Raw genomic sequence first — 230686 nt, 5'->3', positions numbered from 1 at the left:
GGCCGATGCTCGAATACGTGCAGACGCTCTGCGAGGCCGAAGGGGTGACGGTTGCCCCCGGCGTGCTCCCGCTCGTCGTGCGCGCCGGCGGTGGTTCGCCGCGCGACACGCTCTCGCTGCTCGACCAGCTGATGGCCGGCTCCGAGGCGGCATCCGTCGACTACGAGCGCGCCGTCGCGCTGCTCGGCTACACCCACGGCGCCCTGCTCGACGAGGTCATCGACGCCATCGGCGCCCGCAACGCCGGGGGAGCGTTCGAGGCGGTCGACCGCGTCATCCAGACCGGACAGGACCCCCGCCGCTTCGTCGAGGACCTGCTCGAACGCCTGCGCGACCTGATCGTGGTCGGGGCCAGCACGCCGGCCGCCGCCGCGTCGGTGTTGCGCGGTGTTCCGCAGGACGAGCTCGACGCCATGGGCGCCCAGGCCGGTCGCTACGGCCAGGCCGAGCTCTCGCGCACTGCCGACATCGTGAACGCCGCCCTCACCGAGATGACGGGCGCGACCTCGCCGCGGCTCCACCTCGAGCTGATGATCGCGCGCGCCCTGGTGCCGTCCAGTGACGAGTCCGAGCGCGGCGCGCTCGCCCGCGTCGAGCGTCTCGAGCGTCGCGTCGGTGTGACGGATGCCGCGGGCGAGCCCGCAGCCGCGCCCGCCGTCCGCGCTCCCGCCGCAGCTCCCGCCCGTGCCGTCGCTCCGGCTCCGGCACCGGCTGCAGCGCCGGCACCGGCCGTTCCTGTTGCCGCTCCGGCTGCCGCCGCGCCTGCCGCCGCGCCGGCCCCGGCGGCCGCTGCCCCCGCCGCCCGTGTGGCTCCGCCAGCGGCGCGCACCGAGACCGCGGCGAAGCCGGAAGCCGCCGCTGTTGCACCCGCTCCGCCGGTCGGCCCCGTCACGCTGCAGCAGTTGCGCGACTCCTGGCCGCAGGTGCTCGATCTGGTGAAGACCGCGAACATGAAGGCCTGGGTGGCGCTTGTCACGGCGACCGTTCGTGATCTGCGCGCCGACGACGTGCTGGTGATGACGTTCCCGAGCGAGAACGACGTGCGCGCGTTCCGTGAGCCGAGTGCGGCTGGCAAGGGCGTGAGCGACTACCTGCGCGACGCGATCGCCCAGGTGCTTGGCGTCAGCGTGAAGTTCATCGCGAAGCCGGATGCCGGCCGTGCGCCGCAGGGTGCCCCTGAGCCGCGTGCCAGCGCGCCGAGTGCTGCTGACGCCGCCGACGCGGAGCCCCACCGAGCACCGTCAGCACCGTCGGCGTCAGCACCGTCGGCGGCTGTCGCTGCGCCCGTGGTGGCCGCACCCGTCGTTGCTGCGCCGCCCGCCGCCACGCCTGCCGCGCCCGTCGTGGCCTCGAACGGCTGGGCGGTCGTGCAGATTCCGCAGTCGGACCCGACGGTCGGCGCCGACGAGGCGCAAGCCGCGCCAGCACCGGAGCGGCCCGCTGCGGCACCGGCCGCCCCCGCGGCCGCTCCGTCGATCGCCGCTCCGAGCTCTGACGACGGCTGGGCTCCGGCCGACGCGGCTCCGTTCAGCGACGAGCCGCCGTTCCCCGACGAGCCGCCGTTCGACCCCAACTTCGACGCGGTCCCACCGGATGAGGGTTTCCGCTCATCGGCGGCCCCGGCGCGGACCGCTGGCAGTCCTGCCCGACCGGCAGACGCAGCACCGGCAGCGCCAGCAGCGCCGGCGCTGGCAGCACCGGCACCCGCCGCGGAGCCAGCACCCGCTCAGGCGGCGCAGCCGCCGGCACAGTCACGGCCGGCCCAGCAGCGCCCGGCATCCGGACGCCCGGCACCGAGTTTCGGGACCGGCGACGGCGTGCAGCGTTACGGCGAATCGGTCGTGCGTGAGATCCTCGGCGCCACCTTCATCGAAGAGCAGCCGCACAACCCCTCGCCCCGCGCGACGATGAGAGATGGCCAGGGATAGCCCGTGTACGAAGGAATCGTTCAGGACCTCATCGACGAGCTCGGCCGTCTGCCCGGCATCGGCCCGAAGTCGGCACAGCGCATCGCGTTCCACATTCTGCAGACGGAGAACTTCGACGTCTCGCACCTCGCCGAGATCTTGACGACCGTGCGCGACAAGGTGAAGTTCTGCACCATCTGCGGCAACATCTCCGAGCAGGAGACGTGCGCCATCTGCCGCGACCCGCGCCGCGACCCCGCACTCATCTGCGTGGTCGAGGAGGCGAAGGATGTCGTGGCGATCGAACGCACCCGCGAGTTCCGTGGCCTGTACCACGTGCTCGGCGGGGCGATCAGTCCGATCGACGGGGTCGGCCCCGATCAGCTGCGCATCCGCGAGCTCATGCAGCGCCTGGCCGATGCGACCGTGACCGAGGTGATTCTCGCGACCGACCCGAACCTCGAGGGGGAGGCGACGGCGACGTACCTCTCGCGGCTGCTCAGCACCCTCGAGATCCGTGTCACGCGCCTCGCATCCGGCCTGCCGGTCGGCGGCGATCTCGAGTACGCCGACGAGGTCACACTCGGCCGGGCCTTCGAGGGCCGCCGCACCGTCGGTTAGGCCTCCGGCACGCGCCGTCGCCCCGCCGCGCGCCGCTGTCACATAGCCGAGCGGGAATCCGGCACGCCTTATGATGGAGCATCTGGCAATGTCTGCCGCATCCCATTCAGGAGTTACACGTGACTTTGATCGTGCAGAAGTTCGGCGGATCCTCCGTCTCCGACGCTGAAGGCATCAAGCGTGTCGCCAAGCGCATCGTCGAGGCGCGCAAGGCCGGCAACGACGTCGTCGTGGCGGTCAGCGCCATGGGCGACACCACCGACGAATTGCTCGACCTCGCCCACGAGGTCACGCCGATCCCCGCGCCCCGCGAGCTCGACATGCTGCTCACCGCGGGCGAGCGCATCTCGATGGCCCTGCTCGCGATGGCCATCAAGAGCCTCGGCCACGACGCCCGCTCCTTCACGGGCAGCCAGGCCGGCATGATCACGGATGCCCACCACGGATCTGCGCGCATCGTCGACGTCACCCCCGTGCGCCTGCGCGAGGCCCTCGACGAGGGCGCGATCGTGATCGTCGCCGGCTTCCAGGGTTTCAACCGCGACACCAAGGACATCACCACCCTCGGCCGTGGCGGTTCGGACACCACGGCCGTCGCGCTGGCCGCGGCGCTCAATGCCGATGTCTGCGAGATCTACACCGATGTCGACGGCGTCTTCACCTCGGACCCCCGGGTGGTGCCGCTGGCCCGCAAGATCGACCGCATCACGAGCGAAGAGATGCTCGAGCTCGCGGCATCCGGCGCCAAAGTCCTTCATATTCGCGCAGTGGAATATGCACGCCGCCACGGCGTGACCCTGCACGTGCGCTCGTCGTTCAACAACAACGAGGGCACCATCGTCTACAACCCGGCGCCGAGCCCCGACGGAGAAGAGAGCAACGTGGAAGACCCGATCATCGCTGGTGTTGCCAGCGACCTGAGCGAAGCCAAGATCACCGTCGTCGGCGTTCCCGACGTTCCAGGCAAGGCCGCCGAGATCTTCACGATCGTCGCCAAGACCGACGCGAACGTCGACATGATCGTGCAGAACGTATCGAGCGCGTCCACCGGCCGCACCGACATCTCCTTCACCGTGCCGAAGAGCCAGGGTCAGACCGCCCTCACGGCGCTGCGCAACGCGCAGAGCGAGGTCGGCTTCGAGAGCCTGCAGTACGACGACCAGATCGGCAAGCTCGCCCTCGTCGGCGCCGGCATGCGCACCAACACCGGCGTCTCCGCGAAGCTCTTCGAGGCGCTGCACCAGGCCGGCATCAACATCGAGATGATCTCCACCAGCGAGATCCGCATCTCGGTCGTCACCCGTGCCGACTCGGTCAACGAGGCGCTGCGCGCGGTGCACACCGCCTTCGATCTCGACGCTGAGGAAGAGGCCGTCGTGCACGGCGGCACCGGCCGCTAGGCGCAGACACCAATCCCGTTCGGATGCCGCGCGCCGCGGCATCCGGAACGGACATCGACCCCGGTATTCCTGCCATTCGGCCGGATCGGTGCCGACTCGCCTCGCGGCGGTCGGCCAGCTGGGGCAGAGTAGCCAGAACAGTAGAAACGCAAGGGGTTCACGTGAGCAGCAGCCAGGGCATCAACATCGGCGTCGTCGGGGCGACGGGGCAGGTCGGTGCCGTCGTGCGCCGCCTGCTCGAGGAGCGCAACTTCCCGGTGGCGCAGATTCGCTACTTCGCCTCTGCCCGCTCGGCAGGCAGCACGCTGCCGTGGCGCGGCGAGGACGTCGTCATCGAGGACGCCGCAACGGCAGACCCAAGCGGCCTCGACGTGGCGATCTTCTCGGCCGGCGCAACGCTCTCCAAGGCACAGGCACCCCGCTTCGCGGAGGCCGGCGTGATCGTGATCGACAACTCCAGCGGCTGGCGGATGGACCCAGAGGTCCCGCTCGTCGTCAGCGAGGTGAACCCGGAGGCCATCGCACAGGCCAAGAAGGGCATCATCGCCAACCCGAACTGCACGACGATGGCGGCCATGCCCGTCCTCAAGGTGCTGCACGAGGCCGCCGGCCTCGAGCGCCTCGTCGTGAGCACCTACCAGGCCGTCTCAGGCAGCGGACTCGTCGGCGCCCAGGAGCTCGAGACCCAGGTGCGCGCCGCCCTCGACGGCGATGTGCAGGGCCTCGTGCACGATGGCCGCGCCGTCGCCATGCCCGAGCCGACGATCTACGCCAAGAACATCGCCTTCGACGTCATCCCGCTGGCCGGATCCATCGTCGACGACGGCTCCTTCGAGACCGACGAAGAGAAGAAGCTGCGCAACGAGAGCCGCAAGATCCTCGACCTGCCTGGTCTGCTCGTGAGCGGCACCTGCGTGCGCGTCCCGGTATTCACCGGGCACTCGCTGGCCATCAACGCCGAGTTCGCCAACCCGATCTCGGTCGAGCGTGCGACCGAGCTGCTGGCGACGGCACCCGGTGTCGTGCTCAGCGACGTTCCCACGCCGCTCGAGGCGGCCGGAACCGACCCCAGCTACGTTGGACGCATCCGCCAGGACGAGGGCGCCCCAGACGGCCGCGGACTCGCCTTGTTCATCTCGAACGACAATCTGCGCAAGGGCGCGGCTCTGAACGCCGTGCAGATCGCCGAGCTCGTCGCCGCGACGCTGTAGCGCATCCGCCCGGAACCCCCGGGCTTCCAACACCACTGAACGCCTCCCTTCGGGGAGGCGTTCTTTGTGCGCTCATGCACCGATCGCTTGCCGACACGAGGATTCGAGCCGAGAATTCGTCACAATCAGGCAACGAAGAGGTCGCCTCGGCTTGACTCCTGAGCATTCTGTATACAGAATACATCTGAACAAAGAATGTTCACCTACGAAAGGGGCAGCGGATGTTCCGCGTCAACTCAACGTCGAGAAGAGCCGTCGCAGTACTTGCGGCCGGCGCACTCGCCCTCTCACTGGCAGCATGTAGCGGAGGCGGCGGCGGAGCAAACTCCGACCCGAACACCGTGGTCTGGTCCACCTGGGGCACCCCGGAAGAACTCACTCGCTACGAGGAGTTCAACGACGAGTTCATGAAGCGTCACCCCGACATCACGGTCAAGCTGCAGCCCGTCGCCTCGTACAGCGACTACCACTCCAAGATGCTCGCGCAGCTCTCCAGCAACACGGCGCCCGATGTGTTCTACATCGGCGACGACAAGCTCGGCCAGTTCGTCTCGTCGAACCGCCTGATGCCGCTGACCGATCTCATGAACTCCTCGGCAAGCGACACCAAGCCGGATGACTTCTTCCCCAGCCTGTTCGGTGCCGCAGAGGTTGACGGCGAGATCTACGCCGCTCCGAACGACGTCAACTCCGACGCGCTCTGGTACGACAAGGTCGCCCTCGCCGCCGCCGGAATCACCGAGGACCCTGCGACGCTCGCCGCCGAAGGCCAGTGGACCACCGCGAAGTTCCTCGAGATGAACGACAAGCTCGCCGAGGCCGGCCTGACCGGAACGATGTTCTGGAACTACTGGGCCACCCACTACGGCTGGATCTCGTCGCAGGGCGGCGAGGCATACAACGACGCAGGTGACTTCGTCGGCAACACCGACAAGACCACGGTCGAGGCCGTCGACACGCTCGGCAACTACTTCCAGGACAAGAAGTTCGTCGTCGCCGACACCCTTCCCGAGGGAGCGGGCGCCGACAGCGTGTTCGTCACCCACAAGTCGGGCTTCTTCGCCCAGGGTCGCTACACGATCGGCACGCTGAAGAGCGCCGGTGTCGAGGCCGACTACGACATCGTCGACTGGCCCACCCCGGACGGCGTCGCCGCCCCGACCGGTGTCGCCGCGTCCTACCTCGCCATCAACGGCAAGACGAAGGCCAAGGACGCCGCATTCACGTTCTGGACCGAGTTCCTGAGCGCTGATGGCCAGAAGTTCCGCCTCACCGGCGGCGGCAACGCCGTACCGTCGATCAAGGGCGCCGACGAGGTCGTGCTGGAGGACAACTACCCCGCGCACGCCCAGACGTTCCTCGACATGCGTGACGTCGGGTTCGCCAACTACCCGACCGAGGCCGCCGTTCCCGCGCTCTCGACCGACATCAGCGACCTGTTCCTCGGTCTCTATGAAGGCAAGAGCACCGCGCAGGACACGCTGGACGAGGTCGCAGCACTCGTCGAATCGAAGACGGGCAAGTGAGCGAGCGGGTGACGGCGGAAGGATCCGCCACAGTGGGGCGGTCCGCCGCCACCCTCCTGCCAGGCGGCCTCCGCAAGGAGGCCGCCTGGCGGCGCCGCGATCGCTCGTGGGGCTACGTCTTCGTGGCGCCCCAGGTGGTCGGCATGGCCATCTTCGTGCTGCTGCCATTCGTCGCCAGCCTGGTTCTGGCCTTCACCTCGTGGGACGGCCTGACCGAGCTCACCTGGGTCGGCTTCGAGAACTTCACCGCGCAGCTCCAGGACGAGCTGCTGCTCCGCTCCATCGTCAACACCCTGCTGATCGCCGTGATCACGGTGCCGCTCGGCCTCGGCTTCGCGGTCATCATCGCGGTCGCGCTCGAGAAGCTCAAGACGCGCACCCTCTACCTGATCCTGTTCTTCGCGCCGGTCGTCACCAGCACGGTCGCCGTCGCCATGATCTGGCAGCAGATGTTCCGCTCCGACGGCGTGCTGAGCAACGCGATCTCCAAGATCTTCGGCATCACCCCGCCCGATTGGCTGGGCGATCCCAAGCTCGCCCTGATCGCGGTGTGCATCGTCTCGATCTGGTCGTCGATGGGGCTCAACGTCATCATCTTCATGGCCGGGCTGCAGAACATCTCGCCGTCGGTCATCGAGGCCGCCCGCATCGACGGGGCAGGAGCCTTCCGCCTGTTCATGCAGATCCGTCTGCCGCTGCTGAGTCCGATCATCTTCTTCTCGTCGATCGTCGCGTTCATCTCGTCGCTGCAGACCTTCGACACCGTCTTCATCCTGACCCAGGATGCCGGCCCGGACAACGCCACCCGCACGATCGTGTACCACATCTACGATCTCGGTTTCGGTCGTTTCGAGTTCGGCCCGTCCAGTGCGGCCGCCGTCATCCTGCTCGTGCTCACCCTCGTGATCACGGCGATCCAGTTCGGCGCCCAGAAGAAGTTCGTTCACTACGAGGATGACCCAGTATGAGCACCACAAATCTCGACACCCGCGCCATGACCATGCCGGATGGTGCAGGCAAGCGCCCGTCTGGAGCGCGCACAGCCAAGACGGGTCGCTCCCTGCTGATCCACCTCGTGCTGATCATCGCCGGGGCGGCCATGGTGTTCCCGTTCCTCTGGATGCTGCTCACCTCGCTGAAGACGCTGCCGCAGCTGCTGCAGGACCCGCTCAGCTTCTGGCCGGACCCGTGGACCTTTGACAACTTCATCGACGCCTGGAACGCCGTGCCGTTCGGGCAGGCGTACTTCAACAGCATCTACATCGCCGTGCTCGCCGTCATCGGCACGCTGGTGACGGCGTCGATGGCCGGCTACGCCTTCGCCCGCATCCGCTTCGCCGGCAGCAAGATCATCTTCCTGGTCTTCCTGGCGACGCAGATGATCCCCAAGCAGGTCACGCTCATCCCGTTCTACCTGCTGATGAGCCAGCTCGGCTGGGTCGACTCGCACCTGTCGCTGATCGTGCCGGCCATGATGGTCAACCCCTTCGCCGTGTTCCTCATGCGCCAGTTCGTGCTGTCGCTGCCCAAGGAGCTCGAGGAGGCCGCGATCGTCGACGGTGCAGGCCGCTGGCGCATCTTCTGGAGCGTCATCCTGCCCAACCTCAAGCCCGGCCTCGGCGCGCTCAGCATCATCGTCGCGCTCGACGTGTGGAACGCCTTCCTGTTCCCGCTCGTGCTGCTGAACACGCCTGACCTCTTCACCGTGCCGCTGCTGCTGGCGAGCTTCCGCGGCCAGTTCGGCTCCATCAACTACGGACTGGTGATGGCGGCATCCGCCATCGCGACGATCCCGATGCTGGTCGCCTTCGTCATCGGCCAGCGCCGGATCCTCAACAGCATGGCCGCCTCCGGCCTCGGAGGGCGCTAGGCATGGCTGAGCTCGTGACCACGGATGCCGCAGCGTTGGCCCGTGCGGCCGGCGCCAACCTCGACCTCGTGCGTGCGCCGTTCACGCTGCCACGCTCGCGCCTGCTGGTCTTCGCGGCCGGTGCGGGCGGGCGCCGCACGGTGCCGGTCGATTCCACTGCTCCGATCGAGGGCGTGCGCGTCTGCACGGCCGAGTACGAGCGGCGCCTCGACGACTGCGAGGTGTTCCGGGAGATCCGGGTGCTGGACGCCGCCGGAGCCGCGCTGCCCGTCACCGACATCCAACCGCAGCTGATCGAGTTCGGTGGGGGAGTCGTGAGCCTCAGCTTCGCCGGTCCCGCCGCGTTGAGCATCGGCCTGCGCGACGACGCGGCCGCCGGCGATGGGCCCGTCACCGTCGAGCTGCACGGGCCGCGCGGCGACGCGTCCGTCCCGGTGCAGCGCTTCCCGCTCGGCGGCGCCGCGGCATCCGTCTGCCTCGCGATCGCCCCGGACCGCAGCGCGACGATCGCCGTCGCCGGTGCGGCGCAGCACCGCGAGCACGCGGCGGCGAGCGAGCGGCTCTGGCTGGACTGGTTCGCCAACACCCCGCGCGTGCGGCCGGAGCTGCAGGAGATGACCGCGTTCTGCTGGTGGGTGCTCGGCGCCAACATCGTCGAACTGCCGGCGCTCGGCAACGCCCGCGCCGTCGTGCCGTCGAAGATCGGCTACGTCGGCCTCTGGCAGTGGGACGCCTACTTCATCGCCGTCGGTCTCAGCCACGGCGACCCGGAACTCGCCAGGGAGCAGCTGGAGCTGGCGTTCCGCTTCCCGAGCGCGGACGGGCAGCTGCCCGACGTCGTGCACGAGGAGGGGATCCTCGCCACGAGCGACGATCTGCCCGCGGCCGACCGCGAGACGCTCCGCCGTGCCGGGTCGAGCATTGCCGACCCCGGTTCGCCTGTGCCGCTGACCAAGCCGCCGCTTGCTGCCTGGGCGCTGCGCAAGGTGATGGACGCGACGCCGGGCGACGATGAGTGGGCCAAGGCGCTGCTGCCGACGATCGCCCGCTCGCAGGACTGGTGGTTCACCGTCTCCGACCTCGACGGCGACGGGATGCCGGAGTACGGCCACCCGTACTCCTCCGGCCTCGACGACAGCCCGATCTTCGACGGCCCGCTGCCGACGACGGCGCCAGACCTCGGCGCCTACCTCGTGCTGCAGGACGCCGAGCTGGCGCGTCTCGCCGAGCACTTCGGGGTCGCGGACCCCGGCGTCGCCGAGGCGCACCGCGCGCGCTCGACGGCGACGATGGCCAAGCTGCTCGAGCTGTGGGACGAGGAGGCCGGCTTCTTCCGGGCGCGCGCCGCGGGAGAGCCCGTCGGCAGCTACGCCGTCGTCAGCCTGTTGCCGCTGCTCACCGGTGCGCTGCCGGTTCCCGTGCTCGAGCGCATGCTCGCCGCCCTCGACGACGAGCGGCTGTTCGGCACACCGTGGGGCGTCCCGACCGTCGCCGTGGACGATCCGGACTTCTCGCCGGAGCGCATGTGGCGCGGACCGGTCTGGATCAACATCAACACGCTGCTCGTCGAGGGCCTGCGCGCCTCCGGCCAGCCGGAGCGGGCGCGGGAACTCGCCGAGCGCACGGTGGCGCTGGTCACGCACGGCGGCGGCCCGCACGAATACTTCAACCCGTACAGCGGCGAGAAGGCGGAGACCGCGACGACGGCATTCGGCTGGTCGGCCGCGCTCTTCATCGAGCTCGCGGTGCAGCTGAGCGCCTAGCCAACAACGACACGCAGGAGGAGAGCTCCGGCACGGCTGCATGCAGCCATGCCGGAGCCCTCCTCCTGCGTTTTTCGCGCCATCCGGAGCCTTGCCCTCCGAACTGAATGCGGTGTACTGTATTCAAAATACCGCTCCATCTGACAAGGAAGTCACCATGAAACTGCGTACCCTGCTCGTTCCCGCTGTGGCGCTCGCACTGCTCTCCGGCTGCACGATGGGTGGTGGTGCGGCTGCCCCCGTCACCCTCGACCCGGCCGCGAAGCCGACGGGGGAGATCACCGTCTGGTCATGGGATGTCGCGGCCACCGCACTCACCCGACTCGGTGCCGAGTTTGAGAAGGCGAACCCGGGAACCACCATCAACGTCGTCGACGTCGGCTACGACAATGCCTACGACAAGCTCTCGGTCGGATTTCAGGCAGGCAGTGGCCTGCCCGACCTCGTCACGATCGAGACCGATCGTGCGCCCGGCTACATCAACGAGTTCCCCACCGGGATCGCGGATCTGACGCCGGTGCTCGGCGACAAGCGGGACGACTTCGACCCGTTCAAGTGGTCGGCGCAGTCCGACAAGGACGGCGCGCTCAGGGTGGCCCCGTGGGATTCCGGCACCGTCGGACTCTTCTACCGCAGCGACTACTTCGCCGATGCCGGCATCGACCCGGCCGACATCGCGACCTGGGACGACCTCGTCGCGGCGGGTGAGACGATCAAGGAGAAGACCGGCCACACACTGATGTCGCTCGACGTCGCCACCGGCGGCGGCTTCCAGATGCTGCTGCAGCAGCAGGGCCAGGGCCTCTTCAACGACGCCGGTGAGATCACCATCGGCTCGCCCGAATCGGTCGAGGCGCTCACCCTGCTGCAGACCATCAACGAGAAGGGCCTGCTGAAGAACGTCACGGGTTGGGACGGCCGCGTCACCTCGGCCAAGGACGGCGACTCCGCCGTCACGCCAGAGGCCGTCTGGTGGATCGGAACCCTGCTCGGCGATGCGCCGGAACTGAGCGGCACGTACGGTGTCACCGAACTTCCCGCGTTCGCTCCCGGTGGTGTGCGCACGTCCAACAGCGGCGGCTCCGGCCTCGCGATCCCCACGCAGGCCAAGAACCCCAACCTCGCGGCGGCCTTCCTCGACTACGCCCTCGCCAACACAGACAACCAGGCGTCGATGATGGTCAACGAGGGCCTGTTCCCGTCCTACCTGCCCGCCCTCGAGACCGAGTTCTTCTCCGAGCCGCAGGACTACTTCGGCGGCCAGAAGGTCTACGAGCTGTTCGCGGAGCAGACGGCGAACATCCCGCCGATCACCTTCACCACCGACAACGCCGAGGCCAGCGACATCGTCGCCAACGCCGTCGTCGCCGCCGTGCTGAACGGTGCAGACCCGGCCACCGTGCTGAACGACGCCGCCCAGCAGATCGCCACCGCCACCGGTCGCACGATCGCCGAATAAATGCTGACGCAGACTCCGGATGCCGCGGTCAAGCGCGGCCGCACCGGAGCGCAACCCTCCCGGTCGCTGGGGCGCAAGCTCCAGCGACCTGGAGCGTTCTTCGCGCTCCCCGCCGCGGCCCTGCTCGCGATCTTCTTCACCTTCCCGCTGCTCTCCTCGCTGTGGCAGAGCTTCTTCGCCACCTCCGGCGGAGTGTCAACCTTCGTCGGGCTCGATCAGTATGCGCGCCTGTTCAAGGACCCGCTCATCGCCAAGAGCCTCGGCAACGCCGGCCTCATCCTGATCATCCAGGTGCCGCTGATGATCGGGCTCGCCCTCGGCCTCGCCTACCTGCTCAACCAGGCCTGGCTGCGTTTCAGCTCCGGGTTCCGGCTGCTCACCTTCCTCCCGGCCGTCACGACACTCGTCGCCTACGCGGTCGTGTTCCGCGTGATGCTCGCCACGGACGGCGGCGCCATCAACCAGATGATCGGCCTCGTCGGCATCGCGCCGGTCGACTGGCTGAACAACGAGGTATGGGCGCGCGTCGCCCTCATCGGCGCGATCACCTGGCGCTGGACCGGCTACAACATGGTCATCATCCTGGCCGGCCTGCAGGCCATCCCGGCCGAGTTGTACGAGGCGGCCCGCATCGATGGCGCAGGGCGCTGGCAGATCTTCACCAAGGTCGTCATCCCGCAGCTGCGCCCTGTGCTGATCTTCACCACGATCACGTCGACCATCGGAGCCCTCCAGCTGTTCGACGAGAACTACATCCTCACCGGGGGAGGGCCGAGCGACGCCACGCTGACGCCCGTGCTCTACCTCTACAAGGTCGGCTTCCAGCACTTCGACTTCGGCTACGCCTCCGCGATCGCGTGGCTGCTCGTGATCCTCACGGCGATCGTGTCCATCATCCAGTTCCGCCTTATGCGAGAGAAACCGTGAGAGAGAAGCAATGAGCGAGTTGCTCCAGAGGCGCCAGAGCCTCGCGCTGCGGGTGCGAGCCGGCATCCTGCACAGCCCCGTCTACCTGATTCTCATCGTCGCGAGCGTGCTCAGCGTGCTGCCGTTCCTGTGGATGGTCATCTCGTCGACGCACGCGACGAAGGACCTGTTCGTCACGCCGCTGCCGGTGCTGCCCGGCGGCGAGCTGTGGAACAACCTGGTGCGACTCCAGGAGTCGATCAACTTCAGCCAGGTGATGCTGAACAGCTTCGTGATCGCCGTGATCTACACGGTGTTCAGCGCGATCATCAGCATCATGGCCGGCTACGGCCTGGCGAAGTTCCGCTTCCGCGGGCGCGGTGTGCTGCTCGCCGTCGTGCTCGTCACCATGATGATCCCCATGCAGGTGCTGCTGGTGCCGCTGTTCCAGATGATGGCGGGCGCCGGCTGGATCGACAGCTACCAGGCCGTCATCCTGCCATTCCTGGCGAACGCCTTCGGCATCTTCCTGATGCGGCAGTCCTTCCTCGACTTCCCGGACACGCTGATCGAGGCGGCACGGATCGACGGGGCGAACGAGCTGCGCACCTTCTACCGCATCGTGCTGCCGGTGGCGAGGCCGCAGATCGCGGCGCTGATCATCTACACCTTCATCAGCCAGTGGAACGCATTCATCTGGCCGCTGCTCATGCTGAACACGCAGGACAAGTACACCGTGCCGGTCGCGCTGAACACCATGATCGGCCTCTCCCGCGTCGACTATTCGGGGCTGATGCTCGGATCGCTGCTGGCCACGCTGCCGCTCATGATCCTGTTCCTGGTGTTCCAGAAGCAGTTCGTCTCCGGCCTGCTCGGCGGAGCCGTCAAGGGCTGAAAAACGCAGGAGCAGAGCCTCGCGAGACCGGATATGGCCTCGCCGAAGCTCTGCTCCTGCGTTTTCTGGCGCTAGGCCGTGAAGTACGGGCCGCTGGAGTTCTTCAGGATGCGCTGCATGCCGTTCATCCAGTTCGCGGTGAGGGCCGCGGATGCCGCGGCGACATCGCCGTTGACCATGTGCTCGGCGATCGCGGCGTGCTCGGCCGCGACGCGCTCGATCATCACCTCGTCGGGCACAAGCAGCGACTCGTAGCGGTGGAAGGCCTGGCGCACCGAGGTGGCGAGGTCGATCAGGCGCTGGTTCGGGCAGCCGCTGAGCATGATGTCGTGCCACTCGTCGTCCTTGCTCACGACGAGGGCGTGCTCGACGATCTCCTGGTCGAACTCGGCCGAGAGGCGGGCGAGCCGCGCGCCGATCGTGCGGAGCTCATCGGGGTCTGTGAGCTGCAGCGCCAGTGACTCGAGGGAGGCCATGATCGGTGCCAGGTCTTCGAATTCCCGGGCGCTGAGCGGCACGAATCGGAATCCCTTGCCGTTCTCGCTCTCGATCTGGCCCTCGCTCTCGAGCGCGATCAGCGCCTCGCGGAGCGGGGTGCGGCTGACGCCGAGCTCGGCGGCCAGTTGCACCTCGTTGATGCCCTCGCCCGGTTGAACCGCGCCGTTGCGCATGCGCTCAAGGAGTTCCTCGCGCACCTGCGCTCGCAATGTACGACGTTCGATAGCCATATCAAGCCTCTCTCAGCCGGGATGGCTTCGCTGTCAGCTTAGGGCTTGACCATGCGAGGCATCCGGCATACTGTGTCTGTATACAGAATACAGTCTGCATTTCTCGCTGTAAAGCATCTGCCCGGAATCCGGCCAGAAACAGCGCGGCAGGCTCGACCCACCGGTTCAGAGAGGAGAAGGTGTGACGAACGCGCAGCCAGCCGGCAGCCCCCGTGCCATCAAACTCAGCGCACTCGCCTACGGAGGCGACTACAACCCCGACCAGTGGTCGGAGGAGACGTGGATCGAGGACGCACGCCTCATGAAGGAGGCCGGCGTCAACATCGTCAGCCTTCCCGTGTTCTCGTGGCCACAGCTGGAGCGCACACCGGGCGAGTTCGACTTCGGCTGGCTCGACCGCGTGCTCGACATCCTCTGGGACGCCGGCATCGCCATCGACCTCGCCACCGCCACGGCAACGCCGCCGGCCTGGCTCGTGCGCGCCCACCCCGAGATGCTGCCGCACAACGTCGACGGCCAGCAGCTCGAATTCGGTTCCCGTCAGGCCTACTGCCCGAGCTCCCCGGTGTGGAAGAGCAACGTCGCCCGCATGACCCGGGTCATGGCCGAGCGCTACGGCAGCCATCCCGGCCTCGCCCTCTGGCACATCTCGAACGAGTACGGCGACCACATCTCCCGCTGCTGGTGCCCGGCGTCCGCCGCGCACTTCCGGCAGTGGCTCGAGGCCCGCTACGGCACCATCGAGGCGCTGAACGAGGCGTGGGGCACCACCGTCTGGGGCCAGCGATACAACGACTTCGCCCACATCGAGCCGCCGCGCACGGCATCCGGCCCGATCAACCCGACCCAGCAGCTCGACTTCGAGCGCTTCTCGAGCGATGCACTGCTCGAGCTGTTCCAGCTCGAGATCGACGTGCTGCGCGAGGTCACCCCCGACATCGCCGTCACCACGAACTTCATGAGCCTGCTGCGCGACCTGAACTACTGGGATTTCGCGGCCGTCGAAGACCTCGTGACGGATGACGCCTACCCGGATCCGGCCGACGACACCGCCCACGTCGGGGCCGCCCTCAACTACAGCCTCATGCGCGGTCTCAAGGGCGGTCAGCCATGGCTGCTGCTCGAGCAGGCACCGAGCGCGGTGAGCTGGCGCGACATCAACGTGCCCAAGGCACCGGGCCAGATGCGGATCATGAGCCTGCACGCCATCGCCCACGGCTCAGACGGCGCGATGTTCTTCCAGTGGCGGCAGGCCAAGTTCGGCACCGAGAAGTTCCACTCGGCGATGCTCGGCCACCGCGGGGAGGCCTCGCGCAGCTTCCAGGAGACGAAGGCGTTCGGTGCGGAACTGAAGAGCCTGGAGCCGGTGCGCGGCACCCGCGTGCGGGCGTCGGTCGCGCTCGTCGTCGACTGGGATTCCTGGTGGGGCAGCTCGGCGCCGGACTCGCTGCCGTCGCAGCGCCTGAAGTGGGCCGAGCAGGCCCGCGCCTGGAACGCCGCCCTCTTCGCACTCGGCCACACCGTCGACGTCGTCAAGGCCACCGGTCCGTTCGACGGCTACGAGCTCGTCGTCGTGCCGAACCTCTACATGGTCGACCAGGCGCAGGCCGATGCCCTCAGCGCCTTCGTCGAGCGCGGCGGACGCCTGCTCGTCGGCCCGTTCAGCGGCGTCGTCGACCCCACCGAGAAGGTGCACGCCGGCGGCGCCCCCGGCCCGCTGCGCGAGCTGCTCGGCGTCGAGGTCGACGAGCACTGGCCGATTCCGGATGCCGAGCACGGCACCATCACGCTGGCCACCGGCGCGAGCTACCAGACCAGCATCTTCAGCGAGTGGATCGACGCGGCATCCGGCACCGAGGTGCTTGCGAGCTACGCCGACGGCGAGCTGGCCGGCCGCCCCGCGATCACCCGCAGGGCGCACGGTGCCGGCGCGGCCTGGTACGTCAGCGCCGTCGTCGAGTCCGCGGCGCTGGAGGCGGTGCTGCGCGACGCGCTCAGCGAGATCGGGCAGCCCAGCCGCTCCGCCAGCGGAAGGCACAACGACCTCGAGGTCGTCACCCGTAGCGACGGCGAGACCGACTTCACCTTCGTGCTCAACCACGGGCGCGACACCATCACCGTCGAGCTGCCCGCCCAGATGCACGGCGACCTGGCCACCGCAGGCCGTGATCTGCTCACCGGTGAGGCCGTCGGCTCCTCGCTGACGCTGCCCCGCTTCGGCGCAGCGGTGATCGCCCACCCCAGCCTCGACGAGGCCCCATTCATCACGCTCACGGCATCGGCCGAAGCAAGCCACTGAGGATCACCATGACAACACCGTTCGTCCACCCGTACATCCCCAACACGGCACCGGCCACCAAGGCGGCCATGCTCGCCGCCGTCGGCGCCGAGTCGATCGAGGAGTTCTACGTCGACGTCCCGGCCGAGATCCGCCTCGGCCGCGCGCTCGACCTGCCTGCGCCGTTCACCGCGGAGGCCGACCTCACCCGCCACGTCGAGGGCCTGCTCGGGCGCAACACCCCGACCACGCAGCGCCTCAGCTTCCTCGGCGCGGGCACGTACAACCACTACGTGCCCGCCGTCGTCGACGAGGTCATCAACCGCAGCGAGTTCCTCACCGCATACGCCGGTGAGCCATACGAAGACCACGGCCGCTTCCAGGCGCTGTTCCAGTACCAGTCGCTCATGGCCGAGCTGCTCAACATGGACGTCGTCAACGTTCCGACCTACGACGGCTTCCAGGCCACGGCCACGGCGCTCAGCATGGCAGGCCGTCGCTCCGGCCGCAGCGGCATCGTCGTCGTGAGCGACGTGCTGCCGGACAAACTCAGCCGCGTCCGCGACTTCGTCAGTTCGAACCTCGCGCTGCACCACGTTCCAACCGTCGACGGGCTGGCGGATGCCGCGGCCGTGGCCGCGCTGGTGAACTCCGCCGAGCTGGCCGGCGACGTCGCCGCGATCTGGGTCGAGACGCCCAGCTACCGCGGGGCGGTCGAGTCCGGCATCCGTGCCCTCGCCGACATCGCCCACGCGGTCGGCGCCGTGCTCGTGGTCGGAACCGACCCTGTCGGCTACGGCGTGCTTACGCCGCCGGCCGACCAGGGCGCCGACATCGTCTGCGGCGACATCCAGTCGCTCGGCCTGCACCAGTGGTACGGCGGCGCGCACGCCGGATTCATCGCCGTGCACGACGACCCCAGCTTCATCATGGAGATGCCGTCGCGCCTGTTCGGCCTCGAGTCGACGACCGTGCCAGGCGAGTACGGCTTCGGCGACGTCGCATGGGACCGCACCTCCTTCGCCCTGCGCGAGGACGGCAAGGAGTGGGTCGGCACCGCCGCGGCGCTCTGGGGCATCGCCGCCGGTGTGCACCTGGCGCTGATGGGGCCGCAGGGCATGGCCGAGCTCGGCGAGACGCTGCTCAGCCGCACCCGCTACGCCCAGCAGCAGCTGGCAGCAATCGCCGGCATCCGCCTCACCGACTCCGCGCTGCACCTGCGCGAGTTCGAGATCGACGTGGCCGGCGCCGGCCTCAGCGCGCAGGGCATCGTCGATGCGCTCCGCAGCGAGGGCATCGAGCCGGGCGTCGTGACCGGCGTGAGCACTCTGCTCGTGTGCGTCACCGAGCTCAGCTCGCAGGCCGACATCGACCGCCTGGCAGAGGCCGTCCGCGCGCTCGCAGAAACAACCACAACCACCGCCTCCGACAACAACGCCTCTGACAACACCGAGGAGAAGAGCGCATGAGCCTCCCCATCGCCCCCAAGCCCACGCTGCGCCGCTTCCACCAGGCCCGCTGGGACGAGCCGCTGATCTTCGAGCTGACCGCCCCGGGTGAGCGCGGCGTGCTCGTGTCGCAGACGGAGCCCGGTGTGCGTGCCGCCGTCGGTGACGTGCTCGCCGAGCTGCCGGCCGGACTCCGCCGCGAGAAGCCGGCCGCCCTGCCCGAGATGGGGCAGATGCGCGTGCTCAAGCACTACCTGCGCCTCTCGCAGGAGAACCTCGGCGCCGACTTCAACATCGACATCGGCCAGGGCACCTGCACCATGAAGTACGCGCCCAAGGTCAACGACCGGCTGATCAATACCCCGAACCTCACCGCGATGCACCCGCTGCAGAACGAGGATGACGCACAGGGGATCCTCGAGATCATCTGGCGCACGGAGCAGATGCTCGCCGAGATCTCCGGCATGCACCGCGTCTCGCTGCACACGAGCGGTGGCTCGACCGCGATCTGGACCAACATCGCCATGATCCGTGCCTACCACGAGGCCAACGGCGAGGGGGAGCAGCGCGACGAGGTCATCACGACGATCTTCAGCCACCCCTCCAACGCGGCGGCAGCCAAGGCGGCGGGCTACAAGGTCGTCACCCTGTACCCGGATGCCGACGGCTACCCCGACCTCGAGGCGCTCCGCGGTGCGGTCGGCCCGCGCACGGCGGCGATCATGATCACGAACCCGGAAGACACCGGCATCTTCAACCCGCACGTCAAGCGTTGGGTCGAGCTGGCGCACTCCGTCGGAGCACTCGCCAGCTACGACCAGGCCAACGCCAACGGCATCCTCGGCATCACGCGTGCCCGCGACGCCGGCTTCGACGTCTGCCACTTCAACCTGCACAAGACCTTCGGCACCCCGCACGGCTGCGGTGGCCCCGGCGGCGGGGCGAGCGCGGTCTCCGAGGCGATGACCCCGTTCCTTCCCGGCCCGCTGGTCGACCGTTCCGTCGGAGCCGACGGCGTCCGCTTCACGCTGAACGCCGATCTGCCGCAGTCGATCGGCAAGGTGGCGCCGTTCTACGGCGTCATCCCGACGATCGTGCGCGCATACTCCTGGATGATGGCACTCGGCGCTGAGGGTCTCCGCGCCGTCGCCGAGACCGCCGTGCTGAATAACAACTACCTGCTGAAGAAGGTGCTGGAGATTCCCGGCGCCTCCGCGCCGTACGCCGTCGGCCGCCGCCGCATCGAGCAGGTGCGCTACTCCTGGCAGGAACTGTTCGAGGAGACCGGCATCAGCTCGGAGGAGATCGGCATCCGCGCGGCCGACTTCGGCATGCACTACTGGACGAGCCACCACCCCTACGTTGTGCCCCAGCCGTTCACGCTCGAGCCGACCGAGTCGTACTCGATGGCCGAACTCGACGAGTACGCGGCCGTGCTGGCGCAGATCGCGAGCGAGGCGCGGGAGAACGCCGAGCTCGTGCGCACGGCGCCGCACAACCAGACCGTGCACCACACCCACCACGACGACCTCGAGGACCCGGCCCGCTGGGCGATCACGTGGCGCGCCTACCAGCGCAAGCACGGCGAGGCTCTCGCCGAGGGGCGTGCGGCGGCGCGTGCCGCCGGGGAGACCCCGCGTGCCGATGTCGCCGCGACCGTCGTGGCGGCTGATGCCGTCGCAGCCGTCTGAGCCCCACGACACGAGCCAGGCCATGACCGCTGATCGCACCCTCGCCCAGCCCCCAGCACCCTCCGGTGTGCAGGGGGCCGGCGGCGCGCCGCGCAGCGTCGCGAGAGGCGGCAGCCGTGTCTAAGGAAACCTCAGGGGCCCCCACCGATGCCGTCACGGTGAGTCTGCGGCGGCTCGGCCTGATCGTGAACCCGGTCGCCGGCCTCGGTGGGCCTGCCGGGTTGAAGGGCAGCGACGGGGCCGACGTCCAGCGCCTCGCGCTGCAGCGCGGGGCCTCAGCCCGCGCGGGGGAGCGCGCACACGCCGCGCTGGCCGTCGTCGCGGCCGCACACCCGGGGATCGAGGTGCTCACGGCATCCGGGGCCCTCGGCGAGCACGCCGTGCGCGCCGCCGGCCTCGTGCCCCGCGTCGTCTACGCGCCAACCGCGACCGACGCCACGACGGCCGCCGACACCCAGGCCGCGGTCGCGGCCATCGCGGCCTCCGGCGCCGAGCTCATCCTCTTCGTCGGCGGCGACGGCACCGCCCGCGACGTCGTCGCCGGCCTCACTTCTCAACGGACCGGCGCGCCGGTGGCGGCGCTCGGCGTGCCAGCCGGCGTGAAGATGTACTCGGCGTGCTTCGCCGTGAGTCCGAGTGCGGCCGGCGCTCTGGCCGCCGCCTGGGTGGGGGAGCAGGCTCTGCCGGTGCGGGAGAGCGAGGTGCTCGATGTCGTCGAGGAGCAGCTGCGCCACGGCCGCGTCGAACCCCGCCTGTTCGGCTACCTGCTCGTGCCGTTCCAGGCCGGCCGCACCCAGGCGCGCAAGACGCCGTCGCCCAGCTCGGAGGCGGCGGCCGCGGCATCCGCAGTGCGCGGGGTCATCGCCCAGCTGCGCCCAGGCGTGCGCTACCTGCTCGGTCCAGGCAGCACCGTCGCGGAGCTCGGCCGACAGCTCGGCCTGGCCACGACCCCGCTCGGCGTCGACGTGCTGCTCGACGGGCAGCTCGTTCTGACGGATGCCACCGAGCAGCAGCTCCTCGCCGAGATCAGCGGGCGGCAGGCTCAGGCCATCGTCACGATCATCGGCGGCCAGGGCTTCCTGCTCGGTCGCGGAAACCAACAGATCTCGGCCCGCGTCGTGCGCGAACTCGATCCGGCGCAGCCGCTCATCGTCGTCGCCCCGGAACAGAAGCTCATCGAGCTCGGCGGGCGACCGCTGCTCGTCGACACGGGTGACGCTTCCGTCGATGCGAGCCTGGCCGGCTTCGCCCGCATCACAACGGGCGTCAGCGGCACCAGCATGTACCCGGTGAGCGCGCCGGAGAGCACACTGGAACGCACCCCCAGCTACACACCCTGAACCAGATCCACCGTCACCAACACCCCAAGGAGCAGTCATGCGTCTCGAAAACAAGAAAGCCATCGTCACGGGCGGTGCAGGCGGAATCGGCCGCGCAACCGCACTGGCCTTCGCGGCCGAGGGCGCCCAGGTCGCCGTCGTCGACCTGCGGGCGGATGCCGCGGAGGCTGTCGTCGAGGAGATCCGCGCGGCGGGCGGCACCGCCGTCGCGATCGCGGCCGACGTCTCGAACGAAGACGACATCCAGCGCATCATCGCGACGACCGTCGCGGAGTTCGGCGGCGTCAACGTCGTCTTCAACAACGCCGGCATCATCCGCAGGACAACGGCCGTCGAGACCACAGCGGAAGAGTGGGACAGGGTCTTCGGCGTCAACGTGAAGTCGATCTTCCTCATGTGCAAGCACGTCGTGCCGATCATGGCCGAGAACGGCGGCGGTTCCATCGTCAACACGGGGTCCGGATGGGGCCTCAAGGGCGGCGGCCAGGCCATCTCCTACTGCGCCTCGAAGGGTGCGGTCGTCAACATGACCCGCGCGCTGGCGATCGACCACGGTCCGCAGGGCATCCGCGTCAACTCGGTGAACCCCGGCGATGTCAACACCGGCATGCTGCTCGAGGAGGCCCGCCAGCTCTCGCAGGATGCGAACGCCTTCCTCGCGGAGTCGGCCGACCGCCCGCTCGGCCGCATGGGCCAGCCCAGCGAGATCGCCGCGGCCGTCGTCTGGCTCGCCAGCGACGACTCCTCCTACGTCACCGGTTCGGCTCTCGTTGTTGATGGGGGTGGCATCGCCTGATGCCGCGATAAGGTCTAGCCATGACACCGCGCGCGACGGAGGCTCGGCCCGAGCAGAGGGCCGCGCGCCCGGTGTGGCGTGGCGCGGTTTCCGTGCTCGATCTGGGCAGGCCCGACCGCTCGATCGCCTTGACTCAGCTGCTCTTCGGGGCCGTCGTCCTCGCCGTCTTCACGACGTTGATGGTCTTCGGCCCCGGAGACAGCAACCCCGTGCTCTTCTACAGCGGCATCCTGCTCGCCTTCGTGGCGTGCTGCCTCGCCGTCCTGTTGCCATGGTCTGCGCTCCCTCCCGGCCTGGTGCTGTTGTTGCCCCTGCTGGACATCGTGGCGATCGGCTTCCTGCGCATCGCCCAGCCGCAGCTCGGCCTCGGTCTGCTCTGGGTCTTCCCTGTCCTCTGGGTCTCGACCCTCGTCGGCGTCGCCGGGATCACCGCGAGCATCCTGCTCGCCGGTTCGTTCGTGGCCATCGACATCGCGCTGCGGCACGTCCCGCTGACGATCGCCGCGATGCCTGCCCTCATCTTCCTGCCGGTCGTGCTGATCTTCATCGGAGCCTCCGGCTACCTGACTGCTCGCCGAGATCGGGCGCAGCGCGTGCTCCTCGGCAAGCAGGCGGAGCTGCTCGAGGGCGCGCTCGCGCAGGCGCGGCGGCAGGAGGAGCTGCTTGCCGAAGTGTTGAACACCGTCGACTTCGGCGTGATCCGCATCGATCGCAGCGGCCAGACAACCATCGTCAACGAGGCCCAGGCACGCCTGCAGTTCGCCATGGGAGTGACGGATGCCAACGCGCCGGTTCCTGCCGGCGTCAGCGTCGTCGCTGCCGACCGCGTCACGCCGATCTCCCAACGCGACTCCCCATTGCAACGCGCGATGCGCGGCGAGGAATTCGAGCCAGTGACCGTCTGGATCGACACGGGCAACAGCGACCGGGTGGCCCTGTCGATCACCGCGCGCCGCCTGCAGAGCGGGAACGGCGAGTACGACGGAAGTGTCGTGGTCTCCCGCGATGTGACAGCAGAGGTGGCGGCTGTTCTCGCACGAGACGATCTGATCGCCTCGGTCTCGCACGAGTTGCGAACCCCACTGACGTCGATTCTGGGGTATCTGGAGCTCGTCATCGACGGCGGGGACCTCCCGCCGGCTGCAAGCAGCCAGCTGCAGATCGTCTACAGGAATGCGAACCGGCTGCTGGAGCTGGTCGCCGACATTCTGGCCTCCTCACGTGAGGCCGCGCAGCCGATGGTGTTGCGCCTGGCCCCGTGCGCGTTGCTCGAGGTCGTCGAGCAGTCCGTTGAGTCGTTGCTGCCGCGGGCGGCGGAGCGCGGCATCCGCCTCGACTTCAGTGCGGCAGAGCCGACGACGCTGGTGGCCGACGGATCGCGGCTGCGTCAGCTCATCGACAATCTGCTCGCGAACGCGATCAAGTACAACGTCGAGGGCGGCGAGGTCACGATCGGCATCGCCAGCGACGACAAGACCGTGTGGCTGATCGTGCGCGACACGGGCATCGGCATCGCCGACGCCGAGCAGCCGCTGCTGTTCGACAAGTTCTTCCGTTCCGAGTCGGTGCGCAACTCCAGCGTGCACGGCAGCGGACTCGGACTCGGCATCAGCCGGGAGATCGCCCGCCTGCACGGCGGAGACCTGACCGTGCAGAGCGTCGAGGGCGAGGGCACGACGGTGCTCGTGACCCTGCCGAAAGACAAGGAAGCTTCATGATCGACGGCTGGACGATTTCCCTGGCGAGTGCGCTCGTCGTCGTGGTGACAGCGGCCCTCTTCATCGGAAGCACCATCTCGCACAAAGACAGCGAGGCCGGTCGCATCTGGGCAGCCGGCTACCTCTGCGGCATCCTGACAACGATGAGCTTCCTGGTCTGGCTCCTCGCGCCCGAACTGTGGTGGGCCTCATCGGTCGGCAACACCGCCTTCGTCGCCGGCACGGGATTCTTCTGGATCGGATGCCGCAGGCACAACGGGCGGCCGACCCGGTTCCTCCTGCTCGCGATCGTCTGCACCGCGGTGCTCGTCGCCGGGCTTCTCCCCGGACCGGACAGCGACGAGTGGGCAGGCGCGCACGTGTACTTCCTCGGCAACATGCTCTTCGCCGTGCTTGCCGCCGTGGAATCGGCGCGCGGTGAACTCAGCCGGGCCCTGGGCTCACGCCCGATGGTCGTCGTCTTCAGCGTCGAGGCTGTCTTCTTCACCGGGCGCCTGATCCTCTTCACGACGGAGGGACCGGACGGACCGATCTTCTCCCTGTTCTTCGGCGCCTCTGCCACCGCATTCGTCACGATGATCATGGTCATCGTGCTCTCGAGCTCGATGTCGGTGATTCGATCCGCTCACGGCGCTCACGCCGAGCTCGCAACACGGAGCAGTCGACGGACGGCCGCGGCCATCGGCTACAACAGCGACGACGTGCTCACGGAGCCGTCATTCGAGCGCGTCCTGGCCGATTGGCTGGAGCGCGCGGAGTTCCACGACGAGCAGTTGGCGCTGCTGCATTTCGATCTCGATGACCTGGCCGAGATCAACACGGCGTTCGGGCGCGCCAGGGCCAACACCATTCTGGCGCGCTACACCGCTGTCGTGCGTCGATTCGGGCCGCCCAACTCCGACATCGGGGTGGCCGGCCCCGGACGCCTCGTGTTGGCGACACCGATGTCATCGGTGGATGAGGCGCTGGCCGTTGCCGCAACCGTGCAGGCAGGGCTGCTCGAAGAGAAGATCGACGAGTTCGCCGGGCTGCGCCCGACGATGAGCGTCGGAATCGCGCTCACCGACTACACCGGATTCGATTTCGAGTTGCTCAGCGCCGCCGCGATGCGTGCGTGCAAACGAGCGTCGGATGCCGGGGGCAATCGGATCATGCTCGACACGGGTCTGCACACGGCAGGGCCGCTCGGCAGCGGAGTGCGCTGACTAGCCGCCGCGGCTGAGCTGTCTGCGCGTCGCGTGGCTCTAGTGTTGTGCTGTGAAGCCAGCGCGAATTGTCACCCCGTGGGATGCCATCTTTCTCGTGCCGGCAACGATCTTCGCGCTCGCGATGGTCGCGATCGCACTGGCGACTCTGACGACCCTGCCGCTCGGTTCGTGGCTGTTGGCCCTGTTCGCCGTCGCCGGATTCGCCGCCGCCGGGATCTTCCGCCTGCCGATCTCCCGACAGGCCGGAGTGCCGCTGCCGGGGTTGGCCATCGCCATTCTCTCCGCGTCCGACCTGATGCAACGGCCGATGCTCATGATCGGCCTCTACACGATCGGAATCTACTTCTCCTATCTGTATCTGTTGCGCAGGCCGGTCATCTCCATCTACGCGAGTGGAGTCGCCTCGCTCGGCGCGATGGCCTACGTGCTCATCTACCGGGCGTTCAGTGACATCGGTCTCGGACTGTTGGGGTACCTGCTCGCCTCTGGCGGCTACCTCCTCATCGTGCTGATGGTGGAGTTCAGCCGGCAGCGTGGTCGGTGGAACAGCGACGGCACGTTTGGGATCTCCTCACTCAGCGCGGTGAAAGTGGTCCGTGTCTGGCTGCTGCTCACCGGGATCTCCGCCGTGCTGCACACGGCGAAACAGCTCCTCGTCGAGACGCACTTCTCCAACCCGCAGGCCGTGATCACGGTGCTGTTGATCATGGGCTGTTCGCTGGTGCTCGTGCTTCTCGCGGTCAAGGACAACCTCAGCAACGTCGTGCGGCGCCTCGAGAGTCTCGTCGAGGCCTCGCTCGCGCTGCCGTGGGAGGAGAAGGGGCAGGTGGAGACGCTCGTGCGCGGCTTCGCCCAGGATGCTGCCAATGCTGAGGCGACCGAGATCCGAGCTACGCCTCCCGGCTACTCGGAGATCGGTGCCCCGATCTCGATTGCTGCCGACGAGGAACAGTATCTCGTCGTTCGCCGATCGCCGGCCGCGACGGCATTCACCGACGGAGATCAGCGCGTCGTCGACGCGCTCGCCCACATCGGCAGTGAGGTTTCCCGGGTCAAGGAGAGCGTCGAGGGGCTGCGGTTGCGCGCGAACACCGACAGCCTGACCGGTCTGCCGAACTACGGGTCATTCCAGGACGCGCTGAAATCGATCAACGACAACCGCGGCTATGGCGAGGCCATTGCCGTGCTGTTTATCGATCTCGACAATTTCAAGAAGCTCAACGATCGAAACGGCCACGCCGCGGGCGACTTCGCGCTCAAGGAGGTTGCCCAGCGCCTTGTGAACACCGTGCGCCCAGCGGATGTCGTTGCTCGCGTGGGCGGAGACGAGTTCGTCGTCGTGCTCACAGGGTTGAGCAGTCTGCACCAGGCCAAGATGGTCGCGGACCGGATCGTGGACAACTGCGGTGCCCGTCTGCAGTTCGGCGAGACAAGCCTCAAGCCGAGCATCAGCGTCGGTTTGGCGTATTCCGCCCACCGCGAGACCGATCTGAGCCGTCTCGTCGAAGACGCGGACCGCACCATGCTCGCCGCGAAGAAGTCGCGTAAGCAGGGCGCTGCAGGTAACGGTGGCAGCGTGAGCATCTCGGCCCACCGCTCGTCTCAGGTGAACGACAGCGTCGTGAGAGCCGTCGAGAACGACGAACTGACCGTGTACTTCCAACCCATCGTCAGCATCGTCGAGAGCCGGATCTGGGCATTCGAGGCGCTCGTGCGCTATACCGACCCCGAGATCGGCCCGATCTCGCCCGCCTCCTTGATCGAGAAGGCGAAGCGGCTCGGTCTTCTCAACCAGCTCACCGAGCAGGTGATCCTCAAGTCACTTCGCGCGGCGAGACAGTTCGCCGATATCGACTCTCGGGTCAACTGCGTCACGGTCAACGTTGAGGCCAAACAGATCCTCTCATCGCAACTGGGACCGTTCCTCGAGACACTGCCGGAGCTCTTCCCGGAGGTCAGTCTCTGCCTGGAGCTCAACGAGCGATCGCTCAGCGTTGTGAGTGACGAGCTGCGCACGCAGGCTGACCACCTGCGCGATCTCGGCATCATGATCGCGCTCGACGACTACGGATCCGAGAACTCGTCGGTCGGCGCCCTGGTGCGCATGCCCATGGACATTCTGAAGATCGACCGATCACTGATCGATGATCTCGGTGATATCAGGCAGCTGGAGGTGCTCCGGGCGCTGCAGGGTTTCGGCGACACCCTGGACTACGCCCTCGTCGTCGAGGGCGTCGAGAGCCCCGTTACAGCGTTGCGGCTGCAGAGCGTCGGCGTTCGCAGCGCTCAGGGCTTCTACTACGGCGTTCCTGCCTCATATGAGGCGACGGCCAAGCGACTGCTCATGCACGGGACGCTTGCCGTTCTGCCCGACGCGGAGCCTGTCGAGGCGCCACTTGCTGCGCGCAACCAGGCCTAGACCGATCACACCATGACCTCTGCGGCGTTCCGAGGTCCGCGCAGCTGCGTGCGGTCACGGGGTGGCCGGTGCCTGCTCAGTGACCAGCGCCCGTCGTGCTCTCTGCGATCACGTCCTCGGCGTTGAGCGCCATCCAGGGAGAGCTGTCCGGCTCGGTCTCCGCGGCTTGCGGGCTGTCTCCCTGCGTCCACCACTTCGCTTCATACGGCAGGCCGTCGAAGAGCACACGATCACCCTTCTCATACGTTGTGCTCCCTGACCAGTCTGGAAAGGTTCCCGCTTCCAGCGTCGGGATCGGAATCGGGGTCTCGCCGGGGAGCACCGGGCCGATCAACGTCCACGGCGTCTCGAACGACTGCAGCACGGGGTTGTCTGGCACGTCGCCCTTCGTCCACCACTTCGCCTGATACACGTTGTGGTGCCACACGACCTTCGTGCCCTCGCGGTACGAGGCATCGGGCGACCAGATCGGGTATGGACTCGTCGCGGGGTCGTCGCTCAGATCCTTCTCGGGAATCGGCTCGATCGTCGTCGTGATCCCCGCTCCCGAGTTCGGTGTTCCGGTGAAATCGGCACCGAGGATGGCGGAGAAGCTCGACTCACCCTGGGCGATGCCGCTGCACGCGTCCGAGACGCGCGAGAGGTCGTCGTAGTTCGGCCCGCACGTCGCGTCGCGGTTCGACGACCACATCGACACCCTGCCGAGGTGAGAGTCGTGCGCGAAGGTGTTGAGCTGCTCCGCGTCGTCGAAGGTGAAGATCTCGTCGCGCACGTCGTTCTGGCCGATCATCGGCGTCGCGCCGATCTTCGCCCACAGTGTGGCATCCGTCAGCTCGATGCCGGTGCGGTCGTAGAGGATGCGGAGCTGTCTGTGGCTCGCCGTCAGCGCGGACACCGCGGCATCGCCCATCGTCTGATCCTCGGCCTTGCTCTGCCCGTAGTCCATGGTCATCACATTGATGCCGGTCAGCTCCAGGCCGGCGTCCAGCGTCTCCGCGATGGCATCGGTGCCGGCAACGGAGAGGCCGTCCGGTGTGACGGGGAGCGTGAGCCAGACGGCCAGCGGCGAACCGGACTCGGCTCTCTCGGACTGCAGTTCGGCGATCACGCTCGCCCGACGAGTGTTGGCCGCCGAGTTCGCCAGCGCGTCTCCCTCGATGTCGAGGTCGATCGCCTGAACGCCGTAGCGGTCGATGACGGCGGCATAGGCCTTCTTCAGCTCGGATTCACTTGTGCATGCGACGGCGAGCTCGTCGTTGAGGAGGCCGCCGAACGAGACCATTGCTTCGCCGCCGCGCTGTTCGAGTCGCGCGAGGCGCCGATCGAGGTCCAGCTCGGTTCCGGCCGCATCGAGTGTGTACGCACCACCCCAAGTCGGGGTGCACGGATCCTCCGGCGACGCGACGATGAACGAGAGAACCACGTTCTTGTCCGAGTCGGCCCGCGGGCTTTCGAAGGCGAATTGCGGCGTCGCTGTAACGTCGACGTAGCCGGCGAACCAGGCCTCGCGAGTCTGTGATGTCTCGTTCTCGAACCACTTCCAGCCCTGAAATCCAGCCATTACAAGGCCGACGACGATCGCGATGAGCACCGTCAGGCGCACAGGGGAGAGTCGCCGGTTGGGGAAACGCCTAGACACAAAACCTCGCAAGTAGGGTGGCGGGGGTGGGGGCTGCACAGTGCACGCGCACGCTGAAACCGGTGTGAGTTGTGCCCATGCTCGCACACTGTCGACGTTGGGCATGCCGGCCGTTGCCTTATCCTACAAAAGTTGGTGGCGTCATAAACGGCGGGAATGACCGGGGTAATGGCAATTCAAGAGGAACAGACACGCACGCGGAAAAGACAGTGGGGATCTGAGCGACGCTCCGAACCGCTGTCGATCATGCACCCCAGCCCCAGTGTGCGAAAAATCACCTGGGGCCGCATTGCGATCGTCGCGACGATTGTCTTCTGGCTGGTCTACGTCGTCACGACGATCTTCCGGCAGTTCATCGAGAGCAGCGGTGGATTCCGCTTCACGATGGAAGCGATCGGGTATCTCATCGTCGTTTCGTTCCTGACGTTCTCCGCTCTGATGTATCTGCTCGCCAGGCAGGGGGCGCTGTATCGCTTCCGCGACCACGTCCGTGTGCCGAGAGCCGAACTCGACAGGCACTTCCGCGACTACGACAGCGCGGTGACCGTTCTCGTGCCGTCATACGCTGAGGAGCCCGCCGTCGTGCGTGGAACGCTCTGGTCGGCTGCGTTGCAGGAGTTCCCGAACGTCCGCGTCGTGCTGCTGGTTGACGACGCACCCGTGCAGAGCGATCCGGCAGCACGGGCGAGGCTCGAAGCGACATTGATGCTCCCCGGTGAGATCGAGGAGGCGTTGGAGGGGCCGCGTTCGCGCTTCGCCGGAGCCAGGGCGGAGTTCGCCGCCGAACGGGCGGACGGGACCACGATCGAACGCCGCCACGTGGAGGAACTCGCCGCCGACTACGAGGCCGCCGCGATCTGGCTCGAGGACATGGCCGAGAACGAGCCGATGGAAGACCACGTCGATGAGTTCTTCATCGACCAGGTGCTGATGGGGCTGGCGTCGGAGCTCCGACTGAATCTGCTCGCACTGCGCGCGTCGCTCGATCAGTACTCCTACCCGGACGTCGACCGGGTGCTCGAGCTGCGCATCCGCCTCGAGCGCACGTTCACCGCCTCGCTCTCGAGCTTCCAACGCAAGAGCTACGCGTCTCTGTCTCACGAGGCGAACAAGGCGATGAACCTCAACTCCTACATCTCGCTCATGGGGCGCGACTGGCGTGAGGAACAGACCGCAGGCGGCGTCATTTTGCGTCCGGTGGATGACCCGGCCGACGCCGACCTCGTCGTGCCGGACAGCCCATACCTGCTCACGCTGGACGCGGACTCGCTGCTGCTGCGCGACTACTGCCTGCGGCTCGTCTATTTCCTCGAGGAACCGGGCAATGAGCGCATCGCGGTGACGCAGACGCCGTACTCGTCGTTCCGCGGTGCGCCGACGCGCATCGAGCGCATCGCCGGTGCCACGACCGACCTCCAGCACATCCTTCACCAGGGCATGAGTTACTACGGTGCGACCTTTTGGGTCGGGGCGAACGCCGTCATCCGTAAGAAGGCCGTCGAAGACATCGTCGAGATTGAAAGCGTCGGCGGATTCGAGATCGCGACGTACATCCAGGATCGAACGGTCATCGAAGACACGGAGTCCAGCATCGACCTGGGCACGCACGGCTGGACCCTGATGAACTACCCGGAACGCCTGAGCTACTCGGCGACCCCGCCCGACTTCGGGTCGCTCGTCGTGCAGCGCCGCCGGTGGGCGAACGGCGGTCTGTTGATCCTGCCGAAGCTGTGGGACCAGGTTCGCGAGCGCCGTTTCCGGCGTGAACGCATCCTCGTGCGTGAGATGTGGCTGCGCGTGAACTACATGGCGTCGATCGCATGGGCGAGTTTCGGTCTGCTCTTCCTGCTGGCGTACCCCTATGACAGCCGCCTGCTCTCACCCGTGGTCTTCCTGGCCGCCCTGCCGTACTTCCTCGCAATGGGCAGCGACCTCCGGGATTGTGGGCACCGCTTCAGCGACATCTTCCGCATCTACGGCTTCAATCTGATCCTGCTGCCGGTGAACCTCGCCGGGGTGCTGAAGTCGATGCAGCAGGCGATCACGGGCGAGAAGATCCCGTTCGTCCGGACGCCGAAGGTGAAGGACCGCACGGCGGTCCCCGTTCTGTACATCGTCGTGCCGTATCTGATCATCGCGTTCTCGGTGCTCACCTTTGCCCGGGACTTCTATGCCCAGAACTGGGGGAACGCCGTTTTTGCGGCATTCAACGCCATACTCGCGGCCTACGCGACGTGGATGTACATCGGTGTGCGCAACTCCATCGTCGATGTCTGGCTCGGCATCCTCAACTGGTTGTACGTCGACAAGAAGAAGGCTCCGGCCGGGGCTTCCGTTGTGGTCGACCCGAACAAACCGGTCGACTGGTCGTCGATTCTCTATCACGGTGACCGCAGGCTCAACCGCGATCTGCGGAGCAAGGGGGACCGGCGCCGGAGAGTTGGGCCACGATAGTTCGCCACTGGCCCGCGTCGTGCGGGCACGCGGCCCCACGAGGTCAGCTTCGCGGAATAGACTGCCCGTCACGCGGTTTCCCCGTCTGCTCCCCGTCGTACGACAGAGGGAACAGAATCTCGGGCGACGGTGACTGTTCAGAGAGGAGGCGCGATGCCAGGCACGCAGTCTGCTGCCGTCTCGACGCCGGTCACAGTGATTCGTCTGGCGCTCGTGCATGGCTACGTCGCCGCCCTCGAAGGACTCAGCGGTTGGCTCGACGCCAACGCCCCCGAAATTGAGGTTGTCGCGCGGGCCCGATCGTGGGAGGAAGCACGTGCGCAGCGCGGGGCCAAGCCGCAGGTGTACCTTCTCGACCTGCAGAGTCTGCCGACCTCGTCGTTGGTCGAGGTGATCGCGGAGGCACGCTCAGACGGTGCGGCGGTCGTGGCGTGGGGCGACTTCGATGACGAGATGACGCTCGCCAGGCTCCGTGGAACGGGGGCGGCGAGCGTGCTCGGCAGGAGTAACTCGATCGAGGACGCCAGGGCCGCCGTGGTCGACGCTGTCGTGCTCGGCCGCGAGTCGTGGACCGGTGAGCTGGTCCCGGTCGGTCATGGCCGCGCATCGCTGGCTGCGCGCGGGCTCGTCCACGACGATGATTCCGGTGAGGTGGTCAGGGAGTCGGCTCGTTCCGCCGGGGCGCAGGCGGCCTCGCCAATCGGGCTGAGCGAGGACGACATCGAAGTCGTGCGGCTCTACGCGGTCGGCAACAGCCCGATCGACATCGCCCTCAGGATGAACGTGCGCTTCGACCGAGTACGCGACCACCTCGCGAGAGTTCGGGACTATTACGAGGCGCAGGGCCGCCGTGCCTCGAATCGGCTCGACCTGGTGCAGCGTGCGAGTGAGGACGGGCTGCTCGAGGCCTGAGTGCCCCATTCGGGGTGGCGGCGCCAGAGTTCAGCCGAAAAATTGCGCAAATCTTGAGCTTCGTGGGCGCATTCCCAAGGAGATCTCGCGGTTGGCTGGGCATGATCGTTGATGTAGCACAAGACGCCACATCCGCTGGCTCCCAGCAGCCGCTTCCTGATCCCGAACCTGAAGCGTTTGCCGTTCCCGGGGAGCCGCGGGTGGGCATCAGCTCTTCCCAGGCACCTCGCGGCAGCGATCGCGGCGCCCGGCGCGATCTGAAGCCTAGACCTTGTCGTCCGCGGTGAGTCGGTATCCGACGCCGCGCACCGTCTCGATCCAGCGCGGGCTCGTCGGGTGGTCGCCCAGCTTGCGCCGCAGATTCGCGAGATGCACCTCGATCGCCCGCTTGTCGGCATCGCTGACATAGAACGCGGCATCCTCATCCCGCAGCAGCTCCGCGAGTTCCGTCTTGCTCCGCACCCGACGCCCGGAGAGCAGGAGCACCTCGAGAAGGTTGAACTCCGTGCGGGTCAACTCCAGGTCGTCATCGTTGAGTCGAACGCGACGCTCAGCCGAGTTGAGGCGAAGGCCGCGGTGCTCGTGCCAGTCACCGCCGACGCCGGAGTCCTGGTGTGCTGGAAGCGTGTTCGCGTCGAGCGCCGTGGCGTCGGCGGGGTCGGCGGCGGCGGCGGCAGCCGACGGCGTTGGCTCAGCGCTCACCGGCGCCGTGCCGCCAGAGCGCGGCCGTCGCAGCATGGCCTCGATGCGTGCGCGCAGTTCACGGGGTCGGAACGGCTTGGTGACATAGTCGTCGGCGCCGGCCTCGAGCCCCTGCAGGGTGTCGATCTCCTCTGCGCGGGCCGTGAGCATGATCAGATATGTGGAGCTGAACGCTCTGATGCGTTTCGCAGTCTCGAAGCCATCGATGCCTGGCATGCTCACGTCCAGCGTCGTGATGACGGGATCATGCTCACGCACGGCGTTCACGCCGTCGACACCGTTCCCGGTGAGAATCGTGTCGAAGCCGGCTTGCTCCAGAACTGTCGCAAGAAGTTGACGAATGTCCGCGTCGTCTTCGATCACGACGGCGATGCGGCTCTCTGTCGTACTCAACTGGCCTCCCCGCCCGCTCAGCAACACCGCTCGCGCGGCTCACTAATGCATCGTAGCGGAGGGGCGCGCAGATGCGCCCGCACGAGCCATCGTGGCGGGCGGCGTCGAGTCGCGGCACCCTGTTGCGTGGGGGAAGTGCTGCGACCCGAGTGCCGGAGTATCGGCGGGGGGACCATCGTCTGGCACCCGGGTCGTGCACATAACGCTACGTCCCCGGCCTCAGCGGCACCCAAAGGTCACCTCAAGAGAGGCCCAGATGCCACACGGTCAGAGCGACTCATTTGCCCCGGTAGACTGGCATTCGTGAATTCTGAGACACCTGTCGACGTCGTTCTCATCGGTGGCGGCATTATGAGCGCCACCCTCGGCGCCTTGATCAAGCAGCTGCAACCCGACTGGACGATTCGTGCATACGAACGTCTCGGAGAGGTCGCTCAAGAGAGCTCGAACCCGTGGAACAACGCCGGGACGGGGCACGCTGCGCTCTGTGAGTTGAACTACATGCCTGCCGCGGCGGATGGCAGCGTCGATGCCAGCAAGGCCGTGCAGATCAACGAGCAGTTCCAGATCAGCCGGCAGCTGTGGGCCCACCTCGTGCAGGAGGGCGCACTGCCAGAGCCCCAGAACTTCATCAACGTCGCCCCGCACATGACCTTCGTGCGCGGTGCCGCCAACATCGACTACCTGCAGAAGCGCTTCGACGCGCTCAAGGATGAGCCGCTGTTCCAGGGCATGGAGTTCTCCACCGATGCGGAGAAGATCGGCGAGTGGACCCCGCTCCTCACCAAGAAGCGCAACCCGAAGCAGAAGATCGCCGCAACGCGCATCGAGGCTGGGACCGACGTCGACTTCGGCGCGCTCACCCGCTTCCTCTTCGACGACCTCGTCAAGCGCGGCGGCGAGGTGCACCTGAACCACCAGGTCACCGGCCTGAAGCGCCAGAAGGACGGCCTCTGGCGGATCAAGCTCAACCACCTGGTCGGGCACACCCCGTCCGTCGTCAAGGCTCGCTTCGTCTTCGTCGGCGCGGGCGGTGGGGCGCTCGCCCTGCTGCAGCAGAGCGGCATCCCCGAGATCCGCGGCTTCGGCGGCTTCCCGATCTCCGGCCAGTTCCTGCGCACCACCAACCCCAAGGTCGTCGCCCAGCACCAGGCCAAGGTCTACGGCAAGGCCGCCGTCGGCGCCCCGCCCATGTCGGTTCCCCACCTCGACACCCGCGTCGTCAACGGTGAGACCTCCCTGCTTTTCGGTCCATACGCAGGCTTCACGCCCAAGTTCCTGAAGACGAGCACGTGGCTTGACCTGCCCTTCTCGATCCGCTGGCACAACATCGGCCCGATGATCGCCGTCGGGTGGCAGAACTTCGACCTGGTCAAGTACCTCGTCGGTGAGCTCATGGCCGGCCGCACGAAGAAGCTGAAGGCTCTGCAGGAGTTCATGCCGACGGCCAAGATGGAGGACTGGGAACTCATCACGGCCGGCCAGCGTGTTCAGGTCATGAAGAAGGACGCCAAGAGGGGCGGCGTGCTGCAGTTCGGCACCGAGGTCATCACGGGCGCCGACGGCACCATCGCCGGCTTGCTCGGCGCATCGCCGGGAGCCTCGACCGCGGCACCGATCATGCTCGATGTGCTTGCCCGCTGCTTCCCCGCGCAGATGAAGGGCTGGGAGCCCAAGATCCGCGAGATGATCCCGAGCTACGGCACAAAGCTCTCCGAGGATCCAGCCGCTGCCGCCGCCTCGCTCGCGGCGACCGCGCGCGTCCTGAACATCCCCGCCTAGACACGGCGAATTCGAACACATATTCGCAAATCATGCGAATATGTGTTCGAATGGGGGCATGAGGTGGAGCGGACAAGAACTGGGCGTCGACCAACCGTCGACCCTGCCCGGGCTTGCGAGGCTCAATAACCTCGTACGCACGGTGCGCACGCCTGAGTTCGCCGACATGACCTTCCACGAGGTGCTGGCGAAATCGGCGCTGAACAAGGTGCCGAGCCAGAGCGCGATGCCGTTCGAGTGGACCATCAACCCGTACCGGGGATGCTCCCATGCCTGCGTCTACTGCTTCGCGCGACCGACCCACAGCTACCTCGACCTCAACACCGGCGAGGACTTCGACCGCCAGCTCGTCGTCAAGATCAACGTCGCCGACGTGCTGCGCTCCGAGCTGCGCAAGGCGAGTTGGCAGCGGCATCCCGTGGCACTCGGCACCAACACCGATCCGTATCAGCGGGCGGAAGGGCGCTACGCCCTGATGCCTGGCATCATTGACGCGCTGACCGAGAGTCGGACGCCGTTCAGCATTCTCACGAAGGGAACGCTGCTCCGCCGCGATCTGGGTCGCATCGCGGATGCGGCGAAGTCGGTGCCCGTGAGCCTCGCGATGTCGATCGCCATCTACGACGACGAGCTGCAGCAGTCGATCGAACCGGGAACGCCGACGACGGCCGCGCGGCTCGCAACGGTGACGGCGGTGCGCGAGGCAGGCCTGGACTGCTCGGTCTTCCTCATGCCGATCCTGCCGTTCCTCACCGACACACAGGCGCACCTCGACGAGGCGATGCGGCGGGCGAAGGCGGCGGGAGCGACATCCGTCGTCTACACGGCGTTGTACCTGCGACCCGGGGTGCGGGAGTGGTTCATGCAGTGGTTGGGCGGTGCCCACCCGGAACTCGTGCCGCGCTATCGGCAGCTCTACGCGCGGGGTGCATACGCGCCGAAGGAGTACCGCGCGTGGCTCGCCGATCGCATTGAGCCCCTGATTCGGGCGCACGGACTGCAGCGAGGCTCCACCTCTTCTGCGACGGGCGGCGTTGCACCGCCGCGCGCTCCGCGGGCCCCTGCCTTCGCGCCTGCGCCGGCGGAGCCGGAGCCGACGCTGTTCTGAGCTCGAGGCCCCGCCCCGCTGGTCGACCAGGCCGCCCGCGGGATCAGGTGTCGGGGCCCGCATTCTCGTCGCGGGCCCGGCGAATACACCTGGCCCGCGCGGGTTTTGCGGGCCGCGAGCGAAGGTGCGCGACACGCTCCGCCCCTCCGCTGGTTGAGTAGGGCCGCCCGTGGCCGTGTCCAAACCAGGGCATGTGCGAAAACTGCCCCAGCAGCGGTGGCGGATCCTGAGATCGCCTGAACATGGGCTGCCGCCTCCCGCGACGCTGCGCGTCGCGCAACTCCAATCCGGGGGACAAAGTGGCGCAGTCGGGGCACAAAACGGGCCCGCGCTGGCATAATCCGAGCGGGGGTGCATTGTGTCGCTAGGACTGCCGAGTCACTTGGCCGAGGCCACGATGAGCCGTGCTCTCTCCCACGCCGCGAACTGGTTCGGCATGGTCTGCATCGCCGGTGCCATCACCACGATGCTCGCGCTCTCCGTCCACCTTCCGGAGCCGCGCTTCCTGATCGCGGCAGCGACGATGCTGCCGATGGGCGCGCTCCTGGTCGCGCTGAGCGTGCGCCACACCGTGACGTTGTCGCTGTGTTACCTGCTCGTCGGCGGCTTCTGCACATTCGTCTACATCTTCACCTTGTTGAGCAGCCCCGCCAGCTTTCCGTCATCGAACCTCTTCATCGTCGCGCTGCCCAAGATGGCGCTCATCATGGTGGGAGGCGCCGGATCCGGGGCCCTGCTCGGCGTTCTGTGGACCACCGCAGGCTTCCTGATCGCCGAGCTCGCGACCGTTGCCGCTGTCGTGCTCGCCGACTCCCATCTGCGCGCGGATGTCACAACGCTCGTCACCTATGTACTGCTCGTGGCCGTGCTGCTCTTCGACGGATTGACGCGCCGCACTGCCCGCCTTGCTCAACCGGTCATGCATTTGGCCGCGCGGGAAGACCGAACCCTTGAGCTGCGCCGCGAGCTCGAGCTACGCGCTGCAGCTCAGCTGCACGACACCGCGCTGAGCGAGTTGATCCTGATCGCGGACAGCAGGCCCGGCCCGCTCGACAAGCGCCTGATCGCGCAGATCGGACGTGAGATCACCGCGCTGAATGACCGGGATTGGCTCGTGGAGGAGCGGCAGAGTGAGCAGGATTCGCCCCTCGCGGCGACCACGCACTCCTCCGCCTGGCATTCCAGCGCGATGGCCACGGCCGTTGACGATGCACGGGCACGCGGGCTGACCGTCCGTGTCTCGGGGGACCCGGCTGCCGTGCGCGACCTGGACCCGGGTGTCGACCGGGCCATCGGCCAGGCGCTGGGCCAGTGCTTCATCAACGTGTTGCGGCACGCCGGGGTCGACGAGGCCGATGTGAGCATCGTCGTCGCGCCGGAGGACCTGACCGTGATCGTGGTCGACGACGGCATCGGGTTCGACGTGAGCACCCTCTACCCTGACGAGCCCGAGACTGAGCACTCCTCGTCCGGAGAGGGCGCCACGGCCGCCCAGTCACAGGGCATCGGGCTGCGGCACTCGGTGCGAGGACGCATCGAAGCGCACGGTGGCACGGTTGAGATCTGGAGCCGACCCGGCGTCGGCACGTCGGTGATGATGAGCGTTCCGTGGGCACGGAGCGCCGACATCGTCAGGGCGGAGAACGGCCGATGAGCCGCGCGCCCCGCCACACCGGCATCCGTCTGCCAGAGAGCATGCGCATCTCGCAGCAGAGCGTCGACCCGCTCGGGGCGCTCGCGGCCTGGCCGCTTGCCCCGATCGCGGCGGTCGCGCTCACCGCCTTCGCCGTCCTCACGACGGTGCTGCACGGCGAGCAGGTGACGAGTCCGGCGGCGGCGATCGTCGCGATCGTGTTGTGCGCGGCATCCGGTGTCGTGCACGTCGTCAACGCCAGGCCGGACCACGGCCGTTACGGGTCAGGGGCGTTCCTCCTCGTGATCGGCCTGATGGCCGCCGCGATGATCGCCCAGGTCGCCGGCACATGGGGCGCCAACCAGATGCTGCAAGACGATTTCGGGCACATCGCAGTCGGGATCATGCTGGCTGCGGCCGCACCGTACCGCCCTGCCGTGCAGATCGTCGCCGTCACCGCGTGCGCTGCGCTCATCGCGGGGCTGCTGGCGGCGGTGCAGGACCCATACTTCGCCGTCACCAACGTTCCGCTGATCGAGCGTGCCGTCGTCGGTGTCGTGCCCGTGCTCGGCCTGGGGCTCGCCAGTGCCGGATACGCCAATCAGCTGGTCAGCTCCGTGATGGCATGGCAGCGTGGGGTGGCCAGTTCGGATGCGGCGCTGGAAGGCGGGGTCTATGACGGCCTCGCCCGCACGATTCAGCAGGAACAGCTCGCGGCTCTGAGCGAGGAGGTGCTGCCCTTCCTCGCCGGGGTTGCCGCGGCCGGCACCGTGAGCGCAGATGACATCGAGCGTTCCCGACGGCTGGCGCGGGCCGTGCGGGGGAGCCTCGTGGCCGAGCTGAACCACAGTTGGCTGGAGCAGTTGCGCTCCCATGCGCCGGAATCCGCTGAGCATGCGCCGGCGTCGACGAACACCTCGGCGCAGCATTTCTCCCCGCCGACGTTGACCGTCCACGACGGGCGGCGCCGCGCCTTCCGGATGACGGGAGAACAGCGCACCGCACTGGCTGCACTGCTCAGCGAGCTGAGCACGAACGCCCGCATCGGGGCATCCGAGGTGACGATCTGGCTCGACGCGGATGCGGCCCTCCCCACGACGCGCACGAACGCCAGCATCGACATCCAGATCAGCGGGGCAGAGTCACGGGCGCGAACGATGCTGCGGCCGTATCTGAACGTGTTACGGCTCGCCTTCGAGATTGTCACGTACCGAATGGGCACGGGCGTTCTGCGCGTAAAATTCAGCTATGACCATGAACCGAGCGGAGAACGGCCCGGCGCACACGCCTGGCCTCAACCTGCCGATTCGGGTGGGGATCCTCGACGACCATGAGTTGCTGCTCGACAGCATGATCAGCTGGATCGCCGAGAACGCCCCGGAGTTCGAGGTCGTCGTTCGGGCGGAACGCTGGGTCGACCTCGTGCGCAGCGAGAACTTTCCCACCGCACTCGTTCTGATGGACTTCCAACTGGTCGAGCCGGTCTCGGTCGAAGCGCGCATTCGCACCTGTCGCGCGGCCGGGGCAGCGGTCATCGTGATGAGCGCGCTCGACCCGGCTGAGGCGAGAATCCGTGCGCTCGATGCCGGTGCGGCGGCATTCATCTCCAAGACGGAATCGATGCACGTGTTCCGCTCGATCGCCCGCGAGGTGATGGGACTCGGCCGCGTCCCGAGCGCCACGGCCATCGCGGGGGAGACGGCAGGGAGCGAGGAGCAGGCGGCGGAGTTCCTCAGGCCCAAACTCAGCAGGGGTGAGCTCGAGGCGTTGCAGCTCTACGTCGCAGGCAACACGACCGCTGCCGTTGCGCGGCTCATGAATGTGAAATACGAGACGGCCAAGACATACTTAAGGCGCGTGCGCGAGAAGTACGCCAGGGCGAATCGGCCAGCGAGCCGCCGAGCCGATCTGATTTTGCGAGCCGCTGAGGACGGGTATCTGCAGTAATGGCCAAACTCTACTTTCGCTACGGCGCCATGAACTCCGGCAAGAGCACCGCGCTCCTGCAGGCCGCGTATAACTACGAGGAACGAGGGCACGCGGTCCTGTTGGCCAAGCCGGCGGTCGACACCAAGGGCGACCTCGGCATCCTCTCGCGTCTAGGCTTCACGCGCGTGGTCGACTTCGTGCTGCCCCCGGATGCCGACGCGTACACGATCTTCCAGGAGCACCGCCGCGCGGTGCTCGCAGCGACCAATCGTGACGTGAGCTGCCTGCTCATCGACGAGGCCCAGTTTCTGAGCGAGGAGCAGGTCGATGATCTGCTCCGGATCGCGATCCTCGAGGGCATTCCCGTTCTGGCATACGGCATCCGCACCGACTTCCAGACCGTCGCATTCCCGGGCAGCCGCCGCCTGCTCGAAGTCGCGCACAGCCTCGAGGAGCTCAAGACGATCTGCCGCTGCGGCCGCAAGGCCGTGTTCAACGGGCGCAAGATCGGCGACCGCTACGTCTTCGATGGTGCACAGGTCGCCATCGACGCGACGGATGCCGTCAGCTACGAGTCGCTCTGCGGTGCGTGCTACCTGCAGGAATCGCACGGGATGCTGAACGGTCGCGCCCACGTCCCGGCGGCCGTCTGATCACGCCTGATGGAATGAGAAAGGCCGCACGGTTCTCCGTGCGGCCTTCCTCATTCACTCAGTGCGGCCCGATTTCGGGTCTCGCGCCGCCAACTTCGTGAGGATGTTCCCCCTCGCCTTCTATGGTGCCCCGATCGGTGATTCTGCGGTAGCCCATAGAATTGGGGGCAGATTCTGCGAAAACGAGGGGGAGGCAATCCTCCACTCGTGGGGTAGCTTGGCTGTGAGGATCATGAACACTTACCGCGTTGCACTCGTAGACGACCACGACATCGTGGCCAGGGGCTTTGCCGATCTCTTCGCCAGCATCCCAGGCATCACCGTCGTCGCCCTCGCCGGCACGGTAGACGAGCTCCTCGAACAGCTCTCGCGTGCGGACGAGCCTGCTCTCGACCTCGTGATCCTCGATCTGCGACTTGCCGACGGTTCGACGCCTGCCCTCAACGTGCGGCTGTTGCGCGAGGCAGGCTCGGCCGTCCTCGCGTTCACCGGCGGCGACGATGCGGCGCTGGTCCGCTCCGCCGCGCACAGCGGGGTGCTCGGAGTCGTGCGCAAGTCTGAGCCGGCGACGGTGTTGCTCGATGCTGTGCGCCAGGCCGCGTCCGGCGAACCCGTCGCCTCGACCGAGTGGGCGGCAGCGTTGGACGGCGACCCCGATCTGGCCGATGCCGGCCTGAGCGCGCGTGAACGCCAGGTGCTCTCCCTCTACGCCGCAGGGGCGAAGGCCCCGCTCGTCGCGACGACGGCCGGTGTCACCGAATCGACGGTGATCGACTACATCCGCCGCATCCGCTCCAAGTACGAGCGCGTCGGCCGACCGGCGAGCACCAAGATCGATCTCTACAAACGAGCACTCGAGGACGGCATCCTGCCGGTTCCCGGGGGCCGGAGTGCCGGGCCGCGCACGCCTCCGCGTCGATCAGCGGCGCCGGACGGTGACTGAGCTCGCCCCGCGGGTTCCCTTTCGCGAGAACTATCTGCGTCTGAAACCCGGCCCCACGCAACTCCGTCTGATGCGGATGACGGCGGGCGCGGTCGGTCTCGGGGCGCTCGTCTTCGGGGCGCTCGCGATCGGGCCGTTCTCCGAGCAACACCCAGGAGGTCCGGGGCCGGCCGCGATCCTGAGCTTCGTCGTGCTGCTCGGCCTCCCGATCGTGATCGGAGCGGTCGGCAGTTGGGCGCCGTTGCCGGTGCTGCCTGTTCTCGCGGCCTGCGAGGCCGCCGCACTGTTGGCCGTGCTCGTGCTCTGGCCGATCGTGCACGGCGGGCCGCACCACGACGGCATGCCGTGGCCGCTCGGAATCTCGGCCATGCCGATCGTCTGCATGGCCCTTGTGATGCGCGGCCTCTTCGTGTGGTGCTATCTCGGCGTCGTCGGCGTGCTCACCGTCCTCGTCACCTTCGCCGGCTCCCCTGGGCAGGAGCCGCTGCTGATCGCCGTCCAGACCGGTGTGTACGCGAGCTCATTCGCTGCGATCTTCGTCGGACTGGTGCTCGTCGGGCTGGAGAGCGCCGAGCACCTCGACCGCCTGCAGGAGGCGGAGCGCCTGAACACGGCGCGCAGTGCGGCACGTCAGGCGCGCGAGAGCGAGCGAGCGCGCTTCGACGGTCTGATCCACGACGGCGTGATCTCGACCCTGCTCATGGCCGGCCGATCGGAACGGCTGAGCGCGGATCAGGTGCGGCAGGCCGAGGACACCCTCGCACAGCTCGAGCGTATCGGCGCAGAGCCGCACCTGACCGATCTGGTGACGCCGGAGCTGCTGCTCGGCCGGCTCCGTCGGCTCGCCGCGCTGTACCGGATCCCGATTGATGTCACGCTCGTGTCTGACCGACTCACCGTACCGGCGCCGGCCGCCGAGGCGTTGCTCGCCGCGTGCGGCGAAGCTGTCCGCAACTCGATCGAGCATGCTGCGGGGGAGCCCGCGGAGCCCGTCGGCACCGCGGTGCCTGGCGACGCCGGCGCGCGTCATATTGAGCGCCGCATCGAGGTCAGGGCCAGCGACGACGCCGTCACCATCGGCGTGCGCGACGACGGGATCGGATTCGAGCCGTCGCAGGTGCGGCCGGAACGGCTGGGTGTGTCCCGCAGCATCCGCGGCCGGATGAACGAATTGCCAGGCGGCTACGCCGTCATCGATTCGCGGCCGGGCAGCGGCACCGTCGTCATGTTGGGGTGGGTGCGTCGATGACGGGCCGGGCGATGACGGATCGTTCGATGGACGGCGCTGGCCGCGCCGTGCCTGGCGCGGTCGACGTCTCCAGCCTGCTCAAGCTGCACGGGCCGCACGCCGCGATCATCCTCGCGCTGTTCCTGCTCGCGCAGGCACTGCTCGCCTTCCCCGGAGGCGGAGAGCTCAACCACACCGACGTCGCGGTCCTGGCCTTCGTGCCGTTCGGCATCGCCGCGATCTGGGTGGTGCAGCCGGCACCGGACCCACTACCGGGCCTCTGGTGCGTCGGCATCCTCGGGCTCTGCACCTTGACGGTGACCGTACTGAGCGCGCAGCCGGCGATCGCGGGCTCGCCGTTGTACCTGACGTGGCACCTCGGTGCGGTGACGACTGTGCTGTTCATGCTGATCCTCCGCGGCAGGGTGCTCTACGGGTGGCTCGGCTACGTGGGCATGGCGGCGGCGACACTGCTCTGGGCGGTGACAGGGGGCCTCGGCGCGATGGCCGGCGTTGAGCTGCTCGTTCGCCATGCAGCGACCCTTGTCGTCGGCACGGCGATCTACTTCGGTCTGCTGCGGACGGCGAAGCGGATCAGCGCGATCAACAGTCGCGCGCTGGCTGAGGCGGCCGCGGATGCCACGGCGCTCGCTGCCGAGGAGGAGCGTGTCGCGCAGCTCGCCAGACTCGACGAGATGGCCAGGCCGATGATGGAGCTCGTCGCCAGAGGGCAGCAGCTGAGCGCAGCCGAGCGCCGCGACTGCCTCATGATCGAAGCGTCGCTCCGGGACATCGTCCGAGGTCGGGCGCTGGCCGTGCCGCACGTCCTCGCCGCGGCGCGAGCGGCCAGAGAGCGCGGAGTCGAGGTGACCCTGCTCGACGACTCCGCGGCGGCGGGAACCGCGGGCGCCGTCGCCGAGCTGCTGGCCAGAGAGCTGCGCACGCTTGACTCTGGAACCCTCACCGCTCGCCTGCAGCCGGCCGGGCGCACAGAGCTGGCGACGATCGTGATCAGCCCACTCGCCGGCGATGCGCGCATGCTCATCGTCGACCGCGACGGTCGCGTGCGGTAGGTGCTGGCCGGTGCTCCTTCGGTCCCGGCTAAACTTGAGGCACCATGACCACCAGACTTGTAGCCTTCGACCTCGACGACACCTTGGCGGCCTCGAAGTCGCCCCTCGACCCCGAGATGGCGGCCGTGCTGTTGCGACTGCTCGACGTGGTCGAGGTGTGCATCATCTCCGGAGGCAACTACACCCAGTTCCAGAACCAGGTACTCGCGGTGCTCAACATCGACGATGAGCGTCGCCTGTCACGCCTGCACCTGATGCCGACCTGTGGCACCCAGTACCTGCAGTTCGCTGACGGCGAGTGGGTGCAGCGTTACGCGGAGGTGCTGAGCGACGATGAGAAGTCGCGCGCCCTGGAATCCGTTGAGCGCAACGCGCGAGCGCTCGGCTTCTGGGAGGAGCAGACTTGGGGGCCGATTCTTGAGGATCGCGGCTCGCAGATCACCTTCTCTGCGCTTGGCCAGCAGGCTCCGGTCGACGCGAAGGCGGCGTGGGACGCGGACGGCTCCAAGAAGCGCGCGCTGCGTGACGACGTCGCGGCGGAGCTCACCGATCTCGAGGTGCGCTCCGGCGGCTCCACGTCCATCGACATCACGAAGCGCGGAGTGGACAAGGCGTACGGCATGCGCAAGCTCGTCGACGCTTCGGGCATTTCGCTCGACGAGATGATCTTCGTCGGCGACCGGCTCGACGAGGGCGGCAACGACTACCCGGTGAAGGCCATGGGCGTCAGCTGCATCGCCGTGCACGGCTGGCGTGACACGGTCGGCGTGGTCGAGGGGCTGCTCGAACGCGAGCTCGCGGTCGTCTAGGAGCTCAGCCTGAGTGGCGGGCGCGTGAGCGTAGCCGCATGAACACCGCGAGCAGCGCGACGCCGAGCGCCGTGCCGAGCGTGTTGGCGAGCAGATCGGATGCCGTCGGGAAACGCGACGGGAGCGCCGTCTGAGTGAACTCGATGAGGCAGCTGACGGCGAGGCCAGATGCGATCACGAGCCACGGATGCCAGAGCGGCGCGATGAGCGGCACAAGCAGTCCGAATGGCACGAACAGCGCGATGTTCGCTGTGAACTCGAGCACGGGGTAGGCGATCTCGAACGGGATGCCCCACGCCTCTGCTGCACGCGCGATGACGGCCACGATGCCGGTGAACCGCTCGGCGTCTGGCTGCGGCGCGAACACGATCACGCACACCGCCAGGAGGTAGAGGGCGAACACGATCCGTAGGGCGCTCTGGTGGCCGTGAGCGCGCACGCGCGCCGCTGGGCGCCCTGCCGCCGTCGGAGCCGCCGTTGCCGCGTGCGTCGCTGCTGTGTGCATCGTCCCAGCGTAGAGGGCACGGTGCATCCGCGGGCTGGTACGAAGAAAGCCCCTCCCGAAGGAGGGGCTTTCTCTGCTCGATGTTCTCACATCACTGTCGGGGTAACAGGATTTGAACCTGCGACCTCGTCGTCCCGAACGACGCGCGCTACCAAGCTGCGCCATACCCCGATGACCCGAGAGCCATAGTCCGTTAGGACCTCAATAAGAATAGCGGATATTCCAGCCGCCGATTGCCACTTGGGCGTTCCTGGCCGGGAAATTTCGGCTTACGGTGCGGCGACGAGCGTCAGCAGCGTTGCCTCGGGTGGGCAGGCGAAGCGAACGGGTGCGTAGATCGACGTTCCGAGGCCCGCGGAGACGTTCAGGAACGCCGAGCGCAGCCCGTGCAGCCAGAGGCTCAGCCCCTTCGCCTTGTCGCGGGGGATGTCGCAGTTGGTCACGAGCGCACCGATCCCTGGAATGCACACCTGGCCACCGTGCGTGTGCCCGGCGAGGATCAGCTGGGCGCCGTGGTTGACGAAGGAGTTGAGCACGCGCTGGTACGGGGCGTGGACGACGCCGATCGTGGCAGTCGGGCGAGGCGCCGCGGTATCCGGGCCGTCCGGCCACTGCTCGTCGAGCAGCGGGTCCTCAGCGCGCAGTTCGTCGATGGCGCCGGTGATCAGCTCCAGTCGATCGAAATCGCGGTGCGGGTCGTCGACGCCGAAGAACTCGAGGTGTGTTCCACGGATGTCGATGGCCGCGGCCTTGTTGTTCAGATCGGTCCAGCCGAGATCGTCGAAGACCCGGTGCAGCGCGTCGATGTCGAGCGTTGCGACCGTGCGCGGTGTGCCGGACGGGCCGCTGAAGTACAGGAACGGGTTCTTGGGGGAGGGCCCGAAGTAGTCGTTGGAACCGTTGACGAAGACGCCGGGGATGCCGCGGAAGCGCTCGAGGGCGTACGCGACTCCTGGGATGCCGTCGACATGGCCGAGGTTGTCGCCGGTGTCGACGACCAGATCGGGTTCGAGCTCGGCGAGGGAGCGCACCCACTCCTGCTTGTCGCGCTGCCACGGCGCCATGTGCAGATCGGAGAGGTGCAGCACCCGCAGCGGTGCCGAGCCGGCCGGCAGCACCGGAACGGTCACCTCGCGCAGGGTGTAGCGCTTCCGCTCGACCAGGGTTCCCCAGGCGAGCGCTGCAAGACCGGCGGCCGCGACCACCGAGGTGATCGCGGCCGCCGCGCGTGAGCCTGAAGCCACTATCCGTTGCCCTTGCCGTCGTTGCCCTTGTCGTCGAACTTGCCGACGGTCAGAGTCACCGAGGCGCCGGACTTCACCGGGGTGCCGCCTGCAGGATCGCTGGCGATGACCTTGCCGTCCTGCTTCTTGTCGGTCACGGCCTGCTCAGCCTTGTTCACGGAGAATCCGCCGAGCGCACCCTTGGCGTCATCGAAGCTCTTTCCGATGACGTCGGGGAGGAGCACCATCTGGCCGTTGCTCGTGTTGACCGTGACTACCGATCCCCGAGGCGCCTCGCCGGCAGGGGTCGTTCCGGAGACCTGACCGGCCGGAAGCTCGGAGTCGGCCGGGCCGCCGTCCGCGAAGCCGAACCCGGCACCCTCGAGGATGCTCTGCGCCTCTTCCAGGCTCTTGCCGCGCACGTCGGGGACGGGAACGTAGACGGTCTTCAGCGCCCCGGCCTCGGGCTCAGCAAAGGCGTCGCCGCCGAACTTGGCATTGGCGACGGACATGATCTGCGGCCAGATGTAGTGGCGGAGTGTTGCCGCCTGTGTGTCGTTGAAGTAGGTCTTGCGCAGGTCGACGTGGCCGGAGACGTTGAACACGCCGACGACGGTTGCCGCCTTGGTGGTCGCGCCGCTCATCCAGGTGGCCTCGTTGTCGTCGGAGGTTCCCGTCTTGCCGATCATCGGGACCCAGGTGTCAACGCGGCCGCTGGAGGTTTGTCCGGTACCGCCCGACATCACCTTCTGCATGGCATACGCCATGCCGGATGCGACGGCCGGTTCGACCTTCTGCGAGCAGTTTCCGTTCGGCAGCTGCAATTCGCTGCCGTCGGCGAGCATCACCGGGCTGCCGTCGGCGTGAGTGATGCTCGCGATGGCGGTCGGCTCGCACACCATTCCGTTGGCCGCGACACCGGCGAAGGCGTTGGCCATCGTCAGCGGGGCGATCTCCTCGGTGCCGAGCACGGCGCTCGCGCCCCAGGCCAGCGGGTTTCCGTCTGCACGGTGCACGCCATAGGACTCTGCCATGTTCTTGATTCCGCAGAGGTCGAGCTGCTTGGCCATGGCGATGAAGCCGGTGTTGACGGACTTCTGCGTCGCACTCAGTGCGGTGTATGTGCCGCCGTTGCCGCCCTCGTCGTTGTTCACCGAGAAGCCGGGGAAGGAGATCGTTCCACCGTTGCAGCTGTCGCGGAAGGTTCCCCAGTCGCTACGCTTGCGGCCGTCGATACTCTCGTTGAGGGAGTGTCCCTCCTTCAGCCATTCGCCGACGGTGAAGACCTTGTAGGTTGATCCCGGCTGGAAGCCGCTTGATCCACCGTACTCAAAGTCGGTGTTGTAGTTGACGGCCGAGTACTGGGGACCCTGAGCGAGAACCTCGGTGTCCTGGCTGTAACTCTTGTTCTGCGCCATCGCGAGGATCTTGCCGGTTCCCGGCTGCACCGTTACGGCGACCGCGCCGACGTCGATGCCGTCGGCCGCCTGCGGGACGTAGGCGGCGATCGAGTTCTCGGCGGTCACCTGCAGGTCTAGGTCGAGCGTGGTGTAGATTTCGAGGCCGCCGCGCTGCAGCAGCGCCATGCGCTCGTCTTCGGTGGAGCCGAATGCCGGATTGTTTTGGATGACCTTGGTGACGTAGTCACAGAAGTAGGCCGCGCCGCCCGCCGACTGGCATCCGATCTTCGGCTCGTTGATGGTCGGAGTGATCTGCGTGGCATAGGCCACGTCGAACTGTTCCTGAGTGATCTTGTTGTGCTCGAGCATCTCGCGGATGATGTAGTCGCGCCGGAGCTTTGTTGCCGCGTAGCCGTTGGCCGCGCCGTTGTCGACGTCATCCGGTCGGTCGAGGCGGTACTCGTCAGGGCTGTTCACGATGGCGATCAGGGCCGCAGACTGCTCGATGTTCAGATCGGCTGCGTTGACGCCGAAGTAGTACTGCGCTGCCGCCTGGATGCCGTAGACGCGCCCACCGAAGTTGGCGATGTTGAGGTAGCCGAGCAGGATCTCATCCTTGGAGTAGGTCTTCTCCAGTGTGATCGCGTAGCGCATCTCCTGCAGCTTGCGCTCGGTGGAGAAGCCGGCAGCTTCCTCCCACGCCGCGTCGACTTCTTCCTGCGTCGTCGCCTTGGCCACGAGCTGTTCGAGGAGAACGTTCTTCACGTACTGCTGGGTGATCGAGGATCCACCGGACGTCGACATGCCGGGAATGACCTGGCTGGCGGCAGCGCGAAGCGTTCCCTTGAGGTCGACGCCTCCGTGATCGTAGAAGCGGGGGTCCTCGCCGGCGATAGCGGCGTCCTTGGTGATCTGGGAGACCTGATCCCAGCTCACGGACTCGCGGTTCTGGTCGTAGAAGGTCGCCAGGTGCACCGGCGTTCCTTCGTTGTTGACAGCGTAGATGTTCGAACTTTGTGCCAGCTCGCCGATCGCCAGGTAGCCGGGCAGATTCTCGAACATGTTGATCGAGCTGTTGGCTGCGACGCCGGAAACGGCGATGGCGGGGGTCACTGCTGCGGCAACGAGTACGCCTGCTACGGCACTCATTCCGACGAAGCCGAGGAAGCCCCCGAGGGCGCCACCGACCGTACGTTTTTGCTCAGACATATAGTGGAGCCTAAGGCGAAAAGCTGAAAAACCACCGTGGTCGGCCCGCGTGTGCCATGCGCGAGCCCTCCCGAGGCCCCTCATTGACCCATTCTGAAAGGCTTCCCCATGCTTCGCTGGGAATACATCACGACTCCGCTGATGATCCACAACACCGCTGCGATCCTCAACAATTGGGGGTCAGAGGGCTGGGAACTGGTGCAGATCGTCACCGGACCTGAGGGCGGGCTTGTTGCCTACCTCAAGCGCCCCGTCGGCGGTGAGACCTCGGCTGCCGCTGCCGCCGGTGCCGCCGCCGCGAGCGTCGCCGCCGCCGCATTCGAGAACAACAAGTAGAAGGACGCGCACGCCCATGTCACAGATTGAGACCCGCCTGGCCGAACTCGGCCTCGTCCTTCCGGATGTCGTCCCGCCCGTCGCGGCGTACATTCCGGCCGTCGAGCACGACGGCCTCGTCTTCACCTCAGGGCAGCTGCCCTTCGTGGCCGGTGCGCTGCCGGCCACCGGCAAGGTCGGCGACGGGCACGGTCTCGTCCCCGCTGCGGACGCGAAGGAGTACGCACGGCTGTGCGCGATCAACGCTCTGGCCGCCGTGCGCGCGCAGATCGGCTCGCTCGACCGGGTGACCCGCATCGTCAAGGTCGTGGGCTTCGTGGCATCCGACCCGGGCTTCACCGGTCAGCCCGGCGTCATCAACGGCGCAAGCGAGCTGCTCGGCGAGGTCTTCGGCGACATCGGCGTGCACGCGCGCTCGGCCGTCGGCGTCGCCGTACTCCCGCTGGACTCGCCCGTTGAGGTGGAGCTCATCGTCGCTTTCGCGTAGCGCGGCGTCATAGCGTCGCAAAACACTGAGGGGCGGATCCCGGATCAACCGGCATCCGCCCCTCAGGCGTTTCAGATCAGCGCAGCTTCGAGGTGATGATCTGCATCACCGCGGTGTCTGCGAGTGTCGTGGTGTCGCCGATCTCACGGCCCTCCGCGACGTCGCGGAGCAGGCGCCGCATGATCTTGCCCGAACGCGTCTTCGGCAATTCGTTGACGATGAACACCTCGCGCGGGCGGGCGATCGCGCCGATCTGCTGTGCCACGTGGGCGCGCAGCAGTGCGGCGATCTCGTCGGGGTCTGCGATGTCGTGCTCGTGGCTCTGCTTCAGGATGACGAAGGCCACGACGGCCTGGCCGGTCGTCTCATCGGCCGCACCGACGACGGCCGCCTCCGCCGTGAGCGGGTGGGCGACGAGGGAGGACTCGATCTCTGCCGTCGAGAGTCGGTGGCCGGAGACGTTCATCACATCGTCGACGCGGCCGAGCAGCCAGATGTCGCCGTCCTCGTCGAGGCGCGCGCCGTCGCCGGCGAAGTACTTGCCATCGAACTTGTCCCAGTAGGTCTCCTTGAACCGCTCCGGGTCGCCCCAGATGCCGCGCAGCATGGCCGGCCACGGCTCGTTGATGACGAGCAGGCCGCCGCCCTCCTCGAGCTTCTTGCCGTCGTCGTCGAGCACCTCGATCTCGATGCCGGGGATCGGAACCTGCGCGGCGCCAGGCTTCAGGTCGGTGAGGCCGGGCAGGGCGGAGATCATGATGCCGCCGGTCTCCGTCTGCCACCAGGTGTCGACGACGGGCACAGAGCCGCCGCCGATGACGTGGCGGTACCAGATCCACGCTTCGGGGTTGATCGGTTCGCCGACCGAGCCGAGCAGGCGCAGCGAGCGCAGATTGAACTCATGCGGGATCTGCCGGCCGAGCTTCATGAAGGTGCGGATGGCGGTGGGCGCCGTGTACAGGATGGTGACCTTGTACTTCTCGATGATCTCCCACCAGCGACCCTGGTGCGGGGTGTCAGGGGTGCCCTCGTAGATGACCTGGGTTGCGCCGTTGGCGAGCGGCCCATAGACGACGTAGCTGTGGCCGGTGATCCAGCCGATGTCGGCCGTGCACCAGTAGACGTCACGCTCCGGGTGCAGATCGAAGACGTTCTTGTGGGTGAACGCGGCCTGCGTGAGGTAGCCGCCGCTGGTGTGCAGGATGCCCTTCGGCTTGCCGGTCGTGCCCGAGGTGTAGAGCACGAACAGCGGCTGCTCGGCCGGGAAGGCCTTGGCCACGTGGTCGGCGTCGACGGCGGCGAGCTCGTCGTGCCACCACAGGTCGCGTCCATCCGTCCACTGCACCTCGTTGCCGCCGCGCTTGACGACGAGCACGTGGTCGACGCTGCTCTGGCCGTCTTCGAGGGCCGTGTCGACGGCGTTCTTCAGCGGGAACACCTTGCCCTTGCGCCATCCGCCATCGGCCGTGACGACGACCTTGGCCTCGGCGTCGTCGATGCGGGCCCGCAGGCTCTCCGCACTGAAACCACCGAACACGACGGAGTGCACCGCGCCGATGCGCGCAACGGCGAGCATCGAGATCACGGCCTCGGGGATCATCGGCAGGTAGATCGCGACGCGGTCGCCCGAGCGCACGCCGAGGCTGGTCAACAGGTTCGCGGCCTTCTTCACCTCAGCCGTGAGCTCGCTGTAGCTGTAGGAACGGCTGTCACCGGGTTCGCCCTCGAAGTGCAGTGCGATGCGGTCGCCGTTGCCGGCCAGGACGTGCCGGTCGAGGCAGTTGTATGCCACGTTGAGTTCGCCGTCGTCGAACCACTTCGCGAATGGCGGGTTGCTCCAGTCAAGGGTCTGCGTGAACGGCTTGTTCCAGTGCAGCAGCTCGCGGGCCTGCGTGGCCCAGAATCCGAGGCGGTCGGCCTTGGCATCGGCGTACAGCGACTCGCTGGCCACGGACTGAGCCACGAACTCGGGGCTCGGCCGGAACCGGCGGATCTCTTCGAGGCTGGTATCGATCTGGACGCTCATTGGTGAGTCCCGCTCCTTTGCGTTCCGGTTCCGGTGGCCGGTGGATTTGACGTTCCGGTGGATCGGCCAGTGCGCAGATTCGCTCTCGCAGTGCCGCCCAGTGAGAGATTACCCCCTCGCCATTGCCCAGTCGTTCCTGTGTCGTCCCGCAACTTTTTTGGGGGACAATTCTGACGGCGTGTCGGGCCGCGCGAGTCGAAGACAAGCGGAATTCCGGGCCAGTGCGTCTCGATCGAATCGGGCGGCCAAGGCGCCGCAACTTCTGGGGGCACCCACATGTGTTGCAAATCCCGTCCGGACGCGTACACTGAGATACGTCCTGCGTGAGTAGTGACATGCAGTGCCAACGATTCCCCCCAATCCGGCACTGCTGAGGCGGCACCTGTTCCCCCCAATAGGTGCCGCCCCCTTTTCGTTAAGGCCCGTGTTCGTGCGAGCGGATGCCGCGGCTCTTGTGCACAGGCGCGACGTCTGACGCGGTTGTGCACAGCCGCCGCACTCGCCCCGCCGTCGCACGCGCGGCGTCATAGCCTCGCGTCGTGGACCTTCCCTTCATCGCCGTCCCCTCGTACGAGGCTCCCGCCCCTGGCGCCGCCTCTGGTGCCGCCTCTGACACGGCCTCCCCGGGTGCCGCGTCACCCGACTCCGCCCCCTTGGACCCGCCGGAGCCGTGGCCGTCGCAGGTGCCCACCGAAGCCGAATCGTCGGACGGGCCAGCGCGCGGCGCGTTCGTGCGACGAGCGAACACGGCCGTGCTCGGCGCCCTCGCCGGCTATGCGGAGGAACCAGGAGTCACCGACCTGTTCGTGAACGGTGACGCCGGGCTCTGGATAGATCGGGGCCGCGGCGCCGAGCGGGTGCGCGACTGGGACCGCGACGAGGCGGAGGTGCGCGAGCTGGCTGTGCGTCTCGTCGCCGTCGGCGGGCGACACATCGATGAGGCGACGCCGTGCGTCGACGTGCGCCTCGGCGACGGCATCCGGGTCCACGCCGTGCTGCCACCGGTATCCAGCACCGGGACGCTGCTCTCGGTGCGGTTGCCGCACGCGGACGGCTTCACGCTCGCCGAACTGGAGCGGGCCGGAATGTTCGCGGAGCCGGGCGCGGCAGCCGGGCAGACCCCGGCGGCCGAGACCCGGATCGGCGCGCGCCTGCGCCGGGCCGTCCACGCGCGCGAGAACCTGCTCGTGACCGGGGCGGCTGGCTGCGGCAAGACGACGCTCCTCGCCGCGCTGCTGGCCGAGGCGGCGCCTGGCGAACGCATCGTGACGATCGAGGATGTCGCGGAACTGCGCATCCGCCACCCTCACGTCGTCGGGCTCGAGGCGCGGCAGGCGAATCTCGAGGGGGCCGGTCGGCTCGGGCTCGACAGCCTGCTGCGCGAGGCCCTGCGCATGCGGCCGGACCGGCTGGTCGTCGGGGAGTGCCGCGGGAGCGAGATCCGGGAACTGCTCGCCGCGCTCAACACGGGCCACGACGGTGGCGCCGGAACGCTGCACGCCAATTCGCTCGCCGATGTGCCGGCCCGCTTGGAGGCGCTCGGGTCCCTGGCCCGGATGAGCGCGGAGGCCGTCGCGCGGCAGACGGTGAGCGCCATCGGCCTGGTGCTGCACCTGGAACAGCACGGCGGTGTGCGCCGACTGGCGGCACTGGGCCGATTCGTGCTCGACGACCGCGGCCGCCTGCTCGTCGTGGACGATGGGGAGGACGAGGCGACCGCGTGAGGCCCGTCGACCCACCGATCGAATCGGTCGCCGCGCTGGCTCAGCGGCTCGCCGTCTTGTTGGCGGCCGGTGTTGCCCCGCACACCGCCTGGACCTACCTGGACGAGGCAGGCGCGGATGCCGCAGGCGCGAACGGCGCCGACACTGCCGGCACGGCCGCGGCGCGGGGTCGGTGGCATCCGCGACGCCTGCCGCTCTGGAACGGGCGGGACGACCCGGCGCGGGTCGCGGAGCTGAACGCGCTGGCACTGCGCGCCGCCTCACGGGCCGCCGCCCGCGGCGGGAACATCGCCGAGGCGCTCCGTGACGCCGTCACGGGGGAGGCGAGCCACGCTGCCCCCGTGACACCGTCTGGGCGACGGGCGGCCGCTGCCTGGTTGGCGTTGGCCGCGGCCTGGGCCGTCGCCGGGGAGGCGGGGGCGCCGCTCGCCGCGACGCTGCGTGGGCTCGCCGCGACCTTCCGTGATCAGGCGCGGCTCGAGCGCGATCTCGCGGCGGCGCTCGCCGGGCCACGCGCCACCGCGCGGCTGGTCGGCGCAATGCCGGTGATCGGGGTGCTCTTCGGTGCCCTCCTCGGTTTCGACACGGTCGGCACGCTGTTCGGCACCGTGCCTGGGCTGATCTGTCTGGCGCTCGGCGGGGCGCTGACGCTCGCCGGCGCCGGCTGGAGCCGGGCTCTCGTACGGCGCGCGGCGGGCGCGCACGACGACGGGCTGATGCTGGAGCTCACCTCGATCGCGATGTCTGGCGGCATGTCGACCGAGCGCGCCCGCGCGCTCGCCGAGGGAGCCGCGCGGCGCTTCATGATCCAGAACGCCGCAGGCACGCGGGCGATCGACGGCGTGCTCGCCCTCTCACGCCGGGCGGGTGTGCCCGCGGTGGAGCTGCTGCGCAGCGAGGCGACTCAGGCGCGTCTCCGGTCGCGCAGCGCGGGGGAGCAACGGGCGGCGGGGCTCGCGGTCACACTGATGATCCCCCTCGGCCTCTGTGTGCTTCCGGCATTCATGCTCGTGGGTGTGCTCCCGCTGCTCATCGCCGTTCTCTCCTCCACACTCGGCACGTTCTGAACCGCTCTCCACAGATTCCGTGCCGCACGGCACGACGATCGGCGGCGGAACATGCTGGAACTGCTCGCGCCAACGGCCGCACCTCGAGGGGTGCGAAAGGAGAGACTCATGACTGACACACTCGCGCAGACAGAGGTTGCCACAGGCCGGGGTCGGCACGCTGGCCCGTTCCTGGATGCGGTGGATTCCGCGCCGCCGCCCGGCACCCTTGTCCTGGCCCGTGCCGCACGCCACCGCAAGGTCGTCGGCGATGGCTCGTCGGAAGGACCGCCAGCACTCCGCCACCGTCTATTGCGCCGGGTGGCGGGGGAGCGCGGAGCAGCGACCGCCGAGTACGCCGTCGCGACGATGGCCGCCGTCGGCTTCGCCGGCCTCCTGGTCGTCATCCTCCGGGGAGACGAGGTGCGCGGAATCCTCATGGAACTCGTGCGCAATGCGCTCACCGTTGGCTAGCACCGAGCGTGGCAGCGTCACCGCCGAGTTCGCGGTGCTGCTTCCCGCACTTCTGCTCGTGTTGGCGCTCTGCCTCGGCGCCGTCCAACTCGTCGGCCAGCAGTTGCGGCTGAGCGACGCAGCGGCCGACGCCGCGCGTGCGGCCGCACGCGGCGACGACCCCGCCCGGGTGGCGGCAATCGTCTCGCGTGCCGTCCTCGGCGCGGATCTCAACCTCAGCACGCAGGGAGAATTCGTCTGTGCCGAACTCGGCAGCAGCCCTGCAGGCGGCCTGGCCCCGTTCGGCGTCCGACTGACGGCATCCTCGTGTGCGCTGGCCGGTGGTTTGTGACTGGCCGTGGCCGGCATCGATTCGGGTCGCTGCCGCCGGGCGATCGTGGCGACCGCGGCTCAGGCACGGTCCTGACGCTCGCGGTTCTCGGCGCCACCGTTGGCGTCGTCCTCACCCTGATCCCGGTGACTGGGGCCTTCGTCGCCAGCCAGCGGGCGGCGAACGCCGCGGATGCCGCCGCCCTCGCTGCCGCCGATGTCGCGTCCGGCGCGGTGCCCGGCGTCGCCTGCCAACTGGCGACCGTGGCCGCGAGCCTGAATGGTGCGGTGCTCGACGGCTGCGAGCTCAACGGCGCGGTTGCACTCGTCAGCGTCAGCACCAGCTGGTGGGTGTTCTCGCTCAGCGCGAGCGCCAGGGCGGGCCCTCCCGGCACGCCGTGACCCGGTGCGCGGACCGAAGCGCGGCGAACCCCGGCACACCGAACACGGGTCAGCGCGGAAACGACGGCATCGCCTACTTGAACTCCGTTCCGCGAAAGCGATACTCTGCGGCGATGGGGCTCGCCGGAATCCCCGGCGAATGAGGGAACCCATGGCAACTCGAGCAACGCCCCGCTTTCGGCGCATCGCCGCACTCACCGCAGGGGTGGCCGCCGCCGCGCTGGCGCTGAGCGGCTGTCTCCAGCTGATGCCCCAGGACGGCACGACACCCCGCCCCGAGCTGACGGTCGTGCCGGACACGGAGGGGGTCGCAGCCGATCTGCTCCCGTTCTACGAGCAGACGCTGGACTGGACCGCGTGCGACGGCACAGCGGAATTCGAGTGCACGTATGTGACCGCGCCACTGGACTGGGACAACCCGGGCGCCGGCGACATCCGGCTCTCGATCGTGCGGCACCTCGCGACCGAGACACCGCTGGGATCGCTGCTGACGAATCCAGGTGGTCCAGGCAGTAGCGGCGTCGACATGATCATCGACGGCCTCGAGTACGCCGTCGGCGCTGAGCTCGTCGAGAACTACGATGTTGTCGGCTTCGACCCGCGCGGTGTCGGTGGTTCCACCGCGGTGAGCTGCTTCGACGCGGCCGGCATGGACGCCTACCTCTATGACATCCCAGACGCTCCGCGGAACACCCCGGAGTGGGAAGCCGAACGGATCGCACTCGACCAGAGCTTCGCCGACGCCTGCGAGGCGAACAGCGGCGGCATCCTGCCCTTCATCACGACGGCCAACTCCGCGCGGGACATGGATCTGATCCGCGCGGTGCTCGGCGACACGAAACTCAACTACCTCGGCTACTCCTATGGCACGTTCCTCGGCGCGACGTACGCTGAGCTGTATCCGCAGAAGGCCGGACGCCTCGTGCTGGACGGCGCGATCGACCCCGCCATTCCCGGCCTCGACGTCAGCACGACGCAGGCGCTCGGCTTCGAGTCGGCGCTCCGCGCTTACATGCAGTACTGCGTCGATTCGGACGTCTGTCCATTCGACGGCACAGTCGATGAGGCGATGGCCGAGCTGGGCGCGCTGCTCGCCAGCGTCGACCGCACGCCGTTGAAGAACGATGACGGCCGCTACCTCGGCGCGGATTCGCTCGTGACGGGGATCATCGCGGCCCTGTACTCCGATGAGAGCTGGGACTACCTGACGGATGCGCTGACCGGCACGGTGCACGGCGATCCGTCCGGCGCGTTCGCGCTGGCGGACTTCTACAACGGCCGCGATGGCGGCGTCTACCTCGACAATTCCAGTGAGGCCTTCCGTGCATACAACTGCATGGACTACCCCCTCGAGGTCGATCAAGCGGCCGAGGACGCGGCGACGCAGAAGATCGCGGCGGGCGCTCCGACGATCGCACCGTACTGGGCCGGCCCAGACCAGTGCCTCGGCTGGCCATACCCGCCGACGGGCACGCGCGGCGAAATCCACGCCGCCGGTGCCGGTCCGATCCTTGTCGTCGGAACGACCAACGACCCGGCGACGCCGTATGAGTGGGCCGTGTCACTGGCCGACCAGCTCGAGGAGGGTGTGCTGATCACCCGGGTCGGCGAGGGGCACACCGGCTACAACAAGGGCAACGGCTGTGTGGATGACGCCGTCGAGGCGTTCTTCCTCGACGACGCGGTGCCGGAGGACGGACTGCGCTGCGAGTGATCCGGCTGCCTAGTTGAACAGGGTCTCGCGGTAGCGGTACTCGACGGCTGTCGGGCGCTCGCCGGCATCCCCGGCGAACTCAAGCCCGCCGGCGCGCGCATAGGAGAAGCGCTTGTCTCCGGCCTCCGCGGGGATCTCGATCAGGGGCTGCGGGTCGCCGGATTCCAGAAACGAGGTGCTGATGGTCTTGCCCTCGAGCGGCCCATCAATGAGTTTCGCGGTGTAGCCGCGTGCCTGAGTCGTGTCCATGCACGCCATTGTGCTCCCTTTATAGGGAAGCGCAAGGGGGTGGCGTCGCGGGGCAAGGCTTGACGGCACGCGCATGAGCATGGCTCAATTAGGCACGCACTCGGCGTCTATGTGTATGGTGTGGCTTGGCAGGCCTACAGGCCGCCGATCACACGGTGCAGGATTCGCTGGGGGCGCGACACATCCGCACGTACTCAAAAGAAACAAGAGGAACCTGGTGCCGGGCACGAAAAAACTGGTCATCGTGGAGTCTCCGAACAAGATGAAGTCGATCTCTCAGTACCTGGGCGACGGCTATGAGGTCTTGGCTTCGGTGGGCCACATTCGCGATCTGATCGAGCCCAAGAACCTGCCGGCCGAACTCAAGAAGGGTTCGCTCGGCAAGTTCTCCGTCGACGTCGAGAACGGCTTCGAGCCGTACTACGTCGTCTCCGACGCCAAGAAGAAGACCGTCGCCGAGCTCAAGCGCGCGCTGAAGGATGCCGACGAGCTCCTGCTCGCAACTGATGAGGACCGCGAGGGTGAGGCCATCGCCTGGCACCTGCTCCAGGTCCTGCAGCCCAAGGTCCCGGTCAAGCGCATGGTGTTTCACGAGATCACCAAGGACGCGATCCTCGCCGCAAAAGACAACACCCGCGAGCTGGACACCGCGCTCGTCGACGCGCAGGAGACCCGCCGCATCCTCGACCGTCTGTACGGGTACGAGATTTCCCCCGTGCTCTGGCGCAAGGTCGGCCCCGGCCTCTCGGCCGGCCGCGTGCAGTCGGCGGCCACCCGCCTCGTCGTCGACCGCGAACGCGAGCGTCTCGCCTTCACCGCCGCCGGCTACTGGGACCTGAGCGCGATCCTCAGCACCGCTGTCGATTCCGACGACTCGGCCTCGAACTTCTCCGCCCGCCTCGCCCGTCTGAACGGCGAGCGCGTCGCCAGCGGTCGCGACTTCGACGACAACGGTGCCCTGAAGAGCAGCGCGACCGTGCTCGACGAGGCCGCAGCCACCGCGCTGCAGGCCGCCCTGCAGCAGCCGGGCGTTGCGCTGACCGTGAGCAAGGTCGAGTCGAAGCCGTACTCGCGCAAGCCGGCCGCTCCGTTCACGACCTCCACGCTGCAGCAGGAGGCCGCGCGCAAACTGCGCTTCTCGGCCAAGCAGACGATGAGCGTCGCCCAGTCTCTCTACGAGAACGGGTACATCACCTATATGCGTACCGACTCGCCCTCGCTCTCGCAGCAGGCAATCAACGCTGCGCGCGCCCAGGCCACCGCCCTCTACGGCGCCGACACGATCCCGGACAAGCCGCGCCTCTACACGGGCAAGAGCAAGAACGCGCAGGAGGCGCACGAGGCGATCCGCCCGTCCGGCGACACCTTCCGCACCCCGGCCTCGCTGGCCAGCTCGCTCCGCGGCAACGACTTCAAGCTCTACGAGCTCATCTGGAAGCGCACCGTCGCCTCGCAGATGGCCGACGCCAAGGGGCAGACCGCCTCGGTGACGATCGTCGCGGGGCCGACCGGTGAGTCGGAGAACCCGAAGGCGTCGAAGGCGATCGCCGAGTTCACGGCATCCGGAACCGTCATCACCTTCCGCGGTTTCCTGCACGCCTACGAGGAGAGCCGCGACGAGGAGCGCAACGCGCCGAGCGAGCCGAGCGAGTCGAAGCTGCCCCCGCTCAGCGAGGGCCAGAAGCTGAGCTTCGCCGAGCTCAGCGCCAACGGCCACGAGACCAGCCCGCCCCCGCGCTTCACGGAGGCCAGCCTCGTCAAGCGGCTCGAGGAGCTCGGCATCGGTCGCCCATCGACCTTCGCCTCGATCATCTCGACCATCGTCGACCGCGGCTACGTGACCCCGCGCGGTACGGCGCTCGTGCCCAACTGGATCGCCTTCTCGGTTGTCCGGCTGCTTGAGGAGTACTTCGGCGACCTCGTCGAGTACGACTTCACCGCCGAGATGGAGGGCGACCTCGACCACATCGCCGCCGGTGAGGCCGACCGCGTCGACTGGCTGAACAGTTTCTACTTCGGTTCGGACAAGCACAGGGGTCTGCGCCAGGTCATCGACAACCTCGGCGAGATCGACGCGCGCGGCATTAACTCGATGCCGATCACCGACGACATCACCCTGCGCATCGGCAAGTACGGCCCCTACCTTGAGGTCGCTGAGCCCGGTGCCGCACCGGATGCCACGCCGCGGCGTGTGAACCTCCCGCTCAACCTGGCCCCGGACGAGCTCACCCCCGCCAAGGCGCGCGAGCTCGTCGACGCCCCGGTCGTGACCGACCGCGTGATCGGCATCAACCCCGAGAACGGCAAGGAGATCGTCGCGAAGGACGGCCGATTCGGCCCCTACGTCACGGAGCTCGAGCCGACTCCGGAGGTTGTGGCCGACGCCGCGACGGGTGAGGTCATCGAGACCGCCGCAGCGGACGCCGCGGCACCCGCAGCCAAGCCGGCGGCCAGGAAGAAGCCGGCAGCCAAGAAGGCCGCGGCCGTCAAGCCGCGCACCGCCTCCCTGTTCAAGTCGATGGACCTCGCGACGATCGACCTCGAGACCGCGCTGCGCCTGCTGTCGCTGCCGCGCGTCGTTGGCGTCGACCCGGAGACGGGCACCGAGATCCTGGCGCAGAACGGCAAGTTCGGCCCGTACCTCAAGAAGGGCACAGACACCCGCTCGCTCACCAGCGAGGACCAGATCTTCGACATCGATCTGGCCGGGGCGATCGAGCTCTACGCCCAGCCCAAGTACGGCGGACGTGCCGCGTCGAGCGCGCTGCGCGAGTTCGAGGCCGACCCGGTCAGCGGCAAGCCGATCAAGGTGAAGGACGGCCGCTTCGGGGCCTACGTCACCGACGGCACGACGAACGCGACGATCCCGAAGAGCGAGACGGTCGACGACCTCACCTTCGAGCGCGCGGTCGAGCTGCTGCAGATCAAGCGCGACAAGGGTCCGGCACCCAAGAAGACGGCGGCCAAGAAGGCGCCGGCCAAGAAGGCCGCGGTCAAGAAGCCCGCCGCCAAGAAGCCTGCCGCAGCCAAGAAGACGGGCGTCGCGACGTCGACCGCACGCTCTGAGGCGGCCAAGAAGGCCGCGGCGACGCGCGCAGCCAACAAGGCCGCAGCCGCTGCGGCCGGAGCGGGCGAGTGACGGACGGGCCTGCCCCGCTGGGTGAGCCTGTCCCGCTGGTTGAGCCTGCCCCGCTGGTTGAGCCTGGCGAAACCCCCGGGATCTTCATCACGCTCGAGGGCGGTGACGGCTCAGGCAAGTCGACGCAGGCCGAGCTGCTCGCGGCGTGGCTGGGCGAGCAGGGTCGCACGGTGATGCGCACCCGCGAACCGGGCGGCACGGAGGTCGGTGTCGAGATCCGGGAGATCGTGCTGCACCACCGCGGGCACATCGCCGCGCGGGCCGAGGCGCTGCTCTACGCAGCCGACCGTGCCCACCACATCGAGACGGCCGTGCGTCCGGCGCTCGCCCGCGGCGAGGTCGTCATCCAGGACCGTTACATCGACTCATCCGTGGCCTACCAGGGTGCCGGGCGGGTGCTCGGCGGCGACGAAGTGCGCCAGCTCTCGCTCTGGGCGGCCGAAGGGCTGCTCCCCGACCTCACCGTGCTTCTCGACCTCGACGAGACGGTGGCGCGGGGCCGGCTGGATGCCGCGCAGAAGCGCTTCGACCGGCTCGAGGCCGAGAAGGGTGCATTCCACGCCCGCGTGCGTGAGGCGTTCCTGGGGCTGGCCGCGGGGGAGCCGGAGCGCTTCCTCGTCGTGGATGCCGCCCTGCCCGTTCAGGAGATCGCGGCGCTCATCCGCGCCCGCGTCGCCACGCTGCTCGAGTAGGACCGCACGGTCCGCCGGCGTCCTCGGGCGTCGGCGGCCGACGGTACCCTTGAATGGTGACGGTATGGAGTGAGCTGACGGGGCAGGCAGAGGCCATCGCGCTGTTCCGCGCCGCCGCAGGCTTCCAGCCGGGCGCGTCCGCAGACGCTGAGCGTGCCACAGCGGATGCCACGGCATCCGGGCCGCAGAACCAGATGACGCACTCCTGGTTGATCACGGGCCCGGCCGGTTCCGGCCGCTCGAACCTGGCATACGCCTTCGCCACGGCGCTGCTGAGCGGCAACCCGGACGGCGACGATGCGACCGCGGCGCAGGTCGCCGCGCGCAGCCACCCCGATCTTCAGGTGCTCACCACCGAGGGCGTCATCATCAAGATCGCCGATGTGCGCGAGACGGTGCGGCGTTCGCACTACTCGCCCTCGGTCGGCCGCTACCGCGTGATCATCGTCGAGGACGCCGACCGCATGGCCGAACACGCCTCCAACGTGCTGCTGAAGGAACTCGAGGAGCCGCCGGAGCGCACCGTGTGGATCCTCTGCGCGCCGAGCGAGGCCGATCTGCTGCCCACGATCCGCTCGCGGGTGCGCAGTGTTCGACTCCGCGTCCCGAGCGTCGCGGATGTCGCCGAGCTGCTGGTGAAGCGCAACGGCGTCAGTGCCGAGCTGGCCGAGCGGGCGGCCCGCGAGGCGCAGAGCCACATCGGCATGGCGCAGCGTCTGGCCACCAGCGCGGAGGCGCGCGACCGCAGACACGAGACGCTGGTGACCGCGCTCAACGTGCGCACCGTGTCGAATGCGGTGATGGCCGCTGCACGATTGATGGCGATCGCCGGCGACGACGCGGAGGCGATCACGCTGCAGCGGGACGCCGCCGAGCGAGAGCACACACTGCGTTCGCTCGGCATCGCCCCCGGTCAGGCCATCCCGCCGGCCCTCCGTGGCCAGATCAAGGCGCTCGAGGACGACCAGAAGCGGCGGGCGAAACGGAGCCTGCGGGACGGAATCGACCGGATCCTCGTCGACCTCTCCTCGCTGTACCGCGACGTCATCATGCTGCAGCTGGGGCGAACGGATGCCGTCATCAACCGCGAACTCGGCGGCAAGCTCGACGAGGCCGCCTCCCGCAGCTCGCCGGCGGAGACCCTCGCAACGCTCGACGCGATCACGATCGCCAGGCACCGCATCGAGGCGAACGTCGCACCTGTGTTGGCGCTCGAGGCGATGCTCGTGTCGTTCCGGCGGCCCTGATCGCAGACACCCGGCCCCGGGCCGCACCCCGTGGTCCCCACCCAGCCGCCACGCCACCCACAAGCCAACCCAGGAGAGAGTGAAGACGTTGACGATTGCCCCAGGCTCTTCCCCAGCCAGCACCGCGCAGCGGAGCCGCAGGCGCCGCGTCGGCGCCGTGGTGGCCGGCGCCATCGTCACCGTGCTCACGCTCTCCGGCTGCGTCACCGCGTTCCTGCCAGAACCACCGCCGGCCACCTCGACGCCGACGGGGGAGGACGTCGCCGAGGCGCTCCAACCGTTCTACTCGCAGCGGGTGAGCTGGAGCGGCTGCGGGGGCGGCATGCAGTGCGCGACCGTCGAGGCTCCGCTGGACTGGGCCGAGCCGGCATCCGGATCCATCGAGCTGGCCCTCGTGCGGCAGCCCGCCCTGGGCGAGAAGATCGGCTCGCTGCTCGTCAACCCGGGCGGTCCGGGCGGCTCCGGCTACAACTTCGTCAAGGACTCGGTCGACTACGCCACCGATGAGCGCCTGCAGGAGCGCTTCGACGTCGTCGGCTTCGACCCGCGCGGAGTCGGGCGATCCACCGGTGTGAGCTGCTACGACGCCGCCGGCATGGACGAGTACCTCTACGGCGTCAGCACGAACGAGCGCGGCAGCGACGCGTGGATCGCCGAGATGACCGAATCGGCCACGAGCTTCGGTGCGGCGTGCGCCGACGGAACCGGCCCCCTGCTCGCCCAGGTCGGCACCGAGAACGCCGCGCGCGATCTCGACCTGCTGCGCGCGGTTCTCGGCGACGAGAAGCTGTACTACCTCGGATACTCCTACGGCACGTTCCTCGGCGCCGTCTACGCGGAGCTGTTCCCCGGCAAGACCGGGCGGCTCGTGCTCGACGGTGCGATCGACCCCTCGACGAGCAACTTCGAGGTCACCAAGACGCAGGCGCAGGGCTTCGAGAGTGCGCTCCGGGCCTATCTGAGCTCCTGCCTGCAGAGCAACGAGTGCCCGTTCGACGGCACCGTCGAGAGCGGCATGAAGACCGTCGGAGCACTGCTCGACTCGGTCGACGCGAGCCCGATCCGGGCGGTAGATGGGCGCGAGCTGGGCGGCAGCACCCTATTCACGGCCATCATCTACCCGCTCTACGACGCCAACGCGTGGGGCATGCTCAGCGACATGTTCGAGAGCGTCATGCACGGCGACGCCGAGATGGCATTCGAGTTCGCCGACGCCTACAACGGGCGCAACGCTGACGGCTCGTACAGCGACAACTCGACCGAGGCGTTCATGGCGGTGAACTGCATGGACTACCGCTACAACGCCGACCCCGCTCTCATGCGGGAGCAGGCGGCGGTCATGGATGAGGCGGCGCCCGTGATCGGACGGTACATGTCGTACGGCGACATCGGCTGCGCGAGCTGGCCGTACGCATTCCAGGGTGAGCGCGGCGAGATCCACGCACAGGGCTCAGCCCCTCTCCTCGTGATCGGAACGACCAACGACCCTGCGACGCCCTATGTCTGGGCCGAGGCGTTGGCCGAGCAGCTCGAGAACGGGCACCTCGTGACGTACAAGGGCGAGGGCCACACCGCGTACAACAAGTCGAACGAGTGCATTGCCGACACGGTTGACGACTACCTGATCGACGGGACGGTGCCGGCGGCCGACCCGATGTGCTGAGCCGGACGGCGCCTGGCCGACGGGCCGAGCGAGGGCTGATGCGCTGAGCCGACGCTGAGGTATGGTGTGGCGATGGAGCACGCGTGAGCGCCCAGAATGCGAACGGTCGCCCAGCGGTCACGATCGCCGTCATCATCCCGTCGCGCAACGACGCTCCGATGCTGGCCGTCTGCCTGGCCCACCTGGCCGCCCAGACCCGCCAGGCCGACCAGATCATCGTCGTCGACAACGCCAGCACCGACGACACGGCTGCCGTCTGCGCCGCGGCCGGTGTTCGCCGGATCTACTGGCCGGAGGTGGGCGTCGCCGGGGCGTCTGCGCACGGCTTCGACGCGGCGGATGCCGGCATCCTGGCCCGGATCGATGCGGACTCTCGCCCGGCGGGAGACTGGCTGGCCCTGGTCGAGTCTGCGCTCGGCGACGCACCGACGCTGACCCTGCTCACCGGCCCAGGCGACTTCTACGGCGGGCCCAAGGTTGTGCACTGGTTGGGGCGGACGCTGTACCTCGGCGGCTACTTCCACGTGGTCGGATTCCTGCTCGGACACCCGCCGGTGTTCGGCTCCAACTACGCGATGACGGCCGATGTCTGGGCGCGGATCGGGCCGGCGGTCGTGCGTGACGTGCCGGGCATCCACGACGACCTCGACGTCTCCTATCTGGTGCGCCCAGACATGGAGGTGCGTTTCGATCCGACGCTGCGGATGCCGGTCTCTGCCCGCCCGTTCCGCAGTTGGGGTGCGCTCGGGCATCGCCTGGGCAAGGCCTGGCTGACGTTCCGACACGAGTTCCGTGCGGAGAGACCGCTCCGGCGGCGGCGGGCACGGCGCGAGTGGGCGCGCAGCCACCGCGATCACGGCTGACCGGGGAGCCGCTACGGCTCGGCCGTGGCGTAGAGCGCGACCAGGTCGCGGCACAACTGGTGCGGTGCGGTCTCGCACGGGCTGTGACCGGCCGGGTACACGGCGAACTCGGCCCCGAGCGAGCGGGCGAACTCGGCGTGCAGCGCCGTCGGCCAGAGATCGTGTTCGCCGACCGCGACGAGCTTGGGCAGGCCGGCGCGCACCAGCGGAACGCTGATGTCGGGGTTGCGCCGCATCAGATCGATGATGTCGCGCACCGAGTCGCGTCGGGTGAGCGCGAAACGCTCCCGGACGAAGCGCAGACGGCCGGGCGAGACGGGGACGAGGTTGCGCCGGATGCCCCACATCATCAGTGCCGCCCCCACCCGGGCGTTGGCGAGCCCGGTCGCCGGACCGATCCTGCTGATGCCGCGGAAACTCTGGCCGGACAATGGTGGGCAGCTGAGCAGGGTCAGGCTGGCGAAGCGATCCGGGTTCCGGGCGAACGCCAACCCGGCGACCACGCCGGCAAAGGAGTACCCGATGACGTGGGTGGGGCGACCGAGCTGGCGGAGCACAGCCAGGAGGTCGTTGACGAAGAGCTCGTGGTCGTAGTGCGCCTGGGGCGGCGTCAACGTCTCCGGCCCGGCGGCGGCCGACTGATACTGCCCGGCCAGGTCGAAGCTGATCGTGAAATAGCCGGCGGCGGCCAGGAGCGGCATCATGAGCACGAAATCCTCCTTGGACCCCGTCGCCCCCGGCACCAGCAGCACGGGCGGCGCCGCCTCGTCGCCGCAGCTGATCATGGCCAGCGGTCCGCTCGGCGCGGCGAATGTCGTCGCGCGGACGTCCGGCGGCAGCACCGACCAATCGAAATCCTGCAGCGCGGCGTCTGCCAGGGCCGCGGCATCAGCCTGCTGCTCCCCGGCGACATGCGCCGACCCGCCGCGGGGGTGCTCGTCGTCGGCCCACTCGGCTGGACTGCCCACGGTCACCTCCGGTTCGCATCGGGAGAGTTACCAAGAATGCTAGACCTTCACCGTCACCGCCGTGATGAAGGCCTGCAGGCGCCGGTAGACCTCCTGCGACTCCGGGTAGCGGAAGTTCTGCTGCCAGGTGTGCTCGGTGTTCGCGCTGCCCCAGCCGTAGACGAGCGTGTCGACGTGCACGCCGTGTTCCCGCAGCCGGGCGATCAGGTTCATGTTGGACGCGTAGAAGAAGTCGCGTTCGGATGTCGTGATGAACACGGGCGGGCAGCGCGAGTCGAGCCATTCGATCGGTGACATGAAGTGCGCGGCCTCGCGCAGCCGGTGGCGTCGCTGCGCGGGCGTCGAGCCGCTCGGCGCCGTGCTCTGCGGGAGGAGCATGCGGATGAAGTTCAGGCTCATCACGAAGCCCTTGTCGAAGAACACGGAGAAGTCCACGATGCTGCAGTGCTGGACAAGGCCCTTCAGCTGTGCGGCAGGCACAGCAGGAACCAGTCCGTGGTGCTCGGCCAGCTCCGGCTGGAAGCTCGCCGCGGTCATCAGCGCCGAGATTTGTCCGCCGGCCGAATCGCCGCCGAGCACGATGCGCTGTGCGTCACCGCCGTAGCCGTCGATCTCCGCGCTCACCCAGCGCAGTGCGGCGTTGGCGTCCTCGAGCACGTGGCCGAGGTGGAAGTGGGGCGCCATCCGGTAGTTGACGTTGACGACGACCACGCCGCCAGCAGCCTGGCGGGCGCAGTACTTGGTGAGGGAGGCCTTGTCGCCGGAGGTCCAGCCGCCACCGTGGAAGTACACGTAGACCGGCAGGGCGCCGCCGTGTTCGGGTGTGTGATCGGCCGCGGCGTCCGGGGCCATCACGTCGAGGCGGTGCGAGCGGATGCCGTCGCCGACGAAGTCGATGTCGTGCCAGTAGCGGACGCCGGTGATGGGCTCGGCGTTGAAACGGCGCAGCTCGCCCGGGCTGACGGCGCGCATGAGCAGGCGCCAGACCCAGACGGGCACACGGCGCAACACGCCTCTGGCACGGCGGCCGACGGCGAACACGCCGCTCGGATCCGCCCGACCCCGTTCAACCACGCACACACGGTACGCCGGTGCGCTGGGATTGCGCTCAGCGTTCGCTGGGACCCGGCGGCGTCCTGTCGCCAGCGACGACGGAGCGCATGAACGCGCCGAGCTCGTCGGCGATCAGGCCCGGTTCCTCGAAGGCGAGGAAGTGGCCTCCACGGCCCGGGCTCGAGTAGTGACGGATGTCGCTGGCTGCCCGTTCCGCGATGGAGCGCACGAAGCCGGCCATTCCCGGTTCATGGCTGACCGTGACCGCGACGGGCACGGTGATCGTCGCGCGCGGCGCGTTGTGCGGGTAGTCCAGATACTGGCGGAAGGAGGTGCCGATGCATTCCGTCGCCCAATAAAGGGTCAGGATTGTGCACAGCGTGTCCTTGTCGAATCGCGACTCCAGGTCGCCACCGCAGTCGCTCCAATCCCGATACTTGTCGATGATCCAGGCGGCGAGCCCGGCCGGCGAGTCTGCGAGTGCGGCCGCGATCGTGTCTGGCCGTGTGCCCATGATCCCGCTGTACCCGGAGTCCCGCTCGTCGTAGAGCGCGTCAGCATCGAGGAACGCCTGCTCCTCCGGCGTGATCGGCTCCGCATCGAAACTCGCCGGAAACGGCCCATGGATCATGTGCAGCCCGGCGACGTGCTCGGGGTGCACGGTGGCGAGCCAGCTGCTGGCCACTCCGCCGATGTCACCGCCGAAGGCGAAGTACCGCTCGTAACCGAGGGTCTCCGTCATCAGCAGGTGGAACTCCTCGGCGATGCTCGCGCGGGTGAGGGGGCCCTGCGGCAGCTCGGAGAAGAGGAAGCCGGGCAGCGAGGGGATGACGACGTCCACATCCAGCAGCTCCAGCAGCGGCAGCATCTCGATGAAGCTGCTCGGCCACCCGTGCGCCAGCAGTACCGGTGGCCGGGTCGGGTCGCGCCGCACGTGCACGAAATGCAGTCCACGCTCGACGAACTGCGGATAGGCGTTGAGCCGGGCCTCGGCCGCCGACCAGTCAAAGTCGTTCGCCCAGTAGTCGAGCAAGGACCGCAGGTAGTCGGTGTCGGTCCCGGCCTCCCAGTCGCTGGCGCTCGGCGCCGTGTATCGGGTGTTGCGCAGCCGGGAACGCAGATCCTCGAGCACGTCGGACGGGACGGAGATGGTGAAGTCGGCCATGCTCTGACGATAACGTCCGGCTGTGCCGACGGCCGTCAACCCGTCCATCGCCGAAGTAAAGAAAAGGGCCAGGATCCGTGTGGATCCTGGCCCTTGTCGCTGGGGCCGCCTGTGGGAATCGAACCCACGACCTTCTCATTACGAGTGAGACGCTCTGCCGACTGAGCTAAGGCGGCGTGGCACACATGCGATTTCTCGCTTGGATGGCACAGCAATAAAGCTTAGCTGACGTTTGGAGCGTTTTTGTACAGCAGCGCTACGCTCACACCATGAAAGCGAATCCATACCGGACGATTCTGGGCACGATGGGCTCAGTTGGCGTGCTTCTCGGCGTGCTTCTCGTCGCGTTGGGGAGCGGCCCACTCGCCGGGGGAGGGCTCATGGTCTTCGGCACCGTGATCTCGGTGATCGGCCTGGTCACCGTGGTCGGCTGGACGGTGCTCTCCGGCGTCGAATGGGCGATGCGGGATCGCGAGGCCAGGGCCGAGGCCGATCCGGCGCCCGGAGATCGCTAACGCGAGCTGTCGATGGGTCGACAACGCGGCCACCGGCAGCACTATGCTGAGCCGGTGACTACGACGACGACTTCACTGCGCTGGGGAATTCTTGCGACCGGCGGCATCGCCCACCTGTTCACCTCCGATCTCGTGCTGAACGGGCACACCGTGCAGGCTGTCGGCTCGAGGCGAGCGGATGCCGCGGCCCAGTTCGCCGCCGAGTTCGGAATCCCGAACGTGCACGCCAGCTACGACGATCTGGTCGCAGACCCGGAGGTCGATGTGATCTACGTCGCCTCCCCGCACCCGTTCCACGCCGAGCACGCGACCCTCGCCCTGAACGCGGGCAAGCACGTGCTCGTCGAGAAGCCGTTCACACTGAACGCGGACGAGGCCCGCGAACTGGCCGCGCTCGCCGAGAGCACCGGTCTCGTCATCCTCGAGGCCATGTGGACCCGCTTCCTGCCGCACATGCAGCGCATCCGCGAGATCCTTGCCGCCGGAACGATCGGAACCGTGCGCAGCCTCATCGCCGACCACACGCAGAAGCTCTCCGAAGACCCGCAGCACCGCCTCAACTCGCTCGAGCTCGGCGGCGGCGCCTTGCTCGACCTCGGCATCTACCCCATCTCCTTCGCTTCGTCGCTGTTCGGCGCGCCCGCGAGCATCCAGGCCGCGGCCCGATTCAAGGCGACGGGCGCCGACGCGCAGGTCGCAACGCTCTTCAGCTATGAGAGCGGAGCCATCGCCTCCACGCTCTCGGCCAGCGACACGAAGGGCCCGAACCGGGCCACGATCCTCGGCACCGATGGCAGCATCGAGATCGACGGCGTCTGGTACTCACCGACGAGCTTCCGCGTGCTTGACTCCCTCGGAGCCGTCGTCGAGCACTACGTCTCCGAGGTCAACGGGCGCGGCATGCACTACCAGGCGCAGGCGATCGAGGGTCTGATCGCCGCCGGCGAGCGGGTCGACGTGCGGATGCCGCTCGACGAGACCGTGCAGATCATGCAGACGCTCGACGACATCCGGGCCCAGATCGGCCTCAAGTACCCGGGCGAATGACCGCGGCCGTCCTGCGCAGCAGCGCCGGGCGGTGGTCGTCCACGGAGCGCACAGACTCGCCCCGTAAAATACCGGGGTGCCTGATTCCGACGAGCTGAACCCGACCCCGCCCGGTCCCTCTGCGCCCGCGTCCCCCGCGGATGCCGCTGCGAACGGTTCCGGTCTGCTCGCGCGACTGCGTGCACACCCGCGCGCCACGATGATCGCGGGCGGAACGCTCGCCCTGGTGCTCTTCGGCGGCATCGCCGTCGCAGCGGGCAGCGCCGTCGGCGCACCGGTCGCGGCATCCGCGCCCAGCGCCACACCGACTCCGACGCCCACCCCGACGCCGACGCAGACGGCGCGCCCCGCGCCGGGTGCGGTGCCGGCTGCGAGCATCGTGCGCAGCTGCTCCGTTGCCGATCTCGCGAGCGATCCCCGCCTCGGCAGCTTCCAGGCCCAGGTGCGCAACGCCACAACGGGCGCCGTCCTCTACGACCGGGGCGGCAACACGGCCTCCCGCGCGGCCAGCGTGCTCAAGGTGCTCACCTCGGCGGCCGCCCTCGAGGTCCTCGGCCCCGACTACCGTGCGACGACGACCGTCGTGAAGGGCGCGGAGCCGGGCTCCGTCGTGCTCGTCGGCGGGGGCGACATCACCCTCAGTCGCACCCCGAGCGGCGACGAGTCGGCGTACGCGGGCGCCGCCCACCTCGACGATCTCGCCGCTCAGGTGGAGGCTGCCTGGGCCGCGGACCCGGCGAACCCGCCGCTGACGAAGCTCATCCTCGACTCCTCCATGTTCGGCGGCGCCGAGTGGCAGCCGAGCTGGGACAGCAAGGAACTCTGGGACGGCTACATGCCCCCCATCACGGCGTTGCAGGTCGACGGCGACCGCGACAACCCGTACAACAACACCTCGACCAGGAGTGAGGACCCGATCGGCCGCGCCGGTGAGGCCTTCGCCGCCGAGCTCGGCGGCGTCAGCATCGAACGCGGAACGGCCCCCGCTGGCGCCGCCCAGCTGGGCGCAGTGCAGTCGCAGCCCGTCTCCACCCTCGTCCAGCAGACGCTCATCGTCTCCGACAACGCGATCGCCGAGATGCTCGCCCGGCTCGTTGCGGTGGAATCCGGCGCGGGCAACGGCTTCGAGTCGATCCAGGCCGGCGTGCTGCAGGGCCTCGCCGCATACGGCATCGATACCACCGGCATCGTCATCGTCGACGGTTCTGGCCTGAGCGATGACAACGCGGTTCCGCCGAACTACCTCACCCAGCTCTTCACGAAGATCAATGCGCGCGAGGGCAACCTCGGGGCGCTCTTCGACGGTCTCCCCGTCGCAGGGCAGTCTGGATCGCTCTCCTACAGCGACCGCTTCACCGGCGACAGTGCGGTGGCCGACGGCGCCGTCTTCGCCAAGACCGGCTGGATCGACACCGGATACACGCTCTCCGGCGTCATCCACGCCGCAGACGGCACACCGCTCACCTTCGCGATCTACGCCCTCGACGACGTCGACGACAGCGCCAAGACCGCGATCGACGCGCTCACCGCCGGCTTCTACAGCTGCGGCGACAGTCTCTCCAACCAGTAGCGCGCCCGGCGTAGCACGGTGGCGGACGGAGCACCAGCGCCTGAAGCCCTGAGCCCCGCCGTGGCACAGTCGTCAATAATGGAGTGACGGCAAGAGCAGTTGGAGGCGATCGTGAGCAGGGCTCTCTTCATCATCGATGTGCAGAACGACTTCACAGAGGGCGGTGCCCTCGGGGTCGACGGCGGGGCCGCTGTGGCGGCCGGCATCACCCGCTTCCTCGCTGGGCACGCCGCAGACTACGGGACGATCTTCGCCTCCCGCGACTGGCACGACGAGGGCAACGACAACGGTGGGCACTTCGCAACGGATGCCGAGCCCGACTTCGTCGACACGTGGCCGGCGCACTGCGTTGCCGGAACCCCCGGCGCCGACTACCACCCGGACTTCGAGACCGCCGCGGTTACCTTCCACATCCGCAAGGGGCAGGGCAAGCCGGCGTACTCGATCTTCGAGGGTGTGTCGGAGGAGGGCGAGAGCGTGCATGCGCTGCTCACCGAGCGCGGTGTGACGCACGTGGACGTTGTCGGCATCGCCACCGACTACTGCGTGCGGGCGAGCGCGCTTGACGCGCTCGAGCATGGCCAGCACGTGCGCGTGCTGAGCGATCTCGTGGCCGGTGTCGCCGCGGAGAGCAGCACGGCTGCGCTGGCCGAGCTCGGCCATGCCGGTGCCGAGATCGTTCCGTCGGCTCCGGATTCCCGGGACTGAGTCGCGGCCCGGCGAAGCGCACTCCGCGCGGCCCGGGAAAAGCGCAGGGGCCCGGGAAATATCCCGGGCCCCTGCGCTTTTCGCGGGCCCGCACGGTTCGAATCGTCGGACCGTGCGGGCGGTGGCGGCTACAGCGTGTGGCCGAGCTTGAAGTCGCCGTCTTCCTTGCGCGTGTATGAGAAGCCGTCGGCGCCGACGGTCACCTCCATCTCGGAGTCGTCGGTGCGTGCCACGAGCGGCTGCGGCTGCCCGTCGAGGTCGAGCACGAGCGATGCGTCGGTGTACCAGCTGGGCACGACCGGGTTGCCCCACCAGTCGCGGCGCTGGTTGTCGTGCACGTCCCAGGTGACGACGGGGTTGTCAGGGTCGCCCGTGTAGTAGTCCTGCGTGTAGATCTCGACGCGGTGGCCGTCCGGGTCGCGCAGGTACAGGTAGAACGCGTTCGAGACGCCGTGGCGGCCGGGGCCGCGCTCGATCGTGTCGGACTTGCGCAGCGCGCCCAGCTTGTCGCAGATCGCGATGATGTTGTGCTTCTCGTGCGTGGCGAATGCGACGTGGTGCATGCGCGGGCCGTCACCGCCGGTCATGGCCGTGTCGTGCACGGTGGGCTTGCGCCGCATCCACGCGGCGTAGGTGGTTCCCGCCTCGTCCTGGATGTCCTCCGTGACGCGGAAGCCGAGGTCCTCCATGTATGCGACCGCGCGGGGGACGTCGGGCGTGACCTGGTTGAAGTGGTCGAGGCGCACGAGGCAGCCGGGCGTCTGCAGGTGGTACGCCCAGGCGAGACGCTCGACGTGGTCGACGTCGTGGAAGAACTCGTATGGAAAGCCGAGCGGGTCTTCGACGCGCACGGAGTCGCCGATGCCCTTGGTGTAGCCGGCGGCGTTGCGCTCGACGCGGCATCCGAGCTCGGTGTAGAAGGCGACGGCCTTGTCGAGGTCTTCCGGCGTGCGCACCCGGTAGCTGAAGGCGGCGACGGCCGCGACGGGGCCCTGGCGCAGCACGAGGTTGTGGTGGATGAACTCCTCGAAGCTGCGCAGGTAGATCGTGGTCTCGTCCTCCTCGGTGACGACGAGGCCGAGCACGTCGACGTAGAACTCACGCGAGGCGGCGAGATCGGTGACGACGATCTCCATGTAGGCGCAGCGCAGGATGTCGGGGGCCGGGGCGGTGGGCGTCGGCACCCGGTTCGCCGGTGCGGGGATGGGGCTGGAATCGGTGATGACGGGTTCGGTCATGGTGGTGCTTTCTCTTCCTTGAGCTGAAAAACTGCGAGTCGAAGTTCTGGGTGGACGGATGCCGGCGCCGGCTACTGCCCGCCGGTGCCGAAGCGCGGCGAGTGCGCCTCGTTGAGCGTGATGTGCACGGCCTGCTGGTCGGTGTAGAAGTCGATCGAGCGGTAGCCGCCCTCGTGACCGAGGCCGGATGCCTTGACACCGCCGAACGGGGTGCGGAGGTCGCGGACGTTGTTCGAGTTCAGCCACACCATGCCCGCCTCGACCTGCTGGGAGAAGTTGTGGGCGCGCTTCAGGTTGTTCGTCCAGATGTACGCGGCCAGGCCGTAGCGGGTGTTGTTGGCGAGCTCGAGGGCCTCCTCGTCGCTGTCGAATGGGGTGATGGCGACGACGGGGCCGAAGATCTCCTCCTGGAAGATGCGGGCGTCCGGTGAGACGTCGGCGAAGACGGTCGGCGCGACGTAGTTGCCGGTGGGCAGCCCGTCCGGGCGTCCGCCGCCGGCCACGAGGCGAGCCTCGGTCTTGCCGATCTCGACGTAGCTCATGACCTTCTCGTAGTGCTCAGGGTGCACGAGCGCGCCGACCTCGGTCTTCGGGTCGTGCGGGTCGCCGACGACGATGGCCGTGGCGCGGGCCGCGTAGCGGGCGACGAAGTCGTCATAGATCGAGCGCTCGACGAGCACACGGCTGCCGGCGGTGCAACGCTCGCCGTTCAGCGAGAACACGCCGAACACGGTCGCGTCGAGGGCGGCCTCGATGTCGGCGTCCGCGAAGACGACGGCCGGCGACTTGCCGCCGAGCTCCATCGAGAGTCCCTTGAGGAACGGTGCGGCGTTGCCGAAGATGATCTGGCCGGTGCGGCTCTCGCCGGTGAAGGAGATCAGCGGGACGTCCGGGTGCTTGACGAGCGCGTCGCCCGCCTCCTCGCCGAGCCCGTTGACGAGGTTGAACACGCCGTCCGGCACGCCGGCCTCACGGAAGATCTCTGCCCAGAGGCTGGCGGAGAGCGGGGTGAACTCGGCCGGCTTCAGCACGACCGTGTTGCCGGTGGCCAGTGCGGGGGCGAGCTTCCACGACTCGAGCATGAACGGCGTGTTCCACGGGGTGATCAGGCCGGCGACGCCGATCGGCTTGCGGTTGACGTAGTTCACCTGCCGGCCGGGCACCTTGTAGGTGTCGTCGCTCTGAGCCACGATGAGGTCGGCGAAGAAGCGGAAGTTCTCGGCGGCGCGCTGCGCCTGACCGAGCGCCTGCGTGATCGGCAGACCCGTGTCGAACGTCTCCAGCTCGGCCAGGCGCTGGTCGCGGGCCTCGATCAGGTCGGCGATCGTGTGCAGGATGCGCGAGCGCTGGCGCGGCAGCATCCTGGGCCACGGGCCGCTGTCGAATGCACGCTTGGCGGCGGCGACGGCCAGGTCGATGTCGGCCTTCTGGCCGGCGGCGGCCTTCACATAGCTCTCATTCGACACGGGGTCGAGCACGTCGAACGTCTCGCCTCCGATCGAGTCGACGAACTGTCCGTCGATGAAGTGCTGGATCGAACCGGGCAGGTTCTCCGGGATGTAGTGACTCATGGTTTCTCAAATCTCCGTTGCTGAGGCCGTGGTCTGGCGTGGGTCTGGGCGTTTGTGTTCTGCCTGGTAGGCGAGCATCGCGTCGAGGGTGGCCGTGCGGTGGGCCCTGGCGGTGAGCTCGATCTCGAGCGGGGCGGCATCCGTCTCGAGAAGTCTGAGGATCTCCTCGTGCTCCTCGACCGATGCGCGGGCGCGGCCGGGAACGAAGCTGAAGCTGGAATCGCGGAGCACGTTCATCCGGTTCCAGCCGCGGTGAACCAGCTCGAGGATGTGCGGGTTGGGGCACTCCTCGAACAACACCGAGTGGAACTCGAGGTTGAGCGCGGTGAAGCTGTGCGGGTCGAAGTCGTCGAGGCAGGCGATCATGCGCTCGTTGATGGCGCGTGCCCGTGCGATGTGCTCCGGCGTGATGAACGGGGCGGAGAGGGCGGTTGCCGCGCCCTCGACGATGCTGAGCGTCTGCATGGTGTGCAGGTACTCGGTCTCCTTGATCATGGCGACCTGGGCGCCGACGTTCCGTTCGAAGGTGACGAGGCCCTCGGCCTCGAGCAGGCGGATCGCCTCGCGCACCGGTACGACGCTGACGTCGAGCTCCTTGGCGATCTGGCCGAGCACGAGACGGAAGCCGGGAACGTAGCGGCCATCGTTGATGCGCTCGCTGATGTAGCGGTAGGAGCGCTGCGCCTTGCTCAGTGTCAGGTCTGCACTCGGTTCGGTCGCGACCGCGTTCATCGGGGGCCCTCCCACTCGTCGTAGCGCGCCTTCCAGGCGGCGTTCATGGGGAACAGCCCGTCGACGGCTGCACCGTTCGCGACCTGCTCGGCCACGTAGGCGTCCTGGCGTTCCTGCTCGAGGGCCTCGGCGACGACCTCGTGCACGAGCTGCGGCGGGATCACGATGACGCCGTCGCCGTCGCCGACGATCACATCGCCCGGCTGCACCGCTGCGCCGCCGCAGGCGATCGTCACGTCGACCTCCCACGGCACGTGCCGGCGACCGAGCACGCTCGGGTGTGCGCCCTGCGAGAAGACGGGGATGTCGAAGCCGGCGACGACGTCGAAATCGCGCACCCCGCCATCGGTGACGATGCCGGCCGCACCGCGCACCTGGGCGCGGAGGGCCAGGACATCGCCGACGGTTCCGGTTCCGCGCTCGCCGCGGGCCTCGATGACGAGCACCTCGCCGGCCTCGACGGTGTCGAATGCGCGCTTCTGGGCGTTGAACCCGCCGCCGTGACTGGCGAAGAGATCGGGGCGGAAGGGGATGAAGCGCAACGTCTTGGCCCGCCCGAGCAGTCGTGCGCCCGGGTGGTTGGACGAGACGCCCTCGATGAAGATGTCGTGGTAGCCGCGCTTGCGCAGTGCGACGGAGAGGGTGGCGACGGCGACGGCGTTGATCTGCTCGCTGAGTTCGGCGGTGAGCTCGAACGCGGATGCAGGCTGCGCACTGCCCGCTGCCGTGCCCTCCAGCGCGCTGGCCCGGCCGGCCGCGACGGCGGCCGCGTGCTCCTCCTCGCTGCCCCAGGCCTCGATTCGCTGCAGGTCGTCGACGGCTGGCCCGCTGCCGAAGTCGCCGAAGGCCGCCCGGCCTTCGGTGATCGTCGTGACGAGTCGGCCGGTGCTCGGGGCGCCAGCGGCATCCGGGGCATCAACCTCGACCTCGACGACGTCTCCTGGCAGTACGACGGAGGAGCCGGCCGGTGTCCCGGTGAGGATGACGTCGCCCGGCTCGAGGGTGAGCAGCTGGGAGAGGTCGGCGACGAGCTGGCCGAAGGGGAACAGCAGCTCGGCGGTCGTGTCGTCCTGCACGAGAGCGCCGTTGACCCAGGTGCGCACCCGCAGCCCGGCGGGGTCGACGGCGGCCGCCGGGATGACGCGCGGGCCGAGGGGGGTGAAGCCGTCGCCGCCCTTGGAGCGGAGGTTCGAGCCCTTGTCGGCGGTGCGGAGGTCGTAGATGCCGAAGTCGTTGGCGGCGGTGACGCCGGAAATGGCCGCCCAGCCCTCTGCGGGGGAGACGCGACGGGTGCGCCGGCCGATGATGATGGCGATCTCGCCTTCGAAGGCGAGGAGTTCGGCGCCGGCGGGGCGCTCGAGGATGCCGCCCGAGACGGCGAGCGAGCTGGCCGGCTTGAGGAAGTAGGAGGGCTTGGCCGGGACCCGGCCGCGCTGCGCCGCCCTGGACGGGTAGTTCAGGTGCACGGCGATGATCTTGCCTGGCGTGCCAGGAGGGGTGTCGGGCGTGGCCTCTGCCGGCCGGCTGCTGAGATCTGCGTTCATGGACATCCTCGTCGTCTGCGTTATTCCAAATGATATACGATCTGCGGGCGGATGCAAGCGCCCGCGTCGAAGTCCGCGCGCCGCACCGGGATGTTACGCGGGGTTCACCTCGCGTTCGCACAATGTTCACCGCATGGATAAAGTAATGGCAACGCAAACATTCAGAGAGGGCTGACGCGAATGACCATGACATCCAGCTTCGGGCCGTCGAGGTGAGCGGAGCCGTCCTGCTCATCGTTCTCGCTGCCGCGCTGCTGCACGGCATCTGGAACGCCATTGCCAAGGCCATTCCCGCCCGCCTCGTTTCGTCGGCGCTGATCGGCCTCGTCTACCTGGTCGTCGGGGCGGTCGGCTGTGTCTTCCTGCCATTCCCTCCGGCGGCGGCCTGGCCGTACATTCTCGTGTCGGCCGCGGTGCAGACGCTGTACCTCGTGTTGTTGACGGCGGCGTACGCGAAATCGGAGTTCGGCCGCACCTATCCGCTCACCCGCGGCATCGCCGTGCTTGGTGTGACGCTGTTCTCGACAACACTGCTCGGCGAGCAGATGACGCCGGCACAGCTCGGCGGTGTCGCCGTCGTCGCCGCATCGTTGTTCGCGCTGTCGTGGTCGCCGCGGGGTCGAAAGGGTGGGGGCGGCACCTGGATGGCCGTCGCCGTCGGCATCACGATCACCGCGTACTCGGTGATCGACGGCATGGGGGTGCGGCTCTCCGGCGAGCCGCTCGGCTATGCGGCGTGGCTCTTCCTGCTGCAGGGGGTGACCATCCCACTCGTCTGCTTCCTGCTCTCGCGGGACCGCGCCGAGATGCTGCGCGGCATGCGCAGGCATGCGCCGATGGGGGCCATCGGCGGCGTCCTCTCACTCGTCGCCTACACGATCGTGGTGTGGGCGCAGACGCTCGCGCCGCTCGCTGTGGTGTCGGCGCTGCGTGAGACCGGCGTGCTCGCCGCCGGCGTGATCGGCTACCTCGTGTTCCGTGAGCGGTTCAGCCCGTGGCGGCTGACCGCGACCGTGGTCGCGGTCAGCGGAATCGTCGCGATCCGGCTCGGCGGGTGATGGCTCCCGCTCAGCGCTTGCCGGCGTTGACGGCGTAGATCTCGTCCTGGAACGGAGCGACGATGCTCGGCGAGACGCGGCAGTCGAGCACGAAGGTGCCGGTGCCGGCATCCGCCAGCCACTGCTCGAACTCGGCCAGATCGGCGAGCGTGCGGATGACGCTGCCGCGCGCCCCGAGTGCCCGACCGAGCGCGGCGAAATCCGCCTGCTCGATCTGCATCGGGCCCTGGCCGAGGCCGAGACGCCCGTAGACGTGCACCTCGGCGCCGTACGCCGCGTCGTTCCAGACGACGATGATCGCCCGGTGCGCGGCGCGGATGACCGAGTCGAGATCCGCGAGTGCCATGAGCCCGCCACCGTCTCCGGTGGTGACGACGACGGTCGAGTCCGGGAGGGCGCGGGCGGCGCCGACGGCGCTCGGGAAACCGAGTCCGATCGTCTGGAACGCCGTTCCGACCATCACCATGCGATTGGGGGATGCGATCGGCCAGTACATGTTGGCCCAGCCGATGAAGTGGCCGCCGTCCGAGACGACGACCCGGTCCTCCGGCAGCAGCGCCGCCAGTCGTGTCGCGAGGAGGCGGGGGTCGAGCTGCCCGTCCGGCAGCTCGGCCTCTCCCACCGGCCGCGCGCGCAGGCTGCCGTCGCGGAGTCCGGTGACCGACTCGCGCCAGCCCGATGGGGGTGACTGTAGCCGCTCGATGCGGTCGACGATCGCCTCGACGGCCAGCCGCGCATCGCCGTGCACGAAGTGCGTGACGATCGGGTGGCTGCGTTCCTCGTCATCGATGCGGATCACGGTGGTTCCGGCCGGGATGAGCGCGCCGAACTGCATCGTGAACTGGTTGAGGCTCGCGCCGACGACGAGCACGACGTCCGCGGTGCCGACGAGGTGCATCGCGGCCTCCTGGCCGAACCCGCCGGTCACGCCGAGGTCGAACTCGGGCCGCGGGAAGATGCCGCGGCCGAGAGCCGTGCTCGCGGTCACGGCGCCGCTGAGCTCGGCCAGGCGGCCGAGCGCCTCGCCTGCACCCGCGGTCCACGCACCCTGACCCGCGAGGAGGAGCGGGCGCTCTGCCGCGGCGATCGCGGCGGCGGCGGCATCCGTGTCGACGTGGTCTGGACGCACCGGGTGCGGCGGGCGAACGAGCGGTGCGGGGTCGCCGGTGCGCTCGGCGCTCGGGGCTGCGGCGAGGTCGTAGGGGATGGCGAGCACGACGGGGGAGCGGCGGGCCAGCGCGCGGTCGATGGCGTGGATGGTCTGGCGCGTGGCATCCTCGGCGTTCACGACGATGGTCGGCACGCCGAGCGACGCGGCGAAGGAGCTCTGCTCGATGTCCCAGGGGCGCATGCCCGTCGTCGGGGCGTCGCCGACGACGAGAACGAGCGGGATGCGTGCCTGAGCGGCCTCGGCCAGGGCCGTGGCCGTGTTGGTGAATCCGGCACCGTAGGTGACGGTGCCGGCTGCGATGCGTCCACCGGCGCGATAGTAGGCGTCGGCGGCGGCGACGGCCGCGGTCTCGTGTCGCACGGCGGTGAACGCGGCGCTCGTCGCGCTGAGGGCATCGATGAAGTAGGCGTTGCCGTTGCCCATCAGGCCGAAGACGTCGCTGATGTGGCCGGCGAGGGCCTCGGCGACCCTGGCCGACACCGTCGGTGCGGCGGGGAGGGCAGCGGATGTCGCGCCGCGGCTGCCGGACGGCGAGCTGCTCGAGGCGGAGGCCGAGAAGTGGGGCGCGGTCGCGCCGGTGGTCGTCACAGTGTTCGTCGAAACGGAGTTCATGGTGTTCCTTGAGTCATATCGCGGGGTTCTACGTCCGTATATGTCTCACGAGGACTGTGCTGCGGTGCACACCATCGCTCAGCGTCCCTTTTGAGAACGCAACGGCCAAGCCGTCTGACGCGATCAGTATAGAACAGCGAGCGGACGACAGAAACGCAGGAGGAGAGCCGAGCCGGGCTGCATGCAGCGCCGGCGAGGCTCTCCTCCTGCGTTGTGTGGCGTGATCGGTTCAGTAGCTGGAGCGTTCGTCCTCACTCGGCGCGATGTAGCGCGCGGCCAGCCCCTCCGACGCCCTGGCCAGGAGGGCGACGTCGGCTCCGACCGAGACGAAATCGGCGCCGGCTGCCAGGTAGCGATCGGCCGTGGCCGGCGCGAAGGCGTTGACGCCGACGGGCTTGCCGGCCTCCTTCACCACGCGGATGCAGTGTTCGACGGCCGCGACGACGTCCGGGTGATCCTGTTGACCGAGGTGCCCCATCGACGCGGCGAGGTCGGACGGCCCGATGAAGAGGCCGTCGACCCCGTCGACCGCCGTGATCGCGGCCACGTTGGCGACGGCGGTCACCGTCTCGATCTGCACGAACAGCGACACGAGGTCTGCCGCACCGCCGAGATACCCGTCGATGCGGTTCCACCGCGAGGCGCGGGCCAACGCGGAGCCGACCCCGCGCACACCGGCAGGAGGGTAGCGCGTCGCGGCCACGAGACCTGCCGCCTGCTCCGCGCTGTCGACCATCGGGATCAGCAGGTTCTTCGCTCCGAGGTCGAGCAGCTGCTTGATGATGACGGTGTCGCCGACCGGGGCCCGCACAAGCGGGGTCGCCGGGTATGCGGCGACGGCCTGCAGCTGGGCGAGGATCGACTCCAGCCCGTTCGGCGCGTGCTCGGCATCGATGAGCAGCCAGTCGACTCCGCTTCCGGCGCAGATCTCGGCCACGACCGGGCTGCCTGAGCAGACCCACACGCCGATCTGGGCGCGGTCGGCGCCGGCGAGTACCTCGCGCAGCGTCGGCTCGGCGCCAGGGCCGCCTATTCGAATCGACACGTGATCGCCCCCAGCTGTCCGTAGTCCGCGTGCACGGTGTCGCCGCGTTCGACCCACATCGGGCGGGTGAACGATCCGGCCAGCACGATGTCTCCGGCCGCGAGGCTCGAACCGTGCTGAGCCAGTTTGTTGGCGAGCCAGGCGACGCCGCTGGCAGGGTGGTTCAGCACGGCGGCCGCAACGCCCGATTCCTCGATGGTCTGGTTGCGGTAGAGCAGCGCCGAGATCCAGCGCAGGTCGACGGCATCCGGCTTCACCGGGTTGCCGCCGAGCACCATCGCGCCCATGGCCGCGTTGTCGGAGATCGTGTCGACGATCGTACGGCCGGCCATCTCGATGTGCGAGTTCAGGATCTCGAGGGCGGGAACGACGTAGTCGGTGGCCGCGAGCACGTCAAAGATGGTGCAGTGCGGCCCGCTCAGCGGCTTCGCCAGGACGAAGGCAAGCTCGACCTCGATGCGCACATTCGAGAAGTCATCGAAGGGGATCGTTGAGCCGTTCTCGTAGACCATGTCGTCGAAGATCACGCCGTAGTCCGGCTCGGTGATGCCCGTCGCGACCTGCATCACCTTGGAGGTCAGGCCGATCTTGCGGCCGACGATGCGGTGTCCGGATGCCGCCCGCCGCTCGGCCCACAGGCTCTGAACGGCGTAGGCGTCCTCGACGGTCATGTCGGGGTTCCGTGCGGTCAGCAGCGGCACAATGCCCCGCGTCTCATGGGCATCGAGAAGTTCGTCGGCGATGGCCGCGATTCGTGAGGGTTCCAGCACTGGGCACCATTCCTTTGTCGGTGACTGCCTTGTCGGCGACTACCCTGCGATCGTATACGATGACGCGCCCGCGTGGGAGAAGGCGTGAGTACTCCGTGGGAATCCGGGGGAGAAATATGGAGTTGTCTTTCTTGTCAACAACTGTAGAATTACCCGCACGGCACAGTGGAGTGTCGAAAGGTCCTCTCGCACGTGACCTGCTTTGCACTCCTCTGAACCGGTGCGCGACGGCGCACGATACGCAGGTCGAGCTGTGCACGGCATCGATCTCTCCCCCCTGTTACACCCCCGCCCCGGTAACCGAGAGAAGACAGAGATGAAAAAGGCAACGATCGCCGCGGTACTCACCGCCAGTGCACTCGTGCTCACCGCCTGCAGCGGCGGCACCGACAGCAACACCGAGTCGAACGGCTCGGACGCAAGCAGCCCCGACCTCAACATCGGCAACTTTCTGGACATCACGTCCTGGGATCCGTCGCTCGCCGACATCGGCTTCGACGGCCCCTACCTTTCCGCGGTCTACGACCCGCTGGTTGCGCTCGACGCCGATGGCAACCCCATTCCGGCGCTCGCGACCGATTGGGAGGTCAGTGACGACTTCTTGACGGTGACGATGAACCTGCGCACCGACGCGAAGTTCAGCGACGGTGAGGTGTTCAACGCGGACGCCGCCGTTGCCAGCCTGGAATACCTCAAGGCCGGTGCCCGCTCCGGCGAGGCTTACCTCAATGTGGACAGCGTCAGCGCCGTCGACGAGGACACGATCGAGTTCGACCTGACGCAGCGCGACGACACCCTGCTCTACTTCATGGGACTCGGTCGGAGCTACATGGTCTCACCGGCCGCAATCAGCGCCGGCAGTCTCGCCACGACGCCAGTTGGCTCTGGTCCGTACACGCTCGACGCCGCGACCAGCGTCCCCGGTGCCGAGTACCACTTCGCCAAGGTTGCCGACCACTGGGACGCGGCCACCTACACCTTCCCCAATCTGGCGATCTTCCCCATCATGGACGCAACGGCCAGACACAACGCCATGCTCTCCGGCCAGATCAACGTGAACTTCGCCGAGCCGGCGAACATCCCCCAGGCCGAACAGAACGGCTGGACTGTCACCTCGAAGGTCTCCGGCTGGGTCGGGCTCCAATTCACCGATCAGACCGGAGACAAGTTCGAGCCGCTCGGAGACGAGCGGGTGCGCCAGGCGCTCAACTATGCATTCGACGGAGCCGCGATCCTCGACTCCATCGGCTCGGGTGCCGGCGAGGTGTCCAACCAGGTCTTCCCCTCCGGCTCTCTCGGGTACGACGAGTCGCTCAATGGGCTTTACCCGTACGACGTCGACAAGGCCAAGGCGCTGCTGGCCGAGGCCGGATACGCTGACGGCTTCGCGTTGACGATGCCGATGTCGCCGATCTTCCAGACCTGGCAGGCCGTCGCAGAGCAGTCGCTCGCCGCCATCGGTATCACCGTCACGTGGGACGACATGCAGATGCCCGACTACCAGATCAACGCCCCGACGTACCCGGTGTTCATCAGCTTCCTGGCCATGGACTCGAACCCGGTCGCGACGGTCGCCCGTCAGGTGACGAGCACGCAGTGGTACAACCCCACCCCGGCATACGCGGCATTCCCCGACGTGCTCGCGGCGGTTGACACCGTGCACACGGCAACGGGAGAGGAACAGATCCAGGCGACAGCGGATCTGAACAAGCTGCTGACGGAGAAGGCATGGTGGAGCGTCTGGTACCAGTCCGCGAACACCTACTTCGGCGCTGACGACATCACCGTGACCCCTGTCACGGGCATGATGTTCCCGACGCTGCGCTACATCCAGCACGACTAGAACCCGCCGATGGGCGGGTCGCCGAACCGGCGACCCGCCCACCCCCAACAGGAATCGACATGCTCAGATTCACGATCAAGAGACTCACCTCCGGAATCATCCTGCTGCTCGCGGTCGCGACGGGAACGTTCTTCCTTGCACACCTCGCGATCAGCGACCCGACCGCCGGACTGCTCGGCACAACGGCCACCCCTGCCCAGCAAGAGGCGCTCGCGGTGAAGCTCGGACTCGACAGACCGCTTCTCGTTCAGTTCTGGGACTGGTTCACGCACGCCATCGTCGGTGACTTCGGCAACTCGTGGCGCAACTTCCAGCCTGTGACGGCCCAAATCGCGCTCAAGCTGCCGGTCACGCTCTCCGTCGTCACGTTCGCGACGATCATCACAGCGATCGTCGGAACAGCGGTTGGCCTGATCTCGGGCCTCAGGCCGGGAAGCCTGATCGACCGGATCGTGAAAGCGTCGACCGTGGTGCTGTTCGCCCTCCCCGGATTCTGGGTGAGCCTCGTCCTGGTGATGTGGTTCGCCGTGCAGCTCAAGTGGTTCCCAGCCGTCGGCTACGTACAGCCAGGGCAGTCGATGGAGGGATGGCTGCGCTCCATCACCCTGCCAGCCGTTGCTCTCGCAGTCGGAGCCATCGTGGCCGTCGCGGAGCAGCTGCGCAACGCCATCGTCACCGTGAACAAGCAGGACTATGTACGCACGCTACGCAGCCGGGGCCTCCCGCAGCACCGCATCATTCTGCACATCCTGCGCAACGCATCACCCGCGGCGCTCACTGTGCTCGCCCTCATGTTCGTGGGTCTCCTGAGCGGCGCGATCGTCGTGGAGACCATCTTCAGCCTGCCCGGCATCGGGCAGCTCACCAACTCCTCCTCCCAAATCGGCGATATTCCCGTGCTGCTCGGCATCACGGTGATCTCGGTCGTCTTCGTCGTGATCGTGAACTTCGCACTCGACGTGACCCTGGGCTGGATCAACCCGAAGGCGCGTGTGCGATGACAACCGCTCTGACAGACAGCATCGACCCACGGCTCGCGCGCCGTGGCAGTATCCTCGGGCGCTTCCTGCGCCGGCCTGCCGGCGCGACCTCGTTCGCGTTTTTCCTGCTGGTGGTCGCGATTGCGATCATGGCGCCGTGGATCGCCCCGCATGACCCCAACCTCGTGGATCTCGCAATCACGAAGGCGCCGCCGAGCGCCGAACACCTCATGGGCGGCGACTCCACCGGGCGAGACGTCTTCAGTCGGCTGCTCTGGGGAGCACGCACGACCCTGTTCGGTGCGCTCATCACGATCGTGACGGCGCTCGTGATCGGTGTGCCAAGCGGCGTCGCGGCCGGATACTTCGGCGGACGATTCGACCGTGTCAGCACCTGGGTCAGCGATGCCCTACAGTCCATCCCCGGCATGATCATTCTGCTCATCGTTGCCGCTGGCACTCGCAGCGATTTTGTGATCTTGATGGCGACGGTCGGCGCATTCATGGCGCCAGGGTACTTCCGGCTGGCACGCTCGACCACCATTGCCGTGCGCAGTGAGCCGTACATCGATGCAGCCCGTGTCGCCGGCCTCGGCCACGGCCGCATCATGTCTCGACACGTTGTCAAGGTCGTCTACGCACCCGTCATCATTCAGACGGCGCTGACGGCGGGGATCGCCATGGGAATTCAGGCCGGGCTGCAGTTCCTCGGCATCGGCGATGCCAAGACCCCCGGCTGGGGTGCCATGATGAACGACGGATTCCGCAACATGCTGACGAACCCGTTGTTGCTGCTCTGGCCGTCACTGGCGCTCGGTCTCACCATTGCTGCTCTCGCCGTGATGGGATCTACACTCGCCGATGTCGTGAGCGTGCGCACGCCTGTCGCCACGAAACGCAAGCGCACGGCATCCGCCCTCGACAGTGCTGCCGTGACCGTGTCGACCGGCGTCGTGGCGCACGCGTCAGAGCAATCGGCGGTGCGCGTGGAGAACTTGCGCGTGCAGTACGCGACTCCGGACGGCGACGTGGAAGTGGTCCACGGGATCACGCTCGACGTCGCTCCCGGCGAGGTTCTCGGCATCGTCGGCGAGTCCGGTTCGGGCAAGTCACAGACGGTGTTCTCGATTCTCGACCTGCTGCCGGCCGGCGGCAGCTGCAGCGCCGACGGGCTCTGGATCGGCGGCCGCAGCGTGTCTGCCCTGTCCCGTGCGGAGCGTCACAGACTGCTCGGCAGCGAGATCGGCTACATTCCGCAGGAACCGATGTCGAACCTCGACCCCTCGTACACGATCGGCTACCAGCTGACGGAGCCGCTGCGCGCCGTGCAGAAGCTCTCCCGCGCTGAGGCCAAGGCCAAGGCAGTCTCGATGCTTGAGCGGGTCGGCATCAGCGACCCCGCCCGCGTCATGCGCTCCTATCCGCACGAGATCTCAGGAGGCATGGCCCAGCGCGTGCTCATCGCCGGCGCGATCGCGGGGAAGCCCTCGGTGCTCATCGCCGACGAACCGACCACCGCCCTCGACGTGACGGTGCAGGCAGAGGTGCTCGAGCTGCTGCGGGAACTGCAGCAGGAGTACAAGATGGCCCTCGTGCTCGTGACGCACAACTTCGGTGTCGTCGCCGACATCTGTGACCGGGTGGTCGTGATGAGGAACGGCAACATCGAAGAGATCGGCGAGGTGTCGACCATCTTCGGCCAGCCAACGAGTCGATACACCCGAGAGCTCATCAGCGCATCGCTCGACGGCGCAGAGAGCCGATCAGAACTGGATGCCGCGCTCGCGGTGCCCCGAAAGGTTGTGAACGCGTGAGCACAGTGACCACCCCACCCGTCGCCGCGGCTGCTCGGCCGCTGCTCACGGTCGACAATCTCGTGGTGGACTACGGCCGGGCCGGTGCGAAGGGCACGTTTCGGGCGCTGAGCGATGTCTCGATCGACATCGGCGCCGGAGAGTGCCTCGGCCTCGTCGGGGAGAGCGGCTCCGGCAAGTCGACGCTCGGCAAGGCCATCCTCGGGCTCACTCCCGTTTCCAGCGGCACGATCACCTTCGCCGGCGAGGACATCACGAACGCCAGGGGTGCCGCGCGGCGGGCGCTGGCCAGCAGCATTCAGGTCGTCTTCCAAGATCCCTATGGGTCGCTCGATCCCACCATGACGATCGGAGACATTCTGGCGGAGCCGCTGACGGCATCCGGAACCGGAAAGAAGGCCGCCGCCGCGGCCGTCGCCGAGATGATCGACAGAGTCAGCCTGCCGTCGAGCGTGATCACCCGCTACCCGAGTGAGTTCTCCGGCGGGCAGCGCCAACGGATTGCGATCGCTCGTGCACTCGTGCGACGGCCACGCCTGATCGTCTGTGACGAGCCGGTCTCCGCTCTCGACCTCACAACGCAGGCGACGATTCTCGACCTGTTCATCGAGCTGCAGCGGGACACCGGGGTGTCTTACCTGTTCGTGTCGCACGACCTCGGTGTCGTGCGCCGGGTGTGCCACCGTGTTGCGGTGATGTACCGCGGAGAGATTGTTGAGACCGGCGACGGCGAAGAGGTGACGCGTGCTCCGCAGCACCCGTACAGTCAGCGCCTGCTGATGGCATCGCCCGTGGCCGACCCGGCGGGGCAGGCCCAACGTCGACAGGCCTGGTTGAACCTCCGGCAGAGTGCGATGGTGCCATGACCGTGGGGCACGCGGGCGACCGAGGTGGCGCACCGACGTTCAGCCGTGGCTATGAGGGGTTCGGCGGGACCGTCGGCGAGCTCGCAAGTCAGTCGGTTCCCTCCTGGCCCGCGCCCCGGCGCGCCAGGGACGGCGCTCCCAATGTGGTCGTCGTTCTCGTCGACGACATGGGCTTCAGCGACATATCGCCGTTCGGTGCAGAGATCGACACCCCGGCGATTCAGGAGCTGGCAGAGGCCGGCTACCGCCTGACGAATTACCACAGCACACCGCTCTGCTCGCCATCGCGAGCAGCATTGATGACCGGTCTCAACCCGCACAGGGCCGGATTCGGATCGGTCGTGCACATGGACCCCGGCTACCCGGGCTACCAGATGGAGATCGCGAGCGATGTGCCGACTCTCGCGGAATCGTTCCGGGCCGGCGGCTATGCGACCTTCATGGTCGGCAAATGGCACCTCAGCAAAGAGGCCAACATGCACGACGGCGCCGACAAGAGTTCGTGGCCGGTGCAACGCGGTTTCGACCGCTACTTCGGATCAATGGATGGCTTCACCACGCTGTTCCACCCGCACCGGCTGATCTCTGACAATTCCCCGTTCGATGGCCGGCGCGACTCCGAAGAGGACTACCTCACGGACGGACTCACCGACCGGGCGATCGGGATGCTCACGGGCCTGCGCGCGAATGACCCGGACAAGCCCTTCTTCCTCTACTTCGCCCACCATGCGGTGCATGGGCCGGTGCAGGCCAAGGCCGCCGACATCGAGAAGTACCGCGGCATGTACGACGCCGGCTGGGATCACGTGCGCGCTGAGCGATTCCGGCGCCAGATCGCCTCTGGGCTGTTCCCCGATTCAGTCGAGATGTCGGCATCCGGTCCGGTGGAGACCATGGGCGTACCGGCCTGGGAGGATGTTCCCCTCCACAAGAAGCAGCTCTTCGCCCGCCACATGGAGGTGTACGCGGCTGCGGTCGACGCCGTCGACCAGAGCGTGGCCCGGCTGGTCGAACAGCTCAAGAGCATGGGCGAGTACGAGAACACGATCATCGTTTTCACCAGCGACAACGGAGCCACCGGCGAAGGCGGCGTGAACGGCACGCGAAGCTACTTCAGCCAGTTCGTGCACCTGGCCGGGTTGCCTGAGGATTGGGCCGGCGATGTGCCACGCAAGCTCGAACTGATGGGCGGCCCGCAGGTCCATGGGCACTACCCGCGCGGCTGGGCACATGTGTCGAACACACCCTTCCGCTATTACAAGGGGCACAGCTATGCGGGCGGAGTGCACGTGCCGTTGCTGATCTCCTGGCCGGCCGGCCTGGCACGGCACGATGCAGACCACGGTGTGCGTGATCAGTACGCCTATGTGACGGATATCGGGCCTACCATTCTGGCTCTCGCGGGGATCGAACGGCTGGGAACACTGGGTGGGGCGCCGGTGAAGGAGCTTGACGGTGTTTCATTCGACGGCTTCCTCCGTGACCGCACCGCAGCCAGCCTCCATCGCTCGCAGTATGTCGAATGTGGGGGGCAACGCGGCTACTTCGAGGACGAGCTGAAGATCGTCTCGCCCCATCTGCCGGGAACTCCGTTCACGGAAGACGGCTGGGAACTCTACGACGTCAGCGTCGACCCGGCCGAGACGCGCAACCTCGCTGCGGAACGTCCGGACACCGTGCGTGAGCTTGCCGCGAAGTGGAATCAAGCGGCCTGGCGGAACACCGTCTTCCCGATGGATGACACCGGCATCACCTATCGCATGCGTCCGTCGACCGAGTCGCCGCTCTCCGCCCCCGTCACCCTCCACACGGGGACGCCGACCCTCGAGCGCTTCCGATCAAGCAAACTCACGGCCCTTCGTTCGTTCGTCATCACGAGCTCACTCGAATATCGGGGTGGCGACGAGGGCGTGATCGTCTCGCACGGCGACCAAGGCGGCGGCTATCTCGCGTGCATCGAGAACGGTGCCATCACCGTCTGTTACAACGCGTACGGGAACATGACGCGGGCGTCGGCCGTCCTGCCCGCCGAAGGGCTGCTCGCCCTCGAGCTCCGGTTCGCCGCGCTTCCAGAGATGAAGTGGAAGATCACCGCGCGGCTGAACGGCGACGCTCTTCTTGACCTGGATCCGATGCCCCAGTTGCTCGGCATGGCACCATTCACCGGCATCAGCGTCGGAGTCGATTCGGGCGGCCCCGTCGACTGGCAGCTGCACGAGCGACGGGGGGAGTTCGCGTACTCCGGCCGTCTGCACTGGGTGCGATACGAGCCGGGAGAGAAGGCCGCCTACAACCCGGAGATCATTGCCGACATCGCTGATGTCAGCGCAAGCCTGATCGAGTGAAGCGTCGGCGCGCGCTCTTTCACGTCGCGGTGCGAGGCGTGCGCACACGCCCAGGTCGTCCGGGTTGCCGCTAGCCGCTGACGACCTGCGGCTCGGCGACGGCCTTGAGACCCTCGACGCCGAACTCGCGGCCGTAGCCGGACTGCTTCGCTCCCCCGAACGGCACCATCGGGTGCAGACCGCCGTGCGAGTTGATCCACACGGTACCGGCCTGCAGGCGCGCCGCGATCTGGCGTGCCTGGTCGCGATCGGCGGACCACACGGAGGCGCCGAGCCCGAACTCGAGTTCGTTGGCGAGCCCGATCACCTCGTCGAGGTCGGTGTAGCGGATCACGGGCAGCGCAGGACCGAACTGCTCCTCGAGCACCAGGTCGTTGTGCGGGTCGATGTCGGCGACGATCGTGGCGGGGTAGAAGTTTCCGATCGCTCCGTGGTCGGGATCGCCGCCGAGGACGACGCGCGCGCCGGAGGCCTTCGCCGAGTCGACGAGCCGGGTGACGATGTCGTACTGGCCGCGGTTCTGCACCGGGCCGAGCACGTTTGCCTCGTCGAGGCCGACGCCCATCGGCATCGTCTTGGCGAAGGCGACGAGGTGCTCGAGTACCTCGTCATAGACCGCGTCGTGCACGTAGAGGCGCTTGAGCGCGGCACAGGTCTGGCCCGTGTTGATGAACGCACCCCAGAACAGGTCGGCGGCGATGGCCGCGGCATCCACATCGGGCAGCACGATGCCGGCGTCGTTGCCGCCGAGCTCGAGGGTGAGCCGCGTCACGTTGTTCGCGCTCGCCTCGATGATGCGCTTGCCGACGCCGGTCGAGCCGGTGAACATGATCTTGCCCACCCGCGGGCTCTTCGTGAGCGCGTCGCCGACGGTCCGGCCGGGGCCGGCCACCAGGTTCAGCACGCCCTCGGGGAGCACCTGGTTCATCACGGCGATGAGTGCGGCGCCGGAGAGGGTGGTGGTCTCTGCCGGCTTCGCGACGACGGTGTTGCCCATGCGCAGCGACGGCGCGATCTGCCAGATGGAGATCATCATCGGCCAGTTCCAGGGCGCGATGGCGCCGACGACGCCGATCGGGCGGTAGTGCAGCTCAGCGTAGTTCTCGCCGTCATCGACGATCACCTCTACCGGGAGGGGGGTGTCTGCCGCGGTACGCAGCCAAACGGCGCATGCACCAACCTCGAAGCGCGCGTTCGGGCCGTTCAGCGGCTTACCCTGCTCGCGGGAGAGCAGCTCGGCGAGCGGTTCGGCGGCGGCCTCGATGGCGTCCGCCGCACGGTGCAGGTAGCGGCTGCGCTCCTCGTCGGCCAGGGCGGCCCAGCTGGGCTGCGCGGCCACGGCGCGGTCGATCGCCGCCTCGAGATCGGCGACGTCCTGCACCGGAGCGGTGCCGATCAGTGCGCCGGTCGCGGGATCGTGGACCTCGCGTGTCGGTGCTTCCTGTGGCGTGATCGCCGCGAGAAGTGATTCGTAGGTGTGCATGGGTCCTCCACTGTGAGTCCGGTCTGCACCCACGATAGGTCGGCGTTCCCGCGTGGCATTGACCGATGCGGCACAGGAGTTGACGATGCGCGAAGAGAGCGCCAACGGTCGTACCCGTTGGGGCGCTGGAGGTGACATGGTCGGAGGGAACTTCAACGGAGAGGGCGTCATGTCAGGCACAGCAGCAGAGCACCGGGTACCACAGAGCGTGATCGTGGTGGGGGCGGGGTCGGCCGGATCGGTGATCGCCAGGCGCCTCGTGGACGCCGGCATCCCGGTGCACCTGCTCGAGGCGGGCGGCCAGGACAGCAACCCCGCCATCCACGACCCGAGTCGCATGGGCGAACTGTGGCACAGCCAGGACGACTGGGACTACTTCACGGTGCCGCAGCCGCACGCCGCCGGGCGCAGACTGCACCTTCCGCGTGGCAAGGTGCTCGGCGGTTCGCACGCGCTGAACGCGATGATCTGGGTGCGGTGCGCGCCGTCGGACTTCGACCACTGGGCCGCGCTCGGCAACGACGGCTGGGCCTGGGACGACGTGCTGCCGATCTACAAGCAGATCGAGGACTTCACCAGCCGCGTGCACCAGGACGACGCGGCCGACGCGCTGCACGGCCACGATGGCCTGCTCGACGTGACCGACGACTTCGAGCTCGAACCGATTCAGGCGGCGATCATCGACGCCGCGGTGCAGAGCGGGCTCGCGCACAACCTCGACTACAACGGCGAGAGCCTCGACGGGGTTTCGCAGCACCAGCTCACGATTCGGGACGGACAACGCCTCAACAGCTACATGGCCTACGTCAAGCCCGTCGCCGACTCCGAGCTGTTGACCATCAGCACCGGATGCCACGTGCACAGACTCCTCCTCGACACCGCCGCCGATGGCCAAGCCCCACGCGTGATCGGCGTGGAGTTCGAGCAGGACGGGGAGCTGCGCACGCTCGTCGCCGACGAGATCGTGCTGGCGGCCGGGGCCCTCGACTCCCCGCGTGTGCTGCTGCGCTCCGGCATCGGTCCGGCCGAGGAACTGGCCGCGCACGGCATCCCGTCGAGCGTCGACCTGCCTGGTGTCGGCAAGAACCTGCACGACCACTTCCTCGCCCCGGTGATCTTCTCGACCGAGCGCCCCATCGCCCCGCCGCACGCCGGCGTCTCGATCGCCCAATCGCACCTGTTCTGGAAGAGCCTGCCCGAGCTGGAGGTGCCGGACACGCAGCCGATCCACTTCAGCGTTCCGATGTACCAGGACGGCATGACGGGCCCGGATGCCGGCTTCTCGCTGATGGCGGGAATCGTCACGCCGAAGAGCAGGGGCGCACTCACGCTGAGCGGTCCGGGGTCGCACGACCCGCTGCTGATCGACCTGGCCACGCTCGAGGACGAGGATGACGTGCGCGCTCTCGTGGCCTCGGTGCGCCAGTGCCGCCAGATCGGACGCGAGCAGGCGCTCGCCGAGGGGTGGGGGGCGAGCGAGGTGTATCCGGCCGCCGAGATCGGCGGCGCTGACAACGACGACGAGGCTGCGCTGCGCGACTACGTGCGATCCCACGTCGTGACCTATCACCACCAGGTCGGCACCTGCGCCATGGGCGTCTCGGCGGCGGAGGGCGCCGTCGTCACGCCGCGCCTGCGCGTGCACGGCGTCGACGGTCTGCGCGTGGCCGACGCCTCGATCATGCCCCGCGTGACAACCGGCAACACCAACGCGCCCGCCGTGCTGATCGGCGAGCAGGCCGCCCGCTTCATCCTCGCGGGGGAGTAGCTCATCGCCGAGGCGCGCGTGTTCGGGACCGGTGCGGCGCGCATCACCGCGAGCTTTACTGTGCACACGCCAGAGGAACCCGAATGGAGCTACCGCTCACCGAACTATGCGCAGGTCGAGCTCGGCGACTGGCCGCACGGCTCGGGCGGGCGGGCCTTCGCGACGCTCTGCGACGCGGCGCGCGCCGCTGGCATCGCTCGGGTGAACGTCGAGGTCGCCGCATCCGATCGGCGCGCGGCGGACGAGCTCTCCGAAAGTGGGCTGCTGCCCGGCATCGTGTTCGCCGCGCGTGACCTCGCCGCCCCTGGCGCGGTCGAGCCACGCGGACTCGGGATCCGCCTGGCCGGCGTCGGTGACCGCGCGGCGCTCTCCGCCCTGGCCAGGGAGGAGGCGGTGTTCCAGGCCGCGAACACCGCGGCGGGAACCGCACTGGATCAGCCACCCGCCCTGTTCGACGGCATCGCCGATGGTTGGCTCGCGGCCGAGGACACGGTCGTGCTCATCGCCGAAACGGCCGAACGCGCGGAGGGGATCGTGGTGGTGCAGCTGAGCGTCGCCTCGGACGCCGAGCTCGGCCTTGGACTGCCGCGGCGCTTCGGCTACATCGCTGTGCTCAGTGTGACGGAATCGGCTCGGGGTCGCGGTGTCGGCGGAGCGCTCACCGCGCACGCATTGGCGTGGCTCGCCGCGGCCGGGACGCAGACGGTCGCGCTGCACTACGTCGTGGACAACCCCACATCGGTTCCGTTCTGGACGCGTCGCGGATTCGAACCGCTCACCATCACGTTCACGTGCGCATTGGATCCAGACTCTGGCGCCGGAGCAGCGATCGCACGATAGTCCAGGCGAGCGTCGCCGAGATGACCGTGGCGATCGCGATGGTCATCGACATGGCCAGGGCGGTCGCCCCACCGAGTGCCGCCAGGGGCGCGATCACCGGGCCAGCGACGAACATCGCGGTCCCGAGCAGGGCGGATGCCGTTCCCGCCCGTTCCGCGTGTCCGCCGAGCGCCAGCGTGGTGCCGTTCGGCCCGCCGATCCCCGCGCTGAACAGGAAGAGGCAGAGCGCGATCAGCACAGCGAGCACGCCGCCGCCCGCCAGCACCACGACCAGCAGCCCGACGGCGCTGACGGCGGCCACTGCCTGTCCGGTGAGGTAGGTGCGTGCCGGGCCATGGCGGCGCACGACGAGACGGCTGAGCTGGGAGCCGGCCATGTTCGCGAGCGCATTCACCGCGAACAGCAGGCTGAACTGCTGCGGCGAGAGACCGAACTCGTCTTGCAGAACGAAGCTCGACATCGACAGGTAGCTGAAGAACGCGACCCCTGCCGCCGCCGACGCGATCAGGATCATGAGGAACAGCCGGTCGCGGCTGAGCAGCCGGACGTGCGACGTGGTGGTCCGGAATCCGCCACTGTGCCGGTTCTCGGTCGGCAGCGTCTCACGCAGCCCGGCGAAGGCGAGCACGAAGATCGCGACGCCGACGCAGGCCAGCACGCCGAAGATGCCGCGCCAGTCCATGAACAGCGCGAGCTGACCGCCGACGATCGGTGCGACGATGGGAGCGGTGGCGCCCACCACGATGAGCAGGGAGAGCATGCGGGAGAGCTCGGCTCCGCTGTACAAGTCGCGAGCGATGGCGAGGCTGATGACGACACCGGCGGAGCCGGCGAGACCCTGCATCAGCCGTGCGAGCAGCAGCAGCTCGATGGTCGGTGCGAACACGCAGGCCAGCGAGAACAGTGCGAACAGCGCGATCCCGATGAGCAGGGGTCTGCGCCGCCCGAAGCGGTCACTGAGCGGGCCGGCGACGAGCTGGCCGAGCCCCAGCCCGATCATGCACACCGACATCGTGGCCTGGGCAAGCGCGTCGCTCGTGTCGAGCGACGCGGCCAGTTGCGGCAGCGTCGGCATGTAGAGGTCCATCGAGAGCGGGCCGAAGGCCTCGAGCGCGCCGAGCACGAGAACGCTGCGGCGCACGCTCATGATGCGCCCGCCCGTGGTCGGAGCGGGGGAAACGGCGGTCACGAGAGCCGGAGCGTTCGGCGGATCCAGCTGTCGCGTGCGGCGATGGCCGCCCGCGACGCGATCGCGTCGGGGGAGAAACCGGAGAAGCCGTGATACGCGCCGGCCCAGACGTGGAGCTCTGCCTGGCCACCGGTGGCCCAGATGCGCAGGGCGTAGTCGACGTCCTCGTCGCGGAACACCTCGGCGGCGCCGACCTCGATGTAGGCGGGCGGCAGCCCGCCGAGGTCGGCGGCCCGGGCCGGAGCGGCGTAGGGGGAGACGGCGTCGCTGTGCCGCAGCTCGCCGAGCAGGGCGGTCCATCCGGTGTCATTGTTGTTGCGGTCCCACGCGCCAAGACCGTCGTACTGCCGGCTGGAAACGGTGTCGTTGCGGTCGTCGAGCATCGGGCAGTTCAGCAGCTGCCCGGCCAGGGCCGGGCCGCCGCGGTCGCGGGCCAGCAGCGCCACGGCCGCCGAGAGCCCGCCGCCGGCACTGGCGCCGGAGACGAGGATGCGGGCGGGATCGACGCCGAGCTCGGCGGCGTGCGCGGCGAACCATTCGAGGGCCGCGTAGCAGTCCTCGGCGGGGGCCGTGCCGGGGTGCTCCGGGGCGAGCCGATATTCGACCGCCACGCCGACGACGCCGTACCGCAGGGCCAGCTCGATGAGCTCGCCCGTGCCGAAGAACCGGGTGCCGAGCACGAAGCCACCGCCGTGGATGCCGAGCACCCCCGGGGCGGGCGCGGCGGGGGCGCCGGGCTCCGGCCGCGCCCGCACGATCGTTATCTCGACGTCCGGGGCTCCGGCCGGCCCGGGGATCACCCTGTTCTCCCAGTCGACCGGGAGCTCGCCGACCTGGGCGGCCATCGGCGGGATGATCGTGGCGAAGTGCTCCCGGTTGGCGAGGATCGTGTGCTCGCGCAGCGGGATGCGCTCGACCAGATCGAGGAAGCCGGCCAGGCCGGCAACGAGCTCGGGGTCGTACGGGACGGGGGTCACTCTCATCGCTCGCCGCCGATCTGCAGGATGCGGCGCAGCCAGGAGTGCCGGGCGTCCAGCGCGGCCCTGGCCAGCTCGGACTCCGGCGCGTACATGTCGAAGCCGTGGAATCCGCCGGCCCAGATGTGCAGCTCGGCGTGGCCGCCGGTCGCCCAGATGCGGGTGGCGTAGTCGACGTCCTCGTCGCGGAACATCTCGGCGGCGCCCGCCTCGATGAACGCCGGCGGGAGCCCGCTGAGATCGGCGGCGCGGCTCGGGGCGGCATACGGCGAGGCTTCCGTGCTGCCGGCGAGCTCCTCGCCGAGCACGCAGCGCCAGGCCAGCAGGTTGGCGTCGCGCATCCAGGTGCCGATGCCGTCGTACTGGTGGCTGGCCACCGTGCTGTTCGTGTTGTCCAGCATCGGGCAGAGCAGCAGCTGGCCGGCCAGGGCTGGCCCTCCGCGGTCGCGGGCGAGCAGGGCGACGGCCGCGGAGAACCCGCCGCCGGCGCTGCCGCCCATCACGACGATGCGCGCCGGGTCCACCCCGAGCTCGCCCGCGTTCTCCGCCGTCCACGCGACCCCGGCGTAGCAGTCCTCGACGCCGGCCGGGAAGGGGTGCTCTGGGGCGAGGCGGTACTCCACGTTCACCGCGATGACGCCGAGCTCGAGCACGAGTTGGATGACGCGCTCGGACTCCCAGTGCCGGTGGCCGATGATCATGCCGCCGCCGTGGATGTTGACGAGGGCGGGCAGCGCGGCATCCGCCGCCGTGTGCCCGCGCGGCCGGAAGATGGTGACCTCGATGTCGGGGGCGCCGGCCGGGCCGGGGATCACCCGCTCCTCGGTGTCGACCGGGCGGTCGCCGATCGCCTCGACGGGGCCGGGGAACATCGTGGCCAGCCCGGGCCGGGTCGCCGGCAGCGTCTCCCAGCTGAGCGGGGGCTGCGGGGACGCCGCCATGAACTCGAGCACCGGCACGAGCTCGGGGTCGAACGGGACGGGGGTGACGCCGGTGGGCGTCGCGGCGGCGCTCACGGGCCCTCGGGGTCGACGATGCCGTTGTCGGCCCAGAACGGGGCGACACGGGTGCGGAGCTCGGCGGCGCCGACGCGCTCGACGAGCTGGATGGCCGCGATGTTCTGCTCGAGCTGCTCCAGGCGGGTCGCGCCGAACAGCGTCGTCGTGTTCGCGGGGTGGGTGAGCGTGAAGGCCACGGCGAGCTGGGCCGGCGTCGTCTCGAGCTCCTCGGCGAGGGCGGTGACGCCGGGGACCGAGGCGATGATGGCGGCCCGGATGTCACCGGGATCACGGCCGACCTCCCGGTCCGGGTTCACCTTGCCGGCGAGGATGCCGCCCTCCATCACGTCGGAGGCCTGCATCGTGATGCCCTGCTCCCAGAGCCGCGCGAACGGCGCCCCGTCGGGGATCGAGCGGCGGGACATGCTGTACTTCAGCTGCGTGATCTGCGGGCCGGGAACGCCCTCGGCGGCGGCGATGTCGATCAGCGCCTGAATGGTGCCGGCCGACCAGTTGTTCACGCCCCAGGCCCGGATGATGCCGGACGCCTGCAGCCCGGCGAGGTCCTGCACGAGGTCGCGCAGTTCCAGGTCGTCGCGGCGGAGGTCGCCGAGGATCACGAGGTCGGAGTAGTCGGTGCCGACGCGGAACAGCGCCCGCTCCAGCTGCGGCCGGAAGCCGTCTGGGCCGAAGCCCTCCAGCCAGAGCTTCTCGGAGAGCAGGTAGTCCTCGCGCTTGATGCCGGCCGCCCGGACGATGGCCGAGAACAGCACGTCGGTGAAGGCGGGCGGGCCGCCGGGGAAGGCGTAGACGCCGACGTCGAAGAGGTTGATGCCGCGCGCGTGCGCGGTGGCGACCAGCTCGACGGCGTCCTCGAAGTGCATCCGGTCGTAGGTGTGCCAGGAGCCGAGCGAGAGCACGGAGGCCTCGAGGCCGGAGGCGCCGATGGCCCGGCGGGGGATGGCCGGGGCGGAAACGGGTGTTGGCATGGGTGTCGTCCTTCGCGGGGTGGGCGCCTACGGCAGGCAGGGGTCGATGACGGCCTTGATCTCGCCGAGTGACGACATGGCGGCGATCTTGGCGGATGCGGCGGAGAGGCCGACGGGCTCGCTGAACAGCTCGTCCCACGGCATCCGGTCGGCGAAGGAGCGGAAGAACTCGATCGCCCGGTAGTAGTCGGCGATGTCGCCGTTGAGGGAGCCGACGACCGTGAGCTCCTTGCCCATGATCGCCGAGAGGGTGATCGGCTGGCCGGTGGGGCCGGTGGAGCCGACGACCACGACGGTGCCGCGCTGGGCGGCCATCGCGATGGCCTCCGGGCCGACGCTCGGGGCGCCGGCGAAGTCGAGCACGAGGTCGGCGCCCTGGCCGTCGGTGAGCTCCAGCACCCGGGCGATCGTCGCCTCCGAGCCGTCGGCGATGTCGACGACGGCGTCGGCGCCGAAGCGGCGGGCGGCGGCCAGGCGGTCGGCCGGGGCGCCGACGGTGATGACGGTGCCGGCACCGGAGAGGTGGGCGACGGCGGTCGCGAAGATGCCGAGCGCGCCGGAGCCCTGGACCACGACGCGGGAGCCCGGGCGCACGCCGCCGGCGCGCTGGAAGGCGCGCAGCACGGTCTTGGCCGCGCAGCCGGCCATCGAGGCCCAGGTGTCCTTCACCTCGGCTGGCAGCAGGAGCTTGGCGGCGCCCGGCGTGACGTAGGCGTGCTCGGCGAGGCCGGCCGTCGCGTACGGCGGCACGTCGGAGCGCTGCAGGAACCCGTAGCCGCGGCGCGAGCAGGCGACCGGCTCGCGCAGCACGGTGCAGCCGAAGCACTGGCCGCAGGTCGACTCCGACCAGCCGATGCGGTCGCCGACGGAGAGGGGCCGGCCGAGCGCGTCGCTCGTGCCGGGGCCGAGCGCGACGATCTCGCCGACCATCTCGTGGCCGAGCACCATCGGCAGCATGCCGGGGAACGACATCTTGCCCTGCCAGATCTCGATGTCGGTGCCGCAGAGCGTGGTGCAGGCGATGCGCACGAGCGCGGCGCCCGACTCGATCTCGCCGGGGAGCGGGATCTCCTGCAGCGTGAGCTCTTCGCCGTGTGCGGTCAGCACGGCTGCGCGGGTCGTGGTCGGAAGGGGAATCGTCATTGAATGCTCCTTTGCGCGGCCATCTCGGATCGCAACACTGTCGCGCCGGCCGCCGGTTTGGGATATTCTACATACGTTGACTTAAATTGCGAACCTCTCAAGGAGGAGATGTGCAGCGATCTGATCGGGATGGATCCGATACCCCAGCCGAACTCGTTTTCCGTGGCGGGACCGTGCTGAGTCTGGATGCCGCGGACACGCGGGGGACGGCGGTTGCGGTGCGTCACGGGCGGATCGTGCTCGTGGGTGGCGATGACGAGGTGCTGCCGCTCATCGGGCGCCGCACCCGAGTGATCGAGCTCAATGGGCGGGCCGTCATCCCCGGCATCAATGATTCGCACCTGCACGCCGCGTGGCTTGGCGCGATGTGGCCGAACACGGTCTTCGGCGACATCGCCGGGGGAGCCCCGGCCTTCGAGGGTGACCCGCACGACGCGGCCGAGGCCGCCCCGCTTCTCGCAACGGCCGCCGAGATCCGGGCCGCCATCTTGCGCGCGGGTGAGCTCGCGGCATCCCTCGGCATCACCAGCTACACCGAGCCGGGGCTCGGCCCCGGCGAGGATGCCGGTGCGACGGGGTGCTTCGGTCAGGCGGTGCTGGATGAGTACGTAGCGCTCGAGGCCGAGCGGGCGCTCACCGCGCGCGTCAATGTGCTCATGCTCTACGGAGTGCTCGATGGTCCGAGCGAGCTGCACAGCTTTACCTCACGGCTGCGCGCCACCGAGCGCGAGACGGAGCGCCCGGCCTGGCTGCGCGTCGCCGGCGTCAAGATCTTCGCCGACGGCATCCCGCCGATGCTCCAGGCCTGGACGCATCGGCGGTACCCGGACGGCTCATCGGGCGGGCTGCTCGTCGCCGGGCTTGATGGCGATGAGCGCGAGGCCAATCTGCGCCAGATGATCCTGGCCGCCCATCGGGCTGGATTCCAGGTCGGTGTGCACGCGACGGGCGACCGCACCATCGAGGTCGTCGCGGACGCCGTGGCCGAGGCGATGGCGGAGACGGCGACGGAGCTGCGTCACTACGTGATCCATGGCGACCTCGTCACGCGCGAATCGTTGGACGCGATGGCGCGGCTCGGCATGGGGATCAACGTGCAGGCCGGCATCGCGGTGCTGACCTCAGGGTGGGTCGCCGGCGTGCTCGGCGAGGAGGTTGCTGCCGCGGCCTGGCCGTTGGCCGAGGCGCTCGCCGCAGGGGTGTCGCTGTCGCTGAGCTCGGACGCGCCCGTTCTCGCGCCGGACTGGCGCGAGGGCGTCGCCGCTGCCGATGTCTGGATGGGGCCGGCCGCCGCCGGCGCCGAGGAACAGCGGATGCTCGACTTGCTGCGCGCATACACGGTCACCCCGGCGAGGCAGGACGGCGCGGACGCGTGGAAGGGCACCCTCGAGCCGAAGAAGGTCGCCGATCTCGCGGTGCTCGCGGTGAATCCGCTGAGCGTCACGCCGGCCGAGCTGCCGGGTGTGGCCATCGACATGACAGTGGTCGACGGTGACGTCGTCTTCGAGCGGGCGGTGGCGCTGGTCGGCTGAGAGTGCCCGACGACGAGGGTGGCCCCGCAGCTGTGCGGGGGCCATCTTCGTTCGCCGATCACGTGCCGGGTCGCTCAGGCCAGCAGCTGACCCCCATCCACCGGCAGGCTCACGCCGGTGATGTGGCCGGCGCCGGGGCCCGCGAGGAAGAGCACGGCCGGTGCGATGTCATCGACGGCGGCGAACTTGGCCAGCGGGATGCGTGACTCCCAGGCCACCCGGGCCGGTGAGCCCGCCGGCATCCCCATCTGCAGCATCGGGGTCAGAACGGGGCCGGGGGCGACCGCGTTGACGCGGATGCCGTGGCCGGCGAGCTCGATCGCTGCCCAGCGGGTGAGCGAGTCAACGGCAGCCTTGCTCGACTCGTATGCGCCCATGCCCGGCGTCGGTTGCTTGCCGCCGATCGAGGAGATGTTGACGATCGTCCCCGGGGTGCCTGCGGCGATCATCTGGTTCGCGACGGCCTGGGTCACATTGAAGGTGCCGACGATATTCACGTCGACGATCGCCTTGTAGGCCCCGGCGGCGAGCTCGGTGATGGCGCCGTGCACCGAGAGGATGCCGGCGTTGTTGACGAGCACGTCGATGGGGCCATGGTCGGCGGCGACGGCGGCGACCGTTGTCGCGACGGCGGCGGGGTCGGTGATGTCGAGCGCGACGGATGCCGCGCCGAGCTCGGCGGCGACGGCGGCGACGGCGTCACCGTTCACATCGGCGAGCACGACGCGGTCGCCCTGGGCGAGAAAAGCCTCGGCGATGCCGCGGCCGATGCCGCCGCCTCCGCCGGTGATCAGCACGGTACGGGATTCGGTCACGGTGGAAACTCCTTCGTCTCACGCCTGAGCGGCGCATGGGGTTATATTATCCAAACGTAGAAAATAAAGCGATGTCGCTTCGAGGAGACCCCATGACTTTCAGAGGAACCGTTCCCACTCGCCGCCTCGGCCCCGCCGGCCCGGAGGTGCCCGTCTTCGCGCTGGGCTCGTGGAACACCTGGGACCGGATGGAATTCGACGCCGCCGTGGCTCTCATTCGGCGGGCGGCCGAGGTCGGGGCCGCGTTCTTCGACGTCGCCCACTACAACATGGGCCCGCACGCCGAGAACGCCCGCACCGACCTGATCTTCGGCGAGGCCGTGCGCGCCGCCGGGCTGTCCCGGGAGGACTACCTGCTCTGCGGCAAGCTCTGGCTCTGGGAGTATCCGGCGACGAGCTTCGCCAGCCAGATGGAGACCTCACTCTCCCGCATCGGCATCGAGAAGGCCGACACCGTCGTGGTCGGCGACTACATGAGTCCGATCGACGTGCGGCAGATCGTGACGGATGTCGCGGCCGAGATCGCTGCAGGCCGCTTCGACAGCTGGGGCGTCAACAACTGGCAGGCGGCCGACATCACCCTCGCGCTCGACGTCGCCGAGGCCGAGGGCCTCACGCCGCCCACCTTCGCCCAGCTGAAGTACGGCCTCGCCCGGCGCACCATGGCCGAGGGTGCGCACTACGGGGAGCTGTTCAACTCCGGCCGGCTCGCGCTGCAGGCCTCCGACGTGTTCGAGGGCGGCATCCTCGCGGGCAAGCTCGCCCCAGAGCGGAAGATCGGGGCGGATGTCGGCGGCATCCGCGAGCAGATCATCGCCGTCTACCCCGAGCTCACACGCATCGCCGCCGGCCTCGGCGCGACGCCGACGCAGCTCGGCATCGCCTTCTGCCTGGCCAACCCCGCCACCGCGAACGTGCTCTTCGGGGTGTCGCGGATGGAGCAGCTCGAGGACAACCTCGGCGCCCTCGAGCTGCTGGAACGGGTCGGCGCCGGCGAGCTGCTGGCCGCCACCGCAGGTCTCTGGGTGGACCGGGCCGTCAACGCGGACGGCAGCTGGTAGCCGCCGAAACCCGGCTAGCGTTCCAGCCTGGCGATGCGGTCCGCCACCGCCAGGAGCTCCGGCGACGGCGCCGAGCGCGCCGCGCCCGCCTCGGGGAACAGCACCTCGACCCCTGCTCCCACCGCCGCCTGGATCTCGGCCGCCAGCAGGTGGCCATCGACGAGACCGGGGGTGGCGATCCCGCCTGCGCCCGTCCACCGCTCGCTCCAGCGCACCATCCGCGCGACGAGTCCGCTCGGCAACCCGAGCGCATGGGCGTCGAGCCGGTCGTCGGTCATTCCGATGAGCGGCGAGCGATCGACGAGCGGGAGCCCGCCACGGCTCGGGGTGAGCAGCACGCGACTCGGCGCCCGGCCGGGCGTCCAGCGGTGCTCGTTCATGTCGATATCGCGGGCGAGCACCCCGACTGCCTCCTCGGAGAGCAAGCGGATCTGCTCGATGATGCCCGGGACCGGTGCCGCAGGCGAGCCGTCGTCCAGGTAGAGCACAAGGGCCCGGTCGTGGAGCGCGCGCTGCAGTTCCGCCGCCAGCAGGTGGCCGTCGACGAGGTGCGTGAGTCGCGCCGCGTCGCTCGGCCACTCGAAGTCGGAGTCCATTGCCGTCTCGAAGCGTCGATTCCACGCTCCGAGGCGGTCCTCCAACGCCGCCGGGAGCCCGAGCATGCCCGGCTCGAACGGCCCGAACCACTTCTCCGGCGATGGCGAGCGATCCCACAGCGGCAGCGCCACCGTGTACTCCGCCATCAGGATCACGCGCGTGGGAAAGGGAGTGGCCCGCATGCCCCGACCTTACGGGACGCGGGCCGGGATGTCGCTCAGCCGAGGAAGTCGAGGGCCGCAGCCCGGAACTCGGCCGAGCCGAGCGCGCCGTGGTGGTCGCCGGGGACGTGCAGCAGCGCGGCATCCGGGACCAGCTCGACGAGGGCCTCGATGCCGCCGGTCATCATGTCGTCGCTGCCGGCAACGAACAGCGTGGGCGTGTGCGGGGCGCCCGACGGCGTCGCATCGCTCGCCGCCGGCCCGGGCAGGAAGGGCTCGCCAGCGAGACCGTCGATGAGGGTGATCAGGGCGTCGGGGTCGTTGCCTGGCGCCGACACCATCTGCGCCATCATGCCGAGGAGCGGGGAGTCCGGTTCGGCTGCGCCGCTCGCCGCGGCTCGGAGGGCGGCGGTGTCGAGCTGGGCGAAGGGGTCGAACGGGCTCAGGCCGCCGAGCACCAGGCGGCGCACGCGCGGGTTGGCCGCCGGGAGCTCCCAGGCCAGGCGCGCGCCGAGCGAGTAGGCCACGACATCCGCCTGCTCGGCGCCGGCCGTGGCGATGGCCTCGTCGATGGCCTCGCTGAGCGCGCGCACCACGGCGCCGGTGCCCGCGCACCCCGCGACGGCCGCCGCATTGGCGCCGTGGCCGGGCAGGTCTACGACCACGGCGGTGCGCCCGGCGGCGGTGGCGGCCTCGTGCCAACCGGTGCCCAGCCAGTCAGCCGTGCCGGAAGACGCGAAGCCGTGGATGAACACCACGGGCGGTGCCCCGGCGGCGTCGCCGGTGCTCGCGGGGGAGAAGGTCTGCACGGAAAGGGCCATGGCTGCACTCGCATTCGCTACGGGGCGCCTCGTCGCGCCCGTCGTTATTCTACGCACGTTGACAAAGATGGCGAACCGAGCCCGCGACGCTTGCATGTTTATTGTCAACGCTTGTAGAGTTTCCGGAGACCGCACCAGACGCGGGCCGCGCACCGCAGCCGGCCCCGCACTCCGAAGGAGAACACCATGACGGCAACGCAGCCGATCACCGCAGCAACCCCCGAGGCCATTCTCGACATCGCGATCGGCTTCATGGGCGCCAAACAGCTCTTCGCCGCCAGTCGGGTCGGCCTGTTCAACGCACTCGCCGATGGCACCCGTTCGCTCGACGAGCTGACCGCCGCCACCGGCGTGCCCGCGCAGCAGCTGCGCATCCTCGCCGACAGCATGACCGCGCAGGGTTTGCTCACACGTACCGACGGCCGCTATGCGCTGACCCCGGACGCCGCGGCCTACCTCACTGCCGATGGCGCCGGCATCGACCTCACCCCGTTCCTCGCCTTCCTCAACGACATCAGCTACAAGCAGTGGCTGCGCTACGACGACACCGTCGACTCCGGTGCGGCCGGAACGCTCGAGCTCGACGAGAGCGGCTGGGGCGACTTCATGGCCGGCGTCATGACCTACAACGAGCTGCACGCCGAGCAGCTCGCCGCCAACTTCGACTTCTCCCGCTACCGCAACGCGCTCGACTTCGGCGGGCTGAGCCCGGCGTTCGCCGTGAACGGCATGAAGGCCAACGCCGAGCTGAACACCCGTTTCGTGTTCGACCCCGCCTTCACCGACTCGGTGCAGCACGCCGTCGACGCCGCGGGGGTCTCCGGGCGCTCCACCGTCGAGGGTGGCGACACCGCCACCGCAGAGCCGGGTGGCGAGCACGACCTGGTGCTCGTGAACCACGTCATCCACCGCTTCGACGACGCGCAGAACCGCGCCATCTTCGCGAACGTCCGCGCGGCCGCCGCACCGGGCGCCCACCTCGTCGTGCTCGACTTCTTCCTCGACGACAGCCCGGTGCAGCGCAAGATCGACGCCCTGCACGCCGGCGAGTACTTCAACATCGACGGCACCGTGGTCTACCCCGAGTCGACCGTCGCCGAGTGGCTGGGTCAGTCCGGCTGGAAGCCCGTCGAGACGATCGCGCTGCCGGGAAGCCCGCGCATCCTGGTGGCCGAGGCGGTCTAACCGCCGCACGACCACCCGCCGGCCGGAGTTCCCTTGCTCCGGCCGGCGGTGTGCACACCCGGAGCACCGAAGGAGTGTCCATGTTCGTCTCGACCGTCAGCGGGCCCGCCGCGCCGGAATCGCTCGGCATCACCCTGCCGAGCGAGCACCTCATCGCCGACTTCGCGACACCGGAGGACTCGGAGGCCGGCTGGCGCCGCGTCGGGCGCACGCGCCCGACGGCCGCCGCCGAGGCCGCGTTCCACGAGTCCGCGGTCCGCATCGAGATGCTGGGCGCACTCAACCTGGGCGCCCCGAACCGCGACAACCTGCGGCTGGACCACGAGCTCCTCGCCATCGCGGAGGCCGGCGAGTTCGGCCGGCTGGGCGGCGGGGCCATCGTCGACCAGACGAGCACCGGCCTCGGCCGGAACCCACGCGCCCTCCGCCGCATCGCCGACGCCACCGGCCTCGCCGTCGTGATGGGGGCGGGCTGGCACCACCCGGCGTGGAGCCCAGAGCTGGCCGACCGCTCGACGGAGAGCCTCGCCGCCGAGATCGCGGCGGAGCTCGAGGCGGGCGTCGACGGCATCCGTGCTGGCTTCATCGGGCGGATCGGTGCGATCGACCCCGGCGTCGAGCTCGAGCGGCGTCTGCTGCTCGCGGTCGCCGCCGCCGCCAGGCAGACCGGGGCGCCCGTGAACATCGCGCGCTCCGCGACCATCGCCGACACGCTCGCCGTGCTCGACATCCTCGAGGCGGAGGGCGTCGGCGCCGCCGCGATCGCCCTCGGCGACGGGGCGGCCCTCCTCGCCCGCCCGGAGGAGCTGGACGCCGTGCTGGCGCGCGGCGTCTACGTGCAGTTCGACCAGCTGGGAGACATCCCGACCATCCTCACCGAGGTGAGCGACCACGACATCGCGCAGGGCGTCCTCGGCCTCGCCGCCCGCGGCCTGGCCGGGCAGCTGCTCATCTCCCAGGGCGTGCGGCGCAAGATCGACCTCAACGCCTTCGGCGGCAACGGCTACGGCTTCATCCTGGAGCAGTACCTGCCCTACCTGCGCATGTTCGGGGCGGATGACGGCCTGCTCACCCTGCTCACCGAGGCCAACCCGCAGCGCTGGCTCAGCATGCGCGCACCGGGGGCGGGCTCGTGAACACCGCCATCCCGATCCCGAACATCGCCGGCCAGGTGCTCTCCGTCACCGGCCCGGTGGCCCCGGAGACGCTCGGCCAGGTGCTCATGCACGAACACATCTTCATCGACATCCGGCGCCCGCTGCACAACCCGCGGCCGGGTCGGGGAACCCCGGAATCGATGGAGCCGCTCGGCCTGGCGAACCTCGCCGCGGTGCGGCGGGGCCGCATCATCGAGCACAACGACCTGCTCGGCGACTTCGACGAGATGCTCGCCGAGGTGGGGGAGTTCCGCGCCCAGGGCGGCGGCACCATGGTGGAGGTCTCCAACACCGGGCTCGGCCGCGACGCCCGCTCGCTGGCCCGGCTCTCTCGCGCCAGCGGCCTGCAGATCGTGATGGGCGCCGGCTGGTACGAGAAGAACTTCCACCCGGCCGACATGGACGAGAAGACCGTCGAGCAGATGACCGGGGAGATCGTGCGCGACATCGCCGTCGGCGTCGACGGCACCGCGGTGCGCTCCGGCATCATCGGCGAGGTCGGCGTCGAGGGCAACCCGCTCACGCCGAACGAGCTGAAGAGCGTGCGCGCCAGCGGGCGCGCCTCGCGCATCACGGGCGCCCCGATCGCTTTCCACCAGGGCGGTTTCGGCGAGGAGAAGTTCCGGGTGCTCGACATCCTCGAGGAGGAGGGCGTCGACCTCAGCCACGTCGTGATGGGGCACGCGGGCACGCTCGGCGACGACCTGCCCTTCGCGAGGCGGCTCCTCGCCCGCGGCGTCCTGGTCGAGTTCGACTTCCTCGGCACGCCGGGCAGCCCGTGGGGCACGCTCTGGCCGTTCACCGACCGCGCGGTGGCCCGGGGCGTTGCAGCGCTCGTCGACGACGGCCACGCCGACCGGATCGTGCTGGGCGGCGACGTCTGCCAGCGGGTGCAGCTGAAGCGCTACGGCGGCCAGGGCTACGGCTACATCTCCGAGCACTTCCTGCCCGCGCTCGGCAGGCTCGGGGTGGGCGATGACGCCATCCGCGCCATCATGGTCGACAATCCGGCCAGGGCGCTCAGCTTCCGGGAGCCTCGCGCCGCGCTCTGAGGTTTCGACACGCTCAACCAGCGGGAGTGTCCGCAGGTCGAGCGTGCCGAGATCCTACGGTCGGGTCAGCCGCTCCAGGAAGGCATCGAGGTGAGCCTTCTGCAGTTCCGGCGTGCTGTGTTCCGGGTCCATCAGGCTGAGCAGATTGGCGCCGACGTTCAGCGCGACGAGCTCGTCGATCAGCTGCTCATCGGGGGTCTCGCTCAGGATGTCGCCATCCTCACGACCCTCGGCGATGAACTGGGCGAGCGCCTGCCGCCAGGTGGCGAGGTGTTGGGCGTAGATCTCGTGCAAGTGCTCGTTGGACGCGGCGCGCTCCCAGAAGGAGAGCAGAACCCGCCCTGCGGTGATGCGCTCGGCGTCCAGCGGCAGTGCCGCGAGGCTCATGCCGCGCAGCGCAGCGATGCCTCGGCTGTCGCCGATGCCCTCGCTCACGCCCTCACTCATCTGGGCGAGCGAGAGCTCGTAGGTGCCCTGGATGATGTCGTCCTTGCCGGGGAAGTAATGCTTGAGTGCCCCATTGGCGAAGCCGGCCTCCGCGGCGATCTCGCGCATGGTCGCCGCCTCGATGCCGCCCTGAATGATGAGACTGCGCGTCACCGCGATGATGTCGCGGCGCCGTTCGTCGTGATCGATCACCTTGGGCATGCAGGCCCCCTTCGGCTCCGGTGTGCGTCCATTCTGCCCGCTCAACGCGCGCGCAGATAGTCAACAAGTGTAGAGCAACGAGAGGGGCCGTCGCGGACCGCCGGGATCAGCGCTCCGACCGGGTGAAGACGGGGCGCCCGGCGAACCACGTCTCGAGCGGATGCGCGTCGATCAGTGTGTCGATCGGCGACTCGAATGGGTTGCGGTCGAGCACGAGGAAGTCGGCCGACTTGCCGACCACGAGCGAGCCGGTCTCGGCGCCAAGCCCCATCGCGGTGGCCGCGTTGATCGTGAACGCCGCGATGGCCTCCTCGAGCGTGATGGCCTGCTCCGCCCAGAGCGTGCCGGGGAAGACGCCGTGCGGGTCGGCGCGGGTGACCAGACCTTGGATGCCCTCCCAGGCGTTCGGCGATTCACTCACCGGCCAGTCGGAGCCGCCAGCGACGAGCGCGCCGGTGTCGATCAGGCTGCGGTTCGGCTGCATCTGCGACGCACGCTCTGGCGGGAGCACAGTGGCGATGGCATCCGGAATCACGCCGGGGAACCAGATGAATGGCGAGATGTCGGCGGCGACGCCGAGCTCGGCGAAGCGGGCGAGGTCGCTCTCGGCCACGAACTGACCGTGCGCGATCTGGTATCGGGTGTCGGTGAACCCCTCGGCGCGCAGCTGCTCGACCGTGTCGAGCACGAGCCGGGCGGATGCGTCGCCCGTGCAATGGATCTTGGCGGAGAGTCCCCGCTTGGCGGTGCTGCGCAACCAGCCGAGCAGCTCTTCCGGTGGCATCGTCGTGGTGCCGCAGAAGTGGGCACCGTGCTCGTCATCCGGCAGGAAGGGCTCGAGGAACGCGCCGGTGCGGGCCGGCGGAACTCCGTCGAGGAAGATCTTGATGAAGTCGGGGCGGTGGTGCCTGCTCCGGAACTCCTCCCCACGGGCGACGAGTTCCTCGCCGACGGGGTCGTAGCCGAAGATCTGGTCGTTGACGGTGAGCGAGCTGACCACCCAGGCGTTCAGCTCTCCGGAGTCATCGAGCGACTTGAGCGACTGCAGGATCGGCAGCGAGGCCGCCGCGTCCTGGAACGCCGTCACCCCGTAGCTCGCGAGGATCTCGATGCCGCGCTGCGAGCACCGGCGGTGCTGCTCCGCGCTGAGCACGTGCGTGCGCGCGAGGGCCGCCTCGACCGGCATTCCGGCCGCCTCGAGCAGCACACCGCTCGCCGCGCCGCTCGTGGGGTCCAGCATGATCACGCCGCCGACTCCGGGGTCGCTGTCGGTGGTGATGCCGGCCAGCTCGAGCGCACGCGAGTTGACCCAGCGGTTGTGGTGGCTGTCATCGCTCAACATCACGGGGCGACCGCCGGATGCCTCGTCGAGGCGTGCGCGCGCGGAATCCGTGGCCAGCGCCTCCATCAGGCCGGAGCCCCAGCTTCCGCCGAGTACCCAGCCATCGGCCGGCAGGGTCTCCGCGTACACGCGGACCGCGTCGAGCACCTGCTCGATCGAGGCGGTCGCCGAGAAAGAGAGCTCGTAGAGGTCGGTCTTGCCTGCGATGGCGTGGTGGTTGTGCACATCGACGAGGCCGGGCATCACGAAGACACCGTCCATCCTGCGCACGACCGTGTCCCGGCCGAGGTGGGCGAGCGCGTCGGTGTCACTGCCGACGGCGAGCAGCCGCCCATTGGCCACGGCGAACGCGCTCGCCCAGGGCGTTGCGGCATCCGCGGTGTAGACCTGCGCGCCGAGGACGATGAGATCAGCGGTGCTCATGCGTGGGCTCCTTGTGCGTTCTCGAGCGGCTCAGGCGGCCGGGCCGAAGGTGGCCGGGTCGTACTGTTCCGGGTGCACGGTGGTCGAGATGAGCCGGCCGTAGGCGCCGAAGGTGAAGTGCGTCGGCACCTCGCCGCTCTCGTCCAGTCCGAACAAGACGCCGTGGGAACGGATGTTGCGCGCATCGCGGTGGTCGGCGATCGTGACCGAGGCGCAGGGGATCACCTTTTCACGCCAGGCGAAGATGTAGATGCCGGGACGCACCTGCCACACCGAGTTCTCGTCGGTGTCAGCGAGGCCGCGCTCCGGGCCCGCCAGACACTGCCAGCTGTACCAGCGCGGTGAGAGGTAGACGTGCTCGTAGGCGTGCTCCTCGCTGTACACCCACTGCACGCGGCGGCCGATCAGCGAGGTCGTCGGCGCGGCCTCCTCCCCGCTGGTCTCGATCTCCTCGATCAGGCCGGGCACGAAGACCTGCTGCACGGCCGTCGTTCCCGGGCCGGCCTCTCCGATGATGCTGATCACGGCGAGCGCGCGCCCCGCGCGCAGATCGAGCACGAGCGACACCGCCTCGTTCGGCAGGTAGGCGTGGTGGAACTGCACGAAGTACAGGCCGTCGTCGACGAGGAACGCCTCGTAGTCATCGGTCTCGGATGCCGGTGCCGTCTCGTCACCGACCCCCGGCGTGTACTCCCACGCCACGGTGGTCTCGGCGAAGACATGCCTGATGCGGGTGCCCCTGCCGTCGACGACCGTGAACTCACGGCCCACGAGGTCCAGCGAGTGCGGCGCCTTGTTCGCGTCGAACCCCGGGGCGAGTCCGTCCAGCGGCAACCAGGTCGAGGTGTCTGCGGGATTGAAAGCGGGGTTCAGGGTGACGTCGTTGTCGGTCATGCTGTGCCTTTCGAGGAGCGTGGGTTGAGGATGTCGTCGCGCTTAGTGCGCGCAGTGGCACTCGCTGTCGCCAGTGGCCGAACAGCTGCCGGATGCCGCAGCGGCTCCGTCCGGCAGGTCGAGCGCCGGGTTGCGGTCGAGGAAGCCGTGCGGCTTGAACAGGAATCCGGAGTAGTCGACGGGCATGATCGGCCAGTCCTCCGGCCGCGGAACATGGGTCGGGCCGAAGACGTGCCAGAGCACGATGTCGGTGCCGTCGAGGTCGCGATCGGCCGCCGTCCATCGCGGCAGACCGTCGCCGCCCTGGTGCGCGTTCGGGTAGTCTCCGGCGGGGAAGCGCTCCGCGGCGTCGAAGGCGGTGCCCCAGAGGTGCTTGGTCGCGAAGTTCGCGCGTGCATAGACGGTGGACTCTGGCTGGGCCATCAGCGTCGGGCCGCCCTGCGGGTGCAGGCGGTAGGCGGTGGGCTTGCCCACGTGGTTCGTTCGGTGAGCGCTCTGCACCTCCCAGGTGCGACCGGCGGCCGGGGCGGCGAGCCGCTGGGCCTGCTGCTCGCTCGTGAGCGGCCTGCTCTCCCACGTGAAGGCGTTGCCATACGGGTTCTTCTCGCCCATCGGGATGCCGACGACATCCACCTCGTGCAGCACGTTGTCCTCACCGTCGATCGCGACATCCAGCCGCGCACAGAACAGGTGCTGGTGCACCGGGGCGAAGATGCCGGGGGCGATCTCAGGGGCGTGCGGGTTCTGCTCGCCCGGGTGCCCGGCGCCGGCGAAGACGATGCCGGTGGCCTTCGCCTCGACCTGGATGGTGCCGTCGAGGTAGAAGTACCAGAAGAAGCCGTAGTCGTAGTTGCCGATCGTGCTGAAGTAGCTGACCACGAGCCGCCGGCTGCGGCGCACCTCGCTCTTGCCCTGCAGATCGGTGTGCTTCCAGAGGATCCCGTAGTCCTCCTCGTGCATGCAGACCACCTGCGGGATCTTTACCGGGTGGCCGTGGTCATCGGCGACGAAGCCGTCGAAGTAGTGGATCACACCGAGGCAGTCGCAGCCGAGGGTGAGCGAGTTGGCGTTCTTGCCGAGCAGGTACTCGCCGGCGTCGAAGTAGCTGATCCAGAAGCGGGTGGCCGTCGTGTCGCCGTAGGGCACCACCATCTCGGGCACGCTGGCCCGGTGCAGCACGGGGCGGTCCTCCTCGCCGTCGCGGAAGCTGACCTGGTTCAGCACGAGCCCCTCGCGAGCGTTGAAGCCCACCCGGAACTTCCAGTTCTCCCACTCCACGTGCGAGCCGTCCACGTGGAAGCTCGGGCCCTCCGGCTGGGTGATCTCGATCGGCTTCAGCGAGGTGCGGGCGGGCCCGGTGGCATCCGCGCCGTAGTTGCCCGAAGCGGCCGGCACCGGCACGTCGCCCTCGTCCTCGACCCGGATGACACGATTCTCGGTGAGGTTGATGTGCACGATCAGGCCCTCGACCGGGTGTGCCCACGGGCTGTCTGTCTCGCTGTCTCGCAGAAAGGTGAGGGAGCGGATGACGCGGCGCCCGCTCTCGTCGTCGCGGCCGAAGAAGCCGGGGGCCAGCGGTGCGCAGAACGCGAGCTCAATGCGGTCGGCCAGACCTCGCCTGGTCATCGCGGCACGCCACTCCGGCGAAGCCTTGGCGATCTCGGCCGCACGATCGTACTCCTCGAAGAGGTACTGCGGCTGGCCGTACGGCGGCTGATTGTTGCTCAGCGCGAGCGTGTCGACCACGGCGTTGCCGGTGATCGAGACCACCACCTCGGAGGCTGCCCCTGTCGCGGTGTCGAGCAGCACGTAGTGCACCCGGCGTTCGATCGCCTCGCCCGGGCTGAACGCTGCGACGGCGTCCTTGTCCGGCTCGACCGGCAGAACCTGGGCGCAGCGAACCGTCTCGCCGAGCAGGCCGGCGGCCACGAGGATCGCGCGGCCAGAGGCGAGCTCGTCCGCGGTCAGCGGGTCGAGCGGATGCCGCACGGAGGCCGGTTCGCTCGAGGCGGTGCTGTGCGAGTGGGCGGTATCGGGCGTGTGCGACATTGCAGTTCCTTCGAGGTGCGGCGCCAGGATGGGCGGCGCCGCGGTAGCTACCTGCACCCAGTATCGTTCGTGCACGCTGAGCGCTTCTTGTCTGCGAGCGTGACGGGCTTGACTCTCCGTGCTTGAGCTCCCGCTGGTTGAGCTTGTCGAAACCGCCCGCGACTCCGTTGGTCGAGTAGCGAGGAACGAGCGTATCGAGACCCCGGGCGGGACACACCGAACCAGCATCGGTTGCGGTTCCTGAGGATTCCTTGGGGTGGGCTGCCGCCTTTCGCGATGCTGCGCATCGCGCCCTCCCAGTCAAGTGCCGTGCGCGCAAATCACAGTGGGCCGGCCCGCGTCGCGGCACACTCGGTGGATACCCGCACGGAGCGCGGCCAGGCACCGGCCACACTCGGATCAAAGGAGATTTCGTGAGCAGCTCACCCTCGTCGGCCCCCGCCGTCGCCCCCGCGAAGACGGGCAGCGCGGCATCCGAACGCCGTAAGCTCGGCGTTCCCGCCGTCGCATTCCTCATCGTGGCCGCATCGGCGCCGCTCACCGTCATCGCCGGTGGCGTCACCTCCACCTTCTCGGTCACGCACGTGGCCGGAGTTCCTGTTTCCTTCCTGCTGCTGGCCGCCGCACTGGCGATCTTCGCCGTCGGCTACGCCGCGATGAGCCGCTTCATCAACAACGCCGGCGCGTTCTACTCCTACGTCTCGCAGGGCATCGGCCGACCGACGGGAGTCGGCGCCTCGCTGATCGCGCTCGTGGCCTACAACATGATGCAGATCGGTATCTGGGGCATGTTCGGCTTTCAGATCTCGATGCTCGTCGCCGAGAAGACCGGCATCGACGTGCCGTGGTGGGTCGGCGTGCTCGTCGGCATCGTGATCGTCGGCATCATGGGGGTCAACCGCGTCGATCTCTCCGCCAAGGTGCTTGGCGTGCTCGTCGCCCTGGAGTTCCTCGTCGTGATCATCTTCGACGTCGTCGCCTTCGCGAACCCGAGCGCCGGCTTCTCCACGGAGCCGATCAACCCGGCCGCGCTGTTCGTGCCCGGTGTCGGCGCCGTGTTCGCCTTCGGCATCGCCGCCTTCATGGGCTTCGAACAAGCGGCCATCTATGGCGAGGAATCGAAGGACCCGCGCCGCACCATCCCGCGCGCGACCTTCCTCGCGGTTGCCGTGATCGGCGTGTTCTACGCGCTCTCCTCCTGGGCGCTCGCCCTCGGCATCGGCGTCGACAAGATCGTGGACCCTGGCGGCATCACGGCCGAGGAGGCCGGACCGCCGCTGTTCTTCGGATTCGTCGCACAGCACATGGGCACGATCTGGGTCGACATCATGTCGGTGCTGTTCATCACGAGCATCTTCGCCTCGCTGGTGAGCTTCCACAACGCGGTCGCCCGGTACCTGTTCTCGCTGGCACGCGAGGGCGTCCTGCCAGCCAAGCTCGCCGCCGTGCGGCCGTCCAGCGGTGCACCGTGGGCCGGCTCGCTCACGCAGACTGTGCTCGCCGCCGTGGTCGTGGCGATCTTCGCGCTCGCGGAGGGCGGCTGGGATCCGGCTTCCGGACCCTACCCGGTGATCACCCTGTTCACCTGGCTCACCAACACCGGCGCGCTCGGCCTCGTGCTGCTGATGGCCGTGGTCTCCGTGGCCGTGATCGGCTACTTCCGCACGGACGCCCGTGGCGTCGGCGTCGGCAGCCGTCTGGTCGCACCGCTCATCGCCGCCCTCGCCCTCGCCGCGATCTTCATCACGATCCTCAGCAACTTCGACGTCCTCCTCGGCCAGGCGGAATCGAACGCAACGACGTTCGTGCTGCCGGCGATCGCGATCCTCCCCGGTGTCATCGGCGTGATCTGGGCCTACCGGATCCGCCGCAGCAAGCCTGATGTCTACGCCCGCATCGGCCATGGGGCCGATGGCGGCGCCCAGCTCGGCGAATCCGGCGACGCGTAGCCATGGATCTCGGTCTCGGAGGCCGCGTCGCTGTGATCAGCGGCGCGGCCTCCGGCATTGGACGAGCCACCGCTCGCGCCTTTGCCGCAGAGGGGGCACACATCGCGCTGCTCGACCGCGACGCCGAGGCGCTGGCCGCTGTGCACGCCGAACTGCGGGCGGAGCAGCACGAGGGTGGCCGAGTCGCCTCCTTCGTCTGCGATGTCACGAACGAGACGGATGTCGCCAGCGCGGTCACCGCTGCGGCGCGGAGCCTCGGCGGCGTCGACCACGTCGTCAGCTGCGCCGGAATCTCCGGTCCGTTCGGTGTGGAGCTGGAGCAGATCAGCCTGGCGGCATGGAACTCCGTCTTCGCCGTCAATGTCGGCGGGGCCTTCCTGCTGGTGCGCGCCGCGCTGCCGTGGCTGCGCAGCGCGGATGCCGCGACGATCGTGTTTCTCGCCAGTGACTCGGCGGTGGTGGCCGCGCCAGGCATGGTGCCGTACTGCGCCTCCAAAGGCGCGCTGGTGCAGCTGGCGAAGGCTCTCGCGGTGGAACTCGCCACCGAGCACGGCGGCGGCATCCGGGTCAACGCGCTCTGCCCCTCGATCGTGGACACGCCGCTGTCCCGCGAGGATCTCGGACTGCAGGAGCAGGGTTTCGGCGGCGCCGACTACCCGGTGCAGAGCGCCGCGGAGGTCGCCAATCACGTCCTCTACCTCAGCTCGCCCGTCTCCCGCCCGGTGAACGGCGTGGCCATGCTCAGCGACTTCGGCTACGCCGCACGGTCGAGCTTTCCGGCCTGAGGGGAAACCGGCACCGGTCGAACTCGAACACGAAGGAGAACAGATGGGATACGCAGGAGCGCGCAGCGATGGGCGCGTGGTGATGATCACTGGAGGCGGCACTGGAATCGGTGCTGCGGTGGCGGAACGCTTTGCGGCAGAGGGCGCACACGTGGCTGTGCTCGGGCGCCGTGCCGAGCCGCTGCACGCCGTGGCCGACGCGATCGGCGGCATCGCCGTCGTGGCGGACGCCGCAGACAGCGCATCGGCCAAGGCGGCCGTTGCGACGGTGCTCGAGCGGTTCGGACGCATCGACGTGCTCGTCGCCAACGCCGGAGGCCACGGCCTGGCCACGGTGCTCGAGACCGACGACGCGGCCTGGGAGGAGGCGCTCCGCAGCAACCTCAGCAGTGCCTTCGTGATGACGCGCGAGAGTCTGCCGGCGCTGATCGAGGCCAAGGGGCAGATCGTCGTGGTCTCCTCCCTGGCCGGGCTGTTCGCCGGCCCCGGCGTCGCCGGCTACACGGTGGGCAAGCACGCGTTGATCGGGCTCACCCGTACGCTCGCCAGGGACTACGGCCGACTCGGCGTGCGAGTCAACGCGGTCTGCCCCGGTTGGGTGCAGACCCCGATGGCGGATGCCGAGATGGACGAGTTCGCCCGCTCCGCCGGTTTCGAGGGCCGCGAGAAGGGCTACGAGCTCGTCACGGCGGACGTGCCGCTCGGCCGCGCCGCCGCGCCGTCGGAGATTGCCGCGATCGTGCGCTTCCTCGGCTCGGGGGAGTCGTCATACATGACCGGAGCTGTGCTCGTCGCCGACGGCGGCGCGCACATCGTCGACGTTCCGACGCTCGCCCTCGACCACGCCGGGTTCTGACCCCGCTGGGTTCGACACGCTCAACCACCGGAGTCCCCGCTGGTTGAGCGTGTCGAAACCCGGGTTACGCCGCCGCGCCGCCGAGGTAGGCGCGGTGCAGCAGCTCCGGGGCTGCGCGCAGCTCGGCCGCCGACCCGTGGTAGCCGACCCGGCCACCGGCCACGACGAGCGCATCCTGCGCGACGCCGAGGGCGAGGTTGGTGAACTGCTCGACGAGCAACACCCCGACGCCGTCGGCCGCGATCTGCTCGATCACCGGCAGCAGGCGCATGAACACCACGGGCGCCAGTCCGAGCGACATCTCGTCGATCAGCAGGAACCTCGGGTGTGCGGCGAAGGCCCTGGCGAGCACGACCATCTGCTGCTCGCCGCCGGAGAGCAGGCCGCTCGCCGTGCCCAGGCGCTTCTGCAGCTCGGGAAAGTGGGCGAGCGCGGCGTCAACATCGCCGGGCGTCTTCGCGGTGAGCTTGAGGTTCTCCAGCACGGTGAGGGACGGGAACACGGCGCGCCCCTGCTCGATGTGCACGATGCCGCGGCGGGCACGGGCCACACGGGAGAGCGGCCGGATCGCCTCGCCGTCCAGCGTGATGCTGCCGGATGAGGCGGCGATCACCCCGGAGATCGACTCCAGCAGGCTGGTCTTGCCCGCCCCGTTCGGCCCGACCAGCGCGGTGATGGAGCCCTGTCCGAGCTCCAGACTCACGCCGGAGATCACGGGACCGGCCCCGCGGCTCACGGTCAGATTGTCAAGGATCAGTGCACTCACAGCATCTCCGTCTCACCCATGTAGGCCTTGATCACGGCGGGGTCGGCGAGGACCTCCGCCTGGTTCCCGCTGGCCAGCACGGTGCCGAAATCGAGCACCGTCAGCGTGGAGCAGACCGTGCGCACCAGGTCGAGGTCGTGCTCGATGAGCACGATCGACATGTCGTAACGGCCCGGCACCGCGCGCAGGCGCCGGCCGAGTTCCACGTGCTCGTCGTGCGAGAGGCCGGCGGCCGGCTCGTCGAGGATGAGCAGGCTCGGGCGTGCGAGCACATTGGCCGCCACCTCGATCAGGCGGCGGGTGCCGACGTCGACGCTCACCAGGCGCGTCGCGGCCTCCGGGCATCCGAAGAAATCCAACACCTCGTCGATTTCGGCACTGCTCACCGAGCGCCGTGCGACGAAGCGCAGATAGGCCTCGACGGTCAGCGACGGCGGGACGCGGTCCTGTTGGAAGGTGCGACGCAGGCCGAGCCGGGCCCGGCGCATGGGGCTGAGACCGGCCAACGGGGTGCCGTTCAGCGTGACCGTGCCGGTGTGCTGGGGCAGGAAGCCGGAGATGGCGTCGACGAAGGTCGATTTGCCCGCGCCGTTCGGCCCGATCAGGCCCATCACCGAGCGGGCGGGCACCTCGAGGCTGACGCCGTCGAGGGCCTTGAGCGTGCCGAAGGTGACCCCGAGGTTCTGCACGACGAGCACCGGCGCGGTCGCGACCGGGTCGGATGCCGGGGCGGCAGACACCGGCGAGGACCCCTGCTCCAACGCCTCGTCGTCGAGCTCGGCGCGCAGCAGCGCCGAGCGCTCCCGTGCGGCGCTGCGTGCGGCGGCGGCGCGCTTGTCCGCGCGCTTCCACCACAGCGCGCGGATGCCCTGGCCGAGGTTGGTGCCGCTCGTGAGTGCCTGGACGCCGAGCACGCCGAAGACGACGAAGCCCCAGTCCTGCGGAACCCCCCAGCGCTTGAGCAGCTCGGGCACGACCACCCAGAGCAGGCCACCGAAGATCGCCATGTCGATCAGGTAGGCGCCGCTCATCACCGCGAGAATGTAGAGCGCGAGCGACTGGATGGGCGTGAAGCTCGACGCGAACGGCAGCTGCACCTGGCCGGCCAGCAGGCCGCCAGAGATGCCGCCGAGGGCCGCGCTCACCGCGAAGGCGGTCAGCTTGGCGCTCTGCACACTCTGCCCGACGGACGCGGTGCCGCGCTCGGAGAACGCGACCGCCTTCCAGCTGGAACCCCAGCGGCTGCGCTGCAGGAAGAACACGGTCAGGGCGCAGGCGGTCAACACGATGATGCTGAAGAAGAAGTAGGAACGATCGCTCGAGAACGCCTCTGGACGCACGATGGCGACGCCGTCCTTGGAACCGGGGAACTGGATCTGCACGAGGGTCACGTCCGCAGCGGCCGCGAAACCGAGGGTGACGACGGCGAGGTTCACGCCGCGCAGGCGCAGCGCGGGGAGGCCGACGAGGATGCCGACGAGGCCGGCCGCCACACCGCCGAGCAGCAGCCAGGCGACGAAGCCGCCCGGCGCCTCCATCACGTTCAGCAACGAGACGACCCAGGCGCCGACCGCGGCGAAGGTGAGCTGGCAGAGAGCGATCATGCCGGCGGATCCGGTGACGACGCCGAGCCCGAGGATTGCGATCGCGGCGGTGACGGCACTGACGGCGAGGAAGACGAAGTAGCCGGAGAGCCCGATGCTCAGCAGGTAGCCGGCCAGAAGGCCGATCGCGGCGATGCCGAGTGGCAGCGCCGTGCGCCCGAGCGGGCTGCGCAGCCACGGCTGCGGGGACGGCGTGGCCGCGCGGGCGGCCGAGCGACGGGTCTCGGTGTTCAGCACGGGGGCGTCAGCGCGCGGCATCCCACACCTCCTTGCGTTGGGTCCAGAGCAACAGGATGACGATGAAGAGGAACGGCAGGAAGTTGCGGATCAGCGACACCTCGCCGATCTGGGCGACGAGGCCGCTCAGCACGCCGAGCACGAGGCCGCCGATCACGGCGAGGTCGAGCCGGCGGAATCCGCCGAGCAGCGCGGCGGCCGCGGCCGGAACGATGAGCATCGACAGGCTGGTTGCATCGTTGGACTGGGACGGGGCGACGATGATGATGACCAGCGCGCTGATCACGCCGGTGACGGCCCAGACGGCGATGGCGAGTGGTTTCGAGGGGATGCCGATGAGCTCGGCGGTCGTCGGGCGCTCGGAGAGCGCGCGCAGCTTGGTGCCGACGCTGGTGCGGCTGAGCACGAGCTTGCACAGCACCGCGACGACGATGGCCATCGTCACGGTGGCGACCGTGACCTGGCTGATGACGACGCCGCCGATCGTGAAGGCGGGGCCGGCGATGATCGGGTCGAATGGCTGCGGCTTGTTGCCGAAGAGGATGAAGCTGAGCGAGATGAGCAGCAGCAGCGGGCCGACCGTCATCGCCGAACGCGTGGTGGTGTCGGCCTCGGCCAGCCAGGTGGCGACGATCCAGCCGATCAGCGCGCTGAGCGCGCCACCGACGAGCACGCCGATCAGGGCGCCGAGCCAGATCGGCAGGCCGATCTCGCTCACGAACCAGACGGCCACGAAGCCGCCGAACATTCCGGTCGCCGCCTGGGCGAAGTTCACGACGCGCACGAGGCGGCTCATCAGGGTGAGGCAGACGGCGAGCACGGCGTACAGGCCGCCGGCCGCGAGCCCGGCTAGAGCGCCCTGCAGCATGGCCGAGCTCCTCGTCGAGATGTGCGGGTGGGGTTGTTCACAGTTGGGCCTTCCTGGGGGAGCGGTGCCGTGGTGCGGATGCCGCAACACGGCCGGGGCGGGAGTGCGCCGACTCCGCCCCGACCGTGGTGCTGCGCGGTTGTGCTGTGCTGCGGTTGTGCTGTGGTGGCGCTAGTTGGAGGGGATGCGCAGCCAGTCGTCGCCGCTCAGCTCCCACTTGTTGGTGCCGCTGGTGAGCTTGATCGGCCAGCCGGCGACCTGGTCGGCGTGCGTCTCTGCGGTGCCGAAGACCCACGGGGTTCCCGACATCGGGTTCTCGATCGGGGCCATCTCGTGCAGGGCCTTCGTGACCGACTCGCGGGTGATGTCACCCTCGATGCCCTTCAGCACGTCGATGAAATAGGTGGCGGCGAGGTAGCCACCCTGGCTGAAGGCGGTGAGCGGGATGTCGTTCTCGGCCATCAGCGACTGCCAGTCAGCGGTGATGTCGTTCGCCTCGGTGAAGGGGTAGAACTCGGCGGGAACGTAGATGCCGGCGCCGGCATCGCTGATCGCCTTGGCGAAGTTGTCGCTGTAGACGCTGGTCAGGTAGAGCCAGGTCACGTCGTCCCAACCCTGGGCGTTCGCGGCCTTGACCTGGCCGATGGCGTCGGGCTCGATCGGGTTCACGGCGAGCGCCTTGCAGCCGGCATCCTTGGCCTTGACGATGTACGGCGTGTAGTCGGGGGCGCCGTATGGCAGCGTGTCGTCGATGTAGAGCGGCTTCTTGCCGGTGATCTCGGTCCACCGGTCGATCGCGGCCTGGTAGGTCGGGCGCGTGCTGCCGGCGATCTCGAGCAGAACACAGATGTTGTCGAGCTTCAGCGTCTCCGAGCCGTAGAGCAGGGTGAGCGTCATGTCGTTGAACGGCCCGACGTTGGCCGGGGCGATGTTCGGCGTGTTGAAGCAGCCCGTGTCGACGCCGATGCCGGGGATCGAGAGGATGCTCTCCTGCGTGTAGTAGCCCTGGTTGATCTCGCACTCGAGCAGGCTGGCGCCGCCGACGAGGGCGACGACCTCGTCGCTGCCGACGAGCTCGCGGGCGGAGGCGGTGGCCGTGGCCGGGTCACCCTTGTCGTCGAGTGCCTTGTACTCGATCTTGTGGCCGTTGACGCCGCCATCGGCGTTGACGGCGTCGAACACGGCCGCTGCCGCCTTCGAGGCCTCCGGGAACGTCGCCGGTCCGCTGATCGTGTTGACGGAGCCGATCTTGATGGGGGCGCCTTCGCCGCCCGCACTGTCGCCGCCCGCGCAACCGCTCAGGACGAGAAGGGTGGCGGCCGCAATGGCCACCGTTCCTACGAGATGTCTCTTCATGCTGTGTGCCTACCTCTCTGGGTGTGCACGACGACCACGTCGTCGTGGTTGCTGTGGCCGCTCTGGCCGTGAATGGTGGTGCGGTGTTCCTGGTGCGTCGAATGTAGTTAGACGCTAGAACCAGCCGATCGGCCGGTGTTGTCGCCGGCAGAACAGTCCTTGACTCTGCGGGCACGGGAGGCGCTGCACCGGGTGGGGCGGCGCCTCCCGTTCGCCGTCAGGACGCGCGGATCGCCCGGTTGACGAGCTCGGTGTCTGTGAACTGCTCGAAGGCGACGACCTGGCCGCCCTCGAGGCGCCAGATGTGCGCGACCCGCGCGGCGAAGAAGACGCCGCTCTGCTTGTAACTTCCCGAGTAGGTACCGACGCCGATGACGGCATCGCCGGCATCCAGCACCTCGTCGATGGCCACGGTGTAGTCGTCCCACTCCTGCTGGATGCGCTGGAAGACGCCGGCGGCGACGGCGTCCGGGCCGATGTAGGTTCCGGCGTAGGGGAAGCCGGCGGCCTCCGTCCAGCGCACCTCGGGGTGGAACGGCGCGAGCATGCCAGCCAGATCGCCCCGATCGGATGCCGCGTAGTGCTTGCGGATGATGTCTGCGTTGTTCAAGGCGACTGCCCCTATTCTCTGTGTGTGGATTCAGACGGGCTGGGCGTCGGGGTAGGAGACGCTGCCGAGCGGGTAGATGTGGCCGCCGCCGCGGGAGTGCTCGGACTCACCGGCCCCGTTCAGACCGAGGAAGACGCCCGTCGTCATCAGCTGGTAGCCGAGATCGTGCAGCCAGACGCTGGCCACGGCGATGCGGAACTCGCGGAAGCAGAACAGGTAGAGGCCGTCGTCGAACTTCCAGACCGTGGAGAGATCCATGTCGCCGTGGCCGCGCTGCACGCCCTCGAGGCACTGCCAGGCGTAGCGCTGGCTCGACACGTAGACGTGCTCGTAGAGGTGCTCCGGACTGTAGCGGTAGAGGTTGCGCTTGCCGATCAGATCGCGTGACGGCGCGGGAACATCACCGCTCGGGGTGCCGCCGTCTGTCACGGCCGACCAGAACGTCTGGTGCACACGCGGGGTGCCCTCGATCTCTTCCGCGGCGATCTGCGAGTGGGTCACCACGGCCCTGTGGCTCGTGGTGGAGTAGACGATCGTGATGGATTCGCGTTCCCGACTGCTGAGCGGCAGGTTCACGAAGACCACGTTCTCGCGCACCGCGACGGCGTCGTAGGGGTCGATGCTCTGCGCGGAGCCCAGGCTGCCGTTCGCGCTCCACGAGACGGTGTCGGCGGCGAAGTCGAGCGCGATGGTCGAGTCGTCGTCAAGCGTGAGGCGGATGCCGGTGCCTGCGAGAGACACGGCTGGCAGGCGGTAGCTGTCGATGCCGGCAGCGAACTCGTCGTAGCTGCGCCACTCGTCGAGGGCGGGATCGGTGATGGTGTCGGTCATGGTCGGTCCTTTCGTGGGGTGTCGGTGGGGTCGTGCAGGATCGCTCAGCGCAGGCTGTAGCCGCCGTCGATGAGCAGATCGCTACCGTGGCAGTAGCCGGCGGCATCCGAGAGCAGGTAGAGCGTTCCCGCGGCGATCTCGTCGATCCGGGCGAAGCGGCCCGGCACCGTCTGCGGCAGCCAGAGCGGGTGCATGGCCGCATCGGCCTCGAGGAACGGCGTGGAGACGTAACCGGGTGAGACGGTGTTCACCCGCACCCCGCGGCCGCCCCACTCGACGGCGAGGGTGCGCACGAGGGCGGTGACGCCGGCCTTCGCCGTGTTGTACGCGACGGTGTGCTGCGGCACGTTGACCACGCGGTTGCCCGACATGCTCGCGACGGCGACCATGCTGCCTCCCGCACCGGCCAGCATGGCCGGGGCGAACGCCTGCAGGGTGAGGAAGACGCCGCGCAGATTCACGGCGATCACCGCGTCGAACTCCGTGACCGGCAGCTGCTCGGCCGGGGTGTCGGCCCCGCGGATGCCGGCGTTGGCCACGACGTGGTCGATGCGGCCGCCCGTCGCCTCCAGCAGGGTGGCCGCCGCCCGCGCCACGGACTCCGCGTCGCTCACATCACAGGGGATGCGTTCGATGCCGGCCTCGATCTCACTGGACCCGATTGCGCCGGGCCCGATTTCGCCGGGCAGATCGAGCCCGAAGACGCGGGCGCCCTCGGCGGCCAGCGCCACGGCGATGCCGCGGCCGATGCCGCTGGTCGAGCCCGTGACCGCGGCAACGCGGCCGTCGAAGCGGGTGCTCATGCCGCGGCGCCGTTCGCCTCGACCGGGAGCACCCGGCCCGGCTCCAGCACCGCCTTGATCACACCGGCCTCGCGGGCGGCGATTGTGGCGAAGGCCTCGGCCGTCTGCTCGAGCGCGAAGCGGTGCGTCACCAGCTCAGCGAAGGGGAACTCGCCCCGCGCGAGCAAGGCGATGGCGGGTTCGAAACCGCCGGCCGAGAGGAACGACGGCAACAGGTCGATCTCACGGGTGAGCAGCTCCTCGTCAGCCAGGAAGGTGACGGGAACAGCGGAACCGCACGCCCCAGCGAGCACCACGCGTCCGCCTCGGCGCGCTAGACGCACGGCCTGCTGCTGGGCGTCCGCGACCCCGGCGATCTCGATCACGACATCGGCGAGGCCGCCGAGCTCTGCCCGAACGGATGCCACGGCATCCGCCTCGCGGGTGTTCACCACCGCGTCTGCGCCGAAGCGCCGCGCCAGCTCGAGCCTCGAGTCACGGGTTCCGGCGACGATCACACGGCCGGCTCCCGCCGCGCGGGCGGCCGCGGCGGCCAGGAGGCCGACCGGGCCGGGGCCGATGATCACGACGCTCTCGCCCGGGCTGAGGCGTGCCCGGCTCAGGGTGCGGTAGGCGACGGCGAGCGGCTCGACCAGCACGGCGCGGTCCCAGGGCAACCCGTCAGGCAGCCGGTGCGTTGTGGCCGCGGCGGGAACGTGCAGGTACTCGGAGTATCCGCCCCAGAGCCCCGGTTCGACGGAGCGCGGGATGTTCACCCCGTACTGGCGGCCCCGGCTGAGGCCTTCCGCCATGTCGTCGGCCTCGCAGAGGTTGTAGCGGCCCTCCCGGCAGCGGGCGCATGCGCGGCAGGGCAGCAGCATCTCGACGGCGACGTGATCGCCGACGGCGAGCCCGCGGGCGCTCGCCGCGGCCGCGCCGATGGCCGCGACCTCGCCGACGAACTCGTGCCCGGGAACCAGCGGGAACGGCTCGCCGATGTGCCCGGCGAGCAGGTGCAGATCGGTGGCGCAGACGCCGACGAGTTCGATGCGCACCAGCACATCATCGGTGCCCGTCGGCGGAATGGCGATGTCGGAGAGCACCATCGTGTCGCGCTCGGTGAACACCAGCTGGCGAGATCGGGCGGGGATGGTCGTCGGCGACATGGCGGCTCCGTGAGATCCTGCCCGGGCCGCGTCGCCCGGGACGTTGGCCGCGGCTGTGCCGCGGTGCTCTCACGCTGCCGTGTCGCCTGAGGTTGCGGAAGGGCGCGCCCCGCTTCGTGCCGGGCCGGTCAACGGCCGTTCCGCCGGCGACAAGCTGGCGGTGCGTCAGACGCCGGATGCCGCCCGTGCCCGCAGCTCGCTGGGCGCGACACCGTAGGCGGCCTTGAAGACCCGGCTGAAGTGTGCGGCATCCACGAAACCCCAGCGTGAGGCGATCGCGGCGACGGGGCGGTGCGCGTACACCGGGTTCAACAGATCGCGTCGGCAGCGCTCAAGGCGGCGGGTCCGGATCCAGGTGGACACGGTCGTGCCCTCCTCCTGGAACAGGCCGTGCAGGTGTCGCGTCGAGATGTAGTGCGCTGCGGCGATCTGGTTCGGCCCGAGATCGGTCGAGGCAAGGTTGGCGTCGATGTAGGTGCGCACGCGCTGCATCAGCGCCTGGTGCGGATTGCTGTTTCCGCTCTCGAGGTCCAGCTCGCTCGAGAACATCGTCGTCACAAGGTCGAGTGCGCTGTGCACGAGCCGGGTTCCGGTTGCGCCGCCGAGTTGGTCGAGATTGCCGACGAGCTGAGAGAGGAACGGCACGATCATCCGGCCGACGCCGTCGCTGCCCGACATGCGCACGGCCGTCAGCTGCCCGACCACATCGGACGGCAGATCGATGAGGTGCTTCGGGAACATGACGACCATGGTGCGGAAGTCGTCGTCGAACACCAGGGAGTACGGCCGATTGGTGTCGTACACGGCGACGTCGCCCGGCTGCAGGATCGCCTCACGGTTGTCTTGGATGAGCATCCCGGTGCCGGAGAGCTGCAGGCTCAGCTTGAAGTAGTGCCGATCGCCTCTGGCGATGAGTTCGGGCGTGCGCTCAACCACGTGCTGGCCGGCGCTCACCTCGCTGACGTGGATGTCGTCGACATCGGTCGAGCGGATGCGGCCGCGAAAGGGGTCGGGGCGATCGCTCGTGACGTGCAGCGGCACGAACGACTCCGAGACGGCGGTGCGGAACTCGCTGAAGTCGCGCGCGATCGCGGTGGTGACGCGAGAAGACGAGGAGCCGGCAGGGCCGAGCTCGGCCGCCGTGCTCGGCGCATCGGCATTCTGGGCAGAAACGGCAGCAGAAGTTGAGGGGTAAACGCTCGACAACGGGGGCACCACCTAAAGGTTGCTCGGGCTTCGTTACAGCACTGTGGACGATCCGTGACACGGACTCTACCAGCACGAGGAGGGAGATCGAACCAATATGAGATCGCGTATCGCAAATTGTATATGATACGGTCGATCTGTTGGCTGGCCCCGTTCTGGGGTACAGGCGCCGTGTTCTTCACCGCCGCAGCGCGCCACGCACATCCAGAAGACGAAGGGGTCTCACAGTGTCTGCACCATCCATCCCCAGACCGGCGACGAACCAGCGCGAGCTGCGCAGGGTCGCCATGGCCACCGTGATCGGAACGACGATCGAGTGGTACGACTTCTTCCTCTATGCCAGTGCGGCCGGCCTGGTGTTCGCCCAGCTGTTCTTCGCCCCGGCCGGCCCGCAGTTCGCGATCCTGCTCTCCTTCGCCTCGGTCGGCATCAGCTTCTTGTTCCGCCCATTCGGTGCATTCCTCGCCGGACACTTCGGCGACAAGATCGGCCGCAAGGCGATGCTCGTGCTCACGCTGATCCTGATGGGCTCGGCCACGGTGCTGATCGGCGTGCTGCCGACCTACGCGCAGATCGGTGTCGCCGCCCCGGTGCTCCTGCTGCTGCTGCGCATCCTGCAGGGCCTCTCCACCGGCGGCGAGTGGGGCGGCGCCGTGTTGATGGCCGTCGAGCACGCGCCGGATGACAAGCGCGGCCGCATGGGGGCATTCCCGCAGATCGGTGTCCCGATCGGTCTGCTGCTGGCTTCCGGCACCCTCGCGCTGATGACCGGCGTCGTCTCGCCAGGAGATGCCTTCCTCGAGTGGGGCTGGCGGATTCCGTTCCTGCTCAGCTTCGTGCTCATCATCGTCGGCCTGGTCGTGCGTCGCACGGTCGAGGAGAGCCCGGTGTTCACCCAGATCGCCGAGCGCAAGCAGCAGAGCAAGACGCCGATCCTGACGCTGTTCCGCAAGCACTGGCTGCTCGTCCTCCTCGCCGCGCTGACCTTCGCCGGAAACAACGCGGCCGGGTACATGACAACGGGCGGCTACCTCCAGAACTATGCGACGACGCCGCTGGAGGATGGCGGACTCGTCGGCATGGAGCGCACCCCGGTGCTCCTGGCCGTCTCCGGTTCTGCGCTCGTCTGGCTGCTCTTCACCTGGATCGCCGGCAACATCTCGGACAAGATCGGGCGACGCAACACCTACATCATCGGCTGGATCGTCTTCCTCTGCACCGTGTTCCTGCTCTTCCCGCTGGTGAACACGGGAAACGTCTGGCTCGTCTTCGTCGGCCTCGCCCTGTTCACGATCGGCAACGGCCTCACCTACGGTCAGCAGGCGGCGTACTTCACCGAGCTGTTCCCCGCGTCGATCCGCTACTCCGGTGTCTCGATCACCTACGCGCTCGGCGCGATCCTCGGGGGCGCCTTCGCCCCGCTGATCAGCACCTGGTTGGTGCAGACCACCGGCTCGGCGACCTCCGTAGCGTTCTACATCGCCGGAATGATCGTTCTCGCGTTCGGCGCGACGCTGCTGCTGCGCGACCGCACCGGCATCCCGCTCGGCCCGGACCACGAGGCGGAACAGGCGGTCGGCCAGATCTACGGCCGTAAGTAACACCAGCCGGCACGGACTCTGCGCTCGCGAGCAGAGTCCGTGCGGCTCCAGACAACTCGGCCGGCCCTGCCCGCCCTAGCGTTGAGCCATGGTCGCGCTCTCGAATCTGGTGCTCGGGCTGGCGCTCGCCGTCACGCTCCTCGGCGCCGCGTGCGCCTGCGCCGTCTCGCTGCGGCGCCCCCGCGCATGGCTTGGCATCGGAAGCGCGGCGCTGATGGGCGCATCGACCATCGACATGCTCGCCCCCGTGTCCGTGGTGCCGGCGATCGGCTGGGCCGCCGTGCTCCTCCTCCTGTCGCTGCTCGCCCTGCTCGACCGGCGGCGCCGGGCGGATGCCGCGATGACGGCCGCCGGATTCCTCGTGATGAGCGTCATGTGGATCGGAATGGCCGCCGCCCCGTCGACCACCGCGACGATCGACAGCCACACGGTGCACGCGCACCAGGGTGGCGCGCCGCTCGGGGTCGCACTCGGGGTGCTGGCCGTTCTCCTGGCCGCCTGCCTCACCGTCCTCGCCGTGCGCAGGCACGGCCGGGGCCGGGCGCGGGGCGGCATCCGCGTTGCCACGCTGCACCAGCCGGCGATGAGCCTCGGCATGTTGCTGATGGCGCTCGGGATGACGGCCCCCGCCCTCATCGGCTGAGCGACGTTCACACGCTGGTGCGTCGGTCGGGCACGCCCAGGGCCGGTGTCCGACTTGACCGGCCGCGCACCGGCATTGCCGGCACCGGCACGATGCCCTCGGCGGCTTCCCAGAACGGGGCGCCGGTGATTAGGGTCGAAGAGTCAGAGAGAGCGAAGGAGCCCCCATGCCCACGATCAGCACGAGCGAGAACACGGTGGGCGCGGCGCGCGAAGCTGAGCTGCTCGCCGGCATCCCGAACCAGCTCTTCATCGGTGGAGCGTGGCTGGACTCGACGTCCGGGCGCAGCATCCATGTGCACGACCCCGCGACCGGTGAGGTCATCAAGACCATCGCAGACGCCTCCGTCGCCGACGGAGCGGCCGCGCTCGACGCCGCGGTCGCCGCGCAGGACTCGTGGGCGGCGACCGCCCCGCGGGTGCGCGGTGAGATCCTCCGCCGGGCCTTCGAGCTGCTGCAGGAGCGGAAAAACGACTTCGCGCTGCTCATGACGCTCGAGATGGGCAAGCCGCTCGCCGAGGCGCTCGGCGAGGTCGCATACGGCGGCGAGTTCCTGCGCTGGTTCAGCGAGGAGGCGGTGCGCATCTCCGGCCGCTACGGATCGAACCCAGAGGGAACCGGGCGCATGATCGTGTCCCAGCACCCGGTGGGGCCGAGCTTCCTCATCACCCCGTGGAACTTCCCGCTGGCGATGGCCACCCGCAAGATCGCCCCGGCGCTCGCCGCCGGCTGCACCGTCGTGATCAAGCCGGCGGAACTCACACCGCTCACAACGCTCGCCTTCGCGCAACTGCTCGAGGAGGCCGGGCTGCCTGCCGGCGTCGTCAACGTGATCACCACCTCGACCTCCTCGGCGGTCTCCGGGCCGATCATCGCCGACCCGCGGCTGCGCAAGCTCTCCTTCACCGGCTCGACCGGGGTCGGGCAGAAGCTGATCCAGCAGTCGGCAAGCGGCGTGCTGCGTGTCTCGATGGAGCTCGGCGGCAACGCCCCATTCGTCATCTTCGAGGACGCCGACCTCGACAAGGCGGTCGAGGGCGCCCTCATCGCCAAGTTCCGCAACATCGGTCAGGCCTGCACCGCCGCCAACCGTTTCATCGTGCACGAGTCGCTCGCCGACGCGTTCGCCAGGCGCATCACCGAGCGCGTCTCCGGCTACGGCATCGGCCGCGGAACGGAGGACGGCGTCACCATCGGCCCGCTCATCAACGACGACGCGGTCGCCAAGGCGAGCGAACTGGTCGCGGATGCCGTGAACCGCGGTGCCGCGATCGCCACCGGCGGCGCGGCCATCGACGGCGCTGGCAGCTTCTACGAGCCGACGGTGTTGACCGGCGTGCAGCCTGGCAGCGACATCCTGCGCGAGGAGATCTTCGGCCCGGTGCTCGCGATCACGACCTTCCGCACGGAGGAGGAGGCCGTCGCGCTCGCCAACAACACCGAGTACGGACTCGTCAGCTACGTGTTCACCCAGGATCTGGCCCGCGGCCACCGCATGATCGAGAAGCTGCAGACCGGCATGATGGGGCTGAACGTCGGCGTCGTCTCGAACGCCGCAGCGCCGTTCGGCGGCGTCAAGCAGTCCGGGGTCGGGCGTGAGGGCGGGCTCGAGGGCATCCACGAGTACCTCAGCACCAAGTACACACTCATCCCGAACTCCTGACCGGGAGGACGCGGCCGGCGCCCGCCGCGCCGGCCCGCCTCCTGCGCACGGGCCCGGTGAATGCACCGGGCCCGTGCCGTTATCACGGGCCGTGACGCGGCCGGATGCCGGAGCTGCGGCATCCGGCGCCGGAATAGGATCGACGGGTGCCTGTCACCATGATCACCGAGCTGAGCGACCCGCGGTTGCGCGACTACTCACACCAGACCGACGTCGCGCTGCGGAAGGCGCAGTCGACAGAGCACGGGATCTACCTGGCCGAATCCGCCCTCGTGCTCGAGCGTGCGCTGCGCGCCGGGCACACGCCGCGCTCCGTGCTGGCCCTCGGCGGCACCGCGGCGGAGGCGCAGGCGCTCGTCGGCGACGAGGTACCGATCTTCACCGGCCCGGACGCGCTGCTCGCCGAGCTCACCGGCTACGTGCTGCACCGCGGACTGATCGCCGCCATGAACCGCCCGCCGCTGCCCGACCCGGCCACGCTGATCGCCGACGCCCGCCGCATCGTGATCGTCGAGAACGTGGCCGACCCGACCAATCTCGGCGCGATCTTCCGCTCCGCCGGCTCGATCGGGGCGGATGCCGTGCTCGTCACGCCCAGCTGCACCGACCCGTTCTACCGCCGCGCCATCCGCGTCTCGATGGGCACAGTGCTGCAGGTCCCGTGGACACGGACGGGCGACTGGGCGTCGACCCGCGCCATGATGGACGCGCACGGCTTCCACGTCGCCGCGCTGGCCCTGACTCCGGATGCCGTGAGCCTGCGTGACTTCGACGGCGCGGCGCACGAACGGCTGGCGCTCGTGCTCGGTGCGGAGGGCACGGGGCTGACCGATGCCGCCATCACCGCGGCCGACACCGTCGTGCAGATCCCGATGAAGCACGGCATCGACTCGCTCAACGTCGCCGCGGCCAGTGCGGTCGCGATGTGGGCGCTCGGCTGACGCCACCCCGCTGGTCGAGTAGGCCGTTCGTCGAAACCGGCGGGCATAGGCTGGGGGCATGAGCAACGATGCTGTCATCATCGACGTCGTCCGCACGCCCTCCGGCCGCGGGAAGCCCGGCGGCGCGCTGTCTGGCGTGCATCCCGTCGACCTCTTGGCCGGCGTGCTCGGTGAGCTGCTCTCCCGCAATGATCTGGACCCCGCCCTCGTCGACGACGTGATCGGCGGCTGCGTCAGCCAGGTGGGCGAACAGGCCAACAACGTCACGCGCACCGCGCTGCTCAGCGCCGGTTTCCCCGACTCCGTCCCCGGCACCACCATCGACAGGCAGTGCGGCTCGAGCCAGCAGGCCGCGAGCTTCGCCGCCCAGGGCGTCATCGCCGGCGCCTACGACATCGTCATCGCCTGCGGGGTCGAGTCGATGAGTCGGGTCCCGCTCGGCACCTCGCTCGGTGCGGGCGATGCGCGGCAGGATCCGTTCGGCTCGCTCATGCACGAGCGCTACCCCGAGGGCCTGGTGAACCAGGGCGTCTCCGCCGAGCTCATCAATGCACGCTGGGACATCGGCCGCGACGAGCTCGACGCGTTCGCCGCCCGGTCCCACGCGCTCGCCGCCGCGGCCGCGGCGCGCGGCGACTTCGCCCGCGAACTCGTCTCGGTGACGGCATCCGACGGCACGATCGTCGCGGCGGACGAGACGATCCGCGCCGGAACAACGCTCGAGTCGCTCGCCGGGCTGAAGCCCGCGTTCCACAGCGAGAGGCTCGCCGAGCGCTTCCCCGATCTCGAATGGCGGATCACGGCAGGCAACTCCTCGCCGCTGACGGACGGCGCATCGGCCGCGCTCATCATGAGCGCCGAGAAGGCCGCCGCGCTCGGGCTCACGCCCCGCGCCCGCTTCCACAGTTTCGCGGTCACCGGAAGCGACCCCCTGCTCATGCTGACGGGCGTGATCCCCGCCACCCGACGCATCCTGGACCGCGCGGGTCTCAGCATCGACGACATCGACGCCTACGAGGTGAACGAGGCATTCGCCAGCGTGCCGCTCGTGTGGCAGCGCGAGATCGGTGCCGACATCGCCAAGCTCAACCCGCGCGGCGGCGCGATAGCGCTCGGCCACGCGCTCGGATCCTCCGGCACCCGGCTGCTTGGCACCCTGCTCAACGAACTCGAGAGTTCCGGCGGCCGCTACGGCCTGCAGACCATGTGCGAGGGCGGCGGCATGGCGAACGCGACCATCATCGAAAGGCTCTGACATGCTGATCCACGGTTCCGCAGCACTCGTCACGGGAGGCGCATCGGGTCTCGGCCTCGCCACCGTCACCGCCCTGCACGATGCCGGCGCGGCCGTCGTGCTGCTCGATCTGCCCGGCGCACCAGGAGAGCAGATCGTCGAGGCACTCGGCGGGCGGGCGCGCTTCGTCGCCGGCGACGTCACGAGTGCCGCCGATGTACAGGCAGCTGTTGACGCGGCATCCGCCTTCGCTCCGCTGCGAATCGTTGTGAACTGCGCGGGCATCGCGCCCGGTGCGCGCGCCGTCGGGCGCGAGGGCCCGCTGCCGCTCGAGGCGTTCGAGCGCGTCATCCGGGTGAACCTGCTCGGGACCTTCAACGTCGTGCGTCTGGCCGGTGCGGCCATGCAGGCGACGGCGCCGGTGGGGGAGGAGCGTGGCGTCATCGTCAACACGGCGTCTGTCGCCGCCTTCGACGGCCAGATCGGGCAGGCCGCCTATGCCGCGTCGAAGGGCGGTGTCGCCGCGATGACCCTGCCGTTGGCGCGCGAGTTCGCGCAGACCCTGATCCGCGTGATGACGATCGCGCCTGGCACCTTCGACACCCCGATGCTGCGCGGGCTGCCGCAGGAGGTGCGTGACTCCCTCGGCGCCCAGGTTCCGCATCCGTCCCGCCTCGGCGATCCGAGTGAGTACGCCGCACTCGTCCGCCACATCGTCGAGAACCCGATGCTGAACGGTGAGACGATCCGGCTGGACGGGGCGATCCGGATGCAGCCGCGCTAGCCACGCGCGAAACACGCGTGCGCGACCGCCCGCGCCGGGCAGCGGCCACGAATGGGGCGACGGTCGCAGGCGAAGCCCGCGACCGTCGCTTCGCACCGTATCCGCCCCCGCGGAACCCCTCAATCTTCCGATGCGCACGATCATTCTAGTACGCGGCGTTTGATTAATGCATCCGCTCGCTGGACGTGTCTAGGCGGTGGTGCTGAGCAGCTGCCTCCGTGTCGCCTCGTCGAAATGCTCGATCGCGAATCGCAGCGTCACCCGCGCCATCGAGGGGCCGTGACGGTCGATGAACGCGCGCAGTCGCTCCTCGTCGTGGTCGCCGGCCGCGCGCAGCACGGCGCCGATCGGCTTGCGCACCAGGTCTTCCGGATCGCCGAGCAACCGCTCCGCGATCGCGTAGGCGTCGTCGAGCTCCCCGCGGCGCACGAAGGCCAGCGTCGCGAGCATCCCGGTCCGTCGCTCCCAGAGCGACTCCGACTCGGCGAGGCGGTAGAGCACGTCGCGGGGGTGATCGCGGAGCCAGCCGCCGACGACATCCCACGCGCCCAGATCGACGAGATCCCAGTTGTTGATCCGATCGTGGCGGCGCAGGTACAGCTCGTAAAGCTGCCGACGTGCCCCGTCATCTGTCGACGTCGCCTTGGCCCGGTTCGCCATGATGCGGAGCGCCCCGGCCCTGGCCTCGTGGATGTCGTCGTCGAGCAGGGCCTCGATCTGATCGAGGGGGAGAGCAGCATGGTCGCGGGCGAGCGCGAACACGGTCCCCATGCGCACGCCGATGAAGCGGTCACCGTTCGCCTGCGCGTCGGCGCCCGGGAAGTATCGGCCGTACTTCGCGAGTTCCGCATCGGACTGCTCACGCCAGAGCGCTGCAACGAAGGCCGACGCGGTCAACGGCGGCGCATCCACGCGTTCCTCACCCATGCCTGCATTCTTCCGCTGGCGCCACGCGAGCGCCAGCGGGCGACGGGTGTCAGTCCTGCACCGACTCCAGCACGAAGAGAGGGATGACCCGCTCGGTCTTGAGCTGGTAGTTCGCATAGTCTGGCCACGCCGCGACGGCAAGCGCCCACCACTCCTCGCGCTCTGCACCCTGCGCCTCGTGCGCGAGGTAGTCGCGCTTCACATCGCCGTCCTGCAGCTCAACGAGCGGCTCGGCCACGATGTTGTGGAACCACGCCGGGTTGTCCGGCGCCCCGCCCTTGGAGGCGACAACCGCGTACCGGCCGTCGTGCTCCACCCGCATCAGCGCGGTCTTGCGCAGTGCGCCCGTCTTGGCGCCCCTCGTCGTCAGCACGATGATCGGCTTGTTGCGCAGGAGCGCTGCCTCACTCCCGCCCGACTCCTCGAACCGTTCGGCCTGTTTGCGCGCCCACTCGGAGGTGCTCGGCGCGTACTGTCCCTGTAGTGGCATGACTGGTGCAACGCGGCGGATGCCGGATGCTATTCCCCAGCGGTGTCTGAGACGTTCCGGGAGCGCCAGGCCTTGATGTAGCCGTCGATGACGTCCCACACGGCCACCCCGATCACGATGAACGCGATCACCGGGAGGGCGTAGCTCATCGCCGTGTCGAAGTCCGCGTCGGTGTCGGGGATCGCGTCGAGGAACTCCTGATTGATCAGTTGCCCGGTCAGCAGCAGCCAGACCGCCGGCACGGTGAATGCGATGTTCATGAACAGATTGAGGGTGGCGAGACCCATCGTCATCCGGCCGCGCTGGTACACCCACACCGCGAAGACCCCCTCCAGCACGATGAGGCCGAGGAACCAGTACATCCAGCCGCTCCAGAGTGCGGGCTCGAGCACGGGGATCGGGGTGCCGTCGGCATCCGTGAGGAAGGAGTTGAACTGCTGCCAGACGAACCAGCCGGCGAACACGGCGAGGAAGACGAGGCCCAGGATCAGCTCAACGAGCGACTGGCGGCGGGCGGCGGGGGCCGGCAGCTGGGGGAGGCTGTCTGGCGTCCACTCGAGCAGCGGGCCGTCGCCCGGCGTCTTGATGCGCTGGACGCCGCCGCGCTCCACGAGCGCGAACACCAGCGTGACCCAGAAGCTGAGGTGCACGGCGACGCCGATGGCGGTGACGAACAGGGCGCCGAACACGTCGCCGACATCGCCTCCGCTCAACAGGCGGCCGAGTGCTGCCCCGAGTGCGGCGATCGGCACGACGATGACGAGGAGGAGCTTGAGCAGGCGCAACCAGTCCAGGTAGTAGCGCGGGCCGATCAGCTGCAGGGGGCGCTCGGTGTAGCCGGCGGCCAGGCGAACTGGATCACCGAGTTCGAGCAGTGTCGCGCGTTCAATGTCGGCGTCTGAGACGCCCTTCTCCCGCTGGGCGTCGGTGGTGTCGGCGATGAGGCCGCGCAGTTCCGGCTCGAGCTCGCCCCGCTGTTTCTCGGGGATGCTGCGCACGGCCGCCCAGACGTATCGGTCGGTGAGGGTGCTCATGATCAGATTCCTTCCTTCGGCGCGCGCGCCTTCAGTGCGCGCAGTGACTCGTCGATCGCGTGCCACTCCGTGGTCAGTGAAGCGGCGAGCTCGTGGCCGAGCGCGCTCGTGGTGTAGAACTTCCGGGGCCTGGCCTCGTCGGTGTTCCAGGCGCTGCTGAGAAGGCCCTGCTTCTCGAGCCGTCTGAGCAACGGATAGAGCGTGCCGGCGTCGACGGAGAAGCCGAGCTCGCTGAGCGTCTCGAGCAGGGCGTAGCCGTACTCCGGCGTCGCCAGTCGTACCAGGCAGGCAAGCACGACGGTGCCGCGCCGCAGCTCCTGCACATGCAGGGCTGTCGTCTCATCCATACTCATGTTTCACACCATAGTGTGAGTCACACACTATTACAAGAGGCACATGCTCTGTCAGGATCCGCTCGCCAGAAGGTGCGCAGAATCGCCGCTTGACGCTGGCGCGTCAAGCTTCGCGTTGGTGGCTCTCCAGGAACTCGTACACCTCGGCGTCATCGACGCCGGGGAAGGTGCCGGAGGGCAGCGGGGAGAGCACGTGGGCGTGCAGGCGCGCGCTCGGCCAGGCCTGGCCGCTCCAGCGGGAGGCGAGCTCGGCCGGTGGGCGCCTGCAGCACGACTCGTCCGGGCAGCGCGACTCGACCCGGTTCGACGTCTCCCGGCCGCGGAACCACTTCGCCTCCGCGAACGGCACGCCGACGCTGATCGAGAACTCGCCGGAGCGCCCTGTACCCGACTGCGAGCTGCCGGTCTGCGTCGCGCACCAGAAGGTGCCGGCCGGGGTGTCGGTGTACTGGTAGAACTCGGTCGTGCGGTTCGTGTGGGTGAAGGCGTTGCGCGCGCTCCACTGCTTGCAGACGAACTGTCCCTCGATCGATCCGGTCACGTCGGTCGGCAGCGGCAGATCGTCGTTCTCGTAGCCCTTCTGCAGCGCGCCGTCGCCGCTCACGCGGAGGAAGTGCAGCCTCATGTCGAGGTGGGCCGTTGCGAGGTTCGTGAAGCGGAGCGCCGCGGCCTCGTGGGTGACGCCGAAGGCGTCGCGGAAGTCCTCGATCGCGAGCCGCTTCTCCTTCTTGGCCGTCTGCAGGAATGCAACGGATGCCTCGCGCGGCATCAGGCAGCACGCCGCGTAGTAGTTGATCTCGAGCCGTTGCCAGAGGAACTCGGCGTAGCTGGCCGGGCGCTGGTGGCCGAGCAGCCGGTGCGCCATCGCCTGCAGCGCCATCGAGCGCAGGCCGTGGCCGCCGGGGATCGAGGCCGGGGGCAGGTAGATCCGGCCGTTGGCGAGGTCGGTGAGCGAACGGGTCGAGCTCGGCAGGTCGTTCACGTAGATCAGGGTGAAGCCGAGCTGCTCGGCCATCACGCTCACCTCGCGGTGCGTCAGGGCGCCGGAGGTGTGGCCGGATGCCCGCACCCGTTCCTCGGCCAACACCTCGATCTCCGGCATGTAGTTGTCGCGTTCCCGCATGCGCTCGCGCAGCTCCGTGTTGGCCCGGCGGGCCTCCTCCGGAGTGGCGATGGCCTCGGATGCCCGGCGGGCGAGTTCCCGGTGGAGCCCGACGATCGCGGTCAACGCCTCGGTGTTCATGCCCCGCGTCGGCTTGACCTGTGGCAACCCGAGTGCGGCGTAGAGCGGACTCTTCTGGGCCCTGCCCAACTCGATCTCCAGTGCGGCCCGCTCGTTGGGGGCCTCGCCGGAGAGCAGGGTGCTGAGCTCGATGTCGAGTGCGGCGGCTATCGCCTGCAGCGTGCCGACGCGGGCCTCGCGCTTGCCGTTCTCGATCAGCGAGAGCTGGCTGCCGGCCAGTCCGAGTCGTTCGCCCAGCTGGTCCAGGGTGAGGCCGCGCTGGCCGCGGAAGTGCCGGATGCGGTGGCCGAGCGTTTCAAGATCGGAGCTGCGTTGCTTCATGCCTTAAGAATACGGAAAGAATCGTGATTCTTAAGGCCACTTTGGGTGGTTTCGGGCGGAAAACAGGCGCATTCTGGAATGGAAGGTCGGGATTCACGCAGAACGGGTGCCACCGGCATCCGGACTCAGGGTGATTCGCCACCGCACATACGAACTGCACGACGAAGAGCAGAAAGGCACAGAGATGACAATCTCAGAGATCTCAGTGGGAACGGGCTCCTCGGCAGCCCCCGCCAACCGAGGCACCACGGACCCCGCGCTGCGCGCCTGGGTCAAGGAGATTGCCGCGATCACGCAGCCGGCCGACATCGTCTGGTGCGACGGCTCGATCGCCGAGGCAGACCACCTCACGAAGCTGCTCGTCACCGAGGGCAAGCTCATCCGGCTGAACCCGGAGTGGCGCCCCAACAGCTACCTCGCACGCACCGACCCGAAGGACGTCGCCCGCGTCGAGGACCGCACCTTCATCTGCTCCACCTACGAGGAGGACGCGGGCCCGACCAACAACTGGCGCGACCCCAAGCAGATGCGCGCAGAGCTGCGCGAGGTCTTCACCGGCAGCATGCGCGGCCGCACGATGTACGTCGTGCCGTTCTCGATGGGCCCCCTCGGCGGCCCCATCTCGCAGCTCGGCGTCGAGATCACCGACTCGCCCTACGTCGTTCTGAACATGGGCATCATGACCCGCATGGGCGACCGCGTCTACCGCATGATCGAAGACGGCGACGCCTGGGTGCGCACGGTCCACTCCGTCGGCTACGAGCTGGTGGATGCCGACGGCTTCCCGCGCGACGACCTCGACTGGCCGTGCAACGACACCAAGTACATCGTGCAGTTCCCTGACAGCCGCGAGGTGTGGTCATACGGCTCCGGCTACGGCGGAAACGCCCTGCTGGCCAAGAAGTGCTTCGCGCTCCGCATCGCCTCCGTGATGGCACGGGACGAGGGCTGGCTCGCCGAGCACATGCTGCTGATCAAGATCACCTCGCCAGAGGGCAAGAGCTACCACGTGGCCGCCGCGTTCCCCTCCGCCTGTGGCAAGACGAACCTGGCCATGCTGCGCCCGACCATCCCTGGCTGGAAGGTCGAGACCATCGGCGACGACATCGCCTGGCTGCGTCCTGGCAGTGACGGGCGACTCTGGGCGATCAACCCGGAGGCCGGCTTCTTCGGCGTCGCACCCGGCACCGGTCTGAGCACCAACCAGACCGCCGTCGACACCCTGTGGGGCAACACGATCTTCACCAACGTCGCGCTGCGCGACGACGGCGATGTCTGGTGGGAAGGTCTCACCGACACCCCGCCTGCACACCTGATCGACTGGCAGGGCAAGGACTGGACGCCGGATTCCGGTCGCCCGGCCGCGCACCCGAACTCGCGCTTCACGGTCTCCGCCGCGCAGTGCCCGTCGATCGCCGACGACTGGGAGAGCACGGACGGCGTGCCGATCGATGCGATCCTGTTCGGCGGACGGCGTGCGACCAACGTGCCGCTCGTTGCCCAGGCCCGCAGCTGGAAGCACGGCGTCTTCATGGGTGCGACCATCAGCTCGGAGAAGACGGCCGCCGCGGAAGGCACCGTCGGCGAGCTGCGCCGCGACCCCTTCGCGATGCTCCCGTTCTGCGGCTACAACATGGCCGACTACTGGGCGCACTGGGTGAAGATGGGCCGCACGCTCGGCACCAAGACGCCCCAGATCTTCCAGGTCAACTGGTTCCGCAAGGGGGCAGACGGCAGCTTCCTGTGGCCGGGCTTCGGCGAGAACTCCCGCGTGCTCGAGTGGATCGTCGGCCGCATCGAGGGCACCGTCGCCGGTGAGAACACCGCCGTCGGTGTCGTTCCGGCCGAGGGTGAGCTCAACCTCGACGGTCTCGAGCTGGCACCGGATGCCGCCAAGCAGCTGTTCGCGGTTGACAAGGCCTCCTGGCGTGCGGAGTGCGACCTCACCGAGGAGTACTTCGACCAGTTCAACGGCAAGGTGCCGGCTGCGCTGCTGGCCGAGCTGGCGAGCCTCCGCTACCACCTGAAGGACTGACCCCCAGCTTCACGGCGTGGGCGGGGGATGGCCTTGTACTCCTACTGCTCGCTCGCGTTCGTGAAAACACGCCGGTGCGTGACTCGCCTCCTGAGTCACGCACCGGCGTCATTTCTGTGCCGCGGAAACAGTGGCCCGTGCGAGTCGAGAACAGGCGCAACGGCGGCGGCCGGACCGCAGGCGCCTGCTTTCGCGCGCACCGAGCCCAACCCGCCTGCTTTCGCGACGGTCGCAGCCCGCAGGTTGAGCCTGTCGAAACCGCGAGGCGATCTCGACAGGCTCAACCAGCGGTGTCTGCTGAGCTGAATCTCGCTACAGCTCGCGGGTGGCGCCGGCCGCCGCACGCACGGTGAACAGCGTCGGCGCGGTGTAACCGGCATCCGCGAACGCCTGCTCGACGGCGGCCGAGATCGGCGTGACCAGCTCGTGCGGGACCAGCGCGATCGCGGCGCCGCCGAAGCCGCCTCCAGTCATGCGTGCACCGATGGCGCCGGCGGCCTTGGCCGTCTCGACGGCGAGGTCGAGCTCGGCGCAGCTGATCTCGAAGTCGTCGCGCATCGAGACGTGCGATGCGTCGAGCAGGGCGCCGATGGCGCGCGGGCCGTGCTCGCGCAGCGTGCGGACCGTGTCGAGCACGCGCTGGTTCTCGGTGACGACGTGGCGCACGCGGCGGAAGGTCTCGTCGTCGAGGAGCTCAGCGGCCTTCGCGAGGTCGCGATCGTGCAGGTCGCGCAGGGCGGGGACACCCATCGCGGCCGCGCCGGCCTCGCAGGAGGCGCGGCGGGCGGCGTAGCCACCGGTCGCGTGCGAGTGGCTGACCCGCGTGTCGATGATGAGCAGCTCGAGCCCGGCGGCGTCGAAGCCGAGCGGGATCACGTCGGCGTCGAGGGTTCGGCAGTCGAGGAACACGCCGGCGTCGGCCTCACCGAGGAGCGAGGCGGACTGGTCCATGATGCCGGTCGGAGCGCCGACCGCGCGGTTCTCCGCCAGCTGGCCGACCTTGGCGAGCGTGCGGCGGTCGAGGTCGAGGTGCCAGACGTCGTTCAGCGCGACGGCGACCGCGCACTCGATCGCGGCGGAGGAGGAGAGCCCTGCGCCGATCGGCACCTCGGAATCGATGTAGATGTCGGCTCCGGGCAGCGAGCCGAGGCGTGCGCCGAACTGGCCGAGCGCCCACGCGACGCCGAGCGGGTAGGCCGACCAGTCGGCGAGCTTCTCCGGGGCGAGGTCGTCGAGGCTGATCTCGACCGACTCCGCTGCGTGCGACGAGGCGACGCGCAGCACATTGTCGTCGCGCAGGGCCAGCCCGATCAGCGTGCGGCGGTTGATCGCGAACGGGAAGACGTAGCCGTCGTTGTAGTCGGTGTGCTCACCGATGAGGTTGACGCGGCCTGGCGCCGACCAGAGCCCGCGTGGCTCGCGTCCGAAGCGGGCGGCGAACTCGGCGCGGATCGTGGCGGCGGTGACGGTGGGGCGCGATGCGGTCATGCTGGGGATCCTTCGGTGGGAATCGGGTTCTCAGGTGCAGTGTTGGGTTGCGATCCGCGGTCTGCCGGATCGGGGGCTGCCGCCTTTCGCAAGGCTTCGCCTTGCGCCCTGGCGATGGCCTCGCGGATGTTGGCGGCGGCGACCTCTGGCGCGACGTCGCCGATCCAGGCTCCCATCGCCGCCTCGGAACCGGCCAAGAACTTGAGCTTGTCGGCGGCGCGGCGCGGGCTGGTGAGCTGGAGCATCAGGCGGATGTCGTCGCGGCCGCGCTCGACGGGCGCCTGGTGCCAGGCGGCGATGTAGGGAGTCGGCGTCTCGTAGAGCGCGTCGATGCCGCGCAGCAGCCGCAGGTAGAGCACGGCCAGTTCGTCGCGCTCGGCGAGCGTCGTCTCGGCGAAGTCGGGCACGTGGCGGTGCGGCAGCATGTGCACCTCGACGGGCCAGCGGGCGGCGAACGGCACGAAGGCCGTCCAGTGCTCGCCCTGCAGCAGCACGCGCTCGCCGGCCTGCTCGAACGCGAGGATGTCGGCGAAGAGGCCGGTGCCATCGGCGCCGGGCTCGTAGCGCTCCACCGACTCGAGCAGGCGCTGCGTGCGCGGAGTGACGTACGGGTAGGAGTAGATCTGGCCGTGCGGGTGGCCGAGGGTGACGCCGATGGCCTCGCCCCGGTTCTCGAAGGGGAAGACCTGGGCGATGCCCGGCATGGCCGAGAGGGCCGCGGTGCGCTCAGCCCACGCCTCGATCACGGTGCGGGCGCGCGAGACGGACTGGGTGCCGAAGGAGCCCTCGTGCTCCGGGCTGAAGCAGACGACCTCGCAGCGGCCGACCGAGGTGCGGGTGCGGCCGAGTCCGACGGATTCCAGATCCTCCAGGGACCGCGGGGCGTCCATCGTCGGATCGTCGGAGTCGGCGAGCAGCGGCCCGAACGACGGCGACTTGTTCTCGAACACGGCGACGTCGTAGCGGCTGGGGATCTCGGAGGGGTTGCCAGGCGACTGCGGGGACAACGGGTCGAGGTGCGCGGGCGGCAGCACGACGCGGTTCTGCCTGGCTGCAGCGATCGACACCCACTCGCCGGTGAGCGGGTCCTGTCGCATCACGGCGTTCGCCGGGCGCGGGGCGAGCTCGCGCAGGTCAGGGGCGCGGTCGGGGGCCAGCGTCGTGTCGGCGTCATCGAAGTAGATCAGCTCACGGCCGTCGGCGAGGCGGTGGCTCTGGCGCGCGATGCGCTCGTCGCGCGCGAAGGCGGGGGAGGCGGCATCCGAATGTGTGTCAGTCATGGCAGAGCCAGAGTAGCCGATTTACGAATATGAAAGCAATGAGCTTTCATATTGAAAAATCACGCTGCTGCGGCCAAGATGGGCTCATGCCAGGAGAGAGCCACACGGACGGCCCAGCCGAGAACGGAGCGATCCGAGAGGGTCGCGAAGCCCTGCCGGCGTGGCAGCGCCGCGAGCAGATCGTTGCGATGCTCGGCGAGCGCGGTTTCGTGCGCGTCACCGAGCTGGCCGAGAGCTTCGGGGTGAGCGGAGTGACCGCGCGCACCGACCTCGACAGCCTGGTCGAGGCGAATCTGGCCGAGCGGGTGCACGGGGGAGCCGTGCCCGTCGGGCAGGCGCAGCGCGAGCGTGCCTTCGAGGTGGCGCTCGCCGAGTCCGTGCTGCCCAAACAGCAGATCGGTGAGCTCGCCGCCTCGCTCGTGCAGAGCGGACAGAGTGTGCTGCTCGACGTCGGGACGACGACCCTCGCAGTCGCGCGGGCGCTGAAGGCCAGGCGCGACCTCGTCGACCTCGTGATCGTGACGAACGGTCTCAGCATCGCGCTCGAGCTCGAGAGCGAGATTCCGCGGTTCAGCGTGATCGTCACGGGCGGCGCCCTGCGGCCGCTGCAACACTCGCTCGTCGACCCCCTCGCTGACCTCGTGCTCAGCCAGGTGCACGCCGACATCGCCTTCATCGGGTGCAACGGCATCGACGCCGAGCACGGCGTGAGCAACATCAACCTGCCGGAGGCGGCGATCAAGGCGCGCATGACGGCCTCGGCCGAGCGCGTCATCGTCGTGGCCGACTCCTCCAAGCTCGGCCGGGTGCACCTGGGCAAGGTGGCTGCGCTCGACGCGTTCGATTCTCTGGTGACGGATGCCGCGGCATCCGCCGCCATCACCCCCGAGCTGAGCGCAGCGCTCGCCACCGCAGGCGTGAACGTGCTCGTGCCCCGATCCTCCTAGGCTGAACTCCATGACTTTTCCCACCGGCGAGCAGTTCGAGCTCGCACTCCAGACCCCCTCAGGCGCGCTGCGTGCCGTCATCACCGAGCTCGCCGCCGGCATCCGCGAGCTGAGCATCGACGGCGTCGAGCTGGTACAGGGCTTCGACGCCGAGATCGCGCCGCCGTCGTGCGCCGGCGTTGTGCTGATGCCGTGGGGCAACCGAATCCCTGACGGAGTCTGGGTCGATGCGGCCGGAACGAGCCACCAGCTCGCCATCACCGAGGTCGACCTCAACAACGCCATCCACGGCCTGCTGCGCTTCGCGCCCTACCGCGTCGTCGAGCGCAGCGACTCGGCGATCACGCTGGGCGCCCAGGTGTTCCCGCAGCTCGGTTACCCCTTCCACCTCGACACCCTTGTTCGCTACGAACTCGTCGCAGACGGACTCTCCGTCACCCACACGGTGCGCAACGTCGCCGCCGGTGACGCCCCCGTCACGGTGGCCTCGCACCCGTTCCTGAAGATCGGCGACGTGCCGACGGAGGAGCTCCAGCTCACGGTGAACGCCGACACGCACATCGACGTCGATGAGCGCCTCAACCCGACCGGGCTGAGCGCAGTGGACGGCACCGCGTTCGACCTGCGCGCTGGCAGCCCGCTGAGCCGCCGCGTCGGCGATCTCGCCCTCGACGACGCCTGGGGTGACTCGCACGTCGTCGACGGCGAGACCGCGCACAGCCTCACCGCGCCGGACGGCCGCCGCGTCGAGATCTGGGGCGACGAGAACTTCGGCTACGTGCAGGTGTACATCACGCCGACGTTCCCGGCGCGGGGCTCATCCATCGACGAGCACGGCACGGCTGATGCCGTCGTCACCGCCATCGCGATCGAACCGATGACCGGCCCGGCCGACGCCTACAACTCCGGTGCGGGCCTGACGCTCGTGGCATCCGGCGAGGACTGGGTCTCGCAGTGGGGGATCCGCTTCGCGGGGTTCCCGAGCGCCTGAGCCGCGCGCTCGGCGGCTGACGCGCTGCGTTCAGTCGTCGAGCACGAAGGTGACCTCGAGGACCACCTGGTAGCCGCTGATCGCGCCGTCGGTCACCTCGACCTTCTGCTCCTTCACCCAGGCGCCGGAGACGTTGCGCAGGGTCGCGCTTGCACGCTGGATGCCGCCCTTCACCGCGTCGTCGAAACTGGTCTCGGAACGCGAGCTGATGCTCGTGATGCGTGCGACGGTGCTCATGGCAGCCTCCTCAGGTGGGCGGGGAAGCACGACGACGGCCCCGCTGCGAGAGAGTCTCGTCCTCTCGGCGGCCGTCGGCAAGCCCCTCGCGCGTCTCGCAGCGGGCTCCGCTCCGGCACGCCCTGCGCAGGATCGGGCGCGACTGCGTTAGCGTCGAGCGAGAGCCCGAAGGAATCGACATGGCACACAACGATCTGCTCGCACCGACCCAGCCGCTCTCACCGGCGGATGCCGCGCGCGCCAGGGCGCTCCGCGGGATGAAGCGCCTGGCCGGCGGGCTGCTGCTGCTCGCCGCGCTCGTGTTCGCCGTCTCCTTCGCCCTGCAGGACCAGTACCCGTGGCTCGGCTACGTGCGCGCGGCCGCTGAGGGTGCGATGGTCGGCGCGATCGCCGACTGGTTCGCCGTGACCGCGCTGTTCCGCTACCCGCTCGGCCTGCGGATCCCGCACACGGCGATCATCCCGAACCGGAAGGACGAGATCGGGGCGACCCTCGGCGAGTTCGTCGAGACGAACTTCCTCTCCGATGACGTCGTGCTCGGCAAGTTGGCGACAGTCGACGTCGCCGGAACGCTCGGCGCCTGGCTGAACGAGCCGGCCAACGCACGCAGGCTCGGCGCGGAGGCGGCCGTTGCGGCGCAGGGGATGCTCACCCTGCTCAGCGACGACGACATCAAGGATCTGCTCGAGAAGCTCGCGACGCGGCACCTGTTCGAGCCGGAGTGGTCGCCGGCGATCGGGAGGGTCGGGGCGCAGCTTGTGGCCTCCGGGCAGCAGCGACCGGCGGTCGAAGCACTGCTGGTGAAGGCCGAGGACTGGTTGCGGCAGCATCCGGACGCCTTCTCCCAGGCCGTCTCCGAGCGGCTTCCGCGGTGGGTGCCCGGCTTCGTCGACCGCATGGTCGACGACAAGGCGTACCGAGAGGTACTCGCTCTGGTGCGCGCGGTGCGTTCGGACCCGAGCCACCCGCTGCGGCTCGCCATCGACGACTACCTCGCCGACCTCGCCTCCAGCCTGCAGCACGACCCGGCCATGATTGCGCGGGTCGAGGGAATCAAGCTCGAGCTGCTGGAGAGCCCGCGGGTGCGCGAGTTCGCCGGTGAGGCGTGGTCCTCCGTCAAGGAGAGCCTGGCCGCATCGCTCGCCGACCCGGAGAGCGAGCTGCGCCGTGGCCTGGAGTCCGCGGTCGTGGAGGTCGGGGCGCGCCTGCTCGCCGACCCCGGGCTCGCCGCGAAGGTCAACAGCTGGGTGGCGGATGTCGCGGCCTACGTCGTGCGTAACTACCGGCACGAGATCGCGGCCGTGATCACCGAGACCGTCGAACGCTGGGACCCCCGCGAGACCACGGAGAAGATCGAGCTCATGGTCGGCCGCGACCTGCAGTTCATCCGCATCAACGGCACGGTCGTCGGCGCGCTCGCGGGGCTCAGCATCTACGCGCTCGCCTCCGGCATCCACGCGCTGCTCGCCTGAGCGGCCTCGCCTCGAGCTAAGCGTTCGCGGCGGCGATGACCTCGGCGTGCAGGCGCAGCAGGGGAGCGGTGCGGTCGGCCGGACCGCGGCCGAAGCCGCACTCGGTGCCGATGCCGAACTCGGTGAACCCCGCCGCTGCCAGCACCGGGCGCACGGCGGCGATGCGCCTGCTCGCGCCCTCGACGCCGTCCTCATGGTGCACGAGGCCGAGGAACAGCGTCGTCTCCTGGCGCAGCGCCAGCTCGGCCAACGGTGCGACGTACGCGGTGTCGTCGCGCTCGATCGGCACGGGCAGGTGCACCCAGTTGACGGGGCGGGTCACGGATGACGCGAGCACGTTCGCGAGGGCGACGAGGTTCGCCGTGTCGGCCGGCTCGACGAAGTGCTTCTCGGCTACGTCGCCGTAGCAGAGGTGGAATCCGAGTTCGACGGCATCCGGCACCAGATTGGCGATCGTGGCGGCCAGCGCCCCTGCGGCGGCGATGGTCTCGGCGGTGGAGGCGTCGGCCCCGGCCTCGGCGAACCACGCGATCGACTTGGTGCCGCCGACCGTGACCTGCTCGATGTAGGTGAACTCGGTGGCCAGGTCGATCTGGATCGCCAGCTCGTCGGCGGGGATCGCCGCGGCGATCTCTGCGATCTCGCGGGCGATCGCCGCGGAGTATGCCGGGTAGACGAGCGGCCGTTCGGCCGCGACCACGTAGACGGAGAGCGCGGCCAGCGGGCTGGGCAGGCTCACCTGGAAGCGGGTGTCCGGCGCGATCACGCCCGCGTCCTTCAGCGCGGTGAACTCGGCGAAACTGGCGATGGCGGCATCCGCGTAGCCGAGCGGGCCGAATTCCAGCGCCTCGGCGGCGACCGTGCCGTCGAGGGTGAGCGGGCGCACGTCGAATCCGCCGATCACGATGGGGTCGATCGGCACGCGGACGAGACCGTCGACGGCGTCGAACGCCGTGCCCTGGAACAGGATCCAGTGGTAACGCTCGCCGACCTCACCGTCGGGGATGCGCGCGATGTCGGCGCCGAGGTTCTCGGCAACGATGCGCAGGGTCGCGGCCGCGGTGGGCTGGTTGATCGATCCGACGAGGTGTGCGCCGCGCACGGCGGGAAGGGCAGTCATGGCTCCAGCCTATTGCCGCGCCGTACGCCGCTCCCGGCCGGGGGAAACGAGGCGACATAGAATCGGAGTTCCCCGCGAAGCACGCGGCGGGGCATAGAGGACAACCAGTGAAGCGGTGCGTCGCGCCGCTCTCGTCCAGCCGGGAGGCCACGATGCGCAAACGCGAAACCACCACGGAACGCCGAAGCGAGGCGAGCGCGGCACAGCCGAGCGGCGTCGCGCGAATCAACCCGTTCGCGATCGGCTTCGTCGGCACCCTCGGCGTGCTGCTCGCGCTGCTCATCGGCGCCGTCATCGGGCAGCTCTCCACGGTGCTCGTCTACATCGGCCTGGCGCTCTTCCTCTCGCTCGGCCTCGACCCGCTCGTCTCGCTGCTTGAGCGCAAGCTGCCGCGGCCAGGCGCCATCGCGATCGTCGTCGGCGGCGTGCTGCTCGCCTTCGCCGGCATCGTGCTGGCGATCGTGCCGGTCCTGGTCGAGCAGGCGACGAAGCTCATCGAGGACGCCCCTCAGATGGTCGACGACTTCACGCACAGCGACTGGTACAACGACGTCGTCGCCCAGTACGGCAGCCAGTTCAAGGACGCCACCCAGTCCGTGCTGCAGTTCTTCCAGGATCCGAGCAACCTCGCCTCCATCGGCGGCGGCATCGTCGCGGTCGGAGCCGGCATCGCCGGTGGCCTGACCGGCGTCACGATCGTGATGATCCTCACGCTGTACTTCATGGCCGCACTCCCGGCGATGAAGAAGATCGCCGCCCGCTTCGTGCCGGCCTACCAGCGCGACGGTTTCTCGGAGCTCACCGACGACGTCGCAGGTGCCGTCGGCCGCTACGTGATCGGCCAGTTCAGCCTGGCGCTCATCAACGGTGTGCTCAGCCTCATCTTCTTGACGATCATCGGGGCGCCGCTGCCGGCGCTCCTCGCGCTGATCGCCTTCATCGGCTCGCTGATCCCGATGGTCGGAACGCTGATCGGTGCGATCATCATCTCGCTGATCTGCCTCTTCGCCTCGCCGCTGACCGCGCTCGTCGCGGCGATCTACTACCTGATCTACATGCAGGTCGAGGCCTATGTGCTGAGCCCGCGCATCATGAACAAGGCCGTCGCCGTTCCCGGCGCCATCGTCGTGATCGCGGCCGTCGGCGGCGGAACGATCGGCGGCGTGCTCGGCGCCCTCGTGGCCATCCCGATCGCGGCATCCGCGATGATCATCATCCAGAAGGTCGTCTTCCCGGCGCAGGATCGGAAGACCACCGACCCGGATGCCGTCGTTCCGGCCGTAGTCACGATCGAGCAGTAGCGGCGCAGACGGGCGGCCGCGAGTTGGGGCGGCTGCTCACCGGCATCCGCATGCAATAGTGCCCCCACAGGGACTCGAACCCTGGACCCACAGATTAAAAGTCTGTTGCTCTAACCAACTGAGCTATAGGGGCACGTACCAATGTACAGGCTGAACGCGCAGAGTTTTCGCGCGTAACGTTGGAGTGGCGCGCCGCACGCATCCGGGCGGCCCCGACAGCGAAATCGTGAGGAGACGCCATGGCGGAGCACATTCACAAGCCGACGAAGTTTCCGAACCGCATCTTCGAGGCGTTCCAGGGCGGCGAGGATCCGGCGACGATCAGTCGCGTCGCGCACGAGACGGCGAACGCCCTGCTCTCGCGGGTTCGCGCCGACCCCGATCCCGAGGTGGTCGAGCGCCTCGTCGCATACACAGACGAGAATGGCATCGACGCGGTCGCCGAGCTCTGGTCGCGGGCGACGCCGCGCAGCCTGCCCGGCGCGCTCTGGCGCATCTACCTGCTCCGGATGCTGATCCGGCAGGATCCGACCGGCACGAGTTTCCTGTTCCAGCGCGGCGTCGAGGTTGCACGCACCATCGACCCGGTCGTGGCCGGCGCCGCCCACCCGACCGGTCCGGACGAGATCATCGTGCTCGCCGACGCCATCCTCCGTGGCATCTACACCGGTGACTTCGCCGTCGCCCTCGACCGGGCGGCCGCCTTCTGCCGTGTGATGTCGGCCGGGGCGACGAGCCTGGCCGACGACGCGGATGCCGCGGAGCCGGAGCGCGCGGCCGAGCTGACGCGCCGAGCGCTCCGCTTCGCCGAGATGGGCGGCGAGCTGACGGCCTGCGCCCGCCTCTGGCGCACCCACTCGCTCGACTAGCCGCCGCGAGTTGTCACAGATGGCCCCATCGCGTGACGTCAAGGGGCCAGCTGTGACATCTCGCGGGAGCGCCGGAGCCCAGCCGCGTCGTTTACAATGGATTCTGGCCGGGCCGCAGTAACCCCGGGCTCCAAAATTAGCCGCTCCGAGCGGCCTCGCGCCGAGAGGCGTTCTGCGGCCCGGCTTTTTCGCGCCGTCTGGCAATCCGATCCTCGCGCCGCGCCGAACCCAGTGCAGACGAACACGGTGCAGACAAACACGGCAGACGGACACGGTGCAGACGAACGGTGCAGACGAGCACGGCAGTCGACCACCGTGCATGCGGACACAGCTGGCGCTCAGACTGCTGAACAGATTGCGCGGGACGGGAGGACTGCTGGCATGCTTGGTGCCGTGAGCGAGAATCCCGTTGCGCAGAGTTCGGCAGGCAACGCCGAGCTCGCAGCAGTGCTGGAGCGGGTCGCAGCCGGCGATCAGCTCGCTTTCGGCGAACTCTACGATCTGACATCCGCGCGCATCTTCGGACTCGTGCGCCGCCTGCTCGTCGACCACGCGCAGTCGGAGGAGGTGACCCAGGAGGTGTTCCTGGAGATCTGGCAGACCGCGCCCCGCTTCGATGCGACACGCGGCGCGGCGATGTCGTGGATGATGACCATGGCGCACCGCAGGGCCGTGGACCGCATCAGGGCCTCACAGGCCGGCCGGGACCGCGACCAGCGCATCGGCCGCAGAGACATCACCGTGGAGTACGACGACGTCGCCGAGACCGTTGAGATCACGATCGAGCATGAAAGGGTGGCGAGGGCAATGACCCGATTGACTGAGCTGCAGCGCGAGGCGGTGAGCCTGGCCTACTACGGCGGCCTCTCGCACAGCGAGCTCGCCCACCACCTCGGCGTGCCGCTCGGCACGGTGAAGACGCGCCTGCGCGACGGCATGATCCGGCTCCGCGACGAACTGGGGGTGACCGCATGAGCGAGCGCGACGAGCGGCTGAGCCGCGAGGCATCCGAGGCGCTGCACGCCGCCGATCAGCCAGAGACCGGCGAGCAGACGCTCGGCGACGGCGGCAACGAGTTCAGCGAGACCGCAGCCCAGCTCGGCCTCGCGACCACCCCGGTACAACCGCCGGCGTCCCTGCGCGACGACATCATGGCGCGCATCGCGCTGACCCCGCAGCTGCCCGCCGTCGGCGAGGCCACAGCGGGTGCGACTGCGACTGCTGATGCCGTGACCGCCGCCTCACCGACCCTGCGGCTGCCCGCGCCGGCGCCCGTGTCCGAGGCCCCCGGCGCTCCCGTGACTCCCGAGGCTCCCGAGGCTCCCGCCGCTCCCGCCGCTCCCGCTCCGATTGTCGGCGAGGAGGCTGGCCCCGCCGAGCGCCGTGCGGCCGCCCGCTGGCGACGACCCGTCGGCGTGCTGCTCGCGGTCGCCGCGGCATCCGCCCTGTTCTTCGGCGGTCTCGCGATCGGAACGCTCAGCGACTCCACCCCGCCCGGAACCCAGACGCAGGCGGAGCAGCTTGCGGCCATCGCGGCGGCACCCGACTCGCAGCGGGCCGTCGCCGAGGTCGCAGGCGGAGGAACCGCGACGCTCGTCTGGTCGGGGGAGCTCGGCCGCTCTGCACTGCTCGCCGACGGACTCGCCCCGCTGCCGGCGGACCAGACCTACCAGCTCTGGTACATCGGGGACGAGGGCCCGGTCTCGGCCGGCACCTTCGACGCCAGCAGCAAGGGCACGACCTGGCACGTGCTCGAGGGCGAGATGAGCGCTGGCGACACCGTCGGCGTGACCGTCGAGCCCAGCGGCGGATCTGACGCCCCGACGAGCGACCCGATCGTCGCGATCGCCAGCTGAGTGCCTCTGCGGGCGTAGCATCGAGACATGCCGCTGCCGTACACACTCCTGATCACCCCACTGGCCGCCGACGCCCCAGACGACGGCTCGTGGTTCGCCGAGACCTTCACAGAGGTCGACTCCTCCGAGCCCGCGCTCCGGGTGAGCGAGCTCAGCACGCAGCGCGGGGACGGCGTCTTCGAGACGCTCGCCGTCGTCGACGGACACGCCCAGGAGGTGCAGCCGCACCTGGCCAGGCTCGCCCGCTCCGCCCAGATCTGTGAGCTGCCGCTGCCGAATCTGGCGCAGTGGTCCGCCGCGATCTCGGCCGCCGTCGCCCAGATCCCGCAGCAGGGCGAGCTGGCGATCAAGCTCGTGCTCAGCCGCGGCGTCGAGAACGGACCAAGCCCGACAGCCTGGCTGCACGCGAGCGCCGCCACCGACTTCAGCGCGGTGCGCGAGAGCGGTGTGCGCGTGATCACCCTCGACCGCGGCTACGACCGCGGCGTCGCCGAGAGGGCGCCGTGGCTGCTGCTCGGTGCCAAGACCCTCAGCTACGCCGTGAACATGGCCGCCCTGCGCGAGGCGCACCGGCGCGGCGCCGACGACACGATCTTCGTGACGAGCGACGGCTACGTGATGGAGGGCCCGACCTCCTCGGTGATCCTTCGCCACAACGGTGTGTTCTCGACGCCGGCCCCGAGCGGGGCCATCCTGCACGGCACGACCCAGACGAGCCTGTTCGAGTACCTCGAACGGCACGGCCACAGCGTGAGCTACCGCGACATCAGCGTCGAGGAGCTGCGCGGTGCGGATGCCGTCTGGCTGGTGTCCAGCGTGCGGCTGGCCGTGGCGGTCACCGAGCTCGACGGGCGTCAGCTTCCCGTCGACGCGCCCCTGACCAGGCTGTTCACCGAGTACCTGCTGTCACCGCGGGACTGAGCGGGGCGGCGACGGTCACCGCCTGGCCGATGGCGTGCGTCCCGTGCGGGACGGCGAGGCGTCCGGCATCCGTTGCCGCCAGGCCCGGCGTGACGAGTGCGGAGACGGCGAGCGAGCCGACGACGAGGCCGAGCGTGAACCGGCCGCCCGCAGTGTCGGCGTGCGCTGTGCTGGCCGCGACGTGGTTGGCGGAGCGGCCGCTGCCGGGCAGCCGGCGCAGCGTGCTCGCGCTCTGCGCGACGGCACCGAGCGCGAGCACGGACGCGATGAGCAGTGGCAAGAACGGCAGCGGCGCCGCGCCGGGAGCGCGCAGCGCGGTCGTGGCGGCCGCTCCGATGGCGGCCTCCGCATGCGTGTGTGGCGCGTCCGCGCCGAGCCCCGCGAGCAGCAGCGCGGCCCAGAGCAGCGTCGGCAGCAGGAACAGCGCGAGCGCGAACGCCGGGGCCGGCATGCTCCCGGTGCGCAGCGCGAGCAGACCGAACGCGGCCTGGCCCGCCGCCACGGCGAGCCAGAGCACGCCGAGCGGAATCGCAAGCGCAGCTGCGCCGGCAGCGCCAATCGCCCCGGCGCCGACCGCCCCGTAGAGCAGCGCGGCGCCGAGGGCGGCAAGAGCCGGCCAGCTGCGGGTGAACTGCATCATGAACCGGCCCATGAGCTTCCCGCCCTGAGCTAGGCCAGAGCGCTTCGGCTCGGCGCCGTCGCCCTGTCGGCGGCGAGGCCGACACCGAGCAGCACGATCGCGCTCGCCAGGTGCAGGAAGTGGTCTGGCGTGTTGAGCGCGAGGATGTTCGCGGCGGTTCCTGCGATGAAGAAGCCGACGACGCCGAGCAGCAGATACGCCGCGCCGACGACGACGTTCGTCGTCTTCGCCGCCGGCACGGTGGCGAGCCCCGCGATCAGCAGCGCGGCACCGATCAGGAGGTGCGCAATGTTGTGCAGCGGGTTCACGGCGAAGATGCCGAGCAGCAGCCCGCCCTCGGTGGCGACGAAGCCAACGCCGCCGGTCACGGCGAAGCCGAGCAGACCGACAAGCAGGTAGACGGCACCGAAGATCGTGCCGATCAGACGATTCGGGGATGTGCGCATTGTCGTTTCCTCCTCATGAGCGGCTCGGCGCGAGCGCCGAGCACTGTGGTGTTGTGCGGGAGGGGTTCGGAGCACAATCAGCGGTGGATTGGTCCGGAGGTCGCGAATGCAGGCAATCCGCTCGGCCGACGGCCGTCTGGGGCTGTTTTCAGTGTCGGTGTCCACATTCTGCCTGTATTGGCAATCGGTCGGGCAGGGCGGGGCGGACAGGGGAGCGGGCGGGCGCAAACGCGAAAGGAGCGGACGCCACCGGCATCCGCTCCTCGCACAACTCGTCGCCCCGGCTACCCGAAGCGGCCGGAGACGTAGTCCTCCGTCGCCTGTACGCTCGGGTTCGAGAAGATCGACGTCGTGTCGTTGTACTCGATGAGCTTGCCCGGCTTGCCGGTGCCTGCGATGTTGAAGAAGGCGGTGCGGTCGGAGACACGCGAGGCCTGCTGCATGTTGTGGGTCACGATGACGATCGTGTACTCGTTCTTGAGCTCCTCGATGAGGTCCTCGATGGCGAGCGTCGAGATCGGGTCGAGGGCAGAGCACGGCTCGTCCATCAACAGCACGTCGGGCTCGACGGCGATCGCGCGGGCGATGCAGAGACGCTGCTGCTGGCCGCCGGAGAGGCCGGAACCGGGCAGGTCCAGACGGTCCTTCACCTCGTTCCAGAGGTTGGCGCCGCGCAGCGACTTCTCGATCAGGGCATCGGCGTCGCTCTTGCTCATGCGGGTGTTGTTGAGCTTGACACCGGCCAGTACGTTGTCACCGATCGACATCGTCGGGAACGGGTTCGGCCGCTGGAACACCATCCCGACCTGGCGGCGCACGAGCACGGGGTCGACGCCGGGACCGTAGAGGTTGTTGCCGTCGATCAGCACCTCACCCTCGACGCGGGCGCCCGGGATGACCTCGTGCATGCGGTTGAGGGTGCGCAGGAACGTGGACTTGCCGCAGCCGGACGGACCGATGAAGGCCGTGACGGTGCGTGGTTCGATCGTGAGCGTCACATCTTCGACGGCGAGGAACTTGCTGTAGTAGACGTTGAGGTCGTTGACTTCGATGCGCTTGGACATTGATTCCTTGGGTGCTGGTGAGCGGGTGTCGTTGGAGGTTAGCGCGCGATCTTGGGCGCGAAGATCTTGGCGATGAGGCGGGCGGCGACGTTCAGCAGCGCGACGATGAGGATCAGCGTCAGCGCTCCGGCCCATGCACGGTCGATGTAGGCCTGGGTGTCTGCGCCCTGGTTGGCGTACTGGGTGTAGACGTAGACGGGCAGCGTCATCATGCGCTCGCTGAACAGGTCGTAGTTCATGCTGGCGGTGAAGCCGGCGATGATGAGCAGCGGGGCGGTCTCACCGATCACGCGGGCGATCGAGATCATCACACCGGTGATGATGCCGGCGATGGATGTCGGCAGCACGACCTTGAGCACGGTGAGCCATTTCGGCACACCGAGGGCGAAGGCGGCCTCGCGCAGCTCGTTCGGCACGAGCTTAAGCATCTCCTCGCTGGAGCGCACCACGACGGGGATCATCAGCACGCTGAGTGCGACGGCGCCACCAAATCCGAAGCGGATGCCCGGGTCGTTGAAGAGCAGGGCGAACAGGGCGTATGCGAAGAGGCCGGCCACGATCGAGGGGATGCCGGTCATCACGTCGACGAAGAAGGTGATGCCGCGGGCCAGGCTGCCCCGGCCGTATTCGACGAGGTAGATGGCGGTGAGCAGGCCGATCGGCACCGAGATCAGCGTTGCGGCCCCTGTCACGAGCAGGGTGCCGACGAGGGCGTGCAGGGCGCCGCCGCCCTCACCGACGACGTTGCGCATCGAGTTGGTGAAGAACTCGATGTCGAAGCGCGGCAGGCCGTTGGTGATCGTGGTGAATGCGACGGAGATGAGGGGGAGCAGCGCGATCGTGAAAGCGAGCGAGACGAGCGCGGTGACGAGGCGGTCCTTGGCCTTGCGGGAGCCCTCGACGGCCCGGGAGACCGACCAGATCGTGAGGCAGAAGAGCAGCACGCCGAAGAACACGGCGCCGGCGATGTTGTAGTCGGCCGTGATGCCTCCGACGAAGAGCACGCCGAAGACTGCCGCGCTTACCGCGAGGCTGCCGAGGAGCAGCCACAGGCTCGCGGAGCGCGGGAGCTTGCCCGCGGTCAGTGAGTTGCTGATCGGCATGGCCGTCGTCGACGGCGGGCGAGTCGAGGTGAGGCTCATCAGTTCGCTCCAGAGAAGGCCTTGCGGCGGTTGATGATGAAGCGGGCCACCATGTTGACGCCCAGTGTGATCAGGAACAGGATCAGGCCGGTCGCGATCAGGATGTTCACGCCGACACCGTGCGCCTCGGGGAAGTTGAGCGCGATGTTGGCGGCGATCGTCGACGGGTTCTGCGACTGCAGCAGGGCGAAGCTGATGATCGAGAACGGCGAGAGCACCATGGCGACGGCCATCGTTTCGCCGAGTGCGCGGCCGAGGCCGAGCATGGACGCCGAGATGATGCCGGGGCGGCCGAATGGCAGCACCGCCATCTTGATCATCTCCCAGCGGGTGGCGCCGAGGGCGAGCGCCGCCTCTTCGTGCAGGCGCGGGGTCTGCAGGAAGACCTCACGGCAGAGTGCGGTGATGATCGGCAGGATCATCACGGCGAGCACGACGGCGACGGTGAGGATGGTGCGGCCGGTGCCGGAGACCGGCCCAGCGAAGAGCGGGAACCAGCCGAACCACTCGACCAGGCTGGAGTAGAACGGCTGCACGGCCGGGGCGAGAACGCTGATGCCCCACAGGCCGAAGACCACGGAGGGGACGGCGGCCAGCAGGTCGATCACGTAGCCGAGGCTCTGGGCGAGCTTGCGCGGCGCGTAGTGCGAGATGAAGAGCGCGATGCCGATCGCGAGAGGAACGGCCATCAGCAGGGCGAGGAATGCGGCCCACACGGTGCCGAAGGCGAGCGGGGCGACGTAGGCCCAGAAGTTCTCCGCATCGCCCTTGAAGTCGGTGGATTCGGCGGCGAAGGCCGGCAGCGACTGGGCTACGAGGAAGATGGCGACGGCGGCCAGCACGACGAGGATCAGGCTGCCGGCCACGACGGTCGCGGTCGAGAAGATGCGGTCGCCTGGGCGTTGTTTGGCCTTGATCGGCGGCGCGACTGCTGTCGTCATGCTGGCTGGATCCCTCGGGTTCGTGTGTGGGAGCGGGCGGTGTTCGTACTGCTGGTGAATCTGGTGGAACGAGGGCTGTGCCCGGCCGATTCAGCTCTTCGCTGGATCGACCGGGCGGCCTGAATTACCTACTTGATCGACGCGACGACCTCGGCGACCTTGGCCTGCAGCTCGGAGGAGAGCGGAGCGGCACCGGCGGATGCCGCGGCCTCCGTCTGGCCCTCTTCGCTGGCCATGAAGCCAACGTAGTTCTTGACGAGCTCACCCTGCTCTGCATCGGCGTACTCGGTGCAGACGATCGCGTAGCTCACGAGAACCAGCGGGTAGTGGGTGGGGTCGGTGGTCTTGCGGTCGAGCGCGATCGCGAGGTCGTTATCGGCGCGGCCCTCGACGAGCGGCGAACCGTCGACGACGGCGGCAGCGGCCTCTGCGGTGTAAGCGACGAACTCGTCGCCGACCTTGATCTTGGCGACACCGAGGTCACCGGCGCGCGACGCGTCGGCGTAACCGATGGTGCCGACACCGTTGGTCACGGCGTCAACGACACCGGAGGTGCCCTGGGCGCCCTCGCCGGTCTGGAACGGGAACGCGTCGGCCGGCTTCTCGGTCCAGACGCTCGGAGCGACCTGGTTCAGGTAGTCGGCGAAGTTCTTGGTGGTGCCGGAGTCGTCCGAGCGGTGCACGGCGGTGATGTTGGTGGCCGGCAGCTTCGCGTCGGCGTTCAGCGCGGCGATGGCCGGGTCGTTCCAGACCGTGATGTCGCCCTTGAAGATCTTGGCGAGCGTGTCGGCGTCGAGGTTCAGCTCGTCGACACCTTCGACGTTGAAGATCACGGCGATGGGGGAGATGTAGACGGGAAGGTCCACGGCGCTGGTGCCGGGAACGCACATGGCGAACTCGCCGGCGAGCTCCTCGTCCTTGAGGTACGAGTCGGAGCCGGCGAATGCGGCGCCACCGGCGATGAAGGTCTCGCGACCGGCACCGGAGCCCGAGGGGTCGTAGTTGATCGTGACGTCCGGGTTGGCCGTCTGGAACGAGGCGACCCAGGCTTCCTGAGCGGCGCCCTGCGACGATGCGCCTGCTGCGTTGAGGGTGCCCGAGAGGGTCGACGTCTCTTCGCTCGGCTCGGCGGCGGGGCTGGTGGCGCCCTCATTCGCGGCACACGAGGTCAATGCAATGGCTGCTGCAACTGCAACGACCGCGGGGCGGCCGAATCGCTTGATGTTCACGAGTATCCCTTTCAGGGGCTTGAATGCTTGACACAGGCCGGTGCTGGCCCGATGACGAAGCTAAGCTCCTCGGTTAACGAGCCTCCCCCGGTGCGGTTAACGCAAGGTAAACGGATGTCGACATTTGCACTCTCTGATATCGCTTCCCAGCCGATTCGCAGCGCGACGCGCAGCGTCGCGAAAGGCGGCAGCCCTCAATCAGGCAATCTCGGTACCCGCATGCGGTGCTTGCACGGTTGAAGCAGCCCCAACCAAGGCAGCCTCAGGACCGCATGCGGTGCTTGCACGGTTGGCAGCCCCAACCAAGGCAACCTCAGAATCCGCAAGCGATGCTGGTGCGGCTTCTCTCACCGTGCGCACAATCGACTCGCCACAGAATGTTCCAACGCGCGAGTTTTGGCGCAATCTTTGGCGACTCGATTGCCGCGTGCCTGGGAAATGCTGAGCTGCCGGGGTGCCGGGGTGCCGGCGCGCTAGACGCGGGGGGAGTGCGTCTCGATCGCGATGATGCCTGAGCTCGGATTCGTGAGCGAGAGGTGCACGATGGAGAACGCGCCGGTCTCGAGCGCCGCGGCATCCGAGAGGTAGGAACCCTGCGTCGTGCCCGTTGCCAGTGCGATCTCGCGCAGGATGTCGGGCAGCACGGGCCCATGGCTGCAGATCACCGCCGTCTTGCGGGCGCGTACGCGTTTGCCGACGACGGCGCGCACATCGCTCGTGCCGTCCTCCCACGCGTCCTGGCTGATGAGATCGCTGCGGCGGATCTCCTGACCGAGGGCGACCGCGAGCGGCGTCACCGTGGTGACGCAGCGGGTCGCCGTGCTCGAGATGATGCGGCGCGGGCTCCACGCCGCGATCGTCGGAACGACGCTCGCTGCCTGCTGCACGCCGCGGGTCGTCAACGGGCGCGTGGCGTCCGGGCCGTCCCAGGCAGAGGGGGCAGTCGCCTTGCCGTGGCGCAGGGCGATGATCGCGAAGGTCGACGTGACCCCGGCATCGACGAGGGCCGCGAAGTGCTCGAGGATCTCGACGTCGGTCGGGTAGCTGAGGTAGGTCCTGGCCCGCTTGACGGTGACCCACTCCAGCGCGGCCACCTCGCCGTTCGGCACGAAGGTCGAGCGGCGGATCGCCTCCTCGCTGACCTCGGCCGCCCAGTAGTGCACGATCTTCTCGCGGCCGTTGCCGAGCGGGTAGTTCGCGATGCCGACTGGCACGCCGAGGGAGACAGCAAGGCCGGTCTCCTCGAGGATCTCGCGCACCGCGGTCTGCGGCAGCGATTCGCCTGGGTCGACCTTGCCCTTGGGGATGGTGACATCACCGTGGACGGTGCGGTGAATGACGAGCACCATCATCTTGCCGTCGACGATGCGCCAGCACACGGCACCGGCCGCATAGATTGCTGTTGTCAACGGCGGCCCCCTGGCCGCTTCCTCTGCATGATTTGTTGCATCAGTCTATTTTGCATGTCATCGAGCGGATGGCCGGCATCGTCGAGGTGGTGCCTGGTCCATTCGCCGTCGGCGCCGAGCGACCATGCACTCGTGCGCGGGTCGAATGCGCGGTCGAAGAGGGCGCCGATCTGGGCCAGGTGATCGGGATCGACCAGCCTCACGAGGGCCTCGACCCTGCGGTCGAGGTTGCGGTGCATCATGTCGGCACTGCCGATGTAGACCTGCGGGTCGCCGTCGTTCACGAAGCTGAAGATGCGCGAGTGCTCGAGGTAGCGGCCGAGGATCGAGCGCACCCTGATGTTCTCGCTCATCCCCTCGACGCCCGGCTTCAGGCTGCAGATGCCGCGCACCCATACCTCGATCGGCACGCCGGCGTTGCTCGCCTGGTACAGCGCATCGATGATTGCCTCGTCGACCATGGAGTTGACCTTGATGCGGATGCCGGACGGCCGGCCGGCCAGCGCGTTGGCCGTCTCGTCGCTGATGCGCTTGAGCAGTCCCTTGCGCAGGTGCAGCGGGGCGACGAGAAGCCGCTTGAACTTCTTCTCGATCGCGTAGCCGCTCAGCTCGTTGAAGAGCCTGGTGAGGTCCTTGCCCACCTGGTCGTCGGCGGTGAACAGGCCGAGGTCCTCGTAGATCCGGCTCGTCTTCGGGTTGTAGTTTCCGGTGCCGATGTGGCTGTAGTGGCGGAGCTCGCCCTTCTCCTGGCGGATGACGAGCGCCAGCTTGCAGTGCGTCTTCAGCCCGACGAGGCCGTACACCACGTGCACGCCTGCCTTCTCGAGCTTGCGCGCCCAGCTGATGTTCGCCTGCTCGTCGAAGCGGGCCATGATCTCGACGAGCGCGAGCACCTGCTTGCCGGATTCGGCCGCGTCGATGAGCGCCTCGACGATGGGGCTGTCGCCTGAGGTGCGGTAGAGCGTCTGCTTGATGGCGAGCACGTCGGGGTCGGCGGCCGCCTGCTCGATGAATGCCTGCACGCTGGTGGCGAAGGACTCGTACGGGTGGTGCACGAGGATGTCGCCGCGCGAGATGGAGGCGAAGACGTCCGGTGCGGAGTTGGGCTCGATCGGCTGCAGCTGCATGCTCGTCGTCGGCACGTGCTTGGGGTAGCGCAGATCGGGCCGGTCGATGCGTCCGAGGTCGAACAGCCCGCCGAGGTCGAGCGGCGACGGCAGCCGGTAGACCTCCTGCTCGGTGACGGCGAGTTCGCGCACGAGCAGGCCGAGTGTGACGTCATCCATGTCGTCGGTCACCTCGAGCCGGATCGGCGGGCCGAAGCGGCGGCGAAGCAGCTCCTTCTCCAACGCCTGGATCAGGTTCTCCGTCTCGTCCTCGTCGACGGCGACGTCCTCGTTGCGGGTGACCCGGAACACGTGGTGGGCGACGATCTCCATGCCGGGGAACAGGTCGCCGAGGTGGTTGGCGATCAGGTCCTCGAGGGTGATGAAGCGCTGACGGCCTGGCTCCTGCGCGCTGATCTCGAGGAAGCGCGGCAGCATCTGCGGCACCTTGAGGCGCGCGAACTCCTGGCGGCCGGTGCGGGTGTTGCGCACACGGACGGAGAGGTTGAGTGACAGGCCGGAGATATAGGGGAACGGGTGCGCCGGGTCGACGGCGAGCGGCATCAAGACGGGGAAGATCTGGCGGGAGAAGTAGTCGTGCAGACGCTCCTGCTCCGCGGCATCCAGCGCCTCCCAGCGCACGATGTCGATGCCGGCCCCGCTCAGCGCCGGGCTGACGAGCTCCTGGTAGACGGCGGCGTGACGTTCCTGCAGCTCGTGCGCGCGCCGCGAGATGTCGTCGAGCACATCCTGCGGCGCGCGGCCGACGTTGGTCGGGAGCGCCAGACCGGTGAGGATGCGGCGCTTCAGACCTGCGACGCGCACCATGAAGAACTCATCGAGGTTGCTGGCGAAGATGGCGAGGAAGTTGGTGCGTTCCAGCACCGGGACCGTCGGGTCCTCTGCGAGCTCGAGAACGCGCTGGTTGAACGCCAGCCAGCTCAGCTCACGGTCGAGGAAGCGCTCCTCGGGCAGATCCGCGGCGCCAGCAGTATCGAATGGCTCGAAGTCGTCGTCAAAGTCGCGACCGAGGCCGGTGTCCAGCAAGTTGTCGACATCCATGTCACCCATCATGGCACCCGCGCGTTGCGCGCGGATGAACAGCTCGTCGCGCGGCTCAGGCGGTGTTCTGCTCGTCTTCGCTCACATTGAAGCGATAGCCGACGTTGCGCACCGTGCCGATGACCGACTCGAGGTCGCCGAGCTTTGCGCGCAGGCGCCGCACGTGCACGTCGACGGTGCGGGTGCCGCCGAAGTAGTCGTAGCCCCACACCTCGCTCAGCAGCTGTTCGCGGGTGAAGACGCGGCTCGGGTTGCCGGCCAGGAAGCGCAGCAGCTCGAATTCCTTGTAGGTGAGGTCGAGCGGTTTGCCGCGGACCTTGGCGGAGTAGCTGGCCTCGTCGATGACGACGCCGGAGGTCTTGATCGTCGACGAGACGACCGGGACGGCGCGGACAGAGGCCAGACGGATGCGTGCATCGATCTCTGCCGGGCCGGCGGTGTCGAGCACGACATCGTCGACGCCCCACTCCGGGCTGACCGCGGTGAGCCCGCCCTCGGTGAGGACGAGGATGATCGGAATGGCGAGGCCAGTGGTGCGCAGCATCGAGCAGAGGCTCTTCGCCTGCACGAGATTGACGCGAGCATCGACCAGGATCAGATCGGCTTCGGGCGCTGCAAGGAGCTGGTCCAACTGCGGCGGCAGCGAGCGCACCCGGTGTGAGAGCAGGGCGAGCGCGGGTAGTACATCATTGTTCACTGCCGACGTCAGGATCAACAACTGCGCCACGCGCATCCTCCAGCTTTATCGTGGCGCTCAGCATATCCTGCTCGCGGGGCGTGTCTGCACGGGGCACAATAGGAGCATGGCCGAGGCGCTTCAGCATGACACCCCCACCGATCCGGCGTGGGAGGGGCGAAACGGCGTACGTCGTGCGTGGCAGAGCATCCTGCCGATCTGGTTCATCGCGCTGCTCGGCGCCGTTCTGACGGCCATCATCGCCGCTCCGGAGCTTGCCCTCGGCGGTGTCAGCCTCACACTCGCCGTGAGCACGATCGCCGCGCTCGCGGTGCAGCTGGCGACGCGACGCAAAGAGGGATTCGTGAGCCGGGTGACGGCCAGCCTCGTCGGCAGTGCCGTGATCCTGGCGATCGCCACCATCATCTTCGCGATCGCGGCATCCGCCAACGGCGTGCAGCTGCTGCACCGATAGGCCGGCTCGTCCGGACTGCGCTGCTGCGGCGGGGGCCGGTGGCATGGGTAGAATCGAGGCATGTCAGACCTTGCTCTCGAACTCACCTTCATCGGCCTGCTCGCTCTGGCCAGCCTGGCCATCGTCTGGATCTCGGGCGTCGTCGTCTACAAGCTGTGGCGGGGCCAGCGGTAACTCCGCATGATCGAGATCCCGCTCGGCCTTCCCGCCGAACTCGTCCCCCTCTCCTGGCTGCTCGGCGTCTGGGAGGGATCCGGCGTTCTCGACTACGCCATCGATCCGCCCGCCGGTTCGGGTGAGGCGGCCGAGGTGACGACCGTCACCCGCGAGTTCGGGCAGCGGGTCAGCTTCAGCCACGACGGCCTGCCGTACTTGAGCTACAGCTCGTACAGCTGGCTGTACCCGACGGAAGAGGGCGGAGAACCGACCCCGCTCGTGACGGAGACCGGGTACTGGCGTCTCGGCCGGCCGCTCGGCGAGGCCGACACCGGTCCAGGCATGCTCCCGGGATTCGGAGCAGCGCGCTACAACGACGCCGAAGCGGTGGAGAGCCTGCGCAACGCGGACGGCGGCTTCGACCTCGAGGTCGCGATCGTGCACCCTGACGGTGTGAGCGAGCTCTACCTCGGCCAGGTCAAGGGCCCGCGCATCGACCTGGTGACGGATGCCGTCATGCGCACCCAGACCGCGAAGCACTACTCGGCGGCGACGAGGATCTATGGCCTCGTCGACAACCACCTGCTCTGGGCGTGGGACATCGCTGCCCTCGGCCAGCCGCTGCGCACCCATGCATCGGGGCGCCTCGCCAAGGTCGACTGACAACGCGACGGAATAGCGCTTGAGCCCCGGTGGTTGAGCCAGGCGAAACAGCTCAGCTGATTGAGCTTGTGGACATTCAAACGAATCGAGCATCATGACCGACACAGCCGACACACTCCCCGCTTCCCCGTTCCTCGGGTTGCCGGCGGCCGTGCCAGCCGATGGCCTCGATGCGGGGGTCGCCGCCCACTACGGCAACCCGATGATCGAGCAGCGCAAGCTCGCCGGCGGCCAGGCGATCGTCGATCTCTCGCACCGCGGCGTGCTGAGCGTGACCGGCCCGGACCGGCGCAGCTGGCTGAACAGCATGACCTCGCAGGCCCTCGACCGGCTTGCGCCCGGGGAATCGAGCGAGACGCTCGTGCTCGACGCCACCGGCCGCGTCGAGTACGACGTGCGCGTCTTCGATGACGGCGTCACCACGTGGCTGCTGCTTGAGGCACAGGAGCTGCCCGGGCTGAAGGCGTGGCTCGAGCGGATGAAGTTCATGCTGCGCGTCGAGATCGCCGACGAGTCCGAGAACTACGCGACGGTGGGAACGATGGCGCCGGATGCCGCCGCCCTCGACGCCCTCAAGCTGCCCGTCGCAGCGCCCAACACGATTCCCCTCGTCTGGACGGATCCGTGGAGCGCGGTCGTCGCCGGTGGCTGGCAATACGCGGCGGCCGATGGGCACCCGGCATCCGCGTGGCACTGGCACGAGGTGCTCGTGCCGCGGACCGAACTCGCCGGGCTGGCCGAGCGGGTGCGCTCCGGGGAGCTTGCCGTGGCCGGAACGCTCGCACTGGAGGCGCTGCGCATCGCCGCATGGCGCCCGCGCCTGGCCCTGGAGGGCGACGAGAAGACGATCCCGCACGAGCTGGACTGGCTGCGCAGCGCGGTGCACCTGAACAAGGGCTGCTACCGCGGGCAGGAGACGGTGGCCAAGGTGCACAACCTCGGCCATCCGCCGCGCCGGCTGGTGATGCTGCACCTGGACGGTTCAGACACCATCCTGCCCGTGCACGGCGACGAGGTGCTGGCCGAGAAGGTGCGGCCGGAGACCGAGGCCGAGTGGAAGGTCGTCGGCCAGATCACGAGCGCCGCGATCCACCACGAGCTCGGGCCGATCGCGCTCGCCGTGGTCAAGCGCGCGGTGCCGGTGAGCATTCAGCTCGAGGTGCACGCGCACGGCGAGAAGGTCGCTGCGGCCCAGGAGGCGATCGTGCCGACGGATGCCGGGGCGGAAGCGAACATCCCACGCCTGCCGCGCCTCGGCGCGCGTACGCACTAGCGCGATGCGCAGCGTCGCGAAAGGCGGCAGCCCACCCAAGGCAGCCTCAGGAACCGCGACCGATGCTGGCCCAGTTTTCACATGGAGTCGGACCCGGTGGGCCTGCTCCTCAGCTCAAACAATGGCGCCGCTGTTCGGGCCCCGGATTCGCAGACCTTGCTGCGCTTTTCTGCGGGTGGGGCCCAAACATCGACGCCATAACTCGACACCCCGCAGGCCCACCGGGCCCTCCTGCTAGAGCCAACTGAAACCGTTGGGTTCGACCGAGCCCCACGGGACGGTGAGTTCGCCGAGCCGCCAGCGGGTGCGGCCGCCCCGCACGGGCCACCCCTCCGCGCGGAGGCCCTCGACCGTTGCCAGCCAGCGTTGCACGGGGCCGTAGGCCGCCAGCGCCGCGTTGTACTGCCAGTGCCGGTCGAGCAGCGTGAGTAGCTCGTGCACCTTCTCGCCGTCGACGTTGCGGTGGATCAGCGCCTTCGGCAAGCGCTCGGCCAGGATCGACGGCTTGTCGAGTCCGTCGAGGCGCAGCGCGATCGAGAACGTCTCCGGGCCGTCGGCGCCGACCGCAGCCCAGGCGGCGATCCGGCCGATCTCATCGCACGTGCCGTCGATGAGCACGCCGTTCGGCTGCAGGCGGGTCACCAGCATGCGCCAGGCAGGCAGCACATCGGCCTCGTCGTACTGGCGCAGCACATTGAGGGCACGGATCACGGCGGCACGGCGACCGTCGGGCAGCGGCACCTCGAAGCCGCCGAGCGCGAAGCGCACAGCGGCGTCAGGGGCAAAGCCCGTCTGGCCGGCACGCACCGCTTCCAGCTGTTCGCTCGCGCCACGCACCCGTGCCGGGTCGATCTCGAGCCCGAGCACCTCGACATCCGCGCGGGTCTTGGCCAGGCGCTGGTGCAGCTCGAGGCTGGTCACGGCACTCGCGCCGTAGCCGAGGTCGACGACGAGCGGGTCCGTGCTCGTGCGCAGCACGGGCAGCGTCTGGGTCCAGCGGTCGATGCGGCGCAGACGATTCGTGTTCGTCGTGCCGCGTGTGATCGTTCCGACTGGCATCCCCCAATTCTGCCACCCGCCCCGTCAGTCCGTTGAGAGCGGCCAAATGGCCGCTTCCGGAGCTAGAAAGCGGCCATTTGACCGCTCTCATTGGAACTGGGGGAGCGCGGCGTAACGCTCGTCCTGCGGTTTGCGCGTCATCCGTAGAATGGATCGCATGACTGCGCCTTACACACTCATCCTGCTGCGCCACGGCAACAGCACCTGGAACCAGGCCAACCTCTTCACCGGTTGGGTCGACGTCCGTCTGAGCGAGCAGGGCGAGGCCGAAGCGGCCCGCGCCGGCGAGCTCCTCGCTGAGGCAGGCCTGCTGCCCGACATCCTGCACACCTCGGTGCTCACCCGCGCCATCCAGACCGCGAACATCGCCCTCGACAAGGCCGACCGCTCCTGGATCGACGTCAAGCGCAGCTGGCGCCTCAACGAGCGCCACTACGGCGCGCTGCAGGGCCTCGACAAGGCCGAGACGCTCGAGAAGTACGGCCCGGAGCAGTTCCAGCTGTGGCGTCGCTCCTTCGACGTCCCGCCGCCCGTGCTGGCCGACGACGCCGAGTACTCGCAGGTCGGCGACCCCCGCTACGCGAACCTCGCCGACGACGAGCTGCCCCGCACGGAGTGCCTCAAGGACGTCATCGTGCGCATGCTGCCCTACTGGGAGAACGACATCTCCGCCGACCTCCGCACGGGCAAGACGGTTCTCGTCACGGCCCACGGCAACTCGCTGCGCGCCCTGGTCAAGCACCTCGACGGCATCAGCGACGACGACATCGCCGAGCTGAACATCCCCACCGGCATCCCGCTGGTCTACAAGCTCGGCGAAGACCTCATGCCGCTCGGACCGGGCGAGTACCTCGACCCGGAGGCCGCGGCAGCCGGTGCGGCCGCGGTGGCGGCGCAGGGCAAGAAGTAACCCTCGCCTTAACGACCAAGACTCCGGACGCCGCGGCATCCGGAGTCTCCGTTGTTAAGCGCTGACCCTGTGGGCTCAGACGCTCGGGGCGTCCGGGTCCCAGTCGCCCGTCGCCAGGTAGAGCACCTTCTTGGCGATGGACACGGCGTGGTCGGCGAAACGCTCGTGGTAGCGGCTGGCCAGCGTGGCGTCGACGGTGTCGGCTGCCTCGCCCTTCCAGGTCTCGCCGAGCACCTTGTCGAAGACTCGGAGGTGCAGCGCGTCGATCTCGTCGTCGTCGTTGCGGATCGTCTCCGCCATCTTCACGTCCTGCGAGCGCAGCAGCTCGGTGAGCTTCTGCGCGATCTCGACGTCGAGACGGCCCATCTCCGCGAACGTTCCGCGGAGCGACTTCGGCACGACCTTGTCGGGGAAACGGTAGCGGGCGAGCTGGGCGATGTGGGTCGACATGTCGCCCATGCGCTCGAGCGACGCGCTGATGCGCAGTGCGCTCACCACGATGCGGAGATCGCGGGCGACGGGCTGCTGCCTGGCCAGGATCATGATGGCGAGCTCATCGAGGGCGACGGTGAGTCCGTCGATCTTGTCGTCGTCGGCGATCACCTCCTCGGCCAGGGTGACGTCCGACTCGTTGAACGCCCTCGTCGCCTTGTCGATGGAGACGGCGACGAGGCCGCTGAGCTCGACGAGTCGATCCTGCACCTCGCGGAGCTCCTGCTGAAATACTTCACGCACGGCTAATCTGTCCTTCCTGCCGAATGGGAGCGCCCGGCATCCGAGACCCGAGTGGCCCCCGGCTTGATGATGACTCCGCCAGGTTAACAAACGGTGCCGTAAGGCTGAACACTCGGCAAAGGAGGGGCCATCTGCTGCCTAACGGAGCGGTACGCCCCATTGGGTTCACTACTCTAGTGGGCATGGACTCCACCTGGTTGGTGCTGCTCGCTCTGGCACTCGGCCTCGCAGTGGGCGCGGGCTTTGTCACGATGCTTCACCTCGCCGAACGCCGAGGCGCTTCCGCGGCAGGCGTCGTCAGCCCGCGCATTCCCGACGGCATCGATCAGGTGCTCGAAGCGCTCGAATCCGCCGGTGTCGTGCTCGACCCATCGCACAACGTGATGAAGGTGTCGCCGGGCGCACTGGCCATGGGGCTCGTGTGGAACGGCGCGCTCGTGCACCCGGAGCTGCTGGAGCTGGTCGACGAGGTGCGGCGGGACGGCGAACCGATCAGCCGCGAGCTCGTGCTCAAGCGCGGGCCGTTCGGTGACGCGAGCATGTACCTGAGCGTGCGCGTGGCCAGGCTCGGCACGCGCTTCGTGCTGCTCCTGGCCGATGACCGCACCGAATCGCACCGCCTCGACGATGTGCGCCGTGACTTCGTTGCCAACGTCAGCCACGAGCTCAAGACACCGATCGCCTCCGTCGGCCTGCTCGCCGAGGCCCTGGATGCCGCAGCCGATGAGCCGGCACAGGTGCGCCGCTTCGCCAACAGGCTCACCAGCGAGTCGACGCGTCTGGCACGGCTGACGCAGGAAATCATCGAGCTGTCCCGGCTGCAGGCCCAGGATGCCGTGGCCGAGGCCACGCCGGTCGACATCGACGCCATCGTCGCAACGGCCATCGACCAGAACCGCGTGATCGCGGAGGGCAACGGCATCGAGATTGCGCTCGGCAAGAAGTCCGGCGCCCGGGTGTACGGCGACGAGTCGCTGCTCGTGATGGCCGTCAACAACCTCGTCGCCAACGCCGTCAACTACTCTCCTCCCGGCTCCCGCGTCGGCGTCGGCGTCAAGCACGCCGACGGCGTCGTCGAGATCGTCGTCACCGATCAGGGCGTCGGCATTCCGGAGGAAGACCAGGACCGCGTCTTCGAGCGCTTCTTCCGCGTCGACCAGGCCCGCGCCCGCAACACGGGCGGCACAGGGCTCGGCCTCAGCATCGTCAAGCACGCCGTGCAGAACCACGGCGGCGACATCCGCGTCTGGTCGCAGCCAGGCCTCGGCTCGTCCTTCACCATCCGCCTTCCCGAGTTGAAGGCAGACCAAGAATCCGAAACCCTGGGAGACCCCGCGTGACACGAATCCTGTTGATCGAAGACGAGCCTGCACTCAGCGAGCCCCTGAGCTTCCTGCTCGAGCGGGAAGGCTACGAGGTGACCGTGGCCGCCGACGGGCCGAGCGCACTCCGCGAGTTCGACCGCACGGGTGCCGATCTGCTGCTGCTCGACCTGATGCTGCCCGGAATCCCGGGCACGGAGGTCTGCCGCGAGATCCGCCAGCGTTCAAGCGTTCCGATCATCATGCTCACGGCCAAGGACTCCGAGGTCGACATTGTCGTGGGGCTCGAGCTCGGCGCCGACGACTACATGACGAAGCCGTACTCGACCCGCGAGCTGCTGGCCCGCGTGCGCGCCGTGCTGCGCCGTCACGTCGACACGGATGCCGAGGACGACAGCGTGATCGAGGCCGGCGCGGTGCGCATGGACATCGAGCGCCACACGGTGAGCGTGAACGGCGATCTCATTCCCATGCCGCTGAAGGAATTCGAGCTGCTCGAGCTCCTGATGCGCAACGCCGGCCGCGTGCTCACCCGTGGCCAGCTGATCGACCGGGTGTGGGGAACCGACTACTTCGGCGACACCAAGACCCTCGACGTGCACATCAAGCGGATCCGTTCGCGCATCGAGCCCGTGCCGTCTGAGCCGGCGATGCTGCTGACCGTGCGCGGTCTCGGCTACCGCTTCGAGGCCTGAGCCGCGGCATCGGCCGGCCGGGTACAACACAAACAGAAGAGGCGCACCCGCGGGTGCGCCTCTTCTGTATGTGTTGCTTTTGGTCGCGCGTTAGTCGCGCGGCTTCTCCGGCGCGAGAGTGGAGTACTCAGGCAGCTGGGTCGTCAGAACGGGGACGAGCAGCTCGCGGCCGTCCGTGTCGCCGGACTGGAAGTAGACGGGCAGGAGCGCGCCTGGCTGCGTGCCGATGTCGACGAGAGTGATCGTCTCGCCGTCCGGCTGGCCGAACTGCGTGCTGGAGTTGGCCTTGAGCGTGACGGTCTCTGTTGCATCCGCACCGGCGGACTCGTACTGGACGGTGACGCGTGCGGTCTCTGCCGTCGTGTTCACGAGGGTGACGACCAGGTTGCCGAGCTCGCCGTCGTCGCTGATGACGACGGCGTTGCGCACGTCGACGCCGCCGAGGTTGGCGCTCACGCCGTCGCTGGCGTCATAGTGCTTCGTCGTGGCCTGCGGGGCCACCAAATTGCAACCGGCGGTGCCGACCAGAAGGCCAGCAGCCAAGAGTACGGATGCCGCGATACGCGCCTTCACAAGACCTCCAAAAAAGTTGCGCTCCCTCACCAGCAGTTGCAGCGGGTGATCTGGGGAACGCGTGCGAAATTCGCTACGAGTTTAGCCTATAGGAGTGGGCGCCCTCCGGCAGCAAGGCGAACCTTACCACTATTGCGGCTGTGGTATCATAGAGGTTGCTGAAGGGATATCAATTCATGCTTTTTGAGGTTGGCGAAACCGTCGTTTACCCGCACCACGGTGCTGCAACGATCATCGAAATCAAGACCCGTGTCATCAAGGGTGAAGAGAAGCTCTACCTCAAGCTCAATGTCACCCAGGGTGACTTGACCATTGAGGTTCCCGCCGAGAACGTCGATCTCGTCGGTGTGCGAGACGTCATCGGCCGGGAAGGGCTCGACCGCGTGTTCGAGGTGCTCCGCGCGCCGTTCACCGAGGAGCCCACCAACTGGTCGCGCCGCTACAAGGCGAACCTGGAGAAGCTGGCATCCGGCGATGTCATCAAGGTGTCCGAGGTCGTCCGCGACCTGTGGCGCCGTGACCAGGACCGCGGCCTCTCGGCCGGCGAGAAGCGCATGCTGGCCAAGGCCCGTCAGATTCTGATCTCCGAGCTCGCGCTCGCGGAGAAGACCGACGAGGAGAAGGCCTCCACCGTGCTCGACGAGGTTCTCGCCTCGTAGCATCGCCCATCCGACTCGGCTCGCCCGATTCACTGATGTTGCGAAAGCCCCGGCCAGACGGCCGGGGCTTTCGTGTACCTGTCGTGGCTCGCTGCCTACGATCAGGCTGCAAGCCAGAGGTCGGGCCCGAACACCTCGTAGTGGATGTTCCGCGCGGGGATGCCGGCATCGATCGCCTGCGAACGCAGCGAGCGCATGAAGGGGAGCGGACCGCAGAGGTAGAGGCGGGCATCGGCGGGCAGCTCCAGCCCATCGAGCGACATGTAGCCCTCGCTGGCCTCGGTGTCATCGGCTCTGGCCGTGATGTCTTCGAGCCAGAGCTTCAGCTCGGCGTTCGGCAGGGCACCGATGGATTCGCGCATCTGCTCCTTCAGCGCCCAGGCCTCCTCGGTGGCCTCGGCGTGCAGCACGAGCACTTGGCGGTCTGATCCGGCGGCGGCGAGTGTGGCCAAGGCGGAGGCGCTGGGGGTGCAGCCGATGCCGGCGGTCGCGAGGATGATGGGCGCGCCAGTGGTGTCGATGGTGAGGTCGCCGTACGGGTTGGAGAGTTCGATAACGTCGCCGACGCTGAGGCTCTCGTGCATGAACGGCGAGACCTCGCCGCCCTCGTCGAACTTGGTCGTGATGACGCGCTCCGTCGTCGAGGTCACGGAGTCACTCAGCGTGTACTGGCGGCACTGGCGGATGCCGTCGTTGAGGGGCACGCGCACCGAGACGAACTGGCCGGGCTTGGCGACGGTGGCCGCCGTGTCGTCGGCCGGCGTGAAGCGGAAGGTGATCGATCCGACTCCCGCCGGCTCCTTCGCCACGAGCGTCCACGGGGTCCAGATCTTGTCGTTCGCCTGCTGGGCGTAGAGGCCCTTCTCGATCTTGATCAGCGCATCGGCCATGAGCCAGTACACCTCCGTCCACGCTTCCGCGACCTCCGGCGTCACGGCCTCGCCCAGATCATCGACGATCGCGGCGAAGAGGTGCTCGTACACGATGCCGTACTGATCCTCGGTGATGCCGAGGGAGGTGTGCTTGTTGGCGATGCGCGCGAGCACGGCCTCTGGGAGCGTGCCCGGGTTGGTGACGAGGTGGGTGGCGAACGCGGCAATCGATCCCGCGAGGGCCTGCTGCTGGGTGCCGTTGTTCTGGTTCGCACGGGAGAACAGCCCGTCGAGAAGCTCCGGCCGTGCCGCGAACATCCGCGCGTAGAACTTCGGGGTGATGTGCGGGATGCGCTCACCGATGAGGGGAAGCGTGGCTTCGATGACCGGGCGGGACTTCTCGGAAAGCATGGTGTGGCTCCTAGATGACGATGCTGACTCTTATCTTGCCTGTGTGATGCAAGATTGACGCTTAAGTTCTACGCCGTGTAGAAGTCAGATGCAAATCGAGGGAAAAGCCCCAGATCAAGCGGCTTTTCACGATCGCGAAACGGCGGCCCGCCGGGCCGTATCTCTCGGACGTACTAGCGCAGGACCGGGAACGGCAGCATCGCTGTGCTGGCGGTGCCGGTCAGGTCCTCGATGCGCATGCCGTCGAGTTCCGCGTAGAACGCCTCGCGCGCGCGGCGCAACGCCGAGCGCAGGGCGCACTGGGAGAGCAGCGGGCAGGCGACGCCGTGCGCGGACACGCAGTCGACGACGTCGGCACGCGGGTCGAGATCGCGCAGCAGCGCTCCGACCGTCAGCTGGAGCCCGTGCGCGGTGATCCGCGAGCCGCCGTGCCGACCGCGGCTCACCTCGATGGCCAGGCGGTTGCGCAATTCGAGCACGGCCTTGGCGACGTGGTTGTACGGAACGCCGATCTGCTCGGCGATGTCCCGCGTCGTGATGAGCTCGTCGCGGCGCGAGGCGAGCAGCATCAGCGTGCGCAGGCACACATCGGAGAAGACACTGAGTTTCACGCCCCCATTCTCTCAAGGGTTTGCTGGCGCTCCGCCGAACCGGGAGGCTGGAGCGATCCGCGCCGCGATAGCCTCTGAGCATGAACTTTTCGGGTGAGGGCGTCGGTGTCTCTGCGGCCGACGCGGCTGAGGCCGGCGCTGCCGGGGTCGACGTCGCGGTGATCGTGGTGGCGGCCGGGAGTGGCACGCGTCTCGGCCGCGCCGAGCCGAAGGCCTTCGTCACACTCGGCGGCAGGCCGATGCTCGCGCACGCCCTCGACGGAGTCTTCGCCGTGCGCGAGGCCGTGCAGCTGATCGTCGTGGCACCGGATGCCGAGCTCGAACGCGCCCGCGCCATCGTGGCGGCATCCGCAGGCCCCGCCGTCGACTACACCAGCGTCGTCGTCGGGGGAGCGAGCCGACAGCTCTCGGTTGCGGCCGGTCTGGCTGCCGTCGCGCCGGGCGTCGGCGTCGTGCTCGTGCACGATGCCGCCCGCGCGCTGACCCCGAGCGGCCAGTTCGAGGCCGTGATCGCCGCGGTGCGCTCCAGTGGCGCCGGCGTCATCCCGGCGCTGCCCGTCGTCGACACCATCAAGCGCGTCGATGCGAGCGGGCTCGTGCGGGAGACCGTCGACCGTTCGGAGCTCGCGGCCGTGCAGACGCCGCAGGGCTTCGTGCGCGCCGAACTCGACGAGGCATACGCGGCCCCGAGTGCAGACTTCACCGATGACGCGGCACTGCTCCAGTCCTTCGGTCACAGCGTCGGCACGGTCGCCGGCGACGAGCGGGCCTTCAAGATCACGACCGCGTGGGACCTGGCCAGGGCGGAGCGACTGCTCGCCGAGAGCGCTGGCAGTGCCGGATCGCGCGCCGTGCCCCGAGTCGGGACGGGTGTCGACGTGCACGCCTTCGCACCCGAGGACGGCGCGGACGCCCCCGAACTCTGGATCGCCGGTCTGCACTGGCCAGGCCAGCGCGGGCTCTCCGGGCACAGCGACGGCGATGTCGCGGTGCACGCCGTCTGCGATGCGCTGCTCGCGGCGGCCGGACTCGGCGACATCGGCGGCATCTTCGGCACGGACGACCCGCGGCTCGCCGGCGCCCACGGCGAGGTGTTCCTGCGTGAGACGCGTCGCCTCGTTGAGGCGGCCGGCCTTCGTATCGGCAACGTCTCGGTGCAGCTGCTCGGCAACCGCCCCAAGCTGTCGCCGCGGCGGCTCGAGGCCGAAGCACTGCTCGGCGGCATCCTCGGCGCCCCGGTCAGCATTGCGGCAACCACGACGGACGGGCTCGGCTTCACCGGTCGGGGAGACGGCGTCGCCGCCGTCGCGACGGCGCTGCTCTATCCCGCCTGAGGCCTGCGACCGCAGCGTGAACGGCGCCACCGACACGACCAGCGGTGACACAGGCGCGCGCCGGTAGACTACGTCAGTGACCGTGCGACTTTACGACTCCCAGGCCCAGGCCCTGCGCGACTTCACCCCCATCACAGCGGGGCATGTCGGCATGTACGTCTGTGGACCCACCGTGCAGTCGAGCCCGCACATCGGTCACCTGCGCAGCGCCCTCGTCTACGACCTGCTGCGCCGCTGGCTGAACTACCGCGGGCTCGCCGTCACATTCGTGCGCAACGTCACCGACATCGACGACAAGGTGCTCGCCAACGCCACCGACAACGAGCCGTGGTGGGCGCTGGCGTACCGCATCGAACTCGAGTTCACCGCCGGATACAACAAGCTCGGCATCCTGCCCCCGACGTATGAGCCGCGCGCGACGGCCAGCATCCCGCAGATGCAGGCCATCATCGCCGAGCTCATTGAGCGCGGCCACGCCTATGCGGCAGCAGATGACGGCGAACACGGCGGCGACGTCTACTTCGACACCGGCAGCTGGTCGGCCTACGGTGCGCTCACCAGGCAGAACCGCGACAACATGGAGGCCGCGGCCGACGCCGACCCGCGCGGCAAGCGCGACCCGCGTGACTTCGCGCTCTGGAAGGGGCGCAAGGACGGGGAGCCGAGCTCGGCCAGCTGGGACAGCCCGTGGGGTCCAGGCCGTCCAGGGTGGCACATCGAGTGCTCGGCGATGGCCGAGCGGTACCTCGGCGCCCACTTCGACATCCACGGCGGCGGGCTCGACCTGCGCTTCCCGCACCACGAGAACGAACTCGCCCAGTCGAGCGCGGCCGGGCACGGCTTCGCGAACTTTTGGGTGCACAACGGCCTCGTCAACACCGGCGGGCAGAAGATGTCCAAGTCGCTCGGCAACTCGGTCTACGCGGCCGAGCTGTTCGAGCAGGCCCGTCCGCTCGTGCTGCGCTACTACCTGGCCGCGGCGCACTACCGTTCGACCATCGACTACTCGGCCGGCTCGCTGCCGGAGGCCGAGGCCGCCCTCGAACGCATCGAGAGCTTCCTCGCCAGGGTCGACCGGCGCCTCGCCGGGACGCGCTTCGCCGGCAGTGGCGTCGAGCAGGTCCCTGACGCCTTCGCCAGCGCCCTCGACGACGACCTGGCCGTTCCGCAGGCCCTCGCCGTGCTGCACGAGACCGTTCGGGCCGGCAACGCCGCGCTCGACTCCGAAGACCTCCAGGCGGCGGCATCCGCACGCTCGGAGGTCGTCGCGATGACCGAGATCCTCGGCATCAACCCCCTCTCTCCCGCCTGGGCGACGAACGAGGACACGGCGGCCCGCGCCGCCCTCGACACGCTCGTCTCCCGGCTGATCGACGATCGCGCCACCGCGCGCGACAACAAAGACTATGCGGCAGCAGACCGCATCCGCGCCGAACTCACGGCCGCGGGAATTACCCTCGAAGACACCCAGACGGGTGCACATTGGAGTCTTGAATCATGAAGAACACAGGTGGAAAGCCCCGCGCCGGCGCCGTACGCAAGGGCGCGCGCGGCCCTCAGGTAGGCTCTGGCGGCCAGGGGCGTCAGGCCCTCGAGGGCAAGAAGCCCACGCCCAAGGCCGAGGACCGCCCGTACCACCCCGCCGGCAAGCGCAAGGCGGCGCAGGAGCGCTACGAGGCGGCCAGCGGTGGCAAGCGCCGCAGCAGCGCGCCCCGTGACGCCGGTCGTCCGGACGGCGCTCCCCGCAACGTCGCCGTCTCCGGCCGCCCCGCCGGTGGCCGCAAGCCGAAGTCGGGCGACGAGATCGAGATCGTCACCGGTCGCAACTCCGTCGTCGAGGCGCTGCGGGCCAAGATCCCCGCGAGCGCGCTCTACGTCGCGACCCGCGTCGAGATGGACGACCGCGTCAAGGAGGCCCTCAAGCTGGCCACCGCGAACGGTATCCCGATCCTCGAGGTCATGCGCCCGGAGCTCGACCGCCTCGCCGGTCGCGACAGCGTGCACCAGGGCCTCGCGCTCAAGGTGCCGCCGTACGAGTACGCGCACCCCACCGAGCTGCTCGAGCAGGTCATCTCCCGCGGCCAGACGCCGCTGTTCGTCGCGCTCGACGGCATCACCGACCCGCGCAACCTCGGCGCGATCATCCGCTCGACGGCCGCTTTCGGTGGCCACGGCGTGATCGTCCCGCAGCGTCGCTCCGTCGGTCTCACCGCCTCGGCGTGGAAGACCTCGGCCGGTGCCGCGGCGCGCACCCCCGTCGCGATGGCGACGAACCTCACCCAGACGCTGAAGGCGTTCAAGGATGCCGGCGTCTTCGTGCTCGGACTCGACGGCGGCGGCGACGTCATGCTGCCGGGCCTCGAGCTGGCCGACCGCCCGGTCGTCGTCGTTGTCGGCAGCGAGGGCAAGGGCCTCTCGCGCCTCGTCACCGAGACCTGCGACGCGGTCGTATCGATCCCGATCAGCGCTGCGACCGAGTCGCTGAACGCCGGCATTGCGGCATCCGTGACGCTCTACGAGATCTCGCGCCTGCGCGCCCTCAAGAAGTAGCTCACGCGGGCGGATGCCGCGGCATCCGCCCGGCCGAGAGTGCAGAAATTGCGCAGGAATCCCCGGATCCTGCGCAATTTTTGCACTCTCGACCGGCTGTGGATAACTTCTATGGCCGGTCGGCGGATGCGGCAGCATGGTGAGCATGCCGGAGCAGAGGCCGTTTCAGTCATACCTGCGCGGTGCGGCCTTCCGCACCGCCGCAACCGGGCACCACGGGCTGACCCCCGGGAGGCTGCGCTCGCGGGAACTCGATGCCCCGTTCCACGGCGTGCGCACGCTCGGCATCCGCGCCGACAACGTCTTCGACCGCTGCCTCAGCTACGAACCCCTGCTCGCTCGCAACCATGTGTTCTGTGCCCAGACGGCGGCGGCGCTGCTGGGCCTGCCGTTGCCGCGCTCGCTCCGCGCTGACACTCGACTCCACGTGGGTGCGCTGGGCGGCCAGGGACCGCGCCGCGCGGGTGTCATCGGCCACCGGCTGCCGATCGACACACCGTGCGCGGACTCGGTCGGTGGATTCACCGTGACGGATGCCGCGAGCACCTGGTGTCAGCTCGCCGCAGCGCTCAGCCGCGAGGAACTCACCGCGGCGGGTGACTTCATCCTCTCGGGCATCCGCCGCCCTGGTGGCGGCCGAAGCGACGCGCTGGCACAGCTGGAGGAGCTCCGGGCTGCTGTGTCTCGACACGGTGCCGGCCGTGGGGCGACGGCGCTGCGCTGGGCGCTCGAACACGTGCGGGTCGGCGTGGACTCGCCGCAGGAGACCCGGTTGCGCCTCGCGCTGGTGGCGCACGGCTTTGCCGAGCCAGTGATCGGATTCCCGGTTGCAGTGGATCACGGGACGCTCACGTTGCATCCCGACCTTGCGTGGCCCGATCTGCGCTTGGCCATCGAGTACGAAGGCGACGAGCACCGCGAGAGCAAGCGGCGCTTCCGGGCCGACATCCGCCGCCGCGAGAAGTTTGAGGCGGCCGGATGGCGCGTGATCCGCGTCACCGCCGACGATCTGGGCGAGGAGCTCAGGGCCTTCATCACGCGCGTGCGCGCGATCGTCGCGGGACGGCGCGCGGAACTGGCGCGCTGATCACCGCGGCTGGCAGTGCCGAGAGTGCAGAATATGCGCAGGAATCGCTGATTCCTGCGCATATTCTGCACTCTCGATGGACGGGCGCCGCGGCATCCGAGCGGGGACGAGCTGGCTAGACCTTGAGGCGCCAGTCGACGTCGTCATCGTCGGCGGCGGCCGTGGGGATCGCCGTCGTGATGAGGCCGGTCTCCGGCGCGATCATCGTCGCCTCGTCGCGGCGGTGGCGCAGCACATCGTTGATGTACGAGCTGAGCGCCTCGGCGAGCGGGATGTCGTGGCCCTGCTTCTGCGCCATGAACCAGCGGTGCTCGAGCAGCTGGTGGAAGACCTCGGCCGGCTCGAGCTTGCCCTTCAGGTCGAGCGGGATCGCGCGGACGACGGGCTCGAACACGCGCATGAGCCACTCGTGCGCCACCATCTCCTCGTCGAACTCGGTCTTGCCGTAGCTGGCGCGGTAGGAGTCGAGGTCGTTCAGCAGGCGGCGGGCCTGATTCTCCTCTGCGTCGAGGCCGGTGAGGCGCAGCAGGCGGCGCTGGTGGTGGCCGGCATCCACGACCTTGGGCTGGATGCGCACCGTTGTTCCGGTCTCGTCGGTCTTGATGGCGAGCTCTTCGATGTCGAAGCCGAGGGCGTTGAGGCGGTCGACGCGCTCGCTGATGCGCCAGCGCTCGGAGGAGTCGAAGGACTCGGAGCCGGTGAGCTCCTTCCAGAGCTTGCGGTAGGCGTCGACGATGCCGTTCGAGATGCGGATCGGGTCGAGCTCGTCGGCGACGCGGCCGCCGGCCTCGAGGTCCATCAGCTCGCCGGCGATGTTGACGCGGGCGATCTCGAGGTCGTTCTCCCGCTGGCCGTTGGACAGGCCGCCCGTGTAGAGCTGACCGGTCTCGGCGTCGACGAGGTAGGCGGCGAAGGCTCCGGCGTCGCGACGGAACAGGGTGTTCGAGAGCGAGACGTCGCCCCAGAAGAATCCGGCGATGTGCAGGCGCACGAGCAGCACGGCGAGGGCGTCGACGAGACGGGTTGCGGTGTCTGGGCGCAGCGTCTGCGAGAACAGCGCGCGGTAGGGGAGTGAGAACTTGAGGTGCCTGGTGACGAGAACCGGCTTGAGCATCTCGCCCTCGCCGTCGCTCCGATTCGTGATCACGGCGATCGGCTCGACGCAGGGGATCTCCATGCGCTGCAGGGTGCGCAGCATCTCGTACTCGCCCTTCGCCATATCGGCCGTCGTCTCCTTGATGGCGACGACGTGCCCGCCGAGGTGGGCGAAACGCACGAGGTGGCGCGAGATGCCCTTGGGCAGCGAGGCGATGTTCTCGTTCGGCCACGCGTCGAGCGGCATGTGCCACGGCAGGTCGAGCAGGGCGGGGTCGGCCATGGCCGAGGTGATGTTGAGAGAGCCACTCATGATGATTCGAGCCTAGTCGTGTGGGAGGAGGGGGCGGAGGAGAGGAACCAGGAGACCAGAAGAGCACCGGATGCCGCAGCACGCGGCATCCGCGAACCGTCGGCGGAAACGACAACGGCCGGCGGGTTTCCCCACCGGCCGTTGTACGGAACGCGATTAGTGCGCGATTGCCTTGTTGAGCAGACGGTCGCCCGACTCGGCGTCGAACACGTGCACGTGGTCGGGGGTCGGGAGCAGCCAGACCTTCTCGCCGGCGTTCGGGTGGGCGCGGCCGTCGACGCGGGCGACGATGTCGGTGCGCTTGCCGTCAACGGTGGAGTGACCGTAGAGGTAACCGTCGGCGCCGAGCTCCTCGACCAGGTCGACGTCGACCTCGAGGCCGCTGCCGGGGGTGGTGGAGACGGTGATGTCCTCTGGACGCACACCAACGGTGACGCTCTTGCCGCTGGCGGAGTCGAGGGCCTGACGCTCCACGGCCACGACGGCGCTGCCGAAGCGGATACCGCCGTCAGCAATGTCGGCGTTGAACAGGTTCATGGCCGGGCTGCCGATGAAGCCGGCAACGAAGACGTTGTTCGGGGACTCGTACAGGTCGCGCGGGGTTCCGACCTGCTGGAGCAGGCCGTCCTTCAGCACGGCGATGCGGTCACCCATGGTGAGCGCCTCGGTCTGGTCGTGCGTGACGTAGACGGTGGTGACACCGAGACGACGCTGCAGCGACGCGATCTGGGTACGGGTCTGAACGCGGAGCTTGGCGTCGAGGTTCGACAGCGGCTCATCCATGAGGAACACCTGGGGCTGACGCACGATGGCGCGACCCATGGCAACACGCTGACGCTGACCACCGGAGAGGGCCTTCGGCTTGCGGCTGAGGTAGGCCTCGAGGTCGAGGAGCTTGGCTGCCTCGAGAACGCGGGCGGCGCGCTCGTCCTTGTTGACGCCGGCGATCTTCAGGGCGAAGCCCATGTTCTCGGCGACGGTCATGTGCGGGTACAGCGCGTAGTTCTGGAACACCATGGCGATGTCGCGGTCCTTCGGCGGAACGTCGGTGACGTTGCGGTCGCCGATGAAGATGTTTCCGCCGTTGACCTCTTCGAGGCCGGCGAGCATGCGCAGCGAGGTGGACTTGCCGCAGCCGGAGGGGCCGACGAGAACGAGGAACTCGCCGTCAGCGACATCAAGGTCAAGGGCGTCAACAGCCGGGCGGGTACCGCCGGGGTAGAGGCGCGTTGCCTTGTCGAAAGTTACAGATGCCATGGGTGTATCTCCTTCACCGGCAGGTACGTGCCGGACGATCCGTTGTGATGGATGGTGCCACTGCTGGTCAGCGGCGACCAGAATCAGTATGCCACGAGCCCGAAGGCTCCGTGCACACGCGTGCTATGGCGACGGCGGGCAGCGCTCCGGCAGACGCCAGATTCCGTCGCGGTTTCGGCTTTCTGCTGTGTTTTTGGCCATTTCACAGACACACGACCTACTATTTGGACTGCGTCTGCATGAATTGCGCGCCCCTCGATATTCGGAGTACTAAACACATGACCATCGGCGCATCCCCCGAGCCCCGGCCCACGAAAAACCAGCGTCGTGAAGCCGCGCGCGAGAAGGCTCGCGAACTGCGCGTGCAGCAGAAGAAGAAGGATCGCCGCAACAAGGTGCTCCTCCAGAGCGGAATCGCGGTCGGCATCGTCGCCGTCATCGCGGTCATCTCGCTCATCGTCGTCAACAGCTTCCGGCCTGAGGGCCCCGGCCCCGCGAACATGGCCAGCGACGGCATCTTGATCGGCGAGGGTCTCGTCGCGGTGCGGACGCCGGCACTGGCGGCCGACGCGAAGCCCATTCCGTCGCAGCCGGACGAGAGCGGCGCTGTCGCCGACATCCGCGTCTGGGTCGACTACCTCTGCCCATTCTGCGGTGACTTCGAGCGCACCAACAGCGAGCAGATCCAGGGCTGGCTGGAGTCGGGCGCCGCGACCCTCGAGGTGCACCCGCTGGCAACGCAGACGAGCAAGTCCGCCGGAACCAAGTACTCGCTCCGTGCCGCCAACGCCGCCGCCTGTGTTGCGAACTACTCGCCTGACGACTTCTTCGTCTTCAACTCCGCGATGTTCATCGACCAGCCGCAGGAGAACACCGCGGCGCTGAACAACGACGAGATCAAGCAGCGGATCAAGGATGCCGGGGTTTCCAACCTCAGCAAGATCAACACCTGCATCGACGACGATCAGTTCAAGGGTTGGGTGCTCAACGCCACCGACCGCGCCCTCGTCGGCCCGCTGCCAAACACCGAGCTTGAGAAGGTCTCCGGCACCCCGACGGTTCTCGTCAACGGCAAGCAGTACGTCGGCTCGCTCGAAGATCCCAAGGAGTTCGCGGCGTTCGTGCAGCAGGCGACGGGGCAGACCTACTCGACGTCGACCCCGACCCCCACGCCGGCTCCGACGAGCTGACACCGGGCTTTCGCACACATCGACCGCTCGTCGCCCTCCGTGAATTTTCACGGGGAGCGGCGAGCGGTTATTGTTAGTCGCGAGTCATGTTCCATCTGGAGCACCGTCTCATGCCGGCTTGGCGCAATTGGTAGCGCACCGCTCTTGTAAAGCGGGGGTTGCGGGTTCAAGTCCCGCAGCCGGCCCCACACTTTTCCCACCTCGATCCGGGCCGCCGCGCGGCTCCGTCGTGGGCGGCCGCGGCCTAGGCTGGAACGATGAGTTCTGAGCGGACACCTGTGCCTGCGGCATCCGGCACACCAAGCGATTCGACTCCCGAGGTGCACCGGCACTTTCCGACGTGGCTGGCCCTCGTCATTGGCGTGGCCTGCGGGGCGCTCGTCGCTGTGCAGTCGCGCATCAATGGCGAACTCGGTCGCCGACTGGACGACGGATTCACGGCTGCGGCGATCTCATTCGGCTCTGGGCTGGTGATCCTGCTCGTCGTGCTCTGCTTCTGGCACCCAGGTCGAGTGGGCCTTGGCCGCGTGCGGCGTGCGCTGCGCCCGGATGAGCACGGTCAGCGAGAACTGCGGCCGTGGATGCTGCTCGGCGGCCTCGGTGGTGCGCTGCTCGTTGCAGCTCAGGGGCTCACCGCGGCCGTGCTCGGCGTCGCACTGTTCACGGTCGCCGTCGTCGCGGGGCAGACCGTCAGCGGCCTCATTCTCGACCGGATCGGCCTCGCCCCCGGCGGTCGTCGACCCCTCACCCTGAGCCGGGTTCTCGGTGCGACCCTCGCGCTCGTTGCCGTCGGCTGGGCCGTCTCTGCGCAACTCGGTGGCGAGGTGCCCGTCTGGATGCTTGTGCTGCCTCTCATCGCCGGCGTCTTCGTCGGCTGGCAGTCAGCGGTGAACGGCCGCGTGCGCGCAGCGGCCCGCAGCGCGCAGAGCGCAACCCTGATCAACTTCGTCGTCGGAAGCGCCGCCCTCGTCGCGATCGCGGTGGTGCGCAACAGCGTCATCGGCTGGCCGAGTGCCTTTCCGAGCGAGCCCTGGCTCTACGTCGGCGGCGCGATCGGCTGCATCTTCATTGCCATGCAGGCCGCACTGGTGCGCGTGACCGGTGTGCTCTTGCTCGGGCTCGCCACGGTCTCCGGGCAGCTTGTGGCGGCACTGGCGATCGACGCGCTGTTCTCGGCGCAGGCCGTCGCGTTCTCGACGATCGCCGGCACAACCCTCGCGCTCATCGCCGTCATCGTCGCCAGTGGTTGGCCGAACAGCGTGTGGGGCGCCCGCCGCGCCGGCTGAGCGCGCTGCAGCGCTCCTAGTCGAGCGTGGTCAGGTACTTGTCTGCGCGCACCGTCTTGGTGTGGGAGCTGCCGCTGCGCGCCGGAATCCCGCCGACGTAGAGCCAGCCGAGCAGCTTCTCGCCCTTCTGCAGCCCGTGCATCTTCGCGACCTTCTTGGCACGCGTGTATGGCCCTGTGCGCCAGATCACGCCCCACCCGGCATCATGCAGGAGCAGGCTGAGCATGTGCGCGACACCGGATGCCACGGCCTCCTGTTCCCAATCGGCCACCTTCTGGCTCTTCTCCGGCCGGAAGACCACGGCGACGAGCAGCGGGGCGCGCAGGGGCTTCGCGGCGAGTGACGCGGCGTCGGAGCCCTTCAGCTTCGCCGCCTTGGCCAGGGCGACCCCGAGCCGGGAGCGCGCGTCGCCGCGTAGCGCGATGAGGCGCCACGGGTGTAGCGAGCCATGGTCGGCGACACGCCCGGCCGCGGCCACCAGTGACTCGAGCTCGCGGGCATCCGGCGCCCGATCGGTCACCTTGGAGTGGGAGCGGCGCGTCGCGACCGCCTTGTAGGCGGGGGAGGCGTCCTTGGGAATCGACGAGTTCGTGCGCGCCATGGCCGGCCTACTCACTCGGGGTGGCGTCGGCGGCGGCGCCGGCGGATGCGTCATCCGCGGAGAAGGTGAGCGCGAGCGAGTTCATGCAGTAACGGTCGCCGGTCGGCGTGCCGAAACCGTCGGGGAAGACATGGCCGAGGTGGGAGCCACAGCGGGCGCAGCGCACCTCGGTGCGCGTCATGCCCAGGCTGTTGTCCTCGATGAGCTCGACGGCCTCCGGGCGCACCGACTCGTAGAAGCTCGGCCAACCGCAGCCGGAGTCGAACTTGGTTCCGCTGCGGAACAGCTCGGCGTTGCATGCGCCGCAGTTGTAGATGCCTGCGCGTTCCTCGTCGAGAAGCTCACCCGTCCACGGGCGCTCCGTCGCGGCCTGTCGCAGCACGGCGAAGCTGTCGTCATCGAGCCCCGCGCGCCACTCCTCGTCAGTCTTGTTCACTTCATAGCTCATGACGATTCTCCTCAGTTCGTGCGGGCGGCCTCGGTATTCCGAAAGCCGGCCTCGGCAATCCTAAACAGCCAGGCTGATAGTCGCATCAGCTGCAACGCACCGGGAACACAGCGCATTCCGAAAAGTGAACTGCCCGGAAGTGTCGCTGCGGATCAGATCCCGAGTGCCTATGATGAGCCACATCGCCGCCATGATCGACCGGGCGGTGGTCTCGGCCGGGAAGGAGTTCGTTGATGGATCACGCGAACGATTCCGAGGGTGACGGCTCGGTGCACGAGTCTGACGCGCCGCTCGGATCGCTGAGTGAACGTGAGCTCGCCATCCTGACGTTCGAGAGCCAGTGGTTCAAACACGCGGGAGCCAAGGAGCAGGCCATCCGCTCCGAGCTCGGCCTGTCTGCACCACGGTATTACCAGCTGCTCAGCGCCGTCATCGACCGGCCAGCCGCACTGGTGCACGACCCGATGCTGGTCAAGCGGCTGCTGCGCATGCGCGAGGCGCGGGCCGAGGCCAGGGCGCGGCGCTCGCTCGGCGGGCAGAGCTCGCTGTGAGCTGCCATCGGGTTGATCAGGGATACTGTTCAGAGTCGAAGCGCGTCGGAGACACCGCGTAGCCCGCACGGCGATGGCAGCAGCACCGCCGGTCGCCAGGCAGCGGCGCAGACCACCGCACGACACCGCAGCAGTCCAGACAGCACATCGCCCAGAGCAATAGCCCAGAGCAATAGCCCAGAGAGATCAGGCCAGGCAGACCCACTATGGCAACTTCGTTTCACCCCGATCGCTTCGACGAGATTCCCAGCGACCTTGAGCGGGTCGGCGCCCACCGCGTGCCGCGCAAGCGTGGGCGGGGCTGGATCGGCTTCGCCTGGGCGGCTCTGGCAACCCTCGTGCTCGTCGGCGTCGGCGTCGGTGCCCTCTTCGTGCTGAACGACAAGCTCGCCCTGGGGGCCGGAGGTGCGGGAGGCTCAACGCCGTCGGCATCCGCCCCGCCGAGCGAGACGGCCGCACCGGTCGTCGAGCCAACCGTTGACCCCTCACTCGCGGTCACGGTGTTGAACGGCACCCCGACTGCCGGACTGGCCGCCGCCGTCGGCGACACGCTCGCAGCTGCCGGTTGGAACGTCACCACGCGCTCCAACGCCGCAACGGAAGACGTCGTCGACTCCACCGTCTACTACAGCGACCCGGCTCTCGAGGGCGCGGCGCTCGGTGCCGCAGCCTCGGTGCCCGGAGCCGGAATCGCCCTCTCCCAGGATTTCGTCGACCTCGGCCAGGCGTCGCTGGTCGTCGTCATCGGTTCCACCTTCCCCGTCCCGGAAGGCGAGTAGCGACACACCGGACGCGGCGTGCCTGTCCGAGTGCTCCGCGCAGCCTTAGTGTGTGCAGGGTGAGCATCGCCAAGCCTTCTCGAACGCGTCCATTCCGGATGCCGCTGCGACGCGCAGCAGTGGCCACACTGACACTCGGGCTGCTGCTCGCGACGGCGGCCTGCGCCGCCGAGGAGCCGGCCGGCACGCCGCGCAAGACGCCGCGGCCGACGCCGACGGCATCCGCAACCCCCACCCCGCCTCCCGTGCTCGCGCCGCTGCGCGGAACCGTTGCGCCGAGCGGCGGCCTCGACCGACCATCGCTGGCCGCCAAGATCGACAACCACGAGGGTGCCAGGCCCCAGGTGGGCTTGGAGCGCACCGACATCGTGTTCGAGGAACTCGTGGAGGGCGGGCTCACCCGTTACCTCGCGATCTGGCACTCCGATCTGCCGGAGGAGGTCGGCCCCGTTCGATCGGTGCGGCCGATGGACCCGGACATCGTCACACCGTTCGGCGGGATCATCGCATACTCCGGCGGGCAGGAGGTGTTCGTCGACATGATGATGGCCGCGCCCGTCGTCAACGCCGTCTTCGACTTCGACGACTCCGGGCTGTTCTATCGGGACGACTTGCACGAGTCGCCGCACGACGTGATCGTGCGCGCAGGCGAGCTCGTCGGCCGCCACACCGATCTTCCGGCTCCGGCAGCACAGTTCAGCTACGCGGAGGGCGCCTCGGTGCCGACGGCCCTGGTCGAGGGCACGCCCAACTCGGTCGTGCAGCAGCGCTTCTCCGACTCGCGGTGGCCGAGTTGGGGTTGGGATGCCGGGAGTGCAACGTGGCTGCGCTCCCAGGAGGGCGCTCCGGATCTGGACGCCGCCGGTGCACAGTTGCGCGCGAGCAATGTCGTCACCCTGTTGGTCGAGATCGACGACTACAGCTACGAAGACATCCCGCGCACACTGATGATCGGCACGGGGGAGGCCTGGGTGTCGACGGGAGGCAAGACGGTGCACGGCATGTGGAGCAAGGATTCCGCGGCGGGGAGCATCCGGCTGGTCAGCGACATCGGCACGCCGATCACCCTCGCGGCGGGCAACAGCTGGGTCGAATTGGTGCCGAGCAGCGGCAGCGTCGAGATCATTCCGTGACGGCGGCGGCGCGCTGCCTGAGAGGGCCCTGCGCTCGCTTGCACTCTCGGCATCCGAGTGCCAGAATTGTTTTAGCACTCGCATCATCTGAGTGCTAATACCAAAGTCTTGGGAACGTCCGGGAAGGGACGAGAATCACACATGGCAAAGATCATTGCTTTCAACGAAGAGGCCCGTCGCGGCCTTGAGCGTGGCCTCAACATTCTGGCCGACACCGTCAAGGTGACCCTCGGCCCGCGCGGCCGCAACGTCGTTCTGGAGAAGAAGTGGGGCGCCCCCACGATCACCAACGACGGTGTCTCCATCGCCAAGGAGATCGAGCTCGACGACCCGTACGAGAAGATCGGTGCGGAGCTCGTCAAGGAGGTCGCCAAGAAGACCGATGACGTCGCCGGCGACGGTACCACCACCGCCACCGTGCTCGCACAGGCCCTGGTTCGCGAAGGCCTGCGCAACGTCGCGGCCGGCGCCGACCCCATCAGCCTGAAGCGCGGCATCGAGAAGGCGACCGCAGCGGTCATCGCCGAGCTCGTCGTCAACGCCAAAGAGGTCGAGACCAAGGAAGAGATCGCCGCTACCGCATCGATCTCCGCCGGAGACGCCGAGATCGGCGCCATCATCGCCGAGGCGATCGACAAGGTCGGCAAGGAGGGTGTTGTCACCGTCGAGGAGTCGAACACCTTCGGCACCGAGCTCGAGCTCACCGAGGGCATGCGCTTCGACAAGGGCTTCCTGTCGGCATACTTCGTGACCGACCCCGACCGGCAGGAAGCGGTCTTCGAAGACCCCTACATCCTGATCGTCAACGGCAAGGTCAGCAACATCAAGGACCTGCTGCCGATCGTCGACAAGGTCATCCAGACCGGCAAGCAGCTCCTCATCATCGCCGAGGACGTCGACGGCGAGGCTCTGGCCACGCTCGTTGTGAACAAGATCCGCGGCATCTTCAAGTCGGTTGCCGTCAAGGCTCCCGGCTTCGGTGACCGTCGCAAGGCTCAGCTTCAGGACATCGCCATCCTCACCGGTGGTCAGGTCATCTCCGAGGAGGTCGGTCTCAAGCTCGAGAACGCCACCCTCGACCTGCTGGGCAAGGCCCGCAAGGTTGTCATCACCAAGGACGAGACCACCATCGTCGAGGGTGCTGGCGACGTCGAGGCGATCGCCGGACGCGTTGCACAGATCCGCGCCGAGATCGAGAACACCGACAGCGACTACGACCGCGAGAAGCTGCAGGAGCGCCTGGCCAAGCTGGCCGGTGGCGTTGCAGTCATCAAGGCCGGTGCCGCAACGGAGGTTGAGCTCAAGGAGCGCAAGCACCGCATCGAGGATGCAGTGCGCAACGCCAAGGCTGCCGTCGAAGAAGGCATCGTCGCCGGTGGTGGCGTTGCCCTCATCCAGGCCGGCAAGACCGCCTTCGAAGGCGCTGCCATCGCTGCTCTCGTCGGTGACGAGGCGACCGGTGCTCAGATCGTGCGCGTCGCGATCGACGCCCCGCTCAAGCAGATCGCTCTGAACGCCGGCCTCGAGCCGGGTGTTGTCGCCGACAAGGTGCGCAACCTGCCCGTTGGACACGGCCTCAACGCCGCGACCGGCGAGTACGTCGACATGCTCGCTGCCGGCATCAACGACCCGGTGAAGGTCACCCGCTCCGCGCTGCTGAACGCATCGTCGATCGCTGGTCTCTTCCTCACCACCGAGGCCGTCGTCGCCGACAAGCCCGAGAAGAACCCGGCCCCGATGGGCGACCCGTCGGGCGGCATGGACTTCTAAGTCCTTCACGCAGTACATGAGCCGGGCGTCTCCTTCTGGAGGCGCCCGGTTTTCTGTGTCAACGTCGTCCGATTACAAGGAGTTCGGGCGATTGCAAGGCCGGGCTCGGCGATTGCGTCCTTGCGAACGGCCGAAGTCCTTGCAGACGGATGCCGGAGCGGCGCTAGCGCAGGAAAAGCTGCGCGTTCATCTGTTCGGCCTCCGCGTAGTGCGCCCCCGCCGCACCGAGCGCGTGGTTCAGCGCGCTGAGCACGCTCTCGACCTGCACATTCATCGCGCCCCACTCCGCCGCTGCCGACTGGAATGCGGCGGACGCCTGACCGGCCCAGGACCCCTGCAGATTGGTCACCTGGGCGGTGAGGCTGTGTGCCTCGGCGCGCAGTCGTTCGATCCCGGCCTGGACGGCGTGTGAGGTGGCGATCATCTGATCGCTGTCAACACTGAACTGGGACATGTGCTCCTCCGTGCGCTGCGGGGGTCAGAACCGCAGCGCATCAGAACGCTAGAGCGCCGTCGAGGCCCGCAGCACACGAGCATCGACGTTGTGTGGAACACGCGCCAACGGCCCGCCTGTGCAGGAGAGGGGTCGGCGTCGACGGATCAGCGGGGGTCGGGAACGACCGGCTTCGGCGCGGCAGCCGATTCTGCCAACGGAAGGTTGACGCGGAACGTCGCTCCACCGCCCGGCGTCTCGACGACATCGACGCTGCCGTTGTGCGCGGCGACGATCGACGACACGATGGCCAGACCGAGCCCGCTCCCGCCGGTCTCACGCGCACGCGAGGTGTCTGCGCGCCAGAAACGCTGGAAGATCTTCTCCCGAATCTGCGGCGGAATGCCCTCTCCGTGGTCGACGATGGCGAAGCTCGCCCGTTCCGTGTTGCGATCGAGGCTCACGCTGATCTCGATCGGGCTCTCGACCGGTGTGAAGCGCATCGCATTGCCGAGCAGATTGGTGAAGACCTGGCGGATCTTGTTCTCTTCCGCGAGCACCATCACCGAGCTCGTTTCCTCGAACGGGCCGACGGTCGTCGCCGCGTTGAGCGGGGCCTCCGTGCCTGGGCGGCGTGGCCTGCGGCTGCGAAGCTTGGCGAGGGTCGCGCCGGCGAAGGCGATCGGGCCGGTCGCGTTGCTCACGCCCTCTGGCGCCGCTGGGTGGACAAGCGGTTCGATCTCGCCCGTGTCGACGAGGGTGACCGGGGGAGGCGTCACGACGGTGATCGTGCGCCCAGGAGAGGACGCCATCGCGTCGAGGGCCGCATCGCGGGCGAGCGGCACCAGGTCGACCGGCGCGAGCGCGAGCGGCTTCGTCTCGTCCAGACGTGCCAACTCGAGCAGGTCTTCGACGAGACCGCCCATGCGGATGGCCTCCTTCTCGATCCGCTCCATGGCCTGGGCCACTTCCTCCGGCGTCTGCAGTGCGCCCATGCGGTAGAGCTCCGCGTAACCGCGCACCGAGACGAGCGGGGTGCGCAGCTCGTGGCTGGCGTCGCCGACGAAGCGTCGCATCTGGTCGATCGTGCGCGCGCGGTCCTTGAAGGCGCGGTCGATCCGGTTGAGCATCGTGTTGAGCGAGCGGTTGAGGCGTCCGACCTCGGTGTTGGGCGTCGCGCCGCCGAGACGCTGACTGAAGTCGCCGTCGGCGATGGCAGCGGCGGTGCGCTCCACCTCGCGCAGTGGCGCGAAGGTGGTGGTCACCAGCATCCGGGTGATCAAGGCGCCCAGGATGATGACGCCGACGCCGAAGCCGAGGAAGATCGAGAGGTACGTCGCGAGCGTCTTCTCCGTCTCGGCCAGCGAGACGGCGACGAGCGCGACACCGAGGGTGCCGTCTGGCCCGCTGTTGAGTGTGACGGGAACCGCGACGGCGTGGAAGGTCGTCGCACCGGCCTTGTCGTGCAGATCGAAGACTCGGCCGTCGAGCTTGATCATGCTGGGCAGATCCATCGTGAACGTCGGAACGGGCAGCTCGGTGGCCGGCTTGTTCTTCCAGTTGAAGTTGCAGAGGCTGCCAGAGTCATCGAAGATCGCGACGAAGTACTCGGATGCCGCCCGCTCCCTGGTCGTGTTCAGGGTGGTGTCGCAGCTGACTGCGAGCTGCTGCTCCAGCGTCGTCTGTGATGCCGCGGTCGTGGCGAGCCTGGCATCCATCTGCGCGAGCACGTACACGCGCAGCATCGTCATCGTTCCGATGCCGGCGACGAGGAGCCCGAGGGTGAGCATCAACACCGTGACGCCGGTGATTTTGGTGCGCAGTGAGATGCGGCTCCAGCGTTCGGTCAAAGATTGATGCATGAGGTCTTCAGTGTAGAAAGCCAGTCTGAGCAACAGCCGGGCTGCCGCTCAGACTGCCGACGGACGGCTGTCAGCGAATCGTGGTGCCTAGCCCTTGGACTTGAGCATGTACCCGAAACCGCGCTTGGTCTGAATCAGCGGCTCGCTGGAGTGCAGGTCGAGCTTGCGACGGAGGTACGAGATGTAGCTCTCGACGATTCCGGCGTCGCCGTTGAAGTCGTACTCCCACACGTGATCGAGGATCTGTGCCTTGGAGAGCACCCGGTTGGGGTTGAGCATCAGATAGCGCAGCAGTTTGAACTCGGTCGGGGAGAGCTCGATCGGCTCGTCGCCGACCAGCACCTCGTGGGTGTCCTGATCCATGGTGAGTTCGCCGGTGCGGATGATGGCGTCCTCCTCCGCGTGCATGGTGCGGCGGAGGATTGCCTTGATGCGCGCGACGATCTCGTCGAGGCTGAACGGCTTGGTGACGTAGTCGTCGCCACCGACGGTGAGGCCGGTGATCTTGTCTTCGGTGTCGTCCTTGGCGGTGAGGAAGAGAATCGGGGCCGTGTAACCGGCCGAGCGGAGGCGCTTGGTCACGCCGAATCCGTTCATGTCGGGCAGCATGACGTCGAGGATGATCAGGTCCGGCTCCTCTTCCAGTACCGCGGAGATCGCCTGGGCGCCGTTTCCGACGGCGCGCACGGCGAAGCCGGCGAAGCGCAGGCTGGTGGTGAGGAGGTCCCTGATGTTGGGCTCGTCGTCAACAATGAGAATGCGAGGTCCATCGGTCATGACCCCAGTATCTGCGCGTTAGCTGGAACTTAGCTGAATGTCTCGTGGGCGGGTTTCGGCGGTGGTTCGATGGCGGCAGTGTGCTGGTCGGTGGGGATCGCGCGCACGCAGCACTCGCCGGCATCCGGGTCGGCCACGATCACGTGGGCGTCGTCGCCCGCGCCCTCCGCCACACCGCAGAGCAGTTCGAAGTTGAGTGCGCAGACGACCGCGGTATTCCGCTCGGCGAGGCGGTGGAACGGGCAGTTGCCGAGCACGATGCCCGCCGCGTCACCGCGTGGCTCGAAGCCGTTCTGTTCGAGTGCGGATGTCAGGTCGCCGGCCTCCGCGCCGAGCGCGCGCCCGGTGCGCGCGGCGACGCGGGCAAGGGTCTCCAGCACGGGCTCGCCGCTTGCGCCAGACTCGCCGATCGCCTCAGCCATGAGCTCGCCGGCGAGGTCGTAGTGCCTGGCCGGCAGGCTGACGCTCAGCTCGCTGGCCGCGCGCCGGTAGAGCTTGGCCGGGCGGCCGGAGCCCGGCCCTGTCTTGCCGCTGATTCGCCGGAACTCGACGCTGAGCAGCCCGGCGTCGGCGAGACGGTCGAGATGGAAGGCCGTCGTGCTGCGGCTGAAACCGAGTGCGCTCGCAGCGGCATCCCGCCCGACCGGCTCGGCGCTGCCGGCGATGAGCTCGTAGAGCGCGCGCCGTGCCGGGTCGTCCAGCGCCGAGATGGCGCTGATGCCCTGTGGCAGTGGGCGGCTCGAAGAAGACATGCGTCCATTCTAAAACAAATGAATCTTGACGCAAGAAGTTTTCGGATCTACTGTCGAAAGCAGGAGCAGCAGGGCCGGCTCCGCCGCGAGAAAGGCACTCCATGTCCTCACAGATCGCCCAGCTCGGTGACGATTCCGCGGCGCATTCCGCTCGCCACCGCCCCCAGCGGAGCCCCGTGCACGCGGTGCCGTCTGGCGAACCGGACCGGGAGCTCGCGATCGAGGCGGTGACCGATCTCCTCCGGGCGCTCGGCCGCGATCCAGAGAGTCCGCACCTGGCCGACACCCCGCGGCGAGTCGCCGATGCCCTCGTCGAGATGCTGACGCCGCGCGAATTCGAGGCGACGAGCTTCGCCAACGACGAGAACTACCGCGAGCTTGTCCTCGTGCGCGACATCCCGTTCAGCTCCCTCTGCGAGCACCACCTGCTGCCGTTCCAGGGTGTTGCACACATCGGCTACCTGCCGGGCGAGCGCATCATCGGCCTGTCGAAGCTGGCCCGCGTTCTCGACTACTTCTCCCACGAGCTCCAGGTGCAGGAGCGGCTGACCCAACAGGTCGCCGATTGGCTGCACGCCGAGTTGGGCGCCCGCGGTGTCGGGGTTGTGCTCGAGGCGGAGCACCAGTGCATGTCGGCCCGCGGAGCCAAGGCCGTCGGCAGCAGCACGAGCACGAGCGCGTGGCACGGCGAGCTGCTGAGCGACCGCGAGGCGCGGAGCGAGTTCCTCGCCGCCTGCGGCCGTCAGGGCGGAGGTGTGACGTCATGAGCGTCGCGGTTGCCGGGCGCGACGGCGCGGCCGAACACCACGTGATCATCGGCGGCGGTCTCGCCGCCGCCCGCGCCGCCGAGGGCATGCGTGCGGCCGGGTTCACGGGACAGCTGAGCATCGTCGCGGGGGAGGACGAGTACCCCTACATTCGCCCGCCGCTCTCCAAGGAGTACCTGTCCGGCTCGGCTGAGCGCGCGAGCATCTTCGTGCACGACGCCGCCTGGTACGCCGAGCACGACGTTCGCGTGCTGCGTGGGCGCACCGCCGTCGCCGTCACGCTGGCCGACCAGGTCGTCAGCCTCGACGGCGGTGACGTGCTCCACTACGACAGGCTGCTCATCGCCAGCGGCGCGCGCTCCCGGCGCTATCCCGGGCCGGGCGCAGAGTTGGATGGCGTGCACCACCTCAGGACGGTCGGGGAATCGGAGGCGCTCGCCGCGGCACTGGCGCCTGGCGGCAAGCGGGTCGTCATCATCGGCTCCGGCTGGATCGGGCTCGAGGTGGCCGCCGCGGCCAGAGGCTACGGCAACACCGTCACGGTGCTCGGCCGGGAGAGCGTGCCGCTGGAGAACGTGGTCGGGCCCGAGATCGGTGCGGTCTTCGACGCCCTGCACCGGGCGAACGGCGTTGGCCTTCGCAACGCGGCGGGTGTCAGCGGCATCGAGGGCGGCGTCGGTGAGCGCGCAGGCGTCGTCTCCGGCGTCCGCCTGAGCGACGGGGAACTGTTGCAGGCCGATCTCGTCGTGGTCGGCATCGGCGCGCTGCCGAACGTCGAGCTGGCCGAGGCGGCCGGTCTCGCGCTCGACAACGGCATCCTCGTGGACGAGGGCTTCCGCAGCTCCCACCCCGGCGTCTTCGCGGTCGGCGACGTCGCGAATGTCTTCCACCCGGTGCTCGGGAGCCACCTGCGAGTCGAACACTGGGCGACGGCGAAGGACGCCGGCTTCGCGGCCGGGGAATCGATGGCGGGGCGGGCGACCTCCTACGAGCAGATCCCGTACTTCTACACCGACCAGTTCGACCTCGGCATGGAGTATTCCGGCTACGGCATATGGGCGGCCGACGCGGAGCTCGTGGTGCGGGGAAACCTGGCGGAGCGGGAGTTCATCGCCTTCTGGCTCCGTGCCGACCGTGTGGTCGCCGGCATGAACGTCAACGTGTGGGACGTCAACGAGACCGTGCAGGCGCTGATCAGGAGTGCTGAGCCCGTGGATGCCGCCCGGCTGGCCGATCCGGCCGTGCCGCTGGCGGCGCTGCTCGGTGCGCGGCCGAGCGGTGCAGTCAGATGAGCGCGCACGCGCCGGTGGCCGCCGCCGCGGCCGACACTGCCGGGACCGCCGGGACCGCCAGCACCGTGGCTGCCACCGCGATGGACGACACCGCCGTGGCCGGGACCGCCGAGCGGCTCACGGTGCGGCAGAATCGGGGCATGGACTCCGCCTCGAGCTTTCCACAGCCGCTGCTGCGGCATCCGCTGCGCCGCATCGGCGCCCGCGAGTTCGACTTCTCGCGCCAGGTCGCGGTCATGGCGGTGGTGAACCGCACGCCGGACTCCTTCTACGACCGAGGCGCGACCTTCGCGCTCGATCACGCGGTCCGGGCGTCGCTCGCCGCGGTCGCGGCCGGCGCCGACTGGGTCGACATCGGCGGGGTGCCGTTCGCGCCGGGGCCGGAGCTGCCCGTCGCCGAGGAGTGCGATCGCGTGCTGCCCGTCGTGCGCGCCGTGCGCGCGGCATCTGACTGCGTGATCTCGGTCGACACCTTCCAGCCGGAGGTCGCCCGCCGCGGCATCGAGGCGGGGGCGACGGTGATCAACGACACGACGGGTCTGTTCCACCCGGAGCTCGCGAACGTCGTCGCCGACAGCGAGGCGACGCTGGTCATCACGCACAGCCTCGCCAGCCCGCGCACTCAGTACCCGCACCCGCGCTACAACGATGTCGTCGTCGAGATCGGCGACTACCTGCTGCGCCGCGTCGAGCTGGCGATGGCGCGCGGGGTGCCTGAGCAGCGCATCGTCATCGATCCAGGCCACGACCTCAACAAGAACACCCTGCACACGCTCGAGATCACCCGGCGGCTCGGCGAGCTCACCGCGCTCGGCCACCCGACCCTCGTCGCGGTGTCGAACAAGGACTTCATCGGCGAGACGCTCGACGCCCCGCGGGAGGCCAGGCTCGAGGGCTCGCTCGCCGCGATGGTGGCCTGCATCCTCGCCGGTGCGCGCATCGTGCGCATGCACAACGTTCCGGAGAGCGTCGCGGCCGTGCGGATGACCGAGGCGATACTCGGAGTGCGGCAGCCGGCCTACCTCAAGCACAACATGGGCGAGTTCAACACGCATGAGTGACGCCGCGACGCACGCCACGGCGGATGCCGCCCCGAGCGACGCCGCGCTCTTCGCCGCGTACGCGCTCCCGGAGCGAGCCGTGCCCCGGCTGCGCGTGAACTTCGTGAGCAGCCTGGACGGTGCGGTCACCCTCGGCGGACGAAGCGGCGCACTCGGCACGCCGGACGACCAGCGGCTGATGACCGTGCTCCGCACCCTCGCCGATGTGATCGTGGTCGGCGCGGGCACCGTGCGCGCAGAGGGCTACGGCGGGCTGCGGCTGCCGGCGGAGAGTGTGGCGTGGCGTCGGGCGCGGGGGCTCAGCGATCAACCGCCGCTGGCCGTGGTGTCGGCGTCGCTCGGCCTCGACCCGGCGCACCCGTTCTTCAGCGAGGCGGTCGTCCGGCCGCTCGTACTCACGCACGCGGCCGCTCCGGCCGAGCGGCGGGAGGCGCTCGCCGAGGTGGCCGAGGTGATCGACTGCGGCGCGGCATCCGTCGAACCGGCCACGCTCGTGCGGGCACTCACCGAGCGGGGGATGCCGCAGCAGCTGTGCGAGGGCGGCCCGCACCTCTTCGGCGAGCTGCTCACCGCCGACCTCGTCGACGAGCTGTGCCTGAGCCTCAGCCCGGTGCTCGTCGCCGGCGGCGCGGGGCGGATCGCGCAGGGTGCGGCCGAAGCTGCTCGGCGGATGCGCCTCCTGCACGCGCTGCCGGCAGGCGACATGCTGCTGCTGCGCTACGCCCGCGCCCGCTGAACCGGCCGGCCGAGTCTGTCGAAACCGCACCAGCACCGCTTGCGGTTCCTGAGATTACCTAAGGAAGGGCTGCCGCCTTTCGTGACGCTGCGCGTCACGCGATGGCGTGCGCGTCGAGGATCGTGTAGCTGTAGCCCTGCTCGGCGAGGAAGCGCTGCCGGTTCTGGGCGAAGTCCTGGTCGACGGTGTCGCGGGCGACGAGGGAGTAGAAGCTCGCCGTGAGCCCGGACTCCTTGGGCCGCAGCAGGCGGCCGAGACGCTGCGCCTCCTCCTGGCGGGAACCGAATGACCCGGACACCTGAATGGCGACGGTCGCCTCAGGCAGGTCGACGGAGAAGTTCGCCACCTTCGACACCACGAGCACCTCGACCCTGCCCTCGCGGAAGGCCTGGAACAGCGTCTCCCGCTCGTCGACGGGCGTCGAGCCGGTGATCTGCGGGGCGTTCAGCGTTTCGGCGAGCTCGTCGATCTGGTCGAGGTACTGCCCGATCACCAGGATCCGCTCGCCAGCATGCCGGGCCACCAGCTGCCTGACGACACCGAGTTTCGCCGGTGCCGTCGCCGCCAGCCGGTAACGCTCGTCGTCGGCAGCGGCGGCGTAGCTCAGCCGTTCGTGCTGCGGCAGGTCGATGCGCACCTCGTAGCAGTTTGCAGGCGAGATGAAGCCCTGCGCTTCGATCTCCTTCCACGGGGCGTCGAAGCGCTTCGGACCGATCAGCGAGAACACGTCGCTCTCCCGACCGTCCTCGCGCACGAGCGTCGCGGTGAGCCCGAGGCGGCGTCGCGCCTGCAGCTCGGCGGTGAGCTTGAACACGGGGGCGGGCAGCAGGTGCACCTCGTCGTACACGACGAGTCCCCAGTCCATGGCATCGAGCAGCGCGAGGTGGGCGTACTCGCCCTTCCGCTTCGCCGTGAGGATCTGGTAGGTCGCGATCGTGACGGGCTTGACCTCCTTGATCTGACCCGAATACTCCCCGATCTCCTCGGCGGTGAGGGAGGTGCGCCGCAACAATTCGTCGCGCCACTGCCTGGCGCTGACGGTGTTGGTGACGAGGATCAGCGTGTTCGTCTTCGCGGTCGCCATCGCACCGGCCCCGACGAGCGTCTTGCCTGCACCGCATGGCAGCACCACGACGCCGGAGCCGCCGGCGAAGAAGTTGTCGACGGCCTTCTGCTGGTAGTCGCGCAGGGCCCAGCCGTCCTCGGCCAGGTCGATCGGATGCGGCGTTCCAGGCGTGTAGCCGGCGAGGTCCTCGGCCGGCCAGCCCAGCTTGACCAGTTCCTGCTTGAGCGCGCCACGTGCCCACGGCTCGACGTTGTACGTGTCCGGGCTCGGGCGCCCGATCAGCAGCGGCGCGATGCGCTTGGCGCTCGCGACCTCGGTGAGCACGGCGACATCGTTCGAGCGCAGCACGAGCTCGCCGTCGGCATCCCGCTCGATCACGAGCCGGCCGTAGCGGCCCACCGTCTCGACGATGTCGATCGACACCGTCTGCGGGACGGGGAACTTCGAGTAGCGCTCAAGCGTTGCGAGCATGTCTGAGGCGTCGTGCCCGGCCGCGCGCGCGTTCCACAGCCCGAGCCGGGTGATTCGGTAACTGTGGATGTGCTCCGGCGCACGCTCCAGCTCGGCGAACACCGCCAGATCGTGCCGGGCATCTTCGGCGAGCGGATGCGCGACCTCGAGCAGAACGGTGCGGTCACTTTGAACGATCAGGGGGCCATCCGACATAACCGCCGAGTCTACGCGGATCGAGTGAGAACGGATGCCGCCGCGCACAGACCAGCCACACACCAGCCGCACCTCCACAGCTGCGCCGGCGCCTGCGCCCCGATCAGGCGGTGGTGACGGAGGCGATGCTGGAGAGCGGAAGCGTGCGCTCGATGTCGGCGCGCCTGTCGCGCGCCCGCAGCCGGCCGTTGGCGACGCTCGCCGGCTCGAGCAGGTAGTCCGAGATCTCGCCGCCCGGCATCCGGACGCTCACCAGCAGCGTGTGCTTGGAGCGGATCGCGAGGTCGATCTGGCGCGCGAGCCAGGCCTGTCCGGTCGGTTCGGTGTCGGCATCCGAATCGCGCAGCGTCGCCACGAGCGCCGGCAGCGGGTCGACGACCGGTGGTGCCTCGGCATGGGTGACCCGGCGGCGCGCCAGATGCACGAGCTCGCCGTCGGCGTCGTGCGCCGCGACCGGATAGCGCGCATCGCTGAGCGCCCAGAACAGCACATCGGGCGTGAAACGGCTGAGCAGCCGGTTCGGGCCGCTCTGCTGGAGCCCGAGCTGGGAGAGCGCGTGATCGACGGCGACCGTGTGGATGAGCGCGGCGTCGTCGGAGTGGATCGCCCCCTGGAAGTGCCCGTCGTCGGTCGCCGGCCCGACGCGGAGCCGCCCGTAGCGCTCGGCCGACTCGGTGACGAGGTAGTGCAGCGGCTGCGGGACCCCGCTCAGCGAGATCGAGGAGAGGAACGCGAGGATCTCCTCTGCGCTCTCGCCAGCACCCAGCGCGCGGTTCACGGATGCCGCGGTGATGCGGTAGCTCGATGCGAACTCGCGGCTCTCGACATCCGCCATCGTGCGCAACCGTGCGTCGATCGGGGGAGTGAGTGGCCCGGGGGCGACGGCGGTGAGGTCGTGCTGCAGATAGACGGTCGAGACCTCCGGCGGCAGCAGCTCGCTCACCGCGGCCTCCGCGGCCTCCGCGCCGTGCTCCAGCAGCGCGCTTCCCGCCGTGCTTGGCACTCCGCCAGCCGTGATCCCGAGCAGCTCGGCCTCGGCCGTGCGGTCGTCGATGCGTTGCTGCAGCGAGTCCCCGGCCGCGGGGAAGATCCACCGCACGTCCCGGGTGAGGAACTGCCCCCACGGCCGCTCGGCCCTGGCCGCAAGCAACACCCGCACGTCGGGGGCGAGGCCGAGGTGCCACGCTTCCGCCAGGGTGCGCCAGCGCTGCGGCGTTCCGCCGAGCAGCCAGAGCTCCGCCGCCTCACTGTGCTGCCAGAGTGCGCCCTCGCGCTCGACCAGCCCGGCACGCTCCGCGAGCCCGAGGTAGCGCGGCACCTCCTCGAAGGCGATGGCCGCGTCGCTGGCGAGACGTTTCGCATCGGGCAGGGAGAGCCCTCCTCTGGCAAGTTCGCGGGCCGGATCGCCGATGAGTGATGTGACGAGTTCGGCGACGACGGAGGTCGTGCCGAAGGCGCGTTCGGCGGCGAGACGGTTCACGGCCTCTCGGGTTTCGGCCGCGTCGGCGGCCGCAGCGGAGGAGGCGTCGTCATCGGCTGCGTGCGGGGAGGGGGCGGCGAGGTCTGCGCTGCTCGGCAGCCCGTCCTCCGGCCATGCGCGCAGCAGCTCGGCCACCGCCTCGAACGGTGCGAACCGTGCGTCGCTGCCCGTGCTGTCGCCGTTGCCCGATCCGGCCCCGTCGCTCAGTGTTCCGAGCAGCAGTTCGTCGAGGCGTTCGACCCTGGCGCGCACGACGGCGACGTCGATGGACTCGTGACCGAGATCGCAGATGCGAGCCGTGATCGCGGCGATGTCGGGTGCGGCATCTGTTTCGGCGAGGAGGTCCCCGGCGACGGCCAGTACGGCGAGCCGGGTGCGGTCGAGGGTGGCGAGGGCGGCCCGAACCGAGTCGGGGGCCAGGAGTGCCTCGGCGAGGTCGAAGTAGTCGCGGACGCCGACGAGCGGGAACTCGCGCTGGCCCAACGCCGCCGTCAACTGCTCATCGGTGAGTGCGCGAAGTCGTGCGGCGAGGGCGAGCATGGCCGCTACTGCTTGTCTTGGCGCGCCGCACGGCTGCGGCGCCTGCTCGAGATGATCATGAGGGCGATGATCAGGAGGAAGCCGAGCGGCAGCCCGATCATCGGGAAGATGAAGATGAAGGGCCAGATGCCCTGACTGAATCCGTCGTCCGCTCCCGCACCGGCGACGGTGCCGATCAGCACGGCGATGAAGGCAAGGATCGACGCTCCGATCACCCCGGCCACCATATAGGCGAAGACGCGCTCGAGACGCTGGGATGATTCGGACTGCTGAAGGCTCACAATCTCTAGGATACGGGGCGATGGCCGCAGTAACCCAATAAGCTAGTCACGGACGACGCCGCAATTCGGCGTGCCCGCGTATTCACTCAGTGAGGTTCAAATATGCCTACCGGCAAGGTCAAGTTCTACGACGACGAGAAGGGCTTCGGCTTCATCAGTTCTGATGACGGCCAAGAGGTCTTCTTGCACGCCTCTGCGCTGCCGGCCGGCACCACGGTCAAGCCGGGCATGCGACTGGAGTTCGGCATCGCCGACGGCAAGCGCGGCGCCCAGGCGCTCTCGGTGCGCGTGCTCGACGCCCCACCGAGCATGGTCAAGCTCACGCGCCGCCCGGCCGACGACATGGCGATCCTCATCGAAGACCTCGTCAAGCTGCTCGACGGCATCGGCGCCGGCCTCAAGCGCGGCCGCTACCCCGAGAGTTCGCACAGCCACAAGATCGCTGCGATGCTCCGCCGCGTCGCGGACGAGCTCGATGCCTGACATGACCGTTGAACACGGCGAGACGGATGCCGCCGACGCCGGCCAGAGGCTGAACGACCCGTTCGCTCCGGCCGAGCCCGGCGACGCCGGCGACGGCGTCGCCCTCGGTGAGGGCGCCGACGCCGCGCAGCCTGCTGAGCCCGTGGCGGCTCCAGTCACCGACGAGGTGCTGCTCGCCGCCGTCGACATGGCCCGTGCCGCGCTGCTCGACTTCACTCCGGCCGAGACGATCGGCCGCGTGATCGGTCACGTCGCGGAAGAGGACCACGTGCTCTCCCTGCTGTTCGAGAGCCGCCTGAGCGGCTACCCGGGCTGGCACTGGACCGTGACCCTCTCACGCATCGGCGACGAGACGAAGCCGACCGTTCTCGAGTCCGAGCTCATGCCGGGCGAGAACGCGCTGCTCGCGCCCGAGTGGGTGCCGTGGTCTGAACGCCTCGCCGACTACCAGGCCGCGCAGCTCCTGCACGACGCCGAGCAGCACGACGATGACGCGGACGACGAGCACGACGACGACGAGCACGACGACGAGCACGACGACGAGTCGGATGACGACTTCGACGACGACTTCGCCGACGATGTGCAGCAGAAGGCGCACGCGGGCGACATCGACGGCCTCGACATCGATCACCTCGCTGAGGATCACGTCGACGAGGCAGGCGGCGCCGACGAGGACGACTCCGACGACGAGGACGACTCCGACGACGAGGACGACTCGGACGACGACGAGGATGACTCGGACGACGACGAGGATGACTCGGACGACGACGACGACTCCGACGACGAGGACGAGGACTCCGACGACTCGGACGACGACGACGACTCGGATGACGACTCGGACGACGAGGACGACGCAGCCCGCGACTGAGCGGGCGGCCCGGCCGTAACCGGCCGCAGAAAACGCAGTAATGGCCCCGAAACCATCGGTTTCGGGGCCATTACTGCGTTGTGTGCACGGAGCGATGGAGCCTCAGCGGCGGCGGCGCTGCACCACGACGAGACCGATGATGCCGATCACCGCGCCGAAGAGCGCGCAACCCAGCCACCAAGCGAAGCCGGCGGCATCCAGCTGCGGGAGGAACAGGGCGCAGAGCACCGCCGCGATCACCCACAGGACGGTTCCGGCGAGAACCGCCTTGCGGGCATCGGCGCGGACGGGCAGCGGATCAGGCCGCCGTTCGCTGTCTTTCAACCAGAATCGCATCAGGCCCTCCGCGCCTACGTCGGATCAGCCGAGCTGGCCGACCACGTATTCGATCGAGGCGACCAGGGCGCGCACGTCATCCGGTTCGATGGCCGTGAAGGTGGCGACGCGCAGCTGGTTGCGGCCGAGCTTGCGGTACGGCTCGGTGTCGACGATGCCGTTGGCGCGCAGCGCCTTGGCCACGGCCGAGGCGTCGATCGCGTCGTCGAAGTCGATCGTGACGACTACGGGGGAGCGGTGCGCGGCATCCGTCACGAACGGCGTCGCGTAGTCGACGCGCTCCGCCCAGTCGTAGAGCACGCCGGAGGACTCGGCCGTGCGTGCGCCGGCCCAGCTCAGGCCGCCGTTCTCGTTGATCCAGTCCACCTGGTTCTCCAGCAGCAGCAGCGTGGAGAGGGCCGGGGTGTTCAGCGTCTGGTTGAGCCGCGAGTTGTCGACGGCGTTCTTCAGGCTGAGGAACTCGGGGATGTAGCGGCCGCTGGCCGCGAGGCGCTCGACACGCTCGATCGCCGCAGGCGAGAACAGTGCGAACCAGAGACCGCCGTCCGAAGCGAAGTTCTTCTGCGGTGCGAAGTAGTAGACGTCGGTCTCGCTGAGCTCGAAGTCGATGCCGCCAGCCGCGCTCGTCGCGTCGATCACCGTGAGCGCACCGGCATCGCCGGCCACGCGGGTGATGGGCGCGGCTGCGCCGGTCGAGGTCTCGTTGTGCGGCCAGGCGTAGACGTCGACGCCGGCGACGGCCTCAGGCATGGCGATGGAGCCGGCATCCGCCTTGCGGATGTCGGGTGCCTCGAGCCACGGGGCGCCGGCGGCGGTGGCGAACTTGGAGCCGAACTCGCCGAAGCTCATGTTCTGACTGCGACGTTCGATGAGGCCAAAGGATGCCGCGTCCCAGAATGCGGTCGAACCGCCGTTGCCGAGCACGACCTCGTAGCCCTCCGGAGCGCGGAACAGCTCGCCGAGTCCCGCGCGCACGCGGCCGACAAGGTCCTTGACCGGAGCCTGGCGGTGCGAGGTGCCGAGAATGGCGGAGCCGGCACCGGCAAGGTAGTCGAGCTGTTCGCGACGGACCTTGGACGGACCGCATCCGAATCGACCATCGGCGGGCAGGAGGGCGGCGGGAATCGTAATCTGCGGCATGAGAAGAGTCTAAGTGGGCACCGCGGGGCAGGTAGTCTTGTTACCTGCGTGCACGAAGCGCTGTGCACGCGAGCGTGAGTTATGTATGGGGAGGCGCGAATGACGGATCTCATCGACACCACGGAGATGTACCTCCGCACGATCCTGGATCTCGAGGAAGAGAACATCGTGCCGCTGCGCGCGCGCATTTCGGAGCGCCTCGGACACTCCGGCCCGACCGTCTCGCAGACGATCGCCCGCATGGAGCGCGACGGTCTCGTTGTCGTCTCCGGTGACCGGCACCTCGAGCTCACCCACGACGGACGCAGCAAGGCCGTGCACGTGATGCGCAAGCACCGTCTGGCCGAGGTCCTGCTCTCCGAGGTCATCGGCCTGGAGTGGGAGCTCGTGCACGACGAGGCCTGCCGCTGGGAGCACGTGATGAGCGAGCAGGTGGAGCGCAAGCTCCTCGAAATCCTGAAGTTCCCCACGGAATCGCCCTACGGGACCCCGATCCCTGGCCTCGAGGAGCTCGGCCAGCCGCCCGCCGCCCCGTTCATGACGGGCGTCGAGAGCATCGTCGATCTCGTCGGGCGCGACACGGAGCCCGTGCAGGCCGTCGTGCGCCGTCTCGGTGAGCCCGTGCAGTTCGACCCCGAGCTGCTCCTGCAGCTCAAGCAGTCCGGTGTGATGCCCGGCGCCACCGGAACGTTCTCGGCCGCCGGCTCCTATGTCCTGGTGCAGGTCGATGGTTTCGGTGAGGGATTGGAGCTTCCCAACGAAGTTGCCATCCACATTTTTGTGACCGCCGAATCCCAGTAATGACGCGGCTTTGGCCGTGGCAAGCGTTACCATTTCGTTAGAAACGGCGTGTTTGGATGTGACATCGCCCAGGTCAGCGGGTAACCTCGGTTCAGTCCCACTGACCAGAAGCCGGTCGATGGACTCGAGAGCAGACGTCCCCCAGACCCGTCTCTGATCTCGAAAACAATACGCGTATGCGCATTGGACGGGGCAGCTACCTAGTGCTGCTGGGGCGCCGGAGGTAACTTTGGCTCTATTAGGTTCCAAGCGCTCCCGCAGGGGCGGTTCTCACAGTTCAACAAGCAACGCACTCGTCCCCGCTGCCGGCACTGCCGCAGCGACGCGAGCAGTGATGCCCCCGGAGGCGATGCGCCGGAAGCCGCGCAGCAAGGGTCTCCGCAACACCGTCGTGGTGACCCTCTCCTTCGGCATGATCGCAACGATCGCCCTGCCCGCATATGCCTTCGCGCCCGGGTCCACTGACCCGGAGTTCGCGGCATCCGCAGCCAGCTCGCTCTCGAAGGCGCAGGCCCAGGACGTGCAGGTCGACAAGCAGGCCGCGAACATCACCGTCTCCGCCGACGGCTACGACGCCGTCAGCCAGGCCGACATCCAGGCTGCCGCGGACGCGCAGGCCGCAGCCGAGCGCGCCGCCGAGGTGGCAGCACAGATGACCTCGTATGCCGCGTCCTACTCCGGCCCGTCTGTCGGCGACTTCCTCGCCAACCCGCCGTACCCGAGCTACGATCTCGCCTCCGTCTACAACGTGGCGCTGCAGTACCAGGGCGTCCCGTACGTCTATGGCGGCGCGACGCCGGCCGGCTTCGACTGCTCCGGCTTCGTCATGTACGTCTTCGCGCAGTTCGGCGTCTCGCTCCCGCACTCCTCGAACGGCCAGGGCGCAGCGGGAACGCGCATCGCGATCGAGGATGCCCAGCCCGGCGACCTCGTGATCATGGACGGCCACGACGGCTTCTACGCAGGCAACGGCAACATCTTGCACGCCCCATACGAGGGTGCTTCCGTGCGGGTGCAGCCGATCTGGACCAGCGACTACTACATCGTGCGCATCGGCATCTAGGGCCGAGCCCGCGATAGGGCGGCGAGCGGATGCCACGGCGTCCGCTCGCCGTTTCGCTGCCGTCATGGGGGATCGCCGATCGGTGAACATTCGGTGACGATCGATGCCGGCGGCGCGCTGCTGTACGACTGCGGCGGAAAAGTGGTTTAGCCTGAAGCCCTGACGTACTGAGAGATTCTCGGAGAGCCAATGGACAGGGCACGGAACATTCACACCACGGATGCCCGCTGCCTGTTTGCCCGGAGGCACAGCAGTCACACACGCCCCAGCCACCAGAGTGGCTTGAAGGACACTGTCGATATGACGGTGTCCTTTTCTGTTTAACCCCGCGTGTTCGACCGCTCGCTTCGTTCCCTCACCCGTCGGAAGAGTCGAATGGCTGCAAGCCGTGCAGCCTGCTTCGAGAGGGAGACCATGCACACACTGGTGCTGAATGCCGGGTACGAACCGCTCGCCGTCGTGAGCTTCAAGCGGGCGCTCGCGCTCGTGATGAATGACAAGGCGCGCGTCTTGCAGATTGACACCGGGCACCCGGTGTGGGCGACCTCCGGGGTGTGGGATCGCCCGTCGGTGATCTTGCTCACGCGCTACGTGCGCATTCCGCGCGGGCGTGCGACCCCGGTGAGTCGGCGGGGAGTGCTGCGCCGCGACGAGCACCGCTGCGGGTACTGCGGCAAGTCCGCCAGCACGATCGACCACGTGCTGCCGCGCTCACGTGGTGGGCGAGACACCTGGGAGAACCTCGTGGCGTGCTGCCTGCGCTGCAACAACGTCAAGAGCGACCGCACGCCGGCCGAGATGGGGTGGGAGCTGCGCTTCACGCCATACGTCCCGCGGGAGGGCGGATGGCGGGTGCGCGGCACGGAACGGACGCTGCCGGAGTGGGACGCGTTCCTCGAACCCGCGGCGTAGCGGCGCTCGGTTCCGCTGCACCCGACATCACCCAATGTGCGTGATGGCCGCGGCCGGACGGCGCCCTAGAGTCGCTGCAACGACCGATGGTGCTGCCGGACGGCGCAGCTGCCGCAGGGGAAGACAGGAGAGCTGAGATGGCTGATAAGGCATATGTCGCGATTGCGGCGCAGTACGCCACAGAGGAGGAGGCCGTGGCCGACTTCGAAAAGGTTCACGAGCACTACAAGGCAACGGACAAGCACGGTTCCTTCGATGCGGCGGTGATCAAGCGCGACCTCGACGGCAAGCTCAGCATGCCGAAGCGGGATGACGACGGAAAGCACCGCGGGGCCGGGAAGGGGCTGGCCATCGGTCTCGCCGGCGGCCTCGCCGTCGCGCTGTTCCCGGCCGTCGCCCTCGGCAGCGCGCTCGTCGTCGCAGGCGGATCGGGCGCCGGCATCGGTGCGCTGGCCGGGCACATCTCGCGCAAGACGCCATCGAAGGATCTCGAGGCGATCAGCGAGACGCTGGATGCCGGCAGTGCCGGTGTCGTGGCCGTCGTCGACCCGGCCGAGAGCGACACCGTGCAGGGGCTGCTGACGAATGCCACCAGAGTGACCGTCAAGGATCTCGCCGTCGACGACGAGGAGCTCGACGCGGAGGTCGACGAGGCGTACGAGTAGGCCAACTCTCAAGGCGCAGCTGAAGCTTCTCGAATTGGGTGGTGACAAGGTCACGGCGCTCCCGTACTGTTGGCGAGGTTGGGGTTTCCGAACCCCGCACCCAGCCCCCACGCACGACGCACCGCGGCAATCGCCCCGGCTCGTGTGCAGCATAAGGACCACGCGTGACAGAAGCCGCATCAAGCCGACTCGGTGCAGAGTCGAGCACGGATGCCGCCCTGCCGAGCAGGCGCGAGATGCGCGAACAGTGGGCGCGCGAGGAGGCCGAGGCTGCCACAGCCGAACCGGGCACTGTTGAATCGGCCGTGCCTGCATCGGCTGTGGTTGCCGAAGCTGGTGGCGCTGCCGCGCCCGGCGGGGAACTGGCGGTCGTCGCGGTGCCCGATGCGCCTGTGTCCGACGCTCCGGCGGTGCCCGTGCCCGACGCCGCGGTGGTGCGGGCGCTCCGCGACAGCGTGCAGCGCGCGGCCGCGGCATCCGCCCCGCTGCGTGCGGCCCTGGCCGGACCGCCGCGCAAGCCGAAGAGCCGACGCAGCCTGATGAGCTCCTTCGTGACGTTCGCCGTCGTGCCCGGGCTGTTCCTGACGGCCGCGCTGCCGGCCTACGCCTTCGCCCCGGGCAGCAACGGAGAGAGCTTCGCGGCCAGCGACACCCGCGCGGCGAGCACCGCAGGCGCGCAGAGCGTCGAGATCACGAGCTTCTCGCCGGAGGTCACCGTCTCCAGCGACGGATTCGCCGCCGTGAGCTCCGAGGAGATCCAGCGCCTCACCCTGGAGGCCGAGCGCCAGGCCGCCGAGCAGGCCGAGGCCGAAGCTGCAGCGGCGCGCGCGCGTGCCGGGGCGAACACCACCCCCGGGGTGCGGCAAGAGGGCGATGACTACCCCTGGCCGTGGGAAGCGACCGACGATCAGGGTGGCGGCTTCTCGCCGATGAACTACTACTACCGCGAGTGCGTCGACTTCGTGGCGTGGCGGCTCAACAGGGATGCCGGAGCGACCGGCCCATTCAAGTGGGTGTGGTCGAACCTCACCCCGGGTGGCGGCAACGCCTACAACTGGGCGAACGAGTGGAACAGTCACGGCTGGACAACGAGCTACGAGCCGATCCCCGGTGCTGTCGCGTGGTTCACGGCGAACCACGTGGCCTATGTGCAGTCGGTTCCCGGCGACGGCACCGTCGTGCTCGAGGAGTACAACTGGGGCAACGACCACGCCTACCACCGGCGCACCGTGCCGATCGGCGAGGTCGACCTCTACCTCTACCCGCCGCCGTAAACCGCTCGGCGCGGTTCGCAAATCACCACCGGGATGTCGCGACTCGTCTTGCGCTGATAGCCGGCGTAGCCCGGGTTCACGGCGATGATCCGCGGCCAGAGCTCGGCCTTCTCCGCTGCCGTTGCGGTGCGGGCGCGCATGGGCAGCGTCCTGGTGCGCACGGTGATCTCGACATCCGGATTCGCCACGAGATTCAGATACCACTGGGGGTGTCGGTCGTCGCCGCCCTTCGAGGCCACCAACACGTACCGGTCAGACTCGTGCACCGGTGCGGTGAGCATGGCAGACCGCCGCTTGCCGCTGGAGCGACCTATGGTGTGCAGCTCGACGACCGGCATCGGGCCGATCGTCCAACCGATCCGACCGCCGGATGCCGCGATCACGCCGCGGTGGGCGAGATTCATCGCCAGAAGTCGCGCATCGCGGAAGCGAGTGTTGCGGGTCATGGCAGAAGCCTGACGCACGGAGGATGACGTTGCCTGTGCCCTGATTGGCATGATGTGCCTATTGTGCACGACATGCACGTCGTGCAGGATGGGTCCATAATCTGCGAGTGAATCGGAGCTGCGTCGAAGATGACCGAGAACATGACGATCGACCTCCTCGTGGTCGGATCAGGAACCGGGCTCGCGGCTGCGCTGTCCGCACACGAGCAGGGCGCCACCGTGCTCGTGATCGAGAAGACGGCCTTCGTCGGCGGTTCGACGGCGCGATCCGGCGGGGCCTTCTGGATCCCCGCGAATCCGGTTCTCGCCACGGAGGGCGCCGACGACACGCAGGAGAAGGCCCGCGAGTACCTCTCCGCCGTCGTCGACGGGACGGCCCCAGAGGCGCGCTGGGAGAGCTTCCTCACGCATGGCTCAGACACCGTCCGCATGCTCGAGCGCACAACGCGCATGCAGTTCACGTGGGCAGAAGGCTACTCCGACTACCACCCAGAGCTGCCGGGCGGCTCCGCCAGCGGGCGCAGCTGCGAGTGCCGCCCGTTCGACGTGGCGCGGCTCGGAGCGGAGCGCGCCCGGCTGCGCGCCGCGGTCATGGAGGCACCCGTCCCGATGCCGGTGACCGGCGCAGACTACAAGTGGCTGAACCTCCTGGCCAAGAAGCCCCTGCGTGGCTTCGGGGTTGCATTCAGGCGGGCGGTGCAGGGCATCGGCGGCAAGCTCATCGGCCGTGAGTACGCCGCGGGCGGGCGGGCGCTCGCCGCCGGCCTCTTCGACGGCGTCGTGCGCGCTGGCATACCGGTGTGGACGGAGACGAGCATGCAGCGGCTCGTGCTCGACGATGCCGGCGCCGTCGTCGGCGCGGTCGTCACGCGCGGCGGCCAGGAGACGACGATCCTCGCGAAGCGCGGTGTCATCCTCGCCGCCGGCGGATTCGACCACGACCTCGAGCTGCGGCGCAGCCTGCAATCGACGACCCTCGAGGGCTGGAGCCTCGGCAGCGACGGCAACACCGGAGATGCCATCCGCGCGGCGCAGGCGGTCGGCGCCGGTGTCGCCCTCATGGACCAGGCCTGGTGGTTCCCCGCGATCGCTCCGCTCGCCGGTGAGAAGCCGACGGTGATGCTCGCGGAGCGTTCGCTGCCCGGCTCTTTCATCGTCGATGCGACGGGGTCCCGATTCCTGAACGAGGCAGAGGACTACATGTCCTTCGGTCACGACGTGCTCGAGCGCGAGCGTGAGGGCAGGCCGGTCGGCACGATGTGGCTCATCTTCGACCAGGCGTACCGCAACAGTTATCTGCTCGGCGGTGCGACCTTTCCGCGGATGCCGCTGCCGACGGCGTGGTACGAGCAGGGCATCGCCGTGCGCGGCTCGTCGTGGGCACAGCTCGCGGAGCGGATGGGGGTGCCGGCCGGCGCCTTGCGGGAGAGCGGGCAGCGCTTCAACGAGCTCGCCGCCGCCGGCGTCGATGAGGACTTCGGCCGCGGGAACAGCGCCTACGACCGCTACTACGGTGATCCGACGATCGCGCCCAACCCGAATCTCCGCCCGCTCGATCCCAGCGGTCTGTATGCGATCCGGCTCGTGCTGTCGGACCTCGGCACCTGCGGCGGCATCACGGCCGACGCCGACGGTCGCGCGCTCACCGCGGACGGGAGCCCGATCCCCGGTCTCTACGCGATCGGCAACTCGGCCGCCAACGTCTTCGGACAGAGCTACCCCGGTGCAGGAGCAACGATCGGCCAGGGGCTCGTGTACGGCCACATCGCCGCGAGGCACGCCATCGCCGCGCGCGTGGACGCGGGGCGCTGAGCCGCGGTCAGCGGGATTCCTCGGTCCGCGAACCGGTAGACTCAATCGGTCAGCCTCTGTAGCTCAATGGAAGAGCAGTTCCGTCCTAAGGAAAGGGTTGGGGGTTCGAGTCCCTCCAGGGGCACCACAACTTCGGTGCCGCACGACCGGCGTCCGTCCGGTCAGCAGCGCTCTGGCCGCTGACCGGACGACGGGCACGAGCTATTGCGCCTGAGCCACCGCGGGCGCCGGCCAGGCGACCTCGGAGGAGCGGAACCAGTTCCAGCCTCGACGATCCCATGCGCCGGCCTGCCCCGCGAGGCGTGCAGAGTAGCTCGCCCACTCCGTCGTGTTCCTGGCGGCCCACGCCTTCTCGCCCGCCCCGGCGAGGCGCGGAAGGAGGAGGAACTCGAGGTCATCCCGACTCGTCACGGTCTCGCACCAGACCGCGGCCTCGACGCCGCCGATGCGATCGTCGGAGTCGACAACGGGCGTCTCATCGATCGGGTCCCACTCCACACCGTCCCGCAGCGACGCCGGGGGATAGACGGGGAGCCCGACACGCGCCCGGGTCTCCTCCTGGGCGGGGTCGGCGGATTCGGCCAGATGCGGCCGGTCGAAGTAGAGGCGGCTCGTGGGTGACACGAGCAGGGTCGCACCTTTGTCGAGCGCGGTCGGCACGTCGTGCACCGACTTGGCGAGAGTCTCGAGCAGCATCGGCAGGAAGGCCTCAGGCACCATGGCCTTGAGAGCATCGGATTCGAAACCGTCCGCACTCTCGTTCGGCTCCATCCAGTACTGCACCACGTCGCCGGCCCCGATGCCGGCGCGGGCGATCTCCTGCCAGCCGAGAGCGAGCTTGCCGTGGTCCTTGATGACCGAGATGGCACGGTCGACGAACGCCGCGTGCGCCTCGTCGGCCATGCCGAATGCCTCGTCGCCGCCCAGGTGCACGTATGCGCTCTGCCGAAACTGTTCGACCGCGGATCGCACCACGTCGTTGACGAACGTCCAGGTGAGCTCGCGGTCGGGGTCGAGCGTGCCGATCGACAGGTCAAAGCCGGGGATCGACTCGATGGTGAGAGGGTTCTCGGGTGCCAGCTCGGGGTACGAGGCGAAGACAGCCGCCGTGTGGCCTGGCATGTCGATCTCCGGAACGATGGTGACGAAGCGGTCGGCCGCGTAGTCGACGAGGCTCGCGACATCCGCTCGTGTGTAGAAGCCACCCTGGCGATCGCCGAAGGCGCCGCGCGCTCCCACCTCGGTGAGGCTCGGCCACTCCGGCACCTCGAGTCGCCATCCCTGGTCGTCGGTGAGGTGCAGGTGCAGAACATTGAGCTTGTAGAGCGAGCACATGTCGATCACGCGGCGCACGGTTTCGACGTCGTGGAAGGTGCGGGCGACATCGAGCGAGAGACCGCGCCACGCGAAGCGGGGGGCGTCCACGGCCTCGAGAGCCGGCAGCTGGGCGACGCCGTCACCGGCGTGGGCGGTGATCAACTGCCGCAGCGTTGTGAGTCCGCGGTGCACAGCCTCGGGGGTGGCGCCCCACACGCGGATGCCGTTCTCGGCGATCGCGAGGCCGTGCCGCTCGTCGGCGTGGCTGTCGCCGTCGGCGCGGATGCCGCCGGTCGCGGGCAACGCGTCCAGGCCGTCAGCGGCGAGTTCGAGCCGGATCGCAACGCCCAGCGGAGCATCCGTTGCGACGTCGAGATCGATGGGGGAATCCGTCGCGAGGTCGCTGACGAACCGCCGAGCGACTGCCTCAAGTTCGGCGGGAGCGACAACCGGGACCGCGGGGGTCAGCGCGAAATCGGATGCGCCGCGACGCGCAGTGTGAATGAGAGGGATGACAGGAACAGACATTGGCAACACTTTCTAACGGACGGACTTGATGGGGATGACGACGAGGGCGCCCAGCACGGCGAGCACGAGCCCGACGGGGAAGAGGGCCGGGTACCCGAAGGCGACGACGATGGCGCCGCTGAGGAACGGGCCGATGGTCTGGGGGAGTGTTGCGGCGATGTTCAACACGCCGAGATCCTTGGCGAAGGTGCCCTCTGATGGCAGAACCTCCGACATGAGGGCGCTGTCGACGGCCATGTAGGCGCCGAAGCCGAGGCCGCAGAGCGCGGTGAAGACGATCATGCCGAGAACGCTCGGCATCGCGAGCGGAAGCAACATGGCGATGGCCATGACGATCGAGGCGCCCATGACGAAGGGCTTGCGCCGGCGGATCCGGTCGGAGAGCGGTCCGGAGAAGGCCGTCGAGATGACGATGCCGATCAGGCTGACGACGCCGAGCACCGGCACGAGCCCGATCGCGTCGTCGCCCAGGCCGATGTAGTCCTGCAGGATGTAGAGCTGGTAGCCGGTCACGGTGAAGTAGCCGGTGAAGAGGAACAGGCGGCTGAGAAAGCCCCAGAAGAAGTCCGGGTGCCTGCGGGGGCTCACCCAGAAGGTCTTGAGGAACACGACGAGTGAGAACGGCTCGTTGATCCGGTCCTTCGAGGAGGCATCGGGGCTCAAGATCACGAACAGGGTGATGACCACGATCATGATGCCGGGGAGCACCAGGTATGCGGCCTGGATGTTCTGGGCGAACGCGGCGCCGAGGACCTGGCCGCCGAGCGCGCCGACCATCATTCCGATGCCGGAGAGCGTGGCGAACAGGCCACGCACCGCGGTGGGGACGCGGTCGGGGAGCAGCGCGGTGAGCGGGCTGATCACGAGGTTGAGGGTGATCTGCACGATCGTCCACGCGATGACGAGCTGAACGACACCGTTCGCGAAGCCCATACCGACGAGCGCGAGTCCCGTGGCGATGGCACCGCCGAGCATCCACGGCGCGCGTCGACCGAAGCGGCTTCGGGTGCGGTCGGAGATGAGGCCGGCGATGGGGCTCACGATCATGGCGGCGACGGCGCCGATTCCGGTGATGATGGCCAGGTTGGCCGCCTTGTTCGCCTCGTCGATGCCCTGCACCTGCAGCGGGAGCAGCACGCCGGGGACCGCGCCGATGACGAGGTAGATCGCGATGTTGACCGGGACGATGAAGCTGAAGAAGCGCCGGAGCTGCGGCGTCAGCTTCTCCGGCGGAGCGGTGGACGGGACGGTGGATGCCGAGATGTCGGCATCGGTGATGGGGTTCGCCATTGAAGGCCCTCTCTTATCTAACGGCTGTAAGATAAGGGGATCGTATGTGTAATGTGACGGGAAAGCAATTCATCCCGATGAAGGAGTTCCGTGGCCAGACGACTCTCACCGGAAGCGCGACGCGCGGAGATCATCGAGGTCGCGCACGCCCTGATCCTGGAGAAGGGCTATCGGGATCTCAGCCTCCGGGAGGTGGCGAGGCGGTGCGAAATGAGCGCGCCGGGGCTCATGCACTACTTTCCAGACATGCACACCCTGCTTGAGGCCGTCCTCGCCCACCGTGACGAGATCGACCTCGCGGCGATTCAGGACGGCACGAGCCCCTCGCCGCAGTTCACCGACTTCATCGACGCCGCCACCCGGTACTACTCGGACCGCGCGGAGGAGATGAGCAGGTTCGACGCGCTGGAGGTCGAAGCGCTCGACCCGCAGCATCCAGCCCACGACTGGTTCGCCACGCGCAATGAGCGCAACCTCGAACTCGTCCGCCCTGCGGTTGAACGCGAGTTCGAGAACCCCGACAGGGTCATCCAACTGCTGCGGTACCTCATCGACGGGATCCGCCTCAGTTGGATGCGCAACCCAGAGAATCGGGACTTCGAGTCGGGGTTGCGTGCCCTTCAGGACCTCCTCGTCATCCTCCCGCGCACGGCAGACGAGAACGGTCGGGCGGCCGGATAGCCAGCCGGCGCCGCCGCAACACGAGCCTGATCGAGCGTGGCGCTACGTCCGGCTCTCGTGTTGCTGCGGTTCGGAGCCCGAACCCGGCGGCTTGAGCAGCCAGCTCATATCGATCGGTTGCGTCGTCGGCGGTGGTTCGATCCCTGCCGCATCGCTCTGGTCCATGCGCGTTCCTCCAGACATCTCGATCGTCCCCGCGTGTAGCCTCCGCGCGCTGCCGCATCGCGGCATCACTCAGACCGGGTGAATTCCGCGGCATCCGACTTGCCGCGGTGCGTTGAGGGGGCAGGGGGCCGAGCGTACGATGGCACTGTCTCGCCCCCGGTGGTGCGGCATGCCGTGCCGGAGGGGCTGTTCAGTCGAGCTGAGGAGCGGTCATGGCCACGTACAAAGTCGGGTATTTCGTGGGAAGCCTGTCGTCGAAATCCGTGAACAGGGTGCTGTCACGGTCTCTCATCCGGGTGGCGCCGAAGGAGCTGGAGTTCACGGAGATCCCGATCAGGGAGCTGCCGCTGTACAGCCCCGACTACGACGGCGACTACCCGCCGGAGGCGGTCGCGCTCAAGGAGGCGATCGGCAATTCCGACGCCATCCTCTTCATCACGCCGGAGTACAACCGGTCGATTCCCGGCGCGCTGAAGAACGCCATCGATTGGGCCTCGCGCCCGTGGGGGCAGAACTCCTTCGACCACATCCCGGCGGCGGTGATCGGCGCCTCGATCGGTGCCATCGGAACCGCGGTCGCCCAGCAGAGCCTCCGCGGCGTGCTGAGCTTCTGCAATGCGCGCCAGATGACGGCGCCGGAGGCGTACATCCACTACTCGCCCGAGATCTTCGCCGAGGACGGTGAGGTGCTGCAGGAAGGCACGGCCCAGTTCCTCGGCAATTACATGAGCGAGTTCCGCGACCACATCGTGCGGGTTCTCACCGTGTTGCCGCGTTAGCACAGAGGCGGATGCCGGGGATCCTGGCCTGCGCCGGCTGCTCGGGGTCTTGTTCAAGCGGGTGGGCTCCGGATAGCGTCGGGGAAACGCAATCTGAGGGGACCCACCTGTGACTGACGACGCCACGCTCGCCGCCTACATCTACTACTACCCGCTTGTCGAGAACCTGCGTCAAGTGGAGCGCTATGTATCGACGGGCGTCGGGTCCAACCCCGCCGCGCCATTCAACTCCTTCTCCCACGCTCGGAAACTCGCCGGCCCGGAGGACACCTTCGTCACCATCAACAACGACACGGTGTACTCCATGGCTCAGCTGGATCTCTCCGGCGGGCCGCTTCGCCTGGACGTTCCCGACACCGGCGACCGCTACTACGTGCTGCAGTTCGTCGACGCCTGGACGAACAACATCGCCTATGTCGGCACGCGCGCGACCGGCAACCGCGCGGGCAGCTTCCTGATCGCTCCACCTGGATGGGCTGGCGACTCCGAGCTGCCCGTGATCCAGGCGTCAACCGACGTGCTCTCGATCGTCGGACGCTTCGCGTGCACGGGTACTGACGACATCCCGGCGGTGACAGTGCTGCAGGACTCCTTGACGCTGACCGCCCCGGACGCCGACGCGCCGCTGGCCGGGCTCCCTGCCGTGAACGGCAGCTCGAACGATGGCTCGCTGTTCTGGGAGCAGGCTCGCCTGTGGTCGGCCGCGTTTCCGCCGCCCGCAGCGGAATCCGCCACGACAGAGCGCCACGTCGGCGTGTTGGAGGCCGCCGACGCTGTGCTGGCCGAGGCCTACGCAGACTGTGTCGCGGCGCTCGAGGAGGCGACCAAGCACGGGAGCGCTCCTGTTTTCAACGGCTGGATGGTCGCGCTGCACCTCTTCGACTACAACAGCCACGCGCTCGGCCTCGGCACGATCAACGAGGACCGATGGAAGATCGCGGACGAGGACGAGCGGATCATTGAGCGCGCCATCGCCTGCCGACTCGGGCTGTGGGGCAACCACGCCTACGAGGCCGTGTACGCGCAGGCGTTCACAGATGTGAGCGGTGCGCCACTCACGGGTGATGGCACGTACCTCATCGAGTTTCCCGCGCCGCCGCCTGTCGGTGCCTTCTGGTCGATCACGCTCTACGACATCCCGCGCTACTACCTCGTGGACAACCCCATCGACCGCTACTCGATCGGAGATCGAACGGCCGGCATCCGCTACGAGGCCGACGGCGCGCTGCGAATCACCATCGCGCGGGAGGAGCCGAGCGGCGTCACGGAGCGGGCCAACTGGCTGCCGGCTCCGGATGCCGCGTTCCGTCTGGTGATGCGGCTCTACATGCCTGGCGACGCGATCCTCGACGAAAGTTACTCGTATCCGCCGGTGCAGCACGTTGCCGCGACAGAAGCGCAGGGCGCCGAGCGAGCGGCGATCGCCTAGCCGAAACACACAGGGCCGGTGTCGAGACGAGCTCGACACCGGCCCAGGCCAGGGGGACTGCTGCGTCGACTAGGCGGCGAAGCCCTCGAGCACGGTGATCATGGTGCGCACCGACGAGCCGGTTCCGCCCGTGCTGGTGACGCCGTAGCCCGCACCGTTGTTGGTGCCGGTTCCGGCGATGTCGAGGTGGGCCCACGGGATGGTGGCGGAGCCGTCGGCCGTCTTGCCCACGAACTCGCGCAGGAAGATGCCAGCCACCAGCATGCCGCCGTCGCGCACGCTCGGGTTGAGGTTGGCGAGGTCGGCGAAGCGGGAGTCGAGCAGGCCGCGCAGCTCCGTCGGCAGCGGCATCGGCCAGTGCGCCTCTCCGGTTGCGGTTCCCGCGGCCACGACCTGGGCGACGAGCGCGTCGTCGCCCATGACGGCGGCGGTGCGGCGGCCGAGTGCCACGATGGCGGCACCGGTGAGGGTGGCGACGTCGATGATGGCGTCCGGGTGCTCCTCGCTGGCGAGCGAGAGGCCGTCGGCCATGACCAGGCGGCCCTCGGCATCCGTGTTCAGCACCTCGACGGTGGTGCCGTCGCGCATGGTGAGCACGTCGTTCGGGCGGATGGAGGTGCTCGAGACGAGGTTTTCGGCCACGCAGAGCCAAGCGGTGACGCGCACGTTCAGCCGCAGGCGTGCGGCGGCGATCGTCGCGGCGAGCACGGTGGCGGCTCCGGCCATGTCGTGGTGCATGGTGAGCATGAAGTCGGCTGGCTTCATCGAGTTTCCGCCGGTGTCGAATGTGATGCCCTTGCCGACGAAGGCGACGTGCTTCTCGGCCCCCTCCGGCGCGTAGCTCACCTTGATCAGGCGCGGCAGGCGGGAGGAGCCCTGGCCGACACCGAGGATGCCGCCGCAGCCCTCCTCGGAAAGCCTGGCCTCATCCCACACCTCGACGGTGACGGGCAACTCGGCTGCGGCGTGCTCGGCCGCGGTCGCGAAGGTCGCCGGGTACAGCTCGGCGCCTGGCGTGTTGGTCAGGTCCTTGACGAGGGTGACGGCATCCGCCATCACGTCGACCCTGGCGAGAGCGGCATCGGCAACGGCGGCCGGGCTGACGATCGTCACCGAGCTCGGGGTCTCCTTCTGCGCGGCCCTCGTCTTGCCGCGGAACACGGTGAATGCGTAGGCACCGAGGGTCGCGCCCTCGTAGGCCGCGACGGTGTCCGCCTCACTGTTGATGCCGAAGTCGAGCACAAGCGACTCGGCGCCGGCGAGCTGGCGCACGGCGGATGCCGCCGCGTTGCGCACGGCGTCGGTGCCGGCATCCGCGCCCAGACCGATGATGGCCACGCTCCCGAAGGACGGGTCCTCGGTGGGGAGGCGCAGCAGCTCGTCCGCCTTGCCGCCGAAGCCGAGGGTGGCGAACTGCGCGGTGATCTCCTCGACGGCGGGAGCGTCACCGAGCAGCACCGGGCCGTCGGAACCCGAGACAGCTCCGAGCACCAGAACGTCGGCGCTGAGGGATTCGAGGGCGGCTGCGCTGAGCGCAACGCGAGGAGTCGTCATGGGGTTCCGTTCTGTCTGGTCTGCCTTGTGGGCATGATGTGTCCATTCGACCCTAGGCGATGTGCTCACATCCGGCGTTCAGAGATCTCCCATCGCGAATGCCGGCTGAAACTGTAATGTCGGGGGCACGGATGCAATGTTGCGCGGTGAAGGGGAGCAATCAGTGGCTGATACCACCGAGACGCGGGGATCATCGGGCGCGCCAGCTCAGGTCACCGCGGTGCGTCACGGCCGACTTCCCCGGCACAGCGGGGCGCGTGCACTGCTGACCTTCGCCGGCGCCGCCCTGGCCGTGCTCCTCGTGTCAACGACCGCCGTGGCCGGCTACGCCGTGCTCTCCACTGTCGGCACCGTGAGCTCGAACGCGATCGACATCACCGGCCCGGACGGAACGCCGCCGCCGGAGCCCCCGGCATTCGGGGCGATCGAGGGCGGCTTCAATCTGCTGATCGTCGGCACAGACAACGACGCCAACCAGGGGGCGGAGTTCGGTGAGCGCGATGCCACGCTCAACGACGTCAACATCCTGCTGCACGTCTCCGACGACCACCAGAGCGCCGTGGCGATGAGCCTGCCGCGCGACCTCGTGATCTCGCACCCGGAATGTACGGACCCCGAGACCGGCGAGGTGTTCGGCGCCATGCTCGCGCAGCCGTTGAACGACGCATACGAGCGCGGCGGCCTCGGCTGTGTTGTGAACACCGTGACCAACCTGACCGGTCTCCCCGTCGACTACGCCGCTGTCGTCTCGTTCAACGGCGTGATCGCGCTGAGCAACGCCGTCGGCGGCGTCCCGGTCTGCCTGGTCGAACCGATCGAAGACGCAGAATCCGGCCTGAATCTGCCCGCTGGCGAGAGTGTCATCTCCGGCGCGACGGCGCTGGCCTATCTGCGCGCCAGATACGGCGTCGGCGACGGCAGCGACCTCTCCCGCATCTCGAACCAGCAGGCTTTTCTGTCGTCGCTGCTGCGCACGGTGCGCAGCGACCAGACGCTGAGTGACCCGGTGAAGCTCTACGGTCTCGCCCACGTCGCCGCGGAGAACATGCGCTTCTCGACCTCGCTGGCGAACCCAGCCACGATGATCTCGCTGGCGCTGAGCCTGAAGGACATCCCGCTCGAGAAGATCGTCTTCGTGCAGTATCCCGTCGTCGACTCCACCGAGTTCTCCGGCAAGGTCGAGCCCAACCAGGAGTTGGCAGACCAGCTGCTGGCCATGGTCCAGAACGACCAGCCCTTTCTGCTGCCGGACGGCTCGACCGGCAATGGCGTCGAGGATGGCGGTGCCGCGCCGCCTGCTGAGCCGCCGGCAGCCGGTACGGATGCGCCGGCCCCGGCAGAGGGCAGCGAGAGCCCGACACCCGTCGCGCCGCCCGTGCTGGAGGGGCTCAGCGGGCAGACCGCCGGTGAGACAACCTGCGCGAAGGCAAACTCCGAATAGCGCCGCGTCGCGGGCGGCGCGGCGTTGCCGGGTAGTCTGTGGGCTGCCGGCATCCGCTCATGAGGCGACGGATGCCGCGCGCGAACCCCGTGAAGGAGACCGTCCATGGCACTCATCGACAACGCCATCTACGTCGACGGCAAGCGGGCGCGGGTTCCGGACAGCCTCGAGGACACCTTCGAGGCGATGCGGGAGACCGGCGGCTTCGCGTGGATCGGTCTGTACCGGCCGACGACGAGCGAGATCGAGGCGGTGGCCGCCGAGTTCGATCTGCACCACCTCGCGGTCGCGGACGCCCTGAACGGGCACCAGCGCGCCAAGCTCGAGCGTTACGGCAATTGCCTCTTCGTCGTGCTGCGGCCCGCCCGCTACCTCGACGAGGAGGAGGAAGTCGAATTCGGTGAACTGCACATGTTCGTCGGTCCCGACTTCGTCATCACGATCAGGCACGCGGAATCACCGAACCTCGCCGCGGTGCGACACCGGCTCGAAGCCGCGCCCGAACTGCTGCGCCTCGGCCCTGAGGCCGTGCTCTATGCAGTGCTCGACCAGGTGGTCGACGAGTACGCGCCCGTGGTCGCCGGCCTCGAGAACGACATCGACGAGATCGAGGACGAGCTGTTCAGCGACTCGATCGACGTCTCGCGGCGCATCTTCGGGCTCTCCCGCGAGGTGATCGCGTTCCAGCGCGGCACCGCCCCGCTGCGGGAGATGATCGAGTCGCTGCAGGCCGGCTTCGACAAGTACAGCGTCGACCTCGAGTTGCAGCGGCACCTGCGCGATGTGCTCGACCACGTCATCCCGATCGGCGACCGAGTCGCCAGCTACCGCCAGCTGCTGCAGGACGCGCTCACCGTGCACCTGACGGTCGTCGGGCAGCGCCAGAACGAGGAGATGCGCCACCTCTCCGAGACCAGCATCGCCCAGAGTGAGGAGGTCAAGAAGATCTCCAGTTGGGCCGCGATCCTCTTTGCCCCGACGCTCATCGCCAGCGTCTACGGGATGAACTTCGACGTCATGCCCGAGCTGCACTGGGTCGGGGGATACCCGTTCGCGGTCGGGCTGATGGTGGCGATGGGCTTCGGCCTCTACCTCGTGTTCAAGAAGCGCAACTGGCTCTAGGCCCGACCGGCTCCGAGCGCAACCGGCTCCCGGCGCAACTGGCTCTGGTGGTTACGGCTGGGCCTCCAGCCAGGCGTCGATCTCGGCGTACAGGGCTGCCTTGCCTGCCTCATCGAGGAAGGACGCCTCGACACCGTTACGGGCGAGCACGGCGCGGTCGGCGGCGCCGAGCGCGAACGCCTCCTGCAGCGCGGCCAGGTTGTCGTCGATGTAGCCGCCGAAGTAGGCAGGGTCGTCGGAGTTGACGGTGACCAGCAGGCCGAGCTCCAGCATCTGCGGCAGCGGGTGATCGGCGATGGTGTCGACGACGCGCAAGCGCACGTTGGAGAGCGGGCAGACGGTCAGCGGCATCCGCTCGTCGACCAGGCGGCGCACGAGGGCGTCGTCTTCGAGGCTGCGGATGCCGTGGTCGACCCGTTCGACGCCGAGCATGTCCAGCGCCGTCCAGACGTACGCAGGCGGACCTTCCTCGCCGGCGTGCGCGACGAGGCGCAGGCCGTTGGCCGTACCGAGCGCGTACACCTCGGCGAACAGCTCGGGCGGGTAGCCGACCTCGGCCGAGTCGAGGCCGATGCCGTCGACCGGGATCGGGCCGGCGAGCACCTGCTGGAGCACCGCGAGTGCCTCGGCGGGCGGCCGGTCGCGCAGGAAGGAGACGAGCAGCTTGCTGCTGATGCCGACGGTGCGCTCGCCGGCCTGCAGCGCGTCGTGCACGCCGCCGAGCACCTCACCGAGCTCGATGCCCCGGCTGGTGTGCGCCTGCACATCGACGAAGACCTCGGCGTGCCGCACACCGGCCGCCGCGGCCCGCTCCAGGTAGCGCGTGGTGAGCGTGGCGAAGTCGGCGCGGGTGCGCAGCACCTCGAGGTTCGCGTAGTACAGGTCCAGGAACGACTGCAGGTCGCTGAATGCGTACTGCGCCCGCAGCTCCTCGAGCGAGCCCCACGGCAGGTCCACCCCGTTGCGCTCGGCGAGCTCGAAGATCAGTTCGGGCTCGAGGGTTCCCTCAATGTGCAGGTGCAGTTCAACGAGTGGGAGGCGCATCGTCCCATTCTGCGCGTTCTACTCGGCGGAGTCGACCGCTGCGGCGTCCTGGGCCGCGATCTCGGCGTGCACGGCCGCCATGTCGATGCCCTTGACGGCGTCGACGAGTTCGGCGAACGCGGCGGCCGGCAGTGCGCCGGGCTGCGAGAACACGAGCACCTTGTCGCGGAAGGCCATCAGCGTCGGGATCGACGTGATGTTCGCGGCAGCGGCGAGGCCCTGGTTGGCGTCGGTGTCGACCTTGGCGAAGACCACATCGGGGTGCTTCTCGGAGGTCGCGGAGTAGACGGGGGCGAACTGGCGGCAGGGGCCGCACCAGTCTGCCCAGAAGTCGACGAAGACGATGCCGTTCTCGGTGATCGTCTGGTCGAAGGTCGCTTCGGTGATGTCGATGGTGGCCATTGGCTCTACTTTCTGCTTGTGATGATTCTGCCGCACGGAGGAGTCTGGCGGGGGTTCTGCTTATCTGGGCCCTGGTGCTCAGGCGAGGCTGAGGAAGAGCTTCTCCAGCTCGGCGACGGTGAGCGGGCCGGAGCCCGGCTCGGCATCGGGGTCTGACGCGGATGCCGCGGCATCCGGTTCGGCTGCGACGCAATCGCGCATCGCGGACGAGATGATCGCGAATCCGGCTTTGTCGAGCGCGCCGGTCACCGCCGAGAGCTGGCCGACGACCGTGCGGCAGTCCGCCCCGCTCTCGACGGACTCGATGACCGCGTTCAGCTGGCCGCGGGCACGCTTGAGGCGGTTGAGAATGCGGCGCTGTGCGTCGCTGACCGTCGCACTGTCGGCGACGACATCGCTGTCGACGGTGCTCATTCCTGGGCCCCGCTGACGGTCGGCAGGCCGGCCTCGGCCCACGCGATCGTTCCGCCTGCGACGTTGACCGCGTCGTAGCCGCGCTGCTCGAGGTACTGGCTGACCTGGGCGCTGCGGCCGCCGACCGCGCAGATCACATAGAGCGTCTCGTCGGCCGGCACCTCGTCGAAACGCTCGATGAACTGGCTGATCGGGATGCTGCGCGCGCTCGGCACGTGCAGCTGCTCGAACTCGTACTCCTCGCGCACATCGAGGATGACGGCTCCGTCGATGGCGGCGAGTTCTGTTGGCTGGATTTCGATCATCGGATGGCGCCTTCTGTTTCGGTGAGGACTGCTGCGTCGGGGGTGGGGGATGGGCTTGCGAGGGCGGCTGCCCGCTGCGCGTCGCGCCAAGTGAGGTAGCCGCCGTCGAGGTTGACGACGTCGTGGCCGAGATTGCCGAGCAGGCGCGCCGCCGTGTGCGCGCCCTGCCCCACGCGGCAGTGCACGACGATCGGGCCGTTCGGCAGTTCGTGGTGGCGATCGCGCAACTGCTCGACCGGGATGTGGGTCGCACCGGGGATGAGGCCCTCTGCAAGCTGACCAGGGGCGCGCACGTCGAGCAGGAATGCCCCAGCGGCGACCGCCTCGTCCAGCTCGTGCCACTGCAGCGTGCGGTCGTGGCCGGCCGCCCGATTGCTGTTGAGGTATCCGAGCAGGTTGATCGGGTCTTTGGCCGAACCGAATTGCGGCGCGTAGGCGAGTTCGAGATCGGCGAGGGCGGATGCCGTCAGGCCGGCGCTCATAGCCGTCGCGATCACGTCGATGCGCTTGTCGACGCCGTCCCGGCCGACGGCCTGGGCTCCGAGGATCAGATCCGTCTCCGGGTCGACCAGCAGCTTGAGCGAGAGCATCTCGGCACCGGGGTAGTAGCCCGCGTGCGAGAGCGGGTGGCTGTGCAGAACGCGCACAGCACGACCGCGGCTGCGCAGTGCGCGCTCGTTCCAGCCGACGCTGGCGGCGGCCAGACCGCGGAAACCGACGATCGCCGTGCCGAGCGCCCGCGGGGACGGAGAGCCGCTGTCGGGCGCCCCGGCGATCGTGTCGGCGACGGCGCGGCCGTGCCGGTTGGCGGGCCCGGCGAGCGGGAGCAGGCGGGGCTCGCCGCTGACGGCGTCCGCCTTCTCCGCTGCGTCCCCGACGGCGAAGATCGCCGGATCGGAGCTCCGGTGCATCGCGTCGACGAGGATCCCGCCGTTCGGGCCGATGGCGAGGCCGGCCTCGGCGGCGATGGCACTCGACGGCTGAACGCCGATGGCGGAGAAGATCAGATCGGCCGGGAGCGTGCTGCCGTCGCTGAGCAGCAGGACGTCATCGGTGGGGTCGGCGCTCGCGCCGACGGCCGTGGTGCCGACCACCTCGGCGCCGAGGCGCAGGCGGATGCCGGCATCCACCATGTGCTCGGCGAACGGCGCCGCCATCTCGGCGTCCAGTGCGGGCAACAGCTGTGCCCCGCGCTGCACGAGCGTGACGCTCAGCCCGCGGGCCAGCAGGTTCTCGGCCAGCTCAACGCCGATGTATCCGCCGCCGAGCACGACGGCTTCGCGGAGCGGGGCGTCGTCAACGGTGATGGCGAGGCTCGCCATGATGCGGTCGAGGTCGGAGACGTCGCGCAGCGTGTGCACCCGGAAGTCGCCGGCGAGCGCGGCGGAGCCGCGTGGGCTCGCCCCGGGGGAGAGCACGAGGGTGTCGTACGGCTGGGAGCTGAGCTCGCCGGTGACGAGGTCGCGCGCCGTCACGGTGCGGGCGGCACGGTCGATCGCGACCACCTCGGTGCGCACGCGCACGTCGAGCCGGAAGCGCTTCGCGAGGCCCTCCGGGCTCTGCAAGAGCAGGGCGTCTCGCGAGGCGATGGTGCCGGAGACGTGGTACGGGAGGCCGCAGTTGGCGAAGGAGACGTGCTCGCCGCGTTCGAAGACGACGATCTCGCGCTGCTCATCGAGCCGCCGCAGCCTGGTGGCCGCCGACATCCCGCCTGCAACGCCACCGACGATCACCGTCACCGCACGCTTCTGTGAATCCTGCTGTTCCGAACCCTGTTGATCTGAAACCGGCTGCTCCGAACGCGACCGATTGTCTTGCTGCTCGCCCACACGACTCCTTGCTCTTGGATACCCCAAGGGTATCCAGCCCGGCTGGGAGAATGCTCATTCCGAGCTATTCGAGCGAAACTCCGCCCACGTGCGCAGTATTGCCCCCCACGCGAATTAGGGTGTGCGTGTGTGGCGAGTGGATAAGAAGACGGACGACGATGACATTCTGTCGGAGTTTGACAGCGACGGTACGGAGGTGCCGTCGTCGGCTGCCTCTGCCAACATGACCTCACCGCACACGCTGAGCCTCGGCGATCCGAGCCTGGTCGCCGGCAACATCGCCGAGAGCGAGTGGGAGCGCTGGCGCACCGAGCTCACCCAGCTGGGTGGGCGCTCGCCGCTGCTCCACTTCGACGACAACACGCGCACCCGCATCGAGCTGAGCGTCACGCACCCCGGTGGGCTGCCGCAGTTCATCACCGGCAAGACCACGATGCTCTCCAGCCTGATCCGTGACGAGCTGGCCCTCCGCAACGCCCGCCTCGCCGCCGGCGTCATCACCCAGAAGGGTATCGAGCTGCGCTCGATGCGCGGGCTCGAATCGGTGCACCTCGCCATCGGCCTGGCCCAGTGGCGCTACGGCGATCAGGAGTTCCTCGCCCCGCTGCTGCTGCGCCCGCTCGCGATCCGCCGCTACGGGCGTGACTACGAGCTCAAGCTCAAGGGTCAGCCGTACCTCAACCCGGCACTCGCCAGGGCGCTGCAGGAGCAGTTCCAGATCTCGCTCGACGCCGAGGCGTTCGTCGCCCTCGCCCTGAGCAACGGCGCGTTCAAGCCGCAACCGGTGATCGACCGCCTGCGCGGCCTCACCTCCCACCTGCCCTGGTTCAACGTGATGCCGCGCCTGGTCGTCTCCTCCTTCGCCGAGGTGGGCAGCACGATGTCGGCGGATGCCGCCGTGCTCGAGCACCCCGTCATCGACGCGATCGCGGGCAACCCGGGTGCCCGCGCCAGCATCGCCAGTGCGTACAACCCGGTGGTCTCGCCCAGTCAGGATGCCAGGCCGCCGGCCACGGACACCCTGCTGCTCGACGCCGACTCCGAGCAGGAGAACGTTGTCGCGCAGATCGCAGCAGGCAACTCGCTCGTCGTCAAGACGCTGCCAGGCACGGGTGGAACCCAGACGATCGTGAACGCGATCGGCTCGCTCGTCAGCCAGCACAAGCGCGTGCTCGTCGTCAGCGCCCGCCGCTCAACGCTCGACGGCATCGCCCACCGGCTCGGCCAGGTCGGGCTGAACGGGCTCGCCGTCACCTGCCGCACGCTGCGGCGCGACGTCATCCAGTCGATCACCCGCAACGAGAAGGCGACCCAGCCGAGCGTCGGCGAGGTCGACGATGCGCTGGTGCGCCTGCGCAAGGTGCTGCTCGACTACCGCGGAGCCCTCGGCCGCAAAGATCCGGCGCTCGGCGTCTCGGTGCTCGACGCGCTCGGCGAGCTTGCCAGGCTCGCCCTGCTGCCGACGCCGCCGTCGACGACGGCCCGCCTCGACCGCGTCTCGCTCGAGGCACTCGCGCACGACCGCTCCGCGGCGGCAGAGGCTCTGATCAAGGCCGCGGCGCTCGGCGAGTTCCGCTACGGTCCTGGCGACTCACCCTGGTACGGCGCCTCCTTCAGCTCCACGGCGGAGGCGACAGCCACCCACGAGCTCGCCAAGCAGCTCGACAAGGTCGAGCTACCGCGCCTGCTCGACCGGGCCAACGCCCTCATCGCCCAGACCCGGCTACGCCCGTTCGAGTCGGTGGCCGAGCTCGGCATCTACCTTCGCCTGCTGCTCGACATGCGCGAGAGCCTCGACAAGTTCCAGCCGGCTGTGTTCGACCGCTCGCTCACCGAGCTGATCGCCGCGACATCCGCCCGCCGCGATTCGCCAGAGATGTCGGGCTCCAATCGCCGCCGCCTCCGCAAGCTCGCCCTCGAATACCTGCGCCCCGGCGTGCACGTCACCGACATGAACGACGCACTCAAGCGCATCCAGCAGCAGCGCACGCTGTGGCAGCGCTACGTCGTGGCCGGCTCCACCCCCGAGGTGCCCGTCGGCATCGCCGATGTGCACGTTGCGTACACCCGCGTCGCCGAAGACCTCGCCAAGCTCGACGCCCCGCTCGGCGTCGCCGGCACGACCAGGCAGCTTGCAGCGCGTCCGATCCGGGAGCTGGTGACTGCGCTCAGCGGACTCGCCGCCGACTCTGAGGTGCTCGCGAATCTGCAGGAGCGCACCGCGATCCTCGCCCAGCTGCGTGACCTCGCCCTCGACCCCCTGCTGATGGACCTCTCGCAGCGCCACGTGCCTGAAGCCGCCGTCGCCGCCGAGCTGGAGCTCGCCTGGTGGCAGTCGGTGCTCGAGTCGATGCTCGGCAGCGACAAGGCCCTGCTGAACGCGAACACGCACGTGCTCGACCGTCTGGAGTCCGACTTCCGCCTCGTCGACGAGGCTCACGCGGGAGCTTCTGGCGCCCAGCTGGCCTGGCTGCTCGCCGAGACGTGGAAGATCGGCGTCGTCGACTGGCCGGAGGAGGCCGAGACGCTCAAGCGCGTCCTCCGCTCCGAGCGTGCAACGCCTGCCGCGCTCAACGACGCGGCTCCTCACCTGTCGCGCGTGCTCGCCCCGGTCTGGCTCTCCTCACCGTACGAGGTCGCCGAGATCACCGACCGCATCGCCTTCGACACGGTCTTGCTGGTGGATGCCGGTGCGACGACGTTCGCAGAGAACCTCGGCGCGATCCGCCGCGGCAAGCAGCTGGTCGCATTCGGCGACCCGGTGACGCAGTCGCCTGCCCCGTTCACGACTGGCATCAGCGAGGCCGCCCTGGCCGACCAGACGCCCTCCGTCGACGGCGAGGACGAGGCATCCGAGAGCCGCAGCGCCGTCGATGCCCTGCACGCAGACTCGGCGCTCGCCCGCCTCGGCGAACTGCTGCCGACGCTCACCCTCACCCGCAGCTATCGCGCGGGCGGCGAAGACCTCGCCGAGCTGGTGAACCGGCGCTTCTACGCCGGGCGCATCGACTCCCTGCCCTGGGCCGGGAGCTTCCTCGGCCACGGCAGCCTCGCCCTGCACTACGTCGCGGGCGGCAACGGCATGCCGGATGCCGACACCGGCGCCGTCGAGAGCGTCGACGCCGAGGTGGCGGAGGTCGTGGCCCTCGTGCTCGATCACGCCGTCAACCGGCCCAAGGAATCGCTCATGGTGATCACCGCGAGCAACCGTCACGCGGTGCGCGTGCACCAGGCCGTGCTCGCCGCATTCGCCAAGCGCACCGACCTCAGCGACTTCATCCTGCGCGACCGTACAGAGCCGTTCACCGTGCTCACGCTCGAGCAGTCGGTGGCGCAGAGCCGCGACCGCGTCATCTTCTCGATCGGCTACGGTCGAACGCCGCACGGCCGGCTGCTCTCCAACTTCGGTGCACTCGGGGAGCCGGGAGGCGACCGCCTGCTCGCCGTCGGCATGACGCGCGCCCGGCGTGCGATGGACATCGTCTCCTGCTTCCGCCCCGAGGACATCGACGAGGATCGGCAGCGCCATGGCATCCTGGCCCTCGCCCAGATCCTCAGCCAGACCGAGGCGCGCGAGGCAGAGGAACACCTGCCGGACGACAGCGAGCCCATGCTGCTCGACCTCGCATCGCGGTTGACGAAGATGGGCATCCGCGTCGAGCTCGGGCACCGAGACAAGCTCGCGCTGGCCGCCTCGCACGGCGGGCGTGCGCTCGTCGTCGAGACCGATGGGGCCGTCGGCTCCTCGAGCCTGCGCGAGTCGCTGCGCCTGCGCCCTGAGGTGCTGCGGCGTCTCGGCTGGCACTACCTGCGCGTGCACAGCTTCGAGTTGTTCAGCGACCCGGATGCCGTGGCCCTCCGCGTCGCGGCCGTGCTGGACTTCCGCCCGGCTGCCTGACCGCTTCCCGCTCGCGCTCCGGCGTGTGTTGGGGCTTCGGGGGCTGCCTCGTTCCTCGGCTGCTCCCTCGAGCCAGCGCAGCGACGAAGGAGCAGCGGCGCACGCGAAGCCCTGAGCGTCTCACCCGATCTGGCGGCCCGCGGCGACGGAGCTTCCGGTGCGAGGGGGCGCGTAGGCTTGGACGCGATGAGTGACAAGCGTGATGAGGGCCGGGGTGCCGCGGATTCCGCGGCCCGCCAGTGGGTCGAACGAGTACCGGGATCCAGCCGCCGGGCGCGGCTGACGCCCGTCGCGGGCACCGACACCAGCCCGGAGCCGCCGATCACGCGCAACGACCCGATCCTGGACGCTCGCCCATCGGCCGATGGCGGAGCACCGGCATCCGGAACACCTGCCGCCTCAGGCCCCAACGACGAACGCCTGCGCCGGGACGTCCCACCGCACTGGTAAGCCGCCGCCGACAGAAACGCGCCGACCGCCTGACGGCGATCGGCGCGGTCGTGTGTTGGATGCGCTACTTGTGGTGCTTGCCCTCGCTGGCGACGAGCGCGTCGCGGATCTCGGTGAGCAGGTCGAGTTCGGTGACCGGCGCGCTCTCGTCCTCGATGCCTGCCTTGCGCTTGGCCTCCTGCATCTCCTTCATCTTGTTGATGGGGAGGACGAAGACGAAGTAGACGACGGCGGCGACGATTAGGAAGGTGATGACCGAGGCGAGGATCGCGCCGAACTTGATCGCGGCCCCGCCGGGCAGCTCAAGGATCAGGGCGCCGGCCAGGTCCTCGGCGTTGAAGAGTGCGCCGATGATCGGGTTGAAGAGGTTCTCGACGATCGAGTTGACGACCGCGGTGAATGCGGCACCGATGACGACGGCCACGGCCAGGTCGATGACGTTGCCGCGCATGATGAATTCGCGGAATCCCTTGAGCATGGTCGTTTCCTTTCGCGAAGGCGATTGGCCTACTTGGGTGTCGGTGATGCGCCGCTCTTCGATGCGGTTGACGCACCTGAAACGCTAGCGGACGAGGTCGTCGATGCCGGGGACGCCTTGCCGGAGTCGGACGATCCGCCCGAGGATGCCGTGCTCGAGCTGGCACCGGAGCCGGGGGCCGCCGGCAGCGAGCTTCCGCCCGAGCGGGAGTCGGTGCGGTAGAAGCCGCTGCCGTTGAAGGTGACGCCGATGCTGTTGAACACCTTGCGCAGCTTGCCGCCGCAGATGTCGCACACGCTCAGCGAGTCGTCGGTGAATGCCTGGTGGATGTCGAAGGCGTTGTCACACTCGGTGCAACGGTAGGAATAGGTGGGCACTGAGTCTCCGTGCGTCTCTGTGTCGCGCAGCCGCGCAACGTCGGGCCCCGCCGCAATCGCGGCGAGACAGCTACATATTAAGGATGCTAGAAGGTGAGGATGCGGGTGGGGGTGACGACTCCGTTGACCGGCTGATCGTGCACCTCGCGCGGAACCTCGTCAACGAATTCGCTGTCGAAGATCACCGCATACACCGGAGGACAATTCTCCATCGAACCGAGCGTCTTGTCGAAATAGCCCCGGCCCCAGCCCATGCGCATCCCGCTCTCGTCCACGGATGCCGCAGGAACGATGATCAGGTCGACGTCGTTGATCGCGATCGGGCCGAGAAGCTCACCGACCGCCTCCGGCATACCGTGGAGCCCCTCGGTCTCCACGCTCTCCTCGCCGACCGTCCAGTCGAGCAGGCCGTCATCCCGTGAGATCGGGAAGAGCACGCGAAGGCCCTGCGCCTCTGCCCAGTTGATGAACGGCCGGGTGTTCGGCTCCATCGGGGTGGAGAGGAAGCACGCGATGGACCGTGCCGCGAGATCGAGTGTGACGGCCTCGAGATTCTGTGTGAGACCGATCGTGGCGATATCGCGCTCGTGCTGAGAGAGATTCTGGCGACGCTCGCGGAGTTCGGCGCGCAGTGCGCGCTTCGCCAGCGTGGGATCGGGAGACATGGCCCCATCTTAGGCGTTCTGCCTCCTGCGGAGCCGGAGTCGCTCACATCAGGCGGGGCGTTGCCCGGCCCGCTCGTGCGTGTGAGTAACCTAGGGTCATGAAAGCTCGCGCCACGAAGGCCGTCATTCCCGCGGCAGGTCTCGGAACCCGATTCCTGCCTGCAACCAAGGCGATGCCCAAGGAGATGCTGCCCGTCGTCGACAAGCCGGCGATCCAGTACGTCGTGGAGGAGGCCGTCGGCGCCGGGCTCCACGACGTCCTCATGATCACCGGCCGCAACAAGAACGCGCTCGAGAACCACTTCGACCGGGTGACGGAGCTGGAGGCCACGCTCGAGAAGAAGGGTGACCTCACCCGCCTCGAGAAGGTTCTCGAGTCAACGGAGCTCGCCGACATGCACTACGTGCGTCAGGGTGACCCGCTCGGCCTCGGCCACGCGGTGCTGCGCGCGCGGATGCACGTCGGAAATGCCCCGTTCGCGGTGCTCCTCGGTGACGACATCATCGATGACCGCGATGTGCTTCTCTCGCGCATGCTCGACGAGCAGCAGGCACGCGATGCGACCATCGTGGCACTGCTCGAGGTCGACCCTGACTCCATCCACATGTACGGCGCCGCCGCGATCGAGCCCACCGACAGCCCGGATGTCGTGCGCATCACCGGCCTGGTCGAGAAGCCGAGCCGCGAGGAGGCGCCGTCCAACTACGCGATCATCGGCCGCTACGTGCTGAAGCCCGAGATCTTCGACGTGCTTGAGAACACGCCTCCGGGCAAGGGCGGCGAGATCCAGCTGACCGACGCCCTCGAGGTGCTTGCGGCGGATGCCGAGAACACCGGCGGCGTCTACGGCGTCGTGTTCCGCGGCCGCCGCTACGACACGGGCGACCGTCTCGACTACATCAAGGCCATCGTGCAGCTCGCCGTCGCCCGGGGTGACCTGGGCCCGGACCTCCGCGTGTGGCTCAAGCAGTTCGTCGGCGAACTGGACTAACGATCGTGCTGCCCACGCTGCGCGACGGCGCGGTCACGTTGCGCCCGATCCGGGTGCGCGACGCGCGGGCGTTGGAACGGCTGCTGCTGGAGAACCGGCGCTGGCTGAGCAAGTGGGAGGCGACGAGCCCGCAGGGCATCGGCTCCTTCGACATGCGCTCCGGCATCCGCAGCCTGCTCGCCAATGCGCGTGGCGGGCACGGCCTGCCGTTCGTGCTCGAGCACGACGGGGAGGTGGCCGGCCAGCTCAACGTCTCGTCGATCAGCTACGGCTCGCTCGCCTCGGCCACCCTCGGCTACTGGGTTGCAGAACGCTTCGCCGGACTCGGCATCACACCGACGGCGGTGGCGCTGGCGACCGACTACTGCTTCGCCCAGCTCGGTGTCCACCGCATGGAGATCTGCATCCGGCCGGAGAACGCGCCGAGCCTCCGGGTCGTGCAGAAGCTCGGCTTCCGCTACGAGGGGCTGCGCAGGCGCTACATCCACATCGACGGCGACTGGCGCGACCACTACTGTTTCGCGCTCGTGAGCGAGGAACTGCCTCAGGGTGTTCTGGCCCGCTGGCGGCTCGGCCTGGTTCCGGCGGATGCCGCGGCCATCCCGCCGCACGATGCGGCGCTCGCCGCGCGTCCGCTGCCGACGACACCTCGCTGAGCTCTGCTGACCCCCGCTTGCGGGGCGAATCGCCGAAAGCGGAGGCACAAACTGCATAAAGCCGACAAATCATCGGGGACACGCCCACAGGAAGTCGCGTCGCTTGCCGCGTTCGCCCTAACTTAGAGACTATGGGTGCAGACGCGCTGGGTGGTGGAGTGCTGGTGGCCGCGGCTGC

207 protein-coding genes and 5 tRNA genes (2 of these 212 running past the window's edge) are annotated in these 230686 nt (G+C 68.6%); 120 read left to right on the top strand and 92 right to left on the bottom strand.

Annotated features, from left to right (window positions below; translation table 11 throughout):
* The 11 genes from EV379_RS13225 to EV379_RS13175 all read left to right on the top strand — a co-directional run.
* Positions 1-1928, top strand: partial view of a DNA polymerase III subunit gamma and tau gene (locus EV379_RS13225; protein ID WP_130506543.1) — the 3' portion only. Its footprint begins 544 nt before the window's first position; the window shows 1928 of its 2472 coding nt (coding positions 545-2472); its start codon lies beyond the left edge, outside the window; the stop codon is at positions 1926-1928.
* Positions 1929-1931: 3 nt separating this feature from the next.
* Positions 1932-2528: a recombination mediator RecR gene (gene recR, locus EV379_RS13220; RefSeq protein WP_130506542.1), complete on the top strand. Its 597-nt coding sequence runs from the start codon at positions 1932-1934 to the stop codon at positions 2526-2528.
* 119 nt (positions 2529-2647) lie between these two features.
* A complete protein-coding gene (locus tag EV379_RS13215; RefSeq protein ID WP_130506541.1) occupies positions 2648-3928 on the top strand; it encodes an aspartate kinase in 1281 nt (426 codons plus the stop codon).
* Between the two features lie 161 nt (positions 3929-4089).
* Positions 4090-5139, top strand: coding sequence for an aspartate-semialdehyde dehydrogenase (locus EV379_RS13210; RefSeq protein WP_242616378.1), 1050 nt, complete (start codon positions 4090-4092; stop codon positions 5137-5139).
* A 341-nt stretch (positions 5140-5480) separates the two neighbouring features.
* A complete protein-coding gene (locus tag EV379_RS13205; RefSeq protein WP_242616377.1) occupies positions 5481-6665 on the top strand; it encodes an extracellular solute-binding protein in 1185 nt (394 codons plus the stop codon).
* A 32-nt stretch (positions 6666-6697) separates the two neighbouring features.
* On the top strand, positions 6698-7633 hold the full coding sequence (locus EV379_RS13200) for a carbohydrate ABC transporter permease (protein ID WP_242616376.1): 936 nt from the start codon (positions 6698-6700) through the stop codon (positions 7631-7633).
* On the top strand, positions 7630-8535 hold the full coding sequence (locus EV379_RS13195; protein WP_207226256.1) for a carbohydrate ABC transporter permease: 906 nt from the start codon (positions 7630-7632) through the stop codon (positions 8533-8535). The genes EV379_RS13200 and EV379_RS13195 overlap by 4 nt, the downstream gene beginning before the upstream one ends.
* Positions 8536-8537: 2 nt before the next feature.
* The gene (locus EV379_RS13190; protein ID WP_130506538.1) at positions 8538-10298 is read left to right on the top strand and encodes an amylo-alpha-1,6-glucosidase; all 1761 of its coding nucleotides are present in this window, start codon (positions 8538-8540) and stop codon (positions 10296-10298) included.
* Between the two features lie 157 nt (positions 10299-10455).
* Positions 10456-11757: an ABC transporter substrate-binding protein gene (locus tag EV379_RS13185; protein ID WP_130506537.1), complete on the top strand. Its 1302-nt coding sequence runs from the start codon at positions 10456-10458 to the stop codon at positions 11755-11757.
* On the top strand, positions 11758-12684 hold the full coding sequence (locus EV379_RS13180; protein WP_130506536.1) for a carbohydrate ABC transporter permease: 927 nt from the start codon (positions 11758-11760) through the stop codon (positions 12682-12684).
* Between the two features lie 10 nt (positions 12685-12694).
* Complete coding sequence (locus tag EV379_RS13175) at positions 12695-13558, top strand: carbohydrate ABC transporter permease (protein ID WP_130506535.1); 864 nt, start codon at positions 12695-12697, stop codon at positions 13556-13558.
* 71 nt (positions 13559-13629) lie between these two features.
* Here EV379_RS13175 and EV379_RS13170 read toward each other — a convergent pair whose 3' ends face one another.
* Complete coding sequence (locus EV379_RS13170; protein ID WP_130506534.1) at positions 13630-14286, bottom strand: GntR family transcriptional regulator; 657 nt, start codon at positions 14284-14286, stop codon at positions 13630-13632.
* Positions 14287-14467: 181 nt separating this feature from the next.
* Between EV379_RS13170 and EV379_RS13165 the strand changes: the two genes are divergently transcribed.
* The 8 genes from EV379_RS13165 (at position 14468) to EV379_RS13130 (ending at position 27184) form a co-directional block, all read left to right on the top strand.
* On the top strand, positions 14468-16585 hold the full coding sequence (locus tag EV379_RS13165) for a beta-galactosidase (RefSeq protein WP_242616375.1): 2118 nt from the start codon (positions 14468-14470) through the stop codon (positions 16583-16585).
* 8 nt (positions 16586-16593) lie between these two features.
* Positions 16594-18033, top strand: coding sequence for an aminomethyl-transferring glycine dehydrogenase subunit GcvPA (gcvPA, locus tag EV379_RS13160; RefSeq protein ID WP_130506533.1), 1440 nt, complete (start codon positions 16594-16596; stop codon positions 18031-18033).
* Entirely contained in the window at positions 18030-19703 is a 1674-nt protein-coding gene (gcvPB, locus tag EV379_RS13155) for an aminomethyl-transferring glycine dehydrogenase subunit GcvPB (RefSeq protein WP_130506532.1), read from the top strand. Before gcvPA ends, gcvPB begins: the two co-directional genes overlap by 4 nt.
* A 116-nt stretch (positions 19704-19819) precedes the next feature.
* Entirely contained in the window at positions 19820-21043 is a 1224-nt protein-coding gene (locus tag EV379_RS13150) for an ATP-NAD kinase family protein (protein WP_207226255.1), read from the top strand.
* A gap of 37 nt (positions 21044-21080) precedes the next feature.
* The gene (locus EV379_RS13145; RefSeq protein WP_120255567.1) at positions 21081-21839 is read left to right on the top strand and encodes an SDR family NAD(P)-dependent oxidoreductase; all 759 of its coding nucleotides are present in this window, start codon (positions 21081-21083) and stop codon (positions 21837-21839) included.
* A 20-nt stretch (positions 21840-21859) separates the two neighbouring features.
* Positions 21860-23557: a sensor histidine kinase gene (locus EV379_RS13140; protein ID WP_130506531.1), complete on the top strand. Its 1698-nt coding sequence runs from the start codon at positions 21860-21862 to the stop codon at positions 23555-23557.
* Positions 23554-24762, top strand: a complete 1209-nt coding sequence (locus EV379_RS13135) for a diguanylate cyclase domain-containing protein (protein ID WP_130506530.1) — start codon at positions 23554-23556, stop codon at positions 24760-24762. The genes EV379_RS13140 and EV379_RS13135 overlap by 4 nt, the downstream gene beginning before the upstream one ends.
* 52 nt (positions 24763-24814) lie before the next feature.
* Positions 24815-27184 carry a putative bifunctional diguanylate cyclase/phosphodiesterase gene (locus tag EV379_RS13130; protein ID WP_130506529.1) on the top strand — a complete coding sequence of 790 codons (2370 nt, stop codon included), beginning with the start codon at positions 24815-24817 and terminating at the stop codon, positions 27182-27184.
* A gap of 76 nt (positions 27185-27260) precedes the next feature.
* Here the strand turns inward: EV379_RS13130 and EV379_RS17520 are convergent, their stop codons facing one another.
* On the bottom strand, positions 27261-28823 hold the full coding sequence (locus EV379_RS17520; RefSeq protein ID WP_165397365.1) for a chitinase: 1563 nt from the start codon (positions 28821-28823) through the stop codon (positions 27261-27263).
* Between the two features lie 246 nt (positions 28824-29069).
* Between EV379_RS17520 and EV379_RS13120 the strand changes: the two genes are divergently transcribed.
* Both EV379_RS13120 and EV379_RS13115 read left to right on the top strand, forming a co-directional pair.
* The gene (locus EV379_RS13120) at positions 29070-31277 is read left to right on the top strand and encodes a glycosyltransferase family 2 protein (RefSeq protein WP_242616374.1); all 2208 of its coding nucleotides are present in this window, start codon (positions 29070-29072) and stop codon (positions 31275-31277) included.
* 153 nt (positions 31278-31430) lie between these two features.
* Positions 31431-32189: a helix-turn-helix domain-containing protein gene (locus EV379_RS13115; RefSeq protein ID WP_130506526.1), complete on the top strand. Its 759-nt coding sequence runs from the start codon at positions 31431-31433 to the stop codon at positions 32187-32189.
* Between the two features lie 264 nt (positions 32190-32453).
* Here EV379_RS13115 and EV379_RS13110 read toward each other — a convergent pair whose 3' ends face one another.
* A complete protein-coding gene (locus tag EV379_RS13110; RefSeq protein ID WP_130506525.1) occupies positions 32454-33284 on the bottom strand; it encodes a response regulator transcription factor in 831 nt (276 codons plus the stop codon).
* Positions 33285-33587: 303 nt separating this feature from the next.
* Between EV379_RS13110 and EV379_RS13105 the strand changes: the two genes are divergently transcribed.
* The 10 genes from EV379_RS13105 (at position 33588) to EV379_RS13060 (ending at position 44442) form a co-directional block, all read left to right on the top strand.
* Complete coding sequence (locus EV379_RS13105; RefSeq protein ID WP_278044037.1) at positions 33588-35066, top strand: malate:quinone oxidoreductase; 1479 nt, start codon at positions 33588-33590, stop codon at positions 35064-35066.
* Positions 35067-35124: 58 nt separating this feature from the next.
* A complete protein-coding gene (locus EV379_RS13100; protein WP_130506523.1) occupies positions 35125-36174 on the top strand; it encodes an Rv2578c family radical SAM protein in 1050 nt (349 codons plus the stop codon).
* Between the two features lie 397 nt (positions 36175-36571).
* Positions 36572-37828, top strand: a complete 1257-nt coding sequence (locus EV379_RS13095; RefSeq protein ID WP_130506522.1) for a sensor histidine kinase — start codon at positions 36572-36574, stop codon at positions 37826-37828.
* The gene (locus tag EV379_RS13090) at positions 37825-39141 is read left to right on the top strand and encodes a hypothetical protein (RefSeq protein WP_130506521.1); all 1317 of its coding nucleotides are present in this window, start codon (positions 37825-37827) and stop codon (positions 39139-39141) included. The genes EV379_RS13095 and EV379_RS13090 overlap by 4 nt, the downstream gene beginning before the upstream one ends.
* The gene (locus EV379_RS13085; RefSeq protein WP_242616373.1) at positions 39056-39754 is read left to right on the top strand and encodes a DNA-binding response regulator; all 699 of its coding nucleotides are present in this window, start codon (positions 39056-39058) and stop codon (positions 39752-39754) included. The genes EV379_RS13090 and EV379_RS13085 overlap by 86 nt, the downstream gene beginning before the upstream one ends.
* Positions 39754-40389: a thymidine kinase gene (locus EV379_RS13080; protein ID WP_130506520.1), complete on the top strand. Its 636-nt coding sequence runs from the start codon at positions 39754-39756 to the stop codon at positions 40387-40389. Before EV379_RS13085 ends, EV379_RS13080 begins: the two co-directional genes overlap by 1 nt.
* A gap of 232 nt (positions 40390-40621) precedes the next feature.
* Entirely contained in the window at positions 40622-41332 is a 711-nt protein-coding gene (locus EV379_RS13075) for a response regulator transcription factor (protein ID WP_130506519.1), read from the top strand.
* The gene (locus EV379_RS13070; protein ID WP_130506518.1) at positions 41325-42581 is read left to right on the top strand and encodes a sensor histidine kinase; all 1257 of its coding nucleotides are present in this window, start codon (positions 41325-41327) and stop codon (positions 42579-42581) included. The genes EV379_RS13075 and EV379_RS13070 overlap by 8 nt, the downstream gene beginning before the upstream one ends.
* A gap of 11 nt (positions 42582-42592) precedes the next feature.
* On the top strand, positions 42593-43633 hold the full coding sequence (locus EV379_RS13065) for a hypothetical protein (RefSeq protein ID WP_130506517.1): 1041 nt from the start codon (positions 42593-42595) through the stop codon (positions 43631-43633).
* A gap of 44 nt (positions 43634-43677) precedes the next feature.
* Positions 43678-44442 carry an HAD-IIB family hydrolase gene (locus EV379_RS13060; protein WP_130506516.1) on the top strand — a complete coding sequence of 255 codons (765 nt, stop codon included), beginning with the start codon at positions 43678-43680 and terminating at the stop codon, positions 44440-44442.
* 4 nt (positions 44443-44446) lie between these two features.
* On the opposite strand, the gene EV379_RS13055 is transcribed toward EV379_RS13060, so the two are convergent.
* From EV379_RS13055 to EV379_RS13040, 4 genes are all read right to left on the bottom strand, one after another.
* Positions 44447-44947, bottom strand: coding sequence for a VanZ family protein (locus tag EV379_RS13055; protein WP_165397364.1), 501 nt, complete (start codon positions 44945-44947; stop codon positions 44447-44449).
* Between the two features lie 97 nt (positions 44948-45044).
* Positions 45045-45118, bottom strand: a tRNA-Pro gene (locus tag EV379_RS13050).
* Between the two features lie 98 nt (positions 45119-45216).
* On the bottom strand, positions 45217-46191 hold the full coding sequence (locus tag EV379_RS13045) for a metallophosphoesterase (RefSeq protein ID WP_130506514.1): 975 nt from the start codon (positions 46189-46191) through the stop codon (positions 45217-45219).
* Positions 46191-48779 carry a transglycosylase domain-containing protein gene (locus EV379_RS13040; RefSeq protein ID WP_130506513.1) on the bottom strand — a complete coding sequence of 863 codons (2589 nt, stop codon included), beginning with the start codon at positions 48777-48779 and terminating at the stop codon, positions 46191-46193. Before EV379_RS13040 ends, EV379_RS13045 begins: the two co-directional genes overlap by 1 nt.
* A 108-nt stretch (positions 48780-48887) precedes the next feature.
* Here EV379_RS13040 and sp36 point away from each other — a divergent pair, with 108 nt between their 5' ends.
* Together sp36 and EV379_RS13030 are read left to right on the top strand one after the other, a co-directional pair.
* A complete protein-coding gene (sp36, locus tag EV379_RS13035) occupies positions 48888-49115 on the top strand; it encodes a Sp36 family protein (protein ID WP_130506512.1) in 228 nt (75 codons plus the stop codon).
* Between the two features lie 16 nt (positions 49116-49131).
* On the top strand, positions 49132-49602 hold the full coding sequence (locus EV379_RS13030) for a RidA family protein (RefSeq protein WP_130506511.1): 471 nt from the start codon (positions 49132-49134) through the stop codon (positions 49600-49602).
* Positions 49603-49678: 76 nt separating this feature from the next.
* Here the strand turns inward: EV379_RS13030 and acs are convergent, their stop codons facing one another.
* Positions 49679-51628 carry an acetate--CoA ligase gene (acs, locus tag EV379_RS13025; RefSeq protein ID WP_130506510.1) on the bottom strand — a complete coding sequence of 650 codons (1950 nt, stop codon included), beginning with the start codon at positions 51626-51628 and terminating at the stop codon, positions 49679-49681.
* A 539-nt stretch (positions 51629-52167) separates the two neighbouring features.
* On the opposite strand from acs, the gene EV379_RS13020 reads away from it, so the two are divergent.
* The 6 genes from EV379_RS13020 (at position 52168) to EV379_RS12995 (ending at position 57297) form a co-directional block, all read left to right on the top strand.
* A complete protein-coding gene (locus EV379_RS13020; RefSeq protein WP_423203249.1) occupies positions 52168-53352 on the top strand; it encodes a TadA family conjugal transfer-associated ATPase in 1185 nt (394 codons plus the stop codon).
* Entirely contained in the window at positions 53349-54419 is a 1071-nt protein-coding gene (locus EV379_RS13015) for a type II secretion system F family protein (RefSeq protein ID WP_165397363.1), read from the top strand. Before EV379_RS13020 ends, EV379_RS13015 begins: the two co-directional genes overlap by 4 nt.
* 291 nt (positions 54420-54710) lie before the next feature.
* Positions 54711-54872 (top strand): DUF4244 domain-containing protein, encoded by a 162-nt coding sequence (locus EV379_RS17625; protein ID WP_130507474.1) that lies wholly within the window; start codon positions 54711-54713, stop codon positions 54870-54872.
* Complete coding sequence (locus EV379_RS13005; RefSeq protein ID WP_242616371.1) at positions 54865-55203, top strand: TadE family type IV pilus minor pilin; 339 nt, start codon at positions 54865-54867, stop codon at positions 55201-55203. Before EV379_RS17625 ends, EV379_RS13005 begins: the two co-directional genes overlap by 8 nt.
* Positions 55200-55583, top strand: a complete 384-nt coding sequence (locus EV379_RS13000) for an Rv3654c family TadE-like protein (RefSeq protein WP_242616370.1) — start codon at positions 55200-55202, stop codon at positions 55581-55583. The genes EV379_RS13005 and EV379_RS13000 overlap by 4 nt, the downstream gene beginning before the upstream one ends.
* 151 nt (positions 55584-55734) lie before the next feature.
* Positions 55735-57297 (top strand): alpha/beta hydrolase, encoded by a 1563-nt coding sequence (locus EV379_RS12995; protein ID WP_130506507.1) that lies wholly within the window; start codon positions 55735-55737, stop codon positions 57295-57297.
* Positions 57298-57306: 9 nt separating this feature from the next.
* Here the strand turns inward: EV379_RS12995 and EV379_RS12990 are convergent, their stop codons facing one another.
* The gene (locus tag EV379_RS12990) at positions 57307-57546 is read right to left on the bottom strand and encodes a hypothetical protein (protein ID WP_130506506.1); all 240 of its coding nucleotides are present in this window, start codon (positions 57544-57546) and stop codon (positions 57307-57309) included.
* A 217-nt stretch (positions 57547-57763) separates the two neighbouring features.
* On the opposite strand from EV379_RS12990, the gene topA reads away from it, so the two are divergent.
* From topA to EV379_RS12965, 5 genes are all read left to right on the top strand, one after another.
* Entirely contained in the window at positions 57764-60685 is a 2922-nt protein-coding gene (gene topA / locus EV379_RS12985; RefSeq protein ID WP_130506505.1) for a type I DNA topoisomerase, read from the top strand.
* 53 nt (positions 60686-60738) lie between these two features.
* A complete protein-coding gene (gene tmk, locus EV379_RS12980) occupies positions 60739-61377 on the top strand; it encodes a dTMP kinase (RefSeq protein WP_130507472.1) in 639 nt (212 codons plus the stop codon).
* A gap of 56 nt (positions 61378-61433) precedes the next feature.
* Positions 61434-62624 carry a DNA polymerase III subunit delta' gene (locus EV379_RS12975; RefSeq protein WP_130506504.1) on the top strand — a complete coding sequence of 397 codons (1191 nt, stop codon included), beginning with the start codon at positions 61434-61436 and terminating at the stop codon, positions 62622-62624.
* Positions 62625-62712: 88 nt separating this feature from the next.
* Positions 62713-64287 carry an alpha/beta fold hydrolase gene (locus EV379_RS12970; protein ID WP_130506503.1) on the top strand — a complete coding sequence of 525 codons (1575 nt, stop codon included), beginning with the start codon at positions 62713-62715 and terminating at the stop codon, positions 64285-64287.
* A gap of 83 nt (positions 64288-64370) precedes the next feature.
* Positions 64371-65150, top strand: coding sequence for a glycosyltransferase family A protein (locus EV379_RS12965; RefSeq protein WP_242616369.1), 780 nt, complete (start codon positions 64371-64373; stop codon positions 65148-65150).
* A gap of 11 nt (positions 65151-65161) precedes the next feature.
* Here EV379_RS12965 and EV379_RS12960 read toward each other — a convergent pair whose 3' ends face one another.
* From EV379_RS12960 to EV379_RS12945, 4 genes are all read right to left on the bottom strand, one after another.
* A complete protein-coding gene (locus tag EV379_RS12960) occupies positions 65162-66118 on the bottom strand; it encodes an alpha/beta fold hydrolase (RefSeq protein ID WP_130506502.1) in 957 nt (318 codons plus the stop codon).
* A 39-nt stretch (positions 66119-66157) separates the two neighbouring features.
* Positions 66158-67192: an alpha/beta hydrolase gene (locus EV379_RS12955; RefSeq protein ID WP_242616368.1), complete on the bottom strand. Its 1035-nt coding sequence runs from the start codon at positions 67190-67192 to the stop codon at positions 66158-66160.
* A gap of 34 nt (positions 67193-67226) precedes the next feature.
* Positions 67227-68336, bottom strand: a complete 1110-nt coding sequence (locus EV379_RS12950; RefSeq protein WP_130506501.1) for an epoxide hydrolase family protein — start codon at positions 68334-68336, stop codon at positions 67227-67229.
* Between the two features lie 100 nt (positions 68337-68436).
* Positions 68437-68512: transfer RNA gene (locus tag EV379_RS12945), tRNA-Thr, on the bottom strand.
* A 93-nt stretch (positions 68513-68605) separates the two neighbouring features.
* Here EV379_RS12945 and EV379_RS12940 point away from each other — a divergent pair.
* From EV379_RS12940 to EV379_RS12925, 4 genes are all read left to right on the top strand, one after another.
* Positions 68606-68851 (top strand): hypothetical protein, encoded by a 246-nt coding sequence (locus EV379_RS12940; protein WP_130506500.1) that lies wholly within the window; start codon positions 68606-68608, stop codon positions 68849-68851.
* A gap of 12 nt (positions 68852-68863) precedes the next feature.
* Positions 68864-69898 carry a Gfo/Idh/MocA family protein gene (locus EV379_RS12935; protein WP_130506499.1) on the top strand — a complete coding sequence of 345 codons (1035 nt, stop codon included), beginning with the start codon at positions 68864-68866 and terminating at the stop codon, positions 69896-69898.
* Between the two features lie 76 nt (positions 69899-69974).
* On the top strand, positions 69975-71468 hold the full coding sequence (dacB, locus tag EV379_RS12930) for a D-alanyl-D-alanine carboxypeptidase/D-alanyl-D-alanine endopeptidase (protein WP_242616366.1): 1494 nt from the start codon (positions 69975-69977) through the stop codon (positions 71466-71468).
* A gap of 111 nt (positions 71469-71579) precedes the next feature.
* Complete coding sequence (locus tag EV379_RS12925; RefSeq protein ID WP_130506498.1) at positions 71580-72176, top strand: isochorismatase family protein; 597 nt, start codon at positions 71580-71582, stop codon at positions 72174-72176.
* Between the two features lie 128 nt (positions 72177-72304).
* On the opposite strand, the gene hpaD is transcribed toward EV379_RS12925, so the two are convergent.
* The 4 genes from hpaD to EV379_RS12905 all read right to left on the bottom strand — a co-directional run bounded on the left by hpaD (position 72305) and on the right by EV379_RS12905 (position 77261).
* Positions 72305-73414, bottom strand: coding sequence for a 3,4-dihydroxyphenylacetate 2,3-dioxygenase (gene hpaD / locus EV379_RS12920; RefSeq protein WP_130506497.1), 1110 nt, complete (start codon positions 73412-73414; stop codon positions 72305-72307).
* A 71-nt stretch (positions 73415-73485) separates the two neighbouring features.
* A complete protein-coding gene (hpaE, locus tag EV379_RS12915) occupies positions 73486-74985 on the bottom strand; it encodes a 5-carboxymethyl-2-hydroxymuconate semialdehyde dehydrogenase (protein ID WP_130506496.1) in 1500 nt (499 codons plus the stop codon).
* Between the two features lie 6 nt (positions 74986-74991).
* Entirely contained in the window at positions 74992-75717 is a 726-nt protein-coding gene (locus EV379_RS12910) for a GntR family transcriptional regulator (protein WP_130506495.1), read from the bottom strand.
* Positions 75714-77261 carry a fumarylacetoacetate hydrolase family protein gene (locus tag EV379_RS12905; RefSeq protein WP_242616365.1) on the bottom strand — a complete coding sequence of 516 codons (1548 nt, stop codon included), beginning with the start codon at positions 77259-77261 and terminating at the stop codon, positions 75714-75716. Before EV379_RS12905 ends, EV379_RS12910 begins: the two co-directional genes overlap by 4 nt.
* A 212-nt stretch (positions 77262-77473) precedes the next feature.
* On the opposite strand from EV379_RS12905, the gene EV379_RS12900 reads away from it, so the two are divergent.
* Positions 77474-78319 (top strand): DMT family transporter, encoded by an 846-nt coding sequence (locus tag EV379_RS12900; protein WP_242616364.1) that lies wholly within the window; start codon positions 77474-77476, stop codon positions 78317-78319.
* Positions 78320-78329: 10 nt separating this feature from the next.
* Here the strand turns inward: EV379_RS12900 and EV379_RS12895 are convergent, their stop codons facing one another.
* The 3 genes from EV379_RS12895 to hpaH form a co-directional block, all read right to left on the bottom strand.
* Entirely contained in the window at positions 78330-80102 is a 1773-nt protein-coding gene (locus tag EV379_RS12895) for a thiamine pyrophosphate-binding protein (protein ID WP_130506493.1), read from the bottom strand.
* Between the two features lie 229 nt (positions 80103-80331).
* Complete coding sequence (locus EV379_RS12890; protein WP_278044036.1) at positions 80332-81147, bottom strand: aldolase/citrate lyase family protein; 816 nt, start codon at positions 81145-81147, stop codon at positions 80332-80334.
* Positions 81132-81917 carry a 2-oxo-hept-4-ene-1,7-dioate hydratase gene (gene hpaH, locus EV379_RS12885; RefSeq protein ID WP_130506492.1) on the bottom strand — a complete coding sequence of 262 codons (786 nt, stop codon included), beginning with the start codon at positions 81915-81917 and terminating at the stop codon, positions 81132-81134. The genes EV379_RS12890 and hpaH overlap by 16 nt, the downstream gene beginning before the upstream one ends.
* A 316-nt stretch (positions 81918-82233) precedes the next feature.
* On the opposite strand from hpaH, the gene EV379_RS12880 reads away from it, so the two are divergent.
* Genes EV379_RS12880 through EV379_RS12860 form a run of 5 tightly spaced genes read left to right on the top strand, consistent with a single transcriptional unit; the run spans position 82234 to position 89765 of the window.
* Positions 82234-83760: an ABC transporter substrate-binding protein gene (locus EV379_RS12880; RefSeq protein ID WP_130506491.1), complete on the top strand. Its 1527-nt coding sequence runs from the start codon at positions 82234-82236 to the stop codon at positions 83758-83760.
* Between the two features lie 59 nt (positions 83761-83819).
* On the top strand, positions 83820-84761 hold the full coding sequence (locus EV379_RS12875) for an ABC transporter permease (protein ID WP_130506490.1): 942 nt from the start codon (positions 83820-83822) through the stop codon (positions 84759-84761).
* Positions 84758-86554, top strand: a complete 1797-nt coding sequence (locus EV379_RS12870; protein ID WP_130506489.1) for a dipeptide/oligopeptide/nickel ABC transporter permease/ATP-binding protein — start codon at positions 84758-84760, stop codon at positions 86552-86554. Before EV379_RS12875 ends, EV379_RS12870 begins: the two co-directional genes overlap by 4 nt.
* A gap of 5 nt (positions 86555-86559) precedes the next feature.
* Positions 86560-87420, top strand: a complete 861-nt coding sequence (locus tag EV379_RS12865) for an ABC transporter ATP-binding protein (RefSeq protein ID WP_130507466.1) — start codon at positions 86560-86562, stop codon at positions 87418-87420.
* Positions 87417-89765 (top strand): arylsulfatase, encoded by a 2349-nt coding sequence (locus EV379_RS12860; RefSeq protein WP_130506488.1) that lies wholly within the window; start codon positions 87417-87419, stop codon positions 89763-89765. The genes EV379_RS12865 and EV379_RS12860 overlap by 4 nt, the downstream gene beginning before the upstream one ends.
* A gap of 70 nt (positions 89766-89835) precedes the next feature.
* On the opposite strand, the gene EV379_RS12855 is transcribed toward EV379_RS12860, so the two are convergent.
* Positions 89836-91248, bottom strand: a complete 1413-nt coding sequence (locus tag EV379_RS12855) for an aldehyde dehydrogenase family protein (RefSeq protein ID WP_130506487.1) — start codon at positions 91246-91248, stop codon at positions 89836-89838.
* A 169-nt stretch (positions 91249-91417) separates the two neighbouring features.
* On the opposite strand from EV379_RS12855, the gene EV379_RS12850 reads away from it, so the two are divergent.
* Complete coding sequence (locus tag EV379_RS12850) at positions 91418-93016, top strand: GMC family oxidoreductase (RefSeq protein ID WP_130507465.1); 1599 nt, start codon at positions 91418-91420, stop codon at positions 93014-93016.
* An 18-nt stretch (positions 93017-93034) separates the two neighbouring features.
* Positions 93035-93856, top strand: a complete 822-nt coding sequence (locus EV379_RS12845) for a GNAT family N-acetyltransferase (RefSeq protein WP_130506486.1) — start codon at positions 93035-93037, stop codon at positions 93854-93856.
* On the opposite strand, the gene EV379_RS12840 is transcribed toward EV379_RS12845, so the two are convergent.
* From EV379_RS12840 to EV379_RS12820, 5 genes are read right to left on the bottom strand one after another with little or no spacing between them, the layout of a single operon-like run.
* On the bottom strand, positions 93804-95045 hold the full coding sequence (locus EV379_RS12840) for a multidrug effflux MFS transporter (protein ID WP_242616362.1): 1242 nt from the start codon (positions 95043-95045) through the stop codon (positions 93804-93806). The genes EV379_RS12845 and EV379_RS12840 overlap by 53 nt on opposite strands.
* Positions 95042-96028 carry an alpha/beta hydrolase gene (locus EV379_RS12835; RefSeq protein WP_130506485.1) on the bottom strand — a complete coding sequence of 329 codons (987 nt, stop codon included), beginning with the start codon at positions 96026-96028 and terminating at the stop codon, positions 95042-95044. The genes EV379_RS12840 and EV379_RS12835 overlap by 4 nt, the downstream gene beginning before the upstream one ends.
* The gene (locus EV379_RS12830) at positions 96025-97038 is read right to left on the bottom strand and encodes an alpha/beta hydrolase (protein WP_242616361.1); all 1014 of its coding nucleotides are present in this window, start codon (positions 97036-97038) and stop codon (positions 96025-96027) included. Before EV379_RS12830 ends, EV379_RS12835 begins: the two co-directional genes overlap by 4 nt.
* A complete protein-coding gene (locus EV379_RS12825; RefSeq protein WP_130506484.1) occupies positions 97035-98009 on the bottom strand; it encodes an aldo/keto reductase in 975 nt (324 codons plus the stop codon). The genes EV379_RS12830 and EV379_RS12825 overlap by 4 nt, the downstream gene beginning before the upstream one ends.
* A 27-nt stretch (positions 98010-98036) precedes the next feature.
* Complete coding sequence (locus tag EV379_RS12820; protein WP_130506483.1) at positions 98037-99152, bottom strand: zinc-binding dehydrogenase; 1116 nt, start codon at positions 99150-99152, stop codon at positions 98037-98039.
* Positions 99153-99262: 110 nt separating this feature from the next.
* On the opposite strand from EV379_RS12820, the gene EV379_RS12815 reads away from it, so the two are divergent.
* The gene (locus tag EV379_RS12815) at positions 99263-100684 is read left to right on the top strand and encodes an amidohydrolase (RefSeq protein WP_130506482.1); all 1422 of its coding nucleotides are present in this window, start codon (positions 99263-99265) and stop codon (positions 100682-100684) included.
* A 74-nt stretch (positions 100685-100758) separates the two neighbouring features.
* On the opposite strand, the gene EV379_RS12810 is transcribed toward EV379_RS12815, so the two are convergent.
* Positions 100759-101499 (bottom strand): SDR family NAD(P)-dependent oxidoreductase, encoded by a 741-nt coding sequence (locus tag EV379_RS12810; RefSeq protein ID WP_207226252.1) that lies wholly within the window; start codon positions 101497-101499, stop codon positions 100759-100761.
* 92 nt (positions 101500-101591) lie between these two features.
* Here EV379_RS12810 and EV379_RS12805 point away from each other — a divergent pair, with 92 nt between their 5' ends.
* The gene (locus EV379_RS12805) at positions 101592-102560 is read left to right on the top strand and encodes an aldo/keto reductase (protein WP_130506481.1); all 969 of its coding nucleotides are present in this window, start codon (positions 101592-101594) and stop codon (positions 102558-102560) included.
* 14 nt (positions 102561-102574) lie between these two features.
* Here EV379_RS12805 and EV379_RS12800 read toward each other — a convergent pair whose 3' ends face one another.
* Both EV379_RS12800 and EV379_RS12795 read right to left on the bottom strand, forming a co-directional pair.
* The gene (locus tag EV379_RS12800; RefSeq protein ID WP_130506480.1) at positions 102575-103339 is read right to left on the bottom strand and encodes a hypothetical protein; all 765 of its coding nucleotides are present in this window, start codon (positions 103337-103339) and stop codon (positions 102575-102577) included.
* A gap of 35 nt (positions 103340-103374) precedes the next feature.
* Positions 103375-104139 carry an alpha/beta fold hydrolase gene (locus tag EV379_RS12795; RefSeq protein ID WP_130506479.1) on the bottom strand — a complete coding sequence of 255 codons (765 nt, stop codon included), beginning with the start codon at positions 104137-104139 and terminating at the stop codon, positions 103375-103377.
* Between the two features lie 186 nt (positions 104140-104325).
* Between EV379_RS12795 and EV379_RS12790 the strand changes: the two genes are divergently transcribed.
* From EV379_RS12790 to EV379_RS12780, 3 genes are all read left to right on the top strand, one after another.
* The gene (locus tag EV379_RS12790) at positions 104326-105324 is read left to right on the top strand and encodes a methyltransferase (RefSeq protein ID WP_130506478.1); all 999 of its coding nucleotides are present in this window, start codon (positions 104326-104328) and stop codon (positions 105322-105324) included.
* 80 nt (positions 105325-105404) lie between these two features.
* Positions 105405-106460, top strand: a complete 1056-nt coding sequence (locus EV379_RS12785) for a phosphotriesterase family protein (protein WP_130506477.1) — start codon at positions 105405-105407, stop codon at positions 106458-106460.
* Positions 106457-107533 carry a phosphotriesterase family protein gene (locus EV379_RS12780; RefSeq protein ID WP_130506476.1) on the top strand — a complete coding sequence of 359 codons (1077 nt, stop codon included), beginning with the start codon at positions 106457-106459 and terminating at the stop codon, positions 107531-107533. The genes EV379_RS12785 and EV379_RS12780 overlap by 4 nt, the downstream gene beginning before the upstream one ends.
* A 54-nt stretch (positions 107534-107587) precedes the next feature.
* Here EV379_RS12780 and EV379_RS12775 read toward each other — a convergent pair whose 3' ends face one another.
* The 4 genes from EV379_RS12775 to EV379_RS12760 form a co-directional block, all read right to left on the bottom strand.
* Entirely contained in the window at positions 107588-108181 is a 594-nt protein-coding gene (locus tag EV379_RS12775; protein WP_130506475.1) for a TetR/AcrR family transcriptional regulator, read from the bottom strand.
* Between the two features lie 106 nt (positions 108182-108287).
* Positions 108288-109946: an amidohydrolase gene (locus tag EV379_RS12770; RefSeq protein ID WP_130506474.1), complete on the bottom strand. Its 1659-nt coding sequence runs from the start codon at positions 109944-109946 to the stop codon at positions 108288-108290.
* 30 nt (positions 109947-109976) lie between these two features.
* Entirely contained in the window at positions 109977-110840 is an 864-nt protein-coding gene (locus EV379_RS12765) for a molybdenum cofactor biosynthesis F family protein (RefSeq protein WP_130506473.1), read from the bottom strand.
* A 42-nt stretch (positions 110841-110882) separates the two neighbouring features.
* Positions 110883-112889: a primary-amine oxidase gene (locus EV379_RS12760; protein WP_130506472.1), complete on the bottom strand. Its 2007-nt coding sequence runs from the start codon at positions 112887-112889 to the stop codon at positions 110883-110885.
* Between the two features lie 413 nt (positions 112890-113302).
* Between EV379_RS12760 and EV379_RS12755 the strand changes: the two genes are divergently transcribed.
* Genes EV379_RS12755 through EV379_RS12745 form a run of 3 tightly spaced genes read left to right on the top strand, consistent with a single transcriptional unit; the run spans position 113303 to position 116479 of the window.
* The gene (locus tag EV379_RS12755) at positions 113303-114838 is read left to right on the top strand and encodes an APC family permease (RefSeq protein ID WP_130506471.1); all 1536 of its coding nucleotides are present in this window, start codon (positions 113303-113305) and stop codon (positions 114836-114838) included.
* A gap of 2 nt (positions 114839-114840) precedes the next feature.
* Positions 114841-115623, top strand: a complete 783-nt coding sequence (locus tag EV379_RS12750; protein ID WP_130506470.1) for an SDR family NAD(P)-dependent oxidoreductase — start codon at positions 114841-114843, stop codon at positions 115621-115623.
* Between the two features lie 43 nt (positions 115624-115666).
* Complete coding sequence (locus tag EV379_RS12745; protein WP_130506469.1) at positions 115667-116479, top strand: SDR family NAD(P)-dependent oxidoreductase; 813 nt, start codon at positions 115667-115669, stop codon at positions 116477-116479.
* A 64-nt stretch (positions 116480-116543) separates the two neighbouring features.
* Here the strand turns inward: EV379_RS12745 and EV379_RS12740 are convergent, their stop codons facing one another.
* The 9 genes from EV379_RS12740 to EV379_RS12700 all read right to left on the bottom strand — a co-directional run bounded on the left by EV379_RS12740 (position 116544) and on the right by EV379_RS12700 (position 125788).
* A complete protein-coding gene (locus EV379_RS12740; RefSeq protein WP_130506468.1) occupies positions 116544-117245 on the bottom strand; it encodes an ABC transporter ATP-binding protein in 702 nt (233 codons plus the stop codon).
* Positions 117242-119107, bottom strand: coding sequence for a branched-chain amino acid ABC transporter ATP-binding protein/permease (locus EV379_RS12735; protein WP_130506467.1), 1866 nt, complete (start codon positions 119105-119107; stop codon positions 117242-117244). The genes EV379_RS12740 and EV379_RS12735 overlap by 4 nt, the downstream gene beginning before the upstream one ends.
* Complete coding sequence (locus tag EV379_RS12730) at positions 119094-119954, bottom strand: branched-chain amino acid ABC transporter permease (protein ID WP_130506466.1); 861 nt, start codon at positions 119952-119954, stop codon at positions 119094-119096. Before EV379_RS12730 ends, EV379_RS12735 begins: the two co-directional genes overlap by 14 nt.
* Before the next feature lie 171 nt (positions 119955-120125).
* Positions 120126-121310, bottom strand: coding sequence for an ABC transporter substrate-binding protein (locus EV379_RS12725; RefSeq protein ID WP_130506465.1), 1185 nt, complete (start codon positions 121308-121310; stop codon positions 120126-120128).
* 217 nt (positions 121311-121527) lie between these two features.
* Positions 121528-121920 (bottom strand): nuclear transport factor 2 family protein, encoded by a 393-nt coding sequence (locus tag EV379_RS12720; RefSeq protein WP_130506464.1) that lies wholly within the window; start codon positions 121918-121920, stop codon positions 121528-121530.
* Positions 121921-121950: 30 nt separating this feature from the next.
* The gene (locus EV379_RS12715) at positions 121951-122751 is read right to left on the bottom strand and encodes a MoaF C-terminal domain-containing protein (RefSeq protein ID WP_130506463.1); all 801 of its coding nucleotides are present in this window, start codon (positions 122749-122751) and stop codon (positions 121951-121953) included.
* A 44-nt stretch (positions 122752-122795) separates the two neighbouring features.
* A complete protein-coding gene (locus tag EV379_RS12710; protein WP_130506462.1) occupies positions 122796-123554 on the bottom strand; it encodes an SDR family NAD(P)-dependent oxidoreductase in 759 nt (252 codons plus the stop codon).
* Positions 123551-124699, bottom strand: a complete 1149-nt coding sequence (locus EV379_RS12705) for a zinc-dependent alcohol dehydrogenase (protein ID WP_130506461.1) — start codon at positions 124697-124699, stop codon at positions 123551-123553. The genes EV379_RS12710 and EV379_RS12705 overlap by 4 nt, the downstream gene beginning before the upstream one ends.
* 165 nt (positions 124700-124864) lie before the next feature.
* Positions 124865-125788: an AraC-like ligand-binding domain-containing protein gene (locus EV379_RS12700; RefSeq protein WP_242616490.1), complete on the bottom strand. Its 924-nt coding sequence runs from the start codon at positions 125786-125788 to the stop codon at positions 124865-124867.
* Between the two features lie 404 nt (positions 125789-126192).
* Between EV379_RS12700 and EV379_RS12695 the strand changes: the two genes are divergently transcribed.
* The 6 genes from EV379_RS12695 (at position 126193) to EV379_RS12670 (ending at position 132771) form a co-directional block, all read left to right on the top strand.
* A complete protein-coding gene (locus EV379_RS12695) occupies positions 126193-127506 on the top strand; it encodes an MFS transporter (RefSeq protein ID WP_130507461.1) in 1314 nt (437 codons plus the stop codon).
* Between the two features lie 88 nt (positions 127507-127594).
* Positions 127595-128149: a hypothetical protein gene (locus EV379_RS12690; RefSeq protein ID WP_130506459.1), complete on the top strand. Its 555-nt coding sequence runs from the start codon at positions 127595-127597 to the stop codon at positions 128147-128149.
* A 166-nt stretch (positions 128150-128315) separates the two neighbouring features.
* Entirely contained in the window at positions 128316-129812 is a 1497-nt protein-coding gene (locus EV379_RS12685; RefSeq protein WP_130506458.1) for an NAD-dependent succinate-semialdehyde dehydrogenase, read from the top strand.
* A 146-nt stretch (positions 129813-129958) separates the two neighbouring features.
* Complete coding sequence (locus EV379_RS12680) at positions 129959-130753, top strand: TrmH family RNA methyltransferase (protein ID WP_130506457.1); 795 nt, start codon at positions 129959-129961, stop codon at positions 130751-130753.
* A 58-nt stretch (positions 130754-130811) separates the two neighbouring features.
* Positions 130812-132008: a thiolase family protein gene (locus EV379_RS12675; protein WP_130506456.1), complete on the top strand. Its 1197-nt coding sequence runs from the start codon at positions 130812-130814 to the stop codon at positions 132006-132008.
* Position 132009: 1 nt separating this feature from the next.
* On the top strand, positions 132010-132771 hold the full coding sequence (locus tag EV379_RS12670; protein WP_130506455.1) for an SDR family NAD(P)-dependent oxidoreductase: 762 nt from the start codon (positions 132010-132012) through the stop codon (positions 132769-132771).
* 189 nt (positions 132772-132960) lie between these two features.
* On the opposite strand, the gene EV379_RS12665 is transcribed toward EV379_RS12670, so the two are convergent.
* From EV379_RS12665 to EV379_RS12645, 5 genes are all read right to left on the bottom strand, one after another.
* Positions 132961-133698, bottom strand: a complete 738-nt coding sequence (locus EV379_RS12665) for a DNA alkylation repair protein (RefSeq protein WP_130506454.1) — start codon at positions 133696-133698, stop codon at positions 132961-132963.
* A 49-nt stretch (positions 133699-133747) separates the two neighbouring features.
* A complete protein-coding gene (locus EV379_RS12660) occupies positions 133748-134188 on the bottom strand; it encodes a nitroreductase family deazaflavin-dependent oxidoreductase (protein ID WP_130506453.1) in 441 nt (146 codons plus the stop codon).
* 29 nt (positions 134189-134217) lie between these two features.
* Positions 134218-135222: a hypothetical protein gene (locus EV379_RS12655; protein WP_130506452.1), complete on the bottom strand. Its 1005-nt coding sequence runs from the start codon at positions 135220-135222 to the stop codon at positions 134218-134220.
* Positions 135223-135224: 2 nt separating this feature from the next.
* Positions 135225-135575: a PadR family transcriptional regulator gene (locus EV379_RS12650; protein WP_130506451.1), complete on the bottom strand. Its 351-nt coding sequence runs from the start codon at positions 135573-135575 to the stop codon at positions 135225-135227.
* Positions 135576-135678: 103 nt separating this feature from the next.
* Positions 135679-137139, bottom strand: a complete 1461-nt coding sequence (locus tag EV379_RS12645) for a helix-turn-helix domain-containing protein (RefSeq protein WP_130506450.1) — start codon at positions 137137-137139, stop codon at positions 135679-135681.
* Between the two features lie 184 nt (positions 137140-137323).
* Between EV379_RS12645 and EV379_RS12640 the strand changes: the two genes are divergently transcribed.
* Positions 137324-139174, top strand: a complete 1851-nt coding sequence (locus EV379_RS12640) for a phosphoenolpyruvate carboxykinase (GTP) (protein ID WP_130506449.1) — start codon at positions 137324-137326, stop codon at positions 139172-139174.
* A gap of 312 nt (positions 139175-139486) precedes the next feature.
* Here the strand turns inward: EV379_RS12640 and galK are convergent, their stop codons facing one another.
* Positions 139487-140662, bottom strand: coding sequence for a galactokinase (gene galK / locus EV379_RS12635; RefSeq protein ID WP_130506448.1), 1176 nt, complete (start codon positions 140660-140662; stop codon positions 139487-139489).
* Positions 140659-141942 (bottom strand): galactose-1-phosphate uridylyltransferase, encoded by a 1284-nt coding sequence (gene galT / locus EV379_RS12630; protein WP_130506447.1) that lies wholly within the window; start codon positions 141940-141942, stop codon positions 140659-140661. The genes galK and galT overlap by 4 nt, the downstream gene beginning before the upstream one ends.
* 86 nt (positions 141943-142028) lie before the next feature.
* Here galT and EV379_RS12625 point away from each other — a divergent pair, with 86 nt between their 5' ends.
* Both EV379_RS12625 and EV379_RS12620 read left to right on the top strand, forming a co-directional pair.
* Complete coding sequence (locus EV379_RS12625) at positions 142029-142889, top strand: DeoR/GlpR family DNA-binding transcription regulator (protein WP_130506446.1); 861 nt, start codon at positions 142029-142031, stop codon at positions 142887-142889.
* Positions 142890-142899: 10 nt separating this feature from the next.
* Complete coding sequence (locus EV379_RS12620) at positions 142900-143880, top strand: aldose 1-epimerase family protein (protein ID WP_130506445.1); 981 nt, start codon at positions 142900-142902, stop codon at positions 143878-143880.
* Between the two features lie 30 nt (positions 143881-143910).
* Here EV379_RS12620 and EV379_RS12615 read toward each other — a convergent pair whose 3' ends face one another.
* A complete protein-coding gene (locus EV379_RS12615; protein ID WP_130506444.1) occupies positions 143911-144117 on the bottom strand; it encodes a dodecin family protein in 207 nt (68 codons plus the stop codon).
* A gap of 179 nt (positions 144118-144296) precedes the next feature.
* Between EV379_RS12615 and EV379_RS12610 the strand changes: the two genes are divergently transcribed.
* Complete coding sequence (locus EV379_RS12610) at positions 144297-145589, top strand: DUF445 domain-containing protein (RefSeq protein WP_130506443.1); 1293 nt, start codon at positions 144297-144299, stop codon at positions 145587-145589.
* A 16-nt stretch (positions 145590-145605) separates the two neighbouring features.
* On the opposite strand, the gene EV379_RS12605 is transcribed toward EV379_RS12610, so the two are convergent.
* Positions 145606-146709 carry a hypothetical protein gene (locus tag EV379_RS12605; protein WP_130506442.1) on the bottom strand — a complete coding sequence of 368 codons (1104 nt, stop codon included), beginning with the start codon at positions 146707-146709 and terminating at the stop codon, positions 145606-145608.
* A gap of 152 nt (positions 146710-146861) precedes the next feature.
* On the opposite strand from EV379_RS12605, the gene EV379_RS12600 reads away from it, so the two are divergent.
* Positions 146862-148010 (top strand): AI-2E family transporter, encoded by a 1149-nt coding sequence (locus EV379_RS12600; protein WP_130506441.1) that lies wholly within the window; start codon positions 146862-146864, stop codon positions 148008-148010.
* Between the two features lie 59 nt (positions 148011-148069).
* On the opposite strand, the gene EV379_RS12595 is transcribed toward EV379_RS12600, so the two are convergent.
* Positions 148070-148143, bottom strand: a tRNA-Lys gene (locus EV379_RS12595).
* A 106-nt stretch (positions 148144-148249) separates the two neighbouring features.
* On the opposite strand from EV379_RS12595, the gene EV379_RS12590 reads away from it, so the two are divergent.
* From EV379_RS12590 to EV379_RS12575, 4 genes are all read left to right on the top strand, one after another.
* Positions 148250-148879 (top strand): DNA-directed RNA polymerase subunit beta, encoded by a 630-nt coding sequence (locus EV379_RS12590; protein ID WP_130506440.1) that lies wholly within the window; start codon positions 148250-148252, stop codon positions 148877-148879.
* A gap of 381 nt (positions 148880-149260) precedes the next feature.
* Positions 149261-149854 (top strand): ECF RNA polymerase sigma factor SigK, encoded by a 594-nt coding sequence (sigK, locus tag EV379_RS12585; RefSeq protein ID WP_130506439.1) that lies wholly within the window; start codon positions 149261-149263, stop codon positions 149852-149854.
* Positions 149851-150735: an anti-sigma factor gene (locus EV379_RS12580; RefSeq protein WP_130506438.1), complete on the top strand. Its 885-nt coding sequence runs from the start codon at positions 149851-149853 to the stop codon at positions 150733-150735. Before sigK ends, EV379_RS12580 begins: the two co-directional genes overlap by 4 nt.
* A 27-nt stretch (positions 150736-150762) precedes the next feature.
* On the top strand, positions 150763-151656 hold the full coding sequence (locus EV379_RS12575) for an aminodeoxychorismate lyase (protein WP_130506437.1): 894 nt from the start codon (positions 150763-150765) through the stop codon (positions 151654-151656).
* On the opposite strand, the gene EV379_RS12570 is transcribed toward EV379_RS12575, so the two are convergent.
* The 9 genes from EV379_RS12570 to EV379_RS12530 all read right to left on the bottom strand — a co-directional run bounded on the left by EV379_RS12570 (position 151625) and on the right by EV379_RS12530 (position 161422).
* Positions 151625-152296 carry a hypothetical protein gene (locus EV379_RS12570; protein ID WP_130506436.1) on the bottom strand — a complete coding sequence of 224 codons (672 nt, stop codon included), beginning with the start codon at positions 152294-152296 and terminating at the stop codon, positions 151625-151627. The genes EV379_RS12575 and EV379_RS12570 overlap by 32 nt on opposite strands.
* Before the next feature lie 29 nt (positions 152297-152325).
* Entirely contained in the window at positions 152326-152742 is a 417-nt protein-coding gene (locus EV379_RS12565) for a DUF4383 domain-containing protein (protein ID WP_130506435.1), read from the bottom strand.
* Between the two features lie 284 nt (positions 152743-153026).
* Positions 153027-153806, bottom strand: coding sequence for a phosphate ABC transporter ATP-binding protein PstB (gene pstB, locus EV379_RS12560; protein ID WP_130506434.1), 780 nt, complete (start codon positions 153804-153806; stop codon positions 153027-153029).
* A 38-nt stretch (positions 153807-153844) separates the two neighbouring features.
* Entirely contained in the window at positions 153845-154948 is a 1104-nt protein-coding gene (gene pstA, locus EV379_RS12555; protein ID WP_130506433.1) for a phosphate ABC transporter permease PstA, read from the bottom strand.
* Positions 154948-155889 (bottom strand): phosphate ABC transporter permease subunit PstC, encoded by a 942-nt coding sequence (gene pstC / locus EV379_RS12550; protein WP_130506432.1) that lies wholly within the window; start codon positions 155887-155889, stop codon positions 154948-154950. Before pstC ends, pstA begins: the two co-directional genes overlap by 1 nt.
* A 128-nt stretch (positions 155890-156017) precedes the next feature.
* Positions 156018-157118 carry a phosphate ABC transporter substrate-binding protein PstS gene (gene pstS / locus EV379_RS12545; RefSeq protein ID WP_130506431.1) on the bottom strand — a complete coding sequence of 367 codons (1101 nt, stop codon included), beginning with the start codon at positions 157116-157118 and terminating at the stop codon, positions 156018-156020.
* Positions 157119-157591: 473 nt separating this feature from the next.
* On the bottom strand, positions 157592-158527 hold the full coding sequence (locus EV379_RS12540) for an NUDIX hydrolase (RefSeq protein WP_130506430.1): 936 nt from the start codon (positions 158525-158527) through the stop codon (positions 157592-157594).
* A complete protein-coding gene (locus EV379_RS12535) occupies positions 158524-160695 on the bottom strand; it encodes an RNA degradosome polyphosphate kinase (RefSeq protein WP_423203248.1) in 2172 nt (723 codons plus the stop codon). Before EV379_RS12535 ends, EV379_RS12540 begins: the two co-directional genes overlap by 4 nt.
* A 55-nt stretch (positions 160696-160750) precedes the next feature.
* Positions 160751-161422 (bottom strand): winged helix-turn-helix transcriptional regulator, encoded by a 672-nt coding sequence (locus tag EV379_RS12530; RefSeq protein WP_242616359.1) that lies wholly within the window; start codon positions 161420-161422, stop codon positions 160751-160753.
* A 76-nt stretch (positions 161423-161498) separates the two neighbouring features.
* Between EV379_RS12530 and EV379_RS12525 the strand changes: the two genes are divergently transcribed.
* The 3 genes from EV379_RS12525 to ygfZ all read left to right on the top strand — a co-directional run bounded on the left by EV379_RS12525 (position 161499) and on the right by ygfZ (position 163938).
* The gene (locus EV379_RS12525; protein ID WP_130506427.1) at positions 161499-161846 is read left to right on the top strand and encodes a hypothetical protein; all 348 of its coding nucleotides are present in this window, start codon (positions 161499-161501) and stop codon (positions 161844-161846) included.
* A 180-nt stretch (positions 161847-162026) separates the two neighbouring features.
* Positions 162027-162665, top strand: a complete 639-nt coding sequence (locus EV379_RS12520) for a nitrobindin family protein (protein ID WP_130506426.1) — start codon at positions 162027-162029, stop codon at positions 162663-162665.
* A 94-nt stretch (positions 162666-162759) separates the two neighbouring features.
* Positions 162760-163938 (top strand): CAF17-like 4Fe-4S cluster assembly/insertion protein YgfZ, encoded by a 1179-nt coding sequence (gene ygfZ / locus EV379_RS12515; protein ID WP_130506425.1) that lies wholly within the window; start codon positions 162760-162762, stop codon positions 163936-163938.
* 234 nt (positions 163939-164172) lie between these two features.
* On the opposite strand, the gene EV379_RS12510 is transcribed toward ygfZ, so the two are convergent.
* Complete coding sequence (locus EV379_RS12510) at positions 164173-164997, bottom strand: class I SAM-dependent methyltransferase (protein ID WP_130506424.1); 825 nt, start codon at positions 164995-164997, stop codon at positions 164173-164175.
* A 157-nt stretch (positions 164998-165154) separates the two neighbouring features.
* Here EV379_RS12510 and EV379_RS12505 point away from each other — a divergent pair, with 157 nt between their 5' ends.
* Positions 165155-165907: a phosphoglyceromutase gene (locus EV379_RS12505; protein WP_130506423.1), complete on the top strand. Its 753-nt coding sequence runs from the start codon at positions 165155-165157 to the stop codon at positions 165905-165907.
* A 75-nt stretch (positions 165908-165982) separates the two neighbouring features.
* Here the strand turns inward: EV379_RS12505 and phoU are convergent, their stop codons facing one another.
* Positions 165983-166642, bottom strand: coding sequence for a phosphate signaling complex protein PhoU (gene phoU / locus EV379_RS12500; protein ID WP_130506422.1), 660 nt, complete (start codon positions 166640-166642; stop codon positions 165983-165985).
* 182 nt (positions 166643-166824) lie between these two features.
* Between phoU and EV379_RS12495 the strand changes: the two genes are divergently transcribed.
* Positions 166825-167982 (top strand): sensor histidine kinase, encoded by a 1158-nt coding sequence (locus EV379_RS12495; protein WP_130506421.1) that lies wholly within the window; start codon positions 166825-166827, stop codon positions 167980-167982.
* Positions 167979-168659, top strand: a complete 681-nt coding sequence (locus EV379_RS12490) for a response regulator transcription factor (protein WP_130506420.1) — start codon at positions 167979-167981, stop codon at positions 168657-168659. The genes EV379_RS12495 and EV379_RS12490 overlap by 4 nt, the downstream gene beginning before the upstream one ends.
* Before the next feature lie 90 nt (positions 168660-168749).
* Here the strand turns inward: EV379_RS12490 and EV379_RS12485 are convergent, their stop codons facing one another.
* Positions 168750-169232 carry a hypothetical protein gene (locus EV379_RS12485; RefSeq protein WP_130506419.1) on the bottom strand — a complete coding sequence of 161 codons (483 nt, stop codon included), beginning with the start codon at positions 169230-169232 and terminating at the stop codon, positions 168750-168752.
* 176 nt (positions 169233-169408) lie between these two features.
* Here EV379_RS12485 and EV379_RS12480 point away from each other — a divergent pair, with 176 nt between their 5' ends.
* Positions 169409-169891 (top strand): CarD family transcriptional regulator, encoded by a 483-nt coding sequence (locus EV379_RS12480; protein WP_055837187.1) that lies wholly within the window; start codon positions 169409-169411, stop codon positions 169889-169891.
* Between the two features lie 101 nt (positions 169892-169992).
* Here the strand turns inward: EV379_RS12480 and EV379_RS12475 are convergent, their stop codons facing one another.
* Together EV379_RS12475 and EV379_RS12470 are read right to left on the bottom strand one after the other, a co-directional pair.
* Complete coding sequence (locus EV379_RS12475) at positions 169993-171174, bottom strand: globin domain-containing protein (RefSeq protein ID WP_130506418.1); 1182 nt, start codon at positions 171172-171174, stop codon at positions 169993-169995.
* Between the two features lie 173 nt (positions 171175-171347).
* Positions 171348-171785 (bottom strand): RrF2 family transcriptional regulator, encoded by a 438-nt coding sequence (locus EV379_RS12470; protein ID WP_130506417.1) that lies wholly within the window; start codon positions 171783-171785, stop codon positions 171348-171350.
* 80 nt (positions 171786-171865) lie between these two features.
* Here EV379_RS12470 and ispD point away from each other — a divergent pair, with 80 nt between their 5' ends.
* The 4 genes from ispD (at position 171866) to EV379_RS12450 (ending at position 176756) form a co-directional block, all read left to right on the top strand.
* Positions 171866-173119, top strand: coding sequence for a 2-C-methyl-D-erythritol 4-phosphate cytidylyltransferase (gene ispD, locus EV379_RS12465; protein ID WP_130506416.1), 1254 nt, complete (start codon positions 171866-171868; stop codon positions 173117-173119).
* A gap of 76 nt (positions 173120-173195) precedes the next feature.
* Complete coding sequence (cysS, locus tag EV379_RS12460) at positions 173196-174620, top strand: cysteine--tRNA ligase (protein ID WP_130506415.1); 1425 nt, start codon at positions 173196-173198, stop codon at positions 174618-174620.
* Positions 174617-175669 (top strand): 23S rRNA (guanosine(2251)-2'-O)-methyltransferase RlmB, encoded by a 1053-nt coding sequence (gene rlmB, locus EV379_RS12455; RefSeq protein WP_130506414.1) that lies wholly within the window; start codon positions 174617-174619, stop codon positions 175667-175669. Before cysS ends, rlmB begins: the two co-directional genes overlap by 4 nt.
* 145 nt (positions 175670-175814) lie before the next feature.
* The gene (locus EV379_RS12450; protein ID WP_130506413.1) at positions 175815-176756 is read left to right on the top strand and encodes a hypothetical protein; all 942 of its coding nucleotides are present in this window, start codon (positions 175815-175817) and stop codon (positions 176754-176756) included.
* A gap of 115 nt (positions 176757-176871) precedes the next feature.
* Here EV379_RS12450 and EV379_RS12445 read toward each other — a convergent pair whose 3' ends face one another.
* Both EV379_RS12445 and EV379_RS12440 read right to left on the bottom strand, forming a co-directional pair.
* Positions 176872-178164 (bottom strand): DUF4032 domain-containing protein, encoded by a 1293-nt coding sequence (locus EV379_RS12445; RefSeq protein ID WP_130506412.1) that lies wholly within the window; start codon positions 178162-178164, stop codon positions 176872-176874.
* 156 nt (positions 178165-178320) lie between these two features.
* Positions 178321-179421, bottom strand: coding sequence for an ABC transporter ATP-binding protein (locus EV379_RS12440; protein ID WP_130506411.1), 1101 nt, complete (start codon positions 179419-179421; stop codon positions 178321-178323).
* Positions 179422-179699: 278 nt separating this feature from the next.
* Between EV379_RS12440 and EV379_RS12435 the strand changes: the two genes are divergently transcribed.
* The 3 genes from EV379_RS12435 (at position 179700) to EV379_RS12425 (ending at position 181897) form a co-directional block, all read left to right on the top strand.
* Positions 179700-180611, top strand: coding sequence for a DsbA family protein (locus tag EV379_RS12435; protein ID WP_130506410.1), 912 nt, complete (start codon positions 179700-179702; stop codon positions 180609-180611).
* A gap of 112 nt (positions 180612-180723) precedes the next feature.
* Positions 180724-180799, top strand: a tRNA-Thr gene (locus EV379_RS12430).
* A 69-nt stretch (positions 180800-180868) separates the two neighbouring features.
* Positions 180869-181897 (top strand): DMT family transporter, encoded by a 1029-nt coding sequence (locus EV379_RS12425; RefSeq protein ID WP_130506409.1) that lies wholly within the window; start codon positions 180869-180871, stop codon positions 181895-181897.
* Between the two features lie 16 nt (positions 181898-181913).
* On the opposite strand, the gene EV379_RS12420 is transcribed toward EV379_RS12425, so the two are convergent.
* Together EV379_RS12420 and msrB are read right to left on the bottom strand one after the other, a co-directional pair.
* Positions 181914-182498 (bottom strand): nitroreductase family protein, encoded by a 585-nt coding sequence (locus EV379_RS12420; RefSeq protein ID WP_130506408.1) that lies wholly within the window; start codon positions 182496-182498, stop codon positions 181914-181916.
* Between the two features lie 7 nt (positions 182499-182505).
* Entirely contained in the window at positions 182506-182946 is a 441-nt protein-coding gene (gene msrB, locus EV379_RS12415) for a peptide-methionine (R)-S-oxide reductase MsrB (RefSeq protein WP_130506407.1), read from the bottom strand.
* 233 nt (positions 182947-183179) lie between these two features.
* Between msrB and EV379_RS12410 the strand changes: the two genes are divergently transcribed.
* The 4 genes from EV379_RS12410 (at position 183180) to groL (ending at position 187179) form a co-directional block, all read left to right on the top strand.
* Positions 183180-183497, top strand: a complete 318-nt coding sequence (locus tag EV379_RS12410; RefSeq protein ID WP_130506406.1) for a DUF3263 domain-containing protein — start codon at positions 183180-183182, stop codon at positions 183495-183497.
* A 206-nt stretch (positions 183498-183703) separates the two neighbouring features.
* Positions 183704-184276 (top strand): LytR C-terminal domain-containing protein, encoded by a 573-nt coding sequence (locus EV379_RS12405; protein ID WP_130506405.1) that lies wholly within the window; start codon positions 183704-183706, stop codon positions 184274-184276.
* A 119-nt stretch (positions 184277-184395) separates the two neighbouring features.
* Entirely contained in the window at positions 184396-185409 is a 1014-nt protein-coding gene (locus tag EV379_RS12400; protein ID WP_165397362.1) for a DUF3048 domain-containing protein, read from the top strand.
* A gap of 141 nt (positions 185410-185550) precedes the next feature.
* Positions 185551-187179, top strand: a complete 1629-nt coding sequence (groL, locus tag EV379_RS12395; RefSeq protein WP_130506403.1) for a chaperonin GroEL — start codon at positions 185551-185553, stop codon at positions 187177-187179.
* Between the two features lie 163 nt (positions 187180-187342).
* On the opposite strand, the gene EV379_RS12390 is transcribed toward groL, so the two are convergent.
* From EV379_RS12390 to EV379_RS12375, 4 genes are all read right to left on the bottom strand, one after another.
* Positions 187343-187633: a WXG100 family type VII secretion target gene (locus EV379_RS12390; protein WP_130506402.1), complete on the bottom strand. Its 291-nt coding sequence runs from the start codon at positions 187631-187633 to the stop codon at positions 187343-187345.
* 146 nt (positions 187634-187779) lie between these two features.
* Positions 187780-189474, bottom strand: coding sequence for a sensor histidine kinase (locus EV379_RS12385; protein ID WP_130506401.1), 1695 nt, complete (start codon positions 189472-189474; stop codon positions 187780-187782).
* Positions 189475-189561: 87 nt separating this feature from the next.
* Positions 189562-190251 (bottom strand): response regulator transcription factor, encoded by a 690-nt coding sequence (locus EV379_RS12380; RefSeq protein ID WP_055837142.1) that lies wholly within the window; start codon positions 190249-190251, stop codon positions 189562-189564.
* 29 nt (positions 190252-190280) lie between these two features.
* Positions 190281-191003: a helix-turn-helix transcriptional regulator gene (locus tag EV379_RS12375; protein ID WP_130506400.1), complete on the bottom strand. Its 723-nt coding sequence runs from the start codon at positions 191001-191003 to the stop codon at positions 190281-190283.
* 101 nt (positions 191004-191104) lie between these two features.
* Between EV379_RS12375 and folE the strand changes: the two genes are divergently transcribed.
* The 4 genes from folE (at position 191105) to EV379_RS12355 (ending at position 194859) form a co-directional block, all read left to right on the top strand.
* Positions 191105-191770, top strand: a complete 666-nt coding sequence (folE, locus tag EV379_RS12370) for a GTP cyclohydrolase I (protein WP_130506399.1) — start codon at positions 191105-191107, stop codon at positions 191768-191770.
* The gene (locus EV379_RS12365) at positions 191767-193062 is read left to right on the top strand and encodes an NAD(P)/FAD-dependent oxidoreductase (protein ID WP_130506398.1); all 1296 of its coding nucleotides are present in this window, start codon (positions 191767-191769) and stop codon (positions 193060-193062) included. The genes folE and EV379_RS12365 overlap by 4 nt, the downstream gene beginning before the upstream one ends.
* Positions 193063-193202: 140 nt before the next feature.
* Positions 193203-194123: a dihydropteroate synthase gene (gene folP, locus EV379_RS12360; RefSeq protein WP_130507460.1), complete on the top strand. Its 921-nt coding sequence runs from the start codon at positions 193203-193205 to the stop codon at positions 194121-194123.
* On the top strand, positions 194116-194859 hold the full coding sequence (locus EV379_RS12355) for a pyrimidine reductase family protein (RefSeq protein ID WP_130506397.1): 744 nt from the start codon (positions 194116-194118) through the stop codon (positions 194857-194859). Before folP ends, EV379_RS12355 begins: the two co-directional genes overlap by 8 nt.
* A 94-nt stretch (positions 194860-194953) precedes the next feature.
* Here the strand turns inward: EV379_RS12355 and EV379_RS12350 are convergent, their stop codons facing one another.
* The 3 genes from EV379_RS12350 to EV379_RS12340 all read right to left on the bottom strand — a co-directional run bounded on the left by EV379_RS12350 (position 194954) and on the right by EV379_RS12340 (position 198892).
* Positions 194954-196591: a DNA repair helicase XPB gene (locus tag EV379_RS12350; protein ID WP_130506396.1), complete on the bottom strand. Its 1638-nt coding sequence runs from the start codon at positions 196589-196591 to the stop codon at positions 194954-194956.
* A 103-nt stretch (positions 196592-196694) separates the two neighbouring features.
* On the bottom strand, positions 196695-198611 hold the full coding sequence (locus tag EV379_RS12345) for a helicase-associated domain-containing protein (RefSeq protein WP_130506395.1): 1917 nt from the start codon (positions 198609-198611) through the stop codon (positions 196695-196697).
* Between the two features lie 5 nt (positions 198612-198616).
* On the bottom strand, positions 198617-198892 hold the full coding sequence (locus EV379_RS12340; RefSeq protein ID WP_130506394.1) for a hypothetical protein: 276 nt from the start codon (positions 198890-198892) through the stop codon (positions 198617-198619).
* Between the two features lie 102 nt (positions 198893-198994).
* On the opposite strand from EV379_RS12340, the gene EV379_RS12335 reads away from it, so the two are divergent.
* Positions 198995-199375 (top strand): cold-shock protein, encoded by a 381-nt coding sequence (locus tag EV379_RS12335; RefSeq protein WP_055837102.1) that lies wholly within the window; start codon positions 198995-198997, stop codon positions 199373-199375.
* A 1-nt stretch (position 199376) separates the two neighbouring features.
* Positions 199377-200243, top strand: a complete 867-nt coding sequence (locus EV379_RS12330; RefSeq protein WP_130506393.1) for a DUF3027 domain-containing protein — start codon at positions 199377-199379, stop codon at positions 200241-200243.
* A 102-nt stretch (positions 200244-200345) separates the two neighbouring features.
* Here the strand turns inward: EV379_RS12330 and EV379_RS12325 are convergent, their stop codons facing one another.
* Positions 200346-200579 carry a DUF2530 domain-containing protein gene (locus EV379_RS12325; RefSeq protein WP_130506392.1) on the bottom strand — a complete coding sequence of 78 codons (234 nt, stop codon included), beginning with the start codon at positions 200577-200579 and terminating at the stop codon, positions 200346-200348.
* Positions 200580-200603: 24 nt separating this feature from the next.
* On the bottom strand, positions 200604-201719 hold the full coding sequence (gene serC, locus EV379_RS12320) for a phosphoserine transaminase (RefSeq protein WP_130506391.1): 1116 nt from the start codon (positions 201717-201719) through the stop codon (positions 200604-200606).
* Positions 201720-201818: 99 nt separating this feature from the next.
* Here serC and EV379_RS12315 point away from each other — a divergent pair, with 99 nt between their 5' ends.
* The 5 genes from EV379_RS12315 (at position 201819) to EV379_RS12295 (ending at position 206434) form a co-directional block, all read left to right on the top strand.
* Positions 201819-202520, top strand: a complete 702-nt coding sequence (locus EV379_RS12315; RefSeq protein WP_130506390.1) for an iron-dependent transcriptional repressor DtxR — start codon at positions 201819-201821, stop codon at positions 202518-202520.
* A 334-nt stretch (positions 202521-202854) separates the two neighbouring features.
* Positions 202855-203583 (top strand): C40 family peptidase, encoded by a 729-nt coding sequence (locus EV379_RS12310; protein ID WP_130507459.1) that lies wholly within the window; start codon positions 202855-202857, stop codon positions 203581-203583.
* 414 nt (positions 203584-203997) lie between these two features.
* Positions 203998-204495, top strand: coding sequence for an HNH endonuclease (locus EV379_RS12305; protein ID WP_120255686.1), 498 nt, complete (start codon positions 203998-204000; stop codon positions 204493-204495).
* Between the two features lie 137 nt (positions 204496-204632).
* A complete protein-coding gene (locus EV379_RS12300; RefSeq protein WP_130506389.1) occupies positions 204633-205160 on the top strand; it encodes a hypothetical protein in 528 nt (175 codons plus the stop codon).
* Between the two features lie 164 nt (positions 205161-205324).
* On the top strand, positions 205325-206434 hold the full coding sequence (locus EV379_RS12295) for a CHAP domain-containing protein (protein WP_130506388.1): 1110 nt from the start codon (positions 205325-205327) through the stop codon (positions 206432-206434).
* Here the strand turns inward: EV379_RS12295 and EV379_RS12290 are convergent.
* Positions 206419-206880, bottom strand: a complete 462-nt coding sequence (locus EV379_RS12290; protein WP_130506387.1) for a nitroreductase family deazaflavin-dependent oxidoreductase — start codon at positions 206878-206880, stop codon at positions 206419-206421. The two genes, EV379_RS12295 and EV379_RS12290, sit on opposite strands and share 16 nt — an antisense overlap.
* A 129-nt stretch (positions 206881-207009) precedes the next feature.
* Here EV379_RS12290 and EV379_RS12285 point away from each other — a divergent pair, with 129 nt between their 5' ends.
* The gene (locus EV379_RS12285; RefSeq protein WP_130506386.1) at positions 207010-208692 is read left to right on the top strand and encodes a 3-ketosteroid-delta-1-dehydrogenase; all 1683 of its coding nucleotides are present in this window, start codon (positions 207010-207012) and stop codon (positions 208690-208692) included.
* 52 nt (positions 208693-208744) lie between these two features.
* Positions 208745-208819, top strand: a tRNA-Arg gene (locus tag EV379_RS12280).
* Between the two features lie 74 nt (positions 208820-208893).
* On the opposite strand, the gene EV379_RS12275 is transcribed toward EV379_RS12280, so the two are convergent.
* Complete coding sequence (locus tag EV379_RS12275; protein ID WP_130506385.1) at positions 208894-210537, bottom strand: beta-N-acetylhexosaminidase; 1644 nt, start codon at positions 210535-210537, stop codon at positions 208894-208896.
* Positions 210538-210549: 12 nt separating this feature from the next.
* On the bottom strand, positions 210550-211827 hold the full coding sequence (locus EV379_RS12270) for an MFS transporter (protein WP_130506384.1): 1278 nt from the start codon (positions 211825-211827) through the stop codon (positions 210550-210552).
* A 90-nt stretch (positions 211828-211917) separates the two neighbouring features.
* Here EV379_RS12270 and EV379_RS12265 point away from each other — a divergent pair, with 90 nt between their 5' ends.
* Positions 211918-212508 (top strand): TetR/AcrR family transcriptional regulator, encoded by a 591-nt coding sequence (locus EV379_RS12265; RefSeq protein ID WP_130506383.1) that lies wholly within the window; start codon positions 211918-211920, stop codon positions 212506-212508.
* Positions 212509-212550: 42 nt separating this feature from the next.
* Here EV379_RS12265 and EV379_RS17515 read toward each other — a convergent pair whose 3' ends face one another.
* The gene (locus EV379_RS17515) at positions 212551-212673 is read right to left on the bottom strand and encodes a hypothetical protein (protein WP_278044035.1); all 123 of its coding nucleotides are present in this window, start codon (positions 212671-212673) and stop codon (positions 212551-212553) included.
* Between the two features lie 212 nt (positions 212674-212885).
* Here EV379_RS17515 and EV379_RS12260 point away from each other — a divergent pair, with 212 nt between their 5' ends.
* Together EV379_RS12260 and EV379_RS12255 are read left to right on the top strand one after the other, a co-directional pair.
* Positions 212886-213452 carry an NADPH-dependent FMN reductase gene (locus EV379_RS12260; protein WP_130506382.1) on the top strand — a complete coding sequence of 189 codons (567 nt, stop codon included), beginning with the start codon at positions 212886-212888 and terminating at the stop codon, positions 213450-213452.
* Between the two features lie 109 nt (positions 213453-213561).
* On the top strand, positions 213562-214881 hold the full coding sequence (locus EV379_RS12255; RefSeq protein ID WP_130506381.1) for a DUF1254 domain-containing protein: 1320 nt from the start codon (positions 213562-213564) through the stop codon (positions 214879-214881).
* A 69-nt stretch (positions 214882-214950) separates the two neighbouring features.
* Here the strand turns inward: EV379_RS12255 and EV379_RS12250 are convergent, their stop codons facing one another.
* The gene (locus EV379_RS12250) at positions 214951-216435 is read right to left on the bottom strand and encodes a leucyl aminopeptidase (RefSeq protein WP_130506380.1); all 1485 of its coding nucleotides are present in this window, start codon (positions 216433-216435) and stop codon (positions 214951-214953) included.
* 163 nt (positions 216436-216598) lie between these two features.
* Here EV379_RS12250 and EV379_RS12245 point away from each other — a divergent pair, with 163 nt between their 5' ends.
* Together EV379_RS12245 and EV379_RS12240 are read left to right on the top strand one after the other, a co-directional pair.
* Positions 216599-217876, top strand: a complete 1278-nt coding sequence (locus tag EV379_RS12245) for an LCP family protein (protein ID WP_242616358.1) — start codon at positions 216599-216601, stop codon at positions 217874-217876.
* 105 nt (positions 217877-217981) lie between these two features.
* Entirely contained in the window at positions 217982-218998 is a 1017-nt protein-coding gene (locus EV379_RS12240) for a magnesium and cobalt transport protein CorA (RefSeq protein WP_130506378.1), read from the top strand.
* A gap of 51 nt (positions 218999-219049) precedes the next feature.
* Here the strand turns inward: EV379_RS12240 and EV379_RS12235 are convergent, their stop codons facing one another.
* From EV379_RS12235 to EV379_RS12215, 5 genes are all read right to left on the bottom strand, one after another.
* Positions 219050-220042 (bottom strand): adenosine deaminase, encoded by a 993-nt coding sequence (locus tag EV379_RS12235; protein ID WP_130506377.1) that lies wholly within the window; start codon positions 220040-220042, stop codon positions 219050-219052.
* An 18-nt stretch (positions 220043-220060) separates the two neighbouring features.
* On the bottom strand, positions 220061-220444 hold the full coding sequence (locus EV379_RS12230) for a thioredoxin family protein (RefSeq protein WP_130506376.1): 384 nt from the start codon (positions 220442-220444) through the stop codon (positions 220061-220063).
* A 78-nt stretch (positions 220445-220522) separates the two neighbouring features.
* A complete protein-coding gene (locus EV379_RS12225) occupies positions 220523-220858 on the bottom strand; it encodes a metal-sensitive transcriptional regulator (protein WP_130506375.1) in 336 nt (111 codons plus the stop codon).
* Positions 220855-221163: a rhodanese-like domain-containing protein gene (locus EV379_RS12220; protein WP_130506374.1), complete on the bottom strand. Its 309-nt coding sequence runs from the start codon at positions 221161-221163 to the stop codon at positions 220855-220857. Before EV379_RS12220 ends, EV379_RS12225 begins: the two co-directional genes overlap by 4 nt.
* Complete coding sequence (locus EV379_RS12215) at positions 221160-222902, bottom strand: FAD-dependent oxidoreductase (RefSeq protein ID WP_278044034.1); 1743 nt, start codon at positions 222900-222902, stop codon at positions 221160-221162. Before EV379_RS12215 ends, EV379_RS12220 begins: the two co-directional genes overlap by 4 nt.
* 313 nt (positions 222903-223215) lie before the next feature.
* On the opposite strand from EV379_RS12215, the gene EV379_RS12210 reads away from it, so the two are divergent.
* Positions 223216-226890, top strand: coding sequence for an ATP-binding protein (locus EV379_RS12210; protein ID WP_130506373.1), 3675 nt, complete (start codon positions 223216-223218; stop codon positions 226888-226890).
* Between the two features lie 186 nt (positions 226891-227076).
* Positions 227077-227340: a hypothetical protein gene (locus tag EV379_RS12205; protein ID WP_130506372.1), complete on the top strand. Its 264-nt coding sequence runs from the start codon at positions 227077-227079 to the stop codon at positions 227338-227340.
* 64 nt (positions 227341-227404) lie between these two features.
* Here EV379_RS12205 and mscL read toward each other — a convergent pair whose 3' ends face one another.
* The 3 genes from mscL to EV379_RS12190 form a co-directional block, all read right to left on the bottom strand.
* A complete protein-coding gene (mscL, locus tag EV379_RS12200) occupies positions 227405-227818 on the bottom strand; it encodes a large conductance mechanosensitive channel protein MscL (protein WP_130506371.1) in 414 nt (137 codons plus the stop codon).
* Positions 227819-227847: 29 nt separating this feature from the next.
* Complete coding sequence (locus EV379_RS12195) at positions 227848-228195, bottom strand: FmdB family zinc ribbon protein (RefSeq protein ID WP_130506370.1); 348 nt, start codon at positions 228193-228195, stop codon at positions 227848-227850.
* Positions 228196-228281: 86 nt separating this feature from the next.
* Positions 228282-228860, bottom strand: a complete 579-nt coding sequence (locus tag EV379_RS12190) for a 5-formyltetrahydrofolate cyclo-ligase (RefSeq protein ID WP_130506369.1) — start codon at positions 228858-228860, stop codon at positions 228282-228284.
* 98 nt (positions 228861-228958) lie between these two features.
* On the opposite strand from EV379_RS12190, the gene galU reads away from it, so the two are divergent.
* The 3 genes from galU to EV379_RS12175 form a co-directional block, all read left to right on the top strand.
* Positions 228959-229852, top strand: coding sequence for a UTP--glucose-1-phosphate uridylyltransferase GalU (galU, locus tag EV379_RS12185; protein ID WP_130506368.1), 894 nt, complete (start codon positions 228959-228961; stop codon positions 229850-229852).
* A gap of 5 nt (positions 229853-229857) precedes the next feature.
* Complete coding sequence (locus tag EV379_RS12180) at positions 229858-230508, top strand: GNAT family N-acetyltransferase (protein WP_423203247.1); 651 nt, start codon at positions 229858-229860, stop codon at positions 230506-230508.
* A 131-nt stretch (positions 230509-230639) separates the two neighbouring features.
* On the top strand, positions 230640-230686 hold the 5' end (the start) of the coding sequence (locus EV379_RS12175; protein ID WP_130506367.1) for a hypothetical protein. It continues 937 nt past the right edge of the window; the window shows 47 of its 984 coding nt (coding positions 1-47); its start codon is at positions 230640-230642; the stop codon falls past the right edge of the window.

The sequence above is a fragment of the Microterricola gilva genome (assembly GCF_004217495.1).
In the GTDB taxonomy this organism is placed as follows: domain Bacteria; phylum Actinomycetota; class Actinomycetes; order Actinomycetales; family Microbacteriaceae; genus Microterricola; species Microterricola gilva.
The sequence above is the reverse complement of the archived record's forward strand: the minus strand, read 5'-3'. Positions and strand labels throughout refer to the sequence as shown.

Bases quoted from the DNA above. Each gene is read 5' to 3' on its own strand.
- EV379_RS12275 (WP_130506385.1), bottom strand. From the start codon at position 210,537: ATGTCTGTTCCTGTCATCCCTCTCATTCACACTGCGCGTCGCGGCGCA.
- EV379_RS12735 (WP_130506467.1), bottom strand. From the start codon at position 119,107: ATGCCGCGCGCTGACGCCCCCGTGCTGAACACCGAGACCCGTCGCTCG.
- EV379_RS12350 (WP_130506396.1), bottom strand. From the start codon at position 196,591: ATGTCGGATGGCCCCCTGATCGTTCAAAGTGACCGCACCGTTCTGCTC.
- EV379_RS13090 (WP_130506521.1), top strand. From the start codon at position 37,825: ATGAGCCGCGCGCCCCGCCACACCGGCATCCGTCTGCCAGAGAGCATG.
- EV379_RS12990 (WP_130506506.1), bottom strand. From the start codon at position 57,546: ATGGACACGACTCAGGCACGCGGCTACACCGCGAAACTCATTGATGGG.
- EV379_RS12300 (WP_130506389.1), top strand. From the start codon at position 204,633: ATGGCTGATAAGGCATATGTCGCGATTGCGGCGCAGTACGCCACAGAG.
- EV379_RS12675 (WP_130506456.1), top strand. From the start codon at position 130,812: ATGAGCAACGATGCTGTCATCATCGACGTCGTCCGCACGCCCTCCGGC.
- EV379_RS13095 (WP_130506522.1), top strand. From the start codon at position 36,572: ATGAGCCGTGCTCTCTCCCACGCCGCGAACTGGTTCGGCATGGTCTGC.
- serC (WP_130506391.1), bottom strand. From the start codon at position 201,719: ATGCCGCAGATTACGATTCCCGCCGCCCTCCTGCCCGCCGATGGTCGA.
- EV379_RS13135 (WP_130506530.1), top strand. From the start codon at position 23,554: ATGATCGACGGCTGGACGATTTCCCTGGCGAGTGCGCTCGTCGTCGTG.
- EV379_RS12685 (WP_130506458.1), top strand. From the start codon at position 128,316: ATGCCCACGATCAGCACGAGCGAGAACACGGTGGGCGCGGCGCGCGAA.
- EV379_RS12645 (WP_130506450.1), bottom strand. From the start codon at position 137,139: ATGAAGCAACGCAGCTCCGATCTTGAAACGCTCGGCCACCGCATCCGG.
- EV379_RS12230 (WP_130506376.1), bottom strand. From the start codon at position 220,444: ATGGCCACCATCGACATCACCGAAGCGACCTTCGACCAGACGATCACC.
- EV379_RS12385 (WP_130506401.1), bottom strand. From the start codon at position 189,474: ATGCATCAATCTTTGACCGAACGCTGGAGCCGCATCTCACTGCGCACC.
- EV379_RS12525 (WP_130506427.1), top strand. From the start codon at position 161,499: ATGGCCGAGGCGCTTCAGCATGACACCCCCACCGATCCGGCGTGGGAG.
- EV379_RS12870 (WP_130506489.1), top strand. From the start codon at position 84,758: ATGACAACCGCTCTGACAGACAGCATCGACCCACGGCTCGCGCGCCGT.
- EV379_RS12690 (WP_130506459.1), top strand. From the start codon at position 127,595: ATGGTCGCGCTCTCGAATCTGGTGCTCGGGCTGGCGCTCGCCGTCACG.
- EV379_RS12895 (WP_130506493.1), bottom strand. From the start codon at position 80,102: ATGAACTCCGTTTCGACGAACACTGTGACGACCACCGGCGCGACCGCG.
- EV379_RS13080 (WP_130506520.1), top strand. From the start codon at position 39,754: ATGGCCAAACTCTACTTTCGCTACGGCGCCATGAACTCCGGCAAGAGC.
- EV379_RS12995 (WP_130506507.1), top strand. From the start codon at position 55,735: ATGGCAACTCGAGCAACGCCCCGCTTTCGGCGCATCGCCGCACTCACC.
- EV379_RS12405 (WP_130506405.1), top strand. From the start codon at position 183,704: ATGGCAACTTCGTTTCACCCCGATCGCTTCGACGAGATTCCCAGCGAC.
- pstB (WP_130506434.1), bottom strand. From the start codon at position 153,806: ATGTCCAAGCGCATCGAAGTCAACGACCTCAACGTCTACTACAGCAAG.
- EV379_RS12710 (WP_130506462.1), bottom strand. From the start codon at position 123,554: ATGAGCACCCGCTTCGACGGCCGCGTTGCCGCGGTCACGGGCTCGACC.
- galK (WP_130506448.1), bottom strand. From the start codon at position 140,662: ATGACCGCATCGCGCCCCACCGTCACCGCCGCCACGATCCGCGCCGAG.
- EV379_RS12450 (WP_130506413.1), top strand. From the start codon at position 175,815: ATGCCGGAGCAGAGGCCGTTTCAGTCATACCTGCGCGGTGCGGCCTTC.
- EV379_RS12695 (WP_130507461.1), top strand. From the start codon at position 126,193: ATGGCCACCGTGATCGGAACGACGATCGAGTGGTACGACTTCTTCCTC.
- EV379_RS12375 (WP_130506400.1), bottom strand. From the start codon at position 191,003: ATGTCTTCTTCGAGCCGCCCACTGCCACAGGGCATCAGCGCCATCTCG.
- EV379_RS13030 (WP_130506511.1), top strand. From the start codon at position 49,132: ATGTCACAGATTGAGACCCGCCTGGCCGAACTCGGCCTCGTCCTTCCG.
- pstA (WP_130506433.1), bottom strand. From the start codon at position 154,948: ATGAGCCTCACCTCGACTCGCCCGCCGTCGACGACGGCCATGCCGATC.
- sp36 (WP_130506512.1), top strand. From the start codon at position 48,888: ATGCTTCGCTGGGAATACATCACGACTCCGCTGATGATCCACAACACC.
- EV379_RS12440 (WP_130506411.1), bottom strand. From the start codon at position 179,421: ATGGCATCTGTAACTTTCGACAAGGCAACGCGCCTCTACCCCGGCGGT.
- EV379_RS12270 (WP_130506384.1), bottom strand. From the start codon at position 211,827: ATGGCGAACCCCATCACCGATGCCGACATCTCGGCATCCACCGTCCCG.
- EV379_RS12820 (WP_130506483.1), bottom strand. From the start codon at position 99,152: ATGACGATTCCCCTTCCGACCACGACCCGCGCAGCCGTGCTGACCGCA.
- acs (WP_130506510.1), bottom strand. From the start codon at position 51,628: ATGAGCGTCCAGATCGATACCAGCCTCGAAGAGATCCGCCGGTTCCGG.
- EV379_RS12325 (WP_130506392.1), bottom strand. From the start codon at position 200,579: ATGCGATTCTGGTTGAAAGACAGCGAACGGCGGCCTGATCCGCTGCCC.
- EV379_RS12435 (WP_130506410.1), top strand. From the start codon at position 179,700: ATGACCATCGGCGCATCCCCCGAGCCCCGGCCCACGAAAAACCAGCGT.
- hpaE (WP_130506496.1), bottom strand. From the start codon at position 74,985: ATGAGTCACTACATCCCGGAGAACCTGCCCGGTTCGATCCAGCACTTC.
- EV379_RS12825 (WP_130506484.1), bottom strand. From the start codon at position 98,009: ATGCCAACACCCGTTTCCGCCCCGGCCATCCCCCGCCGGGCCATCGGC.
- EV379_RS12420 (WP_130506408.1), bottom strand. From the start codon at position 182,498: ATGGCGCGCACGAACTCGTCGATTCCCAAGGACGCCTCCCCCGCCTAC.
- EV379_RS12745 (WP_130506469.1), top strand. From the start codon at position 115,667: ATGGGATACGCAGGAGCGCGCAGCGATGGGCGCGTGGTGATGATCACT.
- msrB (WP_130506407.1), bottom strand. From the start codon at position 182,946: ATGAGCTATGAAGTGAACAAGACTGACGAGGAGTGGCGCGCGGGGCTC.
- EV379_RS12380 (WP_055837142.1), bottom strand. From the start codon at position 190,251: ATGACCGATGGACCTCGCATTCTCATTGTTGACGACGAGCCCAACATC.
- EV379_RS13040 (WP_130506513.1), bottom strand. From the start codon at position 48,779: ATGTCTGAGCAAAAACGTACGGTCGGTGGCGCCCTCGGGGGCTTCCTC.
- EV379_RS12640 (WP_130506449.1), top strand. From the start codon at position 137,324: ATGACAATCTCAGAGATCTCAGTGGGAACGGGCTCCTCGGCAGCCCCC.
- galT (WP_130506447.1), bottom strand. From the start codon at position 141,942: ATGACTGACACACATTCGGATGCCGCCTCCCCCGCCTTCGCGCGCGAC.
- EV379_RS12410 (WP_130506406.1), top strand. From the start codon at position 183,180: ATGGATCACGCGAACGATTCCGAGGGTGACGGCTCGGTGCACGAGTCT.
- EV379_RS12335 (WP_055837102.1), top strand. From the start codon at position 198,995: ATGCCTACCGGCAAGGTCAAGTTCTACGACGACGAGAAGGGCTTCGGC.
- EV379_RS12860 (WP_130506488.1), top strand. From the start codon at position 87,417: ATGACCGTGGGGCACGCGGGCGACCGAGGTGGCGCACCGACGTTCAGC.
- EV379_RS12240 (WP_130506378.1), top strand. From the start codon at position 217,982: ATGGCACTCATCGACAACGCCATCTACGTCGACGGCAAGCGGGCGCGG.
- EV379_RS12590 (WP_130506440.1), top strand. From the start codon at position 148,250: ATGGCGGAGCACATTCACAAGCCGACGAAGTTTCCGAACCGCATCTTC.
- galU (WP_130506368.1), top strand. From the start codon at position 228,959: ATGAAAGCTCGCGCCACGAAGGCCGTCATTCCCGCGGCAGGTCTCGGA.
- EV379_RS12730 (WP_130506466.1), bottom strand. From the start codon at position 119,954: ATGCTGCAGGGCGCTCTAGCCGGGCTCGCGGCCGGCGGCCTGTACGCC.
- EV379_RS12795 (WP_130506479.1), bottom strand. From the start codon at position 104,139: ATGGCCCTTTCCGTGCAGACCTTCTCCCCCGCGAGCACCGGCGACGCC.
- EV379_RS12290 (WP_130506387.1), bottom strand. From the start codon at position 206,880: ATGACCCGCAACACTCGCTTCCGCGATGCGCGACTTCTGGCGATGAAT.
- EV379_RS12610 (WP_130506443.1), top strand. From the start codon at position 144,297: ATGGCACACAACGATCTGCTCGCACCGACCCAGCCGCTCTCACCGGCG.
- ygfZ (WP_130506425.1), top strand. From the start codon at position 162,760: ATGACCGACACAGCCGACACACTCCCCGCTTCCCCGTTCCTCGGGTTG.
- EV379_RS12345 (WP_130506395.1), bottom strand. From the start codon at position 198,611: ATGCTCGCCCTCGCCGCACGACTTCGCGCACTCACCGATGAGCAGTTG.
- EV379_RS12475 (WP_130506418.1), bottom strand. From the start codon at position 171,174: ATGCTTTCCGAGAAGTCCCGCCCGGTCATCGAAGCCACGCTTCCCCTC.
- EV379_RS13140 (WP_130506531.1), top strand. From the start codon at position 21,860: ATGACACCGCGCGCGACGGAGGCTCGGCCCGAGCAGAGGGCCGCGCGC.
- mscL (WP_130506371.1), bottom strand. From the start codon at position 227,818: ATGCTCAAGGGATTCCGCGAATTCATCATGCGCGGCAACGTCATCGAC.
- EV379_RS12505 (WP_130506423.1), top strand. From the start codon at position 165,155: ATGACTGCGCCTTACACACTCATCCTGCTGCGCCACGGCAACAGCACC.
- EV379_RS12665 (WP_130506454.1), bottom strand. From the start codon at position 133,698: ATGGGTGAGGAACGCGTGGATGCGCCGCCGTTGACCGCGTCGGCCTTC.
- EV379_RS12305 (WP_120255686.1), top strand. From the start codon at position 203,998: ATGCACACACTGGTGCTGAATGCCGGGTACGAACCGCTCGCCGTCGTG.
- EV379_RS12605 (WP_130506442.1), bottom strand. From the start codon at position 146,709: ATGACTGCCCTTCCCGCCGTGCGCGGCGCACACCTCGTCGGATCGATC.
- folE (WP_130506399.1), top strand. From the start codon at position 191,105: ATGTCCTCACAGATCGCCCAGCTCGGTGACGATTCCGCGGCGCATTCC.
- EV379_RS12495 (WP_130506421.1), top strand. From the start codon at position 166,825: ATGGACTCCACCTGGTTGGTGCTGCTCGCTCTGGCACTCGGCCTCGCA.
- EV379_RS12310 (WP_130507459.1), top strand. From the start codon at position 202,855: ATGCCCCCGGAGGCGATGCGCCGGAAGCCGCGCAGCAAGGGTCTCCGC.
- EV379_RS12285 (WP_130506386.1), top strand. From the start codon at position 207,010: ATGACCGAGAACATGACGATCGACCTCCTCGTGGTCGGATCAGGAACC.
- EV379_RS13055 (WP_165397364.1), bottom strand. From the start codon at position 44,947: ATGCACACAGCAGCGACGCACGCGGCAACGGCGGCTCCGACGGCGGCA.
- EV379_RS12650 (WP_130506451.1), bottom strand. From the start codon at position 135,575: ATGAGTATGGATGAGACGACAGCCCTGCATGTGCAGGAGCTGCGGCGC.
- EV379_RS12445 (WP_130506412.1), bottom strand. From the start codon at position 178,164: ATGAGTGGCTCTCTCAACATCACCTCGGCCATGGCCGACCCCGCCCTG.
- EV379_RS12225 (WP_130506375.1), bottom strand. From the start codon at position 220,858: ATGAGCACCGTCGACAGCGATGTCGTCGCCGACAGTGCGACGGTCAGC.
- EV379_RS12620 (WP_130506445.1), top strand. From the start codon at position 142,900: ATGACTTTTCCCACCGGCGAGCAGTTCGAGCTCGCACTCCAGACCCCC.
- sigK (WP_130506439.1), top strand. From the start codon at position 149,261: ATGCTTGGTGCCGTGAGCGAGAATCCCGTTGCGCAGAGTTCGGCAGGC.
- EV379_RS12205 (WP_130506372.1), top strand. From the start codon at position 227,077: ATGAGTGACAAGCGTGATGAGGGCCGGGGTGCCGCGGATTCCGCGGCC.
- EV379_RS12250 (WP_130506380.1), bottom strand. From the start codon at position 216,435: ATGACGACTCCTCGCGTTGCGCTCAGCGCAGCCGCCCTCGAATCCCTC.
- EV379_RS13170 (WP_130506534.1), bottom strand. From the start codon at position 14,286: ATGGCTATCGAACGTCGTACATTGCGAGCGCAGGTGCGCGAGGAACTC.
- EV379_RS12260 (WP_130506382.1), top strand. From the start codon at position 212,886: ATGGCCACGTACAAAGTCGGGTATTTCGTGGGAAGCCTGTCGTCGAAA.
- EV379_RS12330 (WP_130506393.1), top strand. From the start codon at position 199,377: ATGACCGTTGAACACGGCGAGACGGATGCCGCCGACGCCGGCCAGAGG.
- EV379_RS12715 (WP_130506463.1), bottom strand. From the start codon at position 122,751: ATGACCGACACCATCACCGATCCCGCCCTCGACGAGTGGCGCAGCTAC.
- EV379_RS12670 (WP_130506455.1), top strand. From the start codon at position 132,010: ATGCTGATCCACGGTTCCGCAGCACTCGTCACGGGAGGCGCATCGGGT.
- EV379_RS12940 (WP_130506500.1), top strand. From the start codon at position 68,606: ATGAAAGCGAATCCATACCGGACGATTCTGGGCACGATGGGCTCAGTT.
- EV379_RS12855 (WP_130506487.1), bottom strand. From the start codon at position 91,248: ATGCACACCTACGAATCACTTCTCGCGGCGATCACGCCACAGGAAGCA.
- EV379_RS12315 (WP_130506390.1), top strand. From the start codon at position 201,819: ATGACGGATCTCATCGACACCACGGAGATGTACCTCCGCACGATCCTG.
- EV379_RS17515 (WP_278044035.1), bottom strand. From the start codon at position 212,673: ATGGACCAGAGCGATGCGGCAGGGATCGAACCACCGCCGACGACGCAA.
- EV379_RS13085 (WP_242616373.1), top strand. From the start codon at position 39,056: ATGACCATGAACCGAGCGGAGAACGGCCCGGCGCACACGCCTGGCCTC.
- EV379_RS13065 (WP_130506517.1), top strand. From the start codon at position 42,593: ATGACGGATCGTTCGATGGACGGCGCTGGCCGCGCCGTGCCTGGCGCG.
- EV379_RS13185 (WP_130506537.1), top strand. From the start codon at position 10,456: ATGAAACTGCGTACCCTGCTCGTTCCCGCTGTGGCGCTCGCACTGCTC.
- EV379_RS12850 (WP_130507465.1), top strand. From the start codon at position 91,418: ATGTCAGGCACAGCAGCAGAGCACCGGGTACCACAGAGCGTGATCGTG.
- EV379_RS12535 (WP_423203248.1), bottom strand. From the start codon at position 160,695: ATGGATGTCGACAACTTGCTGGACACCGGCCTCGGTCGCGACTTTGAC.
- EV379_RS12880 (WP_130506491.1), top strand. From the start codon at position 82,234: ATGAAAAAGGCAACGATCGCCGCGGTACTCACCGCCAGTGCACTCGTG.
- EV379_RS12615 (WP_130506444.1), bottom strand. From the start codon at position 144,117: ATGAGCACCGTCGCACGCATCACGAGCATCAGCTCGCGTTCCGAGACC.
- EV379_RS12510 (WP_130506424.1), bottom strand. From the start codon at position 164,997: ATGCCAGTCGGAACGATCACACGCGGCACGACGAACACGAATCGTCTG.
- EV379_RS12935 (WP_130506499.1), top strand. From the start codon at position 68,864: ATGGGTCGACAACGCGGCCACCGGCAGCACTATGCTGAGCCGGTGACT.
- ispD (WP_130506416.1), top strand. From the start codon at position 171,866: ATGAACTTTTCGGGTGAGGGCGTCGGTGTCTCTGCGGCCGACGCGGCT.
- EV379_RS13115 (WP_130506526.1), top strand. From the start codon at position 31,431: ATGCCAGGCACGCAGTCTGCTGCCGTCTCGACGCCGGTCACAGTGATT.
- EV379_RS12790 (WP_130506478.1), top strand. From the start codon at position 104,326: ATGACGGCAACGCAGCCGATCACCGCAGCAACCCCCGAGGCCATTCTC.
- EV379_RS13180 (WP_130506536.1), top strand. From the start codon at position 11,758: ATGCTGACGCAGACTCCGGATGCCGCGGTCAAGCGCGGCCGCACCGGA.
- EV379_RS12785 (WP_130506477.1), top strand. From the start codon at position 105,405: ATGTTCGTCTCGACCGTCAGCGGGCCCGCCGCGCCGGAATCGCTCGGC.
- gcvPA (WP_130506533.1), top strand. From the start codon at position 16,594: ATGACAACACCGTTCGTCCACCCGTACATCCCCAACACGGCACCGGCC.
- rlmB (WP_130506414.1), top strand. From the start codon at position 174,617: ATGAAGAACACAGGTGGAAAGCCCCGCGCCGGCGCCGTACGCAAGGGC.
- EV379_RS12660 (WP_130506453.1), bottom strand. From the start codon at position 134,188: ATGCCACTACAGGGACAGTACGCGCCGAGCACCTCCGAGTGGGCGCGC.
- EV379_RS12565 (WP_130506435.1), bottom strand. From the start codon at position 152,742: ATGCGCACATCCCCGAATCGTCTGATCGGCACGATCTTCGGTGCCGTC.
- EV379_RS13120 (WP_242616374.1), top strand. From the start codon at position 29,070: ATGCACCCCAGCCCCAGTGTGCGAAAAATCACCTGGGGCCGCATTGCG.
- EV379_RS12575 (WP_130506437.1), top strand. From the start codon at position 150,763: ATGCCGCTGCCGTACACACTCCTGATCACCCCACTGGCCGCCGACGCC.
- EV379_RS12190 (WP_130506369.1), bottom strand. From the start codon at position 228,860: ATGTCTCCCGATCCCACGCTGGCGAAGCGCGCACTGCGCGCCGAACTC.
- EV379_RS12220 (WP_130506374.1), bottom strand. From the start codon at position 221,163: ATGATCGAAATCCAGCCAACAGAACTCGCCGCCATCGACGGAGCCGTC.
- EV379_RS12725 (WP_130506465.1), bottom strand. From the start codon at position 121,310: ATGAAGAGACATCTCGTAGGAACGGTGGCCATTGCGGCCGCCACCCTT.
- EV379_RS12600 (WP_130506441.1), top strand. From the start codon at position 146,862: ATGCGCAAACGCGAAACCACCACGGAACGCCGAAGCGAGGCGAGCGCG.
- EV379_RS12480 (WP_055837187.1), top strand. From the start codon at position 169,409: ATGCTTTTTGAGGTTGGCGAAACCGTCGTTTACCCGCACCACGGTGCT.
- EV379_RS13100 (WP_130506523.1), top strand. From the start codon at position 35,125: ATGAGGTGGAGCGGACAAGAACTGGGCGTCGACCAACCGTCGACCCTG.
- EV379_RS12750 (WP_130506470.1), top strand. From the start codon at position 114,841: ATGGATCTCGGTCTCGGAGGCCGCGTCGCTGTGATCAGCGGCGCGGCC.
- EV379_RS12835 (WP_130506485.1), bottom strand. From the start codon at position 96,028: ATGAGAGTGACCCCCGTCCCGTACGACCCCGAGCTCGTTGCCGGCCTG.
- EV379_RS12905 (WP_242616365.1), bottom strand. From the start codon at position 77,261: ATGAACGCAGATCTCAGCAGCCGGCCGGCAGAGGCCACGCCCGACACC.
- EV379_RS12875 (WP_130506490.1), top strand. From the start codon at position 83,820: ATGCTCAGATTCACGATCAAGAGACTCACCTCCGGAATCATCCTGCTG.
- EV379_RS12425 (WP_130506409.1), top strand. From the start codon at position 180,869: ATGAGTTCTGAGCGGACACCTGTGCCTGCGGCATCCGGCACACCAAGC.
- EV379_RS12705 (WP_130506461.1), bottom strand. From the start codon at position 124,699: ATGTCGCCGACGACCATCCCCGCCCGATCTCGCCAGCTGGTGTTCACC.
- EV379_RS12655 (WP_130506452.1), bottom strand. From the start codon at position 135,222: ATGAGCACCCTCACCGACCGATACGTCTGGGCGGCCGTGCGCAGCATC.
- EV379_RS12210 (WP_130506373.1), top strand. From the start codon at position 223,216: ATGACCTCACCGCACACGCTGAGCCTCGGCGATCCGAGCCTGGTCGCC.
- EV379_RS12365 (WP_130506398.1), top strand. From the start codon at position 191,767: ATGAGCGTCGCGGTTGCCGGGCGCGACGGCGCGGCCGAACACCACGTG.
- folP (WP_130507460.1), top strand. From the start codon at position 193,203: ATGGACTCCGCCTCGAGCTTTCCACAGCCGCTGCTGCGGCATCCGCTG.
- EV379_RS12800 (WP_130506480.1), bottom strand. From the start codon at position 103,339: ATGCGGGCCACTCCCTTTCCCACGCGCGTGATCCTGATGGCGGAGTAC.
- EV379_RS12950 (WP_130506501.1), bottom strand. From the start codon at position 68,336: ATGGCCGACTTCACCATCTCCGTCCCGTCCGACGTGCTCGAGGATCTG.
- EV379_RS12805 (WP_130506481.1), top strand. From the start codon at position 101,592: ATGACTTTCAGAGGAACCGTTCCCACTCGCCGCCTCGGCCCCGCCGGC.
- EV379_RS13175 (WP_130506535.1), top strand. From the start codon at position 12,695: ATGAGCGAGTTGCTCCAGAGGCGCCAGAGCCTCGCGCTGCGGGTGCGA.
- EV379_RS12625 (WP_130506446.1), top strand. From the start codon at position 142,029: ATGCCAGGAGAGAGCCACACGGACGGCCCAGCCGAGAACGGAGCGATC.
- EV379_RS12760 (WP_130506472.1), bottom strand. From the start codon at position 112,889: ATGTCGCACACGCCCGATACCGCCCACTCGCACAGCACCGCCTCGAGC.
- EV379_RS12520 (WP_130506426.1), top strand. From the start codon at position 162,027: ATGATCGAGATCCCGCTCGGCCTTCCCGCCGAACTCGTCCCCCTCTCC.
- EV379_RS13075 (WP_130506519.1), top strand. From the start codon at position 40,622: ATGAACACTTACCGCGTTGCACTCGTAGACGACCACGACATCGTGGCC.
- EV379_RS12910 (WP_130506495.1), bottom strand. From the start codon at position 75,717: ATGAACGCGGTCGCGACCGAACCGAGTGCAGACCTGACACTGAGCAAG.
- EV379_RS12355 (WP_130506397.1), top strand. From the start codon at position 194,116: ATGAGTGACGCCGCGACGCACGCCACGGCGGATGCCGCCCCGAGCGAC.
- EV379_RS12570 (WP_130506436.1), bottom strand. From the start codon at position 152,296: ATGATGCAGTTCACCCGCAGCTGGCCGGCTCTTGCCGCCCTCGGCGCC.
- EV379_RS12235 (WP_130506377.1), bottom strand. From the start codon at position 220,042: ATGCGCCTCCCACTCGTTGAACTGCACCTGCACATTGAGGGAACCCTC.
- EV379_RS12770 (WP_130506474.1), bottom strand. From the start codon at position 109,946: ATGAGCACCGCTGATCTCATCGTCCTCGGCGCGCAGGTCTACACCGCG.
- groL (WP_130506403.1), top strand. From the start codon at position 185,551: ATGGCAAAGATCATTGCTTTCAACGAAGAGGCCCGTCGCGGCCTTGAG.
- EV379_RS13195 (WP_207226256.1), top strand. From the start codon at position 7,630: ATGAGCACCACAAATCTCGACACCCGCGCCATGACCATGCCGGATGGT.
- EV379_RS13145 (WP_120255567.1), top strand. From the start codon at position 21,081: ATGCGTCTCGAAAACAAGAAAGCCATCGTCACGGGCGGTGCAGGCGGA.
- pstC (WP_130506432.1), bottom strand. From the start codon at position 155,889: ATGACGACAGCAGTCGCGCCGCCGATCAAGGCCAAACAACGCCCAGGC.
- EV379_RS12390 (WP_130506402.1), bottom strand. From the start codon at position 187,633: ATGTCCCAGTTCAGTGTTGACAGCGATCAGATGATCGCCACCTCACAC.
- EV379_RS13060 (WP_130506516.1), top strand. From the start codon at position 43,678: ATGACCACCAGACTTGTAGCCTTCGACCTCGACGACACCTTGGCGGCC.
- EV379_RS12580 (WP_130506438.1), top strand. From the start codon at position 149,851: ATGAGCGAGCGCGACGAGCGGCTGAGCCGCGAGGCATCCGAGGCGCTG.
- EV379_RS12775 (WP_130506475.1), bottom strand. From the start codon at position 108,181: ATGCCCAAGGTGATCGATCACGACGAACGGCGCCGCGACATCATCGCG.
- gcvPB (WP_130506532.1), top strand. From the start codon at position 18,030: ATGAGCCTCCCCATCGCCCCCAAGCCCACGCTGCGCCGCTTCCACCAG.
- hpaD (WP_130506497.1), bottom strand. From the start codon at position 73,414: ATGACCGAACCCGTCATCACCGATTCCAGCCCCATCCCCGCACCGGCG.
- EV379_RS12765 (WP_130506473.1), bottom strand. From the start codon at position 110,840: ATGACCGACAACGACGTCACCCTGAACCCCGCTTTCAATCCCGCAGAC.
- EV379_RS13190 (WP_130506538.1), top strand. From the start codon at position 8,538: ATGGCTGAGCTCGTGACCACGGATGCCGCAGCGTTGGCCCGTGCGGCC.